Genomic DNA, 230,686 nt, shown 5'->3' on the forward strand with positions numbered 1-230,686 from the left:
CAACCGGAATTACTGGAACGACTGGCTCAACCGGAATTACTGGAACGACTGGCTCAACCGGAATTACTGGAACGACTGGAACAACCGGAATTACTGGAACGACTGGAACAACTGGAACAACTGGAACAACTGGAACAACTGGAACAACCGGAATTACTGGAACGACTGGAGCAACAGGGTCAACAGGCTCAACTGGAATAACGGGAACGACAGGAGAAACAGGTCCAACCGGCCCAACCGGCCAAACCGGAGTAACCGGAGCAACTGGCTCAACTGGTATGACGGGAACAACAGGAACAACAGGAATAACAGGCCCAACTGGATCAACCGGAATAACAGGTCCAACAGGTTCAACCGGTACAACCGGAGTAACCGGGTCAATAGGCTCAACTGGAATAACGGGAACGACAGGAGAAACAGGTGCAACTGGCTCAACTGGTGTGACGGGAACAACAGGAATAACAGGTACAACCGGAGCAACAGGGTCAACAGGCTCAACTGGAATAACGGGAACGACAGGAGCAACCGGCCCAACGGGAATAACTGGAGCAACAGGTCCGACAGGCTCAACCGGAGCAGCCGGAGCAAGTTTTAATACATCCGGCTCGGCAGCAAATACTTCTGGAGCAACAATTGCAATTACACTTTTAGGTCCTTCACCTATACCGTTTCCGAACGCACAAAATTTATCAGCAGATATAACAGTGAACAACCCGACAGCTACCATTTTTACGATTAATACAAGTGGTAGATATCTAATAACTTATCAAGTGTATCCTACATTATCTTTACTAACGACTTTTCAGTTATTTCGTAATGGGGCTGGTGTTGCAGGTACAAATATATCTGCTGCAATTGGATTAAGTTTAGTCAGTAACCAAGTGATTATTAATATAAATGCAGGTGACACGATACAAGCAATGGTGTCTGCTACTTTAGCAGCAACAGTATCGTTAGCAGCTGGTACAACCGCTGCTACAATTTCCATTGTTAGAGTAGGTTAATTTATAATATTTTAATTTAACAAGTGACTACAAGTTATATGAGAAAGTTTAATAGTGGTCACTTTTCTTTTTAAGAATTATATACTAAAAATATGGCTTTCTAGTATTTTAAAGTACATAGGTTATTAACTATAATAAGTGAGGGATAAAAATTGAAACAAAAAAGACCAGATGTACCAAACTTACCTAGTATTACATTACCAGTTTCATCACCAACTCCTTTACCACCTGTACCTCCGCCAACACCACCTACTTCACCAACACCAATACCAACTCCAACAAAATGTGATCCATGTATTCCAATTGATCTATGTGGTAATATTTTGATTCAAGATAATTTTGAAAAACCAGTTGAACTGTGGAGTTTAGGTGGAAATTTAACTGCTATAGCACCGATTTCAGTCTATAATAGCGAAAGCAGTACTGGAGCTATAACAATCGAAGTAAATAGCAATATTTGTCATATAATTACCGTTTTGCCAGGTAATACGAGTAGTTATACTAGTCAATATATAAAATCTGTAACCATACTACAATCAAGTCAATCTCCAATCTATTTAGAAGGTAAATATTGTATTACTGGTAAAATTATTGATAAATAATAAACACATATTATATAAACATGAGCTTATTGCATAATCGCATTAAGCTTTTTTTTCATAGGCTCTTTTAATGTATATTGTTGATTTTTTTATGCAACTAAATAGTAGTATAGTACAATAAGGAATCATAAAATATGTTACTATAATGAAGGCAATTAAAGCTCTTATTAAAAGTTCGAGAAAGGTTGATTTAGTGAAAAAAGCTTTTTATTTAATATATTTATTACCGATTCCTTTTTTTACCACATGGTTTGATTTGAACAGAGTACCATATACATCTTATTTTTTATTATTTGCAACTCTTATTATGGGGTTATTACTAATTCGATTAAGAATGAGTCACATTTTTCATAGTAAATGCATTAGTACTTTTATTATCTATTATTTTAGTGAAATTTTTTATACCAGAAAATGGTCCATATAAAATAATTGAAAGAAATATTTCTCCAATTTTCTATTTTATATTATATTTTCTAGGTCAATTGATTATTAGATTTATATTTCACGTTATAGCGATCAATAAATCAGATACAAAAGTGGAGTGAAATTTTATAATTTCTAAGCTAAAAAGCTTTGTAATTAAAATAGAGGGTTTGAACTTATGCAACGAACCCAACGCTTTAGTTGATTAAGGGTTCCTAAAGGTTGTCTAAATTAGACAACCTTTTTTTAGTTCAAAAATCAACATTTATATTTAAAAAAACCTTTTTCATAAAAAATAGGCGTACTTAAATAAAACACTTTACATATGATTTAAAGAGTAGTATGGTTAGTTACATGAGTAACTAACTAAATAACTAACTAACCAAGTAAATAACTAACCTGAAAGGAAGGTGCTAATGAAACCTACATTAGATGAATCACAGCCAATATTTCAACAAATTGCGGTTATGATTATGGACGAAATTATAGATGGAAGAATTAAAGAGGGTGAACAAGTGCCTTCAACAAATGAATTATCTCGCTTTTTTAATATTAATCCTGCAACTGCAAGGAAAGGTCTTCAAGAATTAGTTGATAAGGAAATAATTTTTAAACAAAGAGGTGTGGGTATGTTTGTTTCAACAGGTGCAAAAGAAAAGTTACTTTTAGAGCGAAAACAGCAGTTTTATGAAGATTATGTTGCACCTTTACTTAAAGAAGCTGCGAGAATTCATTTAAATGAAGAAATGGTAATTGAATTAATTAAGAGAAATAACGACTCTAATTAGGAGGGGTATAAATTGATCGAAATTAAAAATTTGACATATGGCTATAAGCATACACCAGTTTTAACGGATTTCAATTTTAATGAAACAGAACCGAGTATTATTGCATTATGGGGAAGAAATGGTGCAGGAAAAACAACTTTGATGAGTTTAGTTGCTGGCCATTATAAACCAAACGAAGGTTCAATAAAAGTCTTAGGAGAAGAACCTTATAATAATTTAAATGTACTAGAGAATATTTGTTATATCCAAGAAAATCATCCATTTGGTCATAATTGGAGAATAGATGATTTGTTAAAATACGGAAGGTACTTTCATCCTAATTGGGATCAACAATTTGCAGAACATTTAGTTCAAGTTTTTGAATTACCAAAGAATAAAAAAATCACTAAGTTTTCAAAAGGAATGAAAACAGCAGTGCAAATCATTTTAGGATTAGCTAGCAATGCAAAAATAACAGTTCTCGATGAGCCAACTAATGGGTTAGATGCAGTTAAAAGAAAACAGTTTTACGATGCATTAATGGAAAGTTATGAAGAAAATCCGAGACTCATTTTACTTTCAACACATCATATCGAAGAAATTCAACCATTATGTGAAACGATCGTCGTAGTAAATGATGGCAAGGTACTATTTCATGAACAAATGGAATTAATGCGAGAGAAAGGAATTATTCTTTCTGGAAATATAGATTCAATAGAACATGTAACTAAAAATATTTCTATACTGGAATCCTCTAAAATCAGTTCGACACAAAAAGTAATGATTGATGAATTATTTACAAATGAATGGAAAAAAATCGCTGAAGATCACCATCTTACAATTGAAAAAGCAACTCTACAAGACTATTTAATAAATAAAACAAAAAATAAAGAGGTGAAAAGATGAACTCGATAAGAGGTACTTATCAACTAGTTTTTGATGAATTGAAATGGTATTTTAAAATATTTTCTTTAATTACTTTGTTGTTATCAGTTGTTTATGTATCCGTTAGTATAATTTTTAAAATCCCTTTACAAAGTGGTGCAGCTTTGTTTGGACCGATTTATGGGGGCATTAGTACATTCGCGGTTGCAGGATTGGTGATTCCTTTTCAAGTTGCAATTGGATTAGGTAGTACAAGAAGACAGTTTTTAAAATCTTATATTGTAATGTCAGTTTTAATGGTTATTACTAGTATAACTTACTTAAATATACTTTATTACATTATGAATATATTATTAGAAAAAGGAATAAATAGTTTTCACTTTTTCCATCCTGCTGAATTCGTCTCTTCAGAATATCATTTCTTTACGTATTATTGGGTCGACCTAATGGTTGGTTTTATTATACTAGGACTTTCTTCCTTTATTGCTGTATTAGTTAGAAGATTGGGGATACTCTATTTTCTAATGACACTAGTTTTAGTTAGTATTTTAATGACTTTTTTATCTATAAATGGTATAAGTTCAGACTTTTTTAACTTGATTTTAAAAATTAAGCCGATCAATTTGTTTACTTTAATTGGATTGGTAGGAATAGTGCTTCAATTATTAACATATCCAATGATGTTAAATGCACCATTAAAAATGAAAGGTAGAAATTAAAAACGATTCATGAAAAAGTATGTGGATAAATAGCATACTTTTTCTTTTGTTTTATAAATAGCTAACAAAATATTCTGTATAATATAGACAAAATACAATAAGTTAGGAGATTAAATGATGACATTTACAATTAATCCGATTGCTTTTGTTAAAAATTCAAGAAAAGAAATTGAAGACGATCACTGGGGTTCAATTATCTCTGAAATCGAGTTAGTTGATGAGTTTAATGAAGAAGCATTAAGTGGCATAAGTGATTTTTCACATCTAGAGATTATTTTTTATTTCAATAAAGTGACTGATGAAATGATTCAATACAATGCTAGACATCCTCGAAATAATATTCATTATCCAAAAGTTGGAATTTTTGCTCAAAGAGGTAAAAACAGGCCCAATAAATTAGGGCTAACATCAGTTGAACTATTAAAACACAGTGGCCGCATTCTTACAGTAAAAGGGTTAGATGCGATCGATGGTACGCCAATCATTGATATTAAACCAATTATGAAAGAATTTCTTCCTAAGGGGGAGATCAAACAAGCAGAATGGTCAAAGTCTTTGATGGAAAAATATTGGTGATAAAGATTTAATAATAATGAAAGAGTTGTCTCAAATGTTTTTAATTTAGGCTTTTTAATCACTCCCATTAAACCTACGTTAAGCAAAATGGAGCCGTTTCGTTCATTATGACTAAAGTTTTCGTTCGCTCGGAAGAACAAGTATTAAACAATAAAACAATTTGCAAATACAAATTAAAATGTGAGGTGTAGTATGGATATTAGATATAGAATTGCCTCAACAAATGATAGTTCAGAAATTGCTAGATTATCAGGTCAATTGGGTTACAATGTCGAAAAAAATCAAGTCATTGAAAGATTAAATAAAATATTAGAACAGAAAGATAATGTTGTAATTGTAGCAGAAATTGAAGGTAAACTTATTGGATGGATTCATGCTCACGGACGATATTTGATTGAGTCTCCACCCTATATTGAAATTGGTGGTTTGATTGTTGACAGTACATATAGGGGTCTAAAAATTGGTAAGATTCTAGTGGAAAGATGCGAAGAATGGTCAAAATTATCAGGGTTTAAAGAAATAAGAGTACGGACAAATGAAACTAGATTAGAGACACTTGTTTTTTATAAAAAGATTGGTTTCGAAAACACTAAATCACAAAAAGTATTTAAGAAAGAATTAATTGTAAACTAAAAGTAAATATTTACTGCTTTAGTCAATATATGCGGTAAATTCACTTTCTCTTTAGCTTGTAGACAATTTGGAGTTTATTCCATGTTTACAAGCTTTTTTTGTATAATAAAAAAATTTAAAAGGTAAATATAAAGTAGGATTTAAGTCACGACTAGAACCAACTGACGCCTTTTATTCGTGAAAGGTTTTAAGAAATATGATAAAAAAACATTTAAACATTATAACGTTATATTGACTAATGCGAAATTAGATGTTATTCTACATTGGAATAATAAACAAGATAGTTGTAAACGAATACATTAATCAATTTAGTTTGTTTACTGAAAAGGATGAGGGGAAATGAAGGATCATTTCGTACTGCAGAATGTAAAAATGATAGACGGAAGTTCTGTAGATATCATAGTAGAAAATAAAAAGATTATAGACATTGTAGCTGCTGGATGTGGTAATGGTGAGAAAATAGTAGATTACAAGCACAATGTATTTGTTTCTAGTGGTTGGATTGATATGCATGTCCATGCATATGCAGAATTTGAGCCATATGGTGATGATGTCGACGAGATTGGTTATAAAACAGGTGTTACTACAATTGTTGATGCGGGTAGTACTGGCGCTGATAATTTGTCCAAGTTGGTAAGTAGCTGTAAAAAGTCAAAAACAAATGTTTTCGCATTTTTAAATATTTCGCGAATTGGCTTAAAACGAATTGACGAGTTATCCGATTTGTCTTGGTTAGATGAGGATCAACTCAAAAATACAATTGCAGAACATAAAGATTTTATTATCGGACTGAAGGCAAGGATTAGCAAAAGTGTAGTAGGTGACAATGGTGTAGAACCTTTAAAAATAGCTCGTAAGTTTTCTAACGAAACCGACTTACCACTTATGGTTCATATTGGTTCAGGACCGCCAGATATTAATGATGTTCTAAACCTACTTGAAAATAAAGATATAATTACTCACTACCTAAATGGTAAAGCAAATAATTTGTTTGATGAGATGGGAAGACCTCTTCCTAAATTTCTAGAGGCAATTAATCGAGGTGTTCATTTAGATGTTGGGCACGGAAATGCAAGTTTTTCGTTCAAAACGGCTTTGCTAGCTAAAGAACATGGAATTAAATTCGATACCATTAGTACTGATATTTATCGAAAAAATCGATTGAATGGACCAGTTTATAGTATGTCACATGTTTTATCAAAATTTTTATACTTAGGTTATTCACTAGAAGAGATTATTGATGCTGTTACAGTTAATGCGGCTAAGTGGCTTAATAAACCGGAACTTGGAAGAATTTCAGTAGGAGATATTGCAAACCTCACTTTATTTACTGTTGAAGATGAAGTGACATCCTTACTAGATTCTGAAGGAGACGAGCGTAAAGCTGAACAAAACATCGTAGTAAAAGGAGTGGTTATTAATGGAGAACACGTTGAATGCTAAATATGGTTTAAAAAGGGTAATTAATGCAAGCGGTAGGATGAGTATATTAGGTGTTTCTGCTCCTACGGACACTGTCATGGAAGCGATGAAAATTGGTGGACAAAATTATGTTGAAATTTCGGACTTAGTTAATAAGGCTGGAATGCATATTGCGGGTCTACTTAAATCAGAGGCAGCTGTTGTAGTGAACTCAGCTTCAAGTGGAATTGCCCTTTCAGTAGCGGCAATTGTAACTGAAGGAAACCGACGTAAAAGCGAAAGATTACACCAAGAATCAATTGAAAAAAATGAAATCGTAATGCTAAAGGGACACAACGTACAGTATGGTGCTCCAGTAGAAACGATGATCTTCCTTGGCGGAGGAAAATTAGTAGAAGTCGGCTATGCAAATGAGGGGAAAGTTGAGCATATTGCAGATGCTATAAATGAAAAAACAGCTGCAATTTTATATGTGAAATCGCATCATGCTGTACAAAAAAATATGATATCAGTTGAAGAAGCATGGGAAGTAGCTCAAGCCAATAATGTACCTTTAATAGTAGATGCTGCCGCTGAAGAAGATTTACAAAAATATGTCAAAGTCTCTGATTTAGCAATATATAGCGGTTCGAAAGCAATTGAAGGACCTACTTCAGGTATTGTTGCTGGTAAGCAAAAATATATCGAATGGTTAAAAGTACAATTACATTGTATCGGTAGAAGTATGAAAGTTGGTAAAGAAACCACTTTTGGTCTGTTGCAAGCTTTGGATGAGTATTTTGTCAAAAAAGACAATAGTGAAAATGAAAAAGCTAGTTTACAAGTTTTAAAATCGCTAGAGTCGATCGATGGTATAAAAGTAACGATTGTACAAGATGAAGCGGGACGAGCTATTTTTAGAGCACGAATCCAAATTGATCCTGTTGTAACGAAAACTACAGCGAAGGATGTAAACGATCAATTAAAGAATGGTAATATTGCGATTTATACTCGCGATTACGGAGTTCGTCAAGGCTTTTTCGATATTGATCCACGACCACTACAATCTGATGATATTTACGTAATTGAAGCACAATTAAGAGCAATATTAGGAGGAACTGAACAATGACAAATATTGAAAAACGATTTTATAACAACCGAGTAGCATTAAATGTTTTAGCAAATAGTATTGAAAATGCAGTTGAAGTTTTTGAAGCTGCAGAAGGTCACGTATTAGTAGGTGTTCTTTCAAAAGATTACCCAACGGTAGAGGCTGCTGTAACAGCAATGAAAGAATACGGTGCAGCAATTGATGAAGCAGTATCGATTGGTCTTGGTGCTGGTGATAACAAACAAGCAGCAGTTGTTGCAGAAATCGCTAAACATTATCCAGGAAGTCATATCAATCAAGTATTTCCTGCAGTAGGTGCTACACGCGCCAACTTAGGTGAAAAAGATAGCTGGATCAATTCCCTAGTATCTCCAACTGGAAAAGTAGGCTATGTAAATATCTCTACTGGACCTGTTAGTGCTGCTAGCGAAACAGCGATTGTACCAATCAAATCTGCGATTGCGTTAGTTCGTGACATGGGTGGAAATGCATTAAAATACTTCCCAATGAAAGGGTTAAAACACGTAGAAGAGTTTCGTGCTGTAGCAAAAGCATGTGGAGAAGAAGGTTTTGCCTTGGAGCCTACTGGTGGTATTGATTTAGAGAATTTTGAAGAGATTTTAGAAATTGCATTGGAAGAAAAAGTACCTAAAATTATCCCACACGTATATTCATCAATTATTAATGAAGAAACTGGAAAAACTAATCCTGAAGATGTAAGAAAATTATTAGCAATCACTAAAAGCTTGGTTGAAAAATATGCGTAAACAAATTGTTGCTTTCGGAGAAGTAATGATGCGATTGCAAGTGCCAGGGTATGAACTACTGGCACAGGCAAACGCTTTACAATATTCTTTCTCGGGAACTGGTGTAAACGTTGCGTCCGCAATGACTAAGCTTGGTCATGATGGCTATTTAATAACAAAATTGCCGAATAATCCATTAGGAGATGCTGCGATTGCTTACTTGCAACGATTAGGAATTAATCGAAATTATATTACTAGAGGCGGAAAATATCTTGGACTGTATTTTTTAGAAAATGGTTTTGGGCAGCGCTCTAGTCGTGTGACATATACTAATCGTTTAGAAAGTAGCTTTAATACTGCATCTTATATCGATTATGATCTTGATCTAATTGCAAAACAAGCAGATGTTATCCATTTTTGCGGTATTACACTAGCGATGACAGATGATACAAAAGAAACAATGAAAATTCTTGCGAAAAAAGTAAAAGAAAATGGCGGATTAGTTTGTTTCGATTGTAATTACCGACCTTCTTTATGGGAGGGAGGATATAGTAAAGCAAAACCTCATTATGAAGAAATGCTAGCATTAGCTGATATCGTCATGATGAATGAGAAAGATGCAATGTATATTTTAGGAATGGAGACGGAGGAAGCTTCTAGGGAAACGCAACTAAAAGACCTTATTCCTAAAGTTGCAAAACAATATAACATACAAACTATTGCTGGAACGCACCGAGCAATTAATAGTGACAATTCACATTCATTACGTGGATATCTATTCACTAATGGAGAGTTTCACTTTTCGGAAAATACTTCTTTTTCCGTATACGATCGAATTGGTGCTGGAGATGCTTATACTAGCGGTATATTACATGGTGTGTTATCTAAGTTTTCACCAGAAAAAACCGTTCACTTTGCACAAACAGCGGGAATGTTAGCATGTACAATCGTTGGAGATACGCCAATGTCAACTGAAGCAGAAATTTTATCAGCTATGGCTGGAACAATTGATGATATTAAGCGCTAAAAAAGGAGAGGTAAGGGAATGAGTGTGAATCGTAAAAAAGGACCGTTGTATTTACAAATTAAAGAGATGATAAAGGATCGAATTTTACATGGAGTTTATCCAATTCACACAAATATTCCCTCAGAACCTCAATTAGAAGAAGAGTTTAGTGTTAGTAAAATTACGATTAGAAATGCCATAAAAGAACTTGTCCAAGAAGGATATTTAGAAAAGAAAAGTGGTAAAGGAACAAAGGTTATTGCGAATGTTACGAGCGCGAAGCTTTCAAAAGGGAAACGTTTTACAGAAATTTTAGTTGAGGAAGGGCATCATATTACTAAAAAAGTGCTGAGTATAAAAAAACCAGAAATAACAGCGGATTCTATACCTTATTCTGTATTTGGTGATAAATATGTCCAAATTGAGCGAATTTATTTACTGGAAAATGAACCATATATTCACTTTACGCACTATATTTCAATTGACGTAACGGAAGAAGAAATAGAAGACATACAGATCAGTTCCTTATATCGATTCTTAGAAGAAAATAATATTCGATTAGAATCTTTCCGAGATGAATTTGCAGTAGCAGTTGCTCCGGATCATGTTTGTGAGATTTTAAATATAGAAAAAGGCACAACCACATTAAAAAGAATTCGTCGTTCTAGTGATGAAGATGGAAATGTTTTAGAAATCAGTGAAGGTTACTATAATACGGCCAAACAAAATTACGTTGTAACTTACAATGATTCAACGCAGTAATTTATCTTCATTTTATAAAATGTAAGCGATTACTAAAGGAGAGTATGCAAAAATGGATTTATATTTGATAGGAATTACATTAGTAGCAATCGTTATCGTTATTTTAGGAGTTTCGTGGTGGAAATGGCATGCATTTATTAGTTTATCAGTAGCTGGCCTTTTCCTAGCCGTTTTTTCTGGCGTATCAATGGATAAAATTGTAACAGCTTATGAAACAGGAGTAGGCGCCGTTCTCGGCCATCTTGTTGGGATTTTAGCTTTAGGTACGATTTTAGGAAAAATGATGTCAGATTCTGGAGCAGGTATGCAAGTAGCTGATTTCTTTATTAAAAAATTCGGTGTGAAAAACCTACCATGGGCAATGTTGCTTTCAGGATTTATTATTGGAATACCAGTATTTTTTGAGGTAGGTCTAGTAATCTTGTTACCTCTTGTTATATCAATTCGTAAATCTACCAATTCAAATATTCTATTAATTGGTATCCCAGTACTCGCTGGTTTATCGATTGTACATGGTTTAGTGCCACCACATCCTGGTGCGATGACAGCGATTGGTATTTATAATGCAGACTTAGGAAGAGTCCTACTTTATTCATTAATCATTGCTTTTCCAACTGCAATCATTGCAGGTCCGATCTTTTCAAAATGGATTCACAAACGTGTAACACCAATTGGTGAACCAGAATTAATTCGAGTTGAAACGAAGTCAAATGCTTTACCAAGTACAGGTGTATCATTTTTCATCATTTTACTTCCAGTTTTACTAATGGTGTTAACTGTAATTACACCATACTTATCTCTACCTAGTGCAATTGCTAAATTCTTAATTTTAATTGGTAGCCCTGTAATTGCTCTATTAATCTCTTGTTTTGCAGCTTATTATTTATTAGGGTATCGACAAGGAATGGACAAAACTTTAATAAAAAAATTAACTGATGAATGTTTAACACCTTTAGCTTCAATTATATTAATCATCGGTGCAGGTGGCGCATTTAAGCAAATTCTAATAGAAAGCGGTGTAGGAACTGCCATTGCAACAATGTCTGAGCAAATGTCACTATCACCGATCGTGCTTGCATTCTTAGTAGCAGGGTTAATAAGAATAGCTACTGGTTCAGCTACAGTTGCTTTAACAACAGCAGCTGGAATTGTTTCTCCAGTAGTCGCACATATGACTGGTGTAAACTTAGAATTGCTTGTTATTGCAACTGGCGCAGGTTCACTAATGTTTTCACATGTAAATGATGCAGGTTTCTGGTTAGTAAAAGAATACCTTGGATTAACAGTAAAAGAAACATTCAAAACATGGACAGTAATGGAAACGATTCTTTCGTTTGTAGCGTTTGGACTTACACTAGTTTTAGACTTATTTATTTAAGAATAAAGGAAGGGGCTGTCTCTAAAGTCAGGTTAACTGACACTAAAGGCGCCTCTTTTTTTAATAGTTATACGAACGCTTCGGGAACATCATATATTTTACCTATGTTATATTGATCTAAGTAGTGAGGGTATCTCATAGTAGTTTTCCATTTCAAATTTTCTGCTATTGTACAATTATTAGCTCCAAATATACTTACAGGTATAGGTAATTATTTATTTTATTTGCGATTTCCGGATTTTATTTGCAGACCACTCTTCTTTTCAAACGTTTCATCAACTAATTGCATAGTCAGGCTCCTTATTTGCGATTTTTAAAGTCTTGTAAATCGCCTCGATTCCAGCTTTTAACGTTTTTCTAATCTTATTTGCGGTTATAAAAACGAGGGTTCCCATATTGTAATACTTTTAGGACACCCTCTTACTTCTTAAATTTGAGTACGCAAATTAATTTTAATTAAAATCTAATGGACGTAAACTTGCTTCGATTTCAGCACGTTTAGGCTCTAGAAATGGAGGCAATGCTAAACGTTCACCTAGTGTATCAATATTTTCGTCTACATCAAATCCAGGGGTATCAGTTGATAATTCGAATAAAATATGATTTGGTTCTCTAAAATAGAGCGCTTTAAAATAGTAGCGTTCTACTTTTCCTGAATTCGTAATCCCAAGTGAATTTATTTTGTCTGCCCATTTATTATATTCTTCTATGTTCGGTACTCTAAAAGCTACATGATGTACACTACCTCGTCCAGGTCTAGCTCTCGGTAAGTCTGGTCTTACTTCCAAGTGAACTTCTGCTCCAGCACCACCTAATCCGGTTTCGTAAACTTCTATACTTGCAAAATTCCCTTCCGTAGAAGGGTAAGTTCCAACAAGTCTAAAACCTAAAACATCCGTTAAAGTTTTGCTAGTAGGAGTCGAATCTTTTACGGTAAGTGTCACTGGACCTAAGCCAAGAATTCCATGTTCGGTTGGGATATCTGATTTATTCCAAGGAGTGCCCGGTAAAACACCTTTTTCACCATTATCTGCTACTAAAATTAATCTTGTACCTTCATAATCTTGAAATGCGAGTGTATCTCGATTTGCTCTTTTAAGTATTTCATCATGTGAAATATTAAGTTTATTAAAGCGATTCTTCCAATAATGTAGTGACTCAGTTGTGGCCACTCTTAATGAAGTTGAAGATATGATCGAGTGACCTGGGTATGTATTTCCTAGATTAGGGATATCGAAAAATGTTATTTCTGTTCCGGGATTTGCTTTTGCATCACCGTAAAATAAGTGATAACTGGAAGTGTTATCTTGATTTACAGTTTTCTTAACAAGCCTCATCCCTAAAACCTTAGTGTAAAACTCGTAATTTTTTTCAGCCTTTGTAGTAAGTAGTGAAACATGATGAATTCCCAATAATTCCACTTTCATCACTCCTTTAAAATTTTTATTGTAATAATATGACCTTCATAATTTTTATGTACACATTGTAAATGGTTAGAGATTGAGGTAAAGTTTTATGTTAAACTGTTATCTAATAATTATAATGTTCAGATAAATAAAACAGAAAGGGGAAAATGTTTTGTATTTCGGTTATTTATTAATTTTAATATCTGCTATAGCTTTTGGATTAATGCCTATTTTTGCGCTTTATGCTTATGATCAAAATGTTAGTGTTAATACATTATTATTTTTAAGGTTTACATTTGCGACAATTATGTTCTTTAGTTACTTAGTGGTTAGTAAAAAATTAGTTAAAATTACTAAAAAACAATTAGTATTGTTTGTTTTACTAGGTGGAGTTTTGTATATGCTTCAATCAAGTTTTTATTTCAGTTCAGTAAAATATATTCCTGCTTCATTAGCAGCACTAATTCTTTATTTATATCCCATTTTTGTAGCAATTCTATCATTTTTAGTAAACAAAGAGCAATTAACAAAAAATATAACGATATCAATTTTACTATCGTTAGCTGGAATTGTACTAGTGTTGGGAGCTCCTGCAGAAAATATAAATCCATTCGGAATCATATTAGCATTAGCAGCAGCAATCGTTTACTCAATATACATAATTGTTGGCGGTAGGGTTTCGATGCATGTTCCTCCATTAGTAACAAGTGCATATATTTCTTTATTTGCAGCAATTTCATTTTTACTAGTTGGCGTATCGACTAACACGATCCACATTCATTTTAAATTTATTGGTTGGATTTCAATTTTAGGTATTTCAATTATTTCAAGTGTTATATCAATGGGAGCATTTTTTGCTGGTGTAAAACGAATTGGACCGACAAAAGGAGCCGTATTAAGTATGGTGGAGCCAGTTGTGACAATCACATTTTCAACTATTCTATTTCATGAAAATATGAGTTTACTTCAAATAATCGGTGGGACAATTGTTCTAGGTGGAGCACTTTTAGTTGTTCTTACTAGTGAGAAAAGAAAGATTGTTGAGAATAAAATGGATTTTTAAATGTTATATGCTAAAATGTATTTAGAATATTAGTTTAATAATTTTTAAATGTTAATATGGCTGCTTATGCAGCTATTTTTAATTTGTAAAGGAGTAATAGAATGTTTGAATTAAAATTAAAAAATGGAGAAATAGTAAAAGTTCGTCAAGCAACAGGAACTGATGCTAAATTAATTATAGATTTTTATAACATCGTAGGTGGAGAAACGAACTTTTTATCATTTGGAGGAAACGAGTTTAAAAGAAATGAAGCAGAATATCAGACATTTTTAGAAGATACCTTCAATGAAAAAAATTCAATTATATTATTAGGTACGATCAATGATCAAATAATCAGTATCGGTTCAATCAATTCCAGTCAAAAGGAACGTACGAAGCATGTTGGTACTCTAGGCATTGTAATTAAAAAAGAATATTGGGGATTAAGTTTAGGGAAGTTATTGATGCAATCATTAATTGATTGGGCTAAACAAAATGATCTAACTAGAAAAATTCAATTAGTTACGAATGAAGATAATCTTAAAGCCATTCAATTGTATAAAAATTTAGGATTTGAAATTGAAGGTGTAATGAAAGAAGATACTTATTTAAATGGAAAGTATTGTAATACTTTAATGATGGGCTTATTTATTAAATAGTACTGAAAATAACAAGTTTAAACGCTCTATTATAGACACTCAAATGAATAAAGTTTTTATTTAATAGCATACGAACTACAATCCAATTAGAGCATTTATATAATTAGAAAGATTATCATTTTATAAAGGTGTAAATATGATTAAAGATTTATTTCTTAATTTTGCATTGTTAATATTTTTCTTAATTGGATTTAATCGAATTCAAAATTTTTTAAAGCAAAAGTTTCAAAAAGAATATCCAATAATTGTAGGAGTACTACATGGAATATTTGGCATTATTTTAATTGTTTTTGGAGTGAGCATCTATCAAAATAACATTTTAGATTTTAGACATCTTGCTATTTTATCTGCGGCATATTTTGGAGGAATTAGAGCTACCATTTTTACTAGCATGATGCTTATTGCATTTCGCTTTTCTTTTTTTGGTGTAAGTGATGGTTCAATTTATGCATGTGTAACGATTGCAATAAATGCGGTCGTCAGTGGTCTTCTAAGTAGTTGGATTAAACAATATTGGACTAAATGGTTTAGTATGATTTCCTTTTTAGTCTTACTAAGCAGTTTCTTCTTTGTCTATCAATATATTAAATTTTCCAATTCAGTTGTTCCAGTAATGCCAGTTTATGAAGTAGCGATTATTTTAGGTGGAACATTCATTGCTTTTTTTATTCACTACTTAAATAAAAATGACGAACTAAAGATTGCACTTAAAGAAAGTGAAGAAAGATATCGAACATTAATAGAAACTTCCCCAGATGGAATATTTGTCCAAATAGATGGAGAAATTAAGTTAGCAAACCAAAAAGCTGCTAATCTACTTGGAGCAAATTCACCTTCTGAATTAATAGGAATCTATGTATTTGACTTGATTGAACATACAGGGTTAAATGATTCATTTAGTCGCTATCAACAATTTATTAATAGTGATCTCATACAGGATCATAAAGAAAGTAGCTATATCCGTTTAGATGGTTTAAAAATTGATCTATCATTCTCAGGTTCTAAAGTAATATATGAGGGCCAATTAGCAACGATGGTTGTTTTTAGGGATATTACTCAACAAAAAGAGTCAGAACGAAAATTACAACAAGCAAATCATTTATTACATAAACTATCAATTACAGATGGTTTAACAGGATTAGCAAATAGACGATATTTTGATGAAGTTTTTCAAATAAAATGGAATGAGGCTCGAACGAATCAAACTCCGATTACAATCATGTTGATCGATATTGATTCATTTAAAATATTCAATGATACTTATGGTCATTTAGAAGGAGATAAATGTCTACAAACTGTAGCAAATGCCATTTCGATCAATTTATTAAGAGATAATGATTTCTCTGCAAGATATGGTGGTGAAGAGTTTGTTGGTATTTTATCAGAAACAAGTGAAGAAGAAGCATTTAATATTGCAGAAAAAATTCGAAATGTAATAGTAGATTTAAAGATTCCAAATGAAAAGTCATTAGTTTCCCCGTTTGTAAGTGCTAGTATTGGATTGGTAAATTTAGTGCCAAATGATTCAATTGACTTAGTAGAAGCCATACATTTTGCCGACAAAGCTCTTTACTTGGCTAAATTGAATGGTAGAAATCAAGTAAATGTATATTCTAGTAATTTGGAAAATTCTTTCGTTAAAAAAGCCTTGTGATATTTAATCACAAGGCTTTTTGTTAAAGTAGCTATAGTTTTTAGAAGCACGTAAACGATCTAATTCGATGTGTATCAATTCCAAAAAATACCCATCTCCAGCCAATCCATCTCCAACCTGCAACTGAGGTTCTGCCGACGAAGGTTGGAAAGAACCAAAATTGTTCGCCATTATTCAACCATACATAAGTATTTCTAAATCGACAACCAGCAATTGCACCTGGATCTACTGCAAATGCTGTAGCTTGCGACATTTGTGGTGTAAATGAAGGTGGTGGTGCAGTCGGTTGACCTTGAGATTGCCCATGACCTCCACCACCCGGTTGTCCCGGAAATCCTGGGAATCCACCTGGTTGCCCTGGGAATCCGCCTGGTTGTCCTGGAAAGCCTGGAAATGTTCTATATTGAGGGAAAAAGTTCATTTTATCAACTCCTTTTTAGTTTAATCATTATTAAAGTATGAAAATGAATGTTTTTTGTTTGGGCTGATAGTTAAATAACTAGGGATATTTGCGATAAGTAAATAAGATCATGATTATGAAGGTTTTGAGCATGACAATTTCATAAAGAAACATTTCAAAGAGAAGACTGGTCAACTTCTCTTTTTTTTTAATGTTCAAAGTTAGGAAATTCTACTTATTCTAGTGATCAAAAAAATCCAGTTAATTTCCAAAAAACATAGTATTTTTAGTGAAAAATACTCGTTTTTACTTTGGGAGGTAAAAAAAATACTTTTGAAAGTAAAAAACACTTGCACAATTCTGTAAATTCGAATAAATTAAACTTATAGGAGGAGAAAAATGGAAAATTTACGCTTGAATGTCGCTTTGTTACGTCGTAGAGTACCGAATTTAACTACTTCTGCAAAAACTGTTGGACTTCGACCAGCAACCGTTTCAAACTTATGTACCGGAAAAATTCCAATTGGTCGCTCAGAAGTAAGAACACTAGTCGCATTAGCTGCTTTAGCAGAATGTACATTGGATGAACTTATAATTAGAGGGGAGAAAATTGAGATGATTGAAACGGGAATAAAAACGCTTGATTTATTTGCTCCATTAGTAAAAGGTGGTACAGTCGGGTTGGTTGCAAGACCAGGTATGGGTCAATTAGTTGTATTAGCAGAAATGTTTTATAAATTAAAGAATGATTCCTATTTTACAATTTTATTAAAACCAGAAGGTGAGCATCCAGAAATAGACGATATTTTAGCTGATGTAAATTTAGTATGTCATTCAATTGCTGAAGTGTATGAAACAATTGCAAAAGAGGGAAAAAACGTAGAGTTTGCTTTCGCAGCGGATCGTTCAAACGTCATTACAGGTGATATTAACCGTCTCCAACAAAAATTAGCAGATATCGGTATTGAAGGTGTAACTACTTTTTTAGTTGATTTAAAAGGAGAAGCGGTGGACGAAGATTTCCCTTACGGACCTTTAGAAACATTATGGCAGTTTGATGCAGACTTAGCTTTCAGACATAAATACCCTGCAATTAATCCTATTCATTCAACATCTACAGTTTTAGAAGATAATCAACTAGATCAAACCCACAACCAAGTACAAAAAGCAGCACAGAAATTATTACGTAGATATCGTGAACTAAGGTCATTAGTAACAGTACATGGAATTGATTCATTACCTGGAAATGAAAAATTGACGTATAAACGTGGTGAATTATTAGAAGCATATTTAACTCAACCATTTTTCGTAGCAGAAGAATTCACAGGTACAAAAGGAGCATCTGTTAATTTGCAAAGTACTTTACAAGATGTTCGAAAACTAATCGATGGTGCTTACGATTCGATGGAAGTAGATAAAATGAATTTTATTGGTAGCCTGTAGATTTCAAACATTAATATTTTAATGAACAGTGTGACGCTTATGTATGTGTCACACTTTTTTTATATTTAACCTAATAAAGTTTTCTGGAGGATGGTAGTATAAAATTTAAGAATTATTTAAGAATTTAATAATAGGCAATTAATTTTTCTAAATTATACTATGCCACATACTAATATCTAAAATGTAATAAAGTAATAGTTCATCACACGCCTGAAAGTTGGAGTATATTTTGTCGATTCGAAAACGGTTAATCTTATCTAATATTGCTATGATTGTTATTCCAATCATTTCTTTTATCCTCATCGAGATTTTGCTCGGTGTGTTTTACTACAAAGTTTTTGAACCTAAATTTAATGGTCATCCACCACATTCATTTTATTTTTTCCGTTTCGGAATCATTGTCCCTATTTTTGCAATTACAAATGGAGTGCTATCATATTTTGTTTCCAGAAGTATACTAAGACCAGTAAAAAATCTTACAAATGCTGCTAAACAAATTAGTGAAGGAAATTTAAATTTTGAAGTTAAACAAATCAATAAAGATGAACTCGGTCAATTAGCAATTAGCTTTGAATTAATGAGGAGAAATCTAAAAGAGTCAGCTGAAATACAGAAAAAATACGAAGAAAATCGTAAAGAATTAATTGCGAATATTTCACATGATCTTAAGACACCAATTACATCAATAAAAGGCTATATTGAAGGGATTAAAGATGGCGTGGCGAATACACCAGAAAAAATGGACCGGTATATTGAAACAATTTATCTGAAAACATTGGATATGGATCAATTGATTAATGAACTATTCCTTTATTCGAAGTTAGATTTAAAACGGGTACCATTTCATTTTGAAGAAGTAAATATTCATGATTATTTAGTCGATCGTATCGAGGAGTTAAAATTTGATTTAGAACCGATAAATGTAAGTATTAGCTATAGTGAGAATGTGAATCGAGAAAATAGTATTGTTCTGATAGACCGGGAACAATTCAAACGTGTAATGACAAATATCATACAAAATAGTTTGAAATACATGGATAAAGATGAAAAACAAATTACCATAAAATTAATAGATGACAAAGAAAAAATAACAATAAAATTTCAAGATAACGGTAAGGGGATTTCTAAAGAGGCGCTTCCGTTTATTTTTGATCGTTTTTACCGAGCTGATCCATCAAGAAATCTATCGACAGGTGGTACTGGATTAGGACTGGCTATTGCAAAAAGAATTATAGAAGAGCACGGTGGAGAAGTGTGGGCAGAAAGTCAAATTGGTGAATATACTAATATTTTTCTTTCATTAAATAAGAAATTAATATTAAAGGTGACATAATGAAAAAGGTTTTAATTATTGAAGATGATCAAAGTATCGCATTATTACAAAGAGATTACTTAGAAATAAATGATTTTGAAGTTGAAATAGAATCTAATGGGAAAAGTGGACTTCAAAAAGCTTTATCAAAGGAATATGATTTAATCATACTCGACTTAATGCTGCCAGAACTAAATGGATTTGAAATATGTAAAAAAATCCGGGAATGTAAAGACATCCCGATCTTAATTGTTTCAGCAAAAACAGAAGATATTGATAAAATTAGGGGATTTGGTCTAGGGGCAGATGATTTCATCGTGAAACCATTTAGTCCAAGTGAATTAATAGCCAGAGTCAAAGCTCATCTCTCAAGGTATCAACGTTTAGCAAATAAAGGTCAAATTAATGAAGAAGAACTTCAAGTAAGAGGACTTACAATTCAAAAAGATTCTAGAAAAGTTCTTGTTTATGGAGAAGAAAAAATATTCACAACGAAAGAGTTTAACTTACTTACCTTTCTTGCTTCAAATCCAAATAAAGTATTCAGTAAAGAATTATTATTTGATCGAATATGGGGATTTGAAACTGTGGGAGATATTTCTACTGTAACTGTTCATATCCGTAAAATCCGTGAAAAAATAGAAGTTGACCCATCCAACCCGAATTATATTGAGACGATATGGGGAGCGGGATATCGGTTTAAAGATTAATTTTTAAAAATTAATATATTTAAGGGTTATCCCGTGAGTAAGTTGTACTGACTTTAGGGGTGGCTCTTTTTTATTTTCCAACATTGCTGATATACACATTTTAAATGAGAAAGTACATATGGAAAAAGCTATATTTTAATTAAGAGTTGATTTAAGAATTATTTAAGAAATTGATAATAGTAGTTTTATATCTTGCCACTATGATTAAAAGTATAAATTAATGAAAACGGAGGGAACAGAGTAGTGGCTAAAAAGAAAATAAATTTAACGAAAAAAAATATATTAGTTAGTGTACATGTTTTAGCAGTATGTGCTTGGTTTGGAGGTACATTAAGTTTAATAATATTAGGATTATATTTGAAAAATGCACAAAACTCAGAGCAGCTTATTTATACATTATCGAGTATGCATATCATAGATGAAAATTTACTAAAATATCCTGCACTTGCAACTTTAGTTACTGGGATTTTACTTTCAGTTTGGACGCAGTGGGGATTAGTAAAATATTATTGGGTTGTTATAAAACTTGTTCTAACTGTCTTAATTATTTTGATTGGCATCTTTTTGATTAATGATTGGTTCGCCTATCTAGTAAAAACCGCAGAAGTATTAGGGGCTGGTGCACTTAATGAAAATAAATTTGAGTCAACTTGGCTTTCAATTATAATAACTGGAATTTTTAACTTAAGTTGCTTAGCATTTATGACATTCATTACGTATTTTAAACCTTTTGGAAAAATAAAAAAGAATAAAAAAGTGGCAACACCATAAAAAAATCATTTTTTTATGGTGTTCTAACTGATTAAAAGTAATACTATTTGAGTATTACTTTTTTTTATGAAAAAACTATAATATTTACCAAAAAATTAAACATTATAATTAATGTGTTTTTAAAGAATCAAGATTGAAAGTAAGCGTTTAATTTAATATGACATTTGTCATCTTTTACATATGACGCCTGCTACTACCACTGGGGAAAATAACTTATATAATTAGGATAATATAATAATAAAAGTTACAACATTAGGAAGGAACTTCTAAATGTCAAAAGAAAATCAAAAGAGTTTACGAAAGCAAATTATTCCTTATGAAAAATCAAATTTAAAAGCTAGTATTTGGCAAATGATTAATACTTTTATTCCATTTATATTTTTGTGGTATTTTGCCTATAAGAGTATTTCTATTTCAGTAGTATTAACGATATTTATTGATATTGTTGCTGCACTATTCTTAATAAGGATATTTATCATCTTCCATGATTGTTGTCATCAATCATTTTTTAAGAACAAAACAGCCAATAAAGTTCTTGGCACAATTACAGGCGTTGTTACTTTATTTCCATTCAGCCAGTGGAAGCATAGTCATTCAATCCACCATGCGACAAGTGGTAACTTAGATAAACGCGGGATTGGAGATATGTGGGTTTTAACTGTTGAAGAGTACGTTGAAGCATCGCTTTGGACAAAAATACAATATCGTCTATACCGTAATCCATTAATTATGTTTGGTTTAGGACCGATTTATATCGTGTTAATTTCAAATCGATTCAATACGAAAAATGCAAAATTAAAAGAGAGATTAAACACCTATTTAACTAATATTTTAATCGTTGGGGTTTCAGCGTTATTTTGCCTTACAATAGGTTGGGAAAATTATTTAATAGTAGAAGGTCCGATCTTTTTTATCTCGGCAGTATTAGGAATTTGGCTTTTCTATGTACAGCATCAATTTGAAGACACTTATTTTGAAGAAGATGCGAATTGGGAATATGTAAAAGCAGCGGTTGAAGGAAGCTCGTTTTATAAACTTCCAAAATTATTGCAATGGATTACAGGTAATATTGGATACCACCATGTTCATCATTTAAGTCCAAGAGTACCGAATTATAATTTAGAGTCTGTTCATAATAATACGCTTCCATTACAAAGTGTACCGACGATTACACTAAAAACTAGTTTAACATCTTTAAAATTCAAATTATGGGATGAAGAAAAAAAGCAATTTGTAGGATTTAAAGATATAAAATCAATCTATAAAATAAATCGCGAAAGTTCAGACACTGTCTGAACTTTTGATGTATTTTATTTACATTTTTATACAGATTAACTTTGCTTAAATATGATAAGATTGTTATATAAGGTCACAAAACGTTTGAATAATGAGGTAAATTTATGTTTAAAAGATATTTAGTTTTCCTAAGAAGTACAGGAATCTCGCCATATATTTGGACAGTATTAGGAATTTCACCATTTTATTTTATTTTTCTTTCTGCACATTCCACTTTAAGAATCATAATAGGAATTTTACTAACAATATCATTTTTTATAATTTATCGATTGGCGTACATATCAAAAGGATGGTCAATTTTTCTATGGTCATCCATGTTAATCATCATATCCACTTCTATGAATATACTTTTTAGTTATGTATATTTTGCATTTTTTATAGCATATATGATTGGAAAGAGAAAAAATCGAGTTACATTTTTAACTTTATATATCCTTCATTTAGTAATCACTACAATATCAATCAACATCACGATTATCCTTCAAGAAGAATTAATAATTAGGCAGCTTCCATTTATTATCATTACTTGGATTAGCGTTATTTTGTTACCTTTTAGTCTTTACAGTAAAAATGAGAGAGGGCAATTGGAAGAAAAGTTAGTAGATGCTAATAAACGTATTTCAGATCTTGTAAAACTAGAAGAACGTCAAAGAATTGCTCGAGATTTACATGATACGCTAGGTCAAAAACTTTCACTGATTGGCTTAAAAAGTGACTTAGCTAGAAAGTTAATTACAAAGGATCCAGATTTAGCTCAAAATGAATTAAAGGATGTACAACAAACGGCCAGAACAGCTTTAAATGAGGTTCGAAAAATAGTTTCTCAAATGAGAGGGATTCGAATAAAAGATGAATTAATAAGGATTAAGCAAATTCTACATGCGGCTGAAATTACAGTTGAATGTAATGATAACTTTCAACTTACAAATGTATCCTTACTTACAGAAAATATTGTTAGTATGTGCTTAAAGGAAGCTGTAACAAATGTTGTAAAACATAGTAATGCTACTTTATGTAAAATATCTATTAAACAAATGAAAAATGAAATAATTTTTTCGGTTATAGATAATGGAGTTGGTTGTAAATCGGAAAAATTTACAACCGGCTATGGGTTAATTGGAATGAAGGAGCGACTCGAATTTGTGAATGGAACATTAGAGGTAAACTGTGAAAACGGAATGACTTTAATTATGAAAGTTCCAATCGATGTAAAACAAATTGAAGTGGAGGAACTAGAATGATTAGGATCGTAATTGCTGAAGACCAACGAATGCTATTAGGTGCTCTTGGTTCTTTACTTAATCTAGAAGATGATATGGAAGTTGTTGGTCAAGCTTCAAACGGAGAAGAAGCAGTTAAACTAGTCAAGCAATTACAACCTGACATTTGTATAATGGATATTGAAATGCCTGGTAAAACTGGACTTGAGGCTGCAGAAGAATTAAAAGTTTTCGATTGTAAAGTTATTATATTAACAACTTTCGCTAGATCTGGTTATTTTCAAAGAGCATTAAAAGCAGGTGTAAAAGGCTATTTATTAAAGGATAGTCCAAGTGAAGAGTTAGCAAGTTCAATAAGAAGTATTATTGCCGGTAAGAGAATCTATGCTCCAGAACTTATGGACGATGTATATGCAGAGGAAAATCCGTTAACTGACCGAGAAAAAGAAGTTTTAGAGTTAGTAGCTGATGGTAAGAACACTCAAGAAATTGCGGATGAATTAAGTCTAAAAACTGGAACAGTGAGAAATTATATTTCTATGATTTTGGACAAATTAGAAGTTAAAAATAGAATCGAAGCTATAAAACAATCAAAAGAAAAAGGTTGGTTTAAGTGAAGTTAATGGCAGGAAGCTTGAAAAACAAGAAATGCAGGTTTGGCAGGAATTGAATTTTTTCAATCCTTTACCCCAAAATTCCGCATTCCTTGTTCACTATTTAGTTTCCTGTTTTTCTTTTTTCTTTTTTTCTAGATTTTATTTTTCCTTTTCCTGATTTTTGTACTTCTTTAAAAAAATCGTCTAGTTCCTGATTGAACTTATCTGTTTCTTCCAAAAATAATAAATGACTACTATTATAAAATGGAACAAATTTTGAACCTTTTATATTTTTCTGGATAAACTCACCAGCGGCTAATGGGAAAAATCCATGACTACCAAAACAAATTAATGTTGGAATATCGACATTAGAAAGAGTATCCCGATAATCTACAGCAGTTTGATTAAATACGATTGTACTTGCAATCGCTGCAGGTAATTTATTCATTTCTTTTAATATCCATTTATGTTCTTTTGGATCAGGTTGATCCATATACATTCCATATATAAAATCGCTATTAAATTTGTTCTGGTCTTCCTGGATAGACTGCATTACATTTTTTAAAATCGTAAAATCAAATGCCCCAAACTCCCAATCTGGCCATATATAATCGGATGCAGATTGATCAACAACTGCTAGCGCCTTAATATTTTTGCTCCCAAATTGATTAACATAATCCCACAATACAAAAGCTCCCATTGACCAGCCTACTAAAATTACATCCTTTAAATCTAGTTTTTCTATAAAGCATTTTAAATCACGTGCGTACTGTGCTACTGTATGCCCATATTGAACTTTTGAGGACTTTCCATGTGCTCGTAAGTCTAAAGTAATGACGCGATAATTTTTACTAAAATACGGTACTTGTTTATGAAAAAACTTACAACTCATCATAACTCCATGAACAAAAACAACTGTTTGACCTTCTCCGTGATCTTCATAATAGAGCTTAGTATGAGAATCAAGTTCTACAAATGCCAATTTAATCGCCCCCATTGGCTTTTAAATGTCTTACTTTCCTATATTATTTCATCTCATAATAATTCATGACAATTTGCAATTTCTTTGAATAAGGTTGTTTAATTAAAAGTGATCAGTAGATTTGAAATTTAATTAACTATTTTATTACTATCATGAAATGTAAATTCATAATGTTTTTCTATTTAAAATAAAAATGTGGTAAAATTCAGATAAATATAGAATTTATTCAAGCAAAGAATACCTATCGTTTATTTTTTACCGGAAGAATCTTTAAATAAAATTTCCTGTAATACATAAAACTGACTAGGGTGTGAATTAATGGAATATGCTGGATTCTATTGGGTAGGGTTAATCTTTTGGTTATTAATTAGTTCTGGAATCATTCTATTAGTTTGGGGACTAAGGAAAAAATCCTGGAAAACATTAATAGTGAGCGGAGTTGCCTTAATACTACCAACACTTTACTTTGGTGGCGCAGAGAGTTGGTTTAAGTTGGTTGCATTTCTTCCAATGATTCCTTTCGTACTTGCTTACATCATCAAAAAAACCAATGTTTGAGATAGGTGGTTATTTTCCTTATTAATATATGTTTTTAATGAAAAGGAGAGAAATAAATGAATGTGATTGAGGGGTTTATTGAAGTAACAGGCGGGAAAGTGTGGTATCAGTTTCATAATAAAAATTCATCTAAAATCCCTGTTGTTGTTTTACATGGAGGGCCTGGATCATCGCATTATTCAATGCAAGGACTACACGTATTAGCAGAAGATCGTCCAGTTATTTTTTATGATCAGTTAGGATGTGGAAAGTCTGACCGTCCAACAGAAACCACTTTATGGAATATTGATAGATTTGTTGAAGAATTAGCGCAAATCCGAGAGGCACTTTCGCTTGATGAGTTTCATATACTAGGTCATTCGTGGGGAACAACACTTGGTGCAGCTTATTATTTATCGAGACCAGTTGGAGTGAAAAGTATAATCTTTTCAAGCCCTTGTTTAAGTGCCCCGTTATGGGCTGAGGATCAGGATCGAAATCGAAAACTACTCCCGATTGATGTACAAGAAACATTAATAAAGTGTGAGGAAAATGGAACAACAGATTCGGAAGAATACAAAAATGCTAACGCTGTATTTAACAAGCATTTTGTTTGCAGATTAGACCCATATCCAGAATTCCTAAAAAAAGGAAAACAATACAGGAATCCAGAAGTTTACAATATTATGTGGGGACCATCAGAGTTTCATGTAACTGGGAACTTAAAGGATTTTGACTGCACTTCAAAATTAAAAGATATCCAAGTCCCTACAATGTATACTTGCGGTAGATACGATGAAGCAACACCTAAATCAACAGAATATTTCAGCGAGCTAACGCCTAATGGAAAATTCCACGTATTTGAGCAAAGTGCACATATGCCGTACATAGAAGAGCCAGAAGAGTATATACGAGTAGTTGAAAGCTTTTTGAAGGAAGTTGAATAAACAATTAAATTGTGAAACGCAAGGTTGATACCTTGCGTTTTTTTGATGGTGGATTTCGTTAGTTGTGGAGGGGGCATGTGAGATTTGGTAACTCATAAAGGGTACATGAGTTACTAAATAACAAAAAATTATGAGTTACTGAAAAAGCAAGAAAATGAAAATACCTTAAATAAAAAAAGACCGGATATTATTAGAATTATCTGAAATATCAGGTCCTAAAGATACAAAATATTCTATTAAAGAATCTATTTATTTTTTAAATACTAGCGAATACGTTGTCGTCTCATCCACTGAGTTGCAACCCATTTTTCTCCGCTAATAACAGGGCTACCTGCATGAATCGTTAGTTCATTGATTGCTTCGTCCTGATAAAAATATTCAAAGTATAAACCAGTGCCTTTTTTTGCGGAAACAGAATAATTAAGTGTAGGAAAAATCGTTTCTCCGCCTTCTTCCACATCATTTAAATAGAGAATGAGTGTACTAATCCTATTATTATTTGTCCGATGATTGGAAAAGTAATCGAAATGCGGTTTATACTGCTGTCCTGGTTCGTAATGAAGAACTTGTAATGGTTCTGCATGTTCGATTGGAATATTCATGATCGTTTCGATTCGTTTTTCAATACGTTTGATAAGTTTCGTTTCGCTTTCCTCAAAAAACATACTACTACTTGTTCGCATCTCATTTTCCTCATGAGATAACCCAATTTTTGACCTTTTCATGCGCAATTTCGCATGGTTGATTAGCTCATCACATTCTTCATCACTTAAAACATTATCAAGTAATACAACTAATGGTTCCTCTTTCCGAGTAAGAATCTCAATCTCGCGATCAATTGTTTGGATAATCGGGCCAGTATGATTAAAAATGGTTTGTTCGGTTTCCTTTAACTTTCCTACTTCTAACATTTTGTCACATCTCCTTGTGTATTCATTAATACAAATCCTGGGAAAAATTGGTGGGCTCATTGCCTGGAACAAATTACACGAATGTAAATAAATGAAAACTCAAAATCGGCCTTTAATTTGGTAAATCATTTTTGTAGAAAAGAAAAAACTAAAATATAGATTGTTAAATCAAGGCTGTAATACCATAGACAATAAAACTGGTTTTAGAATAATTTCCTCATTATAATGTCATTTTCCTGCTTAAATCCAAGACTATCAGACCAAAGTTTCAAGAAATTTTAGAAAATTAATTTTAAAGTAGTTTAATTGTGGAAGTTCAGGTTTTGGTCGATTTTCATGTGTTGAAAACCCATAGTATTGATAATAAGATGGAGTAGTTTGAGCTAAATAAAATTAGAAAAAATATAAATTTATCATATGAAAATAGTATTTATCCAATCAAATGTTGGAGGTTAATAAAGAAAAAGGTCAGATAAGTTAATACTAACTCATCTAACCTTAGTAAGCTATCTATTTCATTGGTTGTAAAGCCTTATATCGATCGACTGCTTTTTCATCAGCATTTTTTGACATTTTGTAATGATAGAGCGCATCTTCCCAATCTCCATACATTGGATTTGGTAATTGGATATACTTTATGCCTAGGTCCTTTGCAATTTTGTCGACATTATCTTTTCGAGTTTTCAAATCCGCTTTATAAAAAATATCTGATAAATCGTTTGAATTATCGCCTATTAACATAACAATTTCATGGGTTTTTGCAATCTCTGCTTGTCTCGGTCCTTTTTGAGCTGTATCTGTTTTAAAAAATAAATGTTTAGAGTCAACATTCGGTAAACCATGTAATTTCATATTTTTAATTGTATCATTTCGTGTTTTTTCAGAACGATTTGTAAGATAAAAAACATCAACGTTCATTTTTTTCGCTGCGAGCAAGAAATCTTTTGCACCAGGGATTAAATCAGCTTTTGCCATATGGATCCATTCATCCCAGCCTTGTGGGTAGGAAGTATTATTCTTAATTGACCAAGCTGTATCAGGGGAATTATCAAGGATTGTTTCATCAATGTCTAAAACAACTGCGGCTGGTTTCGCTTTATTATTTAATTTATCACTTGCTTTCTTTTTAACCATTGTTTCAGCAAGCTCTTCTTTCGCCTGATTATAAATTTGAACTTGCAAAGCCTTATTTTCCGCAGAGGATTGAAACCAATTAGTAGACATAACATTATGTTCTTGTGTGCTTCTTGCAAATTCAGCTTTACTAAAACCAATGCCAGCCAAGGAACCAATGGCAAATGCAAATAAGATAGAGAGAATAATAACAATTTTTTTCATAATATTTTCCTTTCATATTTATTAAATGTACTAGCTAAATAAAAATTAGTTAGTAAATATGAAAAATTGCTTTTCAAGGTTGTTATTACCTAAAGACTAAAAAATATTCGCCTTTGATTAAAAATTTCATTTACCGTAATTTCGGAAATTTCTGAATTTAGTAAAGAAAGTGATATGATATAAGAGATTTAAATTTTAAGTTTAAAGGGAGGCTATCGATGACTATTCATTTAAAAATCGTAACAAGAGAAAATTGGGAAGAAGCTATTAAACTTGAAGTAGATAGAGAACAATTGAATTTTGTTCCTTCGGTTGCAGTATCCATTGCAAAAGTATATATAAAACCAGATGGCGAAAAAGTGGAATATATCCCATTTGCAATTTATGATGATCAGACAATGGTCGGATTTATTATGCATGCTTTTGAAGAACATACAACAAATAGTTATTGGATAAATGGGTTTTTAATTGATAAACAGTTTCAAGGTAAAGGTTATGGTAAATTAGCATTTTCTGAAATGATAAAATGGATTGTGAATAAATTTCAGCAATGCAATGAGATTCGATTAACAGTTCATAAAGATAATAAATTAGCTATGAATTTATATAAGCAATCCGGATTTAATCCGACTGGTGACTACTTTGGGGAAGAAGAAGTTTGGTATTACACAATTCAGAGATAACTGAATTTAACGTATTATTATTTTATGAATATTATGTGAACATTTTTTTAGATGATAGGAATTAGTACCTATTTTCAAGAAATAGTTGGGTATGTCAAAAAGTAGGGGTTTTTACGCTATGGAGAAATGGGAACGAAGACTAATTAATACGAAACGAGGTACATTTGAAGTATTTTGTAAAGGTGAGGGAGAGCCTTTATGTGTAACACATAATTACTCTGAGTTTAATGATACAGGAGATTATTTTGCAAATTCATTTACTAAATTATTTAAAGTATTTTTAATAAATTTAAGAGAAACGGGTAATTCTGAAAAAGCACATTTTCCTTATGAATTAAGTATGTTAGAAACAATTTTTGATTTAGAAGAAATTAGGAAAACGTTAGGTTTTTCATCCTGGAATTTTGCTGGACATTCTACCGGTGGAATGCTTGGAATCATTTATGGGATCTATTTTTCAAATTCTTTAAATCATAATATTATTGTTGGAGCTGCAGCAAGAGACTATTCAACATTTTCAAAAAACTGTATTTATAACAGGACTCATCCACAATTTAATAAAATGCAAGAATTAATTGAAAGACTAAAAGGTAATGCATTGTCTAATGAAGAAAGAGTAGCTCTATCAATTGAGCGGACAAAGCTATCTTTACATAAGCCTGAACGATATCATGAATATTTTAATTTACCAATCTCTAAAAAAATGTCTGTAATTAGACTAAATTACTTTAATAGGGAATATCAAATTTACGATGTAACAAAAAAATTAGCATTAATAAGCTGTTCAACTTTAATCATTTGTGGCAAACATGATGTACAATGCCCAATCGAATATTCAGAAGAAATGGCTGAAGGAATTGCAAATTCGAAATTAGTCATTTTAAATGAAAGTAATCATTATCCATTTTTAGAAGAGAAGGAACTATTTTTTAAGGAAGTAAAACAATTTACTAAAAAAAACCTTGACTAAAATATGTCTGAAATTTATTAGTTTTTAAGGAGAATATAAAATGAATTTGCCAATCCTTTTCGTAATTATTGCGTTAGTTTTATCATTAGTTTGTGGTTCTGGATTTAGCCCATTGTTAATAACAAATGTTTTACTTGCCTTAATCGCAGGTATATTATATGAACGAAGAGAAGAAAAACAAGTTAAGGAATAATTTACTAAAGCTGGAGGACTAAAGTTGTTAACAATTTATTTAACAAGACACGGTGAAACGGTGTGGAATATCGAAAATCGATTACAGGGATCAAAAGATTCAGAACTTACTGCTAGTGGGATTAGTGATGCTAAATTATTAAGTAAAAAATTAGCTAAAGTGAGTTTTAGTAAAATATATACTAGTTCGAGTAAACGTGCAGTAACAACTGCACATATTTTAAAAAACAATCCCTCCATTCCAATTATTGAGGAAGATGATTTAAAAGAAATTAATTTTGGCGATTGGGAAGGTAAAACGAAAAAAGAAATCAATGAGTGCTTTGAAAATGAATTCGAATCGCTTTGGAAAACACCACATTTATACGACCATAGTCGAAATCAGGGTGAGAGTTTACTCGACTTAAGAGAAAGAGTAGGCAATGTAATTCAGAACATTATAAAATCAAATGAAGAAGGAAATATATTAATTGTTACACATGCAGTTGTTTTGGCAACAATTGTAGCTCATTTAAAACAATCACCTATTGAAAAATTATGGGATCTACCTTATGTCCACGGAACAAGTTTAACGATTATTAATTTTGGTGAGGATAAAGAGTTGGAATTTGAAGTACTTTGCGATACAACTCATTTGGATCGTATTTAATGTTTTTACTAAAATATGTTAGCCTACCTAATTAAAAATAGGTAGGCCTTTTATGATCAAATTGATTGGAAAGATTTTTCATTTTTATTGAATTTGCTAACTTCTTGATCAATCACTTTAATTAATAGGATTGTAACTAATACAAAAACAACGTCTATAAAATAGATTAATATATTTAAATAAGTTTCCTGTAGCATAATGCCAAGCATTGCTCCCATCATTCCACCCATAATTCCCGCAGTTATTCCTTCTAATACAGCCATTAATGATAATGGTTTACCAGTTAAGTATCCTATTAATATGCCCGCAGACATTGAAATAATTGTGGGGATCGTTAAATCTGTATTCCGAAAAAAAATACCAAAGATTGTACCCACAGTGACACTTGTCATCATTGAATTCGTCATACTGATCATTTTTCCGGCTGTACAAGAAAGTTTTTCTTTTTTTCTATTTGCGATTAGAATGACATATGATGAAAGTAGAACAGTTAATACAATGCTAGCCCATTCTAAGAACATTAAGTTAAACTCCTCCCTATGTTGGATCCTTAGTTGTTTGAGTTATAATGTTCAATTATATGTTGAAAAAGCTTAATTGTATGAATGAGATAAGAATAATTTTATTTTTATTTATACTTTTACTTTTTTATCACAAAATTTACTTAACTTTTTTTAGTAAAGTAAGGGTGAGGATTTTATCGGAAAAAGGAGTGATGTAAATGAAGAAATTATTTTACATATTCATAACCTTGTTATGTATTTTACTAATTTGTTCTGGCTGTGGAAAAAAAGCTGAAATTAAATCGAGCCCTTTTTTAGATCATATTAAATTATCAATTAACGAAAAAAAAAATAACAAATAAAAACCATACATATGTATATCAAGTAAATTTAGTAAATTCAGATGGAAAAGAAGTAGATGTAGATTCGGTTAATTTTAAAATGGAAATGAAAAGTATGAATCATCATGTTGAAGCGAGTATGAAGAAAATAAATAAAGGTATATATGAAGTGAGTTTAGAACTCCCAATGGAAGGGACTTGGAGTAAACAAATTACTCTAAAAAAGGGTAAAAATGAACGTAAAGTATCAATTAGATAAAGATGAATAAGAAAAAAGATAGTAAATTTAGTAAGCTAGACTATTTTTACTATCTTTTTTCATGAAATACAATTGGTTGTCCATTTAAGCCAGGTCGGTATACCTGCTTTTGTTATTAAATAATTAATCTACAACAATATAACCAATCATTGGTGCCCCGTCATGAGAATGAGTATCACAAATTAATCGGTATGTACCTTCTTTTTTAAAGAATAAAGGTACTTCAGTCGTTTTACCTTTGGCAACTACACCCGTGATATTCGTTCCTTCGATATGAAAACTATGTTCTTTTCCGTTTATTCCATGAATTTTTAAATTTACTTTTTGGTTTTTTTCAATAACAATCGTACCTGGATCCCATCTATAGGCTTCAATTTCCGTTCCATCATCTAGCTTTGTACTAAATTCGGCTGTGATCATATCGATGTCTATTGTTTTTACGTGCTGCTGCTCTACTGCAGTTTGAACTGAATTTGGTGTTAAGTAATACCAACCACTTAATCCAATAACTACAAGGAGAAAGCAAATTAATAACCATTTTTTCTTAATAAAAATAAAGTGCATAAGACACCTCCAAAAATAATTTCATATTATAAAATATGCTTATCCTATTAATAACTTGTCTAATAATTCTACTTTCGTAAATTACATAATTATTTCTTTTATTCATAATGTAATAGAAGGGAATAATTACTAAATTTGGATTATTCAAGATTGGTAATCTACTATATAATGGAAATGTAGTAATTTTTTTGGAGGGGATCTGATGTTTAAAAAAGTACTAGCTAGACTAGGAATTGGAGCTGCTACGGTAAATACAATTATTCATACGAGAGATTTATATCCAGGAAAAAATGTTGAAGGTGTAGTTGAAATTAAAGGTGGTTCAGTTGCACAAGAAATTAATCATATTGGGCTTAAATTAAAGTCTTATGCTAAAAAGAAAAGTGGAGACGATGAGGTAAACGTTAAAATCCAACTACATGAAGAACGTGTATCAGGCAAAATGAAAATTGAAGCGAATGAACAAAAAGTAATTCCTTTTTCGTTCCAACTGCCATTTTACACACCGATTACAATAAGACATGGCCAAGTTTGGATTGAGACTGATTTAGATATAGATTTAAGTATAGACCCTACTGATACTGATTTCTTAAAGGTTCATGCACATGAAGAATTAGCAAATTTTGTTGAAGCATTTACAATTCTTGGCTTCCGTTTACGTCAGGTTGAGGTGGAGGCTCAAAATGGTCGATTCTATCAAGAGTGGGAGTTTGTTCCAAGCTCAAAAAGAGAATGGCGATTTGATGAAATTGAATGTATGATTGAACCGAATAAAGATGGTCTGTTTATGATGGTAGGAGTAGATAAAGCTGGTTCACATCGTGGTTTAACAGGTTTACTACAAGAATCACTAGGATTAGATGAAAAGAAAACATCACTTAGCTTTAAAAATGAGCAACTTAAAGATGCGCAATCAATTGCAAAAACGGTTAGGGCATTTTTACAACAATATAACTAAATAAAAAGTAAGAGACAGTTATTGTCTCTTACTTTTTATTTTTTACAAAGTCGGAAATTCTCATTCTTTAGACTGAATTTAAATGGAATTTATAATAAAAACTATCCGTATAAGAATTTATAGAATACAATAGTATTTACTAGAAAAAATTAACATTTTTATGTTGAAAAGGAGTTTTTATGAAATCTAACGTTAAAAATATGAAATGGATTTCGGGTGGTTTTGAAGCTTTACTCGGTATACCTGTTTTAGGTGGTTCAATCGTTATTGGTTTTGGTTATACGCCATTATTTATAGCTTTAATCCTCCATATTATTACACTCGTGTTAGCGAAAAAAGCTGGTGTCTCTGCTAGTGGAAATATATTTGGAATAATAACATCTTGTCTTGCATGGATTCCTATTTTAGGAATGATCATGCATATTCTCTCAGCCATTTTTATTTTGATTGGTGCGGCTACTCAACGTTCAAAATAGACTGATTTTTAAATGAAGTTATTGGCTTATTAATAGGATTTATGTTTGTGACTAAGTACAAGACTAACTTCACGTTAGTCTTTCAATTATTTTTAAGAAAGAGTGGTAAAGTTGGTCTTTTTCTTAATCAGTGGTTTTTTCATTCTTCTTATTGTAGGAATCGTATTAATTGTAAAGGGTTTTTTAGTAAAAGGACTAATATTGATTAGCGCAAGTATTGTTTTCGGAATTGTAATGATTATTTACTATGAACGGAGAAGAAAGAATAGAAGAGGAATCGATTGGTGTGATTGCGGTGATTTTGGTTTTATACCAGATTGTGACATCCCTGATTGTCATCATCACACGCCTGATTGCACACCAGATTGTGCACCCGATTGTGATTGTAGTCCGGATTGTCCAAGCTAATAGGGGGATAAATTTTGATTTTTAATTGGATTCCTTGTCATCGTAAGCAAGAAAGGTCATTTCATATAGGCTCTTATACTTTTCCACTTTGTGCAAGATGTTCTGCAGTATTAATTGGTTATTTGTTTCTTCCATTTTTATTTATGATCTCATCATTACTACTTTGGTGGTATATACCCTTATTAATGATGCCATTATTAATTGACGGATATACCCAGAAATGGAATTGGCGGGAAAGTAATAATTATTTACGTTTCATAACTGGATTACTATTTGGCATTGCTCAGACAATATTGATTATAAGGTTTGTTCTTTTTTTGACAAAAATTCTTATGTAACTTATACATCATAATTTTTATGAATTTTTTCCTCCATGATTGGTTAAAGTACACTTAGATTCTTTTCTAAGGAGGAATAAAAATGGAAGATACTCATGAGTTTGTAGAAAAATTACATGAAAAACAAAGAAAAGACCAAAAAAATAAAGAACATCAAGGTAATGGAACACCAAACGAAAAATTACCTACTAAGCAACATGGAACAAATAAATAATTGAAGGTGGCCGTGACTAAAGTCATGGCTTTTCTATTTTTGACTTTTAAAGAAAGAAGACAACAAGTTGTCTTCCTTCTTGTTTAATATCCATAAAATTACCACTTATGAGCCTTAGCATCACTTTTTAAAATGATTGTGTTTTGAGACATCATAGTATGGCCGTTTACTTGCGATTTAGCGCGTTTAGGTCTCGTCCAATTGTGGTAAAACTTCTGAGAATGTGGATCTAAATGATTTTTTATTGTCATGTTTGATTCACCTCTAAGTTAATTTAGGATATCTGTGATATTCAACTGAATATCGTATTTAGTATTTGAAAATTAGTTGAAAATGATACAAGTATTAAAAACTTAATTAAATATAGAAATAAAGCATATTGAAACTTAGGAGTAGTCCACCTATGCCTCAATTAGTTTTTAGTATAAATCGATATTATTCTTTGAAGGAATTATAAAAATTTTATTGAATTCTTTTAAATTCTAAATAAATTTTTTTGAAAGGATTCAAAATATGGAAAAATTATTAATAAATATATTAAATCAATATCCATTGTCACTAGAGTCTATTGTAGTTGAAAAAGAATTGAATCCACAAAGTTGGTATAACGATAAACATTATAAGATTTTTGTTAACAATTACGATTATTCAGCTAGATTTATCAGTATGCAACGCTCAAATAATGAGTTTTTTGGTGAACTTTCAGATGAAATTATAGAAGATCAAATAAAATTCACAGAGTTTTTAGGTGAAAATAATATACCATTCATGCAAGTTGTGAAAACCAAAAAGAATGATCGTTTTTTGAGCGTATTAATTGATAATCGAACGTATCGTTTTATATTATTTAAATGGATAGATAGAATACATATTTCTACTTTTAATGATTCGATAGCAGAAGTGGATGGAGAAATGGAAGCCAAATTTCATTCAACTTCAGCAGAATATGCTAAAGCACATACGAGTCAATTTGACTTTATTATTCAATCAGATATGAACCCATTAAATATCATATGGAGTAAAGATGATTTATGCATAAAAGGAATAATCGATTTCGAATCAATTACATATGTTGATCGAACTCGAGGGATTAGCTTGGTTAATTAAATGGTATTCAAAAACAAACGAGAATACTTCATTCTACGTTTCAAAGACTTTAGTTGACAAATTTTTGACTAAATACAGTGACTATATTCAGATTGGGTCTGAGCATATTGAAAGACTTTCTTCATTACTTTGGTTAACAGGATGTATAAATTGGAATTTCTTCAACACAACCTATGGACTAATCAAAACGAACGAAAATAACTTAAACAAACATTTAGATTACTATTTGCAAAGAGGAAAAAAATTAGAAGCATTATTACGATAATGATATTGTTAATATAATTATTTATTCAAAGGGGAAACCGTGATGGAAATTCAAAATGAGGTCTTACAATTTAAAATGGATATTGGCGTTAAAAAACCTGATAGTATTAAAAATAAAGAAGTTAAATGTCCATTCTGTGATCGTGAAAACTTAACGGATATTATCGATACATCTGGCTCGATCATTTATTTGAAAAATAAATTTCCAACTTTAAAAGATACTTTTCAAACTGTTATTATTGAAAGCGATGATTGTGAAGGAGATCCTTCGAAATATTCTTTAACACATACGACAGAATTATTAGCCTTTGCAATTGATAAATGGGATGAAATGGAATCGACAGGAGAATTCAAATCTGTTATTTTATATAAAAATCATGGCCCATTATCAGGGGGAACACTAAGTCATCCACATATGCAAATTGTTGGATTAAAAAATATTGATTACAACAAAAAAGTAACAGATGTGTATTTCCAGGGGATTACGATTTCGTCGGATAATGGATATGAATTAAACATATCTACTCATCCAATTATGGGATTTAGAGAATTCAATATTTTAATTGATGATCAGAAATTTATTCCACAAATGGCCGTTTACTTACAAACGGTTACACATTATTTACTTAACCATTTTTATAAAGGACTTCAAAGTTATAATTTATTCTTTTATAAATGGAAGGGGAAAATTATTTGTAAAATTATTCCTAGATTTGTTGTATCTCCATTATTTATCGGCTATTCAATTTCTCAAGTTTCAAATCAGTTAGAAGTACATAAAGATCAAATACTTAGTCTTTATCAAAAAGAATTAGAGGGTATTTCTTCAATATAAAAGAGCTTACAGTTGTAGGCTCTTTTTTATATTGATTGAAGTTTTTAATAAAACCATAAAAGATATTAACAAAAAACAATTGTTCATAATAAAAGGAAATCAGATATTTTTACAATTTGTAATGAATAATCAGTTTCCAAGTTTCTTTCATCTGTTTATTTAATTAATAATTCGTTTTTTAATTCTCTAATTTGCTCAATATGACGTTTTTCATGAACACCTATAAAAGGAATCCATTGTTTTAAATTGATTTGTCCAAAAATCGGATGTGGCATGCCTTTATCATCCAATTTATGATCTTTCGTTAGTTCAACAAAATCAAGTAGTGATCTTCTAGATTGGTTTAGCTTGTCAGCCATTTCCATTTTAGTAATGAATTGATCAGTTGGTTCAAAATGAGGGGGAGAGGTTACTTTTTTAGTGCGATCAGTTGCTAGATGAATTGGCTTATCTTGTATAACTTCACTTGGTGCTTCATTAAATGTACGTGTCATCAGCTTTACTAATTTAGATTCCATTAAGTATAAATGTTCAAGAACTTGCATAATGGACCATTTTTCATTATTTACCTTCTTATTTAACTGTTCATCTGTTAAATGATCAATAACTTCCATAAGTTCTTCACGAATTTGGATATTCTCTTTCATAGGATATTCCCCATTTCTATTTTAATAATTGTAAACAAAAATGCTTTTACCAGACTCTATGAAACTAAAAATTGAGTACAACTTATTTAGATAAATATTATGAGTAATCATAAGAAATAATATAAAAAACAAATATAAATACTTATTTTTAGTTTAATGTAGGTTGTAAATTTTTACAAATTTGAATGGGTTTGAACGCTTTTGAACGAATCAGAATGTTATTGAACGTTTTTGGAAGAAAATGATTGATTTTTTATTTTTTGTGTCTTATACTTGGTTTTATGAAAGGATGAATTCTATGTTAACTCCGGAAAGACAACAATTCATTATAGATTTGATAAAAAGAATGGGTATTGTGAAATTAAGGGATATCGTAGAGGCTACAAATACCTCTGAATCGACAATACGTCGTGATTTAGTTGAGCTTGAGTCTCTTAATCTCTTAAAAAGAGTTCATGGTGGAGCAGCTTCAATCAATAGCAAAGCCACTGAATTAAGCATGACTGAAAAAACATCCAAAAACGTTCAAAGTAAAAAATTAATCGCTGGGCTTGCGGTAACTCAAATTAATGAAGGCGATTGTATATATTTAGATGCTGGTAGTACTACATTCGAAATGATTCCTTTATTAAAAGGTTTAGATGTAACAGTCGTTACGAATGGATTAATGCATGTTGAAGCTCTTTTCGAAAATGAAGTGTCCGCATATCTTATAGGTGGAAAAATGAAAGGGCATACAAAAGCATTGATAGGGAGTATGGCTTCTGAAAGTCTAAAGAATTATCGGTTTGATAAATGTTTTATTGGAGCGAACGGAATCCATTCTCAATTTGGCTATACTACGCCAGATCCTGAAGAGGCGTTTGTAAAGAAAACAGCAATCTCTATTTCAGAGAAAGTATTTATAATAGCTGATTATAGTAAATTTGGCGAAACAAGTTTTGCAAAAATTGGTGAAATTGAAGATGCGATTATTATAACGGACGAAATAGATGATGTTCTAGCCAAACAATTTGAGGAAAAAACATCTTTGATAAAGGTAGTGAAATCATGATTTATACAGTAACACTTAATCCTTCAATTGATTACATCGTTGAAGTAGACGATATCGGGTTAGGAAAAATTAATCGAATGAAAAGGGAAAATAAATTTCCTGGCGGTAAAGGAATAAATGTTTCTAGAGTTTTGAAAAGATTAGATGTCGAAAGCATAGCACTTGGTTTCGTCGGAGGGTTTACTGGAGATTTTATTAAAAATGTCTTGGAAAATGAAAAGGTTACATCTGACTTTGTTCAAGTGGAAGGCGATTCTAGAATTAACATAAAATTAAAATCTCAATTAGAAACTGAAATTAACGGACAAGGCCCTGCGATTTCCGAGGAAAAACTAGATCAATTCTTTTATAAACTAAAACAAATTAAAAAAGGTGATTATGTTGTATTAGCTGGTAATATCCCTAATACATTACCATCTGATTTATATGAACAATTGACATTGTGGGGCCAAGAAAATGGGATTCATATCATTGTAGATGCAAGTGGAAAAGTACTTTTAGATGTGGTAAAGCATCGTCCATTTTTTATCAAGCCAAATCATCATGAATTAGGTGACTTATTTGATGTCAAAATTACTTCAATTGAACAAGCAATCCCGTACGGTAAAAAGTTAGTTGAAATGGGTGCTCAAAATGTAGGAATATCGTTTGCAGGTGATGGAGCGATTCTTATTACTGAGTCTTCCGTTTATGTTTCAAATGTTCCAAAGGGAGAAGTAATCAATTCAGTCGGTGCAGGTGATTCACTTGTGGCTGGTTTTGTTGGTACTTATGTAAAAACAAATAATATTGAAACTGCATTTAAAGTAGGTGTAGCATCAGGTAGTGCTACCGCTTTTTCAGAGGATTTAACAAAAAGAGAGAAAATTGAAGAATTACTTAATCAAGTAAAGATTGAAAAAGATTAGGGGGGCGAATTATGAGAATCACAGAATTATTAAAAATAGATACAGTTCTCATTGATTTGAATTCATCATCAAAAATGTCAGTAATTGATGAATTAATACAGGTTTTAGATCATGCAGGGAAATTAAATGATAAACAACAGTTTAAAGAAGCGATTTTAACACGTGAAGGTCAAAGTACAACAGGAATTGGAGAAGGTATTGCAATTCCACATGCTAAGACTGCGGCTGTTAAGACTCCTGCAATTGCATTTGGTCGATCAAAAGATGGGATTGATTATGAATCACTTGATGGTCAACCGGCTCATTTATTTTTTATGATTGCAGCTAGTGAAGGAGCAAATAATGCGCATTTGGAAACATTATCTAGATTATCTTCACTATTAATGGATGAAGAATTTCGCGGCTCTTTATTAAGTGCAAAAGACGCAAAGGAAATTATTCAATTAATCGATCAAAAAGAAAAATCGTTAAATGATGAAAATGAAGAAACAGTCATAGAAGATTCTTCACGTCCACTAGTCCTTGCAGTAACTGCATGTCCAACAGGTATTGCTCACACTTATATGGCGGCAGATGCTTTAAAAGCAAAAGCAAAAGAATTAAATATTGATTTAAAAGTAGAAACGAATGGATCAACAGGGATAAAAAATGAATTAACAAAAGACGAGATTAGTAGAGCAGCAGCTATTATCGTAGCAGCGGATAAACAAGTAGAAGTAAATCGCTTTGATGGAAAACATGTCATCCAAGTACCAGTAGCAGATGGAATTCGTAAGTCAAAGGAATTACTTGAAAGAGCTGTTAAACAAGATGCACCAATTTTTCATGCTAATAATAATGGTGGTGGAAGTTCTTCAACTAATCCAGGGTCGGGGATTTACAAGCACTTAATGAATGGTGTAAGTAATATGTTACCTTTTGTAGTTGGTGGAGGAATTCTAATTGCGTTAGCATTTGCTTTTGGAGGAATTCATACAAAAGGTCCAGTGGCTGAACTACTAATGAAAATTGGAGGAACTGGTGCTTTTAGTTATTTAGTTCCTATATTAGCCGGTTTTATTGCAAGTTCGATTGCAGATCGACCTGGATTTGTACCAGGGGTAGTTGGTGGATTTTTAGCTTCAAGTGCTGGCGCGGGATTCTTAGGTGGTTTAATTGCAGGTTTCTTAGCTGGTTATGTTGTACTTGGACTAAAGAAAGTATTTTCTAAGTTACCTAAATCATTAGAAGGTATTAAGCCGGTTCTATTATATCCAGTATTTGGATTATTAATTACTGGTATTTTAATGGAATTAGTCGTAAATCCTCCTGTAACTTATTTAAATTCAGCTTTAACTCATTGGTTAAGTAGTTTAAATGGTGGAAACGCTGTATTATTAGGATTAATTCTTGGTGGAATGATGGCAGTAGATATGGGTGGACCTATAAATAAAGCTGCATTTACCTTTGGTATAGCTGCAATTGCAGCAAATAATTTTGCACCACATGCTGCTGTAATGGCAGGTGGTATGGTACCTCCATTAGGTATTGCTTTAGCTACTACACTTTTCAAAACAAAGTTTACTGAAATGGAACGTAAATCAGGAATCACAAACTATATAATGGGGATTTCTTTTATAACAGAAGGAGCGATACCATTTGCTGCTGCTGACCCAGTGAGAGTAATTGTAAGTTCTGTTATAGGTTCTTCAATCGCAGGTGGACTTGCAATGGCATTTGGTATTACATTACCTGCGCCACATGGTGGAGCATTTGTTATTCCGTTAGTAAATAAACCGGTATTGTATTTACTAGCTATATTAATTGGCTCAATCATCACAGCGATCATACTTGGAATTTGGAAAAAAAGAGTAAATGAATAATTAAGTACAATAAAAAGGCGACCTTAAAGTCAATACTTTGACTTATAGGATCGCCTTTTTTTTATTCAAAAGGTAATTGTTTTACAAATATTGGAATTTTCAAGTGAATAATAACCCTAATTTAACGCAAAATAAATCTAATTTATTGTATGAGTTTGGAAATTAGGTGAAATGCATCATGCGTTCAAATAAACATAACCAAAGTAATCGGAATTCAAAAATTGAAATTAGTGGCGATTTGGATATAAATGTAGAGTATGTAAAGAAATCATTATTAAATTCGAGTGATTTAACGATTAGGCATTTAATGTTTCAAAATAAAAAGATTGTAGTTGTCTATATTAGTACAATTATAGGTAGAGAAGCTCTTGAAGTCCAAATCATTCAACAAATTATTAATAATCCAAAGGATACGATTCCAAATACAGTATCAATTAATGATGTTAAAAGTTCGGAGTCATTTGATGAATGCATTCTCAGTATCGTAAAAGGCAACACGCTCATTTTCACAGAAGATGAAAAAAATGTATTTATTTTAGAAACTACTTCTTTTCAAAATAGATCAATTCAAGAGCCTAGTAGTGAACAAACAATCAGGGGCTCCCACGACGGATTAGTAGAATGTATACTGACAAATATTAATCAAATAAGACGAAGAATAAGTAATCCTAATCTTGTTGTAAAAACTTTATCATTAGGGGTAGAATCTGACACACGATTAGCAGTTTTATATATTGATACGATTGCAAATGAGGAGTTAGTTAAGGAAGTCCATAGACGACTTTCATATATAAATGTTGATTATTTACATTCACCAGGTAATCTTGAGGAATTTATAGAAGATGACCCATATTCACCTTTTCCGCAAGTATTAACAACTGAGAGATCTGACCGAATAGCGGGTAATTTAATGGAAGGAAAGGTTGCTATTCTAACAGATGGTAGTCCTTCAGCACTTGTATTACCAATTACTTTTTTTACGTTTTATCAATCACCTGATGACTATAATAGCCGATGGATGGTCGCATCATTTGCACGTATTTTAAGATTAGTTAGTTTTTTAATTGCTATATCATTACCGGCATTATATATCGCATTAGTTTCTTTTCACTTTGAAATTATTCCAATTGATCTAGTGTTTAATGTGAAAAGTTCACTAGAGAACGTTCCATACCCACCATTAATTGAAGCCCTAGGCATGCAAATAACATTAGAATTACTTAGAGAATCTGCAATCAGACTACCTAATCCAATTGCACAAACATTAGGTGTTGTTGGTGGTTTAGTAATTGGAACTGCAGTCGTACAGGCAAATTTAGTTTCAAATACGATGATTGTTGTCATTTCACTTACTGCAATTGCATCATTTGTTGTACCAGACAGTGAAATTGGTACCTCTGTCCGCTTGCTTGGATTTCCATTAATGTTTGCAGCATCATTAATAGGATTAATAGGAATTGTTTTTGGACTTAGTATTATCCTAATCCATCTTTGTAAACTTGAATCATTCGGGTCACCTTATTTCACGCCATTTGCTCCATTTAGAAAATCAGATCTAAAAGATACAGTTGTTCGCGCTCCACAATGGAAAATGAAAAAACGACCATTTGCACCTTTACCAAAGAAATTCAAACGAGAAAATAATTCTAGAGGATGGGAAAATGATGAAAAATGAAAAGATGCTTTCTATATCACAATTTACATTCGTCATCATTCAAGCTCAAATTGGTGTAGGACTACTTTCACTACCATATGTAGTCCATAAACATGCAGGACACGATGGTTGGATTTCTACATTAGTTGCTGGGATCGGGGTGTTTTTACTATTACTAATTATGTGGTTGCTGGGAAAGAGATTTCCGAATGAGACGATCTATGAATATTCAACGAAAATAGTTGGGAAATACATTGGGATTATTATTTCGTATCTTTATATCTTATTTTTCTTTATTGTTGCGATTTATGTCGTGATCATCACCATTGCAGTCCTTAAAAGATGGATTCTAACATTCACTCCACCTTTTGTATTAATCTTATTTATAGTAGGTACAGGAGTATATTTAGCAAAAGAAAATATGAAAGTAATCGCACGATTTTTTACTTTCGTCTGTATATTAATTCTATTTTTGATTTTCTTTGAATTTTGTTCTTACAATAATATAAATTATCGCTATTTATTTCCAGTTGGACAGGCGGGTGTTAAAAACATCCTTCTTGGAGCTCACGATGCGCTAATCTCAATGATGGGATTTGAATTCATTTTAGTATTATTTCCGTATATAAAAGGAAGCCCAAACAAAATTTTAAAAGCTGGAACGATTTCCATTAGTTTTGTAAGCATTTTATATACATTTTTTTTAATTACAAGTTATATGAGTTTTAGCACAGCAGAAATTGCTATCGTACCTGAGCCAATATTATATTTATTAAAATCATTATCTTACGAAGTAATTGAAAGATTAGATCTTGTTTTTCTTTCTATATGGGTTGTACCAATTTTAACTTCATTTGTGACTTATTTATATTTAACTAGTTTCGGAATCAGCAAACTCTTAAAGTTTAAAAACCATAGTAAAACAACTATGTTTACCGGGCTTGTATTAGCGATTATCTGCTTTTTTATACCAGAAAGTGAAGAATTTATAATGAAATTTGGGACATTGCTTTCTTTTACAAGTTATTTATTTATCTTTCTTATCCCTTTAATCTTATTAATCGTTTCGTTTATTAGAAAAAAGAAAGAACTTGGTAATTTATATGAAGTATAAAATAGTACTTATCTCGTTAATATGTCTTTTACCTTTAACAAGTTGTTGGGATCAAAGACTACTTAAGGAATCTAGGCTAGTTTATAGTGCAGGATATGATTTAACAGAGGATAATAATATGTTAGTAACTGCAGTCATTAAATCAACTAGCCAAGGAGGGAGTGATCCCTCACAAGTTAAATCAACAAATGTCTTTATTAACGCCACAGGAAAAACCTCTGGTGATGCACGGTTAAAAGTTACTCGAAAAGTATCAGGTGATTATGCTACGAATAAAACAAGGGTTTTATTACTTGGAAATGAGTTGGCTAAACAAAATATTTATCCTATATTCGATATTGTATATAGAGATCCAAGAAGTTCATTAGGTGCTAAAGTTATTTTAGCTAAGGGCCGAGCGGAAGAAATTTTAAAACTAAACAAAGTAGAGGAAACTCTTGTAAGTGAAGAAATTTTGGATTTAATTACTACCGCAGAAAGCCATACAATTGTTCCGATTGAAAATGTTCAAACGATCTGTACAATTATGTTTGACCCAGGTGAAGATATTGTTTTGCCGTTAATTGAAAAAGTTGATGAAAAATTGATCGATATATCTGGTTTAGCTTTATTTAACGATCAAAAATATACAGGGTATAATCTTTTAGATGATGAACCTACAATGTTACTTTTATTTAAAAATCAATTGAAGAAGTTCGCTAGATTTAATGTAGAAGTTAGTCCGAAAGAAAAAGACATAAGGGAAAGATATATATCGATTGAAGTGAGAAAAAACGATCCAAAAATGAAAATTGAAGTGTCAAAAGAAAATAAAATTTCAGTAAATTTAAATTTAAAACTAGAAGTTGATACACTTGAGTACGCACATGACGAATTAGATTCAAAAAAAGAAATTGAAAAGTTAAACAAAGCACTATCAAAGCAATTAACAAAAAAAGCCGAGAAGGTCATAAAGACAGTTCAAGAATCAAATTGTGATGCTTTAGGAATTGGAAGACAATTAATTTCATTTCATCCGGACGTGTGGAAAAAACTGGATTGGAACAAAGACTATGCTAAAATTACAATTAAACCTAAAGTTGAAGTGAAAATTGTCGGTTCAGGTATCTTAAAATAATAAAAAACCATCCATTGGACGATTCTTAAGTGGATGGTTTTTTGTTTATTTAGATTACAAAGTAATAAACACATAAGAAGTGACAAAGTGTTCCAAGCATAATAAAAATGTGGAAAATTTCATGGAAACCCCAATTTTTAAAAGATAAGAATTTAGGTTTAACGGCATAAATAACGCCACCAACCGTATAGAATATCCCACCTAAAATAAGTGCAAACATTCCTTTCATACTGATTGCATCAGATAAAGGTGCCGAAGCAAGGACAATTACCCATCCTAAAGCTATATAAAGGGTCGTAGATAACCATCTTGGACAACTAAACCAGATCAATTTGAACAATACACCACTAAATGCAATGAAAGAAACAATAGAAAAGATTATCCATCCCAATGTACCTTTTAGACTAATGATACAAAAAGGAGTATATGTACCTGCGATTAAGACAAATATCATTGAATGATCCATCCGTCTTAAAAAAGCGATTATTTTATCGCTGGCTTTTGCCATATGATAGGTAGTTGAAGCTGAATAGAGAAGAATCATACTTATACCGAATGCAATAACCGCAGATGTTTGTAAAACACTTCCACCAGAAAAAGTAGACTTAAAAACCATCGCTATTAATCCAAATAGTGATAATACAGCTCCAACTAAATGTGTCATGGAATTAATAGGCTCACGCATAAAGTTCCCCACGAATATCTCCTCCAACCATGTTATGTAGTTTTGATAACTACATATAAAGTTATCATCAACGACGATATATAGTCAAGTGTTTTAAGAACAATTTTTTTATGATAGAATTAACCTGTAAATTATATAAAAAGAGGACGAAAAATGAAAAAGATTAATGAAATAATAGAACAAATAGATTTAGATAAAAAAATATTATTAGATGATATTCCTAATCTAGATCTATACATGGATCAAGTAATCCAACTATTTGATAATAAATTTACAAAACCGAATTCTAATGAAAAAGTTATGACAAAAACAATGATTAATAATTACGCAAAAGCTAAATTGCTTTTCCCAATAAAAAATAAGAAATACACAAAGAATCATATTATTTTAATCAGTTTAATTTATCATTTAAAAGGTGCTCTTTCGATTAATGATATAAAAGAAACGTTAAATGGGTTAAATCAAAGAATCCTTGAAAACAATGAAATAAATATTGATGATATTTATTCAAGTTTTTTACATTTAAATGAACTAAACCTCGAAACGTTTAAAACTGAACTTCAACAATCCGGTGAAAATATAAACAATGAAGTTGAACAGATCGATGATGAAAGTAAAGAATATATTGAGCAATTGCTCTTAATTACTTCCTTCGTTAATATGAGTAATTTATATAAAAATGCAGCTGAAAAATTAGTAATGGATATTATTGAGAAGAAGAAATAAAATTTAACTTTGTCGATCAGTGAGGGGCTGTTTTATTTGTTAGGTCTAATGACATAAAGAGGGTCCTGCATGATGTTTTTATCAATTTTTTATTCAATCTAGAAAGATTAAAAGCATATTTACTAGTTTTTCACTTGAAGTACTCACGATTGTGCAATCTTTAGGTTTTAATACCCTAACTGGTATGGGTGATTTTTCATTTTATTTGCGATTCTTTGGAAATTAATTGCAGTTTAGCTATTTTTAATTGCGATTTCCAGATTTTATTTGCAGAGTTCACCAAGACTTTATTTGCAATTCATACTAAATAATTTCAAATTCTTGCTCTTTCATTCTAATAACAGTCCATTTTTCTTAATTAAGTCTATAATAGGATTTAAATAAGACCATGAAGAAATTAATACAGATTTTTGCGAGTAATAGGTTACTGCCAATACCAATAGAACTCGAAATACCAAAATTATCATAAATATCCTGTTGGATTTTGTGAGCCAGATCAACAGGGGATAGCTTATGAAGTTTTTCATAACCTTTCATTGAAAAAGCAAATTCATCAATTGAATATTGCATAAAGTCGATAGGAGCAACGTATTTAGTAAGCATAAGTTCAGTAATTTTATTTGAAATACTTACGTACAAACTCATTGATGGATTGACAATATGGATGTCATTTTGTTTAGGTATTTCGAAAAGTCGATTACCTGTTTTAATGCCTAATTTCTTCATTTCAGGTGTAGCTGCTAAGACTACTGATCCATCTCTATTTGTATCACCAACGACTGCCAATTTAACCTTTAGTGGATCCAATCCCATTAGAATACAACTTACTGATGCAAAGAATGACTTCATATCAACAAAATAAACCAGGTCTTCAGGGAAAGTTGAATAATCGTACATAATAAATACCTCTCATTTACAGAATGTGTGTTCTTGTTAATTCTGTTTCTTTAATTATTATACACAAACATTTGTTCTTGTATACAATAGTTTTGTGTCATATATGAACTTTTGTTCGTATTTTATTTAAAGGTCTGAGGTGCAATTGATAAAAACTTTAAATAATGGATCTGTTTAAGAATAAGACTGATATTTTCTTTTTCAACTAAATAAAGAGGAAAATCTAAGAGAAAGTAAGGTAGAAGAAGGTAAAGATATCACCACTGTTAAAACAACAGAAGAATAAAATATGGTGGAAAATAGTTCAGCAAAACAAGGGTTTGTGTCACAATAAAATGGGACAGGTTTCTTTTTTGAAAGGCTCTGTTAAAGCAGATTGTTGATTTTCTTATTCAACTAACTGGCAGTATAGTTTAAGTGAAAACATTCACAAATTGGACCGTGCTTTTATATTTGTAAAACCTAAATTCATCCGTGTTTTTATAATATCGGACAAATTTTAACGAAAGGGAGTAATTTATTTTACCATTTATTTGAAGTGTTAACACTTAACTCACGGTTAAAATGGATAGATAGAAATAAAGATAATAAATTCATTTCCACTTAATTCGGCATAAATGTGTGTCGTCTCACTCTTTACATGACATAATAAACTTTGAATAACTTCAAGAGGAGCACCAATATCCACTGTGAGGGGCTCTCTCTGTTACAAATAATGCGGCATCTTCATCTTTTTGCTCAATTAAATACCTGTTTATCCAAATTTCAGTACGAATATTGAAGTAAACTTCTCTTTCCTTGTCACCTTTCCCTCGTACAACAACGGAGTTATTAGACCAATTTATATCTATTCAATTTATTAACACAATTTCACCTATCTTACATCCTGATGAATACATAAATTCAATTATTGCATGTTCTTTTGTAGTTTGAAATGCTTCGCGAAGGTGTTCAATTTCTTTTTCAGTTAAAAGTTTAGGGATTCGAATTCCTGACTTCGGTTCTTTTAGTTCTTAGGAAGGATTTCTTTGGATTGTACCTTCTTCATGCGCCCACCAAAAAAAAGATTTAATAAAACGTACGCGATGTGCCAGACTTGCAGGCTTTAAGGTAGCACTTTCCCTAAGGATAGCAAATCAGGTGTTCCAAAATTTAATATGAATATAAAAGTGCAAGCGAATATAACCCAGTTAAATTCCCAAGTCAGCAATAAAATATTAATTTATGAAGTTGAAAAGAAGATAAAAAAAGAAATTCGTACAACTTTTTCGAAAGGAATAGGTAAAAAGTTGGAGGTTCTATTTATGTTAAGTTAAACTCACAGATAATGGAAGAAATGAGTAAAGAAATTTTAAAATGTTTATACCAAAGGATTACCTGTTTCAACTTACCTATCACAACGAAGAGGTGGTCGACGTATACAGGGTATGGAAACTAACGAAGACGCCTTTTAATCTAGAAAATACTTAATCGTTTAACATAACTAACGAACACTTATTAAACCGCAATTTGAATTTAGAATCCTTTATCTGTCAAACTCCTTTTAAAAAGTGTATTACTGATAATACAATGTTTATTTTTAAGTATGCTATAATCTTTCAAAAGGAGGAACTAGTGTGGCAAGACATAAGGAATATGATGAAAAAGAAGTTTTACAAAAAGCAACTGAACTATTTAGATATCAAGGTTACGAAAAAACCTCATTGCAAGATCTTGTTTCTCATATGGGGATTCACCGAAGAAGTTTATATGATACATTTGGTGACAAGCATACGCTATTTATTAAAGCATTGGAACATTATGATAACAATATGAAGAAAAAAATGGATATAGAAGTTAAGAAATCACCAACTGCGAAAGATGCTATTAGAAGTATATTAGAAATGGCCATTTACCAAGATAACGAAAAATCGGTTGGTTGTTTGACAATTAATAGTGCAGTTGAGTTGACTTTACATGATCAAGAAGTAGCAGAAAAAATTGAACAAAATTTTTCTAAAACAGAAAAAATTATACTTGAATTACTATTACGTGGACAAGATTCAGGAGAAATTCCTAAACACCATGATATAGAAAAACTATCTCAGTTTATTCATAATTCTTATGTAGGTTTACGAGTATTAGTCAAAACAACTAACGATAAAAATAAACTTAAAAATATTATTGATACGACACTCTCTGTATTAGATTAGGACCGGATTTCTAATTTTATAGTGAATGAAAAATAGTTATCTTAAGACATTAACTTTTTTTGTTGCTATTTATTTTAATAATCATTCGAGAACGAACGGTAAAAAATAATTCTTTACCGTTCGTTCTCAATATGTTATAATTATAAACGTCGAAGGAAGTTAATCATTGCATTGATGAATAGCCAATAAACAATTAAAAGTATCTGAAACTAATATAAATAGCTTTTATGTATTGAGTTTCGAAAATAAGCGATAATTAAAATACAATTATTGGAGCATGAAATCAACCTGAAATTTTTATATTAATGAAATTAGATAACTGCGAAGTTTCACAAATAGTAATATTACTGAAACGTGAGTATATCCTTTGTTAATCGCGGAGTTGTGGAGGTTTGAATATTTAAGAATGACCATTCTCGAAAGAGGGACGAATGGCTCTACAGTAAGAAAATTGTTAATAAGGTTAAAAAAGATAAGAATTTAAATTAAGTATTAGAAAGGAAAATGAATGTGAAAAGAATGTTATTAGTTATATTATTGATGTCTTGTGGAGCAACTTTTGTAACTCCATTATTTCCTCTGTATAGCGAATATTATCAATTAAACAGTTTGCAAATTACGATTTTGTTTGCTATCTATGCTGCATTCCTGTTACCGACTCTACTTGTTGTGGGGGCAAAAGGAAGTGCTTGGGGACTGAAAAAAGTTCTTAGCATTAGTATTTTGATTTCAATAGTTTCAACTTTGCTCATGATTGGTAGTACAGAAGCGTGGATGATATATGTTGGAAGAAGTTTAGAGGGAATTGCGTATGGTTCGTTTACTGGTACGTCTGTGGCTTTTCTAATTAGACAATCAGATCCCCAAAAAATTGGTAAAGCTATTAAATATTCAGGAGTTACTGTACTTGTTGGCTTTGGACTTGGACCAGCAATAGCGGCTTTCATGTTACAATATTTGCCTATTCAACCACTTAGATTACCATTTTGGATCTTAATAGGATTATTAATTATCTCGATTGTCATACTAGGATCTCTACCAAAGGATGTAGTTACGAAAGAACAAAAGCTTGCAAAACATAAGATATCACTTGGGGTTCCCAAAAAAATACGTTCTCACTTTTGGTCGATGTCTGGACTTGCTATTTTTACAGTATTTACGATCCAAGGAACAGCACTTGCTCTAATTCCTACTTTCGTGAAAAATGTTATTCAAACATCTAATTTATTTATTTCTGGTTTGATCTTTTTAATTCTTTTAGGTGGTGGTGCATTCGCACAGTTTATTCCTAGACCTTCTCAACCTGTTACACGTATTAGATGGGGGATATTGCTCTTAGCTATTGGTTCTTGGTTGATTGTTACATCTGGTTTTACAGCAAGTTTACCATTATTATGGATCAGTATATTCATACAAGCACTTGGTGGTGGATGGACTTTCCAAAATGCACTATTTTTTGCAGGGCAACTGCCTGAACCTGAAGCGAAACCACGTGTGATTTCGGCTTTCTGGATATGTGCGTATATAGGGTTTATTGTGCCTCCTGTTTTTGTTGGAGCACTTACTCAAATTTTCAATTTAAACATTTCTCTTGTCGTGTTAAATCTGTTTTCTTCCTTGATTGTCGTTTATGTATTGTTGTATTCAGTTCGATTTAAACGTGAGACATATAGTACAACAGTTCCAAATAAAGGAGCTTCAAGATGATATGTAATAATGAACGGAGAGGGGGAATGCAAACAAACCATTAATTTTTATTTAGATATTTGAGAATGAATGTTCTCAAGTTGGGTCTTCAGCTATTAGTTACGATTAAAGCAACAGCAAATATGGTTTTATAGATAGGAGAATCTCCCCTATGATTTCGCGATCAATGGAAAAGTTGCGCATACAATGGAAAATCTTTGAGGGATTCTATTAAAAAGCATCAAATTAAAATATGTTATTAACGATCTCCGTCAAGTTTTGTCATCAAAGCGGAGGATCATATCTGATTAATAAAAAAGATAATCACCGTCATGGGTTTTATCATAAAAATAAGATTTTATAATAAGGGGAGTGACAATATGTATGAACGATTTTTGGTTCCAGTTGACGGATCCGAACACTCTAAACATGCATTGAAATCGGCAAAAAGGTTGGCGCAAAACATGGGGATAAATGCCCGTATAACGCTTCTTCATATCATTCCTAGTAACAATATCACTACAGTTGCTTTCGGAGTGGATATTGATATTGAACAATTGCAAGTAGAGGAAGTTAGGAGGATTTTAGATGAATCCGCACAAGTCCTTTCAGGGTCATCTATACAATATGATAGCGAATACCATATTGGAGATCCTGCAGAAATGATATGCAAGAAGGCAAAAGAGGGAGATTACGATCTTATCGTAATGGGTAGCAGGGGACTTAGCCTCTTTTCAGAACTGCTCTTGGGAAGTGTAAGCCATAAAGTGGTCCAGCATGCGAATTGTGCTGTAATGATTGTAAAGTAAATAAGAGGTGATCGTTACCCCAAGTACTAAGAGAAAAAGTACAAGAAGTAACCAGGTTTTATTATAGAGTTTTTAAATGGTGAATTAATAAAGCAAGCTAAATCGTATGGATATGATTAGTGTTATTATGGTTTTTTGTTAGAACAATATCCTTACTGTAAGGAGGGTTTATAAGTGGATTTTCAAATAACTGATTCTGCAAAGGAAGTATTGTGCAATAAAATGGATGAGAATCAATTTATTCAATTGTCATTTGATCGTGGAAGCTGTGACATAGTAAATAATATTTACGAAATGAAAGTTATTAACAAAAGACCAAATGACGCATATGAAAAAATTTTAACAGTAGATAACATTGAATTTTTAGTTAATAATGACTTTGAAGAAGTGTATGATAATCAATTAGTAATAGATTATTTAAACGGATCATTTATCTTTAAAAATAAAAACCAAATATTTAATAATAAAATAGGCCTTAGATATGTTTAGTATTAAACACGCGCCATAGGTAGTCATAAAATATAAAGGTTCAAAAAAAAGTTGAAGAGGTAAAACCTGGAAGGTGATTTAGCATCCTAATGGAGAGGGTAAGTTCCACTCTCTGAAGGATAACTGAAATATTTGAAGTGTTTTAGTTACACTAAATGAAGGGTGTTTTTTTCATCTATGTTAAAAATGAGTTGTTACACTCGGTGGCAGTTTAACTCATTTTCAAAGAGAGGCTTTGCTGGTTGCTGGTATTATTTTATTGAAAGTCAAGCAAATGAGTAAAACGAGTTCTTTTTTAGGTGAATGAAATATAATTCAAATGGAAACTGCAGAATCTATAGGCTATAGGTGGAGAGAATAGTGCACCAAGAAATTGCTGAGGCATCAACAATAGGACAGAAACAACTGTTGTTGTAATTTGGTTAGATTAAACGTAAAAAGGCAATATCCCAAAATTGGTGATGTTGCCTTTCTTTTTTTATGAGCAGCGCGAATATAATCTAGTAAAGTCACTCGCGGCTATTAATACTTACCTTTTAATTAAATTTGCCGGGGTTTCTCCTATTACGCAGATACGAGATTACAAATATATTAGTGCCACTACTTGTCAAAAAATAGTTAGAAAGATTTGAAATTTCGTGGGGGATATTTTCTCCCCATGGAGGTTGTTTAGATAAATACTTATTGTCCCAAAATCGTTGCTACATTAACTGGGCTTATTTTAGGCGATTTAAAAACTGGTAAAAAAGGAATGAAAAGTACGAAATCTTACATTCTTCCCAAAATGAACCATGACCACTGTTTTGAAAAGGAACTAGTTGTGAATTTCTTCGAGCCATGTATCTAATTGCAATTGCTCAAATCTAGTGTTTGGCATCATGTAAATTGATTGACACAATTTAAGGATTGTGTTAATAAATTTGAATTCATTAATTAGGATATCAATAAAGATAGATGGAAATAATAGGTAGAGAAAAATGAAAATTTACACAAAAGGAGAAAATAACAAATGAATCAACAACCATTATTTACATCTACAGCAACTGCTGCTGGAGGAAGACAAGGCAGAGTTGAATCGAGTGATGGAAAGATAAAATTTGATCTCGCAATGCCAGGAAGTCCAAGAGCAAAAGAGTTACCAAACGCTACCAACCCTGAACAACTATTTGCATCTGGATACTCCGCCTGTTTTGATGGTGCATTACAGCACATGGCTAGGAAAGAGCATATAAAAGTCGAAACACAAGTAACTGCAAATGTAAATTTCTTAAAAGATGAAGCGGATCAAGGTTATAAAATATCTGTAACGCTACAAGTAAAAGGAACTGGAATTGAAAAAGAAAAATTAGAAAATCTTGTGCATAAGGCACACGAATTCTGCCCATATTCAAAAGCTACAAGAGGAAATATTGATGTAACACTTGAGGTTATTGAATAATATGGATACAGTACTTTTTTTAAAAGAATTATGTCAAATGTAAGGCTTCATCATTTACTATAGTTCTACAATACAAATTATTAATTAGCTCAATGTTTAGGAACACAGGAAAACTATATCTAGGAATTTAGAGTATATATTCCAAATGTATCTTTTTGTGAATAAGCAGTTGTCAGTGAGTGCCATGGATTTTGCACAAAACCCTAGCCTACTGAAACTAACTGGAATATTTATGGAAGTGGTGTTACTCAGGACTCTATTGGAGACAATATCCGTCCGACAATTATAGTTCGTGAGAGGTCTGACGAGTTTATAACTAATTTTAATATCAGTGACCACGATTTTGCTGTAAATATTGATGCTATTCTGTTGTTTAAGGCGGATTTTGAAAAACGTTTAGCGAGTCATTTAGGAGTAATATAAGGTTAAGCATTTTCAAACTATTTTTGGGGATCATTTCATAATGAATTCATTCTCCTTTTTCATGGGGTGGGAGTCTTTTTGTATGGAGGAAAAGGAAATTTAAAAATACAGATTGTGAATAAGTACACTTAAACTAAATTGTCAGTTAGCACAAAAAATGACCGGCAATGCTGCTGATCACGTTATGCAACTAGTGCTAGCATTAGTTGAATAAGATCGTAAAGGACTGTCTAAATTGACAGTCCTTTTTTTCAAATATTAAATATCAACATTTTACTTTAACAGTGCCGTTTTAATAAGTAAGCTCTTTCTCTTATTTTTAAGAACGTGCTATTTTTTTAATACACTTAAATTTACTTTCCATGGTCCAACGTCCGTTCTATATCTCTTCGCCATTACTCTTACAATTTGATTTATATGAGTTAAATCATGTACAACCCATGTAGACAATAATTCTCTTAACTTAACTGTTCCAAATTCAGGATGTATCCCTACGAAATCAAGATGTACATCAGGATTAACTAATGATTGCAGTTTATTAATATTTTCAGCTCTAAGCCTGATAAATTCAAGCAGCCGCTCTTCTATCGTTAGCTCATGCTTTTTGTGCAAATGTGAAAAGCGATCAAATGGAGGAAAGTGTTTACGTTCTCCTTCACTAAAAAAGCAATTCAACCTTGGAATCCAATTTGTTTTTTCACACTCAATCAAGTGATCGATCACTTCAGAAGCATTCCATGTTCCTTCACCTTCATTGCATTGTAACCAATGCTCAGATAATCCTGATAAAAAAGATTCCAATGTTTTAGGTGTCCTTTCTAACACTTCAATAGCTTCTTTTAGGTTAAAATTCATAAAAAATCCTCCCTCTATTAGATAATAACTTACAAAATTATTTCATAAACCTTCAAGTTAAATTTTACCATAATTATGCTATCTAAATTAATTAGTCATCCTTTTTATTTTTAGCTCTGTTAAAAAAGAATGTTGATTTCCGTTACAGGATACTCCCTTTCCGTGGGGCGTGATGCCTTAGCCTCCTTGGCAAGCCTGTGGTGTCTCAACCTTCCCACACCTCCCACAGGAGTCTCGCATCTTTCAATTCAATCAACCTCATAAAGAAATGGTATATCGAAACCGGTCAAAAAGGAACTTGCACAGAAATTGGTATGAAGTACGGCAGACTGCAAATTCACTGCGCACAGGCTATTCAGGAACTAGAAATATATTGAAACTAAGTTGTTATACAATTGATATGAACGAAACTGTCAAACCACTAAACCCAAAAAGTTTAAATATTGTTTTTTTTCAGTTTTTAGACAGACTTAAATTAAGACTACCAACCTAGAATTCAAAAATTAGATTTTCTAAGTCTGTGAATGACAACATATAATAGTAGATATTTTAAGTTTTGAAAGATAAAATTAATGTCTTAAAAGCTTGGCACGAAGGCAAATAAATTACCGGTGATTTACAGTCTGATATGCGTGGGTTGGTTACTACATTTCATTTTATCCGTTACGGAGCTGCCTCGATCTAACGGCGCATGTAACTTCTTGAAAAGTTTACGAATACTTTCAGGTGTATTTTGGATATTACCGTGAAATCGTGGTTCTCCACGTCCTTCTTCAGCAATACCAACATAATGTCTTTTGACACGTCTAAACCAATAAATTTTTGACTATCCTTCATAATATAAACGGCTCCTTTTTGTTTGTAGCTCTACATTTGGATTGGGTAGGCTTTTAATCACTCCCATTATTGCCAAGTGCAACCTACGCTAAGCAAAAGGAGCCGTTTCGTTCATTATGACTAACTGGCGCAATAGTTGAAGAACTAAATCAAGAAATCAAAGAATAAATTATCATTCTAATGGGAAAATACCATCAGAGGTGATACAAATGAACAAAGTAACAAATGAAGAGGAGAAAAAAGAAAATTGAATCCAGTTATGTATTGGAATAGGTTTCTTAGTTATATTCGTCCACTATTTATTAACTTTAATATGATAATAAAGAAATACAAGCATCGAGATTCTCACCTATAAATAGCAACCAATGGACTTCTCAATATATGCAAGTAACTCATGAGATAGTTGCATAACATTTAGGAGCTGATGTCTCGAGCAATCAGTTCCATTTTTCACTATTTGACAGTTTAGTACAAAATGAATTTACATTTATACAATAATAAAATAAATTGATTTAATAAAACGTTTTGCAAGTAGGTTTCATTATAAACTTAAATGTCTTAATTTCGATTTTTCTTAGGAAACACCAACCACCCATTAAAGCTCTGCTATTGGAGTAATCATACACCGCTGTCACCGACTGAATCGCTGATAGGATTTTTTCGTAAGGATGTATAACTTTGGGTTGCACCCATTGTGGGGACGACGCATCATAACGAGGTGATTTCAAATTACAAGTTTAGACATCTTTTATAGATTAGGTATAAAGCTATATGTCATTAAAACAGCCCTCGCTGCGGGATTGTCGTGGCTAGTAGCATCGACGATTTACCACAGCCACTATCCGTATTTTGCTGCACTCGGTGCAATTCTTACTGTACAGGTAACTGTCTACGATTCCATTAATAAAGGAATATATCGAGTCAGTGGTGTTGTTGTAGGGGTAATTGTCAGCATCATCGTTGGACATTGGCTTCCCGTTAATTTTCTCACCATCGCTCTTGTCGTATTCGTTGGGATGGCTTTCTCTACTGCACTAAAGTTGCATCCACAGATTATCTCTCAAGTGGCTGTAAGTACACTTCTTATCTTAGCGTTCGGGGGAATGCAGGGATACGCCGTTGATAGAATCGTTGAAACCATTTTTGGATGCGTAATCGCCGTATTGATTAATACCGTGGTCATTCCACCTAATCCCATTCCAGATGCAGAGAAAAAGGTTTTGTACTTGAGTGATTACGCCTCAACGGTACTTAAAAATCTTGCTTTCGCATATCAGGTACAAAGTTTAAGACCTGTCGATATGCCGTATGTACAAGAACTTTTACATGAAACAGAAAAAACGTATCAAGCCGTACAAGTTTCCCTTCAGAGTTTGCGATACAGTCCACTGTTACGTAATAGACGTTCTCGTGTTATAGCTTTGTCTAATATCATACTCCGATTCGAACGAATTACGAGTCAAATTCGTGGCATCGCACGTGGGCTGGTCGACCTAGAACAGGAAGATCACCCTAATCATTACTTCATTGAAGCAATGAAATCCACAGCTATTTGTATTGAATTAGTTGCAAAACAGGAAATCAACTCTTCAAATGACTTAGAGGAAGCTCTGAAGCTTGCATTGGAAGAAGCAAAGAAGCACCAAAGTCTTTGTTTGTTGCATATTAAAGATATTCAATCATTAAAAATTCTGAGGGAATTTGGCTCAATGTTAACCGACCTCCACCGCATTTTAGACGAAGTAGAAGGTGGTGCTCGACATGTTACAGAAAGAAAGCTTTCTGTTCGTTGAACTAATATTAAATTGCTTACTCATCTAACAGGGGCGTTAGTTCAAAATAGAGATATTCAAAATTTAAAATGCGTGCCCAACGGTACGCCATTTTCTTGTTAATTGTATTGAACCTGAGTTGTAGTTTATACTGTGCAGCCTAATACGAATTCAATCGATATTTCGGATTTTGAACATTTGAGGGGAATACATTAGCCCCACATACTTTTTTTAATAATAGTTAATTGTAGAACTAACGCATGCATTAGTTGAACAACATAATCGGCTGTTTAGTCGATTTTTTTTATGAAACTAAATGGCAGTTTAGTTCAATAAGCCCTATCCTACAAATCGATAGATATTCATTTTTATAAACAAAGACGAATATCTTATTGTTGAAAACAGTTTAACTAAGGAGGAATCTTCATGGGATACTTTGTTACTGTAGAGGCAGGTGTAAATCTATATATTGAAGATATTAACCCAGGAGGTAACAAGACCATAGTGTTTATACATGGATGGCCGTTAAGCCATGAACAATTCGAATATCAGTTTGATGTACTTCCTGCATTGGGTTACCGCTGCATTGGTATAGACTGGAGGGGCTTTGGTAAATCGGATAGACCATTTAGTGGCTACACTTTAGATAGACTGGCTGATGATATCCGTACTGTTGTTGGTACACTTCAATTAGAAAATTTTACGATTGTAGGCCACTCAATGGGTGGAGCGATTTCGATTCGATATATGTCTAGATACAACGGTTACGGTGTATCTAAGCTTGTCCTTGTTTCCGCTGCAGCTCCAACAGGCTTTACCGTAGAGACTGCTAATAAATTTCTTAAAGAAAACTTAAATGACCGCCCTAAAATGATGCAAAACGTAACTGATGACTTTTTCTTTCAGTATGTAACTCGCCCATTCTCGCACTGGTTTTTTCAAATGGGATTACAGGCTGCTGGATGGTCGACAGCTGCTATTATAATTACATTAAGAGATGAGAATTTGAATGAAGATCTTCCAAAAATAGTTGCCCCTACTTTAATTATTCACGGCATTCATGATAAAGTCATTCCATTTGAACAGGCTAACGAGATGAACCAAAAAATAAGAAATTCACAGCTTGTTCCGTTTCAATATAGTGGCCATGGACCCTTCTGGGAAGAACGTGACAAGTTTAACCAACTATTATCACAATTTATTTAGTTAAAACTTTGACCTTAATTGAAATAAACGGAGAAAGGAAAACACAAGTAGTGTCACTTTATGCGTAGTAAATTTTTTATCTACTAATTAGGCTAGATTTCTTATAGAACTAACGCATGCAATAGTTGAACAAATTCAGGAGTCGATGCTCGACTCCTTTTTAAGTATTTGGCAGTTAGTTGAAAAAAGAATAAATTTAAAATGGTTTCGTAAGAACATATTAAAACAAACGTGGCAGCCTATTAAAATCAAAAGAAGACCGCAAGTTGGGTGGGTATTTATAAGTTTTTAAATGTGTGTGATTTATTAACTTCACTTCAGGTCCATAAGAAATCTGATAAGTCATTCTGTCCTTGCCGACTGGAACGTGGTGACCACCATCGTCAGGTTCGATTTCAAATGTGATTTCCAATATTAAACCACGGAAGTGATTTACTCTTCTTGTTTCAATCACTTCAATTAACCATGGAGTGACTTGAGGTGAAAAATCCTTTAAAATCTTCGGATGATAGTATTTATCCAAATCTTCTCTGATATATGGGGTGAGCATATTCATAAGCATATCCTGTAATCGAAGTTCTTCGGAATCTTGAGTTGGTTCATCTGCTAAAGTGGGTGATGTTTGAAAAAAAATAATCAGAAGAGTGGATAATATAAAAGTGATTAATATCTTTTTCATCCTTCTCTGTACACCTCTTTACGAATATTTAATTGTATTATTACCTATTCTGAATAAGATATTTATTTAGTAACTAATGCATGCGTTAGTTGTACAACGTGAGTTGAAATTATTACGAAAAATGGATTATGGTATAAAGTAAAAGTTGGCGGTAAAGAGGGGTATGTACAAGTAAAATACTTATCTTAGAGAGTGATTCAGTGTAATTGAAAATTATAAGGATTATAGTATAGGCAAGTTTTCAAAAGAAACTTGCTTTTTCTTATGAATTGGGGTCGTAAAACATCGTAAATAAAAAACAAGGGTCAAAACAAAAGAGTATGGTTTAACGATAGAAAACATATAATGTAAGGCTAATAATTAAGTATTTTAAGCCATTATTAACGAAATAGGAACAGTAAAATGACTAATGAGAGAATGGAGATGATAATGTGTGTCCCTCTGACTATGATGAGAAATTCAATGAAGAAAAAACTTTGGAACATCGTTTAGAGGCATATGAAAAAGTGGTGAAAAATAATACATCGTATTATGGTTTAAAATGGGATCTAGTTTCAGACCCAGCAAAGAAAAACACTTGGAATTGGGCGGCTTTTTTCTTTACGTTGTTTTGGTTCGCTTATCGAAAAATGTATAAGGTGTTTTTACTACTAAGTTTCATAGTGACTCTATGGACTGTAACCTATTTAATTATCGATAGCCCACTTTGGTTGGAAGTTCTTATTTACTGGGTAATTCCTTTGATAATCTCTTTGCTTTTGGGATGGCATGCTAATCGTTTGTATTATCTTCACATTTCAAAACTTTTGAAGCAAACAAAATCTTTGCCTGAGAAACGAAGAGATTATTATATTCAAAACAAGGGTGGGACCCATGTTGGTATAATGATCGGTTTGGGTTGCCTTTTGCTATTTTTAGACTTTGTGATTGTAGCGGTAGCAACTTATATACCAACGTCTCTTAACATAGTAAATACTGTTGCTGGAACTGATGAGGGCATTGCATTAGAGGATTATACCGACAATCCACAATGGAAAGTGATTGAAAAAAGAGATCGATATTATGAGGTGGAATTCAAGGGTTACGATTATAGCTATAATGAAACGGTTCGTATCCTTTTCAATGTTTATTTTTATAAAGATGTCTATGATTGGAAGAAAGTTTATCTGAATGGCAAACTCTTAAACGATCAAGAAATGGAAGATTATGAAAAATATATAGATGGTTAATAGTTAAAGGTGTTTTATATTTAATAAATTTTTTAGTGAATTGAATTATTGTGTTAATAAAAAAATCCATTGGACTTTCAATGGATTTTTTTATGGACAAAAGGTATTCATTTTCTTCATATTGTTGTAAAAGGAGAGGGAAGAAAGGTGTGAATATGCTTCGGCAGCTCTTTTTTGTTCAACATAATGGCAGGATAGTTGAATAAGTAAATAAGTATATAATAGATTTTACTCAGATAAAATGATCTTCTTAGGAGGGGGAATATGAAAAAAAGGCTACGAAAGAAAATGTCCAAGGATTGGGAATGGATGCTTAGAATAAAGAAACGTACGGATTTAGTTAAATGGCTTATTGATAACTTCAATTTCGAAGAAGGGTATGTTTCAGATATAAAAAAGATTGACAAAAGAACAGTTAGAATGTGTATTGGTATTCAAGTGGAAGGGAATTACGTAGCTGGAACTCCAAAAGTATTAAAGGAATATACCATTATTGCTAAAGGTGTAAGAAATTTTAAAAATAATTTTCAATATGACCCTGATCACATTATTGAGGGCTTATTTCATATTGAAACAACGAAAGGCATTGGAATTGATGTAGATTTGCCTGAAATTGTGCAGATATATTGTAAAGAATTATGGGTTGAAGAACCTAGATATATTCGGACTATTACTAAACCCTGGGTAAGTGAGAATGAATTATATGCAAAGGTACCTAATTTGGAGATACCAAAACCACTTACTTGGATTGAACAGCTTGAAGCAAAAGGTTTTAGTGTTTCTTGGAGATATGGAGGTAGTGAAATAAAGTTACCAGAGCAAGTTCCTTATCCAGACTACTCAGGCTGGTTTCTTCAGGAAACTAATAAAATCAAAAATACACAATTTGGAATTTTTATAAGACACATACATCCTAAATATAATGGTTTTGGTATTTCGTTTGAAAAGCACTATGGAGCTGAAGAAGATTTATGGATAGCATTAACACAAGTAATTGCAGAGTTTCCAGATGTTGAAATTCACACAGGCAATTGTAGGCTTACAGGAAAACAATGGATTAATTATCTTAATTCAGGAGAATTACCTTATTAATGAATTAGAAAAAAATTCTCCAAAGGTTTTTGATCGGTTAAATTGACTGAGAAGTCAATCCTTATTCAACTAACGAATGCATTAGTTGATTAAGAACAAGAGTCGCTGGGAAATATAGGTTTAAAATTATCTGAAAGGATATTGACTTTTAATGAAAGGAAATACACCTTTTTTTATACTAATGTTCTTAATTGCACTTTGGTTTATATACGTAAGAATTAAATATTTTCCAAAAGCAAAATACAGTCAATTAACAGGAGAAACTGGTTAAAAATATGACATAAGTAAATTAAAGACTCTAATACCTAAGAAAATGATGATCGGCGTATTTTTCTGTATCTTAACGTTACCTCTATACTCAGATATGCCTGTAATAATGGCTTTTATTCTTGCATTAGCAGGAGGTCTATTTACTTACACTCAGTTTAAAACTATGTATGGTTTGGGAGCTAGATTTCAAGAAAACAAAGTGAAAAAGAAAAAGTAATTATGCAACTAACGCATGCTTGTGCGGCCGAGCCTAGGTCGTATCATATAACGGGTGGGATTCCCGTCGAGTAAGAATTAGCCATTCGCTCGTAGCGAGTCTTGGAGGGTTTAGAGGTAACTTTAATCTTTAAGCGTAGACAGTTAGGTAGCGGGCCGAAAGCCAAATGGTTGAAGGGATTGAGCTCCATAATGTTAGTAAAACGAGAGGGCTGATGCTTTAAGCATAGCAGAAAGCTACACTTTACCTTTCGGTAAGGCAAGAATGGTAAAGCCTCTCTGGAGTCATAGACCTTGGCACGTTATACATTGATATGATACGGCAACTCGGGAGACCCTACCGGTCTTTTCTTTTTTTTAGAAGAGTATGGTGTACAAACGATAAAAAGTAAGGAAACCAAATGCCGATGTAGGGAGTCGGATAGTAGCGTAGTACCTATGAAGTTGGGTAATGCCGATGGAGGAAAGGCTACTACCAGTTTATCACCCTTAATAGGGACACATTTACTACACACAGAGGTAGGTATAACAAATGGAAACAAAACTACTAAGGATAGCAGAATTAGCAAAATCTGATCCAAAAATGCAATTTACATCTCTTGCACATTTACTAGATAAGCAATCACTAGTTCAATGTCACATTGAATTGCCAAATAAGAAAGCAACTGGGATAAAAGGCACAACTAAAGAAGAATACAGTGCTAATCTCGAAGAAAATATAGAGGATTTAATAAGGAGACTTAAAAGCAAAAGTTATCGTCCTGTTCCAGTTAGGAGAATGTATATTCCGAAGCTCAATTCGATGAAGAAAAGACCATTAGGTATACCGGAACATGAAGATAAGATTGTTCAAAAAGGCGTGACGAAAATATTAAACTCCATCTATGAAACTGACTTCTTGGACTGTTCGTTCGGATTTCGCCCAAATCGTAGTTGTCATGATGCTTTGAAAATACTGAACTTCTATATTGAAAAGAGGTCAGTAAACTATGTTGTGGATGTAGACATAAAAGGGTTCTTTGACAATGTTGACCACAAATGGATGATGGAGTTCATAAAACTCCGAATCGCCGACCCAAACTTACTAAGAATAATCGGTAGGTTTCTTAAAGGTGGATATATGGAAGAAGGAAAGAAATACAAAACAGATATTGGTACACCGCAAGGTGGGGTAATATCTCCTGTACTAGCTAACGTCTATCTTCATTATGTACTTGACTTATGGTTCGAGAAAAGTGTCAAGAAACAGTGCGAGGGGCAAGCATACTTAGTAAGGTATGCGGATGATTTCGTGTGCTGTTTTCAATTTAAGAATGAGGCTCAGGAATTCTTTCAATCTCTAAAATTAAGACTCAAGAAGTTTAATTTGGAAATAGCCGAAGATAAAACCAAAATTATCCCTTTCGGACGGCTTGCGGAGAAACTTGGAAAGCACCAGGGAAAAGGAAAACCAGAAACCTTCGATTTTCTAGGTTTTACGCACTATTGTGGGAACAGCAAGCAAGGAAAGTTTCGAGTGAAACGGAAATCAAGTAGGAAGAAAGTACAAAGCAAATTAAAAGAGTCTAAAGAATGGTTGAAGAAGAATAGAAATAATAATATTCATATAATCATGGACAGATTCAAACGCTCGCTTATTGGCTACTTCAACTACTACTGCATCACTGATAATATCCCAAATGTTAACATTTTCAAAGTTAAAATCGAGAATCTAATATTTAAGTGGCTCAATAGAAGAAGTCAAAGGAAATCCTTTAAATGGGAGAAATACAGACTCTTCCTTAGCAAATTTCCACTACCCTCACCAAGGGTTAAGGTGAATATTTATGATTTAAGAAAAGAAATTAGCTACATTTTGTAAATGATTACTGGAGGAGCCGTGTGCATTAATAGTGCAAGCACGGTTCTGAGAGGGTTTGGAGTGCAATTTACCGCAAGGTAAAGAGACTCCATTCTACTCGACTAGTTGAACAACGATCGACTACTTCGGTCGTCTTTTTTATTGGACTAAATGGCAGTTTAGTTGAATAAGATTTACCTGAAATTCTATGTAAAAAATGCAAAAATCCCCCAAGTTACAGTAATGGATAGCTACTATATAATTATTAATTAAGAAATAAATATATTTGTTGGTGAATTGTATTTTAAAGGTTAAATTATTGCGTAAAATTAATCTAAAGGGGTGGCAAATGAAAAACATAATTTATTCAATTATGATTATTCTTATTTGGATACTATCTGGAACTTTTATTTACATTCATAACAAAGGAATGTTAAATGTTAGTCCTTGGACGATGCATAATTTTATTAATATTATTATTCAAATCGGAGTGATTTTTTTTCCTATTATTGGTCTCTCTTTATCAATTCTTATCAGGAGAAAAACATTTAAGTTTGTAATGATAATAGGTTCCTTAGTAAACATTTACTACCTTTCTTTTCCATTTAGCCTTGCTTGGTTTTCTTATTTTATTTAAATTTAATTAATTCTCTTATCGAACTAACGGATGCATTAGTTGAACAACATGATCGGCTGTATAGTCGATTTTTTTTTTGTAAATAATGGCAGTTTAGTTGAACAAGGAATATAAGAATCCGCCATAGAATATTAGTATTTATCAAGTTTAAATTTAAATACTACATAATAGGAGAACAACCCATGTCGGAATTATTTATATTTTTACTACTTATTTTTATTCTCATTATTGCTATTAAATTTTATCGAATTTTAATAGAATCTATGTTGTTGAGCTTTTCTAGGGTTCGTGATTAGTATAGGAATCTTATTAAAAGTAACCATAGGGAATTGAATTCATTTAACATATTTGCATAATGGTTTAATTGTTTTATGTAAAAATCTATACAAAATTTATCTCTTCTTATGCAACTAACACAGTGCTTTAGTTGAACAACATGATCGGCTGTATAGTCGATTTTTTTATTCAACAAAATGGCAGTTTAGTGGAATAAGGATTCTTTGAAATTCTAATGAAAAAGGCTAAATTTCCCCAAATTACAAATGTCCCTAGGTTAGATATAATTACAATAATACAGTACTTGAAAGCCTGGAGGTATTTAATTGGAAGATCCAATCTTTCTTTACAAAATTAAACAAAATCAAAACATTTTATTAGATACAATTTTACTAACTTTTATCTTGTGTTTTGGGGTATTTTCAATAATCAAAGGAATATTCGGAAAAAATTTGTATTTAATTCTTCTTGGAATAACACCTATGGCTGTGGTTTATTTTTCTTCCATTTCTAATCGTAAAGTAGCAGAATGGTATGTAGCAGTTTATTCTAATAAAAAAGAACCAGGAAGAACCTATTTTAATTCAGCCTTCTTTTAGAGGTACTGTTGCCCCTTATAATATGAGAGAAGAAACAAAGGAGATTTTGAATTATATAAGATTAAATTTCTCTGATATTAAGCTAACTAAAGAAAAATAAAAACATAACAAAGAAGGATTTCTTATTCAACTACTATGGGAGTACGATTTAAACTCCCATTCACTGTTGTGAATCGTTGGTTTTGGGATTCATGGATGGCTAACGCTTGCTTTAGTTGGATAACATGATCGGCAATTTTGTCGATCTTTTTTTGTACCAGCTGGCAGGATAGTGCAATAAGGAATGGTAGAATGAATGAATAAATCTATTTATAATTAAACAGAAGACAACAAGAATTAGAGGTGAAATTTATGTTTAAATCGGTTAATATTGGATTTTTATATGGAATGGTTATTGGACTAACAATAGGTCTATTTAAATTACCATTTAAAATTGTGAGTCTGGTGATGGAGTATCAATTTCACAAAATGTAGATTTTATTGAATATATTGTTCCACTTCTTAGAGTAACTTTAGTAATTGGAATAGTTGGTGCTATTGTTGGTTTAGGAATATTTGTAATAAAGAATAAAAAATTTTTTGGATAAAGTATTAGAAAGAATCCTTGTACAACTACTATGGAAGTGCGACATAAACTTCCATTCACTGTGGTGAATCTGAGGATTCATGGTTGGCTAACGCATGCTTTAGTTCTATAAACATTGTGCATAGTAGATAGATTATGCTAATCAAGAAAAATATAAATAGGTATAGTTATACCCATTTATACACTTCATATATAGCATTATCTAATTTACTTGTCCATCTAAGGCCAGATATTTCAGGAAGAAGATCTCGATGGTCACGCCAATTAAGTATATGTACACTTTGTAATTCGTTTTCAGGCAAATTAGAAACCTTCATTGCATTGTAAGCAGGTTTATGTACATAGATTAATAAGCTTTCAGCTAAATCAATTTCTTTTGACCAAATCTCATTGGAGGGGGTATTTTCACCATATAATCTTCCGACGTAAACTTTATGATTATTTGAATCATTCGTGTCGAACCAATTTTCTTGAGAGATTCTTTTTCCAAAAGTTTGTTGAACAGCTTTACCTATGTATAGCAATACATCCTTGCCATAAACAGGGTGTTTCCCATAGATTTGATAAATGCCATAATCAGTTTCAGTATTCATTAAATCAGGTAAGTTAACCAAATTAAAAGGCCCGTCCCATTGAATTTGAATCAATTTTATATTCATAGATTCCTCCATTAGTAAGTTAAATGATGTATAAACTTCTTCTTCATGGTGTCACCTCGTTATTATTATTCCCTATATAAGCCTGTTTATTTTAGTCGTTATTGAACTAACGCATGCTTTAGTTGAACAACATGATAGGCTATATAAGTCGATTTTTTTTATTGAGCTAAATGGCAGTTTAGTTCAATAAGGAATGATATAATTATTATTAAAATATTGATAAAAATATGGGAATGTACATTGGATAAATACGAACAAACAAACAGGAGGTTTTAATAGGAGTGAACCTAAATGAGGCAATGAAAATTTTAAATAAGTATGATCCAATGCCTGCGGATGATCAACTAACACAGGAAATAGTGGATGAATATGGTGTAGCTATTGATTATCTGAAATTAAATCCTCATCCATCTTGTATAGAGCCTATCTTAAAATCTTTCGGAGAATACGGTGGCTGGGGGCTATATGAAGAAGCAAGTTTAATTTTAACTAAGTTTGGTATAAATCAGGTATTACCATATTTAATTACTGCTTTGCAAAGCCCTCAAAATGGTATAAGGTACTGGGCTACCCATATTGCAAGTGATTTTGCAGACAAGCAATTACTCCAGTTCCTTGAAGTTTGTATTCATGATAAAATTCCAGATATAAGGGAGAATACAGCAACCGCATTAGGCTTTATGGGAGGACTTCAAGCACTTAAGGTTTTAGAAGATGCATTAAAAGTTGAAAGTGATCCGATAGTTATAGAGTCTAGAGAAAGAAACACCTTTGCAATCTGAGAATCCAATTATTAATCTGCAACATTGTCTTGAAACACAAAAGCGCATTTTTGAACTTGCTTCTTAGATTATAGGAAGAGTGAGCAAGTCACCTTATGGAACAATTTTGACTATAGTTAATTTACTTAATGAATTGGGATATTTGAAATCGTCGTTTTATTAAAAAAGGTTCAATCGAGTTGAAGTTCTTGTTCAACTAATGGGTGCTTTTAATAAGAGTTACTTAATGATTGTCGCTTGAGACAGTCTCTTTTTTCAGTTCAAATATTAACAAAGTCAATAAAAAAATGAGCATAAAAAAAGAGCCCTATTTGTGGGTGTCAAGTCAATAGGGCTTAAAGATTTTTAAAGGGAAAAGACTTTGAGCGAGTTCTTTTCATTTAAAATAGTAACATTTTTTTAATTGTTAGTTTGTGATAAATGTTACAAATTAAGGACAATTAATAGGTTAAAAACTCGTTGTGCTTTCAGACCATCATAAATATATATTTTTGTTGGATCTTTAAAGTAGATTGTTGATTTTCTAATTCGTGCGGAGTATTTGGATACACCAGTATTCTCTAGCAGAAATTTTTAAAACATTTGGTTACTCACTTGATAAAAAAGAAAAGTTAGGCTTAACTCGTTTATTTAATATTAATACCAGGGTTCCATGGAGAAAAAATTCCGGTTGGATTTGCATGCCATAACCAAACATGTAAGTCGTAGTGTCGATTCATAGGATTGTTCTTTTCAGCTTCGGAAAGTTTTGAAGGATCTAAGTCGTGATTAAGCATACTTCCATCGAATTTATGACCGAATAAACTTGGATGTTCTTTTGCCATAAAAGCTGGAACATAATACTCAACACCAACTAACTTATATTCTCCATTTTCTAGAGGCATATAAAGTAAAACTTCTGGTTGATTTTGATTTAATACCCCATTATCGAACATTAAATTGGGATTTATAAAATGAATACCCATTACGCCTTCTGGACTAGATGCGATTTCGCCCGTATTTATGTACCCGTCTTTTAAAGCTATATTTACATCATGGTATTTTTCAGTAGCTTGTCGAACCTGAGCTAATTGTTTGTTCACTTCACTACTGTTATCTGTGTTTGGTGCAGCGAAAACATTTCCTGCAATTGTTAAACTCATAATTGTTGTCATGACACCTGTTACTAATTTTTTCATTTGAAACCCTCCTCTAATTTTTTAAAAATAAATTTTTACTACGTGCTTAATAAAGAACACCATCTGTCAATAAAATACCAATTTATAGTTTTTTAGTTATGTTCTTACACGCTTTGTTCATTATAACGCACTAGTTGGTAGTTTCCTAGGGAAACTTCACTCAAAATAACAACGCAATTCGACATCTATGTTTCATGTTGTTTTTAACAGAGCCATTATGAAAAAACATTTTGAAATTTGCCTGGAACGCAACTTCTTGGTAATCAATATAACATATGGGTAAGCCGTATGCCTTAATAGGGCACGTACGGTTAGATAAGGGGAAAGCCTTGAGAAAGGTTTCCCTACCTTCTTTCTTGCAGTAAATAGCAGATTAGTTCCATAAGGAATTTTGGTTAAATCAATTTTTTTTGATTTAATAAATTGAGTGAGGGATTCAGTATGAAATATGTTCATGTAGGGTTCCTATAAGGTGATGGAAGGGTATTTGGCATGCGCATTTTTAGTATTTTTATATTGAAAAATATTGACATTCTATTAGATGCTTTAGTTGAATTACTATATGAAAGCGCTGGATCACTATTTTTCACCTGCATGTTTCTCCTAACTTCTAATTCCCATGTTTTAAGATCTCCATAAAAACCTCCAATTTGAGTAAAATTCACAGAAAATCCTTAAAATATGCACATTTATTATTTATACTATATTGATAATATCCAATATAGATATTCCTTATTTTCTAATTACTAGTTTCAGATCAAATTGATATAAAAATATTACATAAATTGTAGATTAGTAGGAACAGGAGAATTTCATAATGAAAGCAATTATTCAATTATTAAGTCAAAGGTGGATATTATGGTCTGTTTTATTAGTCAACATCTTTGGAACAATTTACGGATTTTTATGGTATGGATCTCAATTGTTAGATACGTCACCGAAATATCTTATCTTTGTACCCGATAGTCCAACAGCAAGTCTCTTTTTTATGATCGTTATTTTCGGATTTTTAATTAGAAGAAATTACCCTTTGTTGGAAGCGTTAGCAATTGTCACTTTATTTAAATATGGTATTTGGGCGGTTGCTATGAATTTATTAGAACTAATTGTAACAGGAGAACTCTCATGGCAAGGTTATATGCTAATAGTTTCCCATTTTGCAATGGCAGTACAAGGATTATTATATTCACCTTTCTACCGTTTTAAAGGATGGCATTTGGCTGTGGCCGCTATTTGGACTTTCCACAATGATGTGATAGATTATCTGTTTAATATGATGCCAAGGTATGGAGTATTAGATGTTTATAAAGAAAACATTGGATATTTCACTTTGTGGTTAAGTGTATTGTCCATTTGTATTCCTTATTATCTTGTATTAAGGAAAAAGCATTGTAGGACTGAATTACCGTGAATATTTAAAGCACATTTAAAAAGGTCATTTTTAATTAAAAATGTACTTTTATAGAGTTTCAGTATGATATGCACAGATTGATTTTCATTATGAATTACTTTCTCAAATAAATAATTTAACTCTTATATAAAATGTCGAACTGTTCTTTCATTTTAGGAAAGGTTTTTAGATAATTCCTATCGAAAAAGCCTAAGGGAATAAAAGCTTAGTATGTTTAATGAAAACCAACGAAAGGTGCGAAAATAGATAAAAATTAAATTATTGATTAGAGCAATTGCTTCAAGTTTTATGATCAATTGAACATATCCTTACATTGAGGTGATTCAGTGAAACATCAATCAATCTTTATTAAATCGGTTACTTTAAAAAGAATAATAGCCATTTTCATCGTTATTATAGTTTTATTCTTTTTAATATCCAGTCTTTTTGTGACTTCAATGAAAAATGCAAAATCATATACTATCAATCAATGGTTTAAGAAGATGAGTTATGAGACCTTTATAAAAGCATTTGAATTAGAAAATCACTATTTCAATTTTGCAGGCAATTCAAATGTTAATACACAATCGATCGGGAATATCATTTTTTCACTTGTAACAAATATTAGATTGTATGATCCAAGGAGCTTGATAGTACATGGAATCCCAAGTATGGAAAAGTATGAGAATAATATATTAGTTGCAGGTGAAGATTCGGATTACACCAACTTACCTATAGAATCTAACTTAACAATTGAAGAGATAAATCAAGATCCAGATGTTAACGAGCCAATTAATGAGCCAATTACTCCAATTAAACCACCAAAATATACTACGAATGGTCGGAATGTATTTTTTATTTACCATACACATAGTTGGGAATCATTTTTACCACTTATTCCAGGTGCCAAAACACCTAATCAAGCATCTTCCCCTAAAGTAAATGTGAGTTTATTAGGTGACAGATTAAAAAAGAATTTAGAAGCAAATGGGATTGGAGCAATAAGTGATAAGACAAATATTGGTAATGAGTTGGCTAAAAAAGACTGGAGCTGGAGATCATCTTATAAAATGTCTAGAGAAATTGTTACAGAGGCCATGGCACATGATAAAAATCTAAATTTTCTTATTGATATTCATAGAGATGATTCAAGAAAAGAAACGACCACAATAGATATACACGGAAAAAAATATGCAAAACTTTTCTTTATTGTAGGTGTAGAAAATAAGAACTATAAAAAGAACTTGGAATTTGCAAAAGAGATTAATACTGAAATCAGTAAAATCAATAAAGGGTTAACAAGAGGAATATATAGTAAAAATTATAATGACGGAAATGGAATCTATAATCAAGACTTATCTCCAAATTCGTTCTTAGTTGAAATTGGTGGTGTAGATAATACTTTAACTGAACTAAACCGCACGGTGGATTTGCTAGCAGAAGTATTGAGCAATTATTATTGGAAAACAGAAAAAGTAAATGGGAAATGACTTATTGGCGTTATCAGATTTGCAATTAGTAAAAGCGCTCTTTTGAGTACTTTTACTAATTTGTTTCTTTATAATCTGTGTTCATTTCTTATAAAAAGATACCATGTCTTAAGGCTCCAATTTGATTGACTTGAAGATGAATTATTCTGTCCACTTCAACCGATTAAATGCATATTTGAAATTAAAAGTTTTAACCTTTCCATTAGAGTATGTAAATATTAGTTCTATATTATGTTGTAAGTCCACATAACCAATTTGATGGATTGATTGATCTTTGTCATCATATTTATAATAATTTCTTCCGTATGTTGAAATTACTTGTTTTATAGGCATCTCATTCCTAATACCCTTAGCAGTACTAGAATGATTGTTATCGTCTAGTATACCAACCTGTAAAATGACGCTTGTTTTTCGATCAACACTTATAATAACGTGTTCGTTCCAATATTGATCGAAATTCCTAGATGAAGTATATTGTTTATTATCAGGGTGTGGAACAAAATGTTTAGATTGATTAATACTATTAAAAGGCATTCCTAATCCAATGCCATCAATTACCTCCTTAGATAAATCCGTTGACTTAGAATCTAGCATTACTTCTTCTCTTCTCATTGTTTCACATGCCGATAATAATAAAGATGCTAGGAATATACATAAAGGAATACGAATTATTTTGATCAAATTTCTCTCCCCTTTCAGTTCAAAAAAAATGCTACTATAAAACAGGTATGTTTAGAAGGTCGGCAAATAAGCAAGCAAAGTTAAAGTACTTGTAATTGAAGATGATCCATATATTTTGTGAATTGATAAAGTTAGATGTAGAAAAAATTTGCTATCTAGTTTTGTTTGCATATGACTGTTTGAAGGTTTTAGAAATTCATAGTTAATTATTTCCAGATATTGTCATTCTTTATATTATAATACCAGAATAGATGATTATACGATAAAACCATTTGATCCGAACTAGCTGATGGCAAGAAAAAAGGCACAAGCAAATTAATGATTTGTGCCTTTTTTCTTTATTTTATTAGCTTTTTATTCCTTCCAAAACATTCATATTTCTTTTAACCAATCCAGAAAATACTAAAATCAAAAACTCCTAAAAGAATTAATAAGACTCCAAAGATCAGTTGAATTGCTTGTCCAGTTTTTCTACTTTTCTTAAGTAACAAACCACTTAATCCAAATGAATCAAGGAAATAAATAAAAATGATAATAGGAATTGAGGTCCCTAAGGAAAATAAAACTGGCAGTATAAATCCATATTTTAACGAAAGGGCCATAGGGATCAAGGAAAAAAAGAAAATCGAAAACATTGTTGGACAAAAACCGAGTGAGAGAAAAAATCCCATAATAAACGAATTCATAGAGTTTAACTTTAAGTTTTTAAGTTTCTTAGGGAAAAAGTTTATAACTTTTCCAAATTTAAAGTACCCGATCATAATTAACCCAGTGAAAATAATTAATGGGCTAGTCATTTTTCGAAAGTACGGAAAAAATGACGTAAATGATTGTGAGATTTCTCTTCCAAAAATCCAGACAATTAAACCAAGTAAACTAAACGCAACGATTTTTCCACCAATAAAACCGAGCACTTCTTTCCAACTAGTTTTTCTTTGTAAAGATTTACTTGAAAATAATGCTAGCGCACTTAGGTTTCCTGAAATTTGGCAAGGTGCAAGTGTCGCAACAATCCCTAAAACAAATGAGGCAATGATCGGTATGGATTGTGTAGCTCGAAAGACATTCATAAAATATTCCACTAACTGGTATGACCAATTGAACATAAATATTCTCCATTTCAAATGTAAATAAACATGATTGTATCACAGAATTATCAAGAAAATATCGAGTGATTATGAAAAATAGATTAAAACTATATCTAGTGAAGGTGTCCTGAAGGAAACTTACTTCATAAGTTTGAGGTTATTTATTGTAAAGCAATTGTAAAATGAATGACTTCTAATCTGCACATTTTCTTCACTATTGATTATTAAAATTAGTTGAGTCGAAATGTAGGGGATGTTGTCAAATTAAGGTTTGGATTGTTAGGACCCAATTTTATTTTGCAAAAAATCGCTGATACAGAGTTAACACTGCTTTCAATTATTCTTTGCGTTTCTCAATTTTCTGTAGGTCATGATCGGCATATAGAAAGTTTATTTTCTGTTCAAAGATTAAGAAATAAATAGTAAAGAGGTAAATCATAATGAAAATTACAAAGAAATTTACGGCTGTTGCATTTACAAGCACTTTAAGTATACTATCATTACCAATTGTTTCGCTTGCTGAAAGTGAGATTAATAAAATAGAAGAAAAGAAAGTTACTATACAAAAACGAACAAAGGAATCAAAGAAGAAAATTGATGAATTGAAAAAAAAAACAAGAGCAAATTCTAAATGTTCTAGAAGATATTGATATAACAATAAATAATACTAATAAAAAGATAGAAGAAAAAGATAAACAAATTAAAGTGACAAGATTAGAAATTGTTACGTTACATAAGCAAATAAAAGAAATTCAAAAACGAATTGACCAAAGAAAAGAGATTTTAGATGAAAGAATGCGTTCACTTCAAAAGTCTGGCGGTAATATTTCATATATAGATATTATCTTTGGGTCAAACAGTTTTAGTGATTTAGTTCAACGAATAAATGCTGTTGGAACGATAATGCAAGCGGATAAAGATATTATGCAAGCTCAACATGATGATCTTGTAATGGTCGAAAAAAAGAAAGAAGATATTCTATCTAATGAAGAAAAACTAGAAAAGGATGTATTACATTTAAAAGAAATTAATCAGGACTTAAGTAAAAAAGTGAAAGAAAAAAATAAGTTAGTAACTTTATTAAAACAACAGCAACATGATGAGGAAGAAGATGTATTAAATTTAGAAGAACAAGAAAAATTGCTTGAAGAACAAGAGAAAGCAATGAAGGCTACTAAGAATAAACCAAGATACTCAAATGGGACAAGTGCACCGAATTCAGTAAATTTACCTGCAGTTTCGAGTGGGAATTTTACTAGACCAGCAGATGGCTATATTTCTTCTGGATATGGCTATCGTTCATTTGATAATGAATTGCACGCCGGAATCGACATTGTAAAAAAAGGTACAGTACCTGTTGTTTCAGCTGCAGATGGAGTTGTAATTAGATCATACAAATCATCTAGCTATGGAAACGTAGTTTTTATATCTCATAATATAGATGGAAAAGTGTTTACAACTGTTTATGCACATATGAATAGCTATATTGTAAGCAGTGGTCAAACTGTTTCAAAAGGTCAACAAATTGGATATATGGGAAATACAGGCCAATCGTTTGGGCAACACTTACATTTTGAATTTCATGCAGGGTCTTGGACTCAATCTAAGTCTAATGCAGTGGATCCTGAAAAGTATATTAACTTTTAAATAAATGTCTTTCATCCAACAAAAAAACCAGCAGATGCTGGTTTTTTGTTTAACAACTCCTAGTACTCTTATTAGAACCGTTTGACTTTTTTATCTTGGTAATTTGATAAAGAACGTTGTACCAATACCTTGTTCACTATTAACAGAAACAGTACCACCGTGTAACTCAACAATTTCTTTGACAATAGCTAACCCCAATCCTGTACCACCAGTGGACCTTGTTCTTGATTTATCAACACGGTAAAAACGTTTAAAAATATGAGGTATATCCTCAGGAGGAATTCCTACTCCTTGATCTTGAATTGAAATTTGTATAAAGTTATCGATGGTTTTTACTTTAATTTTGATTGTTGAATGACTATAAGCGTATTGATATGAGTTCATAATTAAATTTTGTAAAACTTGGTTAAATCTTTGGATATCGACATTTGCCTTACAATCGCTATCACATTGTAAGGTTATTGAAATATGTTTTTCCATTAAAACCCCTGCAAGTTTTTCTTTCGTACTTTCTAAAAGTTCACAAATTTTTTGTTCTGTTTTGTTGATAGCAAAACTATGTTGTTCGATTTGTGCAAGGAGTAATAACTCTTGAACGAGATCCGTAATACGATCGGTCTCTTCTTTAATAATTTTTAAGTAGTCCTGTCTTTCATTTTCATCTAATGTATCTCTTTGTGCTATATCTGCATAACCTCGGATGAATGTTAGAGGCGTTCTTAATTCATGTGCAACAGTCGCTAGAAATTCGTTTCGTTCATTTTTCATGTAAGATAATTCAGATGCTAAATGTTGAATCGCATCCGCAAGCTCACTGACTTCATCATTTGATGATATATTAAGTGAAACAGACAAATCACCTTTAGCCATTTTGTCTGTTTCTTCAATCATTTTAATAAGTGGACGAGTTAATCTTCCTGATAGATATAAGATTGTACTCAACGTGATGATAAAAGTCACCATCATTGTAATAATAAAGATTATCTTTAATCTAAGGATTAAGTGTTGGATAGATTCAGTTTTTTGAAACATATAAACATAGCTTTTAATACTTTGATTAACAGTGATTGGACTGATAGTTGAAATATAATTTTCGTGACGCCAATCAGAATGAATAATTGTTCCATTTTTGTTAATATGAGATTTGTTTACATTTAAATGTTCTCTCATTACCTTATCTAGTGGATGGGAGCTCCCTAATACTTCACCACTTATTGATTGAACAATTACTTTTGTATCAGCTTCAGATTCCATTAAAGCAACATGTTTTATTGTTTCATCAGTAAAATGTTTCTCAAGTACATCACGATGGCTGTTACCCCTGTTAATTAAAGATCGTATTTCTTCATTTACTCTTGTATTAACTAATGAAAAATAAAGAATTGAAAATAATAGTGTTTCAATTATTATCGTTAGAAGTAAGAAAGAAAGTCCTAATTTAAAAGAAATCGATTTAGTTTTAATCATAATTCACCATCAATATATTAGTGTGATACCCATTTGTAACCAACTCCGTAAACGGACAATAAATACTGATCTATTGGAAATGAGGTTTTTCTTAGTTTATCTCTTAAATTTCTGATATGCGAATCAACTGTTCGTCCATCTGTAATAGTTTGAAATCCCCACACTTTTTGAATTAAATGATCTCTACTGAATACTTGATTTAAATTACTTAGGAATAATCCAAGTAGTGAGAATTCAATTGGAGTAAGTGTAATTGGAGTTTCCTCGTATGTTACAAGATGCTTTTGTTGATCCCACACCATTCCATTAAAATTAATTCGTTCTTTAGGCAAGGTTCTTCTTAAAATAGCTTTTATTCTTTCTACAAGCTCCTCTTCATGAAATGGCTTTGTAATATAATCATCTGAACCATATTTTAGTCCTTTAACGATATCGCTTTTTTGATCACGAGCTGTCACCATAATGATCGGAACATTGCTAAATTCCCTTATTTTTTCTAACGTCTCCCATCCATCCATATTAGGCATCATGACATCGAGTAAAACTAAGTCAAAAGGATGCTCTGTTAATTTTGTAATTGCTTCTTCACCTGATTGCGCTTTTGTACAATTAAAATTAAGAGGAATTAGATAGAGCGAAAGTAAATCAAGCATTCTAGGTTCATCATCAACTAATAATATTGAAATCATTGGTTTACTCTCCCATTAAATTTTTCATTAAGATTATCATATAATTTTGCAGAAATTATGCAGATTTATTAGAGATTTTTCATTTTCTTTCCAACGTTTCTGCACGAAATCTGCACAAACATATCATACACTACGTGTGAAAAGGGGGGAAACTCTATGAAAAAATATTTAATTGGATCAGTTATTATTGCTAGTGTACTTGTACTTGGAGCATGCTCAAGCTCTAATTTAAAAATGAATGGACATGATATGTCTAATATGAATGAACACGATATGTCAAAAATGGATGATAAAAATGGAAAAGAAGAGGGAGATACAAAATTGGATTTAAAGGGATTAAAAGAGGGTAAACCACTACAAATCATTCGAGGTCCCAAAGTAACCCTTGTAGCAAAGGTTGGAAAGCAAAAGCTTAAAAATGGTGTTGTTGTACCTGTTTGGACATTTAACGGTGCAGCTCCTGGTCCAGAAATTCGTGTTAAAAAAGGTGACAAGGTAAAAATAACCTTAAAGAATGAATTACCAGCACCTGTTTCAATTCATTGGCATGGATACCCAGTACCAAATAATATGGATGGAATTCCTGGTGTAACACAAGACGCAATCGCACCAGGTAAATCTTTTACGTATGAGTTTACTGCAAATGAGGTTGGTACATATTGGTACCATTCTCATCAAGACTCTGTAAATCAATTAGATCGAGGGCTTTACGGCGCATTCGTTGTTGAAGACAATGAAAAAATTGATAAAGATTATACACTTATGTTAGATGAGTGGGTTAGTAATAAGAAAGAGATTGCAGATCAATTAGATGCAATGACAAATCCTTCATCAGAAAAAGCTGATCATTCAATGGATATGTCTGGCGATTCAACAGGTGGGATGATGATGAATCATAGCATGAATGATTATGATGTTTTTACAATTAACGGGAAAAGTGGAAATTTAATTCCGGAATTGAAAGTAAATAAAGGTGACCGTGTAAGATTACGATTAATTAACGCCGGTTATTTAACTCATAAGATTCATCTTCATGGACATGACTTTAAAGTCATCGCGACAGATGGACAAACAATTAATAAACCTAATGATCTTAAAGATCAATTATTAGCGATTGCACCCGGTGAACGTTACGACATAGAATTTACTGCAAATAAAAAGGGTGGGAAATGGTTGATTGAAGAACATGGGACAAAAGACGCTGTTAATGGTATGAAAGCCTTTATTGCATATTCAAATGATGTCAAATCAAATGATGTATCGAATAATTCTATTAGTTTACCTAGTGTAGATTTATCAAATTATGGACAGAAAGGTCTAAGTGACCTTAACTTAAATACAAAATATAATTTAAGCTATTCAATGAGTTTAGGTACTGAGATGGATGGGAATGAAATGAAGTATACGATTAACGGAAAAACCTTCCCGAATATAGAACCATTGAATGTAAAAAAAGGAGATTTAATTAAGGTTACACTAAAAAATACGTCAATGATGGATGATCATCCGATGCACTTACATGGTCATTTTTTCAAAGTGTTAAGTAAAAATGGTAAAGCTTATTCTGGTGCGCCTATCATTAAAGATACGCTAAATTTAAAACCAGGTGAAGAGTATGTTGTAGCTTTCAAAGCAAATAATCCAGGTAATTGGATGTTTCATTGTCATGATCTCCATCATGCCGCAGCTGGAATGGTTTCAGAAGTAAAATATACTGACTTTAAATCAAACTATACCCCTAATCCAGATGCTGGGAATATGCCAGAATAACTAATCGTCTCAAAATAATAGTTTGAGTTGATGAAAAATGATAGAAAAATAGTAAAATACTTACCATTTCTACTTTGTACTTGAGAGATATGTTTAGTAAAGATAAGAAATGTCATGGTCACAGCAATGGGTATAGTAAGTTAGAAAAGCAAATTCGCAACTTTGAGATTCAAAATAAAATCTGCATTAGAGAATTCGAGGGCTTAAAAAGAGAACTAGTATATGAGTGGTATAATTCTATGAATTATAAAAGGAGATCATACTCGGTATAAGTAATTCAGATAATGTGGAGAAAATAACGATTATCAATCAAAATATTTAGTGAAACAGCATATTAATTAATCTATCTTTCAACAACTCAATTATCACTAAAAAAAGCTAAGCATAGTTGCTTAGCTTTATTTCATTGATTTATCATCAAGTCGAAACATATTAATTTTGTTATCGAACAACCAAAATTCTAAGGAGATGTTTCTTTTCTTATCTACATAACCGATAATATCTGCACCTTGCTCTGTGCGAAAATAGTCATTTTCTCCATATGCTTGTACAATAGCCTTCTTTTCATCACCAATTTTTATTCCTTTAGCAGTTTTTAAATTACTGTCAGTTACAATAAATCTTGTAATTTTACCTTTGTTATTTACTGCTACCTCAATTCCATTATTTAGTTTAAAATAATCATAGTTTTCAACATCACGACTTTGTTCCGTTTTCTCCCCGTATTTTTCAGATATTTTCTTACTGTAAAAGTCATCATTTACAAACAGACCATCGACATTCTCATTTGCTAAATTTGTGCTACTTGTAATCAAATGATGATATGAACGGGGAAAGATTTGGTCTAGTGTTAAGGCCGTTAGCAATAGAATAATCCCTATCGAAGCAACAATAATAATAATTCTTTTCATATAACCCCCTTTATAAAATGTATATTATAAGATGATTTTACCATAATTTTCATAATACGCTTTTTAAATTTTGCACTATTTAGTTTCAGTTATCTAAGATAAATAAAGATCATATGGAAGGCATGAGAGGCGCAAAAGCAACAATTGACTCAGCAGAGCGTACGACAGTTTATATGATTGATTTTAAACCAACAGATGGTGGAGAAACAGTAAAAAATCATAAATGGGTAACTGAGTTAGAATTGTCACCAGTAAAATAACAACGTATTGATTTCGAAAAAAGACTCTAATTTCTTATATATAATAAGTGATTAGAGTTTTTTCGTAATATTTGATATTTGGTGCTGCTAATTCTTTTTATAAAGTGGAGTTAATAAAGAACATTAGAAAAATATTAGAATAATATTAGAGATTATCGAGGTTCTCTAATGTATATATTTTCCAAGGGTTGGAAAAATTACCCTGATTTAATTAGACTAGAATAATATTATTTTACAAATTAAATAGTGACATTTGATTGTATTTTTTATGTAGAAACAATAGGAAATCTAGGGTATACAAAAATGACAGAATATTCTTTAATATGTAAATTACACATAATTCTAGTATTGAACTTTTCTTTCGGACAGTTATTATGTGATACCTAGAAGCTAGTACATAATTGATTAGTAAAAATTTTACAAAGGGGAGGAATTACACTGAAAAGAAGAATTATTGTGACATCTGCATTGGCGGGAGCATTGGTATTTTCGGGTGGAGTAGCTTCTGTATTAGCTCATGATGAAATTGGAGGAGGAGTAGAAAAAGGCGATAACCTAGCTGGTGTCGAATTATCTGTCCCATTGATTGAAGGTAGTAAGAATACTGATAATCTCAAGGAAGTGGCTGCTGTTCCATTGAAAGAAATCCGTGAGGGTGTAAAAAACTCAACAGGAGATGTGTATGCTCATAAAGGGTTTGCCTATTTAGGTACTCATCGAGCTAATGGAGGAGCTGGAGGTGTTAGAGTTTTTGATTTGAAGGATCCCACTAACCCTGTTGAAGTTTCAGCCTTTGCTGATATCGCAGGTACTTGGCAAGAAAAAGTGATTGTCAAATCGGTGAACACTAAAAGCTTTAAAGGAGATTTAGCTGCTGTAAGTGTTCAAAAGATGGATCAAAATGATCCAAATTCAAAGGGCGGTTTTGTACTTTATGATGTAACAAATCCCCGTGAACCTAAAAAGCTCGGTTTTTGGGAATCCTCTTCTTCTGGAGCAAGGGGTACCCATGAACTATATTTAACTGAACAAGGTGATAATCTTTATGTATTAACAGCGGATTGCTATGCCGACTATTACTCACATGGCAAAAAAAGGGATGTATCTATTGTTGATGTATCAAATCCTACTAATCCAAATACGATATTTGAGTTTAATCCACGTGACTATATTTCAGAAGTAACTGCTGAAAATTATGATGGTTACAATTGGACAGATGAAGAAGGAGTAAAGCGTGTTGCATTTGCTCATAGTGTAAAAACAGATGAAACAGGAAAAACAGCGTTCCTTTCTTATTGGGATTTAGGAACCATTATTTTAGATATAAGTGATGCAAAAAAACCTGTATATCTCGGAAGAACAGACTTTGCTTCTAATGTACAAGGAGCAGCTCATTCCATGGATCTTGCTAAAGGCGGAACTGTACTAGTTGAGACTAGAGAAGTATTCGGTCCAACAAGAGAAGGATTCGAATCTGCTTATGGATATACAATGATTTATGATATTAAAGATAAAACAAAACCTAAGCTATTAAGCACATTTAGGACTGATTTTACAGAAACAATTCCTAATGGGGCTACTGTTCATGATCCAAAGGTGCATGGTAATACATTGTATCTTTCGCATTATTCTGGTGGAGTAAGAACAGTTGATATCACCGACCCAGCATCACCACGACAAACAGGAGTGTATATCCCAAGCAGAGCAAATATTTGGGGAGTTTTTGTAGACCGGAACTATATTTTGGCTTCTGACATAGGATCAGGCTTAAAGGTTTTGCAAAAAAATGGAGGTCAATCATCTCCAGCAGTAGAGTTTTAAAAAAGGATTTTTCATCATTTTAGATGCATTACTAAAGGCTGTCTATTTAGACAGCCTTTTATTATTTCCGAAATCACCAGTTAATTTTAATAGAGCTATTTTTTAATAAACTAAGTAAAAAAGCGCATAGGATTAAAATAAACCAGGTAATCAAGATTAAAAAAGAAAATCTCTTATTGTTGGGAGGTTTATAGAAGCCATACATAGTACATTATCCTCTCATATCTGGATTACGGGAAAATATGATGAATTTAATTTTATTAATGTTTCACGATTTCTAGCCATTCTTTTCCAAAATTGTTTGAAGAATAAACATTACTTTCCATCGTAGCAATCGAAATGTTATTTGAATTTTTTTGATCAATGGCAATATACATAATCATATTTTTAGCATTTAAATAAGGAATCGGTATACTTCTTGTATTCTTTGACGAGAAGTCTAATTCTTCAAGGTACGATTGGTTATCTTTAATATAACTATAAATTATGCTGTCCTTTAATAGGACTGATGACGTTATATTTAAGGTAGGTGTGATACGACTAAAACTTTCTCCACCATTAGTTGAATAATAAATTCCTTCTTGAGAGTTCATTGCAATTTCATTAGGATCATCTGGGTGAATAGAAAAAGATGTTAAAGTATCAGGTAGCCCAGAGCCCTTTACATTTTTCCAAGACTTTCCTAAATCATTACTGAAGTAAAATCCTGTACCTAACTTAGAGTTTTTTTCTTCATTGTATAAAAATATAGCTTTACTATTGTATCCGACTGATAAATTATGAAAGTCAGTTTCTCCATAAAAACCTATTTTTTCAAGTGTTTTATTACCATCTAAACTACGTACGATTCCAAATGGATTTTTGAGATTACTTTTTGGATCAGGATGTCCACTTGAATAAAATCCATCAGAGGTAGCCTGAAACCCCATATAATCATTTAGGTTTTTACTAGTTGTATACCACTTTCCATCTGAATAAATGTTTAATCCAGAATGAGTTGCAATTGTAAGTCCTTTTATATTTCCAACGTATCCAATACCGTGGATATGCTCGATTTTTACATCATTTAATTTCTTATAAAATGAATCATTTAAAGAAATTTGCTCCACTTTACTTGTATGATCTGAAGCTTTTTTTAGGTTATTTGATTTTTCAACAGGATTATTATTTGTACATGCACTTGTTAAAAGGAATGATGATAATAATGCAGCAGATAGATAAATTTTTTTCATTGAAATTCTCCTCTATATAGTAAGACTAGTGTACTTAATAAATGTGCAGATTTAGTGCATTTTTTTATAAATAGAAGCAAAATTATTTCTTTTTCTTTTTGAAAAAGAAAAAAATAAGCCAAAGAAACGAACAAACTGAGATCAGTATAGGAAAATTAGCTATTTTTAAGAGAGTATTCATTGAATATACCTCAAGTACTAAAGATGGAATTTTCCCAATACTACTTGCGAAAAAGAAGTTAATAAAATTAACTGAACCAATTGCAGCTAGTAAAGTTACTACACTTGATGGGATAAAAGGTAGAATGCGCAAAAGTAAGATTAGAATAAATGATTTTAAATTATTCTTTAACTGATAAGCCTGGATAAAATTAGGAATCTTTTTCATTTCTTCAAGCTTTATAAAGCCTTTACGATAAAGCAAAAACGAAACGGCTGCCCCGATTGATTCTCCAATAAAACCAATTATTATACTTCCAATAAATCCGAAAAGACTAATATTAATAGTTGTTAAAAACGCACTTGGTATGATACCGATGATCCTAATAAAGATGTTAAGTAAAATACTAAAAGCGATTGAAAGAAAAATAGATGATCAGAAAGAAAATTTATAATTGTTTCCATTAATACTCCTAAGGTTATTAGTAAAGAAATAATTTCTCGTTTTATAGAGTATATCAAAACTTAATTAAATTTTTGTTTACAAACAAAAAATTTGGAACTAAAATGAAAGTGCAACATACCATAGTAGGGTATAGTATATGAAGCTTGATTTTTGGTTTTTAGAAGTAAATTATTATTTTCGAATCTAAATGAAATAATATGACAATACTGGACTTTAAAAATAAAATTGTCTATTCAGGGGGTGAGACAGAATGGAGAAGACTAAAAAAATAACAATTGCAGTTAACGGTGGAATTAGCTTTGGAGCAAAGTTAAACGCAAAACAACTAGTAACAATTGCTAAGCATATAGGGGAAGAAGAACTAGAATTAACTACTTTTCAACAATTATATATAGATGTACCGGAAGAACGACAGCATGAAATTATTAATGAATTTATTAGTGTAGGCTTACATTGTTATCCAGTAGGAGATGTAGTAAAGAGCTTAAGAACTTGTAATTTTTGTAAGGGTGAATTAGAAGAAGGTATGCCAGTCGCCAAAGAACTGAATAATCGGATAGCTGGGAAAGAAGTTCCTTTTACAGTTCGTGCTGCTTACACAGGTTGCCCTGTGGGATGTGGTGAGCCATTGATGAATGACATTGGTATTATGAAAGTTAACGATCACTATAATTTCTATATTGGTGGGAAATCTAAAGGAAAAGATGCTGAAGTAGCGCAGATACTATACGAGAGGTTAGAACCTGATCAATTATATTATTATATAGAGAGGTTCCTTGATGTTTATAAACATGAAGGAAAGAAAAGAGAAACAGTTAATAAGTTTATTAAAAGAATCGGTATTGAAGAATTAAAAATTAAAATCGGTTAAATATTTGAAATTATGTAATATCCTCTTTATTAAAAAATAGGTTATATTAGAAATAAAATAAGAGGGGATGAAAGAATGTCATTAAATAATGAAAACTCAAAAGTAAATGAGGAGTGTTGCACAACAGATGAAAGAAAAAGTCACCACTCTGAAAAAACAAAACAAAATTTAGTGGCAAGGCTTAACCGAATCGAAGGGCAAGTTAGAGGGATTAAGGGATTAATTGATAAAGATACCTATTGTGATGATATAATCACTCAAATTGCTGCTACACAAGCAGCGTTAAATAGTGTAGCAAAAATATTACTTGAGGGTCACATGAAAAGTTGTGTACTTGAAAGAATACAAGAAGGCGATACAGCTGTTTTAGATGAAGTATTAGTGACATTTCAAAAATTAATGAAAAAATAAGGAGAGTCCAAAATGGTTATTGAAAAAACAATCTTACATGTTGAAGGAATGTCTTGTGGACATTGTATAAAAGCAATAGAAGCTAGTGTAGGTGAATTAAAAGGTGTTAAATTTGTAAAAGTAAGTTTAGAATTTGGAACTGTTGAAGTAGAGTTTAACACGAATGAGATAACAATTGCTAAAATCAAAGAAACAATTGATGATCAAGGCTATGATGTAAAATAATATTGAAAAAGAACGTGCTAAATAGGGCACGATTTCTTTTAAATAAAAATATACCCCTAATGGGTATGTGGAGGTTTTAGAATGACTGAAAAATTCAAAGAAACCAATTATCAAATTACAGGAATGACATGCGCAGCTTGCGCACTTCGAATAGAAAAAGGATTAAATAAATTAGAGGGGGTTGAAGAAGCTAATGTAAACTTGGCAGTAGAAAAGGCATCGATAAAATACAATCCCGCGAGTATTAACATCGAATCGATTCAAAAAAAAATCAAGGATCTTGGTTATGATGTAGTCACAGAAAAAGTTGAATTTGATATCGTCGGTATGACGTGTGCAGCCTGTGCGACTAGAATAGAAAAAGGATTATCAAAACTTGAAGGTGTAATACAATCTAATGTAAATCTAGCTCTTGAAAAAGCAACGATCGAATATAATCCAGAACTTGTTAAGCCATCAGATATGATTAATAAGGTTGATAAGTTAGGGTATAAAGCTTCTATTAAAAGTGAAGATAATCAAAAGGAAGCAGTAGATCATCGTGAAAAGGAAATCGAAACCCAAAAGGGAAAATTAATGTTTTCAATTATATTATCGATTCCTTTATTGTGGTCAATGGTAGGACATTTTAATTTTACTAGTTTTATATATTTGCCTGAAATGTTTATGAATCCATGGATACAACTTGCATTAGCTGCACCTGTTCAATTTGTGATTGGCAAACAGTTTTATATAGGTGCTTATAAAGCGTTAAAAAATAAAAGTGCTAACATGGATGTACTAGTTGCACTTGGTACTTCTGCAGCTTTTTTCTACAGTCTGTATATTACCATCAAATCAATTGGTAGTAATCAACATATGTTAAGTCTATATTTTGAAACAAGTGCGATATTAATTACTCTAATTATTTTAGGTAAACTATTTGAAGCGAAAGCAAAAGGTAGATCGTCAGAAGCGATTAAAAAATTAATGGGCCTTCAAGCAAAAACGACAATTGTATTACGTGAAGGTGAAGAAATAGAAATTCCGCTAGAGGAAGTTGTTGTTGGAGATATTGTCTATGTTAAACCAGGTGAAAAAGTACCAGTTGATGGGGAAGTTATTGATGGGCGATCTGCCATTGATGAATCTATGCTTACTGGTGAGAGCGTACCAGTTGATAAATCAATCGGTGACTTTGTAATAGGTGCTACGATAAATAAAAATGGATTCTTAAAAATTAAAGCAACAAAGGTTGGAAAAGACACAGCTCTAGCTCAGATTGTAAAGGTAGTTGAAGAAGCACAAGGATCGAAAGCTCCTATTCAGCGGTTAGCAGACACAATTTCAGGTATATTTGTTCCTATCGTTGTTGGAATTGCGGTTGTTACGTTTCTTAATTGGTTCATTTGGGTGACACCAGGAGATTTTGCTGAAGCATTAGAAAAATTAATTGCCGTATTAGTTATTGCATGTCCATGTGCATTAGGATTAGCTACTCCAACATCAATTATGGCAGGCTCAGGTCGTTCAGCAGAATATGGAATCTTATTTAAAGGTGGAGAACATCTAGAAACAACACATCGCATTACAACTGTTGTTTTGGATAAAACAGGTACTGTAACACATGGTACACCAGTTCTTACTGATATCATTGTTTCAGAGGAAATAAACGAAACAGAATTTTTAACAATAGTAGGTACTGCGGAGTTCTCATCAGAACATCCTTTAGCAGTATCGATCGTAGAAGGCATCAAAGAAAAGGGGATTACACTTAAAAATAATTCAGAATTTGAAGCAATTCCTGGATATGGTGTAAAAGCAATAGTAGAAGAAAATGAAGTTCTTGTAGGAACAAAAAAATTGCTTGAACAAAACTACATTGAAGTCCCAAATGAAGCGTTAACTAAAAAAGACAATTTTGAGCAAGAGGGAAAAACAGCTATGCTCGTAGCTATTAACAAGAAATACGCAGGGCTAATTGCAGTTGCAGATACAATTAAAGCCACTTCCAAAGAGGCTATTAAACGATTACAAGAACTTGGACTTGAAGTAATCATGATGACAGGAGATAATCAGCAAACAGCAATGGCAATAGCAAAAGAAGCTGGAATTACAAATGTAATTGCGGAAGTATTACCAGAGGGTAAAGCAGACGAAGTGAAAAAATTACAAGAGCAAGGAAAAAAGGTTGCAATGGTTGGAGATGGAATTAATGATGCTCCAGCATTAGCAGTATCAGATATTGGGATGGCCATTGGTACAGGAACAGATGTTGCAATGGAAGCAGCGGATATTACCTTAATTCGTGGAGATCTAAATAGCATTGCAGATGCAGTATATATGAGTAAGAAAACAATTAGTAACATTAAGCAAAACTTATTCTGGGCATTTGCATACAATACACTTGGTATTCCTTTAGCAGCTATGGGACTTCTTGCGCCTTGGTTGGCGGGTGCTGCAATGGCATTTAGTTCAGTATCAGTTGTACTAAATGCACTTCGATTACAAAGAATCAAGTTATAAGGGAGATTCAATATGAAAAAATGGGCTATTTCAGCTATTGTTTACTTGTTGGTTTTAATAGGAGGATACTCTATCTACACCAATTATTTTCAATCTAAGGATATGGACCATAATGCAGTGATCGGTCAAAATCAAAATGGTCACAGTATGCACGGCGGAAAAGAAGGAACAGAAAATCAGGATAATACCAAGGTGGATTTTAAATTTTTAGAAACACCTCAAAGTGGTAAAAAATCAACTTTAAGTATTATGGTTAAGAATAATGAAGGAAAACCAGTTAAGGATTTTGAATATGAGCACGAGAAATTAATGCATTTGATAATAATAAGTAAAGATTTATCGTTTTTCGAACATATTCATCCGGAATATAAGGGGGATGGGAAATTTGAAATTTCACCTAATTTCCCATCAGGTGGCGAATATAAATTGTATGCAGATTTTGTACCAAAAGGTGTATAATTTCCTCCTACCAATAAGAAAAATTTCACTTAAGCTAGTACTTAAAAAAAAACTGACTCAAAAAGTCGTCATTTCAACGGATCTTTTGAGTCAGCCTCTTTCAAGAAGAATGTTTTTGATAAACAACTTGATTCTAATTATTATTATTTCAAATCATTTTTTACATCACGGTTGGTATTTTGGAAGTCACCTACAAAAGGCATCCCGGAAATATAGCCTACTCCACCAGTGCGATCTATTCCTATTTCTTTTTCCATCGCCTGTTTTAATGCAGTTTTATCGACTGCAGTAATATTCTTCCCTTCTAATTCATCCCCTGGATGTTGGAAGTTACTCATAATGTAAGAGAATCCGTTACGGTCATCGGCCGCAAACAAACCAGTTGATTCAGCTCCAGCTGGGACTGATAAAATTCTAGATAGCTCCTTTGTATCTACGTTATAAGCCCAGACAAAGTTATTGGTATGCATTGTGCTGTCTTCACCGATAAATAATGTTCTTAATGATTCAGAATAACTTAGATTATCAGTATTAGCTACTGAATTGACATCAGCAGTGTTTCCATATGCATCTGCTGATGGCATATCCTTACCAACAATTAACCCAGACATTTTAGCAGCGATATACATACTATTAATCTTTTCACCTATACTATCTTTTTGGTTGTCTGTTAAATCCAATTGATACGTAACACCTGATTTAATTTTTGGAAGTTTGATATCATCTACTTGATCCGTAGCATTTGCAACCATTCCATTGCTTTGATCGGAAAACGCAATGTAAACCTTTTTATCTTTCTCGTTTAAAGTTACACCTTCCATTTTATTAAATTCAGAAGTCGCACCAAGCATTGCTGCATATCGACGTGATTCTAAGAATGCAGCAGCTTTTTCCATGCCAGGCTTCAATTTTAAATATTCAGTTTTACCGTACGAATATTGCTTGATGGCTTTAAAGCCTTCTTTTGGAACATCGGATGTTTCGAACATATCGCTGAACTTGATACCGCTGTCGATGATTTGTTTGATTTCTTTATCGGTCGAATGGCCAAGTTTTATCCATTCTAAGTTACCCGCTCCGCCATTATCAGTACCAGTTTGGTGGAATTTTGCGGCATAAAGCGTACCTGCAGTAAGATCCTTCGCTTTATCGGCTACATACATGAACAACGTTGTATAAGTACCGTCATCACCAAAGAAAGCAGTCCGGTTATCAGGCATCATCTTCATTAATTCATGTGAGAAACGACCAATGCTGTAATGTTTGGAAACAGAAGCTTCCTCTTCTTTGTTGACACTAATTTCAGGAATAAATCCATAAAAATAAGGGTTCGCCTTTGATTTATCACCGAAATAAAGCTTAGCAAAGCTTTCAACCGAAGATCTTGCTGAAGAGTTTAGATCTTGCTCAAAACTGCGGGCATCCGGCTCATACTCTTCTGAACCTAGATGAGTATTCCATGGCGAAAGGGAACCATTACATGGAATCCAAAGCCCATTTACTCCTGAAAAATCAATTTTCTTCACCGATTTAGGTGTCAATTCACCCGTTTGCTTATCTTGTTGAAGTGTAGATAATGACATGGATGCAGGAACGATACCATATGCTGAATTACCAGCCGCATCGATTGTTTGATATTCATAATGGGTTACCATGAATAGTTTTCCGTCAATTGGCTTCAATAAACTGTTTGAATCCGGGGCATCTGATACATAATATGTAGGTTTGCTTTCAATACTCATATCCATTATTGGGTCACCATTCACATCAATTGGTGTGCCTGCTGGAATCAACTTTCCTTTGTTCATTGCTACGTTGTCTTCAGATTTAAATAGTCTCTTATAAGAAAGTGGAAAATTCTTCACTTCACCACTGCTATATTTCACTTCCATTGATGCGTTCGTATAGGTTTGAACCATTTTATCAATCGTTTTTGGTGCTTCCATTCCAATAAATCTTACAGAATCAATTGTTACATGACCATTTCCTGATACAGCAGCATGTGTCAAAGCTGGAATGGATATGGATAATCCTAGTGCAAGCACAGACACCTTTTTAATAAAATGTTTTTTATTCATTGTTCTCCTCCTGGCAAATTGATTTTCTTCCACAACTCTATTAAATCAAATGAACATTAAACTAGGGTTTCCCTTCTGGTTAAAGATTTGTAAAACTAGTTTAAGTCCTTGTAAAGTTATCGAAGGACAAATTAATCTTTTCACACCATAAGTCGAAACATGTCAAACAACAAAAAGTTAAAAAATATCCATGGAGAAAAAGAGCAATATAATGTTCGAGCACAATCAATCGATATTATTATGATTGTTATAAACGTTGAAACTCACCAACATCTCATGTATTGTCAATTACAAACTAAACATATAGTCTGGATAGTAATAATTAGGCTATCCACTTTTTTCTAAACTCTTTATAATATAAGTCCATTCAAAATAGGTTGGTAAAATTATTTAATAGCTAAACAAATTGAAATTTCTCATTGAACTAACTTAGATTAGTTCAATAAAATTGTGAAAGGACTGTCAAAATTAAGTAAGTCCTTTTTCAGTTATTAAATTCAAGGATTTTACTATTACAGAGCCTTGATAAGAGAAAGACAGTGTGAAAAATTTATTCTTACTTATTTCATTCATCCAAATACGTTTTTTCGTTTATTTTTAAATGTAGGATCGTAATTTATATTTTTACTATGATCTACTAGCGCTTCGCTTAATCGAAGCAGATATACAAGGTAGTCATATTTCTCCATGTAATCATCTAGGTATTTTGATATCAAAGTGTTTAATTAATGGTGAAATTCTATGATCTCTTCAACTTCATATTTGTGCAATTCACCCTACCTCATAATAAAGCGTTACTTTTTGATTGCACAGAAATTGCACAGACTTAATAGAAACAATAGAATTAAAAGACTTACAATGAATAAATTTGCAGCGAACGCTTGATTTACTGGACTCTATTGACCTAAAATATTCATAAATACTGAATTATACTCGTACTCTGTAATTGACAGGGTAGGGGTCGCTGGTTCAAGTCCAGTTGGGAACAAACCTAAACCTCTTATATCAAGAGGTTTTTTGTTTTATAACACAACTTTAATTTGAATGAAACAAACCTAATGGGGCAGATGTGGGGCAGAAAATAATTTTTTACTGTTTTTGTTTCATGAATTTGGTTTTGAAAATTTTATTATAAAAATTTTAGTTATTTTTGTCAGTAGTTAACCTATTCATCTTCTTCAACTTTTACGTCCACAAATAAAATTTTATAATTTACTTTAAAATTTACAAAAATAAATATTGATTTTTTTATTGAATAATGTGGTTCCTTTACATATTTTTTACCGTATAAGATGGGAACAATGATAATAAATTTTTGAGATAAATTATAAATTTGTTAAAAAGTATGTATGTCCCCTAGTTTTTCTTTTGATAAATAGAATTTAATTCAAATATCCTTGCCAACTAAGGAAATTAAATTCGATTGGGGATAATTTTGATGACAAATTATAAGATAGATTTAAAGTTAATAAATGGAGATGCTTATTCAGAAATTAATAAGATTGCTAGTAATTCAGTTCATTTAATTTGCACAGATCCGCCATATTTTATATCTAGAAAGACAAACTTTAGTAAAGGAGGTGGTGATCAAAAAAAATTTGGATCCATTTCAATGGAGTTTGGGGAGTGGGATTTAGAAGAAAATAGAATAAATTGGTTTAATCTTTTACAAGAATTTAAGAGAGTACTAGTTCCGGGTGGTACAATGATAATTTTTTATGATATTTTCAAAATGAGTGATATAAGGCTTAACGCTGAAAAATTGAAGTTAAAGCAACCAAGAATTGGAATTTGGGAAAAAACAAATCCTGTCCCAATTAATGCAAAAGTAAATTATTTATCTAATTCCAGAGAGTATTTTATTTCCTATACTAAGGGCAAGAAAAGAACGTTTAATGCCTATTATGATAAGGCTTATTTTGAAGCACCAATTGTAAGTGGAAAAGTTAGATTTCACCCTTGTCAAAAGCCTGTTACTCTACTAGAAAAAATTATCTCCACTCATACTAATGAAAGTGAAACAGTTTTAGATTGTTTTATGGGACCCGGATCCACGGGACAAGCTGCTATAAATCTAAAACGTAATTTTATTGGGATTGAATTAGATAGTATATATTTTAACAAAGCTTCCAATGTTTTGAACAAGGCAACAAAAAGTTGAAACTATTTCTTAAAAAATGGTAAGCATTTGAAATATCACAATATAGCAATAAAAAGCTTTTTGTTTTAATAATAATTTAACCTCTCTAAAAAAGTTTAATAAAGAAATAAGCTATACTTTGTCTTATATCTAATGGCTTTGCATAAGTCAATTTGAAGATTTATTGCTATGAGTTGAAAAATACATTTGTATAAATCTTGTAAGCTCCAAACAAAAAGTAATTTTAAGCCAAATGGACCGATTTGTTTTGGTAGATTGATATTTTCCCTTTATAGTAGACATGATAAAAAGCCTATCTCATAAAATGGATTGGCAGTCTACTATTGGGGGATTTTATTTTACCATCAAGGGAATAAAATTTAATCACTAATCAACTGAACTAAAACACAAGGTAGTAAAGCAATAAAAAATAAGTCTAATAACAAATAAGTCATTAAAACTTTTTCTACTTTTCTAATGAAGGCAATATGTTGTGAAATAATTAAATATCTATTTCTAGAATTTTACTTAGACTTTTGTTTATATCCATACCACACCACACCACACCACACGTAACCGAACCGCGGCGTACCTAACCGCACCCAACCATACCAGATTTGACCATATTCTCATCAGCAATAGGTAGGTCAATCCTATTGAACAGTAATCACTGTTTCGATATTTTACTGATATGTGCTCTCAAAATGGTAGTTCTATATTATTAATCCCTTTTTATTATATTATTATCTGCTTAGTCAGAGTTTACCATACCGTACCTTAATAACTTTAGCGTATCAAAAGAATAACTTAAAAACATTTACTTTTTAAACTTATCCCTCCCAGGTATACTTTCTCCAATCAGTCGGGATAATTTCATCTCTCAAAGCACTAGCTATCATTCCTAAATGATTTTTATCATCTCTTAAAACATGGCATCTCCTACATAATGTCCTTAGATTCGTAAAATAGTTATTTGCGAATTTCCCACTTTTAATATGGTCTATATGACATTCATTAAGAGATAAATTTATTCTACATCTAACACATTTTTTTCCATCCCTTTTCCAAATGAGTGGTCTAACGTTATTTACCCAGGTTTCTTTAGGAACTCTTACTTTAGGCATTTACAATCTCCTCTTGTATAGTAAATGAACATATTTCAAATCTGCCATAACCTAATTTTCTTGCATCACCAATACCAGCAAAGAGACCTGCATCGATGCAAATTGATTGCATTTGATTTCTTGCGATTAAGGTAGATTCCCAGGCGATATCAAATTCAGCTTCCCAACCAGGACTTAATGCTAAATGATAACGAATGTTTTTTACTTTATTTCTAGTTACTGGACGTACATCAATATAAACATCTTTCTTATGATCATCATCTATTGCATCAATTGAAATATGTCTATTTATTAGAATTATTTCATCTAATATATGTAATGTAGCAGAAACGCTTGGCTCGAGTGAACCTAAACCTTTTTTTGTATGTTTTGCACCGGATCTTATAGAAGAAAATAAGTAATCGGGTTTTAAATAAAGTTGACCATTTGAGGTCGCTAAATACGTGTTTTTCCATTCCTCCGGATTATTTCCCGGAACTCCAGATTTTTCTTTTCGAAAGGGAGATATGGCATCTAACCTCATATTATTATAAAGTAGTGGCCTTGTACCTCTTATTTTTATTCTAGCCCTAAGAAAAGTCATTGTTTTTACCTCTTTTTAATACTTATAAGTATTAATATTGACATTTTTTTCTAATTTATACTACTGTAATCCTTTTTTTTACTCTTCTACCATAGAAGAGAGGTGAAATTTATGACCGAATTTTTAAACTTGGTAGGTACCAAAGTTCGATATTTCCGCAAACTTAATGGGTTAACTCAAGAAGAACTTGCTGAAAAGGCAGATGTTCATTATACCTATATCGGAGGGATAGAACGTGGCGAAAGAAATATTTCATTAGAAACCCTTGAAAAAATATGTATTGCTTTAAACGTTTCTCCATCCTTAATTTTTCATCAAGACAGTCTAAGTTTCTCTGCTAACGATTTGGATAGGGACTGGCTTTTAAAGTTGCATAAAGAACTTTTAGAATCCAGAAGTACAAAAGAAATAATGTTAATTCATGAAACAGTTCAAAGAATAGTTAATTTCATTGATAATAAATAATATATAACTGTTTTTATTTTTGAAAAATACAAAATTTTAACTGTTGATAAAAGCTCCTATTATTACTTTTTAAAATAATAAAAAAAATGAGCTAATTTTGACGTGATGGCAATACACGGCCCGGTTAAAACTATTAGAAAAGAGGAACCTTATCTTCGTCGATTTAACGAGTCTTAGGATAAGAAAAGATCCTAAATGACAGTATACAGATTAAAGTGGTGTTAATTTTTATCAATACTAAATTAATGAAAAAGTATATAACTATTACTTTTATTGGTCGTACTAATATATACATCTATAAAGATTTTATTATTTTAAATTCGTTTCAATTAGAAAAAGGCTAAAACATTAGATTCCCGTATTTCTTTTCAGTATTTCTTAATTCTACTCAGGGAATATATTGAAATTTTTGGTAACCCTATCTAACTAAACTAACAATTAGTAAATAAGAAAAAGACTGCAGATGCAGCCAATCGATGTTCAACTAATGCATGCATTAGTTGCTTAAGAAAATTAACAACAACAATAAAAGTCACTGCTCTTAAGCAATGACTTTTTCTCATTTCATTCTCTAATACCAATTGTTATGTTACTTATATTTCTAAATCAAAATATTGATATTTTTTAAGTTTTATCCCCATCATTTGAACCCGAGTGCTTTTTTAGATAGAAGTAACAATCTTCAGACTAAAATCAGTCGTTTTACGTTGTCAAAACTCTCGCCGAAACCTAAAATTCTCCTGAGTTTTAATTGATGATAGCTGTTTAATGATTAATTTCTGATCCCTCATACGCTCTAAAATTTGTTGTTTTAATAGCTCCTGACCTTGGTGGTAACCATCATTAAATCCTTTTTGATAACCGGATTGGTAAGAGTTTTGCACGAAATGTTTGTTCTTATCGTCCATTAATAACCGTCCCTTATAAAAAATATATGTTCTTTTTTAAGAGTCCACTCTACGACTTGATAGATAGGAATTTAAAGAAGTCATAATACGCTTGTTATGAAATCTTTCTAGGATTTGTTGCTCAACATCTAAAGGAAGTAAGTGAAATGAAAGAAGAATGTCTATGACAATCCTGTATTGATCAATATCTCGTTCAGACAAAATTCCCTTTAATATATACTCTTGCAACTTTTCAAGGGAAACCTGTCCATAATTTATTAATAATTCAGCACCCAAATCATTAAATATCATATTGGAGTCATATACAGGTTGGCATTTAACGAGAGAAAGGCTCCCATACTTAAAGTTGATTTTTTTTTCTTTTTGAAGAATTGGACAATGTATCATTCTTTGCTTGGCCATATCATAAAAATATTGCATTTTCTTGTGGATTTCATAGAACCTGTTAAACAAAACAGCAAGACTATCTATATCCAAATTTTCAAAGGGAGCAATACTAGGTGCAATTATATCTATTCTTCCCTCAGGCTTCAAAGTAGGTCTTACATAAAATGTATCTTTTTGCCGGAAAGGTTCTAGCCGTTTTACTAAATTCGGATTATCTTTAATACATTTATGAGAGATCTTTATAACAGCAGGAAGGATACCTATGTTATGCAAATAATCATTTAGAGCAACTTGATCTGTATAATGATATTTTTTTCTTCGAGTAAACTTCGCCACCAAATTATGTTTGATAAATTCAAATCTGCTCCCCTCGTAAGTATTTAATCGATTACGGAATTCTTCCTTTATTATTTTTAAATGCTTTTCAGCTTCCTTGTATTCCTGAAATATCCCCTGTTCAAGTAATTGTAAAGCGATTTGTTCTGCATTTAATTCCATAATAATTAGCCTCCCTTTCTTTACTCTTAGAATAACCGAACGTATGTTTTTTTATTCTAAAAATAAGAACGGATGTTTCTAGTGGTTCATTTAAAAACAATTTGATGGTACTAATTAATTTTGATCAATTACTCAAGGAAGATAGGGGTAACTTTTGTTTTTCCGCATAGATTGTTCCGTCTGTGAAACGCGTAAGCCATTCTGTTTGATCCGCAAAATTGCTCCACTTTTATGGTCATAGTTGTTGATGCCGGATTTAGAAAATACATGTAGCTTTTGTATCAGAATTTAGAAAAAAACCACCTACTCCAAATAGTGATCCAACCCTGTCGAAAGCGGTTGTACAGCCAATCCAGCCTAGAGAAAAAACGAATCAATCATCACATATTAAATCGCAAACTAGGTCCGCAATTGAGAGAAGTGAGGTTGCAAAGAGTAAAAATGGTAAAGATGCTGAAAGGTTAGTGCATAACAAACTAAAAGGCATACACCAAACATTAAGATGGACATCGGAAAATTCGGATATTCCAGCGGAGAGAAATCAATCATCTATATATGATATGGAATACCAAAGAAATGGAAAGACTGTATATGTTGAAGTTAAAGCTGCAGTTAATAATTTCTATATGTCATCAAGCTGAGTACCACTTTGCACACGAACACTCAGAATCATATGAGATATATTTAGTTGATTTGGAAAAAGAGCATATTGACGGACCACATAGCATTGACGAATTTGAAGCATCAAAAACGACAACTCAGTATAGATTTTCTTATAATATGCAGTAATTTTGATATTTTTAAGAGTGTAGATATAGGGTAGTTTAAATAATATAATGAACCAACTCATACAATTATAACAGATCATACAAACCACCAGACGAGCAATCTTCTAGTGTATGCCAGGTTATCTGATAATAGGTTTCAGTATAAATTTCGATGCACTGTCACAATCACTCATAACCCTACCCTGGGGTAAAGAGGGGATAAACTCGAATAACCAATAAACTATCAACATAATCGTTTTGCTATATAGTATAAAGTAGAAGTTTACAAACAAGTGGTATGCGTAAACCTAGTCTACGCTTAACATAATGAACGTTATAAAAAGAAGCGGAAGTTTGAAATGACTTCCGCTTTTTTTTTTATTTACTACTGAACAGTACAACGTTACTGTTCAGTAGTAAATAAAAAAGTAAGATACTATTCCATCTGATATTGCTTAAGAGGAAGTGAATTTTTATAAATACGAGGATGGTTCGGGATATGATTTGGAATTTGAACTTTGGATTGATTATCAACAAAGCGATTTAACTATCTCTGTGAAGCAATATTGGATTTCAACGAAAATATAATTTATTTTACAATCGAAAATCTACATGTATTATAAATTTCGTTGTACAACTTACGCATTGCATTAGTTTCATATGAGTGCCTAAAGTTTGTCTAATTTTGACAGCCTTTTTTAATTTGAAAAAACAACATTTTAACTTAACAGAGCCTTAACCTAAACTGCCATTTATTAAAGTTTCAGAAGCAACCCATCTTACTCATATGCAAAATTCGCTTCATTGGGTTCTACCGATAATATATCAGTATCAGTGCACATCTTACACTTTCTGGCAGGAAAGTTGACCATCTCGTTTATTGAACTTTGAAAAATATTGTTCCTATGTGAAAATTCATTAATTCAAAAAACAAATAAAAATAACTTTATTAACCATTATTGTATTTCAAATATTATTTAAACTCTATAAAGTATTTATACAAGTAAGTTATCTTTAGTTAGACTGTTTATATTTATTTAAGGTAGCGTAAATAATAAGGAAAAAAATTATTAAGAAGATAAATTAAACAAAAATATGTAATATTTGTTGTGTGAACCTATCTTGTGTTTTACTTGTTTTTAAATTAAATTTGATTTCTATAAAAGGAAATAAATAAGTAATAACCTTATATTCTCAAAGGGAATTGAAGTGAAAGGTAGCGAGTTCCCTTTTATAAATTTGAAGAATAATGTGATAATTAAAGTAGCCTAAGTAGCCTTAAACTTTTTCAACTAATACATGCATTAGTTGAAAAACATTATCGGCTCTATTGTCGATTTTTTTATTGAGCTAAATGGCAGGATAGTTCAATATGTAAGACAAATGCCTGTTTCACTTTTTCGGAAAAAAGAATGGGGTAGTTGGATTGATATTAAACAGAGTGCATCTACTATACTAGAGAAAGAATTGAAAAAGGCAAAAAGCAAAGATAAAGTAACCATTTTTATGTCATCTAGCACAGATCCATATCAACCGATTGAATTTAAAGAAAGATTAACTAGAAGTTTATTAGAAGTCATGCTGCAAAATCAACCAGACTTTTTATTCGTTCAAACTCGGAGTCCACTTGTAAAAAGAGATATTGATCTTTTAAAGCAATTTAAGGAAAAAGTACGAGTAAGTATGACGATTGAAACTGACTTGGATGAAATAAGAAAATCTTTCTCACCAAATGCACCTTCTATTAATGCACGACTTAAAACTATAGAAGAACTTGTAAAAGCTGGAATTCCAACCCAAGCTACAATCGCTCCTATTCTGCCTAGTAGCGAGGATTTCCCAAAAAAGTTATCGGAAATTGTCCATAGAATCTGTATCGATGATTTTTTCATGGGAGACGGAAGCGGAGGGAAAAGAACAGGTCGTCTTGGCATTGAAAAAAAATATACTGAGCCAGGTCTAGAAGAATGGTATAGTCCAGAAGCTTATCAATTAGTTTATCAACGGTTTAAAAAATATTTTTCAGAGAATCAGCTTTTTATCAGTCAAAAAGGTTTTGAACCATAAACAAAAAACATCGATTTATAAAAAACGATAGAAAATTGTGGTATTTTTATAGTAGAACGTTATTTGTAAATGGAGAGATAAAAGATGGCAGAAGTAAAAAAATGAAAAGTAGTTCGGATATTTTGAAAACGTTTAAAACAGTAAGGCAATTACGCCCACATTTAAGAGAAGATGAATATGTTAACACGATTAATCGATTAATCAACACAAATAATTATCATCTTGTGGCCGTGATCGAAAATGAAGAAGTCACAGCCGTTGCTGGTTATCGTATAACAGAATCATTAGCATGGGGAAAATATTTTTATGTTGACGATTTAATCACAAGTGAAAATCACCGTAAAAAGGGCTATGCACAACTTTTATGGAATTGGTTAATAAAAGAAGCAACACAAAATAATTGTGAACAATTCCATCTAGATTCAGGGGTCCAACGTTACGATGCTCATAGGTTTTATCTCAAAAATAGTTTAAATATTACTTGTCATCATTTTCAATTGAATTTTTAATTAAATCAGTGTGAACACAACTGCTGCAAAATTAGTTAGATAATCTAAATTGAGGCTGTGAAAACAGTCTCTTTTTTGTAAGTAAGTTTAAAAAACTTTACAAATATGAAATGAATCACTTACTGACAAAATCTTTTATTATTTTATTAGAATTGATTTTAGAAAATAGATTAAAGGAATGATATACTATTTTCAAATAGATACAGGAGGCTTTTAGTAAATGAAAGAAAAGAATTCAAAACGGCTAGCCAATATTTCACTAATAGTGGCAACTTGTGGATTCGCTGCAACAATGCCGTTTCAATCTAAATTATTTCAAATCCTTTCTGGTGGATTTGAGGCAGCTTTAGTAGGGGGTCTTGCGGATTGGTTTGCTGTAACTGCAATGTTTCGTCATCCTCTTGGTATACCTATCCCACATACAGCTTTATTGCCTAAAAATAGAAAGAAGATTACTGATGGGATATTAAATACACTTAATAATCAATGGCTAAGTAAGGAAAGTTTAATTGAAAAGGTAGAAGAACGTGATTGGATTAATCAAGGTATTAATGCTTTTGAAAAGTTGCTAGAAAATGATGAATCAAGAAATAAAATGGTTCATTCAATCAGCCAGTTTGGTGCATCTATTCAGGATGACACAATCAAAAAATTTTTATTAAATACTTTTAAACCGACAATCGAGTCCATATCATCTCAGAACTTATTAAGTAAAGCTGTCGATACTGTTATTGAAAAAGAATGGGATGCAAAGACATATGAATTTTTAATTAATAAAATCGAAGAAACAGTTAGCTTACCACATATTAAAGAATTAATCGGCAAAGAGGTTATACAGTTTATCGAGCGAAAGTTTTTTATGATTAAAGCTTTTCTACCAATGATTGGAGAAGAGAAAATAACAGAATTTGTACATAGCGGATTAATCGATTTACTAACGGAATTAAAACACCCTAATAGTGACAGGCGGAATTTCATATTATCGTTTATTCGAATGGAAGCTGAAAAAAATAAATCAAATGAAAATATTATTCGCCAATTGGATGAATGGAAAAATAAAGGCTATGAATATATTGTAGATCAAGCAATTAAAATCTTTAGAAATAAAATTGATGATGAAGAATTTATTTTAAATACGATCCAAAAAATAATCAGCTTCATTAAAAATTCGATTTGGATTGATAATTTTGAGCTTAGTTTTAAGAAACTATTAACCAATACAGTTGAAAAATATCATCACAAAATTAGTGATTTAGTAAGATTTAATATTGAAAAATTATCTACTGAAGAAATAACTGATTTATTGGAAAATAAAATTGGTAAGGATATTACTTGGATTCGTGTAAATGGAGCTGTTTGTGGATTTATTATTGGTTTAGTATTGACAACCCTAAGATTGATTTTTACATAATATTCAAATAGTACTTCCTTTTAAAGCCTTAATTAACGTAAAAAGTTAATTAAGGTTTTTTTCACATTAAGAAAGTATAAATTGGCAGCAGAGAAGAAAAATCGACGTAGTTGTCAATTTTAGGAATTAAGTATAAGTGCAACTACTCCTATTCTTCACCTAAAGCTTCGCCAATCGGTGAGTTTTCTTTAAATGAAATTAAAAATCCAATAAATAGAAACATAAGCATTTTATTGGAAAGAAAAATTTTTTTCATGTATTATATGTTTGGGTAAAAAATATTTTCCGAATGAAAAATTGGAATGAATTATTTGAACTAACATTAGCTCTAAATAAAAATTATAGATCGTTTGAAAATATATTTTTTATTATCAACAATTTAAAAGTTCGACTAAGAGGAGGTTTAGTTAATGGATTCTATGTCATTTGTATTATTCGGAGCCACAGGCGATTTAGCAAAACGAAAAATATTTCCTGCCTTATATAATTTATATATTGACCAAAAGATGCCCGAGTCTTTTTCAATCATTGGAATTGGTAGGAAAGATTTTAAAAATAACGAATTTCAGAATCAAGTAATGCAATCACTAATTACTTTTTCAAGACGTTCTTTAGAAGATCAAAAAATGGTCCAAGAATTTCTAGATTCAATTCGTTATCAACAGCTAGATATCACGAATAAAGAAGGATTCGTTGATTTATTAGATTTAGTCAAAGAAAGAGAACAGGAATTACAGATTCCTGAAAACAGATTATTTTATTTATCAGTAGCACCAGAATTTTTTGAAGTTATTGCATCAAATATTAAGGAAAGTGGGCTAGGTACGACAAAAGGTTGGAAGCGTCTAATCATTGAAAAACCTTTTGGACGTGACTTGAAGACTGCTAGAGATTTAAATGAAAGATTAAGTAAGTCATTTAAAGAAGATGAGATATTCCGAATTGATCATTACTTAGGCAAACCAATGGTTCAAAACTTAGAAGCTTTAGAGTTTGCTAACCCAGTTTTACAAGCATTATGGAACAATCAATATATCGCAAATGTTCAAATTACGGCAAGTGAAACAGTCGGAGTTGAAGAACGAGCGGGTTATTATGATAAATCTGGAGCAATCAGGGATATGTTCCAAAATCATATGTTACAAATGTTAATGATGTCTGCTATGCATTTAACTAACCAAAATTCAGCAAGTGATGTTAGAGCCGAGAAGAAAAAGGTTCTTGAATCTCTTCGACCACTATCAAAAGAAGAAGTAGTTTCTCATGTAGTTAGAGGTCAATATGGTTCAGGTGAACAAAATGGTAAGAAAGTAGTTGCGTATAGACAAGAACCAGGAATTGAGTTTTCATCACAAAATGATACTTACGTAGCAGCTAGAGTATTAATCGAAAATGATTTTTGGAAGGGAATCCCATTCTATATCCGTACAGGTAAAAGAATGAAAGAAAAATCTACTCGAATCGTTTTTGAATTCAAAAGCCCGATTCAAAACCTTTCCAAAAAGAACGGAACAAATAATGGACCAAATTTATTGGTTATTGAAATTAATCCTAATGAAAGAGTTTCTTTCTATTTAAATAGTAAAAACGTAGAAGGCAATATTGAACCTGTACAAGCTGAGTATTTTGCGAATAAAGAAGAGCGTCCAGAAGCGTATGAGTTATTAGTTTACGATGCGGTTCGAGGCGATTCGAAATTTTTTGCTCATTGGAATGAAGTAGAATTGTCATGGCAATGGGTTCAACCAATTTTAGAAGCATTTGAAGAAAATTTAGTACCACTTCATACTTATAAATCCGGTTCATTTGGTCCAGAAGCTGCTGATCAATTATTAGCAGAAGATGGTTTCAAATGGTGGTTAGATACAGATTTTGTACAAGAAAATGAAAACAACAAAACAGATCTAAAAAGGAGTATTTAAATTATGAGTTCGATTTCTACATTATCAATTAATACAATCCGTACACTTTCAATTGATGCTATTAACCAGGCTAATTCTGGTCATCCTGGTTTACCAATGGGTGCAGCGCCAATGGCATATGCATTATGGGCAGATCATTTAAAGCACAATCCAAAAAGTTCAAAATGGTTTGACCGTGATCGTTTTGTTTTATCAGCTGGTCATGGTTCAAGTATGTTATATAGTTTACTACACCTTGCAGGCTACGATGTTTCAATCGAAGACCTTAAAGATTTCCGTAAACTAAATAGTAAAACACCTGGACATCCTGAATTTGGACACACTGATGGTGTTGAAGCTACGACTGGTCCATTAGGACAAGGTATTGCTACTGCTGTTGGTATGGCAATGGCTGAAGCTCATTTAGCAGGTAAGTTTAACAAAGATAACCTTTCTATTATTGATCACTTTACTTATGCATTAGTTGGTGATGGTGATTTAATGGAAGGTGTTGCATACGAAGCTATGTCACTTGCTGGCCATATGAAACTTGGAAAGCTAGTTGTATTATATGATTCAAACGATATTTCATTAGATGGAACATTAAATCTTTCTTATTCAGAAGATATGAAAAAGAGAGCTGAATCATTTAACTGGCAATATTTAAGAGTTGAAGATGGAAACGATCATGTAGAAATTTCTAAAGCAATCGAATTAGCTAAGCAAAATACAGACCAACCAACAATTATTGAAGTTAGAACAATTATTGGATATGGAAGTCCAAAAGTGGCTGGTACTAATAAAGCTCATGGTAATCCATTAGGTCTTGAAGAAGCAAAAGAAACGAAAAAAGCATATGCTTGGAACTACGAAGAAGATTTCTTTGTTCCAGAAGAAGTAAAATTACATTTCAAAGAAATACAAGAAAAAGGCAGTGAAAAAGAAGCTGAGTGGAATCAATTATTTAATGCATACCGTGAAGCTTACCCAGAATTAGCAACTCAGCTTGAAAAAGCAATTAAAGGTGAAGTTTTAATCGAAACAGAAGATTTATTAACTTTTGACGAGAATAAAACAATTTCTACACGTGTTGCAAGTGGAGAAGCAATTAATCACTACATTAAAACAGTTCCTGAAATTTTCGGTGGAAGCGCAGATTTATCACATTCAACAATGACTGATATTAAAGATGAAAGTAAATTTGCTGTTGAATCATTTGCAGGACGCAATATTTATTTTGGAGTACGTGAGCATGCGATGGGTGCTGCTGCAAATGGTATGGCATTACATGGTGGAGTTAAGCCTTTTGTAAGTACATTCTTCGTATTTAATGATTATTTACGTCCATCAATTCGATTAGCAGCATTACAAAAATTACCAGTAACATATGTATTCACACATGACTCAATAGCAGTTGGTGAAGACGGTCCTACACATGAGCCAGTTGAGCATTTAGCTGCTTTACGTGCAATCCCTGGTTTAACAGTTATTCGTCCATCAGATGCAAATGAAACAGCTAATGCTTGGGCATATGCGTTACAAAATACAAATGGACCAATCGCATTAGTATTAAGTCGTCAAAATTTACCTGTATTTGAAGAAACAGCATCTAGATTAGATAATCTTTCAAAAGGTGGATATGTTTTAACAGAAACGAACGATCAACCAGACTTAATTTTAATCGCTACAGGTTCAGAAGTATCACTTGCAGTGAACAGTAAAAATGAGTTAGAAAAAGAAAACTTATCAGTTCGTGTAGTAGCAATGCCAAGTTGGGAATTATTCGATAAGCAAACAGATGAATATAAAGAGTCTGTTTTACCATCACATGTATTAAACCGTGTTTCAATTGAAATGGGGATTTCACTTGGATGGGAACGCTTTGTTGGTTTCAAAGGTAAAAAAATCTCAATTGAGACTTTTGGAGCATCTGGAACAGGTAATGAAGTAATGGAATTATTTGGTTTTAGTACTGAGAATGTAGTAAACGTAAGTAAAACTTTATTAAATTCTTGATTAAATAATATTTTATTTATTTTTTTATCATAAAAATTTTTACTTAGAGAAAAACATTAATATTACTGTAGATATTATGGGAGGATAACGTAATGAAAGTTGGTTTAATTGGATTAGGAAAAATGGGTCTAAACTTAGGTCAAAATTTAATGGATCATAATCACGAAGTAGTAGCATTTGATTTAAATACTGCTGCAGTGGAAGAAATGAAAGGCTTTGGAGCTGTCGGTACTTCAAGCTTAGAAGAATTAGTAAAAAATCTTGATACTCCAAGAGTTCTGTGGATTATGGTACCACATGGAGTAGTAGATTCTGTTATTAATGATGTTAAACCATTCTTATCAGAAGGGGATATTATCATCGAAGCAGGAAACTCACATTATAAAGAGTCTATTAGACGTTATGATGAATTAAAAGAACATGGTATCAGATTCATGGATGCTGGTACTTCAGGCGGTATGGAAGGCGCACGTAACGGTGCTTGTTATATGGTTGGTGGTGACCAAGAAGCTTGGGAAATCGTAGAACCAATCTTTAAAGATACTTCAGTAGAAAATGGTTTCCTATACGCTGGTAAAATTGGTAGTGGACATTTCCTAAAAATGGTTCATAATGGTATCGAGTACGGTATGATGGCTGCAATTGGTGAAGGATTTGAAGTATTAGAAAAAAGTGACTTTGATTATGATTATGAAAAAGTTGCGAAAGTATGGAATAATGGTTCTGTAATCCGTTCTTGGTTAATGGAATTAACTGAAAATGCATTCTCAAAAGATGCTAAGCTTGATGAAATTAGAGGCGTAATGCATTCATCTGGTGAAGGAAAATGGACAATTGAAACAGCTCTAGATCTTCAAGCTGCTACACCAGTTATTGCAATGTCATTATTAATGCGTTACCGTTCATTAGATAACGATACGTTCACTGGTAAAGTTGTTGCGGCTCTTCGTAATGAATTTGGTGGACATGCAGTTGAAAAGAAATAAATAAAGTATAAAATAGGAAATATCCCTAAAAATTGGAGGAATTTAAAAATGAAATTTTTTATTGACACAGCTAATGTAGAAGACATCCAAAAAGCTTATAAAATGGGCGTATTATCTGGAGTAACTACAAATCCATCTTTAGTAGCAAAAGAAGGAGTTAAATTCGAAGACCGTATCGAAGAAATTTTAAAATTAGTTCCTGAAGTAGAATCAGTTTCTGCAGAAGTAACGCCAAACGCTGTTTCTGCTGAAGAAATGATCGCTGAAGCTGACGAGCTTATTAAAATAAATGGTGGAGATAAAAATATTACAATTAAATTACCAATGACACTTGCTGGTTTAGAAGCTTGCCGCTACTTAACGAAAAAAGGTGTTAAAACAAACGTAACATTAATCTTTACTGTTAACCAAGCATTATTAGCGGCTAGAGCAGGTGCTACGTATGTATCTCCATTCTTAGGTCGTTTAGACGATATTTCTGAAGATGGCGTATTATTAGTTGCTAAAATTGCTGAATTATTCCGAGTTCATAATATGGACGCTCAAATCATTGCTGCGTCAGTTCGTCACCCAGACCATGTTACTCGTGTAGCATTAGCTGGAGCTCATATCGCAACAATTCCTTACAGTGTTATTGAGCAATTATCTAAACATCCATTAACTGATCAAGGTATTGAAAAATTTGCTGCTGACTGGGCAAAAACTTCATTATAATTTGTAAGAAACTTTAAATCTAATAAGTATAAAGCCCCCATCTTCATTGAAACTTGCTATGAAATGGGGGTATTTACATAAAAACAAGGAATAGAGGAGGAAATGGTCATGAATTCGAATCAGAAATTTGTTGGTTATGTAGGTACATATACAAAAAGTGATAGCAAAGGTATATATCAATTTACGCTTGATACAGAAAAAGAAAGAATAACAGATGTTAAAGCGGTTGCAGAACTAGGAAATCCAACTTATTTAACAATTAGTGAAGACAATAAGAATCTATATGCTGTTGCAAAAGAAGGAAACTTAGGTGGAATTGCTGTTTATTCTATCGATGAAAACAGCGGAGAGCTTAAAAAAATAAATGAACAGCTTAATGAAGGCGCTTCACCTTGTCATATTAGTGTTGACAGAGGTAAGCAAAATATTGTTACAGCAAATTATCATAAAGGTACAATTGAATTATATAAAATTAATCAAGAAAATGGTTTTGCTAGTGATGCTAAATCGATTATGCAACATGAGGGAACAGGTCCAAATAAAGAGCGCCAAGAAAAACCTCATGCCCATTTTTCTGGTTATACACTAAATGAAAAATATGTTGTTGCAATAGATTTAGGAATCGATCAATTAATTACATATAAAATCGAAAACAATTCGCTAATTGAAGTAAGCAGTCTATCTGTTAAACCTGGAAGTGGGCCACGTCATATCACATTCCATCCTAATGGAAAGTTCGCTTATATTATGACCGAGCTTAGTTCAGAAGTAATTGCTCTACAATTAAATGAAGATGGAAGTTTTACAGATTTACAGTATATTTCGACAATTCCTAGCGATTTTACTGAAAACAATCAAGGAAGCGCCATTCATATTTCAAAAGACGGTCAATTCGTATATGCAGGAAATCGTGGTCATAACAGTATCGCAGTATTTAGTGTAAATCAAGATACTGGTAAGCTTGAATTAGTGGAAATCACTTCAAGTGAGGGTAATTGGCCAAGAGATTTCGTTTTAGATCCTTCTGAGAACTATTTAGTTGGTTCAAATGAAATGTCAGGGAATCTAGTTTTATATGCAAGAAATAAAACTACTGGAAAATTAACAGTGATTCAATCAGACGTACTAGTACCTGAAGCAGTATGTGTGAAATTTTTAAACGTTTAATCTAAATTAGGAGACTTTTAATATGGATTTTAAAATAACTGATGCAGCCAAAGAAATACTTGGCGCTGTAGATCAAAATAAAATACTTCAATTAGAATTTGACCGTGGAAGCTGTGATGTAGTTAATAACATTTATGAGATAAAAGTTATTAATAAAAGAGAATGTGGTCCAAATGAAAAAATGATAATTGGAGACCAGTTTGAATTTATGGTAAATAAAAATTTTGAAGATGTTTACGAAGACCAACTTGTAATCGATTATGTTGATGGATCTTTTATTTTCAAAAATCGAAATCAAATTTTTAATAATCGAATAGGATTAACTTATATTAAATAGATTAATATCATTCCTTTTTGAATATGGATTCGGGTTACTTGATTATGAATGAAGAATTTTTTTCGAGATGCGATTCTTTGCGTCTCTTTTTTTATGTGAATTTAAAGAAGTGAGGTATACGAGGTACTTGCAAATACAAAATCTTAAGTTATGGTTTACAACAACTATTTTAATACAATTAGCAAATTACATTGTTCTCATTCCTTTCAATTAAGCTTAAATTAGCTGTTTTTATAGGAGAAAAATAATCGCTCCTATTCTTTTTTAAGTCGATTTGCTTTAACCTGTTTGGTCATCCAATGTTTGTCTGTCTGAACATGATTTTCTCGAACAAACTTTGCAACCGAGTGTTTAAAATCATTGTATTGAAATCCATCAGTTAATCGTATAACGTATCCTTCTTGTTCTCCGCCTAAATTTGACTTCTTAGTATAGCAAGCTTTTATAGCTTCTTCATTAAATACACCCTTGTATAAAACCGGTGCTGTTTTTAGACCTAATAATTTGGACCATTTAATCGTATCTTCCCACGATAGACACTTATTTTGTTCGTCCCATATCGAAAAGACATAAAAATAACTATCTAGTTCATTATAAAGTATCGAATGCATTGCAAATACATTCTCCCCACAAACTCGCCAATGTTCAGGGATTTGGTAGCCAATCGTAGCTTGTAGCATTTTAACCCAATGCCTGGATGGATGGTCTAGGCTATCAGTTGATCTTGCGTGAATCGCATCTCTATAAATCGTGCAATTTTCACCGTCTATTTTTTCCGTTACAACAACTTCTTTTCCAATAAAATGGTCAATATTATGAAGTGTTTTATCATCAAAAGTTTTAGATTCTGACCAAGGCAAGTGAAATGTCTTTGGATACTTAATTTTCATATTTTAACACCTCATTTCGCAAACGTATCTGCTTCACGAAAGAAATAAAGTTTTGCGAGTAATTCATCCCCAAGTAAATGATAAATTTCAGTCGCGCCTTCGTTACCACCATAGTTAATTAACATGTGCATTTCGATAATCCCAACAACAGCTTGAATCATTTCATCTTCAAAACCAAGCTCTGTTAAGAAATGAAATGCAATTTGTGAAGAAACTTTTTCATGACCAAAGTAAGAATAATACCCTTTGGTAACTTTATACGTCTTACAGAATATCTTCCCAACATCATGAAACAGAGCCGCAATTTGCAGAAGTAGCTTATCTTTCTCTTCGTACATTTCATTAATGTAATCAATGAGTCCGTATGTGTGTTGACATAGCGTCATTGAATGAAACGGATTCTCTTGGTCAAAATTCTTCATTGCTTGAAAAAAAGGTACAGTTTTGAGCTTCTCGAATAACTCTTCGTATGAAACTTCACTTACTAATAGATTTGTTAGTTCTTCTTTTGTCATTTCATAAGAAAATGGCTCATGAATTATGTAGATGGCATCCCAGCCTTCATTTTTTAAAGGAAAATCAAGGTTCTTCCTCATCCTAACAAGAATCCGATCTTCTACTATCCGCTTTCTCTTTTTATTACGGTCTACACAAACCTCATACGGCACATCCATGTAATAGCATTCTTTCTTAACGTCTACGAACTTACTGAGTGCTTTCATGCGTCTTCCACGTTCAATGTTAGTTGCATCAATCACTACACTTTTCCCTTCAGCAAGTAAACGATTGGCTCTTTTGTATAATTCCATATACAAAAGATTCGTCCTCTTTTGCTTATTCACATTAAAGAATAGTGTTTGGCGTAACTCATCAGTGGATAAAATAATGGCTTTTTCTTTCTTGGCGATTTGTTTAGCCATTTCACTTTTCCCACTTCCAGGAATTCCAATCATATAAATCAATTTTTGCATTTTACTTCCTCCCTTAACAACAAGGCAGATCAGTTAGGAATTACGATTTGATGGAGCGAAAGTTTGAATCGAACACTTCCGCACTTTATATTATATATTCGAATGAAACCTACTGATAGTAAAATTTCCATTTATTTGAACGATTTACCATATTTGGAGATGATTTAATTTGTAGGATAAGGAGAAAACCTATAAAATAGCTCGTTTTTAATGTGAACGAAAAGAGTTGAATAATTATAGGTAAAAATAGGAAATAACCCAATTGACGGCAAATTGGGTGTAATGGATAATTAAGAACAATAGAATCAAAAAATAGTCAATGGAGGTCGACTGTGATCAGCAAGAAATTAAAATTCACACTATTGTTTTTATTGTGTTTAGCCTTGATCAGTTACAAATTTCTTAAGCCTACTTTACAAAAGAATGGAAACAATCAAAAAAATATCCTAGCAACAATCCATTCAGTAACCAATGGGGAAAAATCTATTGATATTATTAAAGTTTTTGATTTTGGAAATGATCGATATGTAGCATATTTGCAAAACGAAAATCCGTCGTACATTCACTTTATAAAAGACAATATTGGAAACTATAGATTTCTAAATGCTGAATACGGTTCGAACTATGAAAGTGACATAAATAATGAAAATAAAATAGATTCAAACTTACAAGACTTTGCTTTGCCTATCAAATATAAAGATGACAAGCCTTTACCATTGAAATTACTAGTCATCACAAATCATTTTAATACTGTCTCTAAATTAAGCGTTCGCCTTGTGAATGCTACTGGGAGCACTGAAAAAGTTGAAATAAAAGTTGGCAGACCGAGCGCTAAAATCATTACAATGTACAAAGCATCAAATGCATTTAGTATAGAAAATCAGTATTTTGATGAACATGGAAAACAGATTGATTAATTAATAGGTTAAGATTGTTGAAAGGGGCAGATTTATTATTTCATATAACCACTTATTATTAGAAATTTATTGTTTACATAGTATTGAAAATGAAGAAAGGTCAATAGTTCCAGGATTTTGTAAACAAGTGAAATAACCAGGTTTTCATTGTATCGAAAATAATTGTCAACATCGAGGCTTAACATATGTTCCGAATGAGATTGCCTATACGGATGAAAAGGGTTTAGTTTCGGATGTTGATTCTCATATAGATTTTGGCGCTGAGATGGAGCCAGAACATGCTAGTGAAGAAAAAATTAAAGAACTTAAAACATTATGGAGTGAGATCTGTAAAAAGAAAATAGATGAAGCTTGTAAAAATGTGTAAGTCGTCATCATAAGTTACAATTTGATTAATAAAAGGTAATTCATTCGTTCAATTGACTATTTTATTGTTTTTAAGATTATTCTTTTTTTATAAAGAACTCGATTGGAACGAAAGGGTGCCAGGCTCCTATGGGAGAAGCGGGAAGGCTAAAGACCCCACAGGCGGCGCCGAGGAGGCTCAAGAATCTCGCCCCATGGAAAGCGAGTACCCCTTTAGTGGAAATCAATATCACACAACTTACTTATCAATGATCAATCCAACAATTTTTTTTCAACAGCATGAGAGTCACAATAGTGGCTCATATATTTTTTGAATTGCCTTGTAGGAGACGGGATTACTTGAAATGTTTGTGATATCATTTAAAATAAAAACATACACTCTAGTGATGTAAATTTTTAACACTTTAGGGGATGGAGAAATGAAATTTGAGATGCAAAAAGCGAATATGTTGGCTGAAGATATAATTGATTTTGTCAAATTAGTACATAATAGTTATGAAAATAGTAAATACACTTCTACTAATAATAAAGACAAAATATATCAAATAAAACTATTAATTGAGGAATTTAGGTTCCAAGTATTGGCAGATGAACTATTCAGAATTAATCGGTTCGCATGGGATGGCAAATATACATATTTATTGATCGAGAACTTTATAAAAGGAATAAACATTATTGATGAATACGTAGAAAATAATTATAATGAACTTTATATTTTCACAGCAAAACTCTACACTTTAAAAAATGCAATCATTTCATTTAATAATAAATAATTTAATGCGAAAAAAATATTTTAATAAAAATTAAAAATGCTATTTCCTCTACAGAAGGTAATAGCATTTTATATTGAAGTTTGTTAAAGTTTTTTAAACCTAATTGGACTAACCATTAAGAAAGCAAGAATTAAAGTAATCCACGCATTACTATAAAAAAACATTCCCATACCAGCTAAAGGTAAACCAGCGGCAGGAATAGGCAACCCTTTAAAATAACCTATAGTAGGTTTAGCACTAAATTTTGCTAATCTTAATGCCCCCATCGTAGGAAAAAGGATAAATGCAAGTGAGGTTAAGATTGATGGTGCCGAAATGGAATGAAATAAAAGCGCAGGAGCAACGCCGAAACTAACAATATCCGCTAAAGAATCTAGCTCTACCCCAAATTCACTATTCACTTTTAGTTTCCTTGCAACTCTTCCGTCAAAAAGATCAAAAATAGCAGCGATGAAAATAAAAATTGAAGAGATCATGATTAAACCACTCATATTAAACGTAATCGAGAGAACACCGCATAATAAATTTCCGATTGTAAGTAAATTGGGTATAGATTTTACGACCTGACTAAACAAAGTATCCCCCCTGAACATTAAAAACCTTTCAATAGTATTTTCTAACTATTTACACTTTATTCTTAAATCTTCATAGTAATATATTTATCAAGTTTGTAAAATTAAAAAAGGGGAAAAATACCAAATATCGAATAATAAATACATATGAACAAATAAAAAAAAGATTAAAAGATTATTGGAGGCATTAAATGAAGGCGTTATCCGCTTCAATTGGATTAATACTAGAAGTGATTAGAATCATATTGATCTTCGGGTTACTTGGTGCATTAATTTCAACAGTTGTATCAGAAATATATAATGAATTTGGTGTGAGTCTTATTCATACTGGATGGTGGTGTTATTTTGGTATACTTGTTTTAATATTTGTTATGTATCGAAATAAAATACAATTCAGTGGATGGTATAATGGAAAAGGAAGGGAAAAATTAACTAAAATTGTCACGAACCTTTTAATTTCTTGCTCAATAATTATGATAATAATACCTGGAATAATTGAATTAATTCATAGGTTGTAAAATAGTCAATATAGCAGTTAATTATAAATCAACAAGATCGACGACTAGTCGATTTTTATTTTGCCTATAAAAATCAGTATACTAATTTCCGAATGAAGTTTAAACTTGAAAAAGTTAATATAATTGAGTAGGTAGTACTATTACCTAGAAAGGAAAATAACATGAAAAAGATTGATGAATACTTTGAAACAGCAATGGAAGCATGGAGCATGATGCAAAAAACGACTGATGATGAAGGAGCAGAATGGGCAGAAAGATTCGAACGCTACTTCTATGAATTCATTGATGAAGTGAAGAAATGGTGGGAAACGCTTGACCCAAAACCAACAAATATAGAAGATGCTGAAGAGTTACCTGAAGTTAAAAAGTGGATGGAGCAAATCCCTGGTCCAGTCCAATTAAATTTTTTAACTGAATTAGAAGATCTAATGGATGGTTTTGATACTGTACGGTTTGATTAAGGAGGAATACATATGTCTGGAAAAGATTCGGATAATCGATTTAATGTAATCTATAAAGAAGCAAAAATGATGTCTGGCGTAAAAATAATAGAAGATCAAGTGACAGGAATACAATATTTATTTAGTTGGGATGGCTATGCTGGAGGAATTACCCCATTATTGGATAAGGACGGGAAGCCAGTTATAAATAAAAAGGATGAATAATTCATTACTAACAATTATGAAAAGGAGCTGATCAGAGGACAGCTCTTTTTCATTTCTAGGTAAGATATATTATAAGAGTTGTTAAATTGCAATGTAGGTCTTGTCGATTTTTAATTAGAACAAATGCAAAGATTGATATTTAAATAGATAAATAACCCAATTGACGCAAATATTGACGTGGAATTGTACTTAGTGGTTGCGATACTAAAAATGTAAATACTGATGTTGGTTATGATGTATATACACAAAAAACAGTAAAGCCAATGAAAGATAAACTTTATAAAATAGGAGAAACAATCGAATTTGATAAGATTCAGATTACGATTGATCAAGCTCATATTACTAAACCTTCAAATAAATCCAAATACACTGGCAATGTTCTTACAGTTGATTTACAGCTCTGGAGTAAGCCATATTCAAAAGATGTTCATGTGAATGCTTCTGATTTTGAATTATATGATTCCAAAGGTGAAATGAAACAACATTATAAAGGATATATTGGACAAGAAATTTCCGGAAATCTTTCTGGAGAAAAGAAACCTGATCATACTGTTCGAGGTATAGAGGGCTCACTTTATTTTGAAATCCCTAAAGAGGATAAATATATATTAGTTTATAAACCAACGTTTTCAAAGAATGTTAGCGAATTAGAATTTGATGTAAATTCGAAATAATATTTCAAAAAGTCACATCGAAAGTATGATGTGACTTTTATATTTATACAGTATGTAATCCGGCAAATAATACTCTTAATCCATATCGAAATTGTTCCTCAAAATCAAAACTAAAATGATACTGTTCACCAAAAAACGAAGTAAATGCAGTTACTTCTTCCGGAGTGTATGTGAACTGTTTTGCACGATGTTCATCTGCTACAAATGATAATACATAATTGTTAAAAAGGTTACCAGCAACAAGACAGTTTTTATCAGATACTCCGTATTTTTTCAAATTTTCTAAAGTGAATTTGACTGCTTTTAATCTACTCGGTGTAGTTGGCATTGACTGTGCAAAAACCTCTACTGCATCTCTTGTCTTTAATAAAACTCTTCTAACTTCAAATGCTAGAGCTGTTAAAGCTTCCTTGGCATTATCTAATTCTTCAGGTAGGACAATTTCATTATTTAGATGCTCAGCAATTAAATCATACAAAGCTTTTTTATCTTTAATATGCCAATATAAGGATGCGGCTTTGATCTCAAGTTCCTTTGCCAATGTTCGCATCGATAAATTACTTATTCCGTCACGATTTAAAATATCGAGGGATGCTTTTACAATTGCTTCTTTCGTTATAGCCATAAAATCTCTCCAAAAATTTAATAATTGTCATTGACTCTAACACTGTTAGATGGTAATCTAACGATGTTAGATAACTAACGTTGTTAGACGTTTTTGTTCTCTTATTGTACTAGAAATATAAACTACTTTAAAGCTTAAACAAATTACCTACTAGCTAAATCAAATAAATTTAAATATTAAGGACTTGTGAACAATGATTGATAACATTAAAAAGAGATAGGGTGGATATGATGATGAAAAATATGCGCAAGAAAAAAGATGTTGGTATTTATGGGTATACAGCAAAATGGTATGACAAAAACTCACGAAAAAGTCGGCTAACACAAATGCAAGAATATGCAAACGAAATTAAATCTTTAGTTAATGATGGTGCAAGGATTTTAGAAGTAGCACCCGGACCAGGATATTTGTCTATTGAGCTAGCAAAAATGGGTTTTGATGTTACAGGGGTAGAGTTAAGTCCAGATTTTATTAAAATCGAAAAAAATAATGCAAAGGAAGCAAATGTTTTAGTAGATTTTAAAGAAGGCAATGCATCAAATCTACCTTGTGATGATAACACATTTGATTTTATTGTTTGCAGTACAGCATTTAAGAACTTTATGGATCCAGTAAAAGCACTATCAGAAATGTATAGGGTATTAAAACCAGGTGGAACATCTCTTATAATCGATATGAATTTTAATGCAACTGCGCAAGATATTGAAGGTGAAATTAGAAAAACTGGAATGAAGGGGTTTGATAAGTATTTTGTAAAATTTGCATTTAAAACTTTCTTGAAAAAAGGTGCTTATACAAAAGAAAATTTTGAGATGTTTTTAAATGAAACTGAATTTAAGAATTATAACATTAAGCAAGAGGATATCAGTTTATATGTATATCTTTATAAATGATAAGGTTATTTAATTAAAATTGAGTCTATATTATTTTTCGAGTTACAAAACTATTAATCTTAAATTAAACATAAAGTAATTATTGATTGCACGTACAAGCAAATCGAAAAGAAGAGGCTATAAAATTAGTTGAAGCTTTGTTAGAAAGACGATCTTACAATAAAAACTCATTAGATTATAACCTATAATGGATCAATTATTAACTTAATTTTACTAATGTTATTAAAGTGATTACGTTTTTAATAGAGAAAAATATAAAAAGTCGATTCCTTAATGGAAATCGACTTTTTTATTATTGATTATTTATTATTCATAAAATTCTGTTTCTCTAAATATTCTAGAACTGTTTGAGAATATTCATGATGAGATTCTTGTGTATACTTTGCGATCGTATAAATTTGAGCTAAATTCTTTAATCCTAGTCTTTCTGTCATTTCTTTAAGCTTTGGAACGTCCATGTAACGTTGCCAACCTTTTTCATCTCTTTCTTTATAAATTTCAAGAATATCTTCATCCGTATAATCTTTATATTGTTCATTATGTACTAGACCATGCCTTGGAAGTCGGTCACGTAAAGCTGGGTTTTCTTTAGGATAGCCTAATGAATATCCTACAATTGGTACGACATTTGGTGGTAAGTTAAGGATTTCTCCAATTTGATTACAATTTGCAAGAGTAGAGCCCATATAACATATACCTAGTCCAGCATTCTCAGCAGCTAAAGCACAGTTTTGAGATGCTAAAGTAGCATCAATAGCACCGATCATAAAGCTCATGAAATTATCAAAATGTACAGGTGCATCATTCAGCGTAAGCCATTTTCTCATTCGATTAAAATCTACACAAAAAGTTAAAAGGATCGGAGCATCAACAACCATTGATTGCTCCATATGTGCTGTATATAATTTCTTTCTAATTTCTTTATCTTTTGTGACAATAATCGAATAAGATTGCATATTGCCACTTGATGAGGCGCGAATACCTGCATCTAATATTTGATCTAAAAGCACTTGGCTTACTTCCTTGTCCTCATATTCTCGTATTGATCTGTGCCCATGTAAAACATCATTAAATTCCAAAACTTTCACTCCTCATATCAAAAAGATTTCATTAGAAATATTATGAATATAAAATAATTCGACATATTATTTTAATTCATAATTATTTCTGAATAATCAAATTATAAAGTAAACATATCACAAAAAACCTTTATCGTACACAAATTTGTAGTTTTAATAACTTTTTAGTAAAAATTACTCATTTAAACATTTTTGCAGAATAGTACAGGTTTATACTGGTGTCTAAATATGTCAAAATTTCAAAGTGGTAGTAGTTAAGGCTCAATGTGCAGATATATGCTTTTTACGGGTAAATCTGTTAATTAAAATATAAAAATATTTGAATCATAAAAAATTGGTAGAATATAGTAAAAGATGAGCTTAAAAAACAGGCAGACAAAGGGGTGGAAAAGTGAAAAAATTAGTTTCAGGAGTTATTACATTTGTAATCTTGATACTGACACCTTTTGGATTTTCCCATGCAATGGGTTCCACTTGGACCGATTGGCTTTTTGCTAGTTCTTTGCTCATTACAGCTATAATCGCTTTTTTTAGTATAAGTGGTGATGGCTTGATTGGAAGAATAGATAAATCAACAGTTCAAGGAAAAACAGGAATCACAGCAAGAATAGATAATGAAACAGAAGTTTTTAAAGTTCCATTTTCATTTTATGTTTCTTCTATATTTACAATTGGAAGCCTATTTATTACGCATATAAATCGATTACGTTATTTATTCTAGTCCTTTTTATAAAATATTAAAGAATTAAGCTCAGCCTACTTAGACTGAGCTTAATTCTTTAATATAAAGTTTTTTAGTGTTTACTTATCAATCAAGTTCCTTATTCTAACTTTAAATTCTTAAATTCAATTCGATACAAATCACGACGTCGATCGCGTAATTGACGGACTGATCCCGTATTTCGTGAACGTCTTAATTTTTCAAGGTCAACATCTCCGACTACGACAGTATCAACATTTGCATCACATTCACCAACAATGCCATCTCTAGCGAAGCCAAAATCAGAAGGGGAGAAAATACCAGATTGTGCATATTGAATGTCCATGTTCTCTACATGTGTTAAGTTCCCAACTGTTCCTGCGATACAAGTATATACTTGGTTCTCGATTGCTCTAGCTTGAGCGCAATAACGAACACGGAGATAACCTTGGCGATCATCCGTACAAAATGGAACGAAAATGATATTTGCACCTTGATCAACTGCAATACGAGCAAGTTCCGGAAACTCGATATCGTAGCATATTTGAATAGCAATTTTTCCGCAATCTGTGTCAAACACATGGATTTCGTTACCTTCTGAAATTCCCCACCATTTTCGCTCATTAGGAGTTGCGTGAATTTTTAATTGCTTTTCAATCGTACCATCGCGTCTAAATAAATAAGCAACATTGTAGATATTACCATCTTCCTCAACGAAGTGAGATCCCCCAACAATATTGACATTGTACCGTACAGCAAGTTCTGTAAAAAGTTCGATGTATTGTTCGGTATAAGTTGCAAGCCTACGAACAGCCTGATCGGGGCGTTTTTCTTCTAGAAAAGACATCAATTGTGTTGTAAACAACTCTGGGAAAACAGCAAAATCCGAACCAAAGTCAGCGGCGATGTCAACATAATACTCGATTTGCTTCGTAAAATCTGAGAATGAATCGATTTTTTTCATCATGTATTGTATTGCGCAAATTCTAACTGGAAATGATGCGCGATAAACGCGTTTAGATTTTGGAAGATAGTCAATATTACTCCATTCCATCAAAGTGGCAAATGAATCTGACGCTTTATCATCCGGTAAGTAACGAGTATTAATCCGTTTAATTGTAAAACCTTCCATTAATTGGAATGATAAAACAGGGTCATAAATACTGTGTTTTTCTACTGCAGCTACATATTCACGTGGTGACATTTCATCTCTATGCTTATGATAATTTGGGATTCGACCACCAATGATAATGCTTTGAAGATTTAACTGTCGAGCCAATTCCTTTCGCGCTTCGTAAAGGCGATGGCCAATTTTCATACGACGGTATTCAGGATCAACCATTACTTCAATTCCATATAAATTAAACCCATTCGGATCATGATTTGTAATATAACCATTGTCAGTTATGACGTTCCAAGTGTGCTGGTCATCATATTCGTCGAAGTCAACCATTAAACTTGAGCAGGAACCAATAATTTTATCTTCATACTCTACACAAAACTGGCCTTCAGGAAAAATGCGAATATGACTTTCTAATTGTTCCCGTTTCCATCCCTCCATGCCAGGAAAACAACGGTTTGATAACTTCATAATTTCACTAATATCTTCCATACGTATATTTCGAACTTCAATTTTCTTCTCATATTTTGACATATCCGTCTCTGACATAATCTCACGTCCTAAATATAAATGTCTCGCTTACTAAGGGACCATTATAAATGGTCTATTGCAAAACGATTCTCAAAGTTAGGATACCCACAATTTACCTTTTCAATATGAATAAGAGGCTCATGTGTAAGGAAAATGTGAAAAGTAATTGCTCATAAGAGGTTCGAATGTAGTTACTCATAAGGGGTTCATGGGTAAGTAAAACAGCAAAAAAGTGAAAGGTAGTTACTCAAAAGAGGCTACTGCCAGGACTTGACTTAATATTTAATTGGCTCCATATATCCTTTGAATACGATTGTTGAACAGTACGTAACTTTGGTACATGTTAATGAAGTTGTAGCTTCGTACGCTAGAAATTATTTAATAATATTATTATGTAAACTATAAAAATTAAAAAACATCATATAATGAATGAATCCATATTAGGACATTGACTACTTTAAAGAAATACTTTAAAATTATCTTTAATTCAAGATAGTTGAAAGGGGTTGATATGGATTGAATCAAAATGAAATTTCAACTAATTCGCTCCAATTATATTCTGACATTTGTAAAGCAAATCGATTTTTGACTGATGCTTCTATTAATAATATTAAATGTTTTGGTTTGAATTTAACTGAGTTTGCAGTCTTAGAATTGCTTTATCATAAAGGAGATCAGCCAATTCAACAAATTGGAAAAAGGATATTAATCTCAAGCGGAAATATGACGTATGTATTAGATAAATTAGAGGAAAGGCGATATATTAAACGCATTCATTGTCCAAAAGATCGACGAGTTATCTATGCAGCTTTGACTGACGAGGGTAGAAGATTAGTTAGTTGCATCTTTCCAGTTCATAGCGAATTGATTCATAACTTATTTTCTCAACTAAATTCAGCTGAAAAAGATATGTTAATCTATTTATTAAAAAAGATTGGATTAAGCAAAAATCAACCTCAATGTTGAGATAACTTAATTCGAACTAAATCGTATTAAAAGCTGTCATTTGACGGCTTTTTTTGTTAAGGCTGGAAATAATAATAATAGACTAATTGAAATATGAGGTATAAAAATATGGAAGAAAAGTTTAAAGGGAAATCAATTATTATTACAGGAGGTGCGAATGGAATTGGAGAGGGTATTGCAATTGCATTTGGAAAATTAGGAGCAATTGTTTTTATAGCTGATGTTAATGAACACAAAGGTAATAGAGTTGTAAAGAAAATTGAGGAAAATGGTGGAAGAGCAATATTCTTTAAGACTGATGTTAGTAAAGAAGAAGACATCATAAATCTTATTCGCACCGTCATTGATAAAATTGGTAAACTTGATATTTTAATTAATAATGCAGGAATTTCCGCTTTTAAGCCATTATTAAGTTTATCAACAGATGAATGGGATAAAGTAATAAATACTAATTTGAGAAGTGTTTTTATTTCATCAAGAGAAGCTGCTAAAGTGATGAATAATGGTGGAAGAATAATAAATATGGCATCAACAAGAGCGATTATGTCGGAGCCAAATTCGGAAGCTTATGCAGCATCAAAGGGTGGAATTGTATCAATTACCCATTCATTAGCTGCATCGCTTCAGCCAAATGGTATAACAGTAAACTGCATTAGCCCTGGATGGATTCAAGTTGATCAGAATGAAGAATTAAAAGAAACTGATCATCTTCAACATTGGTCAAATCGCGTAGGCAAGCCTGAAGATATAGCTAAAGCTTGTATTTATTTAGCTGATCCAGAAAATAACTTTATAAATGGTCAAAATATAATAATTGATGGTGGAATGACTAGAAAAATGATCTATGAAGAGTAGAAAAGCAAGGAAAGTTATTTTCCTTGCTTTTTTTATTCATTACTAATTCGCTTAACCTTACTTTCTTGTATCCTTGCTCTAAAAATATATCTCAATAAATATGGTACAACAATAAATATAAATAGTGTTCTAAATAGTTGATAACACATAATTACAGTTATATCTGCGTCTACTTCTTTTGCAATTAATGCCATTTGATCCATTCCACCAGGGGCTAAGCTTAGTAAGGCACTGATATGATCAATGGTGTGAATATGTGTTAAAAATATACTAGATAAAAGGGAAAATGTTAATAAAACGACGCCACTTAAGACTGAAACTAAAACTATTTTTAATTTGTTATTTAAGTTTTCTGGTTTTAATAATAAGCCAATATAACTTCCCATCATTAACTGGGAACAGTCTAATATAACAGACGGTAGGGCAGGTCCATGTAGTCCTGATAAATTAAGGATAATGGTAGCGATCATTGGACCTAAAAGTAATGCAGTTGGAAAGTTTATTTTCTTCCCTAAAATTCCAAGTAATGTACTGAAAATAGCAAAAATAATGATGTTTGGAAATAAGCCATGCCAGCCTGCTGAAGTGTGGTGAATGGCTTCTGAAATCGAACTTTTATGTACATTAAAAAATGGACTGAAAATTAATAATGGGACCATAAAAATAATCATCATAAGCCTAGAAATTTGTAAGAAAGTGACAATTGTAAAGTCAATATCTTTAATCTCTTCAGCAAGAGCAATCATTTGACTTAGTCCACCTGGAATACTACCTAATAAAACAGTTGGATAATGTATTTTAAATACTTTAGAAATTATGATCGAAATTGTAATTGTAAAAAGGATGAGAAGAAAGGTCATCAAAATCATAGATGTTAATTGATGTCCGATTTGAATAAACGTAGAAGATGTAAATGATAGCCCAATTGTGTAGCCGATTATGATCATGGCTGTATCTCGAATTTTACTTGGCCAATACAATTTTATCCCTTTAATTTTAGAAAGTATAAGTACAAAAAACATTGGTCCAAGGAGCCAAGGTATTGGTAGTTTAATCAATTGAAATAAAAATCCACCAATAATTGCAATAATTAAAGTAAATAAAAGCTGAGTCCATTTATTATCGTTGTAATTTATTACCATAATTTCACTTCTTTTCAAATTATAAAATTTTAATGTAAAGATGATGTTTACATTTATTCATCGCGCTTGTTATGTTAATATCATTATTGACCTTAAGTTTATGGTATGCAAGGATTTTGCTCGGTTAGTCGTTAGAATATTTAACAGGATAGCAAAACTAATCGGAGGATATATTAAAGATAGTAAATATTTTACAATTTTTAATTTGAAAACCCTTGCAAATTTTAATTAGAAAGGACTAATTGAATTGGCTAAACAACAAATAGGCGTAATTGGTTTAGCAGTAATGGGAAAAAACCTAGCTTTAAATATTGAAAGTAGAGGTTTCTCAATTTCTGTATATAACCGATCAGTTGAAAAAACAGAAGAATTTTTAAAAGAAGCAGAAGGTAAAAATGTAGTTGGAACATTTTCAATTGAAGAATTTGTAAATTCTCTTGAAACACCTAGAAAAATATTAATAATGGTAAAAGCAGGTGGCCCAACTGATTCAACCATTGAAATGTTATTACCTCATCTTGATAAAGGTGATATTTTAATTGATGGTGGAAATACATACTATAAAGACACTCAAAGACGAAACAAAATGCTTTCTGATAGCGGAATTCATTTTATTGGAACAGGTGTTTCAGGTGGAGAAGAGGGAGCTTTAAAAGGACCTTCAATTATGCCTGGTGGACAAAAAGAAGCATTTGAACTAGTAAAACCTATTTTTGAAGCGATTGCTGCAAAAGTAAATAATGAGCCTTGTACAACATATATTGGTCCAGATGGTGCTGGTCATTACGTAAAAATGGTTCATAATGGAATTGAATATGGTGATATGCAATTAATCTCAGAAGCTTACTTTTTATTAAAAAATGTACTTGGCTTAAGTGCTGACGAATTGCACCATGTATTTAGTGATTGGAATAAGGGTGAGCTTGATAGCTATTTAATTGAAATTACAGCCGATATTTTTACTAAAACAGACGAAGAAACAGGTAAACCACTAGTAGATGTTATTTTAGATAAAGCAGGACAAAAAGGTACTGGAAAATGGACTAGTCAAAGCACACTAGATTTAGGCGTACCTACTTCTATTATTACTGAGTCTGTATTTGCCCGTTTCATTTCGGCAATGAAGGATGAAAGAGTAAAAGCAAGTAAATTATTATCTGGACCATCAACTAGTACATATAATGGTGATAAAGAGCAACTTATTGAAGATGTACGTAAAGCTCTTTATATGAGTAAAATTTGCTCATATGCTCAAGGATTTGCTCAATTAAGAGCTGCATCTGATGAGTATAACTGGGATTTACAATATGGTGATATTGCAATGATTTTCAGAGGTGGATGTATTATTCGAGCAGCTTTCTTACAAAAAATTAAAGAAGCTTACGATCTAGATGCTAATCTTTCTAACCTATTACTTGATCCATATTTCAAAGAAATCGTAGAAAGTTATCAGGGTGCTTTACGAAAAATTAGCGTAGTGGCAATTGAAGCTGGTGTACCAATTCCATGTTTCTCTGTAGCATTAGCTTATTTTGATAGCTATCGTACTGAAACACTTCCTGCAAATTTAATTCAAGCACAAAGAGATTATTTTGGTGCGCATACTTATGAACGAATTGATAAAGAAGGTAAGTTCCATACTCAGTGGACATAAAAAAGTTACCCCCTCGATATTATGAGGGGGTAACTTTTTATTTATATAATTCGTTCCTAATTTTCATTTAATCGATCAGTAACAGGCCACCATTTATGACCATCAACTGTCAATAAAGTATCAGATTCGTTTGGACCCATTGAACCAGAACTATAATTTGTAAGTGGTGCTAAATTATTGTCCCAAGCTTTTGAAATGACATCAACAAAGCTCCAAGAATATTTTACTTCATCCCAATGCGTAAAGTTTGTTCCATCACCTAACATACAATCATAAATTAATCGCTCGTATGCTTCTGGTGTATTAATACAATCAACGCAATTATTATTAAATGTTAATTGAATTGGCTTTGTGTAACCTTCTTCTGAGCCAGATCTTTTTGCATTTAATTGTAATGTAATTCCTTCATCTGGTTGAATATGTATAATTAATAAATTTGGAGACATTGTCTCTTTTGTATTGTAATAAAGATTCATTGGTATATCTGAGAACTGAACAATAATCTTAGTAGATTTTGTAGCCATTCTTTTCCCAGTTCGAATATAAAATGGAACACCAGCCCATCTAAAGTTATCGATAAAAAGTTTGCCTGCAACAAATGTTTCAGTTTGAGACTCAGGGGAAACATTGTTCTCATTTCTATATGCAGGAACTTCTTCACCGTTAATTACACCAGCATCATATTGTCCGCGAATAAAATAATCTTTTACTTCGTTTTCATCAATTTTACGAAGAGCTTTAAATACTTTAACTTTTTCACTACGAATTTCTTCAGTTGTTAATTTAATCGGAGGCTCCATAGCAAGTAGTGCCGCCATTTGAAGCAAATGATTCTGAACCATATCTTTTAAAGCTCCCGAATTCTCATAGTATTTTCCACGGTCTTCAACACCAAGAATTTCACTAGAAGTAATTTGGATATTTGAAATAAATCGATTATTCCAAAGTGGTTCAAACATTGCATTAGCAAAACGGATCACTTCTATATTTTGAACCATTTCTTTTCCTAAGTAATGGTCGATACGGTAGATTTGATTTTCTGAAAATGCTTCACGAATTTCATCATTCAATTCAATAGCACTCGGTAAATCATGTCCAAATGGTTTTTCAATCACAATTCGACTCCAACCTTCTGTATCAGCCAAACCATTTTGTTTTAACTGTTTAGCAATTGTTCCGAAAAATTCAGGTGCCATTGCTAGGAAGAAAACACGGTTACCAGGGATTAAATAATGGTTATCCAAGTTTGTTAATAAATTTCCTAATTCTATATATGAAGATGGTTCTAGTACTTCAAATTGATGGTAATAAAAATGAGATAAAAAGCTTTCAATTTCAGTCTCAGATGAAGCAATAGATTGTATTGATTTTTTTACAGTTTCACGAAACTCTTCATTTGACCAAGGTCTTCTACCTACACCTACAACCGCAAAACCCTCATCAATTTTTTGACTTAAAAATAATCTATATATTGAGATAAAAAGCTTTCTTTTTGCTAGGTCTCCTGTTGCTCCAAAAATGACAATAACTGCTTTTGGGTTTACTTTAGTTTTCAATTAATTTACCTCACTTCTTAAACATAAATTACTAACTTATTTTAGTAATAATCAATGCTGATTATACAAAATATGTAAAATCACTTTCAAAAAAAAATTTTGAAAGCATTTTCATTAATTATTAAAAAATAAATTAAATTTCCAAATTATTCATCTTATATCATAAACAAAACGAATAGATTCGTAAATAAGAGTCTTGATAATATTTAACTTTTTTATTGTTATTCCTTGTAAACAAAGAGGTTTTAAATGAAATGGATAATACAACTTTTTTCTTATTTTAAATAAAAATATGTAATTATTTGGTTGAAAATTAAAAAATAATTAAAAAAAAGTAAGAGTAATTTGTAAAAATCTCAGTTTTTTAGTAGAATTGTAATGTACCTTAATAGACATTTGGAAAATAAAGTAAAATTGAAATCGTAATGATTTCTGTTATACTGTTTTTTATAACCTTTTTTGATTTTATATTCTGAATATAATCAAAAAGTAAATTATGGAAATGATGGGTAATTTATGAGAGTTCCATCGATATCTTAATAAGCCAAGTAGTGCTTAAAACCATTTAAAAAAATTTAAATGGTTTTGTTATTTTTAGTAAATTAAAAAACTTGGCAAAATTCAACTACAAGGGGGACTTTTATTATGAAAAAAATTGGTTTAGCTTGGCAAATATTAATTGGTCTTGTTATCGGGATCATTGTAGGCGCAATTTTTTATGGAAATCCAAAGGTTGCAGATTATTTACAACCAATTGGAGACATCTTTTTACGTCTGATTAAAATGATTGTAATACCAATCGTTGTTTCAAGTATCATTGTAGGTGTTGCTAGTGTTGGTGACACGAAAAAACTTGGCCGTTTAGGCGGAAAAACTATTCTGTACTTTGAGATTATCACAACAGTTGCGATTTTAATCGGATTATTAGTAGCGAATATCGTTAAACCAGGCGCTGGTGTAGATATGAGTATTCTTCACAAAACTGATATCAATACTTATGTTGAAACAGCAAAAGAAGTGAAAAGTCATGGGTTTGCAGATACTTTTGTAAATATCGTACCACCAAATATTTTTTCAGCTTTTGTTGAAGGAAATATGTTAGCAATTATCTTTTTCTCAGTACTGTTTGGTCTTGGTATTACAGCGGTAGGAGAAAGAGGAAAGCCAGTATTAGCATTTTTCCAAGGAACAGCTGATACAATGTTTTACATTACAAATCAAATTATGAAATTTGCTCCATTTGGTGTTTTTGCATTAATTGGTGTTACAGTTTCAAAGTTTGGATTAGAATCTTTAATTCCATTAGGAAAATTAGTCATAACTGTTTATATAACGATGGCATTCTTTATCGTTGTAGTACTAGGTTTAGTCGCTAAAATGGTAGGAGTTAATATTTTTAAGTTCATTAAATTAATTAAAGATGAACTGATCTTAGCATATTCTACTGCGAGTTCTGAAACAGTTTTACCAAGAATTATGGAAAAAGTAGAAAAATTCGGAGTACCAAGATCAATTTCTTCATTCGTTATTCCGACTGGTTACTCATTCAATCTTGATGGATCAACATTATATCAAGCATTAGCAGCAATTTTCATCGCTCAAATGTATGGTATTCATTTATCTATCACTGATCAAATTTCACTAATGTTAGTTCTAATGGTCACTTCAAAAGGTATCGCAGGTGTACCAGGCGTATCGTTTGTTGTATTATTAGCAACATTAGGTACAGCAGGAATTCCAGTTGAAGGTTTAGCATTTATTGCTGGTATTGACCGAATTCTAGATATGGCTAGAACAGCAGTAAACGTAGTAGGTAACTCTTTAGCAGCTGTTGTAATTGCTAAATGGGAACGCGCATTTAAACCAGAAGTGGTGAAGAATGACAATAACGTTGCTATGTAACGTATAATATAGTAAAGATATTTTAATTTTGACTCTCAAATAAATTAACTAAAAACAAAAGCCACAAGGAAAAAGAATTTTCCTTGTGGCTTTTCTTCTTTTACAGAAGTTTTTTTAAAGGGAAAAGTCTAAAAACATAGAATATTCTTAATTGTGTTTAATTTAAGTTCTAATAACGCGTCCTATTGGAAGGGAACCAATTAAGGAGGATAAGATGACAAATTTACTAGATATTACGATAGGGAAACTATTAGAAGAAAAAGCGAAATTACATCCTACTCATGAGGCTGTTGTCTATGCGGATAGAGGTTTAAGGATGAATTACGAACAATTTGAAAACCACTGTAGAGAAGTAGCAAAAGGTTTGATGAGTCTTAGAATTCAAAAAGGTGATCATATTGCAATATGGTCTTCAAATACACCTGAATGGCTTACTTCACAATTTGCAACAGGTAAAATGGGTGGAGTTCTTGTTACAGTGAACACAAATTATCGTACAGCTGAGCTAGAATATTTGTTAAAGCAATCTGATTCAACAACTATTATTTTAATGGATCAGTATAAAGATTCTTCATATATTAAAATGCTTTATGAAATTATACCAGAATTAAAGGATGCTGTTCCTGGAGAACTTCATAGCAGTCGACTGCCATTTTTACGGAATGTAATTGTTCTTGGTGAGAAAAAATACCCTGGAACATTCTCATGGAATGAGCTTATTTCTATGGCTAAAAATACATCAGACTTGGAGTTGGATAAGCGAATTGCAACAATGAGTCCGTATGATGTTATAAACATGCAATATACATCTGGAACGACTGGTTTCCCAAAAGGTGTAATGCTTACACACTCTAATATCGTCAATAATGGATTTAATATTGCGAATTGTATGGAATTAACTAAGGCTGATCGTTTATGCATACCCGTTCCATTTTTCCATTGCTTTGGATGTGTTTTAGGAACAATGGCTTGTGTTACTGTTGGAGCAACGATGGTACCTGTCCAAGACTTTAGTCCAAAGAGAGTACTTCAAACAGTACAAGATGAAAAATGTACTGGATTACATGGTGTTCCTACAATGTTTATCGCCGAATTAAATGAACCCGAATTCTCTAAATATGACTTATCTACATTACGAACTGGAATTATGGCAGGTTCAAACTGTCCAATTGAGGTTATGAAGGCAGTAATCGAAAAAATGGGCATTACAGAGATTACAATTGCATATGGCCAAACGGAGTCTTCTCCAGTAATCACACAAACTAGAACGAATGATCCAATTGAGGTACGAGTTGAAACGGTTGGTAAGGCATTACCAAATGTTCAAGTGAAAATAGTAGAACCAGGCACAACTAATGAAGTACCACGTGGAGTACAAGGTGAACTTTGTACGAGAGGCTATCATGTTATGAAAGGCTACTACAAAAATGAAGAAGCTACTCGTGCTGCAATTGACGAAGATGGATGGTTACATACTGGTGATTTAGCAATCATGGATGAAAATGGCTATTGCAAAGTTACAGGTAGGCTGAAAGACATGATTATCCGTGGTGGGGAAAATATTTACCCTCGTGAAATTGAAGAATTTTTATATACTCACCCAGATGTGTTAGATGTTCAAGTTGTTGGAGTTCCTGATCATGTGTATGGGGAAGAAGTAATGGCTTGGATTATTCTTAAAGAAGGAATAAAAATTACACCAGAGGATATTCGAATGTACTGTAAAGGAAAAATCTCAAAACATAAAATTCCTCGATATATCGAATTTGTAGAAGCGTATCCGATGACTGCCTCGGGGAAAATACAGAAATTCCGACTTAGAGAGCAAGCAGTAGAAACTGCACAAAAACAAGTTTAATTGATCTCATTTAATCATTAAAGAAATAGCAAAGTGAAACAGAAAGCTTTGCTATTTTTAATTAAAATATTTGTAAGGAATATTCAAACAATTGATCGTATTATGTTAAAATGTGGAGACAAAAAATTTAAAGGGGATACAAAGTTGAAAATACGAAAAAAGGATTCTACATGGCAGACTTTTAAAATAATAGTCTATTCTTTTACGATCGCATTAATTGTTAAGATTTTTATTTTTTCACCCTTTATTGTTCAAGGTGCTTCGATGCAGCCTACCCTACATAATCATGATTATTTGTTTGTTAACAAAGCCTCATTTCATATCTCATCAATAAATAGAGGCGAAGTTGTCATTATAAAAAAACAAAATGACCCTAAGTATTATGTCAAAAGAATAATTGGTTTGCCAAGTGACAACGTTAATTTAAAGAATGGACTCTTGTATATTAATGGAAAGCATATATCTGAAAACTATTTAAATGGCCATTTAAAAAATGTTTATAAAGAATATCTTCAATTTAATCAAGTTAAAGTACCTAGCGGGTCGTATTTAGTAATGGGAGATAATCGACTTAATAGTAAAGATAGCAGAAATGGTTTAGGGTATATTAAGCAGTCTGAAATAGTCGGCAAAGTTGAAGGCGTTTTTTTCCCTTTTGATCGAGTAAGAATAATACACTAAAAGGAAAAGTAAAATGGATTAAATAGGGATAATAGAAATTAGAAAAAGGTTTTTCATTAAAATTTCATTTTCATTATATAAAATAAAAAAGTAACAAAATTGATACTTACAGGTATTTTAAGCTTTATTTAAGGAAATAAATCTTAAATATAAGAATAAATTAATCAAAACTGAAAGTAGGAATATATAATGAAAAAAAGCGAAGAGCTAATATTGAAGGAAGAGATTACTCAAATTAAGAAGAATAATTGGTTATTAATGATCGTAGCGATCATCACGATACCTTTCTTAGTAATAAATATGTAAAGAAGTAAAGCCTGGAATAGTTAAATACCAGGCTTTTATACTGTTTAAAAAGTAATTGTCTATTAAATATTTTATTTCATGTTGTTTTCAACTCGCATATGCCATTCGCTCTTCTTTTTCTATTAATCTAAAATGGACGACAATTTATTTGACTTCATACCTATCTGGGTATATAGTTCATTTTAACTAATGTAAAAATTTTACTTAGAAAGGAAAGTTTTCTATGTCTTATGATGATCAAATAAAAAATAGAGTAAAAAGAATTGAAGGGCAGCTTAGAGGCATTTTAAAAATGATGGATGAGGATAAAGGATGTAAAGATGTTATAACTCAATTATCAGCAGTAAGAGCGGCAATGGATCGTACAATTGGAGTCATCGTAAGTACGAATCTAATTGAATGTGTAAGACTTGCTGATGAAAATGGAGAAAGTGCAGAAGAGCTTGTAAAAGAAGCAGTTAATTTATTAGTAAAAAGTAGATAAAAAACATTCGTAAAACATATCACTGACCAAAATATTTCAGAACATCAACTTCTTGAAAGTAGGACTTAAATGCAAATGTTAAATATTCTAATCATCTTATTAATTGCTTATTTTCTAGTACAAACTTTTCTTCCAATCAAAGGGGTTAAGCAAATTTCAACAAATGAATTAAAAAATGAATTGAAAAGTAAAGAAAAACAATTCATTGATGTTAGAACCTCTTCAGAATATAAAGGAAGACATATTAAAGAATTCAAAAATATTCCATTACATCTGTTAAAGCAAAATTTAAATCATCTATCAAAAGATCAAGAAACAATTATTATTTGTCAGAGTGGAATGAGAAGCAAAAAAGCATGTAAAGTTCTTAAAAAAATGGGTTATACCAATATTACAAATGTAAAAGGCGGAATGAGTACCTGGTCTTAATAAAGGAGAATAATTAATGAGAGAAATTACAGCAGAAAAACTTGAAGATCTATTAAAGAATGGAAATACCGTTAATATAATTGATGTTCGCGAAGTTGATGAAGTAGCAAACGGAATGATCCCAGGTGCGACACATATTCCACTTGGTTTAATCGAATTTCGCATGGCTGATCTAGATAAAAATAATGAATACATCGTTGTATGTCATGCTGGTGGCAGAAGTAGCCGAGCAGTACAGTTTTTAGAAAGTCATGGATTTAATGTCGTGAATATGACTGGCGGTATGCTTGCTTGGACAGGAGAAATTGAATAAACGATATGATCAAAATTGCTTATAAAAGAATATAAGCAATTTTTTTTATATGTATTGAAAGAAAGTAACATACTCAGGGTTATTAGTTGGAGAAAACGCAAAAAGATGAAAGTACGTATGCATAAAGGGTTCATGAGTAAGTAAAAAACCAAAAAATAAAATAAACTTCTCATAAATGATTCTTTCGTAAACTTTCTATTAAAATGCACAATAAATCGGACTAGCTATTGACATAAAAAACAGAATATTCTTATAATTAATTAAAATCTAATGTAGAAAAAACACAGAAGTTATTAGTATACTTATCTTTGTCTAGTTTAACTAATTTGAACGATTTACTTTTAATCTACTATAAAGGGTGTTCAGATGAATCAAGTTAATGAATTAGAAAGCTTTCCGTATCCGTTTAAAGAGGACATTTATCGTTACTCTAATAATTCTATTCTATTAGATCCACCTGTAAGCATCGAGATTACTCCAAAATATGAGAATGAAATAAAATTAAAAAGAAGTTTGCTACACAATTCACCTAGCCATTGTTATCAAGCACTTCCTACTAGTTTTGAAGGGCAATGGGAAATTGTAGAATTAGTTTTAGATCATTTAATAAGGTATTATCCAAACTATTTTGAAGTTCATAAGGGTCATGAATATTGGACTATTTATAATAAGCTTCTGATGGAGGAGGAACAATTTAGCTTTGGGGATCGAACTTCTGTTTTAGGAAAGCCTTTGAATTTCATAGGTAGACATGTACAAGAAGATTTAATTTATATGAGTCAACGAGATGGCGATTTATTTTTAGATGCTGGACATCTCTGTTTTCCTTCTAATTGGTCACTTTCTTTTAAATTAGGAATGAGATTTAAAGAGATTCATCAGCCGATCCCTATGTTTAGTGAAAAATCATTGGATGATCGAATTCTTCGTTTCTTAAAAAATATTGAACAAGGTGCACCGTGGACTCGTAAAAATTGGTCACTAATGGCAGGGAAAAGACTAGATACTTCATTAGAAACATACGATCAATGGGGTAAAGATAGACAAAAAGTTACAACTGATAATGTTGGGAAATTTGTTCACTTACGCGTTGAAGTTCAAAAGTTATTTAGGTTGGCTGCTAGTAATGGGCTCCTATTTACGATTCATACTCACTTATTACCACTAGAGCAATTAGCCTTCAATAAGGAATGGTTAGAGCAATTTTATAAAATTCTATGTGAATTGCCGGATTTCATTTTAGATTATAAAGGAATCTCTTCATATAAAAAAGAAGTAATAACATACTTAAAAAATAAACTTGATGAAGTTGGGTAGAATGCGATGAATAATTTAATAGTTGAAGAAGCTAGTTTTATAGATGGAAAAAGAAAATATTTAATCTGTTCGAATCATAGAGGGAGGCCGTTAATCCAGCCAATTTTAGAAAAGTTACTTGAGAAGAATTATTCTTTTGATTTTGTCTTCATCGGATTTGATTCAAGTCCAGAACAATTGCAAAATAATATCAAAACTTGGTTACAAAGTCAGAAAATGGGTAGCTATTTATATATAGCACTAAGTAAAGAAGAGCTTAAAAATTTACGGCCAATTATAGAAGATGTTGGATTTTTTGAAGATGAAGTACAATATGTTGGTTATGGTGAACTGAACTCGAAGGTTTTTTGTTGTCGTTGTCATAGTTTAACTGAATTAAAAAATTTAGAAATTGGTAAAGAAATTCAGTGTCAAAACTGTCATTTATTACTTTCAGTTTCTGATCATTATTCGGTCCATTATGACGCATATTTAGGAAACATCGCTAAATTGTAGATGGGAGTGAATGTATTGATTGAGAATACGATACTAGTTCGTGTTAATGAAATAAAGCAAATAACACAACAGGTTAAAGAATTTAGTTTTATTCCAATTGACGAATTTAATCTTCCAACTTTTAGTGGAGGTTCTCATATTAATACATATGTTGCTGCAGAAAATGAGATTATTTGCAGACCTTATTCTTTAGTTCATCATTCACTTATTGATAACACTTATAAAATTGCCATTCATTTAAGTTCGGAATCAAAGGGCGGTTCAAAATATTGGCATGAACAAATTAAAGTAGGTGATCGACTACGGATTAGCTATCCAAAAAATCATTTTCCATTAAGTTCAAGAGCGAAACATCATGTGTTTTATGCAGCGGGAATTGGCATAACGCCATTTTTATCGATGATGAAAGAATTAAAAAGTAAAAATAAGTCTTTTGAACTACACTATACTTCGGCAACAAAGTCAAGTAGTGCATTTCATGACTTTTTAAATGAATATTATAAAGAAGAAACTACTTTTTACTTTACGAAAGAGCTTAATTCTAGTCGAATAAAAGTTGAAACGCTTTTAGACCATTCAATCGGAACTCATGTATATTTTTGTGGTCCTAATCGGTTTATTTCTCAATTTAATGAATCAGCTTATGCATTTGGCTATCCGAAATCAAGTGTCCATATTGAGGTTTTTACACCACAATTATTGGCTAACTCTAGACCTTTTGAGGTAAGACTGGCGAATGGTACTACAAAACAAGTTCCCGTTGATAAAACTTTACTAGATGTTTTACTCGATGAGGGCTTAAAAGTACCATATTCCTGTAGAGTTGGTAGGTGTGGGACATGCGAAGTAAATGTAATCGATGGCCAAATTGAGCATCACGACTTTTTATTGGATGAGGATCAAAGAAAAAGCAATAAAATGATTTTAACCTGTGTCTCTAGGGCAAAATCAAATCAAATAATCCTTGAAATATAAATTTTAATAAAACAGCTAGACTACCCATTTAATTGGTAGACTAGCTGTTTTATTTTTATGCTTTTTTTAAAAAAATTATTATCAAAATATATTTATAAATAAGAGGATTTAAAAAATACGTAATTTTCATAATTTTAGAGGATTTTTGAAAGCGTTTGTCGAAATTTTAATTATTCTTTGCATTTATATTCTTAATGAAAAGAAAAATCGACTTTATTACATAGATAAATTCGATGATCTAATTTATTTTTACATCTTATTAAATTAAGAGACAAAGAAAGGAGTGGCTTTATACATGTCAGAAAATACAAAAACTTCGAACCATAACTTGGAAGAGAATTTATTTGCTGAATTTCCAAAGCCTACTGTACAAGAGTGGAGAGATGTTGTTGAAAAATCCTTAAAAGGAGCCACTATTGAGGAAAAGCTTGTAACAAAAACATATGAAGAAATAATTTTGAAGCCGATGTATGGCAAAGAAGATATCGCTAACTATCCTTATTTAAATGCACAACCAGGAGTATTTCCATTCGTTAGAGGAACAAGTGAACAAGGCTATCTAGAAAAGTCATGGGAAATTAGTCAGGAATTAGATTGCTCTTCGCCAGTGAAGTTCAACCGTGTTGCAAAACATGATTTAGACAAAGGTCAAACGATGTTAAAGATTCAACTTAACGAATCTTTAGAAACAAATAGTACAAATAATAATTTAAATAAAGGGTTAATCTTAAAATCTATTCATGATTTTAGAATAGCCTTTCAAAATATAAATTTAGAGGAAGTTCCTTTATATATTGAAACAGTTAACGGCGGGCAAGCGTTTTTTGGTTCATTTATCGCATATTTGCAACAACAAAATTACGATTTTAATAAAATAAATGGCTTTATTGGAATGGATCCGATCAGTAATTTAGTGAAAGAAGGGACACTTCCGTATTCTCTTGAAAATGCTTACAAAATGATGGCTGAGATCACAAGATGGTCGGTTAATCATACAGCAAATTTAAGAAATATTTTAGTGCAGTCACATCCTTATCACGATGCTGGAGGAAACGCAGTGCAAGAATTAGCATTTGCTATTTCAACTGGTTTAGAGTATCTACGTGAAATGGATAACCAACAAATTCCGCTTGATGATGCAGCGACGAAAATACTTTTCTCGTTTTCTATTGGATCGAACTTCTTTATGGAAATCGCAAAATTAAGAGCAGCTAGAATGATTTGGGCAAGAATTATGAAAGAATTAGGTGGTAATGAAGCTTCACAAAAAATGAACATTCATTCTCGTACATCTGCATGGACGAAAACGATTTATGATCCTTATGTAAATATACTTAGAGGAACTGTTGAAGCTTTTGCAGGTGTAATTGGAGGATCTGACTCACTTCATGTTTCCCCATTCGATGAATCAATTAAATCATCTGATGAGTTTTCTAGACGTATTGCGAGAAATACACATTTAATTCTTGAAAAAGAATCAAATTTATCGAAAGTCGCTGATCCAGCTGGTGGTTCTTGGTATATTGAATCACTTACTTACTCCTTGGCTGAAAAGGCATGGGAACTATTCCAAAAGATTGAAGAAAAAGGTGGAATGGTTAAGGCCATACAAGAAGGTTTCCCTCAAGCACTAGTTAAACAGGTTGCAGAAGAAAAATCGAGCAACATAAAAAATAGAAAAGATAAATTTATTGGGACTAATATTTATCCAAATCTTAATGAAACCGGGCTAGAGAAAAAAGAATTGGATTGTAAAGAAGTTGAAGGGAATAAAGAAAACTTCGAGGACAGTTCAGAACATTTCGTATTACAAAGTGGTTGTTCAATTGAAGATATTATTGATGCAGCAAATAATGGTGCATCAATAATGAACATTTTAAATGCAATGAATTTAGTAGACTCAGAACTTCCTAGAGTTAATCAATTAAATATACATCGTGGTGCAAAACCCTATGAATCATTACGTCAAAATTCTCAAAGCTATAAAAATAGTACAGGTGAATTTCCAACTGTATTTGTAGCAAATTTTGGACAAGTTGGAGCATATAAACCTCGAACTGACTTTGTTACTGATTTCTTTGAAGTTGGAGGATTTAAGGTGCTACAAAATAAAGGCTTTGCATCCATTGATGAAATAATCGATTCATTTAAAAATACAGAATCGACTATTGTTGTCATTTGTTCAACTGATGATCAATATTCAGAAATTGTACCTTCTATAACAAATCAGATTAAGAAAATTAATCCGAATGCAAAAGTACTTTTAGCAGGAAAGCCGTCAATAGATGATATGAATTTATACAAAGAAGTTGGAATTGATGATTTTATTCATATCAATGTAAATAATTTCGAGAAGTTACAAAATCTTCAAAAGGATGGAGGGATTACGAAATGAACAAACTAACAGACTTTACAAAGATGCCATTTAATACAACATTTTCAGCACCAAATATAGCACCTCCTAAACAGATGCAAGTAAATCATGATGATTGGAAAACTTTAGAACAAATAGATGTAAAGCCATTATATGATTCAACTGATCTTAATCAGATGGAACACTTAGGTTACGTTTCTGGAATTGCTCCGTTTTTACGTGGACCATACCCTGCGATGTATATAAACAAACCTTGGACAATTCGTCAATACGCCGGCTTTTCAACTGCAGAAGAGAGTAATGCATTTTATCGAAGAAATTTAGCTGCTGGTCAAAAAGGTTTATCTATCGCTTTTGATTTAGCGACACATCGTGGATATGATTCAGATCATCCTCGTGTTGAAGGGGATGTTGGAAAAGCAGGGGTTGCAATCGATTCAATTCTTGATATGAAAATTTTATTTGATGGTATTCCTTTAGATAAAATGTCAGTTTCAATGACAATGAATGGTGCAGTACTTCCCGTTTTAGCATTTTATATTGTTGCTGCTGAGGAACAAGGGGTACATCAATCACAGCTTACAGGAACGATTCAAAACGATATTTTGAAAGAATATATGGTGAGAAATACTTATATTTACCCACCTGAAGCATCAATGCGTATTATTGCTGATATTTTTTCTTATACTTCACAACATATGCCTAAATTCAACAGCATCAGTATATCTGGTTACCATATGCAAGAAGCAGGGGCAACTGCAGATATTGAATTAGGCTATACTTTGGCAAATGGATTGGAATATGTTCGAACAGGTTTAAAAGCTGGAATAGACATTGATTCGTTTGCTCCTCGCTTATCATTTTTCTGGGGAATCGGAATGAACTATTTCATGGAAATCGCAAAAATGAGAGCAGCACGTTTACTTTGGGCTAAATTGATAAAATCATTTGATCCAAAAAAAGAAAAATCAATGGCGCTAAGAACGCATTCACAAACATCTGGTTGGAGTTTAACAGAGCAAGATCCATTCAATAATGTGACTCGTACTTGTATTGAAGCGATGGCTGCTGTATTAGGACATACTCAATCACTTCATACGAATGCTTTAGATGAAGCAATTGCATTACCAACGGATTTCTCTGCTCGTATTGCCCGTAATACGCAGCTTTATTTACAAGAAGAAACAGGAATTTGTAATGTAGTGGACCCTTGGGGAGGTTCATATTACGTTGAATCTTTAACAAATGAATTAGTTCAAAAAGCATGGGCACATATTCAAGAGGTTGAATCATTAGGTGGTATGGCAAAAGCGATTGAAACTGGTTTACCAAAGATGAGAATCGAAGAAGCCGCAGCAAGACGTCAAGCACACATTGATTCAGGTAAAGAAACAATTATTGGCGTTAATAAATATCGCCTTGAAAAAGAAGATCCATTAGATGTTTTAGAAGTCGACAATACTGCAGTTCGACAAGCACAAATTATGAGATTACAAGAGCTTCGAGCATCTAGAGATGAAGCTAAAGTTCAGGCAGCATTAGCAGCAATTACTGAGGCAGCGGAGTCTGGGGAAGGTAATTTGTTAGCGCTTGCAATTGAGGCTGCAAGAGCTCGTGCAACATTAGGTGAAATTTCGGATGCTTATGAAAAAGTAGTAGGTAGACATAAAGCTGTTATTCGTTCGATTATGGGCGTTTACAGTGCCGAATACGGTGAAAAAGATGAAATAGAGATTGTACGTAAAATGGCTGATGATTTTGAAGAGAAAGAAGGTCGTCGTCCTCGAATTATGATCGCTAAACTAGGACAAGACGGTCATGATCGTGGAGCGAAAGTAATCGCAACAGCATTTGCTGATTTAGGCTTTGATGTAGATATCGGTCCTTTATTCCAAACGCCAGCGGAAACGGCACTTCAAGCAGTTGAAAATGATGTTCACGTTATCGGGATGAGCTCTTTAGCAGGAGGGCATAAAACGCTACTTCCACAATTAATGGAAGAGTTAAAAAAACTAGATCGACAGGACATTGTTCTTGTTGCTGGAGGGGTAATACCAGCAGGGGACTATGAGTTTTTATTGAAGAATGGAGCTGCAGCAATCTTCGGACCAGGTACTGTTATCCCAGTTGCGGCACAAAAGGTTATTGAAGAAATTAATCGCCGACTTGAGGATTCGATTTAAATGGATCACGAAAACAAAAGAAAGAAAAAGCTTTCAGAAGACGACTATGTAAATGGAGTACTTGAAGGCAATCGAACTATTTTAGCCCAAACAATTACCCTTATAGAAAGTAATTCGTCAGCACATATGAATTCTGCACAAAATGTGTTGACGAGGTTACTTCCTCATTCAGGTCGTTCGATCCGGATTGGAATAACTGGGGTTCCAGGAGCCGGTAAAAGTAGTTTAATAGAAAGCTTTGGAACATATTTGTGTGAACAAGGACATAAAGTAGCCGTTTTAACAATCGATCCAAGTAGCACAATTACAAAAGGTAGTATTTTAGGAGACAAAACAAGAATGGATTCACTTTCAAAGAATCCTAATGCATTTATAAGGCCTTCAGCATCAGGTGGTTCTCTTGGTGGGATTGCACGTAAAACACGAGAATCTATGCTAGTTTGCGAAGCAGCAGGCTATGACGTAATTTTAATCGAAACTGTCGGTGTGGGACAAAGTGAAGTACAAGTTCGTTCAATGGTAGATTTTTTTCTATTAGTCATGCTAACTGGAGCAGGAGATGAGCTACAAGGAATTAAAAAAGGCATCATGGAACTTGCAGATTCAATTGTTATCAATAAAGCCGATGGACAAAACAAATTAAAAGCCAATGCGGCTAAGGCTGAATTTAATCGAATACTTCACTTATTACAGCCTTCAACTCCCGGTTGGTCTAGTAAAGCATATACAGCTTCCGCGTTACTTGGTGAAGGTATTGAAGAAATATGGAGTGAAATTAATGCTTTTAAAGATCTAACAATTGAGTCTGGCTATTTTTCTTTGCGCCGTCAAAAACAAATGATTGATTGGATGTACAACATGGTTTTTGAACAGTTGAAACTAAGTTTTATGAATCATGAATGTGTGAAACTAAATTTAAAAACGATTGAAAGCTCAATTGTAAATGGAGAATTAACAGCAACTTCAGCTGCAAACTATTTATTATCCATTTTTGAAGGTAATAGGAAGGAGACATTGTAATGCATGAGACTAGTCCTAAAAAAATTAATCATATTGGAATTGCAGTAAGAGATTTAGAGACTTCTATTCAATTGTATACAAATGTACTTGGCTTAAAACTTAAAGGAATTGAAACAGTTGAAAGTGAAAAAGTACGAGTAGCATTTATCGAAATCGGTGAAGTGAAAATTGAGCTTTTAGAAGCAACTAGTCCAGAAAGCCCAATTGCAAAGTTTATTGAGAAAAAAGGCGAAGGAATTCACCATATTGCATTAGAAACAGAGAACTGTGAGAAACAGCTTGAAATTGTGAAAGAACACGGAATTAAACTAATAAATGAAGTTCCAAAAAAGGGTGCGCACGATAGCCTAGTTGCTTTCCTTCATCCAAATTCAACGAATAAAGTATTGTTTGAGCTTTGCCAACCATCATCAAGTGTTTCCAGAAAGGAAGTTGAATAAAGTTATGACGACAGCGTATGAGAAAATTAATGAATTAATGGATCGAAAGAGAGTCATTGAACTAGGCGGTGGAGATGAGCGAATAGATTCACAGCATAATAGAGGGAAATTAACTGCTAGAGAACGTATTAATCTTTTATTAGATGAAGATACTTTTGTCGAATTAAATCCTTTTATTAAACATCGTGCTACGAATTTTGGAATGGATAAAATGGATAGTCCGGGTGAAGGTGTTGTCACAGGTTACGGTAAAGTACATGGACGTTTAATATATGTTTTTGCACAAGATTTTACAGTATTTGGTGGAGCATTAGGTGAAATGCATGCTCTAAAAATTGCGAAAGCTATGGACTTAGCTGCAAAAGTAGGTGCTCCGATTATAGGTTTAAACGATTCTGGTGGTGCAAGAATACAAGAAGGAGTAGTTTCTTTAGACGGTTACGGTCATGTATTTTATCGTAATTCGATTTATTCTGGCGTTATTCCGCAAATATCTGTCATAATGGGTCCATGTGCAGGTGGAGCGGTCTATTCACCAGCAATTACTGATTTTGTTTTTATGGTTGAAAAGACAAGCCAAATGTTTATTACAGGTCCGAAAGTAATTGAAACAATTACTGGAGAAAAAATTTCGACGGAAAATCTTGGTGGGGCAAAAGTTCATTCTTCGATTAGCGGAGTAGCACATTTCACCGAAGAATCAGAACCAGAAATATTAGAACAAGTACGCAGATTAATCAGCTTTTTACCTCAAAATAATAATGAAAAACCAGAAGGAGTTCCATTCTTCGAAAAAGATGATTGGAGAGAAGATCTAATTGACTTAGTTCCGATCGAATCTACGAAAGTTTACGATGTAAGAAAAGTAATTGAGCAAATTCTTGATAATGGAGACTTCATGGAAGTACAACCAAACTTTGCAAAGAACATCGTTATCGGATTTGGTCGAATTGATGGACATAGTGTTGGAATCATAGCAAATCAGCCAAAAGTAATGGCAGGTGGTCTTGACATTAATTCTTCAGATAAACTTTCAAGATTTATCCGTTTCTGTGATTCATTTAATATTCCTTTAATTACATTTGAAGATGTAACAGGTTTCTTCCCAGGTGTAAACCAGGAGCATGGTGGAATTATTCGTCATGGAGCTAAAATTTTATATGCATATTCAGAAGCTACAGTTCCAAAAATTACGGTAATCTTAAGAAAAGCATATGGTGGGGCATACGTAGCAATGAATTCTAAAGCTATTGGTGCAGATGTAGTATACGCTTGGCCAAATGCAGAAATCGCCGTAATGGGACCAGAAGGGGCAGCGAATATTATCTTTGCAAAAGAAATTAATCAAAGTATCGATCCAATTGCAACTCGTGCTGAAAAAATTTCAGAATATAGAGAAATGTTTGCAAATCCATATGTAGCAGCTTCTCACGGCATGGTCGATGATGTTATTGATCCAAGAGAAACACGTAAAGTCTTAAAACAATCATTAGATATGTTAAGAACTAAAAGTGAAACACGACCTAAGAAGAAACATGGAAATATACCACTTTAAAAATTAGGGAATTGTAATGGAAATCAACGTCACTAAACTTCCTCTACTGTGAATATTTTAGTCGACAAGTCCATATTACGACAGAATGACTAGATATACTGAAAGATTAGTATATCTAGTTTTTTTGTGAGAAAATGTTAAAAATTACATTTTAATAAATCAACCAATATATTGACAAACATAAATATTTATGTTATAATATAATATTTTTATGTTGACTGGATGGGCTATAATCGGTACGATAGTACTTGGAAATGATTACACAATATAGTCCGGGAGTGATTTTATGCTTGGTAGAAGTAAGATCCAAATGTTAAGCATTACGATGAATTCAAATGGTATGACTAATACAATTCATCCAACATTAATTTGGGATGACGAAGATGTCGTATTAATTGATACAGGTTATCCAGGACAATTAAACGAATTTCAAAACTGCTTTGAAACTGTTGAAGTATCTTTTGAAAAACTTAATAAAATACTGATTACTCATCAAGATATTGATCATATTGGAAGTCTTTCTGCGATCGTAGAAGAGTCTACTAACCAAATTGAAGTCTATGCGAGTGAGATAGAAAAACCTTATATTCAAGGTGAAAAGTTACTAATTAAAATTACCCCAGAAAAAATTGAGAAAGCTGTAGCTTCATTGCCAGCCGATACAACAGATGAATTTCGAAAAGCATTTAAAAACAGATTAGAAAATCCACCGAAAGGTAAAGTTAACCATATTGTTACACCAGGAAATGATTTGGCAATTTGTGGTGGTATTATTGTAATTGACACTGCTGGACATACACCAGGACATATAAGTTTTTATCATAAAGAGTCGAAAACATTAGTTGCAGGAGATGCGCTAATGATTGAAAATGGTCAATTAAATCCTTCAAACCCACAATACACTTATAATATTGAACAATCGATAAAATCACTTGAGTCTTTATTGTCATTTGATATTGAAAAAGTGATTTGTTATCATGGTGGCTTATTTGAAGGGAATGTAAAAGAAAGATTAATTGAAATCATTCAATAAAAATATTAAAAAATCGTTTATGGAGGCAAAAATATGAGCAACAAGAACTATCAAGAATTAATAAAAGATCGTGTCTTTTTCGGTGGGGCAGATGACGTTAAAGACATGATGAAAAACGAAAATGCAGATATTGTTTTTGATCTGAGAGTAAAAAATTATGAGGTTGACCCTCAAATTAACCGTGTACATAGTCCGATTGTTGATGATAAAGAAGAACAAGCAGAAACACTTAAAAGAGCGATTGATCATGTGGTAGAAGCTTATCAAAATGATCAAAAAGTGTATTTCCATTGTGGTGGTGGTAATACACGTGCAGGTACAGTGGCAATAGGAGCATTAATTGCACTAAACAAAGCAGAAACAATTGAAAAAGCTGAAGAAATGGCTAGATCAATACGTCCAACAATTAAATCGAATCCTGATATGAAGGAATCCTTAAAAAAGATTTTTCCTAATGCTTAAATAAAAATAAAAAACGCTAATTATACAAATTTGTTTTGTATCATTTAGCGTTTTTTATTAAGAAATACCATTTAAATGATCTTTTACACACTTTATGAATTCATTTTTTTCACTTGTATTTTCTTTGGTATTTGGAGATATTACCCAAAAGTCCTGATAAATATAATCTGTTTCTTTAACTGGGATTATTTTTAATTCGCCGCTTAATACTTCTGGAAAATATTTTAAAGTAGTATTATGCACAAATGTAAATACGCGTCCCTCTTTAATAATTTCAATAAGTGTCATTGTACGATTTGATTTAAGAACGATCTCATTTTTAAATTTTTTAGCTAATTGTAGAAAATTTTTATTAGAAACATTATACATTATAACTTTTTGATAGAGTAATTCTTCAGATGTGACATAATCTAATTCATATAAAGGAGAATTTTTACCTACTAAAATGCAAACATTTCCTTTACTTAAAAATTCAAAATTAATATTATTTTCCTTTTCTAATTCCGCTTTTGAAGATACAACTAACGCTAAGTCATAGTCTTCTTTTGCTAAATTGTTAATGATCTGAGGTGTACCTTGTTCAATTAATTCAATCGTTGCTCCATTGTTATTACCAGAGTATTTTTTTAAAACATCGTGAATTGTATAAGTAAAAGTAGGTGCACATGCAATTTTCATATGTTTTACTCTAGTTTCCTTAAAATCCGAAAGCTGTTCTTTTAATTCTTTTAAATTATTTAAAATTTCAATCGACCTAGATAATACTAACTCTCCCTCAAAAGTTAAAGTAATTCCTCCTCTAGAACGATTAAATATATTTATTTCTAACTCTCTTTCAAGTTGACTAATGGCTTGACTAACCCCAGAAGGAGATATATGCAATTTTTTCGCTGCCTTTGAAATCGACTTCTCATTCGCGATACTTACAACATATTCTAGTTGTTCAAAGTTCATATTAACCTCCTAATATAAAAACATCCTATCAATAGTTTAATATATTTAAATGCATTACATTGTTAAGTATTACTTAACAATAGCTTAACATATATGAAATATAATTTCTTTCGTAAACGATGTAAAATACTACTTAATTCCATATAATTTTATAGGAATAATTAGGATTAGGCAATGAAATATCAGTAATTGAATCTAGTTACTGTTGAAAGTTGGGAATAAAATGTTTAATAACAATGAGTTTAATCACCACGAAAATAAAACATTTATTTTTGTAGAAAATACTCTTTTTGTATCAGGAATATGTACAATTTTAGTACATCATAATCTGGATGCTAGAAAAATAGATTTCCATGAAATTAATACAAGCGATTTAAATGAAACATTTTTTATTTGTCATGTGAAAAATGAAGAGATGGGAATAAAATCTCAGCTTTTAAAGTTACGTAATCAGAACATTAAAATAGTAATCATAAAAAATGACATAGATTATAAAGAAATAGAGAGTTTGATGAAACTTGGAGTAAATGGAATTTGCTTAACTGACATTGATGAGGAATATTTATTATATATTGTAAGACAAGTTCAAAATGGCCAATTCTTCTTAGATTCAAGATTGACAAATTTAATCATTCAAGAAAACACACGTCTTCTTGAGAATGGAATGAAAAAGAAAGAACTTGATTATGAAGCTATGATTAATCTTTTGACGAAAAGAGAAATTGAAATTTTACAACTTCTAGCTCAAGGATATTCCAATATTCAAATAGGATCTGAATTATTTATTTCGAGTAAAACTGTTAAAAATCATGTTTCAAATATAATCCAAAAATTACAGGTATCTGACAGATTAAATGCTGTGATTTTTGCATTAAAAAATAATTGGATTTCGCTTGATTAAGTAAAAAATGATACTAATCTTTTACAAAAAAGGATTAGTGTCAGAGTGTTGAAATATAAAACGGGCAATAGGGAAAACGAACATTAAGTGAATATTATTAATGATTAATTTATCATTTTTGGATGATCTTTCAATGGTTTTAAATGTTAATAAGTTTGAGCAATTTTATAATTCTAACAAACACTAGTAATGTTTTTTTCAGAAGTTAAAAATATCATGAGCTAATTTTAGAAAAACAAGTTCAATAGATTAGTTTATAAATTAGTGTTCGATATTAATTGACCTACAAACTGATTAATAAAGAACTGTTATTTTTCTCTTAGTAAAGGCTATTTGATTAGGTATTTAATATATTATTTTTTTGATGAATAAGTTGATTGGAACGGAAGGATGCTCGACTCCTATGGGAAATGCGGGAAGGCTGAGACCTTAGCAGGCGGCGCCGAGGAGGCTCAGGTCTCGCCCCATGGAAAGCGAGCATCCTGTAGTGGAAATCAACCTCACTAAACTCCTTTTACGAAAATTTGGTAATTAATTGACAAGATTGTTTTTCAACAGCGTGACACTAATCTTTTACATAAAAGGATTAGTATTTTTTTAGGTTTAAAAGCGCTTTCATAATTTAAGAAATAATTCCTTTTCGAATTAATTCACCAACAGCATGAGAGCGATTGTTAGCACCAAGTTTTTTTATTGCGGATTTCACATATTGTTTTACTGTAAATTCACTAATATTCATGGAATCTGCCATTTCTTTTGTGCTTTCGCCCCAAGCAATTCGTTTCATTACCTCTAATTCTCTATTACTTAAATTTATCGAATGGTATGACCCAGTTGTATTTTCTAAAAATTTACCAATTAACTTACCATAGTATGTAAATGAAGAGAGTAGTTTATCATCCATTTTCAGTGCATCTTTAAATTCGGATGAACAAATATAACCAACAACTACTGATCCAAAACAGATTGGTACAGCAATCATAGAGTTGACACTAGAAGGGAAGATATACTTACTACTCGTTTGTTTTAAATATTCAATCCCTGAACAAAACTTTGCTTTTCTCTCACAAATTGCTGAAAAGATGATCGGGAGCGAACGAATATCATCTCTTATCTCACGTATATGTGATAATCCATCATTCGTAATCAAAATAATGCCTTCACCTAAAAATCCAAAAGGAGAATATCTAAATAAATAAGCATTTCGAACAGGAAAAAGATTTATATAGATATCAAGAACATTGTACATATGTTCTTCATGACTTGTACTAACTTCAAGTTTTCGAATATGTTCTTGAATGGTATAGTCAGAAACCACGTTATCATCTCCTTTTTAGGGATATTATATATTCAAAATTAGGAATATTCTAATTATACTAAAAATTATATTCTTTAGATAGGCTTTTTGAGATATAGGTTCACGAAAGTAAATTAAAATTCACTCTGAAAGGAAGAGGTATATTGGCTAATTTAGATCCAAAAGCAAAAGCGTATGTGGAGATGTTTAATCAAATGCCAGCGATTCACAAAATGGAACCGGAGGCTGTAAGAGAAATGTTTGCTAATGCTCCACCGGTTGAATTAGAACTTGCTCCATTAGCGAATGTTGAAGATAAACTAATTGAAGTCGGACAAGATGAATCAATTAAAATCAGAATTTACACTCCTGAAGGTGAAGGTCCTTTACCAGTATTTGTATATTACCATGGTGGCGGTTGGGTAATAGGGGACTTAGAAACCTCAGATGCCAGTTGTAGGATGCTTGCTAACCGTACGAAAAGAATCGTTGTTTCAGTAGATTATCGACTTGCTCCAGAATACAAGTTTCCAATCCCATTTGAAGACTCGCTTGCTGCATTAAATTGGGTAAGTGAACATGCTAAAGACTGTAATGGAAACGCTTCCAATATAGTCGTTGGCGGTGATAGTGCAGGAGGGAATCTTGCTGCGGTAGTTTCTCAAGCTGCCAAAGATCAAAACGGACCAAAAGTTGTAGCACAAGTGCTAGTTTATCCAGTTACCGCTTTAACATATGATTCAAAATCATATTTAGATTTCCAAGAAGGCTATGGACTTGATCGAGATTTAATGATTTGGTTTGGAAATCATTATATAAATTCCAAAGAAGATGCTAGAAATAAATATGTTTCACCACTTTTAGCTGAAGATTTATCTAACTTACCTCCTGCTCTAATTATTACTGCGGAAAATGATGTACTTCGAGATGAGGGAAATGAATATGGTAAACGTTTAAGAGATGCAGGAGTAAATGTAGAGATGCATTGTGAACAAGGTCTAGTTCATGGATACTTTACAAATATGGCAGTGTTTCATGAGCGAATTGAAGAGTCAATCAATCGAATTGATGAGTTTTTAAATAAAGTGGATCAAACAGTTTTAAATAAAAGGTAAATTATAGACTTTAAAAAAATAAAAATAAATTTATTTATAGAAGGAGGATATGAAATGAAAACTAACATTCAACACTATGATGCAGTTGTAATTGGTGCTGGTTTTTCGGGGCTGTATATGCTTCATCGCTTACGAGAGGATGGACTCTCGGTTCGTGTATATGAAGCAGGTGAAGGTGTAGGAGGAACTTGGTTTTGGAATCGTTATCCAGGAGCAAGATGTGATTCAGAAAGTGTTTACTATAATTATACATTTTCAGAAGAGTTATATAATGAATGGACTTGGACGTCTAGGTATCCTGAGCAACCTGAAATTTTAAGATATTTAAATTTTGTGGCAGATAAATTTGATTTACGTTCAGATATTCAATTTAATACAAGGGTTCAATCTGCCCATTACGATGAGAAAAATAATATATGGAAGATTCATTTAGATGATCATACGATTGTAACGGCTAAATATTTTATAACTGGAGTCGGTTGTTTATCAGCGGCAAATGTACCTAACTTCAAAGGAATCGAATCCTTCAAAGGTGAATGGTATCATACAGGTCACTGGCCACGAAATAAAGAAGTTGATTTTAAAGGTAAACGTGTTGGAATTATTGGAACCGGATCTAGCGGTGTACAAGCGATTCCGGTTATTGCACAGCATGCTGGTCATCTGACAGTATTCCAGCGTACACCACAATACAGTGCACCAGCAAGAAATCACCCTTATGATCCGGAATATATACGAAAAACTAAAGCAAACTTTAAAGATATAAAAAAACAAATGAGAGAATCTATCGCTGGTCAACCGACTGTACCACCTACACACTCTGCGTTAGAGGTTAATCCACAAGAAAGAAATCAAATATATGAAAATATTTGGAAAAATGGTGGACTGGGACTTTTTGGATCCTTCAATGATATTTCAATAGATGAAAGAGCAAATGGGACAGTTGCTGAATTTATAAGATCAAAAATTAGTGAAATTGTACATGATTCAGAAGTTGCCAAAAAGTTAATGCCATACTATTACTTTGGTACAAAACGTCCAATTATTGATACAAATTATTACGAAACATACAATCGTGAAAACGTATCTTTAGTTGATGTCAAGAACGATTCAATTGAATCAATTACACCTAATGGGTTGAAAACTAAAAACAATGAATATGAATTAGATGTGATTGTATTTGCTACTGGGTATGATGGAATGACTGGACCATTGATGAAGATTGATATTAAAGGAAAAGATGGAGTTAGTTTGAAAGAAAAATGGGACGGAGGTGCACAAACAAGAACATATCTTGGAATTGCTAATGCTGGCTTCCCTAATATGTTTATGATTACTGGGCCTGAAAGTCCTTCAGTACTTAGCAACATGCCAGTTTCAATCGAGCAACATGTAGAATGGATTGCAGATTGTATTCAGTTCTTACGTACGAATGAAATTGATGTGATTGAAGCTAATGTTGATGCAGAGAATGAATGGAGCCGACATTGTAGAGAAGTTGCAGAGGCAACACTATTTACAAAAACAGATTCATGGTACACCGGGGCAAATATTAAAGGAAAACCACGAGGATTTCAAATTTACCTTGGAGGTGTAGGGGTATATCGTAAAAAATGCGATGAAATAGCTACAAATGGATATAAAGGTTTTGTTTTAACTTCAACCGCAGTTCATTAATTAGATTACAACTCTAAAAAACACTTCTTTATATGGAGAAGTGTTTTTCAACGTGTTGAAATATAACATAGTCAATATTGAAAAATAATAAATTACTACTCATAAAATTTTCGTGAGTCCTAAGGTGTTCATGAGTAAGTAAAAAAGCAAAAAGATGAAAATAACCTACTCATAAATAGTTGGAGTAGAAATATAATACAGCACTCCAATTATTAAAATTCATTTAATGTAAGTTGAATTAATCCACAATTTCAGACTCAAAATAGTATAATGATATGTATTTAAATTTCATCAATAGTATAAATATTCAAATTGCTATTTGTTAGAGTTAAAAAGGGGAGAGTTTGAATTTGTCTGCATCAAAAAAATCTATCTTTAAAGGGACTTCATTTACGAATTTTTGGGTCTCACGAATGTTTACTTCTACTTCATTTCAGATGCTATCGGTAGCAATTGGATGGCAAATGTATGATTTGACACATGACGCGTTTAGTCTAGGTCTAGTAGGTTTGGCACAATTTATTCCAATGGTCTTACTTACTTTAGTAGTTGGTCAAGTTGCTGACAGAGTTGATCGTCGGAAAATTGTTTTCATATGCCAAATGATAGAAGCTTTAATTGCAGGACTTCTTTTATATGGTAATTTTGCTAATTGGCTTAGCAGAGAGGAAATATTAATTGCTGCATTTATACTCGGTGCATGCCGATCATTTGAAGGACCTGCTTCTTCGGCATTATTACCTCAAGTTGTGCCAAAATCTATTTTACAACAAGCTATTTCTTGGAGTACATCTGCGGGTCAAACAGCACAAATACTAGGACCATCTCTTGGTGGTGTATTATTTTCAGTAGGACCAGCATACGTTTATGCAACGTCAGCAATTGCTTTATTACTTTCATCAATCCTAACATTTTTTATTAAATTAGATAGTCAATTTATCCCTAAATCAGAGCCAGTAACTTTACGAACAATGCTGATGGGGTTAGAATTTGTTTATAAGCACCCAATCATTTTAGGAACTATTTCACTTGATTTATTTGCCGTTTTACTCGGAGGAGCTACAGCACTTTTACCAATTTATGCGCAAGATATTTTACACACTGGAGCTTGGGGCTTAGGTCTGATGCGTACTGCACCAGCTGTTGGAGCATTAATAATGTCTCTAATATTAGCTTATTTTCCACTTAAAAGATCATATGGTCCGATATTATTTGAAGCGTTAGGTATTTTTGGATTGGCAACAATGCTATTTGCAATTTCAACAAACTTAGTCATCTCATTAATTGCATTATTTATTATTGGAGCTTCAGATGTGGTCAGCGTAGTAATACGTTCTTCTCTTGTTCAGCTACAGACACCGGATGATATGAGAGGCCGAGTAAATGCAGTAAATTCGCTATTTATTGGAACTTCAAATCAGCTCGGGGAATTTGAATCTGGAACGATGGCTGGATTAATTGGGGCCATACCAGCTGCATTTGTAGGAGGGCTTGGAACGATATTAGTTGCTGGACTTTGGATGTATTTATTCCCTTCACTTAGAAGAATTAATTCACTTTCTGGAGACAAAACAGAAAAAGCAGGATAATTTGTTAAAGGAGAATTTATGGAAAATACTAAAAAAACATTTGAATCGATTGATGAATATATTTCACAATTTCAGCCTGATGTTCAGGAAAAATTACAAGCTTTAAGAAAGATTGTTAAAGAAGTTGTACCAAATGCTGTAGAGAGAATTAGTTATCAAATGCCTACTTTTGCGCTAAATAAAAATTTAGTACATTTTGCTGCATTTAAAAATCATATTGGATTTTACCCAGGAGCTAGTGGGATTGCGGCATTTAAACAAGAATTATCAGTTTATAAAGGTGCTAAAGGATCTGTACAATTTCCGATAAACGATCCACTTCCATTTGATTTGATAAAAAAGATTGTAAAGTATAGAGAACTTGAGGATATTAAAAAAGCTGAAGAAAAATTAAAAAAGAAAAAATAAGTTCATAACCTCTGAGGCTAATTTTAGCTTTGGAGGTTTTTTAGTAAAAAGGACTGATCATTTTGTTCAAAATTTTGTCAAATATTTTTCAGTATTATATTCCTTTATCCATTATACTAAACTTGTATCTAGTTAGGAAAAACAAGTAATGAATGATGAAGTTGATTTTTTTTAGTAAAATTTGTGAAAAAATTCACAAATTATATTTGGGGGACATAAGAGATGAAAAGAAAATTATTGATGATAGGTAATGGAATGGCAGGAGTACGTTGCATAGAAGAAATTCTAAAAAGAAATAAAAGTTTATTTGAGATCACAATAATTGGAGATGAACCTTATCCGAACTATAACAGGATCATGTTATCAAATGTATTACAAGGAAAAACAACCTTCGATGAAATCAATATTAATGATTGGAATTGGTATATAGAGAATCAAATTACATTACTTACCAACGAAAAAGTTACAAAAATATCTCCTACAGAAAAAATAGTTGAAACAGAAAAAGGAAAAACGATTTCATATGATGAGCTTATTTTAGCTACTGGATCTAGTGCCTTTATACTCCCTATACAAGGAAATGATCTACAAGGAGTAATCGGTTTTCGAACAATTCAAGATACTGAATTAATGATAGATTATGCAAAAAAATATAAAAAGGCTGTAGTAATTGGGGGAGGCCTATTAGGTTTAGAGGCAGCAAGAGGCTTAATTGATCGAGGAATGGAAGTACATGTTGTTCATCTACTGCCTACCTTAATGGAACAACAATTAGATGCAACTGCTGCGAAAATGCTAAAAAAAGATTTAGAAGCTCAAGGCATGAATTTCTTAATGGAGAAACAAACGATTTCAATAAATGGAACGAATCGTGTAGAAGGGATTAGTTTTTCTGATGGAACTTCATTAGATTGTGATTTAGTCGTAATGGCAGTAGGAATTAGACCTAATATTTCATTAGCAAAAGAAGCAGGAATCGATGCAAACCGTGCAATAGTTGTTAACGATTTTATGCAAACATCAGAACCATCAATTTATGCAGTAGGTGAATGTGCTGAACATAACGGAACTACTTATGGTCTAGTAGCACCGCTGTACGAACAAGGGATTGTGCTTGCTGATCATATGACCGGTAATTCAACGAACGGATATAAAGGAAGCATTTTATCAACTCAGTTAAAAGTATCCGGTTGTGATTTATTTTCTGGTGGATTAATTCATGAAGAAGAAGATATGCAAGCGATCATTGTAAATGATCAATTTGCTGGATTATACAAAAAAGTAATCGTGAAAGATGAAAAAGTTGTTGGAGTAGTTTTATATGGTGATGCATCTGATGGAAATCGATTATTCAACATGTTGAAAAATGAAACAAATATAAAAGAATATACAAGTGCATCTATTCTCCATAAATCAGGTGAGGATACTGGTGAAGATTTTGTTCTTACAATGAGTGCAAATGATACAGTTTGTGGATGTAATGGCGTCACGAAAGGCACAATCGTTCAATCAATTTTAGAACAAGAGCTTACTACGTTCGAAGATGTGAAAAATTGCACAAAGGCTGGCGCATCATGTGGAAAATGTAAAGGAATGGTTGAAAGTATTTTAGCAGCTACATTAGGTGATACATTTGATCCTAATGCTGCAAAGCCTGGTATGTGTGGATGTACAACATTATCTCGTGATGAAGTAATACATGAAATCGAAGAAAAAGGATTACAAACTCCTAGAGAGGTTCGTATTGTATTAGGTTTTGAAAATGAAGAAGGATGTTCAAAATGTCGTCCAGCCCTAAATTATTATTTAAGAATGATGTATCCAAATGATTATCAGGATGATAAATCATCACGCTTCGTTAATGAAAGAATGGAAGGAAATATTCAAAAAGATGGGTCATTCTCAATCGTACCGCGAATGTATGGGGGAGTAACGACTGGTGATGAATTAATTAAACTTGGTGAAGTAGCAAATAAATTCAACGTACCTTTAGTAAAAGTTACCGGTGCAAGCCGTGTTGGTTTATATGGTGTTAAAAAAGAAGACGTACCAAAAGTATGGCAAGAATTAGGGATGCGTTCAGGTTATGCTTATTCAAAATCGCTTAGAAATGTTAAGTCGTGCGTCGGTAATCGATTTTGTCGATTTGGAACACAAGATTCACTTGGTTTAGGAATCCAATTAGAAAAAGCAATTGAAATGGTTGACACTCCACACAAGATGAAAATGGGTGTTACAGGATGTCCTCGAAATTGCGCAGAAGTGCTTACTAAGGACTTTGGAGTAATCTGCGTGGAAAATGGTTTCCAGTTATATATTGGTGGTAATGGTGGAACAGAAGTTCGAGAATGCGATTTATTAACGACTGTAACAACAGAAGAAGAAGTAGTTCACATGGCAAAAGCTTATGTTCAATTCTATCGTGAAACGGGTATTTACGGGGAACGAACTGCTCCATGGGTAGTGCGAACTGGAGTGGAACTGATTAAAGAAGTATTGTTAAACAAGGAACAAGAAAATGCTTTAGTAGAGAAATTTGATCTTGCAAAATCAACATACGAAGAAGCATGGGGACAAGCACTTAACAATCAATTAGAACTATATGAGGTTATTAGAAAGTAATTTCAAAATTGAGAGGAGCAATCAAAATGACCAAAACAACGGAGAAAATTAAGATAATTGATCTAGCTTCTTTACCAATTCAAATTGGAAAGGAAGTCGTTATAAAAGGGGAATCAATCGCATTATTCCGTTTATCAAATGAAGATGTTCGTGCAATCGAAAGCAAGTGTCCTGGGACAAATGGTCCACTTGCTGAAGGGATTGTTTCAGGAGAATATGTATTCTGTCCTCTACGAGATTGGAAAATTTCTTTAATAACTGGCGAAGTTCAAAAGCCAGATAATGGCATAGTAAAAACATATAAAACCAATGTAATCGACGGTTCTGTTTATATTACGGTGTAACGTATGACAAAAAAATCTGGATTTATTTCATTTGTAGGTGCAGGACCTGGGGATTTAGGATTAATAACAGAAAAAGGAATGAAATGTATACGAGAAGCTGAAGTTATTTTATATGACCGACTTGCTAATCCTAGGCTACTTCGTGAAGCTAATGAAAATTGTGAGTTCATTTACTGTGGGAAGCTCCCCGACAGACATATTATGCGTCAAGAAATGATTAATCAAACTTTAGTAACAATCGCCCAAGATGGAAAATATGTCGTTAGATTAAAAGGCGGAGATCCATCCGTTTTTGGTCGAGTAGGTGAAGAAGCAGAGGAAGCTTCAAAGCATGATATACCTTTTGAAATTATTCCGGGAATTACATCTAGCATTGCTGCAGCAGCATATGCTGGAATCCCAGTTACACATAGAGAATATAGTACAAGTTTTACCTTAAGAACAGGCCATAAATGTATGGAAAATGAAGATCTTATTGAATCGAATTGTTCTGATCAGTTAGGGGATACGCTTGCTTATTATATGGGGGTAAGTAATCTACCTAAAATATGTACGCACCTAATAAAGAATGGTAAATCTAAGGATACTCCAGTAGCTGTTATTCAATGGGGAACAATTGGAAAACAAAAAGTCGTAGAGGGAACGATTGAAACAATTGTATCAGTTATTGAGAAAGAAGAAATAACAAATCCTGCTATGACAATTATTGGAGATGTTGTCAAATTACGCTCAAAGATTTCTTGGTTTGAAAAGAAAAATTATTTTGGTCGGAAAATTTTATTAGCTAAAGGAACAGCATCAGTCGAAAAGAACGGATTAGAAACTTATTTATCAGAAAACGGTGCTGAGGTTTATGCTTTTCCTACTCTTAAATCAGTGCAACTTCCAATTCAGCATGATCAATTAGTTGATGCCCTAGGCCATGAAAAAATCGTTTTTTGTTCACCAGAAAGTGTGCAATTATTTTTTACAAATATGTATAAATCTAAATTCGATGTTCGTAGTCTTCCTAATCAAATTGAGTATATTTCATCAAAAACATGCAAGGAACTTGAAAAGTATGGAATTTTAGCTGAGAAAGTTAGTGGTGATGAAAATAAAACTGTTTTTGTGGGATCGGTAGACAAAGATATACCTTTACCAACTAACTCACAATTTCTGGCTACACATGAAAATATTGCAGATTCTCGATTTGATGTAATCAATCAAAGAATGCTTGAAGAAACAAAATGGGAATCAATTATTTTTCCAAATCGTTCATCTGTTGATTGGTTTATAAAAGAATTAAAGAATACTAAGGAAAGTGATTTAATGAATTTACCATTTGCATATATTGGTGAATCAGTTAGGGAATATGCATTTAAATGTGGGTTTACTAAAGTTGATGAAGAATTACAAAAGGAATTAATGCTAGGTGAATGGAAGTGAAAAAATGTTTGATGCTGTTGTATATATTGGACACGGAAGTCGTAGGCAAGAAGGTAATCAACAATTTATACACTTTATTCAATCTATATTTAAAGAGATTCCTATTCAAAAACAAGAATATGCGTTTTTAGAATTAGTGGATCCGACTATTCAACAAACTTTGGAAAAAATTATAGTAGAAGGTGCGAGAAATATTTTAGTTGTACCAGTATTATTATTTGCAGCTGGACATTATAAACGCGATATTCCGGATGAATTGAATATTGTTTTAAAACTATTTCCACATGTAAATATTAAGATAACTGAGCCATTTGGTGTTCATGAAAAAATGATTCAACTTGTATTCAAGCGTGCAAGGGCAGCATACGGAACTAGTAACTCAGTAATTTTATTAGTAGGACGTGGAAGCAGTGACCCCGAGCCGATTGAAATGCTAGAACAAATTGGAAATGCAGTAGAAGCTCAAATGAAAATTCCAGTTCGCACAGCTTTTTTAACAGTGGGTAAACCTAGGTTAGAATATATGATTAGTAAAATGAGTAAAGAATTTGAAAATATATATGTTATGCCATATTTATTATTTACAGGATTACTTCTTGAAAAAATAAAAAGACGAATTTCCGTAGAAAATGAAAAATTTTATCTATTTGAGAATTTACAATTTGATGAATTGATGAGTCAAGCACTTATAGAACGGATACATGAAAAGGTTAAAATCTAAATATAGGGTGAACAATATGAAAGAAATTATTAATTCAATAGGGAATGCAGCTATATCTAAGACAAACCAAATTAAATCAAGTAAATCTAGATATATGGTCCCTACAATGATGGCAGGATTTTTTGTAGGACTTGGTATCATTTTAATCTTTACGATTGGTGGATTACTCGCTCCAACAGGTTTTGCTGGTACGAAAATTATTATGGGTGTTTCCTTTGGAATTGCATTAAGTTTAGTCATTATGGCAGGAGCGGATTTATTTACTGGAAATAATATGATTATGTCTATAGGCATGTTAGAAAAAAAGGTTAACTGGGTTGATACTACGAAAGTATGGGGCTATAGCTATTTAGGAAATTTACTTAGCTCGGTACTTGTGGCTTTGTTATTTGCTTATTCAGGATTAGCAATTAATGGAGTGGCAGATTTTATAAATAATGCTGCAACAGCAAAAATGAATGCACCATTTATGGAATTATTAGTTCGTGGAATTCTCTGTAATATACTTGTCTGTCTAGCTCTTTGGTGTTCATTTAAAATGAAATCAGAAACAGGAAAATTAATCATGGTATTTTGGTGTCTGTTTGCATTTATTACCTCAGGATTTGAGCATAGTATTGCAAACATGACATTATTATCAATCTCATTACTTATTAAACATCCAGAAACAGTAACATTAGCTGGAATGATTTCGAATCTTGTACCCGTTACAATTGGAAATATTATTGGCGGTAGTTTATTTGTAGGAGCAGCTTACTGGGTTTCTAGTTCGGAAGCAATAAATAAAAAATATTCAAATGCTAAATATAATGAAAATAAAAAAGCATCTTAAGTTTCGTTTGAAAAAATAAAAAGTAAGGGAAACAACCTTAGACCAAAAATCGAAAAAGGTTGTTTCTTTTTACTATATAAATATACTCATGGTTGATTTTTTCTTTTTTTATTCTTCTTTTGTTGTTAAATCAACAAGAATAACAATACCTATGACACATACTAGAATTAACGAAAATGTAAATACGAACAAATTAATTCACTCCTACCAAGTTTTGAAACCTTCCGAGCCAGTCGGATGATGTTGATGCATCATATGTGATAAAGGAATTGTATAAGCAATTGCAATTAATACAATTGAAACACCAATCCAAAGCCACCAATTTTCCAATATACGAGGTGTGTTTTCGGTATTACTTTCGGCAACCGGAAATTCAACTATTTCTTCTTTCGAACTAGCAGTTGGTAAAGTAAATAACGATTGTAGGACAATAAAAATTAATAATAAAGCAGATAAAAACAAGATTGATCCACCAACAGCAACAGTTACATGATTTGTGAATATACCAGAAAACCATTTAGCTGCTGCAGGATGTCCCATATAATCAGTGTATGAAGTGCGTCTAGGTGCACCATAAATTCCCAAAATATGCATTGTAGTCGACATTAAAAACATTCCGATCGCCCATGTGAAAATCTGTATAAACGCTAATTTTTGGAATGCTTTTGTCAGTTTTTTTCCTGTTAAATAAGGAATAAGCCAAAAAGTTAAACCGAAAAATGTCATTGCAACAGGTGTACCAACTGTAATATGGAAGTGTCCAACAATCCAAAGTGTATTATGAACAATTTCATCTAATTGATAGCTTGCATTGATGATTCCACCTGCACCACCAGGAGCGAAAAACAACATTGCAATAAAAAGCGATGTAAAGCGAACATCCTTCCATGGCAATTTAAAAATCCACCCAAATAATCCTTTCGCACCTTTTTTTCTTCCTGAAATCTCAAACACAGCAAACATAGAGAAAGCCGTCATTAATGATGGTATGATTACCATAAAAGTTAATACAGTCTGTAAGAATTTCCAAAAGGTTGAGATACCAGGTTCTTGAAGTTGATGGTGAAAGCCGACTGGTATAGAGAACAAAAGAAATAAGATAAAAGCGAGTCGTGCAAGAGAGTCACTAAATACTTCTCCACCAACTATTTTTGGCATAATTGCATACCAGCCAATATAAGCAGGAAGTAGCCAAAAATAAACAAGTGGGTGACCGAAAAACCAAAAAAGCGATCGACTTAATTCAACGTTGATTGTATCTACCCATCCGAACGACCACGGAATGAATTGAAATAGAACTGTCGCAGCTACACCTAGACTAGCAATTACCCATAATACGATTGTTGCAACAGTCATAAAAGCGATTAGTGGACTTATTTTACCTTTATTATTCTTTTTCCAAGCAACATAATGTCCAACTAATGCAAATCCACTGATCCATGTGCCAACAACAAAAAGTGCTAATGCGACATAAAACCATGCACTAGCCTGCAATGGGGCATAAAAGGTATATAAAACAGAGGCTTGGCCAGATAAAATCATAATCACTGCAAGTATTGTTCCAATTGTCATTACAATAAAACCTAACCAAGTAAATGTCTGTACTTTCGAACCAAAATCACCTAATGTTTTACTCATACCTGTAATTAAGAAACCAAATATAAAATATGTAGTAAAGACAATTGCAAGTAGAATTCCATGAGCAGTTAGAATTTGATAGTAATCAAGCCATTTTGGTAGTTCAAGTGCGTTATTTCGTACAAATACTTGCATAAGCCCAGTTAATGTTCCTATTAAAAAAGCAGTATATGCCACTATAATATGTGTTAAAGCTAGTCTACGATCAGGTCGTCCAATCATTTCATTCATTATTTCACCGCCTCGATAGTTGTTTGCATAAATGAATGACCCGTTCCACAATATTCGTTACATAAAATTAAATAATTTCCTGGCTTTTTAAAGGAATACTCCTTCATATTAATTTGACCTGGCACAGCCATCATATTGACATTTGTATTAACAATCGAAAAACTATGTGTCACATCTGTACTAGTCACAACAAATCGGACTTTCTTTCCGATTGGGACTTTCAATTTACTAGGTGCATAAGCAAAGGTTTTTGCAAGTAATACAACTTCGTATGTACCATCATCTTTTTGATACACACCTGGATGATTGAAAGGAGCAGTCTTTTCAACTGTTTGAGGATTTACTGTGTTCATCCCGCCTGCTGGCTGAAGATGTGAACGAAATGCTGTAATACCGATAATTACAAGAAAAACAATTAACGAAATCATTCCAAATGTTAACCAAATTTTTTCGTATTTATGTAGATGCATACACATCCTCCTTACTAACGATGTAAATAAAAAGCATAGAAACTAAACCATAAAATTATAATGAAAACACCTAGGACAAGTACACTGATAAAAGTTCCATTTAAATTATGATCTTGTTCTCTCTCAGCTCTCTCAGTTTTTTTTGAAGACAATTCAATCTCTCCAATCTCAAAAGTCAAAATTTAACTAAAAGTTAGTATGATTATTTCCAAGTATTTCTATTCATGGAAATGAAAACAATAAATGTAAACTGCATTTTGGGAATCAAGATAAAAGTGTCTCTGGTAAAATTAGTAATAATAAGGGGGAGTAAAAATGGGATATATAGAAGAGTTAAGGAGTATTGTCGGACATAGACCTTTAATATTTGTAGGCTCAGTTACAATCATCATTGACCAATCCGGTAGATTATTATTACAACTTAGAAAATATCCAAATGGCTATTGGGGAATACCAGGTGGACTAATGGAGTTAGGGGAATCTACCGAAGATGTAGCCAAGAGAGAAGTTTTTGAAGAAACGGGACTAATTGTAGATCATTTGAATTTAATAAATGTCTATTCAGGACCACAAAACTTCGTTATAGCTGAAAACGGAGATGAATTTTTTGTAGTTACAGTTGCTTATTATACAGAAGAATATAAAGGGACTTTAAGTGTTAATGATTCGGAATCTATTAAATTTGAGTTCTTTTATCCAAATGAGCTACCAAATAATATTGTTAAAAGTCACAAGGTTATTTTAAATGAATTTTTAACAAAATTTTACCCTGAATTGGGGTATGAATGTTCTAACGTCAAATAGCAAGTATAACAAGAAGGGTAAATTTTCAGAGTTTAATAGGAATCGATTCAAAAAAATAGAATGAATGATTAAAGTTGAATTAAAAAGTATGGGGTGACTTATTTGGCTAAAACTGTGCATTGCGATCGATGTTTAAAAGAAATTAGGATTAGAGGAGATCTCGTTACTGCTACGATGTTTTTTCAAGTCGTTCCTTATCATGAGGATTGTTATGCAAAAGATTTAAAAGGTGCCAAAACACTTTTTTTAAACAATCAGCCAATTAATGGTTTCTCTGGTAACTTTCTAACATTTCTAGCATTTGCGATTTGTATTGCAACATTTTTTATTGATGACCATTTGATGATCTATTTGTCAATTTTAGCTTTGATCGCAATATTGTATAGACTATATTCATTTTTTAATTTTGAAAGACATTTAGAGAAGTAGAAGGATTGATCGAAGTTGAAAACGCTAAGCGATCTATTAGAATAATATAGATTGCTAAATTTCAGTGGGAAGTTTTTAATAAAAATAAAGTAAAAAACTCTGATAGACAGAGTTTTTTTCACTTTATTTACCAAAATTTCCAGCGAATTGCATTACAACTGCTTTAACTTCTTCAAGTTTATCAGGCTTTAATAAAGTAATCATCTTAGGGACAAATTGTTGAACTTCTTCTAATGAAAAAGTGCCTTCATCTTGTTTTCTGAAGTTTTCTAAAAGAATTTCCCTTGCTTCATCTTCTTTACCTTCTTGAACTCTTTGTAAAATAAAATTTAAAAACATTTCTTGACCTTGCTTGTCCATTCTTGTTGCCTCCTATAAATAATTTATACAACCATAAGGTGTTATATAAATTATAACACCTTATGGTTGTATGTCAATTTTATTTTTCTGAGAATCATTCTTCGTTATTTATTAGCTATTTTATAAAAATTTATTATATTTTTTGAAGGTTAATCATATTACCTCGGCCTTATGTTATTTAAATGAATATTAATTGATTGAAAAATGCTATAATTTTTTATGGAAGATGATGGAACCTATGTCCGATAGGGACTTAAAATTTAATTAATAGAAAAGTTTATAAAAAAGGTGGTAATCGCAATTAATAAGAAAAAAATAGCAGTATCTTTTAGTGGTAAAGATTCAACTTTGGCATTGCATGATCTTTTGCATTCTGATGAATTTGAAGTAGTTGTACTAATCGCATCAGTAACTGAAGGATATAATCGGACGAGCATTCATGGAGTTAGGGTTGAATTATTGGAGGCACAAGCAAATTCAATCGGTCTACCATTAAAGAAAATTTGGATTCCAGAAAATTGTTCTAATCAAAAATATCAAGAAATTATGACAAAGGTAAATTTAGAGCTAAAGGAACAAGGGATTGAATGTATTGCATTTGGAGATTTATTTCTTGAAGACGTACGAAAATATCGAGAGGAAATGCTTAAACCATTAGGAATTAAGCCAATTTTTCCATTATGGGGTGAAGGTACGACAAATGTGATTGAACGGTTTATTTCCTTAGGCTATAAAACGATTATTACATGTGTTGATTTAACTAGATTATCAGAAGAATTTTCTGGTAAAGAAATAGGTTATCAATTAATCAACGAACTTCCAAAAGAGGTTGATCCTTGCGGTGAGAATGGAGAATACCATTCATTTGTATTTGATGGTCCTATTTTCAATAATCCCATTCAGTTTGGCATTGGAGAAAAGAAGCTAACTGCTGATGTTTATACAGGAGAAACTAGATTTTGTTATACAGATTTAGTTCTTGCATGAAGTAAGTTTTAACTTTGAGAATGTTGAATGGGTAAAAGTTTAAAATAGACTGTTAATTTGAAACAGTCTATTTTTTTGTTTTAATAACAAACTATAAATAACATTGAATGTTCAATCTTACTGTTTTTTTAAATCTGGTCCCCAAGGCGGCTCTGCTCCTGCATCCATTATAATATTTTGTTTCGTTAATCCGACTTGATTTGCATAATCATCTAACATTTCATAAACGGTTAACCGATGATAAGAACCATTGGTAAATCGTGGTTCATTTCTTCTTTTTGGATCCACAATCCACAGTGACACCGAATCTTTAGCCGTATAATCATTGAATTCATTGATTGGTACTCTAAAGTCAATCTGTTCATTATATCCATTTGCTACAGTGATTATAGTAACCTCTCCCATTTGCTTCTTCGGAAAAAGAGGATCCTTGTTCACTATTACATTTATTTTTGCAATTCCTTTTGAATCTGTTAATTCAGTACCTAAAATTTTACCAAATGAATTGATTACAATAACCCTAGCGCCTTTAATAGGTTGACCAGTTTCTCCTGAGGAGGTAGCTGTAGGGCCAACTTGGACTGTAAGTGTTGCAGAAACTTCATTTAACTTTGCTGCTAGCGTTAACTGCGAAGAACTTAAAAAAATGAAAGTGCTTAAAATAGTAGTAATACATATTTTTTTCATCTATTCACACCAAACCTCGTGATAATTTTTTGGTTTAGTTTAAGTTGAATTATTCTTAACTATACTTTAAAAAATGTTCGAAATTATATAATTATGAAAATAATAATTGTTATTTTTTATTGCTAGGAGAAGTTATGAATATTTATGTATAATTAATTGGATCAGTGATTTTACTCGCATTGAGTAGAAATACTTTTTACGTAAACTTTTGAGTAATAATTGGATTTCGTCCTGCTAAATAATTAAAAATAATAGATTTGTAGCTTTAGCTTCATATCATAATAAGTAGACTAGTAGTAGAAGGATCGATAATTTCGTCGATTCTTTTTTATTGTGTACAAATCATGAAATCGAATGGTATCCAAGTGATTTTCAGCAATATACTATTCAAGCTGAACCCAGAGCCACCAAGACCTAATAAAAGAACAAGGAACTATTAAAAAAATGTCGAAATTTACATTATATAATAAATATATAGTGAGTGGTGCCAAATGATAACAAACTTATACTTAGTAAGACATGCGCATTCAACTTATACTCCTGATGAATTGGGCCGACCATTATCTAAAAGAGGATTCACTGATGCAAATATTGTTACTAAACTACTAATAAAAGAAAAGATCGACTACGTTATTTCAAGTCCATATAAACGTGCAATTCAAACTGTTGAAGAGATAGCTAAATCATTAAATTTAGAAATTATTATAGAAGAAAATTTTAAAGAGCGACTCCTATCACATGAGCCAGTTGAGGATTTTGAAAAAGTAATAAGAGAAGTTTGGATGGACTTTAATCGATCGTTGAATGGTGGAGAGTCAAATAATATGGCTCAAAAACGAGGAATAGAAGCAATAAGCAAACTATTAATAAATTATTCCGGTAAAAATATTGTTATTGGTACGCATGGTAATATGATGGTACTCATTATGAATTATTTTGATCAAAAATATGATTTCAATTTTTGGAATGGACTTGCTATGCCGGATATTTATAAATTAACTTTTGAAGGTGAATCATTAGTTGAAGTGAAAAGAATATGGAATTAGTGTAAGGGAATTTCTTAATTTTGAACTACTCTAAGGTAGATAAAAAGAATAGAAGTTTCTATATGAAAAAGGAATTTCAAACTCGTAAATTCTTTTTGATATTCTTCTAAAAAATGCATAATTTGAAAATGGTGAAAGAAATTGACGATTCTTTATTTTTCAGTAAATTAACGAATCGTAAAATAAGAGATGATATAATATTTCTAAGTTCGTTCCATGGTTAAATGAAAAAACAGATTTAGAAAAACACAAGTGAGGATCACGCATGTTAGAATTCAATGGAAAACACAATAATGGAAAAATACTACTTGATTATGTTGATACAAATGTCATTACACGATTAAAAACAATCTTGGATACTGAATGCTTTGCAAATTCAAACATTGTTGTCATGCCAGACTGCCATATATCTAGTGGAGGTGTCATGGTAGGTTTTACGATGACGTTGAATGATTTTATTATTCCTTCAATTGTCGGTGTAGATATTGGATGTGGAGTTAGTGCATACCATCTAGGTCGAATGAAATCAATAAAGAGTGAAAAACTTGATAAGTTCATCCGAAAAAATATCCCGATTGGTTCAAATATCCATGACGAGCCAGTTATTGAACCGGTAGAGATTGCAGAAGCGATTGAGAGACTTAATCTTAACTACATGTATGTAATGAACAGTATTGCAACGCTAGGTTCCGGTAATCATTTTATAGAAATTGATAAAGATGAGAATAATCATTTTTGGCTTGTAATCCACACAGGTTCAAGAAATTTTGGATTTGAAATTGCAAAACATCATATGAATGTCGCTAAAGAAAATATGAAACAATTATTCGGAGAAAATTATAAAGGATTCGAATATTTATCTAAACAGGAAGACAAAGATGCATATTTAAGAGATCTATCAATTGCTCAACATTTCGCTTCGTTAAATAGAGAAACGATTGCTAAAATCATCATTCAAAAATATTTTAAGCTCGATTTTGATTCGATTAAAAAAATTGAATCGGTACATAATTATATCGACCTTCAAAACAATATTTTAAGAAAAGGTGCAATTTCAGCTCGTGAGGGTGAAGAAATAATTATTCCATTTAATATGGCATATGGTTGTGTTGTAGGAAAAGGTAAAAGTTCAAGTGACTACAATTATTCAGCACCACACGGGGCAGGCCGAATAATGAGCCGAACAGACGCAGTCTATAAAGTCGACTTGGATGTTTATCAAAAAGCAATGAAGGGCGTATATACAACATCTGTCAACAAACATACAGTCGATGAATCACCAATGGTATATAAAAAACCTAAATTAATATTAGAAAATATTACTGAACAGATTGAGATTGATTTCTTCATGAAACCGGTGTACAACCTAAAAGCTGATAAATAACCTCTCTATTAAGAGAGCTTATTTATCATAGTGTATTACCAAGAGCAAAGAGGTTGTAATGAAATAAAGGATAAATTTCTTTAATATCATAAAGTAATCATTACAATTTTAAAAAGAAAATAATAACCAAATAAGTTCTTTCTCCCCATTATCAGTATAAAATTATATAAATTTACTTTTTTTGACACCTAATCTTTTACATAATGGGGGATTACTATGCTGAATAAGTTTAAAAGGTTCTTAGTAGTACTTCTCATTTTTGTTCTGTATCTTGGATTGTCATTGTTAGTTGCAAATTTTCTTTGGAGTTTAGTAGTTGAATCGATTATATAAATGGATTAAATAATAAAGGTTTTGGGACTTCTCCTTTGAATATAATTCTTAAAGGAGCTGGTATAAATTTGGTGAAAATTTGTTTAATTATTGGTGCAATTTTTATACTTATTTCGGGAATACTCATAGGTGCATTTCAAGCACCAGAACAACAAAGAGTTCTGAAAGATGATTTTTTAAGTTAGGGCACTTAAATAAGGATCAATTCTCCATATGGTCAGGAGTTATTGGGATTTTTTTTATTTGTATTGGAGGACTTGTATACTATATTAAATAATTATTTTATGACTTAATTCAGTCATAACTCAAATAGTTTAATAGCTTTTTTACATAATCGATATTTTTGTCGATTTTTTTTATTGTGATTATTTCGAAGTAGGTCAATATGATTATTAGTAGGGGCATAAATTAAATGAAGTAGAAATTATATTGTTGTGGCTATTATTAGGAGGTGCGAAATTGAAGATCGTTTTTTTTAGAAATCTCAATAAAATTGAAACATATGCTGCAAATAGAAAACAAATAAAGTTGAATCTTCCTAGTAAAGAAGAGGCTAGTGTTATATTTGGCCTGACAAGAAAGTTTGAATTTGATAATCGTTGTGCAAGACCGCCACAAATCAGCGGTACAGTTGTAGCTTCTGTTACTTGTAATAGAGATAAGGATATTAGAATTTATTTCTATCCAATCTCCCAAACTATTTATCCTGAAAAGGCGAAATCTCAATTTCATAATGAAGTATTACCTAAACTTAAGAAATGGATTGATAATCAAGTGTCAAAACCAGAAACTGCAGTTTTAGGGATCGAAGAATTTATTATCGAATGGAATGGAAAAAACCATATATTCCACCAAATTAAATTTTTATAAAACAGTTTTTAAAGACGGTAAAGTTTAATACCGTCTTTTTTATTTTTTTGTTGAATATAATCCTTTAGCTAAACTTAATAAACGTAATTTGATTAAGTTTTTTAAGTTTTTTGTGGAAATACTTACAATAATTAGTTATACTATCTTTAGAATTCACACATAAGGAAATACACAAAGGGGCTTTAAAGCATGTATCAAGAACAAAGATTAGCTTTGATAATAAAGTATTTGGCTTCAAATAGTGAGATTACTTTAGAAGAAATATGTAAAATGCTTAGTGTTTCAAAGGATACAGCAAGAAGAGATCTCGTCAAACTTGAAGAACGCGGGGAAATTATGCGAATAAAGGGTGGAGCAACACTTCCAACTTCTAATCGAAATTTAACCGATTATAAAGAACGAAATGCAACTAAAGGTAAGGAGAGTATTGCGCGAAGAGCTGCATTACTAATTCGTGAAACTAGTGACTTATTGATGGATACATCTTCAACTTGTGCACTCATGTCTAAATTTATGTCCAATAAACAAGTTAATGTGATTACAAACTCAATTGATATAGTTGATTTATTAGGTGAGTTTGAGGAAATTCAAACCTTTATGTTACCAGGAAAATTTAATCGAAAAAATAGAAATTTGGTTGGCCCTAGGACAATTGAAACACTTAATGACTACAAAGTTGATCAGTTATTTCTTGGTGCTTGTGGAATTAGCGCAGACGGAATAACTTCACCAGATGAAGAGGAAGCGTTTTTAAAGAAAAAAATGATCAGTTGTGCAAAACAAGTAGTTTTATTGGCAGATCATACAAAGTTTGAAAAAGTTTTTCTGCATAAGGTATGTGATATAAAGGGGATAGACATCATTATTACAGACAAAGATCCAGATGAAGAATTTAAAAGAAAAATAATCGAATACAATATTCATTTAATTAGTTTAGAAGAAGAGGAAAGTGAGAGGATTTCGGATGAAAAAAATTAAGGTTGGTTTAGTTGGATATGGTTTTTCGGGAGCTACGTTCCACGCACCATTTATTAGTGTATTAGAAGAATTTGAATTGTTAAAAGTTGTAAGTTCAAAAAAGGAAGATGTCCAAAGAGATTTAGGAGATGTAGAGGTAGTAAGAAGTTTAGATGAGGTTTTAAAAGATGAATTGATTGACTTAGTTGTCATTACTACGCCAAGTGGTATGCATTATGAAATGGCAAAACAAAGTTTAGAAGCTGGTAAACATGTTATTTTAGAAAAACCGATGGTAGTAGAAGCATGGGAAGCAGAAGACTTAATTAAGATTGCTAATGAAAAGAATTTACTTCTAAGCGTTTATCATAACAGAAGATGGGATAATGACTTTTTAACAGTTAAAAAGCTAATAAGTGAAGGTGTATTGGGAGAAATCAATACATATCAAGTTCATTTTGACCGTTATAGACCAGAAGTAAGAAATCGATGGAGAGAAAAACAAGGTCCTGGCTCTGGCGTGTTATATGATTTAGGTTCACATTTAATTGATCAAGCTTTAAGCCTTTTTGGACAACCTCAATTCATTTTTGCAGATGTATTTGCACAAAGAGAAAATGCAGAAACAGATGATTATTTCCATATTATTTTAGGATATGACAAATTACGTGTAATTTTACATTCTGGATCCATCATCCCAAGTAACGGACCACGCTTTCAAGTACATGGAAACAAAGGAAGCTTTATTAAAGATGGAATTGATGGACAAGAAGCAGCTCTAAAAGAAGGTAAAAAACCAACTGAACAAACATGGGGAACAGATGAACCACAATTCTATGGAAAGGTTTATTCTATTGACGGTGAAAAAGAAATAATTGAAACAATACCAGGCTCGTATACAACGTATTATAAGAAAATTGCTGAAAGTATTTTAAAAGGTTCAGATGCTCCAATTACGGGTATAGAAGGTTTATCTGTTATTAAAATTATTGAAGCGGCACTTAAAAGTAGTGAAGAAAAGAAAGTGATTTATCTATAATTGGAGGATGTATGGTAGAGACAACTATTCAACAAAGACTTGAAGAGGTAAGGAAACAAGAAGAAAATCTAATCTTTAAAAGTTTTTCAAATAAAAATGCTTTAGAAATTGGTTTGTTAATTATTGAAGCAGCTAAAGAATTTGATAAACCAGTTGCTATAAATATTTTGAAAAACGGTCAAAGCATTTTCCATTATGCAATGGATCACACTTCTCCAGACCAAGATTTATGGATCAAGCGAAAATCTAATATTGTTCTCCGTCATCATTGTAGCTCATATTATATGAGACTTTACAACGAGATGAAAAATAGATCATATAATGAATTTTACTCGGCCAGTCCGTCTGAGTTTGCGGCACATGGTGGGGCATTTCCAATTAAAATTGAAGGATCGGGCGTAATTGGCGTAATTACTGTTTCAGGCTTAGCACAAGAGGAAGACCATCATTTGATTGTGGAGGCAATAGCCAAATTCCTAAATAAAAGGATTTAAATTTTGATATATAAAAATAAAAAATTCCTTAATAATAGTTGGTAATAACTTTGATGAGTATTAAATGGCTAAGTTATTATAATTACTTCATATATAGTTGAATAAGATCTAAAAAGGACTGTCTAAAAAATTGACAGTCCTTTTTCAATAAAAAATATCAATATTTAACATTAACAGAGCCATTAATAAAGAAAAATATGTATCTAGTTTTCCTCACATCACCTGATTCTACCAATAGTTTAGATTTTCAGTGCAAAATTAAACATAATTCTCTGCTAGATTTAAACAATTTAGAATTATTAACTAACTAATTCTAAAATTCAAGTAAGTTAAGTTCATTCAGGTTAATATTAGGAGAGTGGGAGGAGAGTAACTTCCCACTCTCCTATTTTATAAAAAAAAAGCTGCCAAAGCAGCTTTTGAACCTTATATTAGAGTTTGTTCCTGTAAAAAAATTAAAATTAATATATATATAATTAATTTATCTCTTTTAAATCTAGCCATTCAGAATAAGTCAAAATGTTTAGTTCATCTTTTTTACTTACTATATAATTAACAATCATTTTAAACTTTTCTGGATCAAAATTCATTTGAGCTTTATCAGCTTTTTTTTCAAATCGATGATTAGTAAATACAATCGATTGTTTCGTCTTAATTGCAAAGTCGATTTGATCTTTAACCCATGAAATGTCAGTACTAGGTAGTAAGTTAATCGTACGAACTTCATATTTTTTGATATTGTTTGTTTGTATTCCATCCTTAATGGTACGAGCACTTCGATAATGTTCTTCCTGCAAGGTATTCAATGTATCTTGATTATAAGATCCATATGGATAAACAGCGATATTACTTGCTCTTGTAAAACAGTGTTGATCTAGCCATTCACGTGCATCGTTTATTTCACTTTTTTGCTCTTGTTTATTTAAACTTGCTAAATGTCGATGTGTATTTGTATGATTCATCAAATCCCAACCAGAACGATATAAAGTATTTAATTGACGTAATGACATATATCCTTCAGTACCTATTTTCGAAGGTATGACAGCAATACTTCCTTTCATATCATTATCTTTTAAGATTTGAAAACCTTTCGTAAATTGCGTTTCCCATCCATCATCCATTGTAAAAATAATGTTAGCTTTATTTTGTTTTTTTTGAATTTCTTGTGGTGTTTGTACTTTACTTTGCAAAGTTTTACAATTTGTAGTTTGCAGCAAATTATTTTGTGGTTTAGGCTCTGACAAATAAGAAGCACTACTTTTCATAAATGGATATGCTATCAAAAATGATGAAATTAGAACAGCATATACAATAACAAGTTTTTTATCCAACGTTCTTCATTCCTTTATCCTTTTCTAACTCATAAATTCTCCCAGATCGTGAAACTTTGTTCCAATCATTACGGTTTATAAAATAGGAAACAGTTCCAAATAGTACAAAAAATAATGTTACAAATCGATAGACAAATAAATCTAGAATAATTGTAACCGTCAATCTTATCTTTTCTATGCCTTTAAATTTAACACCATAATAATTAGCCAGATACATAGCAAATATACTGTAAATTAAATTTAAAGATACGACTCCAAGCAAATAGAATAATAGTAGATTTTGAGCATGTCCTATATTTGTAAACAACATATAGCCAAAATTAAAAATCGTAAAATAAATAGCAACTGTACCTAAAATAAAAGAATCGATTAGCATAAAGAAAGAAACAGTGCGAAATAAAAAGGTCTTTATAAGCATCGGAAAATAATAAATGACACAATCAATAAATGCCTTTTGCCAACGAATTCTTTGTTTAAATAAATCCTTAAAGGTTTCCGGACACTCTGTATAACATACAGCATTTGGGACAAAAACCATTCTATTGCCAGGATTTTTTAAAATGTATTGTTGGAATTTTAATGTAATGTCGATATCTTCTCCTAAAGTCTTTCTGTATCCACCAACTTTAAATAAAATGTCTCTATTAAAAACCCCGAATGCCCCGGAAATAACGGAGAGTGCATCGAATTTCGCAAGTGAAACTCGATTAATATAGAATCCTTTTATGAATTCAAAAATTTGAAATCGAATGACATGATTTACCGATAAAGTACGCTCGATATTTTTTTGATTAAATTGGACACCTTGAAGGGGATGCACCATTCCACCTGCTGCTATTACATCAGGATCTTGGAAAACTTCATTCAGAACATGCAAAGCGTCGTTTGCAAGAATACTATCTGCATCTAAAGTTACGACTAATTCATTTTTTGAGTATTCGATTCCAGCGTTTAAGGCGTCATGTTTTCCACCATTTACTTTGTCTATTACGTATACATTAGGGTAAATAGTAGATTTATAAAAGTTTTTGATTTTATTACTCTTTAACTGATTTGATATTTTTCGCTCTTCCGGTGTAAGGCAAAGGAGTTTATTTAAAATTTTCATAGTACCATCTTGAGACCCATCGTTAATATAAATAACTTCTTTTGCTGAGTAATCTAATCTATTAATACCTTTTATAGCTGTTTCGATAATACTTTCTTCGTTATAGCATGGTATGAGTATGCTCAAGCTTTTATTAGTTCGTACTAGGTTTTGTATTCGTTTCTTACGGTTATAAAAGATTGGAAGAGCATTTATCATATGTAAGATTGGGAAAAATGTACATAAGAATAGGGTGAGTATTGTAACAAATTGCATAATTAAATCTCCTTAAAACTTGTTGTTACGTAATTTCAATATCTAAGTATGAAAGACATTAATCAATCAGTCGTAACAAAATTTGATTTCTACTAAGATTATATTAACGAGATTTTGGTTTGTTTAATATGTTATTTTTTGAACAATTTATTTCAAAATGAATACTAACAATACAAATATTAAAATGTTTTTGAAATCAGTAGAAATTTCACATACCGCATTTTATTTATAATTAAATTAAAGATATTTTGTTATTGCTTAAAACTGCTTTAAATTCTAGAGGGGGGATTATCATTTTGAAGGTAACGTAGTAAATAAAATGTATTTCCTTGAAGTGGAATGACAAAAAAGATTGCACTATATATCAATTAGAAAGACAGTTAATTATATATACCCTAATGTTGAAATCAATGGATTAAAGGAGAATTAGTTGTTAGAACAAATTCGTGAAAAAGAGGAATAATAAAAAATAACAGCCGAAAACTTTATAAAAAGATCCGGCTGTTTTGTTTTACGTTAATTATTATTGATTTAAAGTGTTATCTAACAAATAATCCTACAATCGTTCCTGTTAATACTGAACCTAGTGTAGCAACTAATAATACTTTTAAACCAATTTTAGCAAAAAGCTCTGATTGTTTTTTATCAATTGCTGCAACTGCACCATATATAATACCAATTGATGAAAAGTTAGCAAATGATACTAAGAATGATGACACAATCGCTACAGTTTTTGTTGATAAATTAGGAATGATTTTTTGGAAATCAAGCATTGCGACAAACTCATTAGCAGCAACTTTTGTCCCCATTACTGATCCTGAACGTACTAATTCATCTGTTGGGATACCCATGATGAAAGCAACAGGTGCAAAAACATATCCTAAAATTTCGGTAAATGTCATTCCGATAATTGAATTGAATACGAAATTAATCATTGCAAGTAAACCAATGTAGGTTATTAACATTGCACCTACAATTAAGGCAACTTTACCACCATCAAGTGCACCGTTACCAATGGCTTCAAATAATGACTTTTCTTTAATCATTTCTTTGACATTAATTTCTTCATCTTGTTCTGATGTAACAGGACATGCCATAGAAGAAAGGATTAAACCAGAGAACACATTGATCGGCAGTGCAACTAGTACATATTGAGCAGGAATCATTTGCATATAAGCACCTAAGATAGAACATGATACCGCTACTAACGAAGATGTAACGACAACAAATAATCGGTTAGGTGTAAGTTTATGTAATTCAGTTTTAACAGAAAGGATTGCTGTTGTATCACCGAATACCATACTATTTACAGCAACGAATGACTCAATCTTTGGTAATCCAGTAACTTTTGCAACTGCACCACCGATATATTTAATTGCTAACGGTAGTATTCTTGTATAAGTCAAAATTGATAATAATGAAGATACGAATATAATCATCATTAAAACGTTAATCCAGAAATAACCCTTTGTCGATAAATCGCCGAATACAAATGAAATACCTTCGTTACCAAAAGATAAAACTTTATTAAAGAAAGCGACGATCTTTTGTAAAACTGTTCTTCCAATTGAGGTTTTTAGCATAAACCAAGCTAAAATCAATTGAACCACTAACATAATTGCAACAGCTTTATAGTTAATGTGCTTTTTATCATTAGACATTAGCCAACAAATAATAAGTATTAAGATAATGCCAATGATTGCGATAATATATGACATTTATTTTCCTCCAAACTACAAAATCGTAGAATAATTTCTAATTTGCAATCTTATTGTTACCAATCAATATAAAAATATCATTAAATAAAGTAATGTTTATTTATATAAATAGCTGAACTAATTTCATGCCACCCCATACACCTATAATCCCACAAATTGCTGAAAATACAGGTGGTGCTGGAATTGGTAATTTAAAGAATGTAAATACAACTCCAACAATTAAACCTGCGATTAAGCTCATAATTATTTCATGCATATTTACTAACTCCTTTTTGTTCAACACTTTTTGTATAACGATGGATACATATGCCAATCATCTCTGTTAATAGGGTATTATCCCCAAAAATCATAGCTAATACAAATTACTACAATAAAGAAAACTTTTTTTGTAAATCAAATGGTTGGTAGGTAAAAAGAATGTTTTTAGAGAATATATTTGTATAGAAAATTCTAATCTTGATGAATTAACTTTTAAGATTATTTACAATCTGAAAGGGGCTTAAGAATGAAACAATCGCTTTTGCAGGAAATTCATGATTTTACTTTATTTGGTGAACATGCAGATCATTTTGAATACTTAGCAAGTGGAAAAGATGGAGATGTTTACACTAGAGACAATTATGTTATAAAAGTATTTAAGGAAGATGGAAAAAGTAGAGATGACGGAATGAAACTTCACCTTCTCGAACGAAGTATATATTATCCAAAAGTCCATGCTTTTACGAATGATTTTATGGTAAGTGATCGAGTATTTGGTGAAACTTTTTATCAATTAGATGGACATAGTAAAAATTTACGTAAACAATATGAAACAGAGATTAATCAAGCAATCTTTGACGCTCAAAATGCAGGTTTAAATGCATTCGACTTACATAATCATAATTTAATGTTATCGAATGATGGCGAAGTTCGAATTGTTGACGTCGGTCGATTTTCACTTGAAGAAGAAACTCTCCAGTTAGGATTTTTTAAATCTTTGTTTGGTAGTTCCCATCGACGTCACCGAAAACATAAAAGACGTCATGATCACTCATCTTCAAGGCATCACTACAGACACTCTTCATCGTCCAGACGCCACCATCGTAGACATTCGAGTTCATATAGCTCATACTCTTCCTAAATATAAATCCACCTTACTACATTAAGGTGGATTTTTTTGTCAATTGCATAAGTTATAATGGAATGGAAAAACTAACCAATATATATTAATCGTACTATTGGAGGGCAAAATGTATAAATCAATCGTATCGTTTATGCTTTTAATATTTCTTGGTTTTTCCTTCGATCATTTCATGGTAGCAGAGGCTAGTGTATTTACGAAAGAAATGTTAAAAAAAGAAATCGAGAATTACGGAGAAAAAGCAACTAACAAAATCCCGGCATCCTATAGTAAAGAAGATGCGCTAAAAAATGGAGATATATTAATAATAGGAAGAACTACTAATCATAATGAACGGATTCAAAAATTTATTAATAATGTAAAAAATAAGAAGCCTGACTTTATTCGATTTGTTGAATTTACTTCAAAAGGTGATCCAGTGATTACCGAATATCAATTTAATGGAAAATTAATTTATTATCGATTTGATAGTTCAAGGGATCGAACAGACAGATATCGAAAAGGGACATTTGCGATGAGTAAATTTGTTACAGGACCAAAAGTTTTAGAAGATTATTGCCAAAAGTTAGTCGTAAATTCAAAAACGTCATATTTAACAAATTGTTATCATTTTGATAAGGTAGAATTTTAGTTTTTAAAAACGTCGGTTAAAAAATCGGCGTTTTTTGTGTTTTAGTTACATAAGAGCAGAGTAGTTTTAAAAAAAAGAAATTTCACTCACCGTAATTTATAATCAAAAAAATTTTAGAACTTAAAATACAATTTTATTAATGAATCTTAATGACTGCCTTTCAAAAGAGTATCATAAGAATTTCACGTACCGTAATATATTCCTTGAATTTAATTCTTTTAACGATAAGATGGACAAAAAGTTCCAAACTAAACTATAATTTCTACATATAACTAATAAAACTGCTACTAAAAAATGGAAATAAAAAAGATTTACCAAAGGAGTAAATAAAATGACAGAAAATATAGTTCAAAATGAGAAAACTGAGTTAATAAAATACATACCTCCAAAAGGAGAATTTTCAAAATTTTTGTCTGATGAGGATTATTTAGAAAAAGGACGAACTTGGGGTTTGTTTAATAAAAATCCAAAACATGATTTTTTATTCAAAGGTCAAGATTTTCAAGTAAATGTAAAGCTTGTTGGCTATGAAACTTATGGGGTTACTGATGAGTATCATACAATTATTATTGAATTTGAAGATGGCAATTTAACATGTATTCATCCTGCTTATTTAAAAGAAATGCAATCTCCAAGCTTTAAGAAAGTATACACAGTTGGTGAAAGTGATACGAAGAACAGTGAAGAGAAGAAAACAGAAACAGTAACAAAGTCGAAAGAAAGTACTTCTAAAACGACTACAAAGAAAAAAGTAGAAAAGAAAGAAGAAGTTTCAATCACATTACCAACTGATAAATCACATTTTAATGGCACGGTAAAAGAATTTAGTACAAAATATAATCATTTTAATGATAGCGAAGAAGAGATTATTATATGGGAAAATGTGGCTGTCAAAGGAGATCAGGAATTATTAATAGGAAATGCTTGGTGTTCATTGAGTAAATCTTTAAAGGCAGCTGAGTTAGAGGTAGGTAAATCTTATCAATTTGATGGTAAAGTAGTTGATAAGAAATTAAACAAAGAGGTTAAATATAAACTAAATAATCCTTCAAAGGTTGCTGAGATTTAAATTTAGAGATTAAGCCAATTCATAAAAAAGCTAGCTAATGCAGTTAGCTTTTTTTATTTCTCAAATCCTTCTATTATTATCAAAACTATGTAAATGGTTACATGTTTTTGTTCTTTTAGACAAATAATTTAATAAAACACAATTCCTTTAAAAAAGGTAATTTGAGTATATTCCTGAAAATTCGTAATTTAAGTCTTGTATTACTACTTTTTATTAATCGTAAAAAGAAGTTAGTATCTTAATACACTTATTTAAGGGGGCGTATTTGTTGAGAAGAAGAAAAATTAGTATAACGTTTCTTACTTTTGCTTTAGCAGGTTCTTTGTTTTCAACTACAGCACTTGCAAAAGATGAGAATGTTAATCCTTATGAAAAGATTGATCTTGTAGGTCTTGGAGACTCCATTACATTTGGTTTCAATTTAGGTACTACTAATAATATACCATCAAATTATGCGTTCCCTTTTCTTATTGGTGAAAACGCAAACCTTGTAGTTCGTGATTTAGGCGTTCCAGGTTGGACTACAGATAATCTTTTGCAAGCAATAAAATATGATACCAATTTCAGACAATCAGTAAAACATACAGACTATATTACTTTGGATATAGGAAATAATGATTTGTTACATACTTTGAAAACAAGTAATAATTTAGAAGAACTTCCTGGAAAAATTGCTATGATGCAAAATTAGCAGGAAATTTAAATGACATAATTAAGGAAATTCGTGAACTTAGCGATGCACCAATTGTTTTGTACAATTTCTATAATCCATTTCAAGTAAGTAATCAACCGATGCATAATTTATCAAATCAATTATTATCGTTCATCATTAATCCGAAAATTTCTAGCATTGCAGGTAAATACAAAAATGTAAAAATAGCTGATGCTTTTTCTGCGTTTGGTGAAAAACAAGCAACGTATGTTAGACAGGGAGATATACATCCAACTATTGATGGACAAACTGTACTAGCTAATATTGGAAGGAATGCGCTAGGTATAAAATAATAAAATTATTGTATTAATTTTTTATTTCACTTTAACTTTATAATAAATATCGGTTAACCATAGATTGTGGTTAATCTTTTTTTGTAGATACTCCTTATATTAATTAATTTTGAATCGAGACATAACACATTCATCATAGAACTATATATTAATATTTACTAAAAATGTCGTTTTGATTTGGAATCAATGATTTTATATTAGGAGGGATCCAATGGAAAGTATCCATGAGATACTAAATGAGATTACATCATCTAAAGAGGGTGATGTATTAGCTACAATTATTCATGTAGAAGGCTCTGCATACCGGAAAGAAGGAACTTCCATGTTATTTAAGGGCAATGGGAAAGAGGTTGGCTTACTAAGCGCAGGTTGCCTTGAAGCAGATTTGTCATATCGAGTTCAAGAAACAAGAGTAAGAAAAACACCTCAAACTATTACTTATGATATGAGTGCAGAGGATGATTTAACGTGGGGTAATGGAGCAGGGTGTAACGGAATTATTACTGTGCTTTTAGAGCCAATTGATGAAAATATGTTTAATTTACTAACTAGATTAAAAGAATCCCTATTAAATGGTACGAGTGTATCGATGATAAAAATTTTATCTGATGAAAATAATGACGTTGAAACTTTGTTCTTAGTGGATGAAAAGACCCTTTTTGGAAATTGTAATGAGCGAAAATTAAAACAGCTTAAAAGTATTCTAAATGAATTACATCATACTAATCAAAAAAGTGGGCTTCGAACAATCGAACCGCTTGAAACGAATGTGTATTTACATACTTTTCATCCGAAGCCTCGCTTATTCGTGTTTGGAGCAGGTAAAGATGCGATTCCTTTAGTAAAAATTGCATCATTAGCAGGATTCTTTGTAACTATAACCGATTGGCGTGCTAATCTATGTTCTAAAGAATACTTTCCAAACGCTGAACAAATACTTGTTGGCTTTCCGAGCGAAATCATACCAAGACTTCAATTGACTTCTTCTGATTCTACCATAATCATTACCCATCAATTTCAAAAAGACAAAGAAATATTAAATCATATTTTAAATATTAATCTTAAGTATATAGGAGTTCTTGGTGGGAAAAAACGAATCCAACGACTTTTAGAAGGTAAAAAAGTAGATGCAGAAATAAATAGTCCAGCTGGTCTACAAATTGGTGCTGAGGGCCCAGAAGAGATTGCAATCAGTATTGTTGCTGAATTAATTCAGAGACAAAGAATAAAGAAGAAAACTAAGCATGAAGAATAGCAGAATTATTGCAATTTTACTTGCTGCAGGTGGTAGTAAAAGAATGGGTCAGAATAAAATTTCACTTCCATTAAGTAATTCTACAATTGGAAGCTTTGGTTTACGTAAATTTATCAATTCTAATATTGACCATGTTTTTGTCGTAACAAAAGAAAATGATTCACTAAATTGGATAAGCAATGATCTCCTTCAAAAACCATATAAAGATTCTTGGACCCATGTTCCATGTAGCAGTGCTAACAAGGGACAATCATACTCTTTAAAATGTGGTTTAAATCAAGCTCTAAAATCAAAGCCTTTAGGGATAATGATCCTCCTTGCAGATCAACCTTTTTTATCGATTCAAACAATTAATGAATTGCATCAAAATTTTTTAACGCGTTTAAGTGAGAATTCAGCAATTCCATTTTTAGCAGCAAGCTTTCAAGGTGTTCCTAGACCCCCAATCATACTGGCGCCTAATTCGATACCTGACTTATTCATGTTAAATGGAGATGAAGGCGCAAGAGCAATTATTCGGAATCATACTAATCTAGAAGGTTTGTTAGTTGAATTTGGGAATAAGTGGGACTTTTTCGATATTGATACAAAGGAAGCTTATGAAATTGCGAAGGGAGTTGATCTTAGTTTGTGATTAAACCAGGAGGCACGAACTTATATTATCCAGCTGTTTGGTTTCCAGATACAATTGAAAAAGCATACGATTTAAAACGGCAATTTTTTAATGATTCATGCATTATCGCAGGGGGCACTCATTTACAAACTTATTGGGAAAAGGGAATACAGTGTCCTGAAAATTTAATTAGTATAGAAAACATAAAAGAATTGCAGGAATATAAGTTAATCAATAAAAATGGGCAAACTTTTATGCAAATTGGAGCATTGACCACTTTAGATTGTTGTAGAAATAAACCAATCTTCCTTGAAAATGTCCCAATACTAGTGGAAGCTGTTCGAAATATTGCATCTCCAGCAATTCGAAATAGAGCCACAATTGGGGGGAATATTGCGAATGGTAACGGAGACCTAATTCCTGCATTAGTTATATTGGAAGCTAATCTAACTTTGTATGACGGAAATCAATTGTTAGTAAAAAAACTATCTGAGTGTATAAAAGAAAAAAATTTAATATTAAATTCTATCCTTGTGAGTATTAATATACCTGTGCAAAAAAAGGAGTCAAGTGATTATTATTTCTATAAAAAAATAGGATTACGAGAGGTTTTCTGCCAAAGTATTGTGACCATATCTGGTTATTTTAAGATGAATGAAAAAAAAGTAATAGAAGAAATTCGCTTAGCAGTTTGTGGTAGCTCATTTATGCCTCAAAGGCTAGTTGGTACTGAAGAGTTATTAAAAGAGTTATTTGTTCCAACTTTTCAATTAAAAGAAATAGCACAGTCTATAAAAAATGAATTTAACCCTCCTTCTGATCCTTTTTCATCTTCAAATTATAAACAGGAAATTACAACTAATTTTATAGTTTCCGAGATTGATAAACTAGTTAGAAAATAAGAGGTGGCCGGATGAGTAAAGACAAGATTTCTTCAAATAAAGAAAGAAGAATACGTCCAGATGGTCTTAATAAGGTGACAGGTAATATGAAATATCTTACAGACCTTTCTTTTCCAAACATGTTGTATGGGAAAGTTTTAAGAAGTACTGAGCCACATGCTGACATATTATCTATTTCGATTAAGGAAGCTGAAAAACTCTCGGGTGTTAGAGCTATAGTTACTTATAAAGATATTCCTGGTATAAATGGTTTTGGTCTAATAGTTCCCGATCAACCCGTTTTTTGTAAAGATCGGGTAAGATATATTGGTGATGCAATTGCAGCTATTGCCGCTGATACAGAAGAAATCGCTGAACAGGCATTACATTTGATTAAAGTCGAATATAGAAAACTACCTGTTATAGATAGCCCTGAAATAGCGCTTCGCCATGACTCTCCTAAATTACATGAACAAGGAAATATTTTACATCAATCTAAATATCAAAAAGGTGATGTTGAGCAGGGATTTCGAGATTGTAGTACGGTTGTAGAAGAAACTTATGATTTACCTAGGCAAATGCATGCCTACATGGAAACAGAAGGAGGAACAATTGTCCCTGAAACGAACGGGAATCTAACAGTATATGTTGGAACACAGCACGGTTTTAAAGATCGGTTTCAATTGGCAAGAATACTAAATATACCAGAAGAAAGTATTCGAATTATCTCAAGCCCTATGGGGGGTTCTTTTGGAGGTAAGGATGAATTAAATATTCAACCATATGGCGCATTGTTAGCTTTAAAAACGAAATGTCCAATAAAAATTCACCAAAGTAGAAGTGAATCTGTTAAGTCTGGACTAAAGCGTCATCCAATGAAAATTACAATGAAAACGGGTGTCAACGAAAATGGGGAAATTGTGGCACATAAAGTAAAAATTATTGCTGATACTGGTGCATACGCAACATTAGGCCCCGCAGTTTTAGATTTTGCTATTGAGCATGCTCCAGGACCATATATTATACCTAATATTGAAATTGAAGGATTATCAGTATTTACAAATAATGGAGTTGCTGGTGAATTTAGAGGGTTTGGTGGAAATCAAATTACGTTTGGTCTTGAAGGGCAAATAGACCGACTTGCTGAGAAACTAAAAATGGACCCTATTAAATTTCGTTTGAAAAATTTAAGAAAAACAAATGATTTAGGGCCATTAGGTCAACAAATCGTACCAACAAATGGTGCTTATGATGTTTTAAGTCAAATATCTAAAACGCCTATACTAAATAAACAGAATGATAAAGAAGTTAGTCAGAATTGGAAAGTTTATGGAAAAGGTATTGCACTTACAATGCATGGAGGGGGGCTAGGAGTTGACAGGATAGATCCAGCAGGTGGTCGCTTATCTTTTACACGAAAGGGTAAAATTGAAGCAGCATTTGGATTTGAAGAATGTGGTCAAGGTATACTTGCAGTAATTGAAACATTATTAATCAATGAATTTAACTGTTCTGTACAGGATATTAATATTATAATTGGCGACACTGATTTAGTGCCAATTAGCGGTTCTTCAACAGCATCTAGAGCTACAAGCATTGTGTGGCATTCTTTAAAAAGAATGGAAGCTCAATTTAAGATTCAACTTCTTGAACTAGCCCAAAAGGTTACTAGAATACCTATTAACATTCTTAAATTGGGACCTAATGGAATTTGGATGAAAGTTAATGGTAGAGAAGATAAATTGATTATGACTTATAAAGAACTTGCTCAAAAAATGCCTCAAAAACAAGAAATAATCGTTCAAACTTCTTTTGATTTTCCAATAAGTCCTGATGCTATTGTTGGAGGTAGTCACTATCTTTATTCCTTTGCATCCGTTTTGGCACAGGTTGAGATTGATCTCCTTACTGGTAAAACCAAGATAATCGGATTAGACCAAGCAGTAGCTGCTGGTCCAGTTGTTAATCCTTTAGGTTATAAAGGACAAATAGAGGGTGGGGGTGTTATGGCATTAGGGTATACATTGATGGAAGACTCGATAATGGAAAAGGGTGTATACGTTTCGGATAACTTTGATACTTATCTAATACCAACAATTTGTGATGTTCCTTATCAATTAAATGTAGTACCAATAGAAAGTCTTGAAAACGAAGATTCATATGGGCCAAGAGGGGTTGGAGAGATCGGCACAGTTGCTGTTGCTCCTGCAATTGCTAGTGCAATTTTTGATGCAACAGGTTGCTGGATAAATAAATTACCAATTTCTCCGGAATATTTATTACAATTAATAAATTCAAGGAGATGAGCCAATGGTTATGAATAAAAATGTTCAAAATCAACCTATTCATTTGCTTGAACTTAATATAAAAATTAATAATATTGAAAAACAATTTCTTGTTGCACCTACTACACGTCTTATCGACATTTTACGAGAACAGATAAAAATGACAGGAACAAAAGTTTCTTGTGAAATTGGTCGATGTGGTGCGTGTGCTGTCCATATGGATAATAAACTAGTTAATTCATGTTTGATGATGGCTTATCAAGTAAATAATACTTCTATCTGTACAATTGAAGGTATAGCAGATGTAGAGCTCCATCCTATTCAGAAAGCTTTCTTAGAAGAGGGTGGTTATCAATGTGGATACTGTACTCCTGGTATGATTATGGCAGTAAAAGCACTCATCGACACAAATTCAAATCCAACGGAGGAAGAAATCAAAGAAGCAATATCGGGTAATCTATGTAGGTGTACAGGATATGCAGGAATAATACATTCGATCAAAAAAGCAATTGCAATAATAAATAAGAATAATACTTAATTCTAAATTAGTAAGACTAAATTATACCAGTTTAAAACTTTGTCCTTCTATATTTCTCCTATCGTTCATAGGGTAAATATGAGGGGGTTTTTTGTGATTACAGATATTTTAAATTTCATATATGGTGCATTCGCTGGTTTCTGTATTTTGAAAATAATAAGTAATCTAGTGATAAATAATAATTCTCATTCTTTGCTCTATTTATTTTGTTTACTAATGATCATAATAAAAGAACGTCAAAAAGGTGGGTTTTTACATGGATTTAGTTTAAAAAAAAAAGAAGTAAAGTCATTTTCTTTTAAGTATTTTAATGAAATTTTTAACTGAAAAGTAGGATAAAGATTTATTTCCGAAAATTCAGAAATATGATATTCTAAAAATAGACTGGTTTAATATTAGAATTTTTAGTCATCAAAAAAGGAAGGGGTATGATGACTTTGGTTTCAAATAGTAATTTACCATTAAATGAAGATAATCAATTAATTAATCATGTTGACCTACATGAAGTATTTAATAACATGGTTGAAGGATGTTACTATTTAAATTCGAAAATGGAATTTGTTTTTATTAATAAGGCTGCTGAAGCAATGATTGAAAAGCCAAAAGAAGAGTTAATCGGTGTATGTATGTGGAATGCATTACCTAATTATGTGAATACAGATGTATATCATTATTACAATAAGGCCTATAATGAACAAAAAATCCAATCGTTTGAAACAATAACGGAGTACTCTTTTATACCATATGAAATTAAGGTGATACCCGATCAGAATGGGATACTAGCAATTTTCAGTAATATATCTGAGAAAAAAATACAAGAAGAAGAGCAGAGATATTATGAAAAACTAAAAATAATTGGAGAAATGGCTGCTGGTGTAGCGCACGAAATTAGAAATCCACTCACTACAGTAAAGGGATTTTTACAATTAGGGTTACAAAATAAAGATTTTGAAAGCTATAGCCAAATATTTGAGGTTATGATCGATGAAATTAATCGGGTAAACTCAATAATTACTGAATTTCTCGATATTGCAAAGAAAAAGCCTAACAAACTTGAAGAACATAATTTAAATCAAATTATAAATACTTTATATCCATTACTTGAAACTAGAGCATTAAAAGAGGACAAACTGATTATAAGAGAGCTAAATGAAATTCCTAATTTAATCATTGATCAAAATGAAATCCGACAGCTACTTTTAAATATGGTTAGTAATTCTTTAGATGCAATGGATGTTAGAAAAATTGTAAAGATACATACTTATATTGAAGACGATAAAATTGTTATGTCAATTAATGATGAAGGAACTGGCATTCCACCGGAAATAATAGAGAGAATATCAACCCCATTTGTCACATCAAAAGAAAATGGAACTGGATTAGGATTAGCAATTTGCTATGCGATTGCTAAGAGAAATAACGCAACGATTGATTTTACAACAAGTACAAATGGTACGGATTTTAATATTAGATTTAATAGATGACTACTTTTCGCTAAAAATTAGTTAAAGCTTTAACCAAACTAATGTACTACATCCGTAGTGATACGGCTGACAAATATGTCCTTGGGGAAGGACGGTTACTTCTTATTAGAAGTAATGTTGATGATGGCAACGATTAAGCTAATTAGCGCAATCGTTGCCATTACACTTTCTAGCATTAAACTAATTGTTTTATGCACCGTCATAGGCATCACCACCTTTCATAGAACGGTAGGTCAGCCGATTCCCAAGTTATGTAGTATCTCTATTATACCATTTACGACTTTTTTCGCTTACAAGCATTTGAAATATTTTCCAGTATTTAACAATAAAATTATGACTAATAATGGATTGATTATCGTATACGTTAGAGAAGAAATACGAAGACTTGATTTAATTTCTTATTAACAAAGTTTCTCAAATTTTACATTGTGAACTTTGTCACAAAATATACATATTATCGAGAATTTACTTTAAACTTTATATGTTAAATTTAACTTGTGAAAGTCATAACAAACAAAAAGGTGGTAATCTTATGTTCTTAGTGATCGGATTCTGTGCAATGCTTTTATTTTATTTAGTCGCAATCACAACATTAGTTATATTAACATGTAAACAAGGACCACAGGATTGTATAATGGAAGACATCACAAAATTAGCACATAAGTAAATTTTTATAGAAATTATAAAGTTCATTAAATGGGGTGCCTAAAAATTCGGTAAAACTGAAATTTCGGCACCCCTTATCTATTGATTAGCAGGAACTTAAAAAGATACAATTAATACATAAATAAAAGTTCATTATGACTAACAAAGTCTAACATATTTCATAATTTAAATAAAAGAACTTCTATTTGGCTAACAGACAAAAGGAGTGTGCATGATGGAACGGAAAAAAATAAATAAGCTTTTAATTTGGATGTTAATTTTGTCTCCGGTTTTATTCTTCCTAATACCGATACTAGTCGGTTTAATCTTAACCCATCCGTTTAGACGAAAAACCGAACAAACCCCAGCCGATTACAATTTACAATTTGAAGAGGTTGAATTTAAGAGTAAACTTGATCAAGTTGTGCTAAGAGGATGGTGGATACCAGCAAAAAATTCAACCTCTAAAACTGTTATAACTGCACACGGGTACACAGATGAACGAAGTCAAAAAAAGATTAATGGACTTCGAATTGTGCAATCAATCCATGATCGAGGGCTTAATGTATTGATGTTTGACTTCCGTAATAGTGGAATATCAGGTGGACGAACAACAGGAATTGGATATTATGAACAGCATGATTTATCGTCGGCAGTGGAATATGTCATTAACGAACGAAATCAACAAGAAATTATTTTACTTGGATGGAGTATGGGTGGGGCGACATGTTTACTAGTTGGTAGTCTTCATCCGCAAATTAAAGGAGTTATTGCAGACAGTCCCTTTCATGATTTACAAACATATTTGGAAGATAATTTAAGTGTTTGGTCTAAACTACCGAAAAAACCTTTTACTTCAATCATTTTACGTTCGATGAAACATTTATTAAAAATAGACCCAAAAGAAGTGTCACCGGTTATATCAGTTCAAAAAGGAAATTCTACAAATTATTTATTAATACATGGAAAGAATGATTTGAAAGTACCATTCAGTAGTAGTGAAATGATCTATGATCAGATCCCTAATGAAAACGAAAAAACATTGTGGCTGACAGAACATGGACATATCACAACATTTATTGAAGAACCGGAACCATATACTAAGAAAGTAATTGATTTTATTGAAAAGACGTTTTCGTCTAATGCAAATTGAATAACTAATTATATTTTATGAAACAGATGAACATTAAGGATAGGTTTATCTGTTTTTTTAATTGTGAAAGATATTCTTCAGTACATGAAAGTAGAGCGTGTAGAAAATACTACTATTTATAAATTGGTTTAAATAAAAAGTACAATTTTTGCCCCAAAAAGCTCTATTTTACTGAAAAGGCAGGCGAACTAAGATGGCAAATGAATATCGTTCGCGAGAGGAACGTAAACGGCTGGAAAAGCCTTCGAAAATTCCCAATAAGCCTGATGGCTTATGGAAAAAAATTACTGTAACATTATTATCAATCGTAATTGTTTTCATATTGATTGGTGTAGGAATATTTTCATATTTAGTTAGTGGAGCACCCGCATTAGATGAATCAAAACTTAAAGTACCATTATCCTCTACTATTGTTGACAAGGATGGCAGAGTTGTAGCGGAGTTAGGTAGAGAACAACGAACAAAAGTGTCCTACAATGAAATTCCTAAGGTTGTAGAAGACGCATTTATTGCTACTGAAGATGTGCGGTTTTATAAACATAAAGGCGTAGACATTCGACGGGTATTCGGTGCAGTTTTAGCGAATATTACTGGAGGTTTCGGATCACAAGGTGGAAGTACAATCACCCAGCAAGTAGTTAAAAACTCATTTTTATCTTCTCAAAAAACAATTAAGCGTAAAGTTCAGGAATGGTACTTAGCTTTTAAATTAGAACAAAGATACTCTAAACATCAAATATTAGAAATGTATTTAAATAAAGTTTACTTTTCAAATGGTCTTAAAGGGCGAGGAGTTTATGGTGTAGCCAAAGCTTGTGAAACTTATTTCAGTAAAGATTTATCTAAAATTACATTACCAGAAGCAGCAACTTTAGCAGGAATGGTGAAGAGCCCCAATAACTATAATCCTGCAAAGCACCCTGTTGAATCACAAAATCGTAGAAATACAGTTTTAAGCCAAATGAAAAAATATGGTTATATTACTGATGAACAATATACAAATGCCAAAGCAATACCAATGAAATCATTAGTAAAGGTTCATGAATCTGGTGGTACAAAATACAATTCATTTATTGATGTAGTCGTAAATGAAGTGGAAAAAAACAGTGATGCAAATGTTTATACTGATGGACTAACGATTGAAACAACATTAGATCCTAAAGCTCAAGACAAAGCAGATGAAATATTAAGTAGAGGAAAAAGCTTCTATCCAAGTGATGAATTTCAAACTGGATTTGTATTATTAGATACGAAAACGGGTGAAATTCGAGCAGTAGGTGCTGGAAGAAATACAAGTACTGGTGGTTTAAACTTTGCTACTGATATTAAAAGACAGCCGGGATCTTCAATTAAACCTATTCTTGATTACGGTCCAGCTATTCAGTATTTAAAATGGTCAACTTATCATCAAATTCTTGACGAGGCTTATACTTATTCTAATGGTACTCCTATTAGAAACTGGGATCGAAAATATAAAGGTGATATTTCTATTCGATTAGCATTAGTCGATTCTCGAAATATTCCAGCATTAAAGACTTTCCAAGCTGTAGGAAGTGATCGTTCTAGAGAATTTGGGGATGGTTTAGGGTTTAATTTTTCGAAAAATACATATTATGAATCTTATTCTATAGGAGGATTCACAGGTGTATCAGCAATGGAGATGGCAGGAGCATATGCTGCCTTTGGAAATGGCGGAATATATAATAAGCCTCACTCCGTTAAAAAAATTATTTATCCTGATAAAACGGAAAAAGTATTTGTAACTGAACCAAAACAAGTAATGAGTGATTATACTGCATATATGATAACAGATATGCTTCGAGATGTAGTAAAAACACCACTTGGGACTGGTAAAAGAGCAAATGTACCAGGTCTTGATATGGCAGGTAAAACAGGTACGACAAACTACTCTGATGAAGTAAAACAAAAATACGGATTTCCGGATAACGCCACTCGTGATAGTTGGTTTATAGGATATTCTTCTGATGTTACAATGGCTGTTTGGACAGGGTATGAAAAAAATAAAAAGAATAATTTTCTTGGTAAAGGTTCAACGAATATTGCAAAATTCATTGCAAGAGATATGCTAGCTTCAAATGGAGATCGAAACGCAATATTTAGAAAACCTTCATCAGTTGAAGAAATTCGAAATGAATTATACATTCGAGGAGAAAAAGTAGATGATATTCCAAAAGATATTGTGATTGAGTCTGCAAAAAATGTTAAAGCAAATTATGACCCTGTTACAAGTAATATTTCATTAAATTGGACGTATCCTGCAAATCTGCTTCAAAAAACGTCTTTTGAAGTAAGTTATACTGTAAATGGTGCAGCAGGACAAACTCAAAAAATTCAGGGTACAGCAACAAGTATTAATGGAATTGTCCCTGGAGATATTGTAAAAATAACGATAATTGCTACAAATGTTGAAGGTAAGAGTGGACCTGTTACAGTTACTGTTGATTTATCTTCAACTGAACAACCAACTACTCCACCAGTAAATGAAGGTGGACAAGGAAATGGACAGGGAACTGGTAATGAGCAAGGGAATGGAAACGGGACAGGTGAAGGTACGAAGCCAGGTGATGAAACGCCAAGTACAGGAAACGAGAATGGAGATAATATTGTAAATCCAATCGTCCCTAATCCTAATAATCCACATTAAATATAAATTTAAAACGCATTGAGAAATATCAATGCGTTTTTTAAGTGAATAATGTTAAAGGAGTTTTAAAATGGATGATAAACTAAGCATTAACATTTTTTTAAAAGAGTCGGATAATCCATTTGCAAGTTATTATAGCCATGACTATTTACACTTAAGCTCTGATTTAGAAGATTTTATATTATCTAAATTACTAAATGCTAAAAGAAAAAATATTGAACTTCTATTTGTTGGTCAAAATAAATTTGATGAAAATTCATTAAAAACTGCGACTTTGAACTCTTTTTCTAATCTAATGGAAACTGATGAACGTATTTATTCTAGAAATATTAAAAAAACAATTATTTTATTTGTGTTTGGTATTATCATTGGCTTGTTATACTTAAAGCTTCAAAAAAGTCACGCCTATATCGGAGGCATATTAAGCATAGTTTGTTGGGTATTTATTTGGTCAGGTACAGAAGTATATTTCTTTGAAAATATGCAAATCAAACAAAAGATTAAAAAATGTAGGAACATTCTTAATGCAAATATTTATAAAAAATGACAATGCTAAAGCCCCCGAAAAATCAGGGGCTTTAATTGATTATCTTTATTACGTGTGCTATTTAATAGGACCAGCTTTTTGAAAAGTATCTTTCAAGATGTAGTACGATTGTTTTAGACGTTCATGATAACTAGGCTTTTCCCATTTTTTCCAAGTAAAAGAATAAAAATCATCCGTTAAAAGTTTTCCGTTTTTTTGTCTAACAGTAGAATAGGATAATTCCTTAGCGAACTCAGTGGACGATAAGTAAGTACTGCTACATGAATTTTTTTTACATTTTCGTAGCTTTCAAGTCCACCTTTCCATAAATCACCCATGATTTCACGTGTACTTGGATCTCTCACATTTAATAATTGCCAAGGGATACGAATTTCTAACACATGATCTTTTTTGTTTAAGGATACATCAGTTAAAGAGTTAAAATCTTTATGATGTGGGTTTCCATCTCCGTATATTAGTTTACCTGTTTCGTAAGACTCCAAAGGTAAGTTTAGTGATTTCCCGTTTAAATTTGGGATTACTAGTGGTTTATTTAATCCAAGTATGACTTTATGATAGATGCCGTTATTTATTAAATTTACATTCGGTTCAATTGGCTCATAATGTAAAAGATGGGCGTATTCATAATAAAATGGATCATAATAGCTATCCACAAGAACATAGGAATTATTAGGTCCATTTAAGTCAATCACAAAATCAATTCCATTTTCAGTTTTAACCGTTTTGTCATTTGGAAGTTAATGTTGTCCTTGACCAGGAATAGTATCAAGTAAAAGCATAACTCCCGTTTTAGACCAATCAAAAGGTTGTTTAGTTTTTTCAAAATTTAAAAGGAAATTTATTGATCGCTCGTCGCTAGTCATTGACCAATTCTTTAATTTCCGTCCGTTATCGTTTTGATCAAGAGAATTAATAAAATTAGCATTTTTCATACTTGCTTTTTTGATTTTATTTTTCTCCCAATCACTTGGATCACCATCTACAGAAATGACATGTTTTGAACTGTTCGGATCAAAAGATAGTAAACCAAATTGCTGTTCGCTCGTTTGTACATTTGACCAAAATGGTCGGCGTTCAGAATCATCTAATTGCATATTATTCCATGTTCGTTTAAAACCATTCATCTTGCCATGAAAATACAATTCCTCCTGCCATTCCTTCAATTTGAATATCTTCAAACAAATGAGCAGTAATTTGTCCTTGCTCAGTTTCATTGTGAAAACCTTGATTCCATCCATAACGATTTCGATGAGTCATACCTCTAGAAGATGGTACGCCAAATTCTGAAATTAAAACTGGCATATTATGTACCTTCCTTAGATCATGTAAATATCCAGCATAACTATTTTTCATACCTCGAGAATCAATATAATTCGTATAAGTTAGTTCATAATTTAAAAATTCAGGATAATATGGGTATACATGATAGGAAGCAAAATATCCAGGATATAATGTCGACTTTGGTTTGACATGATTCGGATCTAATGAAACCATATCTTCATTTTCCATTGGTTCATTTGGATGATGAATTGGATCAGTAGTTACCCAATTCGAAAAGCTAATTGGACGCTGCCAAGCATATTTTTCTGTTTCATATTTCACGGTATTGTCTATTATACTTGCAAGCCAAACTTCAAATGGAGTTGCATTGTTTGTTTGAAAGTACTGACCATTATAGTCAATATGACCTTTATGTTTATCATTTGTTGATTTCATCATATTTGGGTCCCACTCTATACCTAAAATCCATCCAATAACGTATTTTGAAATGTTTGAATGGTATTTACCCGAAGCGTGACCTAGCTTTTGAGGGATTTGTGCTTTCCCATGAATTACATCAACAGTTTGACGTATATCATGTTGAAACTCTTTTGTAAGGTTCTCATTGTAAATATCTCCTAATGAATTCATCTTTTCCTCATTAAGCCAAACACCGTGAATCAAATAGAGAGGGTGTTTAGTTTTTTGATTGTATTCAAATAGTGCATCATAAAAAGCAGGAGGATGAAGGGTGTATACTCGAATAACATTTGCGTGCATTTTTCCAATCGCTTTAAACCACCTTAAATATTCGGCTTTTGTTATAGCTGTTTCACCAGGAAAGTGTCCTGGATTTGCGATTCCAATATTTACACCTTTCAGAAGGAAATCGTGTGGGGTTTTTGTTTTATCAAAAAGTTGAAAATAATTTTTACCGATTTGAGCGGGAATTGTAATATTATTTGTTTTATATGTGTATGTGTTAACTTTCTTAATAACTTTACTAGTATTTGACTGATGAAATATTATAAACGCCACACCAATCATTAGACAAAGCATCAGCAAAATTAGCCATCTTTTTTTTTTGTTTCATCATTCTATCCTCCAAAACAGTTAAAACTTAACTTATTCGTTTAGTATGCTGAAAGGTAATTTGCTATATGCGTTAGGAGTGAAAAAGTTTAACTCCTTTAAATAAGCATTCTTTTGATAAAAAATAAAAGCAAGGTCAAATTATATATTGAAAATGTCGGTTAAAAAAAGTAAAATGTGGTTAAATTAACGTTAAGAAAAGTAATTTAATTAAAAATCGTTATATTTTAAATCATGTGAGGAAAAATTATGAATAATAATGATGGAATCAAACCTTCAAGGAAATATGCGAATGGAACAGTACACGAGACTGCTAGTGGGAAATTTAAGGTATTAGATCGCTATTTAAAAGATGGTGTAATAATGATTAAGCTTCAATGGTTAGAAAGTAATGTAATTGAAGAAAACAAAGAAGTAAATGTGTCTGCTTCGATTTATAAATTTCAAAAAAGCAGAGGAATGAATGAAAATAGCGCTTTATCTCAGCCTGTAGAAGTACAATTACTACATGATATCAAAACTAGTTTGGACCGATTATTTGAAATTTTAGATATAAGAACTGAGCTTTTGAATCATGCACTAGAAAAAATTGATGAAAATAGAAAGAAAATTGACGAGAATAGAGAAACTCTAAAGACACAACAAAAAATGATTGAGGAACAAAATAAGAGAATTAACACAATCGTAGATAAATTGATTGAAAAAATGTAATGATTAGACTAATGATGACGATTTTTTTTATTTTATCTAGTATCATCATGTTGGAGTTAAGAATGGTTTATTTAGAGTTAACTTTAAAATGAAAAATGAATCTTAAAAATATTAAAACCACTATTCGAAAATAGCCGAATTGTGGTTTTTATTTATATTTGGTAGATAGTAGATAATGGCGATGATGTCTTAAATTACCAACAAATATAACGTTGATTGTATATTAATTTGACGTTAATATTAAATAAAGTAAACTTTAATTTGGAGTTTATTTTAGTTTTTAACGTTTAGTTAACGGTGTACCAAGTTAATTCATAGAAGAATAATATAACGATTTAATATTCACCGATTAAACCAACTAGATTAAAGTGAGCGGGTGATAGAGTGATTGATATTCAGACTGAATATCCAATTGTTATGTTTATAGGAAGTGAAGAGAAATCTAATTATAAAAACTTTTGTGATGTAAATAACTATCATTATAAATTAGTTAAGCCCAATCAGAATAACTCAGCTCTGTTTGAAAAAATAGATTTATTTAATCCGGATGTACTCATTATTTTTATTGAAGAAATACTAAACACATTTAATATAGAGAGATTCAATCAATTGAGGGATTTTTGTGAAAGAAGATATATTTCAACAATTTGTATATGTAATACGACTGATCAAATGACAATGAGTGCCCTTATGCCAGATGCCGTACTTAGTGAATCAGTTGCTGGAATCGAAATTCGGAAATATATTAACAAATTCGTTCAACGTAGAAATCAAATACTGGAACAAGTTTTAATTGATCCAATGACTGGTGTTTACAATTTTAGATATTTGAAAAATGAGGTAAAAAAACAATTAGAAGATTTAAATCGTAGCTACGAATCATTTTCGTTGGTATACGTAAAAATTGAACAAAAACAAGACTATTTTTTGAATCATTTAACGGAAAAAAGTATTATACAATTTTTAAAAAGAAGTTTAAGGTCGTCCGATTTTCTAGCACATTACAAGAAAAATGGATTTGTACTATTGCTACCAAAAACTGTTAAAGAAGATGGCATTATATTAATGAATCGTTTGTCACAATCATTTTCGGAGGTACCGATCTCTTTTGATAATCGAATTCACTATACCTCATTTAATTTTAATGTGCTTGAAATTACTGATCCAAGTATATGCGCTGACGATTGTTTAACAATACTCACTTCTAATGAAATGGATTCAATGAATCGATTTGATTCCTCTGCTAGTAAGAATGAAAATATGATACGTAGGCTAAAAGTAGCTGTAATTAATGAGGATCGTCTCATACGTGAAATGTTAAAACATCAATTGTCCGATTTAGGTGGAAATTTATATGACGTTGAAATAAAAGTGTTTATAGATGGAGAAGAATTTTTAAATGATCCTTGGCATAAGCAAAATGAAAGATATCTATTAATAATTGACCGTATTTTACCTAAAATGGGCGGCTTTGAAATAATCCGAAAAATGCGTACTACCTATGATCGTAGAAAATATTTATGCTTAATGATAGGTAATAAAAGCTCTGAGAATGATATTGCAATCGCATTACAAAGCGGTGCAAATGATTACTTGGAAAAACCATTTAGTCTGAAAGAACTACGTCTTCGTTTAAATAGAATGTTAGGTATAATAGTTAAATGAATATAGTCATCATCCTTTTTCTAACAGGAATCCTTTTTCTATTACTATTTTCGATCTATATTTATTTAGTGTACAAGAAAATTATTAAACAACAAAAAATTAAGCAAAAAGAAGAATGGTTAAATAGAAACATCTTATCCGTTGAAAATTATTTAATCAAAGGAGAATTATCTGCTTCGTTTATTCCAAGAAAAGAAATTGAGTTTGAAGCCTTAGAAAATATATTTAGCAGTTTTATGAGTATTATCAAATTTGAAGAAGGATTTGATCCAATTAGGCCCATTGTCAATTTATATTTTATCTCGAGATATAAAGATAAACTTAAACATGGTAATTGGAGCGAACGGATGAATTCATTGTTATTTATCAATCAATTTAAAATAAAAATGATGCAAGACGATTTAATTCAACATTTATCATGTAAACATTGCTCCCTTGAAGAAAAATTTAATATTTTTCTTATTTTGGCGTGTTTCAAATATGAAAAATTAATGCAATTGTTAGTTGACCAGAAAAAAATACCCTCTTTTTTACTCACGGAAATTTTGTATCTATATGTTAATGAAGAGAATATCCATGAACTGCTTAAAGACTTTGATAATTTACCTGACAATTTTAAAAACCCTATTTTGGATTTGATTAGAATTAAAAATTTGCGATCTGAGCAAATCCATTTATTTCTTGAGAAATTAATGACATCAGAAAGTAGAGAATTAAGAATACGTTCCGTTAAAACAATCGCATCTTTAGGATATATTTCTTCACCAAATTTAATAATTCAACTCTTGGAAACAAATGAGAAAGAGAGTCAACTAAGTAATGAGGAAAAGTTAATGTTTGTACGATTAATGGGAAGTATTCGCAATGATTTATTTTTATCTTATTTAATTGAGTTAATTTCAGACAAGGCTTATATGGTAAGGTCGGAAGCTGCTAAATCGATAAAAAAATATAAGAATGGAAAGGTAGTTCTTAAAAAAATTATCGAAGAACATCCCGATGCATACGCAAGAAATATATCAAAAGAATGGTTGGAGAGGACTGCGGAAATTGATTAATATATTCTTTTTAATTGTTAATAAAGTGATTATCATTTACGTGTTGCTCCTTTGTTCAACTTATTTAATTTTATTTTTACTAGCATTTATGAGATTAAAGAGAGAAAAAGGTCTACATCAAATTGAACAATATAAAAGATTAAAAGAGTCTGCCTTTACTGCACCAATTTCAATACTAGTCCCTGCTTATAATGAAGAAGTAGGGGTAATTAATACGATTTTATCCTTAGTGACTGGAAGTGGCAGGTTAGATTACCCAGAATTTGAAGTAATCGTCATTAATGATGGATCAAAAGATTCTACTCTACAAAAAACGATCGACCGATTCGAGATGAAAGTGGTAAAAAACAAGGTATTTCATAAACATAAAGGGATTGAAACGAAACCGATTAAAAATGTATATCAATCAGCAATTTATCCCTTCGTATTTCTAATTGATAAAGATAATGGTGGAAAAGCTGATGCATTAAATGCCGGAATTAATTTTAGTAAGTATCCTTATTTTGCTTCTATTGATGGCGATACAATTCTTGATTCTGACTCATTCATTAAAATTATGAAACCGATTATTGAAAATACAGATGACGAAATACTTGCTACTGGTGGAAACGTATTAATTGCAAATGGGAGTAAAACCTCGCTTGGTAAAGTAAATGAAATGCTTCTATCGAAAAATCCACTTGTAGTAATGCAGGTTATCGAATATATGAGAGCTTTTTTAATTGGACGAATTGGACTTAGTAATAAGAATTTATTATTAATTATATCTGGAGCATTTGGTGTATTTAAAAAGTCAAGAGTCATTCAAGTAGGAGGGTATTTAACGAATACGATCGGTGAGGATATGGAACTTGTAGTTCGTCTACATCGTAAGAACATAGAAGAAAATTGGGGAGCAAAAATCGAGTATGTAGCCGATCCAGTTTGTTATACTGAAGCACCAGATTCATTCAAATATTTAAAATCACAAAGAGTAAGATGGCACCGTGGATTATTTGAAAGTTTGTGGGCTCATCGTAAAATGATTTTTAATAAAAATTATCGTTCAATCGGATTTATTGCAATGCCATATTTTTTCTTCGTTGAATTTTTAGGACCCATCATCGAGTTTTTTGGCTATGCGTCGTTAATATTAAATGTTGTTTTACACAATATAAATATAATGTATTCCATTGCGTTTTTAATTCTCATGATTATATATGGCTCATTTTTCTCTGTTAGCGCAGTGCTATTAGAAGAATGGCGTTTAGAAAAATATAAAAAAATTAGTGAGTTAAACCGTTTATTTTTCTATTCGTTGACAGAAGCGATTTGGTATCGTCCAATTTTGACATACTGGCGTGTAGTAGCAACAATCAGCATATTCTTAGGACAAAAAAAGGGTTGGGGAGAAATGAAGAGAAAGGGTGTTTAACTTTCAGACTTCCCGCCAAACTTAAAAGGCTGCTTAGCAGTCTTTTTTTTGTTTGTTGAAAAGAATCAGATGTAAAAATTTTAAGTCTAGTCATTATTTCTGTAATTTTATTAAACTAAAAAATCAGAATGATAAATATAAATGAGTAATAGAGCATAAATAGAGTATAGCGGAGGAGTGAAGGATGACAAAAGGATTAAAATTAGTGGGGCTAATTGCTTTCATTTCGATTTTGAATGTGATTGTATTCTCTCCAGGTTTAATCGGAATCCAATTAATTAATGCGAGTGCTTTTCAAACTGCATTTGGGGTATCGTTCATAATAGCGAATTTGTTAGTACTACTATTTAGTATGTTTCAACTATATTTCAAGCCTGTTAAAGAAAAGCCAATTAAGCAGCTAAAAACAAATGAAGATTTCGTTCTTGCTTTAAGTCGATATAAAAATAGTAAAGTACTAAAAGAAGATATTGTTACTTCAATTGAGCAAATCGAACGAATGAAAAAGAAAAAAGTAGTATTTTATAATTTATTAACGGATCGATTTTCTCCAACCGAAATTACATACAACAAGTTTGCATCTGTTGTGGACGAGGTTGAAACATTATTTTATTTAACTATAAGAAACATCATAAACAAGATCAGTACTTTTGATGAATTTGAATATAAAAAAATAAAGGGGAAAGACGGATTACGATACTCTAAGTCATTAATTCAAGAGAAAACAAATCTTTATAATGAATATTTCAACTTCGTAAAAAGAGCAATTGAAATGAATGAAGAGATTCTTGTCAATATTGATAAATTAATTTTAGAAATTTCAAGACTTGATGAAATAGGAATCGATGATATAGAAAAAATGGAATGTATGAAAGAAATCGATACGTTAATTCAACAAACAAAATATTATAGGCAATGAATGAAAGGATGAAAAAAATGAGTAGAAGTAAGTTTCTTTTTGCATCTATTGCAGTGATCGTTGTAGTTTTTCTTCTTGTCTATATTGGAGTTAATATGACTTCAGGGGATAAAGTTGTGAAAATTACTGATAAAAATAAAAATCAGCAATTAACTAAAATGATCTCAAAAATTAATATTTCGAAAGCAAAACCAATTAAAGGTCAAATTGACTTAAGTACAGCTGATGTCGCAAGTGAACTCCCTGATATTTCTAAATTTCCTATATCTGTAGACAATACGACTGATAGTTTTGTTGAAATTTTTTCATCTACTGAAAAATCAAGTGATGGGAAAAATGGTTGGTTAAATGAAGTCGCAAATGAGTTTAATGATGCAAAATTCAATCTAAATGGAAAGCAAGTATCTGTAAAAATTAGAAACATTGCATCTGGTATTGCAACCGATTTTATTAAATCTGGTAAATATGTTCCTGATGCCTTTACACCTTCAAATGAACTTTGGGGTCAAATGATTACAGCAAGTGGTGTTAAAACAGAAACCGTATCATCGCGATTAGTTGGCAATGTTCCTGGAATTGTCATTTCAAATACAAAATATAATGAGTTAATGAAAAAGTATAGTAAAGTCGATCCGAAAACCGTCATAGAGGCAATGACAAAAAATGAACTATCAATGGGATATACCGACCCATTTACTAGTTCAACAGGATTAAATTTTTTAGTTACGACTTTAAATTCCTTTGATTCAAATAATGTACTTAGTGATACTGCTGTAAAAGGGTTTGAAAGTTTCCAAGCAAATGTGCCATTCACTGCTTCTACGACTCTACAAATGAGTGATGCAGCAGAATCTGGCGTTCTAGATGCCTTTGTCTTAGAATATCAAACATTTGTTAATTCACCTGATTTAAAAAATAGTTATAAATTTATACCATTTGGTGTGCGCCACGACAGTCCACTTTATGCTTTAGGAAATTTACCAAAAGAGAAAATGGATATTTTGAAAAAATTTGCTGAATTTACTGGTCAAAATAACCTTCAATCACTTGCGAAACAAGATGGGTTTAATGGGTTGAACAATTACAAATCTGAGCTTAAAACGATTGATGGAGATACTTTAAGTGCTGCACAGAAACTTTGGAAAGGAAAGAAAAATACTTCAAATCCAATTGCTGCGGTTTTTGTAGCAGATGTTTCAGGTAGTATGGATGGTAAACCATTAAATGAACTAAAAGAATCTTTACTTAAAGGTCAAAAATATTTAGGAAGAGATAATAGTATTGGCCTAATCTCATACTCTGCCGATGTTACGATCAATCTTCCAATTGCAAAATATGATGCAAATCAACAGTCAAAATTTGTCGGTGCAGTATCTAGCCTCGATGCAAGTGGAGATACAGCAACAAATGATGGAATCCTTGTTGCAATTAATATGCTGAAAGACGAAATGAAAAAAAATCCAAATGTAAGGCCGCTCATTTTTGTCCTTACCGATGGCGAGACCAATCATGGGAATTCATTGAAGAATGTAAAAGGAATTATAAAAGCATATAAAATTCCAATTTATACGATTGGTTATAACGCTAATATTAAAGCGCTTGAAAGTATTTCGAATATTAACGAAGCTGCAAATATTAATGCAGATTCAGATGACGTAATCTATAAAATTCGTAATCTCTTTAATGTTCAACTTTAAATAGTAGGAGGATTTAAGAATGTCATTTTCTATGCAAGTTGTAAATGAAGAGGAAATCAAGGCAGTAATAGAAGAGCAAGTAAAGCCTGTACCAGAGGAATTAATGAAATTAAAGGCAACAGCGGATGCAAATGTAGCGATGATTATGGAATTAGACACTGTTTCAAAGGAAACGTACGAAAAACGAAAGGAAATTCTTCAATCAATCGAATCATTTGGATTACAGACGATGAAATCTTCTTCGAATAAAAATTCTCTTCTTAAGGTTTCACTTGGTCAACTTGCTAAAAGTGGAGACGAAGGAGGGCAAGTTGCAAAAGGATTAGCAGAGCTTCAAGTTCAATTAAAGGATTTAGATCCAAGTGTAATTAATTTTGCAAAGTCGGGTTTTTTAGGTAAGTTATTTAATCCTATTCGTTCATATTTTCAGAGATTTGAAAAAGCAGATGTAGCAATCGCAGATATCGTAAAGTCACTTGATAAGGGGAAAAAAATTCTTGAAAATGATAACACGACATTAGAGCATGAACAACTATCACTTCGTATTCTTTCAAAAACGCTAGAAAAGGAAATTCAACTTGGAACATTAATGGATGAGTCAATTGAAAATCAAATTGAAAAAGCAAAAATCGAAGGTGAAGATCATGAAAAAATTAAATTCATCTCAGAGGAAGTACTTTATCCATTACGACAACGAGTCATGGACCTACAGCAAATGTTAGTTGTAAATCACCAAGGAGATATGTCCTATGAGGTTGTTATTCGGAATAATCGTGAATTAATTCGAGGTGTGGAACGTGCAAAAACGGTAACGATTTCTGCACTGAATACAGCTGTAACTGTAGCAAGTGCTCTATATAATCAAAAAATTGTTTTACAAAAAATCACTGCTTTAAATCAAACAACAAATACTATTATTGAAGGTACTTCTAGATTATTAAAGGAGCAGGGAGTTGCCATTCAAAAGCAAGCGATGGAGTCAGCGGTTTCTGTTGAAACACTGAAAACCTCATTTACAAACGTTATATCAGCGTTTGAATCGATTAGTATATTTAAACAAGAAGCTTTGCCAAAAATGCGTCAAACAATCCTACAATTTCAAGAATTAACTGAAGTGGGTTCACAACAGATTGAAAGACTTGAAAAAGGGAATCGGATTGGATTATAGGTGTTGGACTTAAAAAAACTAAGATTGCTTTGATCTTAGTTTTTTGCCTTTTCAATCTTATTAATAATTTTGAACTTTTATCATCAGAATAATTAATAAAACTGAAAACTTTATAACTTTTATATTATTTCGCTCTCATTCGTTTAAGATCTTCTTTCGGTGGAAAACCAAATAAACGAGAGTATTCTCTACTGAACTGGGATGGACTTTCGTATCCTACTCGGAATGCTACTTCTGCTGCATCTGAAGACTCGGACAGTAATAAAAGTCGTGCTTCTTGCAATCTTAAGTGCTTCTGAAATTGTAGAGGACTCATTGCAGTTACATCTTTAAAGTGTCTATGTAGGGAAGAAACACTCATATTTGCTATTTCTGCAAGCTCTTCAATTCGTATTGACTTGTAAAAATTCGCCTTAATTTGTTCAATAACTTCCCTTATTCGATTAGTAGTACTTCCTTCGATGGCAATTTGTTGCAATATACTCCCATTCTGTCCACGCAATACTCTGTAGAGAATTTCTTTTGTAAAAATAGGTGCAAGAATTGGAATATCTTCAGGCGAATCTAATAAACGGGCCAATCTAATCACTGCATCTAAAATCGACCCTCTAATTCGTTGACAAAAATCGCTCGGTTTGCATGTTCCTTTAAATTAGTGTGAATTTCAGTATCAGTTAAAATTTCTAAGATTTGACTTGGATTAAATTCAAGTTTTAAAGATAGATATGGAGCGCTTGGTGTAGCTTCAATAACTTGGCCTGTAACAGGTAAATCAACGGATGACACTAAATAATTTCCAGGGCCATACTTAAAACTTTCATTTCCTAGTAATAATTCCTTTACACCAGAAACAACAATACATAAAGATGGCTTATAGACTCTATATTTTGGATCAGTAATATTTGACTCCCGGATGAAAAATAACGAGTTAATTGAGGTATTGTTAACACCTTCATCTCTAGTATTACGATCAATAATTTGGATTAGTTCGCTTAAATAAGAAACGTTAATTTCAGACATATAGTCCTCCTTGCTAACTTTATATTAAAAGAAACATAAAAATTTCATATGATATGTAAAAATGAGAGGATTAGGCAATTATTTAGGAGGAATGAGTTAACGAACTCTGCTTAATTTAATGCATAATTAAGTATATCAAACATATCTTCAAAACTATAATACTATCAATTCACCTCTTAAATTTAAAACCCATATAGGGAGAGATTCTTATGAAATTAATTGCATTGGACTTGGATGGTACTACACTCAACTCTAAAAAAATAATAAGTGAAGAAACGTTAAATTCGATTAAAAAAGCTCAGGCAGCAGGACATATCGTGATGATTTTATCCGGCCGTTCACCAAGTTCAGTAAATGATGAACTTTCAAAGTATGGCTTAAATTGTCCAGTAGGAGGTCACAACGGGACGGCATTATATGTAAATGGAAAATTAATTGAACTAAATTCATTAGGGAGACCTCAAATACAAAAAATCGCCTTAGAAGTTGAGAAAGAAGACTTACCGTACAATGTTTCTACAAATAAGGGAATATTTGCCCCAAGTAATTGGAATGAACGATTTGAACAAGTTGTTTCATCTGGGCGTGTTCCTAAAGAATACTTCAAAAACAGACACTTTAAAATGTTTACTACACCTCCAAGAGTACATGGGCATTCGTTTTTTAACAAAGTTCAAGAAATAACTGATAATGAGGATTTTACGGTTCAAAAGTTTCTGATTTTAACCCTTGATCCAAAACAAATGGAGCGACTTGAAAAAAAATTAAGATTCATAGATGAGACTTTTGTCACTAGTTCCTCCCCTTTTAATCTTGAAATTACACATATAAATGGAAATAAAGGATATGGTTTAAAAGCAATGGCATCATATTTTAAAATTCCGTTAGAAAATACAGTAGCTATTGGAGATGAAAAAAATGATCTACCGATGTTTAATATAGCCGGATTATCAATCGCCATGGGGAATGCTGAAGAAGAAGTAAAGCTCTCAAGTGATCTTGTTACATTAAGTAATGATGAAAATGGTGTTGCATATGCATTCGAAAAATATATTTTTACAGAGTCAAATGTACTATAATAGTAAAGAAATCTAAATACATCTATATAAGCAACGTTTTCCTTGGTTAAATGTGTGAGTTTGTTACTTTATCCAAGGTTGTTTTTATTTGTCTATTTAAACGAATCGATTAAAATATAGAATGGTAAGGGGGACTAATATTTTGGTTAGACGGATAAAAGATCTATTTGCCATTAAGGGGTATAGTTTATTTGTCATCTGTTTGTTATTTGTAGGGATCGGACTTTCAATTACAACTCCTTATTTATCATTGTATTCTACAAAATATATAGGGATGAGTTCTGGAGCATTTGGCATCTTCATGGCAGTGATTTCGTTAAGTGGTGTTTTAGTTAATACATTTATTGCTGAACGTTCTGATCGAGGGATTGACAGGAAATGGCTTATTATGATTGCGATGATTTCATCAGCAATAGGTTATGCATCTTATTTAATATTTCATAACTACTATTTATTATTAGTTTTTGTTGCTTTATTTAATGGATTAGGTGCAGCGGCCATGCCACAAATTTTTGCATCCGCACAGGAATCGGCAAATGCAAGTTTATCTAAAGATAAGACTTTAGCATTATCAACTTTACGTTCGCTTGTTTCTTTAGGATTTTTAATCGGACCATTAGTAGGCACTTTAATTTTAAGAGCAAAAGGTTATCATGGACTTTTTTGGGGAACATCTAGCATTTATATAATGATTACTTTACTAGTATTCTTCTTTTTAGAAAAGAGAAAGCCAGTTCAAAACAATATAAAAAAGAAAAATAAGACAAAAGTAACATCCGCTAAACGAAAACAGCTTCGACTACCATTTATTGCTTTTATCTTATTATTTGCAGTTAGTTCGATTAATTGGATCAACACACCTCTTTTTATCGTCAATGAGTTACATGGTACTAATACTGATGTTGGATTAGTCGTAAGTCTATGTGCAGGTTTAGAAATTCCAATCATGCTTGTGTTGGGAGTGCTTTCTAAAAAAATCTCGAATCATGCATTGATGATCTACGGTTGCTTTATTGGTTTACTCTATTATTTAATCTTAAGCATATCAACCCATACATGGGAGTTAATCATTGCACAATTGCTACAGGCAACATACATCGCAATCGTTATGGGGAATGGTATAAGCTATTTTAACGACCTACTACCAAATTCACCCGGTTTTTCTGCATCAATTTATGCGAATTGCTCGACGATTGGAAGTTTAGTAGGAAATTTAGGAGGAGGTCTGTTTGCACAATTAGCAGGTTTCCGAAATGTTTATTTACTATGTATATTGTTTGTAATTTGTTCACTCATTATATTGTGGAAATCAAAAAACAATGTGGAAATGGAAATATCGACAACTCAGAGTCAGTCTGTATAGTTGATTTAAAAATAAATTAATTTTAAGATATTTTTTCTAATAAACAAAAACGAGCTATAACTGTAGCTCGTTTTTTATATTTTGGCAATAAGAATTAAGATGATATATTACATATAGATCCAATTTAATAGTATAAAAAAATGATGTCGTATGTGAGGATAAAAAAATGAATGATACTGCAAATATATTAATTGTTGAAGATGACGAGGATATTAATCGATTGCTTTGTGATATTATCTACAAAAACAAATATAACCCAAAATCTGCGTATTCTGGGACAGAGGCACTTATTTATTTAGAAAACCAAAAGTGGGATTTGGTTTTATTAGACTTAATGCTTCCAGGCTTATCAGGAGAAGAATTATTAAAAAAAATAACAGAGGAAAGTAATATCCCGGTCATAATCATTTCAGCAAAGCTTGAAATGAAAACTAAAATAGATATTTTAAGGGGCGGAGCGGATGATTATATTACGAAACCATTTGATATAGAAGAGGTTTCCGCTAGGATTGAAACTTGCTTAAGAAGATATCGTCGAATGGCTAATGTACCAATAATCAATCAAATTCAACACAAGGATCTTATTATTGATACAGAATCAAAAAAAGTGTCTGTTAGCGGAAATGAGTTGAAATTAACAGCAATTGAATTCGAGATATTGTGTTTATTCGTAACTTCGCCTAAAAAGGTTTTCACAAAAGCAAATTTATTTGAGAGTGTTTGGAATGAGGAATTCCATGGAGATGATAATACAATAAATGTACATATGAGTAATATTAGAAGCAAGCTTAATAAAGCCAATCCAAATGAAGAGTATATAGAAACAATTTGGGGAATGGGTTACAGACTAAAAACTTAAGGTTTTCTTAAGAATTGACTTAAGACATTCTTATGTTTTCCTTCTTATAGTAAAAGTGTTCACAAAAATAAATTGGTTCAATAGGATCGTTAATTAAATATCCGTTGGACGAGCCACTAAGAGTTTATATAAGGAGGGGTAACTTATGAATGAATTTGTACTTAAAACGAATCAATTATCAAAGAAATATCATAATAAAATGGCCCTTAATAATGTTAATTTATCGATTAAAAAGGGATCCATTTACGGTTTTATCGGGCAAAATGGTGCAGGGAAGTCCACATTAATACGCTTAATTACTGGTTTGGGGTATCCAACAACCGGTTCATTTGAACTGTTTGGAGAAAGCAATGAGCGAGGGTTAATTGAAGCAAGAAAAAGAGTTGGGACAATAATTGAAGGTCCTGCGTTATATCCGCATTTGACAGCAGCTGAAAACTTAGAAGCACATAGGCTTTTAAAAGGAATTCCTGGGAAAGAATGTATCGAAAAAACACTTAGGCTTGTTGGTTTAGAAGATACAGGTAAAAAGAAGGCGAAAAATTTTTCTTTAGGGATGAAGCAAAGACTTGGTCTTGCAATCGCTTTATTGGGGGATCCTGAATTTTTAATATTAGACGAACCAATAAACGGACTTGATCCTATGGGAGTTGTGGAAATACGTGAATTACTTAAAAAGCTTAATAAAGAGTATGGAATTACGATTTTAATTTCTAGTCATATTTTAAGTGAACTACATTTATTAGCAACTCATTACGGCATCATTCATAATGGTGAGTTATTAGAAGAACTTTCAATTAAAGAACTTGATGAAAAATGTAAACACTTTTTGCATATTAAAGTTGATAACCCAAACAAAGCTGCGACTGTTATTGAAAGATCCTTTACTACTCAAAATTTTGAGGTCTTGCCGGACGGTTCGATCAAGTTATTTGATTATGTTGATAGACCAAGAGAGGTATCGAAGGCATTAACTAGTGAAGGTTTAATTATCGAGCAATTTATGCCAATGGGAGAAGATTTAGAAGCGTATTTTACAACTCGCATCGGGGGTGTAAATCGTGGGTAATCTATTGAAAACGGAACTGTATAAATTAAAAAATGATCGTTCATTTCGAACATTACTATTTATTTTAATTCTATTCTCTTTATTGTATCCTTTTACGACTAATATAGATTCAGCATCTAAACTTTCTTTAGATGAATACTATACTTATAATATTTTAAGTATAAACAACGATATTATAAAATTATTACCTTGTATTTTTGCAGGTTTCTTTATTACAAGTGAATATTCGAACGGAACTATGAAATCGATTGTATCTTCGGGAAATAGTAGATTACGAATTTATTTTTCAAAGTTGACGATGTTTTCAATTGGTTCAGCCATAATTTTATTAATACTACCAATTTTTATGTCGACGACTGCTGCATTACATTTTGATTTTAATGGTCCAACTGATTGGATGTTTATCTTTAAAACATATGGTCTAATCACAATTTATGGAGCCGCGTTTGCTTCAGTCATGACGATTATTGCTACTATTTTTACTGACAATGGAAAAACAATTGGATTTTTATTAATGTTTTTTGCTTTAATTAATTCTTTATTAAGTTTTATTGGTTCTAAATTAACCTTCCTTCAAACAATCATTAAAAATTCAGTATTTATGCAATTTCCAAAAATATATAAAGTCAATCAGTTAGATCATAGTGAAGTGTTTACACTTATTTTGGTTCCAATTTTGACATTTATTGTACTAGGTATTTTAGGAAGTTTCATATTTAGAAAAAAAGAAATTAAGTAAGATCGAAAGTGGGTGAGTTTTATGAAATATATAACAATAAGTGTTATCATTCTTTTGTCATATTTTCTCACCCGTTATTATTTGTTAAAAAAAGAGATTAAAAGAACTACTCAGCAATTACAAGCTCTTAATAAAAATACGATTGAAAAGAAAATTGACCTTCAGTATTTTGATAAAGACATTGAAATTCTTACAGCAGAAATAAATAAGCAAATTGATCTAACAAGAAAGTCTAAAGCAGAAAAGCGTTTAAGTGAAAATGAATTAAAACAGGCAATTTCATACATCTCGCATGATATACGAACGCCAATGACGTCGATTTTAGGCTATATTCAATTTTTAGAATCAAATGAAATAACGTCAGATAAAAGAAAAGAATATACAAATATCGTAAAAAATAGTGCACGAAGGTTGAAGGTCTTACTAGAAGAGTTTTTTGAACTTTCAGTCATAGATCAAATTGATTATCCAATGAAGGTTGAAAAAATAAAATTAAATCAATTGATTCTAGAAGTACTATTAGGATTTTACGAAGAATTTAATCATCGAAATTTAGAACCAACTATTGAAATTCCGAATACTGAAATGATGATTATGGCTGATTCTTCTGCAGTAAAACGTGTCATAGAAAATTTAATCATTAATGCGATTAAACATTCTAGTGGAAATATTAATATCCGCCTTGAAAAATCAAATAAATCCATTCTATTATCAATTAGTAATTCAGTTAACGAGTTTAATGAATTGGATTTACAACGTATGTTTGATCGTTTTTATAAAGCAGATCAAACTCGAACAGGTAAAGGCACAGGCCTTGGTTTGCCAATTGCTAAAAGTTTAATGGAAAAAATGAATGGAAATATTACCGCTGAGTTTAAAGAGAATCGATTATATATGAAATGTGAATGGTTTTAGAGGTAGAGTGATATTAAATGGTCCCTAATATAGGGTCTTTTTTTTATTTTATTCAAAAAAGGAGATGACTTATGGCTATACGGTTTTAGGCATAATCAAGTAACATAGAAATTTTATTAAAAAAACTAAAGCTCCCCTTATTGGGCTTACACCTAAAATATTTTTAATTTCTACTAGAAATATTAATATAATATAAAACAAAAACTAGGAGCTATTAAACATCTAGCTCCTTTTTTATGAAAAGACCTTTGGTAATAAAATTACTTCATCTGTTTGTCGAGATATTGAGATAGAACTTTCAATCCAGTATGTAAATCATCTAAAGTTTGTGTAGAAGAAAGTGCAATACGTAAATACTTTTCGGAAGAAGCCTGCCCACTTAGAAAACGATCAGAATGAAACACACGTATACCTTGATTTTTCAAGTCTGCTTCTAAGTTTACCCCATTACTATGTCCGTGTATTGGAAGCCAACGATAAAAACTAAGCGGATGACCAATCTTATTTACAGGGAAATAGGATGAATAAATATCGTTTACAGTTTCAGCCAACTGTTTCTTTTGTTGAACGATTTCATGCGCTTTTCCTGATAAGATCAACTCTGTAATGACTTCAACATCAAGTGATGATGTTTTTACGTTAAGATTAAAAATAGCCTTCAAAATCTTTTCACGTAGTGCATCCCCAAAAACCATGTAAGCAACTCTCAATCCAGAACAGATGGACTTTGATGTACCACAAATATATACGCTTTGTTCTGGAAGTAGGTTATACATCGGTTGTTTGTAATCTGAAATTACTCCCGCTGTTATAAATGCATGTATATCATCTTCGATTAAAATTAAACGATGCTTCCTTATTACGGAAGCTAATTCAAGTTTTCGAAAGTCAGAAATCATTATAGTGGTTGGGTTACTACAAGAAGGCATTAGGAATATACCATGTATATTAATTTGGCTACATTGCTTTTCAAGTTCATCTGGCAACATCCCAAACTGATCTCCAGGAATTGGGATTAATTGAATGTGAAGTGTTTTTGCCAACTCAATAAAATTTGAAAAGGTGTAAAAATCTGTCGCAATTCGATTACCTGGCTCAAATAAACTAGCCAAAGCAAGGACCAAAGCATTTTGAGTACCAGAGGCAATTGCTAAATTATCTTGTTTAGCTTTAATACCAAAAGCTTCCATCCAGTTTAGTGCTGCTGCTTTTTGATGTGGGATACCGGTGGGATCATTATAATTTAATAATTGATCTAAATAGCTTTTACTGACTACTTTCTGAATTGCTTCGGACACAATACTATTCGTTTGTTCAAAAGAAGCCACAAAGCCAAGATCAATACTATTTGCTGTTTTATCTGTTGAAATCGTTATTGAATGGGCAGCATTTGGTGCAACAAAAGTTCCACTTCCTGTAATCGCATAGATTAAACCTTTTACTTCACATATTTTGTAGGCTCGAGTGATTGTCGTAAAATTTAAGTCAAGAAAATCGGCTAATTCTCGCTGCGGTGGTAACTTTGTACCGGGAGCAAGAAAGCCATTAATAATATCTTGTTCTAGTTGTATGGCAATCGAATGATAAAAAGGACGTTTTAAAGTCATTTTGTCGGGTTTCCAAGACATTGGGTAATTATCAAATGAATTTACTGGCATAGGGGTCACCTCTATTGATTAATTCCATACAATTGTATCATTTTTGTATGGAATTCTAAAAGTAAGATTATCTTCCAGTTGAGTCAGAATTTAATTAAATCAACTTTAACAGTACTTGATTTAATTTTTAGAAAATTGTAATCCATACAATTATTTCATTTTTTGTATGGATTCTGTATGTTAAATTATAATAAATTTAACGATACAGGATGTGAAGGTATGAAAAAGGGAAACAAACTTTGGAAGGCATTTCGCTTTGCTTTTCCACACACGATACCCATTTTTGCAGGATTTTTATTTTTAGGTATAGCATATGGGATTTTTATGAACTCTTTAGGATTCAGTGCCATTTATCCGATCTTGATGGGGTTAACAATATTTGCTGGATCTATGGAATTTATTGCAGCAAACTTATTACTGATGGGTTTTAATCCAATAAACGCACTATTTTTAACTTTAATGGTGAACGCGCGACATTTGTTTTATGGAATCTCAATGTTAGATAAATATAAAGGCACTGGTAAGAAAAAGATCTATCTAATTTTCGGACTATGTGATGAGACTTTTTCGATAAATTATACTGCTGATCTACCAGATAGCGTGGATAAGAGTTGGTTTATGTTTTTTGTTACATTCCTTAATCATTTGTATTGGGTAATTGGTGCATCAATTGGAGGAATTTTTGGATCACTTGTAAAATTCAATACAAAAGGGCTTGAATTCGTCATGACTGCCCTTTTTGTTGTTATATTCATAGAGCAGTGGAAAAAAGAGACAAAACACATTAGTGCAATAACAGGGGTCAGTCTTTCAACTATTTGTCTGATTATTTTTGGTGGAGATCACTTCATTATTCCTGCGATGCTTTCAATTCTTGTTACACTTAGTGTACTTAGAAAACCATCTAAGAAAGTCGAGGTATCAGTATGACAATGAATGTTACACAGCAAATTATTACAGTATCAATGGTTGTTTTAGGTACAATGCTTACAAGATTTCTTCCATTTATCATTTTTCCACCGGGGAAAGCTACACCGAAGTATGTACAGTATTTAGGTAAAGTCCTACCTTCTGCAGTAATTGGACTATTGGTTATCTATTGTTTTAAGAATGTAAATGTACTTTCTGGTACTCACGGTATTCCTGAGTTTATTTCAGTAATTGTTGTTGCGATTCTCCATTTATGGAAGAGAATGATGCTTCTTTCGATAGCGGGAGGTACGATTGTTTATATGATTCTTGTGCAATTAGTTTTTTAACAAAATAGGAGTGAAATGATGAAAAATTATAGATGGAGTAATGAGCAAATTAGAAACCAAGTAAATGTTCTTGATGGAGTAATGAATCCGCATATCATTTTAAAAAATGCAACGTATTTAAACTCATATTTGAACGAATGGTTACATGCGAATATTTGGGTTTATCAAGACCGGATTGTTTATGTTGGAGAAGCTCTTCCGGAAAACTTAAATGAAATTGAAGTGGTAGATTGTGAAGGGCAATATTTAGTGCCAGGTTATATAGAACCTCATGCTCATCCCTATCAACTCTATAATCCTCTTACATTAGCAAAGCATGCTGGTCAACTCGGTACAACAACATTAATAAACGATAATCTAAAATTCTTCTTAGAATTGCCTAGTCATGCTGCTTTTGAATTATTGAATGATTTTAAAAATATACCATCAAGCATGTATTGGTGGTGCCGTTTCGACGCACAAACTGAATTTCCGAATAATGATGAGCTATTTAATTCGAAAGATGTTATGTCTTGGCTTGAAAATGAATTGGTTTTACAAGGTGGAGAACTAACCGCGTGGCCAAAGCTACTTAATGGAAATAATCAAATGCTTACTTGGATACAGGAGACGAAGAAGCTAAATAAGAAAGTGGAAGGGCATTTTCCTGGAGCTTCAGAACGCACATTAGCTAAGTTAATGTTATTAGGTGCAGATTGTGATCATGAAGCAATGACAGGAAAAGAAGTACTTTCACGTTTAATGCAGGGCTATATGGTTTCTTTAAGAAATTCTTCGATACGACCTGATTTAGAAGTGCTTTTAAAGGAAATTAAAGAACTCGGAATTCAAAAATTTGATCGTTTTTTCTTTACGACTGACGGTTCACATCCTTATTTTTATGAAAAAGGAATGACTGATGAATTAATAAAAATAGCTATCCGTCACGAAATACCGTTAATTGAAGCATATAATATGGCAAGTTATAATGTAGCTTGCTATTATAATATGGAACATTTACATGGTTCAATCGCCACAGGAAGAATAGCAAATATTAATCTACTAGAAAGTAAAGAAAACCCAACACCTATAAGTGTTTTAGCAAAAGGTAAATGGATCAAGAAAGACGGGAACATAATCAATCAATATTTGCCGATCGATTGGGAGAAATATCAATTCTCTAAACTAGATTTAAAGTGGACTTTACAAAAAGAGGATCTGAGGCTTACAAACTCATATGGTATAAACTTAATAAATAATGTTATTACAAAACCATATGAAAGTATGATTGATGTAGAATGTGATGAATTATCATACGAACATGATGAATGTTTTCTTTTAATGGTTGGAAGAGATGGTTCTTGGAGATTAAACTCGCTAGTGAAAGGATTTGCTAGGCATATGGGTGGATTTGCGAGCTCTTATTCTGGTACTGGTGACATTTTAATCTTAGGCAAAAGAAAATCAGATATGTTGAAAGCTTTTGAAAGAATGAAAGAAATTGGTGGTGGCTTGGTACTAGTAGAAGAGAACAAAGTTGTTCACGAAATTTCTTTAGCTTTAAAAGGTAGCATGTCTGAATTAGATATGGACAGTTTAATTCAAATTGAGAAAAAAATGATTGAATTGTTAAAAGAAAAAGGATATAAATACGACGATCCTGCTTTTACGCTATTATTCTTTTCTGCAACCCATTTACCATTTATTCGATTAACTCCAAGTGGATTATATGATGTGAAAAACAATAATGTAATAGTTTCACCAGTAAAAAGGGAAACGCCACACAAAATAATGTAAGATAGAAATCTCACAATTTATATTTACAATCTTAAGGTATGAATCCGATTTGTAGCGGAATCGTACCTTTTTTATTATGAGGAACTTTTCTTTTAATTGCTGTTACAATAATATTGAATAGTTTTTAAACATCTGATGTACAGTAATATACGTCAATTCAATTAATTTAACATTTTTCTGATAAAATAACCAAAAACTTTTATTTTCTTTTAATTAACTCTTTACTTTAGTAATTAGTTCTTGATACAATATCTTTCCGTCTGAAAATTCGGCAATTAAATTTACATATAAGGAGGTTAGGAAAATGAATTTACAACCATACGAAGAAGAACTTCTATATTTAAACACAATTTTATCTGAAATGGAACGGCAGCTAACGAAACTTGAAGGGATTCCTGTTTACACTGGAAGTGATGTAACAGAACAAGTACTTGAAGGAATTCGAGAAACAAATCGAAGAAATCTTCGCTTAGCTAAAAACGAACCTTATTTTGGCCGAATGGATTTTCAAGAGGAGCATAAAGATTCGATACCGGTTTACATAGGAAAAGTAGGAATATCAGAACAAACTACGGAAAATCCATTGATAATTGATTGGCGTGCCCCAATTGCAAGTATGTTTTATTCGTTTACAGGAGGAGACGATCCTGCTTATTACGAATCACCTGAAGGTATTATCGAAGGGATAATATTTTTAAAACGAAATATAGTAATCCGCAAAAAAAATCTCCAACGCGTTGTAGATACATATGTAAGAGGCGATCAAGATGTATCAACAACTGATGATTTTCTTCTATATCGATTAAGTGAAAACAAAGATAATCGCTTGAAGGATATTGTATCTACTATTCAATCTGAACAAAATGATATTATTCGTTCATCCAAAAATACACCTTTAGTCATTCAAGGAGTAGCAGGAAGCGGAAAAACAACTGTTGCTCTTCATCGACTAGCATTTCTGATTTACCAATACCGTGAAACATTAAGGGCAGATAAAATGATTATTTTTGCACCTAATAATATGTTTCTAGATTATATTTCAAACGTTCTTCCTGAATTAGGAGTAGGTGGCATTCAACAAACAACATTTTCTGATTGGGCATTAAATACCCTCGACCATGAAGTAAAACAAAAGGATTCCTCAGAAAACCTTAACAAATGGTTCGCAACTGGTGCTAATCGCCTTGAAATCAATCAAAATAGTCCAGGTAAATGGAAAGGCTCCACTCATTTTATGTCATATATTGATCGATGCATGGATATGTATGAAGCCTCAGCTGTACCTGAAAATGATTTCAAACCATGGAAAAAAAGAATGATTGATAAAGAAACACTTAAACATTGGTTTAGTTTTGAATATAAACATTATCCACTTGCTAAACGGAGAGAACGCATTGTTGCTAGGCTTAAGAAATGGATTGATAATGAGCTAAAGGTTATAGAAGAAACTAACATAAAAAAAGAAAAAAAGAAAAAAGCAATTCAATATTTAAATTCTTATATGAAACAATGGCCAAAGCATACTGCACTTACTTTCTATAAATCTTTATTCACTACAACAAAGAATGCTTCTATTGTAGACGAAATACCGAGAGATATTATTAAATCTACAACTTTAAATTGTAAAAAGAAAGAGATGGATCAGGAGGATTTGGCTCCGCTAGTATATATTCACAATCGTCTTTATGGAATTGAGTCAAAGCAAAAGTTTCATCATGTAATAGTAGACGAAGCGCAGGATTTTTCACCTTTTCAAATTGCATTATTAAAGCAGATGACAATTGGAAATTCGTTCACCATTCTCGGAGATTTATCCCAAGCTATTCACGAGTATCAAGGGATTAATACTTGGGATGAATTTTTAGAGGTATTCAATGAAAAAGAAGTAACCTATTACGAGTTAAATAGAAGCTATCGTTCCACAATGGAAATCATTCATTTTGCGAATGAGATTATAAAAAAAGCAAATATACCTGTTAGCTTAGCAAATCCAGTTTTTCGAAGTGGAGAAAAAGTTAAATTACTAGAAGTAGATCATACAAATCGGATTCAAGTAATCATTAATTCCATCAAACAATTAAAAATGGATAAAATGGATACAATTGCAATTATTGGCCGTACTGAGGATGAGTGTGCAAATTTACATAGTGAATTATCCGCAGCTGGAGAAGAAGTATCCTTTATTCATTCAAAACAGAGAAAATACGAAGGTGGAATTTCAGTAGTACCAGTTTATCTTTCTAAAGGACTTGAATTTGATGCTGTACTACTTGTCGATGTAGATGACATGCACTATGAAAAAACTAAACAAGACGCTAAGTTACTTTATGTTGGATGTACTCGAGCACTTCATAATTTAATCGTACTTTATTCTGGAAACAAATCTCCACTAATTGAAAAATCACCACTTCAGACAGTATAAATACAATTGATGTCACGTTGCATCAACTGGCTAATTATTTTAACTAAGCGCTAATTAAAAGCATTTACAAATATTTAATACTAATTTTCAAAGGAGCATCGATTTTACAGATCGATGCTTTTTTATATTGACTCGATTGAACTTCTAAAACTATAGAATCATTTTCAATCTATTCCTTAAAACAGACAATTCTTCTGTTATTGTCAAAAAAACTCCTAAAATATGGTAAATCTTACTCATTTCAACAAGATTAGTAGTCTATTAAGATTGAAGTATTAAATAAAAAGTAGGTGATCATCATCGAGACAAAACAAGAAGTCATATTGTGCTTAAAGGATCTAAAAAAGGACTATGGTGCAAAATCGGTTTTAAAAGGAATTGATTTAACTGTTCATCGTGGACAAATTATTGGTTATATTGGACCAAATGGAGCAGGTAAAAGCACGACTATAAAAATTTTATTAGGGCTAGAAGGAAATTACACTGGGAATGTTGAGATTTTTGGGGAAGAAATTTCAGAACAGAATGTTGAATACAAGAAGAAAATTGGGTATGTTCCTGAAATTGCCGAACTATACGATAATCTTACAGCTAGAGAGTATTTAACATTCGTTGGCGAGTTATATGGGCTGGATTTTGATGAAGCTGATGAGAAGGCTATGAAGTTAATGAAGGTATTTGGTTTGGAGGAAGTTTATTTTTCCCGAATAGCTTCTTTTTCAAAGGGGATGAGGCAAAAAGTCCTTATCATTTCAAGTTTAATCCATAATCCTGACTTATTGTTTTTGGATGAGCCACTTAGTGGGCTTGATGCAAATAGTGTAATGGTATTTAAAGAAATATTAGGCATTCTAGCAGCAAATGGAAAAACGATTTTTTACTCATCACATATAATGGATGTTGTAGAGAAAATAAGTAATCGAATTATTTTGATCAATGATGGTAAAATCGTTGCAGATGGTAGTTTTAAAGAACTAAAGGAGCAAAATGAAGAAGGATCATTGGAACAGATTTTCAATCAGCTTACAGGGTTTAATGAACATCAAGCTTTAGCTGAGGAATTCGTTTCCATTGTTAAAGGGGGATAAATGTGAAGGATTTCCCTATGTTAAAAATTTTAGACTTTTTTCGACCGCTATTTGAACTATTTGGTGTTGAATATCCAATCATGCGTAAAATTTTAGCAGTTAAATTAACAATGGATAGTCGTAGGACACCGACCATTTTTAATCAAAACAATAAAAAAACAAAGAAAGACGAAGAAAATGGATTCACAAAATCATTAGGAATGTATGCTTTACTTAGTTTGATGCTCATTCCATTAGTGATTTTTGGAAAAAGTTATATATATGAAATGAGTGCTTTTTTTGGCATTATTATGTTTCTCATCATGACATCAATGATCTCGGATTTTTCAAATGTCTTACTGGATGTGAAAGACAAGGGGATTCTTCATACAAAACCGATTGGAAAAAAGACGATTACTGCTGCTAAAATGGTACACATATCAATCTATCTTTTATTAATAACTACATCTATTACAGCATTGCCAGTAATAGTTGGGACATTTAGACACGGTTTTTTATTCTTAATTTTGGCGATTATAGAGCTTCTTCTCGTCAATTTATTTATAGTTGTCTTAACGTCAATTATCTATTATTTTATTTTAAGATTTTTTGATGGTGAAAAGTTAAAAGATATTATCAATTACGTTCAAATCGGATTATCAATTTCGATCGCTGTAGGTTATCAACTTGTTGGTAGAGCGTTTAGCTTTGTAAATTTAGATATGTCATTTACGCCAACTTGGTATCATTTTCTTATTCCGCCTATTTGGTTTGGGGCGCCATTTGAGTTGATTTTAAATCGTAATACAAGTACATATCTTATTGGATTTTCTATTTTAGCAGTAATAATCCCCATTATTGCAATCATGTTCTATAGTTTATTGATCCCATCATTTGAGAAAAATCTTCAAAAATTATCAAATAATAGTGGGATAAACAGAAAAAAAGAAAGTAAGTGGAAGAACTGGCTGTCTAGAGTATTTTGCAATAATAATGAAGAAAAGGTATTTTTTAAATTCGCAGATAATATGATGCGAAATGAGAGGGAATTCCGTCTAAAGGTTTATCCATCATTGGGATTATCACTCGTTCTCCCATTCGTTTTTCTATTCAATCAATTACAAATTTCTTCATATCATCATATAGTTTCAAGTAAGAGTTATTTAACGATTTATTCGTCTTGCTTAATTATTCCAAATGCGATCGCAATGCTAAAATATTCCGGGAAATATAAAGGAGCCTGGATCTATAAAACAGCGCCAGTATCGAACCTCGCACCATTATATAGTGCAACATTAAAAGTATTTATCGCAAATCTCTATTTTCCTGTCTATTTTATTTTAAGCATAATTTTTATCGGAATCTTTGGTATTAAAATAATTCCTGATATATTAGTAGTTTTTGTAAGCTCAATTTTGTATACAGTTATTTGCTCAAATTATCTTAAAGGATCACTGCCATTTTCTGAGTCTTTTGAGGATGCTCAACAAAATTCAGGTATCAAAATAATGATTGCCTTAATATTGGGGGGCATTTTGGCATTAATTCACTGGGGGATAACTTTTATTCCTTTTGGTGTAATGATTTACTTAGTATTGCTAATTATGGTGACTTTCTTTTCATGGAAACGTGCATATAACACGATATGGAATTTTTAACAATTGAAATTTGAGATTAGTAAATTATTTTTAAAAAGTAGGAAGCAATATGCTTTCTATTTTTTATATTTTATTTCTTGGGTAAGATAAATGAGTGAGTTGAGCAATTAAATAGAACTTTTTAATTGATTGGGATAATATGGGATTGTAGCTTAAATAAAAAGTTTGTGAGAGGACGTTGACTATGTCTAATTTATTCAAACCATTCAAATACAAAGGATTAGAATTAAAAAATCGTGTTGTAATGCCACCGATGTGTCAATATTCAGTCCATTTAAAAGACGGGATTCCAACAGATTGGCATTTCGTTCACTATACTAGTCGTGCAATCGGGGGTACGGGTTTAATCATTATCGAGATGACAAATGTTGAAGATCGAGGCCGCATTTCAGATTATTGCCTAGGAATTTGGAGTGATGACCATATACCAGCATTTAAGCGCATTATCGATGAATGTCATAAATATGGTGCAAAAGTTGCGATTCAAATTGCTCATGCAGGACGTAAAGCTGAAGATGCTCCAAATCCAGTGTCCTCTTCACCAAACGCTTTTAATGAGAAATCAAAAACTCCACATGAGTTAACAACTTTAGAAGTTAAAGAAATGGTTGAAAAGTTCAAAAAAGGTGTAGAACGCGCGGTTCTTGCAGGGGTAGATACGATTGAGCTTCATGGAGCACATGGATATCTCATCCATCAATTTGCATCTGCTTATACAAATCAAAGAACAGATGAATATGGACAAGATAAATTTTTATTTGGAAAAGAAGTCATTAAAGCAGCTAAAAGTGTAATGCCAGCTGACATGCCACTTATTATGCGAATTTCTGCGTTAGAATACGTGGATGGAGGCTATGGACTAGATTATTCTGTAGAAATGGCTAAGGCATTCCGTGATGCAGGTGTTGATCTCTTCCACATTTCATCTGGTGGTGAAGGTCCAATTGGTTCAGGAGGAAGACCTGGATCACATCCCGGATATCAAGTCAAATTGGCTGAACAAATAAAGAAAGAAGTAGAAATCCCTGTCATTGCAGTAGGGAAATTAGATGATGCAAATCTTGCAGAATCTGTACTCGGCAATCAAGAAGCGGATTTAATCGCTGTTGGTCGTGGGATGCTAAGCAATCCTTATTGGGCAAATGATGCTTCTATCCTTCTTGATGGGAAACCTTTGACTCCAAAACCTTATGAGAGAGCATATTAAAAATAAATTAGAAAAGTACGCTTATTGATCAGCGTACTTTTTAATTTTAATGAAGCTATAAAAACTTGAGTAGTTTATAGATGTGTAGACAAAGTCCAAGATTTAGCATTACTAGACTTATTTTGAATTTACTTCATCAAAAAATGGTTTGTTAGCAAAATAATACATAACTGCCATCATAAATTCTCCACCAATAAGATTTCCAATCGTAACAGGAATTAGATTTCGAATAATCCCTGACATAGAAATAGTGGTAGGATGATCAATTACAAGTGCTATTGCAAAGGAGCACATATTGGCAATACTATGCTCATAACCGGACATAAAGAAACAAAACACAAATAACATCATCGCAGTAATTTTTGTTAGATTTTCAGTTTCACCAAAAGACATTGGTATGAAAAAGGCAAGACACACGAGCCAATTACACAAGATGCCCCTTGCGAATAAATGAAAAATAGAATTATCTATTTTATGTTCGACAACTGATAATAGAAATGCACTAGAGTCAGGAGCATCAAAGAGTCCTGTAGTATAAATGATAAAAGCAAAAAGACATGCCCCTAAAACATTTCCCACATAACTATATACCAAAAGCTCAAAAACTTTAGGCCATTTCATTTTATCTCTCAATGCAGCATAAGTGTAATAAAATGTATTCCCAGTAAAGAGATCTCCACCACCATACCAAATCAACACAATAGCTGCTCCAAATGTTAATGCGGCAATTGGGTAAGCAACAGGAGAATTAACTAAGAAAAAGCCGTTTCCTGTCTTAAAAGCTACCATTACACCGAAACCTATAAACATACTTGCAAGCATACTTCTTAATATGTAGCGAAGATGGCTTTGCTCAAATATTTTTAATTTCTTTAAGGCTAACTTTTCTACTTCTAACAGCGGTTTTATTTCCATCGAATCACCCCTTTTTAATTTGTCCATAAATGTTTAAGAAATAGCATTTTTGTAAAATTTTATGGTAAAATTTAATTATTAACAATTTTCCGTATAATTAAATCTTCTCTTTTTAAAAAGAGTTGTAGATAACGAATAGTAGATATAGAAAAGTACATCGGAGGGGTTATTTTGAAAGAAATTATAGTACGCCCATATACATTTGAAGATGCAGAGGCTAAGTTAAAATTACATGTAGAAAATAAAGATCATTTTGAAAAATGGTCTCCTACGTTAAGGAAAGAGGACTTTTACACCGTTGAAGGACAAATGAATAGTATTAAAGAGTTTATGGAAAAAAGTGCAGAAGATAGTAGATATGATTTTGCGATTTTTGTTAAAGAAAACAATGATATAACTTTAATAGGAGAAGTACAGTTCATTTTTGTTACACGTGGACCTAAACAAAGTTGTATGGTTGGTTACCATATTGGGGAAAAATTTAATGGGCAAGGATATATGACGAAAGCTTTGAAACTTGCTCTGAAAATAGCATTTGAAGATTTGAAGTTCCACCGAGTGACTTCAGAAGTTAATCCAGAAAACTTAGGGTCTTTACGCGTACTTGAAAAGGTTGGATTTGTGAAGGAAGGGTATTATCGAAAAAACTTAAAAATTAGAGATCAGTGGTATGATCATGTTTGTTTGGCAATCTTAGAAGAAGAATTTGCAGAGAAGGTTGCACAAAGCTAATTTGGTAAAATAAATATTTTGTTTAATTTAAGATAGACAGTTTACTGTTTATCTTTTTTTAATGGAAAATAATTTTAATATCTATATAAAAAGTTCAATTTTGCATTAGTTGAAAATAATTTAGATGCATTTACGACATAATTTTTAATTTGTCATAAAATTTTAACAATAAAAATAAAGGAAAATTGGCATATTTTAGCTAATTAATAAGAAAGGGAGTTCATACTCTCTTTTCTATTTAATAATCGATGCAACAATTCGATTTAAGTGTAAGATGCTCAAAGTAAAAACTATGGTGAAAAAAAGGAGTGGTAGGGATGAATTTCTACATTATATCGGAAGAGAAAGAGAACCAAAACATTCATTATTACTGTATCGCTGCAGGTAGCCATCGCTACGACTTTGCTGTTATCTTTTCGGGAAAATTTCTAGGGAAGGCAATGGTTGTCTCTATTCAAAGTGGGAGAATGGTATTACTTTGCAGAGAAGATATTGACCATCCAGAACACTGGGACCAAAAGCTTGGAATTGCAGCTGAAGACATCAAAGAAATTGAATCGTTTTTTCATTCCATTTTGGACCAACGAATTTTTAGTGATCAATATTAAAAAGCGAGAGTCTCCAAATTTTAGGAGACTCTTTTTAATTGGTATTTATAAGTACATGTTTGGTTTCCTATTTAAGTAAAGAGAGTAGCTATTTCGCTACCTCTTTTTTATTTTAGAACAAAAAAATTAAAAAACATTTCGACACATTATTTTAGTTGCTTCACAAAATACCATTTAATTTATTAATTTCCAATTATAAGTAAAAACAAACACAAATCCTAATAATTCTGAAGGGAATGGAAGTACGATCGTACCAGCTGATCCTACTAAGAATATCAAATTAAATCTTGTAAATGAAATTACACCAACTCAACTATCATTCTACTACGGCGACACACTTACACAAACCGTTCCGGTAGGGACTTATTATTTAGAAGGATACGGTAACATTAAAATTGATGTAAATTCAACAACCTATATTGAGTTTAATAATTAATAGAAAATAATATTCTGTGGGGTAAAAATAGGTGAGTTCTTATTTTTACCCCAGTTTTTTCTAGGTGAAAAAATGAATAAGGAAGATTTTTCTATTTATCTAAAAAAATAATTAATTATATGTCAATTTTGTATTAAATCAATTACAATTAATAAGAGTTTGTTACAATCATAACTCTTATTCTATTGATAGTGAGTAAAAACGCTTGTTTCGGTCATTGCGTTACAGGTAATTAGACCTTAAAAATTCCAAAAAACATCTATTGTCAAATTCAAAAGTTCTATTTTTGACTAATCTAAAAGGTATTATTAAGTGTTTACTAGAAAATAATTCCAAGAGAAAGGAGGGTTTTGACAGTTTTGATTTGGAGCTGATGTAACTACATATAAAATTTAATCCATTTGTTTTCATACATAATAAATTCAATCTTTCTTTTAAATGAATGGATTAATGTTTAATTGTTACATATGTTTGTCTAGTAATTTTCTATTAAACTATTAAATAAAGGGGCTCAACAATGAAGAAAAAAAATTATTTAGCTTTACCTGTATCAACAATTCTGTTATTTTCAAGTATTTATTCTGGGACAGTTCAAGCCGCTTCAGTAACAGGAGCTAATAGTACAGTTGCTAATCAGGTAAACTCTGGTAAAAACCTTAGAAAAAGCCAAATGAAAGAAGTGCCAAAAGCAAGTGGTAAAGTACTCCCTAAGAAGGCAGAATCTAAAATTGAAACAAAATTAAGAGATAAATTAAAAAATAAACAATCAGTAACGAAACATAATGATCAAACAGGTGAATTAATCGTTAAATATAAAAAGAAAGTGACTACAGGTGAAATTACTTCACTTCAGAAAAAATATTCTTTAAAGTCTTCAAAGAAATTAAAGAATTTAAACGCTGAAGTAGTAAATATTCCAACAGGTGAAAGCACTAGTGAGTACATAACGAAACTAAAAAAGGATCCAAACGTTGAATCTGTACAACCGAACTACAAATATTACGCTTCTGACTTCAATAATGCTAATGACTATTATGATCAATTATGGGGACTTAATAATAAAGGACAAACGATTAATGATAGTGTAGGAAAAGAGGATATTGATGTAGACGCACCTGAAAGTTGGACTAATTTTAGTTCAAAATTAGCAAATCAGGAAGCGCAAGTAGTAGTTGGTGTAATCGATACAGGTGTGGATATTAACCATCCAGATTTAGCAGGAAAAATTTGGACAAATACTAAAGAAATTCCTAATAATAAAATTGACGACGACCATAATGGTTATGTTGATGATGTAAATGGTTGGGATTTTTATAACAATGATAACAGTGTTTACGATGCACTTGATGGAGATGAGCATGGTACTCATGTATCCGGAACAATTGCTGCAGCTTTAGAAGGACCAAATTTAACAGACAATAAAGGTGTAGTTGGTGTTGCTCCTAACGTAAAAATTTTACCGTTAAAATTCATCGGTCCTGATGGAGGAACATCTGCAGATGCGATCGAAGCAATCGAATACGCTAAAAGTATGGGCGTTAAAATCACAAATAACAGCTGGGGTGGCGGAGAATACGATCCATTACTTGAAGAAGCAATTGAAAATTCTAATAGCTTATTTGTAGCGGCTGCGGGTAATGACGGTATGGATAATGATGAAGAAGGGGCTTATCCTGCAAGCTATGAAAGTTCTAATATCTTATCAGTAGCTGCTGTTGATAACAAAGGTAACTTAGCACCTTTCTCAAATTATGGTACTGAATCTGTAGATGTTGCTGCTCCTGGAGTTGACATTATCAGTTCAGTTCCTAAATACCCAATCGATGAAATTACAAAATCATTGAAAATTGATCAAGCTGGAGCATCAGCCCAAATTAATGGGGACAATTACAAAGCGATCTTTGATGGCATTGGATATGAAAAGATATCTGAAAAACAAAGACAGGATGCTTTTGATAAAGCACTAAGTTATTTAGATTTAACAGATACAAGTAAAATATTACTAGTTCAAGATGATGAAAGTGATCTTGCAGACATGTTAAAAGATATTCCAGAACTTTCTAAAATCTTTAAAAACTATTTACCAATGTATCAAACTCTATTGTCTAAGTATTCTTCGGTAAAAACGGTTACGATCAGTTCAGAATCGTCTTTATCCATGAGCAATAATGATTTATCACAATACGATGCTGTAGTTTGGTTTACAGGGAACGGTATTGGATTTAACTCTGAGGAAGGTAATGCTTTAACAAAATCAGATACAGAATTATTAAAAAATTATCTTACTAACGGCGGTAAATTATTATTATCAGGTGTTAACGCCTTAATAGGCCAAGAAAAATCATCATTTGTAAAGGATTCTTTACATTTAAATGTTTATTCAGAGATGGGTCCAAGTTTAAATGTTGAAGGTTTATCTGGTGGAATCTATGAAAATACTAAGTTTGATGTAAACCGATATGATTTACCTTACTATATTGCTGATTATGTAACTTCGAATGATGAACAAAAAACAATCATTAATTCTAAATATGTTTCTGATTATGCACAAGCATACGATTATTATAGTGGAACATCTATGGCAACTCCACATACTACGGGTGCTGCTGCTATTTTATTAGGTTTACATCCGGATATGTCACCTGAGATGCTTAAACTATATACGAGTGCAAAAGGAACGAAATTAGATTCACTAAAAGATCTTGTAGGTACTGGAAATATTGTTAAAGCTTCAACTTTAGATAACTTTGATGACAATGATACACCAGGAGTTCCATTAGATAAAAGTATATTAAATGGAAGTCTAGATTTTACAAAAGATAAAAACGATGTTTATGCAATATCATTAAAAGAAGGCCAGGGCATCACATTCTCATTAAATGGTCAAGCAGAAAGCGATTTTGATTTATATGTGTATAATGAATTAGCAGCTAGTGTAAATAATAAGAATGGTATGGTTGCATACTCAGAAAACGTAAATTCATCTAAAGAAAAGATAAACTTTATCGCTCCTAGAACTGGTATTTATTTTGTAAATGTCTACGACTATAATGGTTCAGGAAACTATAAACTTTATTCTGGCAATTTCGGTGGATCGTATGAAGATGATTCTGACTCAGTCACTTTAGAGGGAGATTGGAATCCAGCATTTAATCCACAATTCTCTGAAGAAATGGCAGGAGTCCTTAATTCTAGAGGTGAAGTTAATTTCTCTTTTGTAGGGTCTAGCATTGAATGGCAAGGTTTTAAAGATCCATCTCAAGGAATTGCCGATGTTTATATAGACGGCAATAAGATAGCGTCTCCATCGCTTTATGATAGTACGTTAAAATCAAAGCAAAGTTTATTAAAATATGATTTTACATCTTATGGCAATCACTCTATAAGAATTGTTTGGACTGGAAAAAGTGATCCAGCGGCAAGAAAATCTGCTACAGCGATCAATTTGGATAAATTTATTGTAAAAGATAATCCTATTTCATTAAAAACATCATTTGATACAGCAAAGAAATATCCAGTTATTTCATGGACTGCTCCAAAATGGGCTGAATCATATAATATTTATCGCAAAGAGTCGTCACAAACTGGTTATGTACAATTAAATAAAACGCCTATTACTACAGAGTCTTCTACAGCGTCTTATACAGATACAACTGCAATGTCACCTGGAAAAACGTACAACTATGTAGTAGTAATTAATACACTGGATAAAACTGAGACACCTTTTTCAACATCAGTTAATTACGTAAACGATGATGATATTAAAGCAAGTCTACCATTGAATGGTACTGTAAAAGGAAGTCTAAATGCTGACGCAAAAGACTTCAAAGATGTTTGGTCTAAAACGTTAGAAAAAGATAAAACATATGAAATTAACTTAACTGGCCCATCAAATGCAAACTTTGATCTTTCTTTATACAATACAGGTTTATCAACTATTTATGGTCAGCTTGTATTGAAACAGTCGGCTAGTAATACTTCTTCTGAAAAAATCGTCTTTAAGCCAACGAAAACTGGAAAGTATTATATTGTTCCTTCTACTGGAAAAGACTCTGGTCAATATAGTCTATCTATTTCCGTGCAAACGACAAAAACAGTAGAGAACACTGATACTAATGTTAAATACTCTGGAACTTGGAGTAAGTTAAAATATACGAGCGCTTCTGGCGGTACGATTAATCAAACAAAAGGATCTACTGGATCCCTTCAATACAATTTTAGTGGTACGGGTATTACTGTATATGCTTTAAAAGATAAAAATATGGGTAGAGCTGATGTTTATATTGATGGTAAAAAAATCAAGCAAATTGACCTTTACTCTTCAAGCCGCAAATATAAAGTGAATGTTTTTAATTTGCAAAACTTACCAAACAAAGCTCACACTATTAAAATTGTTGCTACTGGGACAAAATCTAGTGCTGCAACAAACAAGTTAATAAATGTTGATTCGTTTAAATTAACTCAGTTTTCTTTAGTTAAATAATAAGATCAGCAGTTGTTTAAAAAAAAATCCTGATGGCTCATTTGAGTTATCAGGATTTTTTGTTTTCAATTTAGTCTAGTTTATAAAATTACCTTTACTAAAGGAAATTAAATAGTGACAAATTTTGTGAAATATTTTGAATAATATAGAGGTTTTTCTATGTATTTGGTAAAATTGGAAACCAAGAGTGTTTATTGGTTCTTCAGCGGAAGCTATTCATTATGTTGAAGCCGTATTTGAAGGACTAAAAAGAGATACGGAAGTTACGATGTGGATGAATGCTTTTGAAGAACTAGAGTACACGATGGATGATTTAGAAAAGCAACTAGATACAAATGACTTTGCAGTATTCATTTTTACTCCAGACGATATTTTAGAAATTCGCAATGAGAAATATTTAGCAACAAGAGATAATACAATGTTTGAAATGGGACTATTTTGGGGGCGTTTAAAAAGAGGACGTGTTTTTTACATTATGCCAAATGATACTAAAGGCATAGTACATAAAAACTCTATAGAACCTCTGAACTATCATTTACTTTCGGATTTAACCGGTCTTAATTCATTAAAATATGATATACGTGATGATAAGGATATAGTTCAAGAAGTGACTGGTGCTTGTATTAAAATAAAGAGAAAAATTAGAGAAACAGGTTTATTTCCTGATCTTCAAAATAAAATTGATGATTTAATCGTACAAAAAAAAGAAAGTGAAGTTGTTGCTAAATTTAGTACACTTCTAACACTTGAACTTTTAAAATCAGACCGAAATAAAGTTGCGATTTTCTTATCAGATAATTTAAAAAGGGCTCATAGTGTACCTGAAGGTTATGAAATTGCTGATGTAGGTGTATGGAAAGTAGAAGGGTCTGACGGTTTAAAACATGTTGCTGGAAAAAAATCTAGAATCGATTTTTATCATTTTGATGTGAATGAAGGTATTGTTGATGATCGAATCTTTGTGATCGATAGTTATCTAAATAGCGAAATTATTTTCATTAAAAAAAGTGAATTTTACAATACATACTTAATATGCTATCCTATTGAAAATAGTATGGTACTAACTGTCACTTTTTCAAGTGAAGAGTATGAAGCAATTGATCTAACTGAAGATGAAAAAGACTTCCTTTTAGGAAGAAATAAAAGATTAATGAAAACAATAAACGAACTATTTGGAGGTGTTTCTGTATGACTAGGCATATCAACTTAAATGATGCTAAAAAGGAATCCAAGAAAGATTTCTATCCAAAAGTTGAAAAAGGTATTGGCCAAAAGGGACTTGCTGATTTTAATGGTAAAACTGAAAGAGGAATTGTTGTTCTCCGTCGTAAAGCAGAATACGGAACTCCAGATCAAATGACAGCATATTAAAGTAAAAGGGTGACTAAAATTAGTTACCCTTTTTTTGTTTTTAAATTACTTCAATTTCTTTTTTTAAATCTTCCATAAAAGGTACTTGAATATGAAAAAAAGACAAAAATAAGAAAATTAGTAACTCATAAGATTTTCACCCAAAACCTACTTTACTTAACAATCATCATGTTGGACACTGATTGACAAACTCATGTTTACAACAGTCTGAAAAGCATGGTTGCCAAGCTTTTGCACTTTAAAAATCTACTCATTACCCATCAGTTTTATTAATTTAGATTCTGTATTTGTATTTTCAACAGGAGTATAAACACTGCATCTTAAATCAATGTTTCCTTGAACTTGTAAGGATGTTAAGTTAAAAAGCATTTTTCCTGCTTTTGCGTGTCTAAACTCGATTAATACATCTGGAGCCGAACTAACTTCGCTCTCATTCCAGAGTTCATGAAATTCTGGGAAATTTTGTTCCATTTCATTAATAAAGGAAGTGTACCATTGATCTCCCACGTATTGTCCGTAATAAGTGCGAAAAATTGCTAAAAAGCCTTTTACAAAATGGACCCAATTCACTGCTAAACTTTTAAATTCTTTTCTAGAGAAGAGCAATTGAATAAGATTTCGTTTCTCTTTTGGTATTTGTTCGAAATCTAAAAATACGTGAGCGGCTGCCTGATTCCATCCAACGATATGGCACCTTCGATCCGAAATAATGATCGGACAGTTCCGAAGTTCATTTAATATTTTAGTCAAAGCTGGACTAATAACTGTTTCTTCTTCATTTGAAAATGACCGTTTTTCAGCTTCCGGTAATGCAAGTGCATATAAATAATTTCGCTCATCCTTAGTTAATTGTAATGCATCTGAAATGGCGTCTAATACAGAATTAGATACTGTTATATCTCTTCCTTGTTCTAGCCACGTATACCATGTTGTACTTACTCCTGCTAACCCGGCAACCTCTTCTCTACGAAGGCCCGGAGTTCTTCTACGAGTTCCGACTGGTAATCCTACCATTTGCGGATTTATTTTAGACCGCTGCGTTTTTAGAAATTCTGACAGTGCTTGAAGTCGTGTTTCTGGATTCATCTTATAACTCCCTTCTGAACGTAGTATAAATTATACTAGGATAAACTACAACTTGTAATAGGATAAATACGCGTTAAAATAAAGAAAAACGCTTGGAGGACTTATTATGAGAAGAATTGTTATTACAGGAATGGGAGTTATCTCTCCATTAGGAAATGATGTAGATACGGTTTGGAATAACTTAATTAACGGAAAATCAGGTATCACCGTTATTGATACGATTGATGTATCAAATATAAAAACGAAAGTAGCAGGAATTGTCCGTGACTTTGATGCCGAAGAAAGATGGGGAAGAAAGGAAGCAAGAAAATTAGATCGTTTTTGTCAATTTGCCTTAGCAGCTGCTGAACAGGCTTTGGAAAGTTCCCAATTACATCTAGAAAAAATTGACCTTGAACGTTTAGGAGTTTATGTAGGATCAGGAATTGGTGGAATTAATACCTTTATCGAAAATGTTAATTTATTAAACGAGAGAGGACCTGGGAGAGTTAGTCCAAGTTTAGTACCGATGATGATATCAAATGCGGCAGCGGCTCAAATAAGTATAAGATTAGGTGCACTTGGTCCATCTTTATCACCAGTAACTGCATGCTCTATAGGAAATTCATCAATTGGAGAGGCATTCAATACAATTCGAAACGGAGAAGCCGATGTTATTTTTGCAGGTGGCACAGAGGCTGCTATAACTCAATTATCTTTAGCAAGTTTTGGTAATGCTAAGGCATTGTCAATCAATACTGAACCTACCTCATCG

General features: G+C 31.9%; 222 protein-coding genes and 5 pseudogenes (1 of these 227 cut by a window edge). 172 read left to right on the top strand and 55 right to left on the bottom strand.

The window, feature by feature from the left end:
- The 13 genes from EP747_RS15095 to EP747_RS15155 form a co-directional block, all read left to right on the top strand.
- Positions 1 to 1,004, top strand: a 1,004-nt coding sequence (locus EP747_RS15095) for a BclA C-terminal domain-containing protein (RefSeq protein WP_129690960.1), incomplete at its 5' end; no start/stop codon positions are given.
- 152 nt (positions 1,005 to 1,156) lie between these two features.
- Positions 1,157 to 1,606, top strand: a complete 450-nt coding sequence (locus tag EP747_RS15100) for an S-Ena type endospore appendage (protein WP_129690961.1) — start codon at positions 1,157 to 1,159, stop codon at positions 1,604 to 1,606.
- An 839-nt stretch (positions 1,607 to 2,445) separates the two neighbouring features.
- Entirely contained in the window at positions 2,446 to 2,817 is a 372-nt protein-coding gene (locus tag EP747_RS15105; protein WP_129690962.1) for a GntR family transcriptional regulator, read from the top strand.
- Positions 2,818 to 2,829: 12 nt separating this feature from the next.
- A complete protein-coding gene (locus EP747_RS15110) occupies positions 2,830 to 3,702 on the top strand; it encodes an ATP-binding cassette domain-containing protein (protein WP_129690963.1) in 873 nt (290 codons plus the stop codon).
- Positions 3,699 to 4,400 carry a hypothetical protein gene (locus EP747_RS15115; RefSeq protein ID WP_129690964.1) on the top strand — a complete coding sequence of 234 codons (702 nt, stop codon included), beginning with the start codon at positions 3,699 to 3,701 and terminating at the stop codon, positions 4,398 to 4,400. Before EP747_RS15110 ends, EP747_RS15115 begins: the two co-directional genes overlap by 4 nt.
- A 117-nt stretch (positions 4,401 to 4,517) precedes the next feature.
- Positions 4,518 to 4,976 (top strand): tRNA (N6-threonylcarbamoyladenosine(37)-N6)-methyltransferase TrmO, encoded by a 459-nt coding sequence (tsaA, locus tag EP747_RS15120; protein WP_129690965.1) that lies wholly within the window; start codon positions 4,518 to 4,520, stop codon positions 4,974 to 4,976.
- Between the two features lie 192 nt (positions 4,977 to 5,168).
- Positions 5,169 to 5,609, top strand: a complete 441-nt coding sequence (locus EP747_RS15125; protein ID WP_129690966.1) for a GNAT family N-acetyltransferase — start codon at positions 5,169 to 5,171, stop codon at positions 5,607 to 5,609.
- Positions 5,610 to 5,948: 339 nt separating this feature from the next.
- On the top strand, positions 5,949 to 7,052 hold the full coding sequence (locus tag EP747_RS15130) for an amidohydrolase/deacetylase family metallohydrolase (protein ID WP_129690967.1): 1,104 nt from the start codon (positions 5,949 to 5,951) through the stop codon (positions 7,050 to 7,052).
- On the top strand, positions 7,030 to 8,139 hold the full coding sequence (locus EP747_RS15135; RefSeq protein WP_129690968.1) for a DgaE family pyridoxal phosphate-dependent ammonia lyase: 1,110 nt from the start codon (positions 7,030 to 7,032) through the stop codon (positions 8,137 to 8,139). The genes EP747_RS15130 and EP747_RS15135 overlap by 23 nt, the downstream gene beginning before the upstream one ends.
- Positions 8,136 to 8,888: a 2-dehydro-3-deoxy-phosphogluconate aldolase gene (gene dagF, locus EP747_RS15140; protein ID WP_129690969.1), complete on the top strand. Its 753-nt coding sequence runs from the start codon at positions 8,136 to 8,138 to the stop codon at positions 8,886 to 8,888. The genes EP747_RS15135 and dagF overlap by 4 nt, the downstream gene beginning before the upstream one ends.
- Positions 8,881 to 9,894, top strand: a complete 1,014-nt coding sequence (locus EP747_RS15145; RefSeq protein ID WP_129690970.1) for a sugar kinase — start codon at positions 8,881 to 8,883, stop codon at positions 9,892 to 9,894. Before dagF ends, EP747_RS15145 begins: the two co-directional genes overlap by 8 nt.
- A gap of 18 nt (positions 9,895 to 9,912) precedes the next feature.
- On the top strand, positions 9,913 to 10,635 hold the full coding sequence (locus EP747_RS15150; protein WP_129690971.1) for a GntR family transcriptional regulator: 723 nt from the start codon (positions 9,913 to 9,915) through the stop codon (positions 10,633 to 10,635).
- Positions 10,636 to 10,687: 52 nt separating this feature from the next.
- Positions 10,688 to 12,013 carry a gluconate:H+ symporter gene (locus tag EP747_RS15155; protein WP_129690972.1) on the top strand — a complete coding sequence of 442 codons (1,326 nt, stop codon included), beginning with the start codon at positions 10,688 to 10,690 and terminating at the stop codon, positions 12,011 to 12,013.
- A 452-nt stretch (positions 12,014 to 12,465) separates the two neighbouring features.
- Here the strand turns inward: EP747_RS15155 and EP747_RS15160 are convergent, their stop codons facing one another.
- A complete protein-coding gene (locus EP747_RS15160; RefSeq protein WP_129690973.1) occupies positions 12,466 to 13,434 on the bottom strand; it encodes a ring-cleaving dioxygenase in 969 nt (322 codons plus the stop codon).
- Positions 13,435 to 13,591: 157 nt separating this feature from the next.
- Between EP747_RS15160 and EP747_RS15165 the strand changes: the two genes are divergently transcribed.
- From EP747_RS15165 to EP747_RS15175, 3 genes are all read left to right on the top strand, one after another.
- Complete coding sequence (locus EP747_RS15165) at positions 13,592 to 14,482, top strand: DMT family transporter (protein ID WP_129690974.1); 891 nt, start codon at positions 13,592 to 13,594, stop codon at positions 14,480 to 14,482.
- A gap of 101 nt (positions 14,483 to 14,583) precedes the next feature.
- Positions 14,584 to 15,120: a GNAT family N-acetyltransferase gene (locus EP747_RS15170; protein WP_129690975.1), complete on the top strand. Its 537-nt coding sequence runs from the start codon at positions 14,584 to 14,586 to the stop codon at positions 15,118 to 15,120.
- A gap of 136 nt (positions 15,121 to 15,256) precedes the next feature.
- Complete coding sequence (locus EP747_RS15175) at positions 15,257 to 16,774, top strand: diguanylate cyclase (RefSeq protein WP_129690976.1); 1,518 nt, start codon at positions 15,257 to 15,259, stop codon at positions 16,772 to 16,774.
- Positions 16,775 to 16,814: 40 nt separating this feature from the next.
- Here EP747_RS15175 and EP747_RS15180 read toward each other — a convergent pair whose 3' ends face one another.
- A complete protein-coding gene (locus EP747_RS15180; RefSeq protein ID WP_129690977.1) occupies positions 16,815 to 17,195 on the bottom strand; it encodes a collagen-like protein in 381 nt (126 codons plus the stop codon).
- Between the two features lie 378 nt (positions 17,196 to 17,573).
- Here EP747_RS15180 and EP747_RS15185 point away from each other — a divergent pair, with 378 nt between their 5' ends.
- The 7 genes from EP747_RS15185 (at position 17,574) to EP747_RS15215 (ending at position 24,543) form a co-directional block, all read left to right on the top strand.
- Entirely contained in the window at positions 17,574 to 18,617 is a 1,044-nt protein-coding gene (locus EP747_RS15185; RefSeq protein WP_129690978.1) for a hypothetical protein, read from the top strand.
- Between the two features lie 229 nt (positions 18,618 to 18,846).
- Positions 18,847 to 19,950 (top strand): sensor histidine kinase, encoded by a 1,104-nt coding sequence (locus EP747_RS15190; RefSeq protein WP_165347081.1) that lies wholly within the window; start codon positions 18,847 to 18,849, stop codon positions 19,948 to 19,950.
- A complete protein-coding gene (locus EP747_RS15195) occupies positions 19,950 to 20,639 on the top strand; it encodes a response regulator transcription factor (protein WP_129690979.1) in 690 nt (229 codons plus the stop codon). The genes EP747_RS15190 and EP747_RS15195 overlap by 1 nt, the downstream gene beginning before the upstream one ends.
- A 243-nt stretch (positions 20,640 to 20,882) precedes the next feature.
- Positions 20,883 to 21,410, top strand: a complete 528-nt coding sequence (locus tag EP747_RS15200; protein ID WP_165347083.1) for a hypothetical protein — start codon at positions 20,883 to 20,885, stop codon at positions 21,408 to 21,410.
- A 270-nt stretch (positions 21,411 to 21,680) separates the two neighbouring features.
- Positions 21,681 to 22,706 (top strand): fatty acid desaturase, encoded by a 1,026-nt coding sequence (locus EP747_RS15205; protein ID WP_129690981.1) that lies wholly within the window; start codon positions 21,681 to 21,683, stop codon positions 22,704 to 22,706.
- Positions 22,707 to 22,810: 104 nt separating this feature from the next.
- Positions 22,811 to 23,947, top strand: a complete 1,137-nt coding sequence (locus EP747_RS15210; RefSeq protein WP_129690982.1) for a sensor histidine kinase — start codon at positions 22,811 to 22,813, stop codon at positions 23,945 to 23,947.
- The gene (locus EP747_RS15215; RefSeq protein ID WP_114343483.1) at positions 23,944 to 24,543 is read left to right on the top strand and encodes a response regulator transcription factor; all 600 of its coding nucleotides are present in this window, start codon (positions 23,944 to 23,946) and stop codon (positions 24,541 to 24,543) included. Before EP747_RS15210 ends, EP747_RS15215 begins: the two co-directional genes overlap by 4 nt.
- 100 nt (positions 24,544 to 24,643) lie before the next feature.
- Here the strand turns inward: EP747_RS15215 and EP747_RS15220 are convergent, their stop codons facing one another.
- The gene (locus EP747_RS15220) at positions 24,644 to 25,504 is read right to left on the bottom strand and encodes an alpha/beta fold hydrolase (protein ID WP_129690983.1); all 861 of its coding nucleotides are present in this window, start codon (positions 25,502 to 25,504) and stop codon (positions 24,644 to 24,646) included.
- Positions 25,505 to 25,822: 318 nt separating this feature from the next.
- Here EP747_RS15220 and EP747_RS15225 point away from each other — a divergent pair, with 318 nt between their 5' ends.
- Both EP747_RS15225 and EP747_RS15230 read left to right on the top strand, forming a co-directional pair.
- Positions 25,823 to 26,062, top strand: a complete 240-nt coding sequence (locus EP747_RS15225) for a hypothetical protein (protein ID WP_129690984.1) — start codon at positions 25,823 to 25,825, stop codon at positions 26,060 to 26,062.
- A 56-nt stretch (positions 26,063 to 26,118) separates the two neighbouring features.
- A complete protein-coding gene (locus tag EP747_RS15230; protein ID WP_129690985.1) occupies positions 26,119 to 26,988 on the top strand; it encodes a proline iminopeptidase-family hydrolase in 870 nt (289 codons plus the stop codon).
- A 263-nt stretch (positions 26,989 to 27,251) separates the two neighbouring features.
- Here the strand turns inward: EP747_RS15230 and EP747_RS15235 are convergent, their stop codons facing one another.
- Both EP747_RS15235 and EP747_RS15240 read right to left on the bottom strand, forming a co-directional pair.
- Entirely contained in the window at positions 27,252 to 27,899 is a 648-nt protein-coding gene (locus EP747_RS15235) for a 2OG-Fe(II) oxygenase (protein ID WP_235832893.1), read from the bottom strand.
- A 510-nt stretch (positions 27,900 to 28,409) separates the two neighbouring features.
- A complete protein-coding gene (locus EP747_RS15240; protein WP_129690987.1) occupies positions 28,410 to 29,237 on the bottom strand; it encodes a 5'-nucleotidase, lipoprotein e(P4) family in 828 nt (275 codons plus the stop codon).
- Positions 29,238 to 29,455: 218 nt separating this feature from the next.
- Between EP747_RS15240 and EP747_RS15245 the strand changes: the two genes are divergently transcribed.
- From EP747_RS15245 to EP747_RS15255, 4 genes are all read left to right on the top strand, one after another.
- A complete protein-coding gene (locus tag EP747_RS15245; protein WP_129690988.1) occupies positions 29,456 to 29,920 on the top strand; it encodes a GNAT family N-acetyltransferase in 465 nt (154 codons plus the stop codon).
- Positions 29,921 to 30,038: 118 nt separating this feature from the next.
- A complete protein-coding gene (locus tag EP747_RS15250) occupies positions 30,039 to 30,890 on the top strand; it encodes an alpha/beta fold hydrolase (protein ID WP_129690989.1) in 852 nt (283 codons plus the stop codon).
- Between the two features lie 40 nt (positions 30,891 to 30,930).
- Positions 30,931 to 31,083, top strand: a complete 153-nt coding sequence (locus EP747_RS24310) for a hypothetical protein (protein ID WP_165347085.1) — start codon at positions 30,931 to 30,933, stop codon at positions 31,081 to 31,083.
- A 24-nt stretch (positions 31,084 to 31,107) separates the two neighbouring features.
- Positions 31,108 to 31,731 (top strand): histidine phosphatase family protein, encoded by a 624-nt coding sequence (locus EP747_RS15255; protein WP_129690990.1) that lies wholly within the window; start codon positions 31,108 to 31,110, stop codon positions 31,729 to 31,731.
- Positions 31,732 to 31,787: 56 nt separating this feature from the next.
- On the opposite strand, the gene EP747_RS15260 is transcribed toward EP747_RS15255, so the two are convergent.
- Positions 31,788 to 32,252, bottom strand: coding sequence for a hypothetical protein (locus tag EP747_RS15260; RefSeq protein WP_129690991.1), 465 nt, complete (start codon positions 32,250 to 32,252; stop codon positions 31,788 to 31,790).
- A gap of 303 nt (positions 32,253 to 32,555) precedes the next feature.
- Here EP747_RS15260 and EP747_RS15265 point away from each other — a divergent pair, with 303 nt between their 5' ends.
- Complete coding sequence (locus EP747_RS15265) at positions 32,556 to 32,834, top strand: FixH family protein (protein ID WP_268895661.1); 279 nt, start codon at positions 32,556 to 32,558, stop codon at positions 32,832 to 32,834.
- A 123-nt stretch (positions 32,835 to 32,957) separates the two neighbouring features.
- Here EP747_RS15265 and EP747_RS15270 read toward each other — a convergent pair whose 3' ends face one another.
- On the bottom strand, positions 32,958 to 33,398 hold the full coding sequence (locus EP747_RS15270) for a cupredoxin domain-containing protein (protein WP_129690993.1): 441 nt from the start codon (positions 33,396 to 33,398) through the stop codon (positions 32,958 to 32,960).
- 202 nt (positions 33,399 to 33,600) lie between these two features.
- Between EP747_RS15270 and EP747_RS15275 the strand changes: the two genes are divergently transcribed.
- From EP747_RS15275 to EP747_RS15295, 5 genes are all read left to right on the top strand, one after another.
- Positions 33,601 to 34,356 carry a sporulation protein gene (locus EP747_RS15275; RefSeq protein ID WP_129690994.1) on the top strand — a complete coding sequence of 252 codons (756 nt, stop codon included), beginning with the start codon at positions 33,601 to 33,603 and terminating at the stop codon, positions 34,354 to 34,356.
- A 179-nt stretch (positions 34,357 to 34,535) separates the two neighbouring features.
- Positions 34,536 to 34,832 carry a hypothetical protein gene (locus EP747_RS15280; RefSeq protein ID WP_129690995.1) on the top strand — a complete coding sequence of 99 codons (297 nt, stop codon included), beginning with the start codon at positions 34,536 to 34,538 and terminating at the stop codon, positions 34,830 to 34,832.
- Between the two features lie 111 nt (positions 34,833 to 34,943).
- Positions 34,944 to 35,240, top strand: a complete 297-nt coding sequence (locus EP747_RS15285; RefSeq protein WP_129690996.1) for a hypothetical protein — start codon at positions 34,944 to 34,946, stop codon at positions 35,238 to 35,240.
- Positions 35,241 to 35,254: 14 nt separating this feature from the next.
- Entirely contained in the window at positions 35,255 to 35,578 is a 324-nt protein-coding gene (locus tag EP747_RS15290) for a DUF2085 domain-containing protein (protein ID WP_129690997.1), read from the top strand.
- A gap of 82 nt (positions 35,579 to 35,660) precedes the next feature.
- Positions 35,661 to 35,792, top strand: coding sequence for a DUF4023 domain-containing protein (locus EP747_RS15295; RefSeq protein ID WP_056466015.1), 132 nt, complete (start codon positions 35,661 to 35,663; stop codon positions 35,790 to 35,792).
- A 98-nt stretch (positions 35,793 to 35,890) separates the two neighbouring features.
- Here EP747_RS15295 and EP747_RS15300 read toward each other — a convergent pair whose 3' ends face one another.
- Positions 35,891 to 36,043, bottom strand: coding sequence for a YpzG family protein (locus EP747_RS15300; protein WP_129690998.1), 153 nt, complete (start codon positions 36,041 to 36,043; stop codon positions 35,891 to 35,893).
- Between the two features lie 262 nt (positions 36,044 to 36,305).
- Here EP747_RS15300 and EP747_RS15305 point away from each other — a divergent pair, with 262 nt between their 5' ends.
- The 3 genes from EP747_RS15305 (at position 36,306) to EP747_RS15315 (ending at position 37,998) form a co-directional block, all read left to right on the top strand.
- Positions 36,306 to 36,899, top strand: coding sequence for a hypothetical protein (locus EP747_RS15305; protein ID WP_129690999.1), 594 nt, complete (start codon positions 36,306 to 36,308; stop codon positions 36,897 to 36,899).
- A gap of 64 nt (positions 36,900 to 36,963) precedes the next feature.
- Entirely contained in the window at positions 36,964 to 37,164 is a 201-nt protein-coding gene (locus EP747_RS15310) for a hypothetical protein (RefSeq protein WP_129691000.1), read from the top strand.
- A gap of 42 nt (positions 37,165 to 37,206) precedes the next feature.
- Positions 37,207 to 37,998: a DUF4931 domain-containing protein gene (locus tag EP747_RS15315; RefSeq protein ID WP_235832894.1), complete on the top strand. Its 792-nt coding sequence runs from the start codon at positions 37,207 to 37,209 to the stop codon at positions 37,996 to 37,998.
- Positions 37,999 to 38,153: 155 nt separating this feature from the next.
- Here the strand turns inward: EP747_RS15315 and EP747_RS15320 are convergent, their stop codons facing one another.
- Positions 38,154 to 38,645 carry a DinB family protein gene (locus tag EP747_RS15320; protein ID WP_129691001.1) on the bottom strand — a complete coding sequence of 164 codons (492 nt, stop codon included), beginning with the start codon at positions 38,643 to 38,645 and terminating at the stop codon, positions 38,154 to 38,156.
- Positions 38,646 to 38,943: 298 nt separating this feature from the next.
- On the opposite strand from EP747_RS15320, the gene EP747_RS15325 reads away from it, so the two are divergent.
- From EP747_RS15325 to EP747_RS15350, 6 genes are all read left to right on the top strand, one after another.
- Complete coding sequence (locus EP747_RS15325) at positions 38,944 to 39,699, top strand: DeoR/GlpR family DNA-binding transcription regulator (RefSeq protein ID WP_328590736.1); 756 nt, start codon at positions 38,944 to 38,946, stop codon at positions 39,697 to 39,699.
- On the top strand, positions 39,696 to 40,607 hold the full coding sequence (pfkB, locus tag EP747_RS15330) for a 1-phosphofructokinase (protein ID WP_129691003.1): 912 nt from the start codon (positions 39,696 to 39,698) through the stop codon (positions 40,605 to 40,607). The genes EP747_RS15325 and pfkB overlap by 4 nt, the downstream gene beginning before the upstream one ends.
- An 11-nt stretch (positions 40,608 to 40,618) precedes the next feature.
- Positions 40,619 to 42,469: a PTS fructose transporter subunit IIABC gene (locus EP747_RS15335; RefSeq protein WP_129691004.1), complete on the top strand. Its 1,851-nt coding sequence runs from the start codon at positions 40,619 to 40,621 to the stop codon at positions 42,467 to 42,469.
- A gap of 178 nt (positions 42,470 to 42,647) precedes the next feature.
- Positions 42,648 to 44,144, top strand: coding sequence for a spore germination protein (locus EP747_RS15340; protein ID WP_129691005.1), 1,497 nt, complete (start codon positions 42,648 to 42,650; stop codon positions 44,142 to 44,144).
- The gene (locus EP747_RS15345) at positions 44,131 to 45,237 is read left to right on the top strand and encodes a GerAB/ArcD/ProY family transporter (RefSeq protein WP_129691006.1); all 1,107 of its coding nucleotides are present in this window, start codon (positions 44,131 to 44,133) and stop codon (positions 45,235 to 45,237) included. The genes EP747_RS15340 and EP747_RS15345 overlap by 14 nt, the downstream gene beginning before the upstream one ends.
- Positions 45,227 to 46,354 (top strand): Ger(x)C family spore germination protein, encoded by a 1,128-nt coding sequence (locus tag EP747_RS15350; protein WP_129691007.1) that lies wholly within the window; start codon positions 45,227 to 45,229, stop codon positions 46,352 to 46,354. Before EP747_RS15345 ends, EP747_RS15350 begins: the two co-directional genes overlap by 11 nt.
- A 49-nt stretch (positions 46,355 to 46,403) precedes the next feature.
- Here the strand turns inward: EP747_RS15350 and trhA are convergent, their stop codons facing one another.
- Entirely contained in the window at positions 46,404 to 47,051 is a 648-nt protein-coding gene (gene trhA, locus EP747_RS15355) for a PAQR family membrane homeostasis protein TrhA (protein ID WP_129691008.1), read from the bottom strand.
- A 141-nt stretch (positions 47,052 to 47,192) separates the two neighbouring features.
- Here trhA and EP747_RS15360 point away from each other — a divergent pair, with 141 nt between their 5' ends.
- Positions 47,193 to 47,765 carry a DUF1836 domain-containing protein gene (locus EP747_RS15360; RefSeq protein ID WP_129691009.1) on the top strand — a complete coding sequence of 191 codons (573 nt, stop codon included), beginning with the start codon at positions 47,193 to 47,195 and terminating at the stop codon, positions 47,763 to 47,765.
- 354 nt (positions 47,766 to 48,119) lie between these two features.
- On the opposite strand, the gene EP747_RS15365 is transcribed toward EP747_RS15360, so the two are convergent.
- Both EP747_RS15365 and EP747_RS25395 read right to left on the bottom strand, forming a co-directional pair.
- Positions 48,120 to 48,662 carry a hypothetical protein gene (locus EP747_RS15365; protein ID WP_129691010.1) on the bottom strand — a complete coding sequence of 181 codons (543 nt, stop codon included), beginning with the start codon at positions 48,660 to 48,662 and terminating at the stop codon, positions 48,120 to 48,122.
- 559 nt (positions 48,663 to 49,221) lie between these two features.
- Positions 49,222 to 49,771 (bottom strand): annotated as a pseudogene (locus EP747_RS25395) (tyrosine-type recombinase/integrase); the annotation flags it as partial.
- Between the two features lie 507 nt (positions 49,772 to 50,278).
- On the opposite strand from EP747_RS25395, the gene EP747_RS15375 reads away from it, so the two are divergent.
- From EP747_RS15375 to EP747_RS15390, 4 genes are all read left to right on the top strand, one after another.
- Positions 50,279 to 50,854, top strand: a complete 576-nt coding sequence (locus EP747_RS15375; RefSeq protein ID WP_129691011.1) for a TetR/AcrR family transcriptional regulator — start codon at positions 50,279 to 50,281, stop codon at positions 50,852 to 50,854.
- A gap of 504 nt (positions 50,855 to 51,358) precedes the next feature.
- Complete coding sequence (locus EP747_RS15380; RefSeq protein ID WP_129691012.1) at positions 51,359 to 52,561, top strand: MFS transporter; 1,203 nt, start codon at positions 51,359 to 51,361, stop codon at positions 52,559 to 52,561.
- A gap of 359 nt (positions 52,562 to 52,920) precedes the next feature.
- Entirely contained in the window at positions 52,921 to 53,349 is a 429-nt protein-coding gene (locus EP747_RS15385) for a universal stress protein (protein WP_165347086.1), read from the top strand.
- A gap of 174 nt (positions 53,350 to 53,523) precedes the next feature.
- Positions 53,524 to 53,838 carry an iron-sulfur cluster biosynthesis family protein gene (locus EP747_RS15390; protein WP_098233967.1) on the top strand — a complete coding sequence of 105 codons (315 nt, stop codon included), beginning with the start codon at positions 53,524 to 53,526 and terminating at the stop codon, positions 53,836 to 53,838.
- A 536-nt stretch (positions 53,839 to 54,374) separates the two neighbouring features.
- Here EP747_RS15390 and EP747_RS25120 read toward each other — a convergent pair.
- Positions 54,375 to 54,518, bottom strand: a pseudogene (locus EP747_RS25120) (Imm70 family immunity protein); the annotation flags it as partial.
- Positions 54,519 to 54,847: 329 nt separating this feature from the next.
- On the opposite strand from EP747_RS25120, the gene EP747_RS15400 reads away from it, so the two are divergent.
- Positions 54,848 to 55,276, top strand: a complete 429-nt coding sequence (locus EP747_RS15400) for an organic hydroperoxide resistance protein (protein ID WP_129691014.1) — start codon at positions 54,848 to 54,850, stop codon at positions 55,274 to 55,276.
- Positions 55,277 to 56,029: 753 nt separating this feature from the next.
- On the opposite strand, the gene EP747_RS15410 is transcribed toward EP747_RS15400, so the two are convergent.
- Entirely contained in the window at positions 56,030 to 56,554 is a 525-nt protein-coding gene (locus EP747_RS15410) for a DinB family protein (protein ID WP_129691015.1), read from the bottom strand.
- Positions 56,555 to 58,167: 1,613 nt separating this feature from the next.
- On the opposite strand from EP747_RS15410, the pseudogene EP747_RS25400 reads away from it, so the two are divergent.
- From EP747_RS25400 to EP747_RS15420, 3 genes and pseudogenes are all read left to right on the top strand, one after another.
- Positions 58,168 to 58,557: pseudogene (locus tag EP747_RS25400) on the top strand (FUSC family protein); the annotation flags it as partial.
- 60 nt (positions 58,558 to 58,617) lie between these two features.
- Positions 58,618 to 59,184 (top strand): hypothetical protein, encoded by a 567-nt coding sequence (locus EP747_RS24890; RefSeq protein ID WP_235832895.1) that lies wholly within the window; start codon positions 58,618 to 58,620, stop codon positions 59,182 to 59,184.
- A gap of 405 nt (positions 59,185 to 59,589) precedes the next feature.
- Positions 59,590 to 60,369 carry an alpha/beta fold hydrolase gene (locus tag EP747_RS15420; RefSeq protein WP_129691017.1) on the top strand — a complete coding sequence of 260 codons (780 nt, stop codon included), beginning with the start codon at positions 59,590 to 59,592 and terminating at the stop codon, positions 60,367 to 60,369.
- 220 nt (positions 60,370 to 60,589) lie between these two features.
- On the opposite strand, the gene EP747_RS15425 is transcribed toward EP747_RS15420, so the two are convergent.
- Positions 60,590 to 61,048 (bottom strand): DUF3888 domain-containing protein, encoded by a 459-nt coding sequence (locus EP747_RS15425; RefSeq protein WP_129691018.1) that lies wholly within the window; start codon positions 61,046 to 61,048, stop codon positions 60,590 to 60,592.
- A gap of 476 nt (positions 61,049 to 61,524) precedes the next feature.
- Between EP747_RS15425 and EP747_RS15430 the strand changes: the two genes are divergently transcribed.
- The 5 genes from EP747_RS15430 (at position 61,525) to EP747_RS25125 (ending at position 67,681) form a co-directional block, all read left to right on the top strand.
- Positions 61,525 to 62,277 carry a DUF2628 domain-containing protein gene (locus EP747_RS15430; protein ID WP_129691019.1) on the top strand — a complete coding sequence of 251 codons (753 nt, stop codon included), beginning with the start codon at positions 61,525 to 61,527 and terminating at the stop codon, positions 62,275 to 62,277.
- A 264-nt stretch (positions 62,278 to 62,541) separates the two neighbouring features.
- Positions 62,542 to 63,369, top strand: coding sequence for a hypothetical protein (locus EP747_RS15435; protein WP_129691020.1), 828 nt, complete (start codon positions 62,542 to 62,544; stop codon positions 63,367 to 63,369).
- A gap of 1,018 nt (positions 63,370 to 64,387) precedes the next feature.
- Entirely contained in the window at positions 64,388 to 65,716 is a 1,329-nt protein-coding gene (gene ltrA, locus EP747_RS15440; protein WP_129691021.1) for a group II intron reverse transcriptase/maturase, read from the top strand.
- A gap of 1,218 nt (positions 65,717 to 66,934) precedes the next feature.
- Complete coding sequence (locus EP747_RS15445; protein WP_129691022.1) at positions 66,935 to 67,207, top strand: hypothetical protein; 273 nt, start codon at positions 66,935 to 66,937, stop codon at positions 67,205 to 67,207.
- A gap of 351 nt (positions 67,208 to 67,558) precedes the next feature.
- Complete coding sequence (locus EP747_RS25125; RefSeq protein WP_268895654.1) at positions 67,559 to 67,681, top strand: hypothetical protein; 123 nt, start codon at positions 67,559 to 67,561, stop codon at positions 67,679 to 67,681.
- 279 nt (positions 67,682 to 67,960) lie between these two features.
- Here the strand turns inward: EP747_RS25125 and EP747_RS15450 are convergent, their stop codons facing one another.
- Entirely contained in the window at positions 67,961 to 68,452 is a 492-nt protein-coding gene (locus EP747_RS15450; protein WP_129691023.1) for a hypothetical protein, read from the bottom strand.
- 281 nt (positions 68,453 to 68,733) lie between these two features.
- On the opposite strand from EP747_RS15450, the gene EP747_RS15455 reads away from it, so the two are divergent.
- Positions 68,734 to 69,234 carry a HEAT repeat domain-containing protein gene (locus EP747_RS15455; protein WP_129691024.1) on the top strand — a complete coding sequence of 167 codons (501 nt, stop codon included), beginning with the start codon at positions 68,734 to 68,736 and terminating at the stop codon, positions 69,232 to 69,234.
- Between the two features lie 626 nt (positions 69,235 to 69,860).
- Here the strand turns inward: EP747_RS15455 and EP747_RS15460 are convergent.
- Positions 69,861 to 70,412, bottom strand: a complete 552-nt coding sequence (locus EP747_RS15460; RefSeq protein WP_129691025.1) for a hypothetical protein — start codon at positions 70,410 to 70,412, stop codon at positions 69,861 to 69,863.
- A gap of 817 nt (positions 70,413 to 71,229) precedes the next feature.
- On the opposite strand from EP747_RS15460, the gene EP747_RS15465 reads away from it, so the two are divergent.
- Entirely contained in the window at positions 71,230 to 71,823 is a 594-nt protein-coding gene (locus tag EP747_RS15465) for a DUF1405 domain-containing protein (protein WP_129691026.1), read from the top strand.
- A gap of 326 nt (positions 71,824 to 72,149) precedes the next feature.
- Positions 72,150 to 73,292: a stage II sporulation protein P gene (gene spoIIP, locus EP747_RS15470; RefSeq protein ID WP_129691027.1), complete on the top strand. Its 1,143-nt coding sequence runs from the start codon at positions 72,150 to 72,152 to the stop codon at positions 73,290 to 73,292.
- A 141-nt stretch (positions 73,293 to 73,433) separates the two neighbouring features.
- On the opposite strand, the gene EP747_RS15475 is transcribed toward spoIIP, so the two are convergent.
- Both EP747_RS15475 and EP747_RS15480 read right to left on the bottom strand, forming a co-directional pair.
- On the bottom strand, positions 73,434 to 73,973 hold the full coding sequence (locus EP747_RS15475; RefSeq protein ID WP_129691028.1) for a hypothetical protein: 540 nt from the start codon (positions 73,971 to 73,973) through the stop codon (positions 73,434 to 73,436).
- Between the two features lie 383 nt (positions 73,974 to 74,356).
- Positions 74,357 to 75,079 carry a sulfite exporter TauE/SafE family protein gene (locus tag EP747_RS15480; RefSeq protein WP_129691029.1) on the bottom strand — a complete coding sequence of 241 codons (723 nt, stop codon included), beginning with the start codon at positions 75,077 to 75,079 and terminating at the stop codon, positions 74,357 to 74,359.
- Between the two features lie 422 nt (positions 75,080 to 75,501).
- Between EP747_RS15480 and EP747_RS15485 the strand changes: the two genes are divergently transcribed.
- Together EP747_RS15485 and EP747_RS15490 are read left to right on the top strand one after the other, a co-directional pair.
- A complete protein-coding gene (locus EP747_RS15485; protein ID WP_129691030.1) occupies positions 75,502 to 75,711 on the top strand; it encodes a hypothetical protein in 210 nt (69 codons plus the stop codon).
- Positions 75,712 to 75,766: 55 nt separating this feature from the next.
- Positions 75,767 to 76,708 carry a murein hydrolase activator EnvC family protein gene (locus tag EP747_RS15490; protein ID WP_129691031.1) on the top strand — a complete coding sequence of 314 codons (942 nt, stop codon included), beginning with the start codon at positions 75,767 to 75,769 and terminating at the stop codon, positions 76,706 to 76,708.
- A 90-nt stretch (positions 76,709 to 76,798) separates the two neighbouring features.
- On the opposite strand, the gene EP747_RS15495 is transcribed toward EP747_RS15490, so the two are convergent.
- Together EP747_RS15495 and EP747_RS15500 are read right to left on the bottom strand one after the other, a co-directional pair.
- Entirely contained in the window at positions 76,799 to 78,175 is a 1,377-nt protein-coding gene (locus tag EP747_RS15495; RefSeq protein ID WP_129691032.1) for a sensor histidine kinase, read from the bottom strand.
- A 17-nt stretch (positions 78,176 to 78,192) separates the two neighbouring features.
- Entirely contained in the window at positions 78,193 to 78,864 is a 672-nt protein-coding gene (locus tag EP747_RS15500; protein WP_129691033.1) for a response regulator transcription factor, read from the bottom strand.
- 156 nt (positions 78,865 to 79,020) lie between these two features.
- Here EP747_RS15500 and EP747_RS15505 point away from each other — a divergent pair, with 156 nt between their 5' ends.
- Positions 79,021 to 80,634 carry a multicopper oxidase family protein gene (locus tag EP747_RS15505; RefSeq protein ID WP_129691034.1) on the top strand — a complete coding sequence of 538 codons (1,614 nt, stop codon included), beginning with the start codon at positions 79,021 to 79,023 and terminating at the stop codon, positions 80,632 to 80,634.
- Between the two features lie 398 nt (positions 80,635 to 81,032).
- Here EP747_RS15505 and EP747_RS15510 read toward each other — a convergent pair whose 3' ends face one another.
- Entirely contained in the window at positions 81,033 to 81,545 is a 513-nt protein-coding gene (locus EP747_RS15510) for a DUF1131 family protein (RefSeq protein WP_129691035.1), read from the bottom strand.
- A gap of 98 nt (positions 81,546 to 81,643) precedes the next feature.
- Between EP747_RS15510 and EP747_RS15515 the strand changes: the two are divergent.
- Positions 81,644 to 81,805: pseudogene (locus tag EP747_RS15515) on the top strand (YdhK family protein); the annotation flags it as partial.
- 456 nt (positions 81,806 to 82,261) lie between these two features.
- The gene (locus EP747_RS15520; protein WP_419179316.1) at positions 82,262 to 83,626 is read left to right on the top strand and encodes an LVIVD repeat-containing protein; all 1,365 of its coding nucleotides are present in this window, start codon (positions 82,262 to 82,264) and stop codon (positions 83,624 to 83,626) included.
- A 260-nt stretch (positions 83,627 to 83,886) separates the two neighbouring features.
- On the opposite strand, the gene EP747_RS15525 is transcribed toward EP747_RS15520, so the two are convergent.
- Both EP747_RS15525 and EP747_RS15530 read right to left on the bottom strand, forming a co-directional pair.
- Entirely contained in the window at positions 83,887 to 84,858 is a 972-nt protein-coding gene (locus EP747_RS15525) for a F510_1955 family glycosylhydrolase (RefSeq protein WP_129691037.1), read from the bottom strand.
- 82 nt (positions 84,859 to 84,940) lie between these two features.
- Positions 84,941 to 85,447, bottom strand: a complete 507-nt coding sequence (locus EP747_RS15530; RefSeq protein ID WP_129691038.1) for a VTT domain-containing protein — start codon at positions 85,445 to 85,447, stop codon at positions 84,941 to 84,943.
- Positions 85,448 to 85,733: 286 nt separating this feature from the next.
- Here EP747_RS15530 and EP747_RS15535 point away from each other — a divergent pair, with 286 nt between their 5' ends.
- The 5 genes from EP747_RS15535 (at position 85,734) to EP747_RS15555 (ending at position 89,954) form a co-directional block, all read left to right on the top strand.
- Positions 85,734 to 86,354, top strand: a complete 621-nt coding sequence (locus tag EP747_RS15535) for a nitrite reductase (RefSeq protein ID WP_098234533.1) — start codon at positions 85,734 to 85,736, stop codon at positions 86,352 to 86,354.
- A gap of 75 nt (positions 86,355 to 86,429) precedes the next feature.
- Entirely contained in the window at positions 86,430 to 86,765 is a 336-nt protein-coding gene (locus EP747_RS15540; protein WP_129691039.1) for a metal-sensitive transcriptional regulator, read from the top strand.
- An 18-nt stretch (positions 86,766 to 86,783) separates the two neighbouring features.
- A complete protein-coding gene (gene copZ, locus EP747_RS15545) occupies positions 86,784 to 86,990 on the top strand; it encodes a copper chaperone CopZ (protein ID WP_129691160.1) in 207 nt (68 codons plus the stop codon).
- Positions 86,991 to 87,071: 81 nt separating this feature from the next.
- Complete coding sequence (locus EP747_RS15550) at positions 87,072 to 89,495, top strand: heavy metal translocating P-type ATPase (RefSeq protein WP_129691040.1); 2,424 nt, start codon at positions 87,072 to 87,074, stop codon at positions 89,493 to 89,495.
- 12 nt (positions 89,496 to 89,507) lie between these two features.
- On the top strand, positions 89,508 to 89,954 hold the full coding sequence (locus EP747_RS15555) for a hypothetical protein (protein ID WP_129691041.1): 447 nt from the start codon (positions 89,508 to 89,510) through the stop codon (positions 89,952 to 89,954).
- A 143-nt stretch (positions 89,955 to 90,097) separates the two neighbouring features.
- On the opposite strand, the gene EP747_RS15560 is transcribed toward EP747_RS15555, so the two are convergent.
- A complete protein-coding gene (locus EP747_RS15560) occupies positions 90,098 to 92,032 on the bottom strand; it encodes a PhoX family protein (RefSeq protein ID WP_129691042.1) in 1,935 nt (644 codons plus the stop codon).
- A gap of 1,438 nt (positions 92,033 to 93,470) precedes the next feature.
- Here EP747_RS15560 and EP747_RS15565 point away from each other — a divergent pair.
- On the top strand, positions 93,471 to 94,193 hold the full coding sequence (locus tag EP747_RS15565) for a DNA-methyltransferase (RefSeq protein ID WP_129691043.1): 723 nt from the start codon (positions 93,471 to 93,473) through the stop codon (positions 94,191 to 94,193).
- Positions 94,194 to 95,002: 809 nt separating this feature from the next.
- Here the strand turns inward: EP747_RS15565 and EP747_RS15570 are convergent.
- Positions 95,003 to 95,296 carry an HNH endonuclease gene (locus tag EP747_RS15570; protein ID WP_098426126.1) on the bottom strand — a complete coding sequence of 98 codons (294 nt, stop codon included), beginning with the start codon at positions 95,294 to 95,296 and terminating at the stop codon, positions 95,003 to 95,005.
- A complete protein-coding gene (locus EP747_RS15575; protein ID WP_129691044.1) occupies positions 95,289 to 95,879 on the bottom strand; it encodes a hypothetical protein in 591 nt (196 codons plus the stop codon). Before EP747_RS15575 ends, EP747_RS15570 begins: the two co-directional genes overlap by 8 nt.
- 111 nt (positions 95,880 to 95,990) lie before the next feature.
- Here EP747_RS15575 and EP747_RS15580 point away from each other — a divergent pair, with 111 nt between their 5' ends.
- Positions 95,991 to 96,344, top strand: a complete 354-nt coding sequence (locus EP747_RS15580) for a helix-turn-helix domain-containing protein (protein ID WP_129691045.1) — start codon at positions 95,991 to 95,993, stop codon at positions 96,342 to 96,344.
- A 431-nt stretch (positions 96,345 to 96,775) separates the two neighbouring features.
- On the opposite strand, the gene EP747_RS25130 is transcribed toward EP747_RS15580, so the two are convergent.
- The 3 genes from EP747_RS25130 to EP747_RS15590 all read right to left on the bottom strand — a co-directional run bounded on the left by EP747_RS25130 (position 96,776) and on the right by EP747_RS15590 (position 98,137).
- A complete protein-coding gene (locus EP747_RS25130) occupies positions 96,776 to 96,907 on the bottom strand; it encodes a hypothetical protein (RefSeq protein WP_268895656.1) in 132 nt (43 codons plus the stop codon).
- Positions 96,908 to 97,054: 147 nt separating this feature from the next.
- Positions 97,055 to 97,252: a hypothetical protein gene (locus tag EP747_RS15585; RefSeq protein ID WP_098426123.1), complete on the bottom strand. Its 198-nt coding sequence runs from the start codon at positions 97,250 to 97,252 to the stop codon at positions 97,055 to 97,057.
- Positions 97,253 to 97,288: 36 nt separating this feature from the next.
- Positions 97,289 to 98,137: a hypothetical protein gene (locus EP747_RS15590; RefSeq protein WP_129691046.1), complete on the bottom strand. Its 849-nt coding sequence runs from the start codon at positions 98,135 to 98,137 to the stop codon at positions 97,289 to 97,291.
- A 576-nt stretch (positions 98,138 to 98,713) separates the two neighbouring features.
- Here EP747_RS15590 and EP747_RS15595 point away from each other — a divergent pair.
- The 11 genes from EP747_RS15595 to EP747_RS15640 all read left to right on the top strand — a co-directional run bounded on the left by EP747_RS15595 (position 98,714) and on the right by EP747_RS15640 (position 110,012).
- Positions 98,714 to 98,926: a hypothetical protein gene (locus EP747_RS15595; RefSeq protein WP_129691047.1), complete on the top strand. Its 213-nt coding sequence runs from the start codon at positions 98,714 to 98,716 to the stop codon at positions 98,924 to 98,926.
- A 443-nt stretch (positions 98,927 to 99,369) separates the two neighbouring features.
- Positions 99,370 to 99,492 carry a DUF7668 domain-containing protein gene (locus tag EP747_RS25405; protein ID WP_419179317.1) on the top strand — a complete coding sequence of 41 codons (123 nt, stop codon included), beginning with the start codon at positions 99,370 to 99,372 and terminating at the stop codon, positions 99,490 to 99,492.
- Positions 99,493 to 100,221: 729 nt separating this feature from the next.
- Positions 100,222 to 100,971 (top strand): SPL family radical SAM protein, encoded by a 750-nt coding sequence (locus tag EP747_RS15600; RefSeq protein WP_235832907.1) that lies wholly within the window; start codon positions 100,222 to 100,224, stop codon positions 100,969 to 100,971.
- Positions 100,972 to 101,072: 101 nt separating this feature from the next.
- Positions 101,073 to 101,480: a GNAT family N-acetyltransferase gene (locus tag EP747_RS15605; protein ID WP_129691048.1), complete on the top strand. Its 408-nt coding sequence runs from the start codon at positions 101,073 to 101,075 to the stop codon at positions 101,478 to 101,480.
- 220 nt (positions 101,481 to 101,700) lie between these two features.
- The gene (locus EP747_RS15610) at positions 101,701 to 102,891 is read left to right on the top strand and encodes a DUF445 domain-containing protein (protein WP_129691049.1); all 1,191 of its coding nucleotides are present in this window, start codon (positions 101,701 to 101,703) and stop codon (positions 102,889 to 102,891) included.
- Between the two features lie 410 nt (positions 102,892 to 103,301).
- A complete protein-coding gene (gene zwf / locus EP747_RS15615) occupies positions 103,302 to 104,813 on the top strand; it encodes a glucose-6-phosphate dehydrogenase (RefSeq protein ID WP_129691050.1) in 1,512 nt (503 codons plus the stop codon).
- Positions 104,814 to 106,808: a transketolase gene (gene tkt / locus EP747_RS15620; RefSeq protein ID WP_129691051.1), complete on the top strand. Its 1,995-nt coding sequence runs from the start codon at positions 104,814 to 104,816 to the stop codon at positions 106,806 to 106,808.
- Positions 106,809 to 106,900: 92 nt separating this feature from the next.
- Positions 106,901 to 107,794, top strand: coding sequence for a phosphogluconate dehydrogenase (NAD(+)-dependent, decarboxylating) (gnd, locus tag EP747_RS15625; protein WP_098426111.1), 894 nt, complete (start codon positions 106,901 to 106,903; stop codon positions 107,792 to 107,794).
- A 48-nt stretch (positions 107,795 to 107,842) separates the two neighbouring features.
- Entirely contained in the window at positions 107,843 to 108,508 is a 666-nt protein-coding gene (gene fsa, locus EP747_RS15630) for a fructose-6-phosphate aldolase (protein ID WP_098233961.1), read from the top strand.
- Positions 108,509 to 108,616: 108 nt separating this feature from the next.
- On the top strand, positions 108,617 to 109,675 hold the full coding sequence (locus EP747_RS15635; protein WP_129691052.1) for a lactonase family protein: 1,059 nt from the start codon (positions 108,617 to 108,619) through the stop codon (positions 109,673 to 109,675).
- 22 nt (positions 109,676 to 109,697) lie between these two features.
- Positions 109,698 to 110,012: an iron-sulfur cluster biosynthesis family protein gene (locus EP747_RS15640; protein WP_129691053.1), complete on the top strand. Its 315-nt coding sequence runs from the start codon at positions 109,698 to 109,700 to the stop codon at positions 110,010 to 110,012.
- A gap of 254 nt (positions 110,013 to 110,266) precedes the next feature.
- Here the strand turns inward: EP747_RS15640 and EP747_RS15645 are convergent, their stop codons facing one another.
- Entirely contained in the window at positions 110,267 to 110,902 is a 636-nt protein-coding gene (locus EP747_RS15645; protein ID WP_129691054.1) for an RNA ligase family protein, read from the bottom strand.
- Between the two features lie 11 nt (positions 110,903 to 110,913).
- Positions 110,914 to 111,873, bottom strand: coding sequence for an AAA family ATPase (locus EP747_RS15650; RefSeq protein WP_129691055.1), 960 nt, complete (start codon positions 111,871 to 111,873; stop codon positions 110,914 to 110,916).
- Positions 111,874 to 112,205: 332 nt separating this feature from the next.
- On the opposite strand from EP747_RS15650, the gene EP747_RS15655 reads away from it, so the two are divergent.
- Together EP747_RS15655 and EP747_RS15660 are read left to right on the top strand one after the other, a co-directional pair.
- The gene (locus EP747_RS15655) at positions 112,206 to 112,790 is read left to right on the top strand and encodes a hypothetical protein (RefSeq protein WP_129691056.1); all 585 of its coding nucleotides are present in this window, start codon (positions 112,206 to 112,208) and stop codon (positions 112,788 to 112,790) included.
- A 785-nt stretch (positions 112,791 to 113,575) separates the two neighbouring features.
- Positions 113,576 to 113,929, top strand: a complete 354-nt coding sequence (locus tag EP747_RS15660) for a hypothetical protein (RefSeq protein ID WP_129691057.1) — start codon at positions 113,576 to 113,578, stop codon at positions 113,927 to 113,929.
- 83 nt (positions 113,930 to 114,012) lie between these two features.
- On the opposite strand, the gene pssA is transcribed toward EP747_RS15660, so the two are convergent.
- Entirely contained in the window at positions 114,013 to 114,504 is a 492-nt protein-coding gene (pssA, locus tag EP747_RS15665; RefSeq protein ID WP_129691058.1) for a CDP-diacylglycerol--serine O-phosphatidyltransferase, read from the bottom strand.
- A 188-nt stretch (positions 114,505 to 114,692) separates the two neighbouring features.
- On the opposite strand from pssA, the gene EP747_RS15670 reads away from it, so the two are divergent.
- The 4 genes from EP747_RS15670 (at position 114,693) to EP747_RS15685 (ending at position 116,358) form a co-directional block, all read left to right on the top strand.
- On the top strand, positions 114,693 to 115,019 hold the full coding sequence (locus tag EP747_RS15670; protein ID WP_235832896.1) for a hypothetical protein: 327 nt from the start codon (positions 114,693 to 114,695) through the stop codon (positions 115,017 to 115,019).
- 161 nt (positions 115,020 to 115,180) lie between these two features.
- Positions 115,181 to 115,480 (top strand): hypothetical protein, encoded by a 300-nt coding sequence (locus EP747_RS15675; protein ID WP_129691059.1) that lies wholly within the window; start codon positions 115,181 to 115,183, stop codon positions 115,478 to 115,480.
- A 12-nt stretch (positions 115,481 to 115,492) separates the two neighbouring features.
- On the top strand, positions 115,493 to 115,684 hold the full coding sequence (locus EP747_RS15680) for a DUF6440 family protein (RefSeq protein ID WP_129691060.1): 192 nt from the start codon (positions 115,493 to 115,495) through the stop codon (positions 115,682 to 115,684).
- A gap of 263 nt (positions 115,685 to 115,947) precedes the next feature.
- The gene (locus EP747_RS15685) at positions 115,948 to 116,358 is read left to right on the top strand and encodes a DUF4352 domain-containing protein (RefSeq protein WP_129691061.1); all 411 of its coding nucleotides are present in this window, start codon (positions 115,948 to 115,950) and stop codon (positions 116,356 to 116,358) included.
- 43 nt (positions 116,359 to 116,401) lie between these two features.
- Here EP747_RS15685 and EP747_RS15690 read toward each other — a convergent pair whose 3' ends face one another.
- Entirely contained in the window at positions 116,402 to 116,983 is a 582-nt protein-coding gene (locus tag EP747_RS15690; protein WP_129691062.1) for a TetR/AcrR family transcriptional regulator C-terminal domain-containing protein, read from the bottom strand.
- A 233-nt stretch (positions 116,984 to 117,216) separates the two neighbouring features.
- On the opposite strand from EP747_RS15690, the gene EP747_RS15695 reads away from it, so the two are divergent.
- Entirely contained in the window at positions 117,217 to 117,876 is a 660-nt protein-coding gene (locus EP747_RS15695) for a class I SAM-dependent methyltransferase (protein ID WP_235832897.1), read from the top strand.
- A 299-nt stretch (positions 117,877 to 118,175) separates the two neighbouring features.
- Here the strand turns inward: EP747_RS15695 and EP747_RS15700 are convergent, their stop codons facing one another.
- Positions 118,176 to 118,955: a nitroreductase family protein gene (locus EP747_RS15700; RefSeq protein ID WP_129691064.1), complete on the bottom strand. Its 780-nt coding sequence runs from the start codon at positions 118,953 to 118,955 to the stop codon at positions 118,176 to 118,178.
- Between the two features lie 391 nt (positions 118,956 to 119,346).
- On the opposite strand from EP747_RS15700, the gene EP747_RS15705 reads away from it, so the two are divergent.
- On the top strand, positions 119,347 to 119,676 hold the full coding sequence (locus EP747_RS15705) for a hypothetical protein (RefSeq protein WP_129691065.1): 330 nt from the start codon (positions 119,347 to 119,349) through the stop codon (positions 119,674 to 119,676).
- Between the two features lie 100 nt (positions 119,677 to 119,776).
- On the opposite strand, the gene EP747_RS15710 is transcribed toward EP747_RS15705, so the two are convergent.
- A complete protein-coding gene (locus tag EP747_RS15710) occupies positions 119,777 to 121,324 on the bottom strand; it encodes a bifunctional GNAT family N-acetyltransferase/carbon-nitrogen hydrolase family protein (protein ID WP_129691066.1) in 1,548 nt (515 codons plus the stop codon).
- A 498-nt stretch (positions 121,325 to 121,822) separates the two neighbouring features.
- Between EP747_RS15710 and EP747_RS15715 the strand changes: the two genes are divergently transcribed.
- Positions 121,823 to 122,272, top strand: coding sequence for a MarR family winged helix-turn-helix transcriptional regulator (locus tag EP747_RS15715; RefSeq protein WP_129691067.1), 450 nt, complete (start codon positions 121,823 to 121,825; stop codon positions 122,270 to 122,272).
- Between the two features lie 108 nt (positions 122,273 to 122,380).
- Complete coding sequence (locus tag EP747_RS15720) at positions 122,381 to 123,127, top strand: SDR family NAD(P)-dependent oxidoreductase (protein WP_129691068.1); 747 nt, start codon at positions 122,381 to 122,383, stop codon at positions 123,125 to 123,127.
- A gap of 32 nt (positions 123,128 to 123,159) precedes the next feature.
- Here the strand turns inward: EP747_RS15720 and EP747_RS15725 are convergent, their stop codons facing one another.
- The gene (locus tag EP747_RS15725) at positions 123,160 to 124,269 is read right to left on the bottom strand and encodes an AbrB family transcriptional regulator (RefSeq protein ID WP_129691069.1); all 1,110 of its coding nucleotides are present in this window, start codon (positions 124,267 to 124,269) and stop codon (positions 123,160 to 123,162) included.
- A gap of 247 nt (positions 124,270 to 124,516) precedes the next feature.
- On the opposite strand from EP747_RS15725, the gene gndA reads away from it, so the two are divergent.
- Positions 124,517 to 125,923 carry an NADP-dependent phosphogluconate dehydrogenase gene (gene gndA / locus EP747_RS15730; RefSeq protein WP_129691070.1) on the top strand — a complete coding sequence of 469 codons (1,407 nt, stop codon included), beginning with the start codon at positions 124,517 to 124,519 and terminating at the stop codon, positions 125,921 to 125,923.
- Between the two features lie 56 nt (positions 125,924 to 125,979).
- Here the strand turns inward: gndA and zwf (EP747_RS15735) are convergent, their stop codons facing one another.
- Complete coding sequence (gene zwf, locus EP747_RS15735) at positions 125,980 to 127,479, bottom strand: glucose-6-phosphate dehydrogenase (protein WP_129691071.1); 1,500 nt, start codon at positions 127,477 to 127,479, stop codon at positions 125,980 to 125,982.
- A gap of 645 nt (positions 127,480 to 128,124) precedes the next feature.
- On the opposite strand from zwf (EP747_RS15735), the gene EP747_RS15740 reads away from it, so the two are divergent.
- The 16 genes from EP747_RS15740 to EP747_RS15815 all read left to right on the top strand — a co-directional run bounded on the left by EP747_RS15740 (position 128,125) and on the right by EP747_RS15815 (position 145,306).
- Positions 128,125 to 129,381, top strand: a complete 1,257-nt coding sequence (locus EP747_RS15740; RefSeq protein WP_069032148.1) for a cation:dicarboxylate symporter family transporter — start codon at positions 128,125 to 128,127, stop codon at positions 129,379 to 129,381.
- Between the two features lie 214 nt (positions 129,382 to 129,595).
- The gene (locus EP747_RS15745) at positions 129,596 to 131,239 is read left to right on the top strand and encodes an AMP-binding protein (protein WP_129691072.1); all 1,644 of its coding nucleotides are present in this window, start codon (positions 129,596 to 129,598) and stop codon (positions 131,237 to 131,239) included.
- Positions 131,240 to 131,383: 144 nt separating this feature from the next.
- On the top strand, positions 131,384 to 131,920 hold the full coding sequence (gene lepB, locus EP747_RS15750; protein ID WP_235832898.1) for a signal peptidase I: 537 nt from the start codon (positions 131,384 to 131,386) through the stop codon (positions 131,918 to 131,920).
- A gap of 529 nt (positions 131,921 to 132,449) precedes the next feature.
- Positions 132,450 to 132,710 (top strand): metal-sensitive transcriptional regulator, encoded by a 261-nt coding sequence (locus EP747_RS15755; RefSeq protein WP_098234579.1) that lies wholly within the window; start codon positions 132,450 to 132,452, stop codon positions 132,708 to 132,710.
- Positions 132,711 to 132,779: 69 nt separating this feature from the next.
- The gene (locus tag EP747_RS15760) at positions 132,780 to 133,139 is read left to right on the top strand and encodes a rhodanese-like domain-containing protein (protein ID WP_129691073.1); all 360 of its coding nucleotides are present in this window, start codon (positions 132,780 to 132,782) and stop codon (positions 133,137 to 133,139) included.
- 16 nt (positions 133,140 to 133,155) lie between these two features.
- On the top strand, positions 133,156 to 133,452 hold the full coding sequence (locus EP747_RS15765; RefSeq protein ID WP_129691074.1) for a rhodanese-like domain-containing protein: 297 nt from the start codon (positions 133,156 to 133,158) through the stop codon (positions 133,450 to 133,452).
- Positions 133,453 to 133,818: 366 nt separating this feature from the next.
- Positions 133,819 to 134,769 carry a heme-dependent oxidative N-demethylase family protein gene (locus EP747_RS15770; protein ID WP_129691075.1) on the top strand — a complete coding sequence of 317 codons (951 nt, stop codon included), beginning with the start codon at positions 133,819 to 133,821 and terminating at the stop codon, positions 134,767 to 134,769.
- Between the two features lie 6 nt (positions 134,770 to 134,775).
- Entirely contained in the window at positions 134,776 to 135,264 is a 489-nt protein-coding gene (locus tag EP747_RS15775) for a hypothetical protein (RefSeq protein WP_129691076.1), read from the top strand.
- 6 nt (positions 135,265 to 135,270) lie between these two features.
- Positions 135,271 to 136,239, top strand: coding sequence for a PDR/VanB family oxidoreductase (locus tag EP747_RS15780; RefSeq protein WP_235832899.1), 969 nt, complete (start codon positions 135,271 to 135,273; stop codon positions 136,237 to 136,239).
- 295 nt (positions 136,240 to 136,534) lie between these two features.
- Positions 136,535 to 138,634, top strand: a complete 2,100-nt coding sequence (locus EP747_RS15785) for a methylmalonyl-CoA mutase family protein (RefSeq protein ID WP_129691078.1) — start codon at positions 136,535 to 136,537, stop codon at positions 138,632 to 138,634.
- Positions 138,631 to 140,796 carry a methylmalonyl-CoA mutase gene (scpA, locus tag EP747_RS15790; RefSeq protein ID WP_129691079.1) on the top strand — a complete coding sequence of 722 codons (2,166 nt, stop codon included), beginning with the start codon at positions 138,631 to 138,633 and terminating at the stop codon, positions 140,794 to 140,796. Before EP747_RS15785 ends, scpA begins: the two co-directional genes overlap by 4 nt.
- The gene (gene meaB / locus EP747_RS15795) at positions 140,797 to 141,816 is read left to right on the top strand and encodes a methylmalonyl Co-A mutase-associated GTPase MeaB (RefSeq protein WP_129691080.1); all 1,020 of its coding nucleotides are present in this window, start codon (positions 140,797 to 140,799) and stop codon (positions 141,814 to 141,816) included.
- The gene (mce, locus tag EP747_RS15800; protein ID WP_129691081.1) at positions 141,816 to 142,256 is read left to right on the top strand and encodes a methylmalonyl-CoA epimerase; all 441 of its coding nucleotides are present in this window, start codon (positions 141,816 to 141,818) and stop codon (positions 142,254 to 142,256) included. The genes meaB and mce overlap by 1 nt, the downstream gene beginning before the upstream one ends.
- Before the next feature lie 4 nt (positions 142,257 to 142,260).
- The gene (locus EP747_RS15805) at positions 142,261 to 143,811 is read left to right on the top strand and encodes an acyl-CoA carboxylase subunit beta (protein WP_129691164.1); all 1,551 of its coding nucleotides are present in this window, start codon (positions 142,261 to 142,263) and stop codon (positions 143,809 to 143,811) included.
- Between the two features lie 286 nt (positions 143,812 to 144,097).
- Positions 144,098 to 144,844 carry an MBL fold metallo-hydrolase gene (locus EP747_RS15810; RefSeq protein ID WP_129691082.1) on the top strand — a complete coding sequence of 249 codons (747 nt, stop codon included), beginning with the start codon at positions 144,098 to 144,100 and terminating at the stop codon, positions 144,842 to 144,844.
- Positions 144,845 to 144,877: 33 nt separating this feature from the next.
- Positions 144,878 to 145,306 carry a protein-tyrosine phosphatase family protein gene (locus EP747_RS15815; protein WP_129691083.1) on the top strand — a complete coding sequence of 143 codons (429 nt, stop codon included), beginning with the start codon at positions 144,878 to 144,880 and terminating at the stop codon, positions 145,304 to 145,306.
- Between the two features lie 57 nt (positions 145,307 to 145,363).
- Here the strand turns inward: EP747_RS15815 and EP747_RS15820 are convergent, their stop codons facing one another.
- On the bottom strand, positions 145,364 to 146,260 hold the full coding sequence (locus EP747_RS15820; RefSeq protein WP_129691084.1) for a LysR family transcriptional regulator: 897 nt from the start codon (positions 146,258 to 146,260) through the stop codon (positions 145,364 to 145,366).
- 223 nt (positions 146,261 to 146,483) lie between these two features.
- Between EP747_RS15820 and EP747_RS25230 the strand changes: the two genes are divergently transcribed.
- Positions 146,484 to 147,161, top strand: a complete 678-nt coding sequence (locus EP747_RS25230; RefSeq protein WP_328590737.1) for a response regulator transcription factor — start codon at positions 146,484 to 146,486, stop codon at positions 147,159 to 147,161.
- A 622-nt stretch (positions 147,162 to 147,783) separates the two neighbouring features.
- Here the strand turns inward: EP747_RS25230 and EP747_RS15830 are convergent.
- Positions 147,784 to 148,479 (bottom strand): response regulator transcription factor, encoded by a 696-nt coding sequence (locus EP747_RS15830; protein WP_129691085.1) that lies wholly within the window; start codon positions 148,477 to 148,479, stop codon positions 147,784 to 147,786.
- 143 nt (positions 148,480 to 148,622) lie between these two features.
- Between EP747_RS15830 and EP747_RS15835 the strand changes: the two genes are divergently transcribed.
- From EP747_RS15835 to EP747_RS15875, 9 genes are all read left to right on the top strand, one after another.
- Complete coding sequence (locus EP747_RS15835; protein WP_235832900.1) at positions 148,623 to 149,573, top strand: alpha/beta hydrolase; 951 nt, start codon at positions 148,623 to 148,625, stop codon at positions 149,571 to 149,573.
- A 54-nt stretch (positions 149,574 to 149,627) separates the two neighbouring features.
- The gene (locus tag EP747_RS15840; protein WP_129691086.1) at positions 149,628 to 151,250 is read left to right on the top strand and encodes a flavin-containing monooxygenase; all 1,623 of its coding nucleotides are present in this window, start codon (positions 149,628 to 149,630) and stop codon (positions 151,248 to 151,250) included.
- Between the two features lie 350 nt (positions 151,251 to 151,600).
- Positions 151,601 to 152,839: an MFS transporter gene (locus EP747_RS15845; RefSeq protein WP_205753836.1), complete on the top strand. Its 1,239-nt coding sequence runs from the start codon at positions 151,601 to 151,603 to the stop codon at positions 152,837 to 152,839.
- 18 nt (positions 152,840 to 152,857) lie between these two features.
- The gene (locus tag EP747_RS15850) at positions 152,858 to 153,247 is read left to right on the top strand and encodes an iron chaperone (protein ID WP_129691088.1); all 390 of its coding nucleotides are present in this window, start codon (positions 152,858 to 152,860) and stop codon (positions 153,245 to 153,247) included.
- 222 nt (positions 153,248 to 153,469) lie between these two features.
- Entirely contained in the window at positions 153,470 to 155,869 is a 2,400-nt protein-coding gene (gene nirB / locus EP747_RS15855) for a nitrite reductase large subunit NirB (RefSeq protein ID WP_129691089.1), read from the top strand.
- A 26-nt stretch (positions 155,870 to 155,895) separates the two neighbouring features.
- Complete coding sequence (gene nirD / locus EP747_RS15860) at positions 155,896 to 156,213, top strand: nitrite reductase small subunit NirD (protein ID WP_129691090.1); 318 nt, start codon at positions 155,896 to 155,898, stop codon at positions 156,211 to 156,213.
- A 3-nt stretch (positions 156,214 to 156,216) separates the two neighbouring features.
- A complete protein-coding gene (gene cobA / locus EP747_RS15865) occupies positions 156,217 to 157,641 on the top strand; it encodes a uroporphyrinogen-III C-methyltransferase (protein WP_129691091.1) in 1,425 nt (474 codons plus the stop codon).
- Positions 157,642 to 157,645: 4 nt separating this feature from the next.
- Positions 157,646 to 158,362, top strand: coding sequence for a sirohydrochlorin chelatase (locus tag EP747_RS15870; RefSeq protein WP_129691092.1), 717 nt, complete (start codon positions 157,646 to 157,648; stop codon positions 158,360 to 158,362).
- Between the two features lie 16 nt (positions 158,363 to 158,378).
- On the top strand, positions 158,379 to 159,194 hold the full coding sequence (locus EP747_RS15875) for a formate/nitrite transporter family protein (protein WP_129691093.1): 816 nt from the start codon (positions 158,379 to 158,381) through the stop codon (positions 159,192 to 159,194).
- Between the two features lie 204 nt (positions 159,195 to 159,398).
- Here EP747_RS15875 and EP747_RS15880 read toward each other — a convergent pair whose 3' ends face one another.
- Together EP747_RS15880 and EP747_RS15885 are read right to left on the bottom strand one after the other, a co-directional pair.
- Positions 159,399 to 161,054, bottom strand: coding sequence for a b(o/a)3-type cytochrome-c oxidase subunit 1 (locus tag EP747_RS15880; RefSeq protein WP_129691167.1), 1,656 nt, complete (start codon positions 161,052 to 161,054; stop codon positions 159,399 to 159,401).
- An 8-nt stretch (positions 161,055 to 161,062) separates the two neighbouring features.
- On the bottom strand, positions 161,063 to 161,533 hold the full coding sequence (locus tag EP747_RS15885) for a cytochrome c oxidase subunit II (protein ID WP_129691094.1): 471 nt from the start codon (positions 161,531 to 161,533) through the stop codon (positions 161,063 to 161,065).
- Between the two features lie 315 nt (positions 161,534 to 161,848).
- Here EP747_RS15885 and EP747_RS15895 point away from each other — a divergent pair, with 315 nt between their 5' ends.
- On the top strand, positions 161,849 to 162,337 hold the full coding sequence (locus EP747_RS15895; protein WP_129691096.1) for an NUDIX hydrolase: 489 nt from the start codon (positions 161,849 to 161,851) through the stop codon (positions 162,335 to 162,337).
- A gap of 102 nt (positions 162,338 to 162,439) precedes the next feature.
- Positions 162,440 to 162,766 carry a hypothetical protein gene (locus tag EP747_RS15900; RefSeq protein WP_129691097.1) on the top strand — a complete coding sequence of 109 codons (327 nt, stop codon included), beginning with the start codon at positions 162,440 to 162,442 and terminating at the stop codon, positions 162,764 to 162,766.
- A 123-nt stretch (positions 162,767 to 162,889) separates the two neighbouring features.
- Here EP747_RS15900 and EP747_RS15905 read toward each other — a convergent pair whose 3' ends face one another.
- Complete coding sequence (locus EP747_RS15905; RefSeq protein ID WP_069032177.1) at positions 162,890 to 163,126, bottom strand: hypothetical protein; 237 nt, start codon at positions 163,124 to 163,126, stop codon at positions 162,890 to 162,892.
- A gap of 288 nt (positions 163,127 to 163,414) precedes the next feature.
- Between EP747_RS15905 and EP747_RS15910 the strand changes: the two genes are divergently transcribed.
- On the top strand, positions 163,415 to 164,113 hold the full coding sequence (locus EP747_RS15910; protein WP_165347090.1) for a diphthine--ammonia ligase: 699 nt from the start codon (positions 163,415 to 163,417) through the stop codon (positions 164,111 to 164,113).
- Between the two features lie 117 nt (positions 164,114 to 164,230).
- On the opposite strand, the gene EP747_RS15915 is transcribed toward EP747_RS15910, so the two are convergent.
- Positions 164,231 to 164,800, bottom strand: coding sequence for a hypothetical protein (locus tag EP747_RS15915; RefSeq protein WP_129691099.1), 570 nt, complete (start codon positions 164,798 to 164,800; stop codon positions 164,231 to 164,233).
- A 491-nt stretch (positions 164,801 to 165,291) separates the two neighbouring features.
- On the opposite strand from EP747_RS15915, the gene EP747_RS15920 reads away from it, so the two are divergent.
- From EP747_RS15920 to EP747_RS15945, 6 genes are all read left to right on the top strand, one after another.
- Positions 165,292 to 165,846 carry a histidine phosphatase family protein gene (locus EP747_RS15920; protein ID WP_129691100.1) on the top strand — a complete coding sequence of 185 codons (555 nt, stop codon included), beginning with the start codon at positions 165,292 to 165,294 and terminating at the stop codon, positions 165,844 to 165,846.
- 265 nt (positions 165,847 to 166,111) lie between these two features.
- Complete coding sequence (locus EP747_RS15925) at positions 166,112 to 167,230, top strand: RtcB family protein (protein WP_129691101.1); 1,119 nt, start codon at positions 166,112 to 166,114, stop codon at positions 167,228 to 167,230.
- Between the two features lie 792 nt (positions 167,231 to 168,022).
- Positions 168,023 to 168,433, top strand: a complete 411-nt coding sequence (locus tag EP747_RS15930; RefSeq protein WP_129691102.1) for a hypothetical protein — start codon at positions 168,023 to 168,025, stop codon at positions 168,431 to 168,433.
- A 189-nt stretch (positions 168,434 to 168,622) separates the two neighbouring features.
- A complete protein-coding gene (locus tag EP747_RS15935) occupies positions 168,623 to 169,411 on the top strand; it encodes a DeoR/GlpR family DNA-binding transcription regulator (protein ID WP_129691103.1) in 789 nt (262 codons plus the stop codon).
- The gene (locus EP747_RS15940; RefSeq protein ID WP_129691104.1) at positions 169,398 to 170,429 is read left to right on the top strand and encodes an oxidoreductase; all 1,032 of its coding nucleotides are present in this window, start codon (positions 169,398 to 169,400) and stop codon (positions 170,427 to 170,429) included. Before EP747_RS15935 ends, EP747_RS15940 begins: the two co-directional genes overlap by 14 nt.
- 11 nt (positions 170,430 to 170,440) lie before the next feature.
- Positions 170,441 to 170,923 carry a heme-degrading domain-containing protein gene (locus EP747_RS15945; RefSeq protein WP_129691105.1) on the top strand — a complete coding sequence of 161 codons (483 nt, stop codon included), beginning with the start codon at positions 170,441 to 170,443 and terminating at the stop codon, positions 170,921 to 170,923.
- 476 nt (positions 170,924 to 171,399) lie between these two features.
- Here the strand turns inward: EP747_RS15945 and EP747_RS15950 are convergent, their stop codons facing one another.
- From EP747_RS15950 to EP747_RS15965, 4 genes are all read right to left on the bottom strand, one after another.
- Positions 171,400 to 172,254 (bottom strand): polysaccharide deacetylase family protein, encoded by an 855-nt coding sequence (locus EP747_RS15950; RefSeq protein ID WP_129691106.1) that lies wholly within the window; start codon positions 172,252 to 172,254, stop codon positions 171,400 to 171,402.
- Positions 172,247 to 173,617 (bottom strand): glycosyltransferase family 2 protein, encoded by a 1,371-nt coding sequence (locus tag EP747_RS15955; protein ID WP_129691107.1) that lies wholly within the window; start codon positions 173,615 to 173,617, stop codon positions 172,247 to 172,249. The genes EP747_RS15950 and EP747_RS15955 overlap by 8 nt, the downstream gene beginning before the upstream one ends.
- Positions 173,618 to 174,156: 539 nt before the next feature.
- On the bottom strand, positions 174,157 to 175,335 hold the full coding sequence (locus EP747_RS15960) for a NupC/NupG family nucleoside CNT transporter (RefSeq protein ID WP_129691108.1): 1,179 nt from the start codon (positions 175,333 to 175,335) through the stop codon (positions 174,157 to 174,159).
- Positions 175,336 to 175,435: 100 nt separating this feature from the next.
- Positions 175,436 to 175,591: a XapX domain-containing protein gene (locus EP747_RS15965; protein ID WP_129691109.1), complete on the bottom strand. Its 156-nt coding sequence runs from the start codon at positions 175,589 to 175,591 to the stop codon at positions 175,436 to 175,438.
- 249 nt (positions 175,592 to 175,840) lie between these two features.
- Between EP747_RS15965 and EP747_RS15970 the strand changes: the two genes are divergently transcribed.
- The 16 genes from EP747_RS15970 to EP747_RS16040 all read left to right on the top strand — a co-directional run bounded on the left by EP747_RS15970 (position 175,841) and on the right by EP747_RS16040 (position 191,226).
- Entirely contained in the window at positions 175,841 to 176,455 is a 615-nt protein-coding gene (locus EP747_RS15970) for a hypothetical protein (protein WP_129691110.1), read from the top strand.
- Positions 176,456 to 176,564: 109 nt separating this feature from the next.
- Positions 176,565 to 177,086, top strand: coding sequence for a DUF4362 domain-containing protein (locus EP747_RS15975; protein ID WP_129691111.1), 522 nt, complete (start codon positions 176,565 to 176,567; stop codon positions 177,084 to 177,086).
- A gap of 331 nt (positions 177,087 to 177,417) precedes the next feature.
- Positions 177,418 to 178,155 carry a hypothetical protein gene (locus EP747_RS15980; protein ID WP_129691112.1) on the top strand — a complete coding sequence of 246 codons (738 nt, stop codon included), beginning with the start codon at positions 177,418 to 177,420 and terminating at the stop codon, positions 178,153 to 178,155.
- Between the two features lie 268 nt (positions 178,156 to 178,423).
- On the top strand, positions 178,424 to 178,846 hold the full coding sequence (locus EP747_RS15985) for an SGNH/GDSL hydrolase family protein (RefSeq protein WP_165347092.1): 423 nt from the start codon (positions 178,424 to 178,426) through the stop codon (positions 178,844 to 178,846).
- A 59-nt stretch (positions 178,847 to 178,905) separates the two neighbouring features.
- Positions 178,906 to 179,160, top strand: coding sequence for a hypothetical protein (locus EP747_RS15990; RefSeq protein ID WP_129691114.1), 255 nt, complete (start codon positions 178,906 to 178,908; stop codon positions 179,158 to 179,160).
- A gap of 211 nt (positions 179,161 to 179,371) precedes the next feature.
- Entirely contained in the window at positions 179,372 to 180,415 is a 1,044-nt protein-coding gene (locus EP747_RS15995; RefSeq protein WP_129691115.1) for an XdhC family protein, read from the top strand.
- Positions 180,405 to 181,049 carry an NTP transferase domain-containing protein gene (locus EP747_RS16000; protein ID WP_129691116.1) on the top strand — a complete coding sequence of 215 codons (645 nt, stop codon included), beginning with the start codon at positions 180,405 to 180,407 and terminating at the stop codon, positions 181,047 to 181,049. Before EP747_RS15995 ends, EP747_RS16000 begins: the two co-directional genes overlap by 11 nt.
- Positions 181,046 to 181,930 carry an FAD binding domain-containing protein gene (locus tag EP747_RS16005; protein WP_129691117.1) on the top strand — a complete coding sequence of 295 codons (885 nt, stop codon included), beginning with the start codon at positions 181,046 to 181,048 and terminating at the stop codon, positions 181,928 to 181,930. The genes EP747_RS16000 and EP747_RS16005 overlap by 4 nt, the downstream gene beginning before the upstream one ends.
- 11 nt (positions 181,931 to 181,941) lie before the next feature.
- Entirely contained in the window at positions 181,942 to 184,215 is a 2,274-nt protein-coding gene (gene pucD / locus EP747_RS16010; RefSeq protein ID WP_235832901.1) for a xanthine dehydrogenase subunit D, read from the top strand.
- Positions 184,216 to 184,219: 4 nt separating this feature from the next.
- Entirely contained in the window at positions 184,220 to 184,732 is a 513-nt protein-coding gene (locus EP747_RS16015) for a (2Fe-2S)-binding protein (protein ID WP_129691118.1), read from the top strand.
- A 93-nt stretch (positions 184,733 to 184,825) separates the two neighbouring features.
- Positions 184,826 to 185,059, top strand: a complete 234-nt coding sequence (locus EP747_RS16020) for a hypothetical protein (RefSeq protein WP_129691119.1) — start codon at positions 184,826 to 184,828, stop codon at positions 185,057 to 185,059.
- Positions 185,060 to 185,163: 104 nt separating this feature from the next.
- Entirely contained in the window at positions 185,164 to 186,216 is a 1,053-nt protein-coding gene (locus tag EP747_RS16025; protein ID WP_165347094.1) for an ATP-binding protein, read from the top strand.
- Positions 186,217 to 186,748: 532 nt separating this feature from the next.
- A complete protein-coding gene (locus EP747_RS25135) occupies positions 186,749 to 186,883 on the top strand; it encodes a hypothetical protein (RefSeq protein ID WP_268895658.1) in 135 nt (44 codons plus the stop codon).
- Between the two features lie 213 nt (positions 186,884 to 187,096).
- Entirely contained in the window at positions 187,097 to 188,014 is a 918-nt protein-coding gene (locus EP747_RS16030; protein ID WP_165347095.1) for an alpha/beta hydrolase, read from the top strand.
- Positions 188,015 to 188,207: 193 nt separating this feature from the next.
- Positions 188,208 to 190,679, top strand: a complete 2,472-nt coding sequence (locus EP747_RS16035) for a transglycosylase domain-containing protein (RefSeq protein ID WP_129691122.1) — start codon at positions 188,208 to 188,210, stop codon at positions 190,677 to 190,679.
- 70 nt (positions 190,680 to 190,749) lie between these two features.
- Positions 190,750 to 191,226: a hypothetical protein gene (locus tag EP747_RS16040; RefSeq protein ID WP_129691123.1), complete on the top strand. Its 477-nt coding sequence runs from the start codon at positions 190,750 to 190,752 to the stop codon at positions 191,224 to 191,226.
- Positions 191,227 to 191,402: 176 nt separating this feature from the next.
- Here the strand turns inward: EP747_RS16040 and EP747_RS16045 are convergent, their stop codons facing one another.
- Genes EP747_RS16045 through EP747_RS16055 form a run of 3 tightly spaced genes read right to left on the bottom strand, consistent with a single transcriptional unit; the run spans position 191,403 to position 193,551 of the window.
- Positions 191,403 to 191,918, bottom strand: a complete 516-nt coding sequence (locus EP747_RS16045; protein ID WP_129691124.1) for a hypothetical protein — start codon at positions 191,916 to 191,918, stop codon at positions 191,403 to 191,405.
- Positions 191,919 to 191,963: 45 nt separating this feature from the next.
- Positions 191,964 to 192,389: a hypothetical protein gene (locus EP747_RS16050; protein WP_129691125.1), complete on the bottom strand. Its 426-nt coding sequence runs from the start codon at positions 192,387 to 192,389 to the stop codon at positions 191,964 to 191,966.
- Positions 192,337 to 193,551: a hypothetical protein gene (locus EP747_RS16055; RefSeq protein WP_129691126.1), complete on the bottom strand. Its 1,215-nt coding sequence runs from the start codon at positions 193,549 to 193,551 to the stop codon at positions 192,337 to 192,339. Before EP747_RS16055 ends, EP747_RS16050 begins: the two co-directional genes overlap by 53 nt.
- Positions 193,552 to 193,827: 276 nt before the next feature.
- On the opposite strand from EP747_RS16055, the gene EP747_RS16060 reads away from it, so the two are divergent.
- The 7 genes from EP747_RS16060 to EP747_RS16090 all read left to right on the top strand — a co-directional run bounded on the left by EP747_RS16060 (position 193,828) and on the right by EP747_RS16090 (position 202,210).
- Entirely contained in the window at positions 193,828 to 194,289 is a 462-nt protein-coding gene (locus EP747_RS16060) for a hypothetical protein (RefSeq protein ID WP_129691127.1), read from the top strand.
- Positions 194,290 to 194,673: 384 nt separating this feature from the next.
- The gene (locus EP747_RS16065) at positions 194,674 to 195,954 is read left to right on the top strand and encodes a response regulator (RefSeq protein ID WP_129691128.1); all 1,281 of its coding nucleotides are present in this window, start codon (positions 194,674 to 194,676) and stop codon (positions 195,952 to 195,954) included.
- The gene (locus tag EP747_RS16070) at positions 195,951 to 197,012 is read left to right on the top strand and encodes a HEAT repeat domain-containing protein (RefSeq protein WP_129691129.1); all 1,062 of its coding nucleotides are present in this window, start codon (positions 195,951 to 195,953) and stop codon (positions 197,010 to 197,012) included. Before EP747_RS16065 ends, EP747_RS16070 begins: the two co-directional genes overlap by 4 nt.
- Positions 197,005 to 198,426 carry a glycosyltransferase gene (locus EP747_RS16075; protein ID WP_328590738.1) on the top strand — a complete coding sequence of 474 codons (1,422 nt, stop codon included), beginning with the start codon at positions 197,005 to 197,007 and terminating at the stop codon, positions 198,424 to 198,426. Before EP747_RS16070 ends, EP747_RS16075 begins: the two co-directional genes overlap by 8 nt.
- 184 nt (positions 198,427 to 198,610) lie before the next feature.
- Positions 198,611 to 199,345: a hypothetical protein gene (locus EP747_RS16080; protein ID WP_129691131.1), complete on the top strand. Its 735-nt coding sequence runs from the start codon at positions 198,611 to 198,613 to the stop codon at positions 199,343 to 199,345.
- A 17-nt stretch (positions 199,346 to 199,362) separates the two neighbouring features.
- Positions 199,363 to 201,042: a vWA domain-containing protein gene (locus EP747_RS16085; RefSeq protein WP_129691132.1), complete on the top strand. Its 1,680-nt coding sequence runs from the start codon at positions 199,363 to 199,365 to the stop codon at positions 201,040 to 201,042.
- Positions 201,043 to 201,061: 19 nt separating this feature from the next.
- Complete coding sequence (locus EP747_RS16090) at positions 201,062 to 202,210, top strand: toxic anion resistance protein (RefSeq protein WP_129691133.1); 1,149 nt, start codon at positions 201,062 to 201,064, stop codon at positions 202,208 to 202,210.
- 124 nt (positions 202,211 to 202,334) lie between these two features.
- On the opposite strand, the pseudogene EP747_RS16095 reads toward EP747_RS16090, so the two are convergent.
- Positions 202,335 to 203,230: pseudogene (locus EP747_RS16095) on the bottom strand (AraC family transcriptional regulator N-terminal domain-containing protein).
- A gap of 209 nt (positions 203,231 to 203,439) precedes the next feature.
- On the opposite strand from EP747_RS16095, the gene EP747_RS16100 reads away from it, so the two are divergent.
- The 6 genes from EP747_RS16100 (at position 203,440) to EP747_RS16125 (ending at position 209,254) form a co-directional block, all read left to right on the top strand.
- Positions 203,440 to 204,309, top strand: a complete 870-nt coding sequence (locus EP747_RS16100) for a Cof-type HAD-IIB family hydrolase (protein ID WP_129691134.1) — start codon at positions 203,440 to 203,442, stop codon at positions 204,307 to 204,309.
- A gap of 142 nt (positions 204,310 to 204,451) precedes the next feature.
- Positions 204,452 to 205,672 carry a sugar efflux transporter gene (locus EP747_RS16105; protein ID WP_129691135.1) on the top strand — a complete coding sequence of 407 codons (1,221 nt, stop codon included), beginning with the start codon at positions 204,452 to 204,454 and terminating at the stop codon, positions 205,670 to 205,672.
- A gap of 166 nt (positions 205,673 to 205,838) precedes the next feature.
- Positions 205,839 to 206,531 carry a response regulator transcription factor gene (locus EP747_RS16110; protein WP_129691136.1) on the top strand — a complete coding sequence of 231 codons (693 nt, stop codon included), beginning with the start codon at positions 205,839 to 205,841 and terminating at the stop codon, positions 206,529 to 206,531.
- Positions 206,532 to 206,676: 145 nt separating this feature from the next.
- Positions 206,677 to 207,600: an ABC transporter ATP-binding protein gene (locus tag EP747_RS16115; RefSeq protein ID WP_129691137.1), complete on the top strand. Its 924-nt coding sequence runs from the start codon at positions 206,677 to 206,679 to the stop codon at positions 207,598 to 207,600.
- Entirely contained in the window at positions 207,593 to 208,339 is a 747-nt protein-coding gene (locus EP747_RS16120) for an ABC transporter permease (RefSeq protein WP_129691138.1), read from the top strand. Before EP747_RS16115 ends, EP747_RS16120 begins: the two co-directional genes overlap by 8 nt.
- 21 nt (positions 208,340 to 208,360) lie before the next feature.
- Positions 208,361 to 209,254 carry a sensor histidine kinase gene (locus EP747_RS16125; protein WP_129691139.1) on the top strand — a complete coding sequence of 298 codons (894 nt, stop codon included), beginning with the start codon at positions 208,361 to 208,363 and terminating at the stop codon, positions 209,252 to 209,254.
- A 260-nt stretch (positions 209,255 to 209,514) separates the two neighbouring features.
- On the opposite strand, the gene EP747_RS16130 is transcribed toward EP747_RS16125, so the two are convergent.
- Complete coding sequence (locus EP747_RS16130) at positions 209,515 to 210,912, bottom strand: PLP-dependent aminotransferase family protein (RefSeq protein WP_129691140.1); 1,398 nt, start codon at positions 210,910 to 210,912, stop codon at positions 209,515 to 209,517.
- Positions 210,913 to 211,131: 219 nt separating this feature from the next.
- Here EP747_RS16130 and azlC point away from each other — a divergent pair, with 219 nt between their 5' ends.
- From azlC to EP747_RS16165, 7 genes are all read left to right on the top strand, one after another.
- Entirely contained in the window at positions 211,132 to 211,842 is a 711-nt protein-coding gene (gene azlC / locus EP747_RS16135) for an azaleucine resistance protein AzlC (RefSeq protein WP_129691141.1), read from the top strand.
- Complete coding sequence (locus tag EP747_RS16140) at positions 211,839 to 212,171, top strand: branched-chain amino acid transporter permease (protein WP_129691142.1); 333 nt, start codon at positions 211,839 to 211,841, stop codon at positions 212,169 to 212,171. The genes azlC and EP747_RS16140 overlap by 4 nt, the downstream gene beginning before the upstream one ends.
- An 18-nt stretch (positions 212,172 to 212,189) precedes the next feature.
- Positions 212,190 to 213,947 (top strand): adenine deaminase C-terminal domain-containing protein, encoded by a 1,758-nt coding sequence (locus EP747_RS16145; protein ID WP_419179318.1) that lies wholly within the window; start codon positions 212,190 to 212,192, stop codon positions 213,945 to 213,947.
- Positions 213,948 to 214,251: 304 nt separating this feature from the next.
- The gene (locus tag EP747_RS16150) at positions 214,252 to 216,369 is read left to right on the top strand and encodes a HelD family protein (protein WP_129691144.1); all 2,118 of its coding nucleotides are present in this window, start codon (positions 214,252 to 214,254) and stop codon (positions 216,367 to 216,369) included.
- Positions 216,370 to 216,689: 320 nt separating this feature from the next.
- Entirely contained in the window at positions 216,690 to 217,457 is a 768-nt protein-coding gene (locus tag EP747_RS16155) for an ABC transporter ATP-binding protein (RefSeq protein ID WP_235832910.1), read from the top strand.
- Between the two features lie 17 nt (positions 217,458 to 217,474).
- The gene (locus EP747_RS16160) at positions 217,475 to 219,094 is read left to right on the top strand and encodes a hypothetical protein (RefSeq protein WP_235832903.1); all 1,620 of its coding nucleotides are present in this window, start codon (positions 217,475 to 217,477) and stop codon (positions 219,092 to 219,094) included.
- 184 nt (positions 219,095 to 219,278) lie between these two features.
- A complete protein-coding gene (locus EP747_RS16165; RefSeq protein WP_129691146.1) occupies positions 219,279 to 220,301 on the top strand; it encodes an NADH:flavin oxidoreductase/NADH oxidase in 1,023 nt (340 codons plus the stop codon).
- Between the two features lie 117 nt (positions 220,302 to 220,418).
- Here the strand turns inward: EP747_RS16165 and EP747_RS16170 are convergent, their stop codons facing one another.
- Positions 220,419 to 221,216 carry a formate/nitrite transporter family protein gene (locus tag EP747_RS16170; protein WP_129691147.1) on the bottom strand — a complete coding sequence of 266 codons (798 nt, stop codon included), beginning with the start codon at positions 221,214 to 221,216 and terminating at the stop codon, positions 220,419 to 220,421.
- Positions 221,217 to 221,387: 171 nt separating this feature from the next.
- Between EP747_RS16170 and EP747_RS16175 the strand changes: the two genes are divergently transcribed.
- The 5 genes from EP747_RS16175 (at position 221,388) to EP747_RS16195 (ending at position 228,846) form a co-directional block, all read left to right on the top strand.
- On the top strand, positions 221,388 to 221,948 hold the full coding sequence (locus EP747_RS16175; protein WP_165347097.1) for a GNAT family N-acetyltransferase: 561 nt from the start codon (positions 221,388 to 221,390) through the stop codon (positions 221,946 to 221,948).
- A 317-nt stretch (positions 221,949 to 222,265) separates the two neighbouring features.
- Positions 222,266 to 222,556, top strand: a complete 291-nt coding sequence (locus EP747_RS16180; RefSeq protein WP_129691149.1) for an SAV0927 family protein — start codon at positions 222,266 to 222,268, stop codon at positions 222,554 to 222,556.
- 953 nt (positions 222,557 to 223,509) lie between these two features.
- The gene (locus EP747_RS16185; protein ID WP_129691150.1) at positions 223,510 to 227,475 is read left to right on the top strand and encodes a S8 family serine peptidase; all 3,966 of its coding nucleotides are present in this window, start codon (positions 223,510 to 223,512) and stop codon (positions 227,473 to 227,475) included.
- Between the two features lie 187 nt (positions 227,476 to 227,662).
- Entirely contained in the window at positions 227,663 to 228,667 is a 1,005-nt protein-coding gene (locus tag EP747_RS16190; protein ID WP_129691151.1) for a TIR domain-containing protein, read from the top strand.
- Positions 228,664 to 228,846 (top strand): hypothetical protein, encoded by a 183-nt coding sequence (locus EP747_RS16195; protein WP_129691152.1) that lies wholly within the window; start codon positions 228,664 to 228,666, stop codon positions 228,844 to 228,846. Before EP747_RS16190 ends, EP747_RS16195 begins: the two co-directional genes overlap by 4 nt.
- Positions 228,847 to 229,092: 246 nt before the next feature.
- On the opposite strand, the gene EP747_RS16200 is transcribed toward EP747_RS16195, so the two are convergent.
- A complete protein-coding gene (locus EP747_RS16200; RefSeq protein WP_129691153.1) occupies positions 229,093 to 229,932 on the bottom strand; it encodes a helix-turn-helix transcriptional regulator in 840 nt (279 codons plus the stop codon).
- A gap of 106 nt (positions 229,933 to 230,038) precedes the next feature.
- Here EP747_RS16200 and fabF point away from each other — a divergent pair, with 106 nt between their 5' ends.
- Positions 230,039 to 230,686, top strand: the 5' portion of a protein-coding gene (fabF, locus tag EP747_RS16205; RefSeq protein ID WP_129691154.1) for a beta-ketoacyl-ACP synthase II. Its footprint extends 585 nt past the window's final position; the window shows 648 of its 1,233 coding nt (coding positions 1–648); it begins with the start codon at positions 230,039 to 230,041; its stop codon lies beyond the right edge, outside the window.

It is taken from the genome of Gottfriedia acidiceleris (assembly GCF_004138285.1).
Lineage (GTDB): Bacteria > Bacillota > Bacilli > Bacillales > Bacillaceae_G > Gottfriedia > Gottfriedia acidiceleris_A.

Excerpts from the sequence above, each read along its gene's own strand:
- EP747_RS15425 (WP_129691018.1), bottom strand. The coding sequence starts at position 61,048 with ATGAAAAAGATATTAATCACTTTTATATTATCCACTCTTCTGATTATT.
- EP747_RS15820 (WP_129691084.1), bottom strand. The coding sequence starts at position 146,260 with ATGAACTTTGAACAACTAGAATATGTTGTAAGTATCGCGAATGAGAAG.
- EP747_RS15595 (WP_129691047.1), top strand. The coding sequence starts at position 98,714 with ATGGAAAGACTGTATATGTTGAAGTTAAAGCTGCAGTTAATAATTTCT.
- EP747_RS15280 (WP_129690995.1), top strand. The coding sequence starts at position 34,536 with ATGAAATCTAACGTTAAAAATATGAAATGGATTTCGGGTGGTTTTGAA.
- EP747_RS15195 (WP_129690979.1), top strand. The coding sequence starts at position 19,950 with ATGAAAAAGGTTTTAATTATTGAAGATGATCAAAGTATCGCATTATTA.
- EP747_RS15895 (WP_129691096.1), top strand. The coding sequence starts at position 161,849 with ATGGGATATATAGAAGAGTTAAGGAGTATTGTCGGACATAGACCTTTA.
- mce (WP_129691081.1), top strand. The coding sequence starts at position 141,816 with ATGCATGAGACTAGTCCTAAAAAAATTAATCATATTGGAATTGCAGTA.
- EP747_RS15560 (WP_129691042.1), bottom strand. The coding sequence starts at position 92,032 with ATGAATAAAAAACATTTTATTAAAAAGGTGTCTGTGCTTGCACTAGGA.
- EP747_RS16085 (WP_129691132.1), top strand. The coding sequence starts at position 199,363 with ATGAGTAGAAGTAAGTTTCTTTTTGCATCTATTGCAGTGATCGTTGTA.
- gnd (WP_098426111.1), top strand. The coding sequence starts at position 106,901 with ATGAAAGTTGGTTTAATTGGATTAGGAAAAATGGGTCTAAACTTAGGT.
- EP747_RS15970 (WP_129691110.1), top strand. The coding sequence starts at position 175,841 with ATGAAACAATCGCTTTTGCAGGAAATTCATGATTTTACTTTATTTGGT.
- EP747_RS15130 (WP_129690967.1), top strand. The coding sequence starts at position 5,949 with ATGAAGGATCATTTCGTACTGCAGAATGTAAAAATGATAGACGGAAGT.
- EP747_RS15300 (WP_129690998.1), bottom strand. The coding sequence starts at position 36,043 with ATGACAATAAAAAATCATTTAGATCCACATTCTCAGAAGTTTTACCAC.
- EP747_RS15185 (WP_129690978.1), top strand. The coding sequence starts at position 17,574 with ATGGAAAATTTACGCTTGAATGTCGCTTTGTTACGTCGTAGAGTACCG.
- EP747_RS15980 (WP_129691112.1), top strand. The coding sequence starts at position 177,418 with ATGACAGAAAATATAGTTCAAAATGAGAAAACTGAGTTAATAAAATAC.
- EP747_RS15400 (WP_129691014.1), top strand. The coding sequence starts at position 54,848 with ATGAATCAACAACCATTATTTACATCTACAGCAACTGCTGCTGGAGGA.
- EP747_RS15635 (WP_129691052.1), top strand. The coding sequence starts at position 108,617 with ATGAATTCGAATCAGAAATTTGTTGGTTATGTAGGTACATATACAAAA.
- EP747_RS15760 (WP_129691073.1), top strand. The coding sequence starts at position 132,780 with ATGCAAATGTTAAATATTCTAATCATCTTATTAATTGCTTATTTTCTA.
- EP747_RS15905 (WP_069032177.1), bottom strand. The coding sequence starts at position 163,126 with ATGGACAAGCAAGGTCAAGAAATGTTTTTAAATTTTATTTTACAAAGA.
- EP747_RS15745 (WP_129691072.1), top strand. The coding sequence starts at position 129,596 with ATGACAAATTTACTAGATATTACGATAGGGAAACTATTAGAAGAAAAA.
- EP747_RS15275 (WP_129690994.1), top strand. The coding sequence starts at position 33,601 with ATGTTTAAAAAAGTACTAGCTAGACTAGGAATTGGAGCTGCTACGGTA.
- ltrA (WP_129691021.1), top strand. The coding sequence starts at position 64,388 with ATGGAAACAAAACTACTAAGGATAGCAGAATTAGCAAAATCTGATCCA.
- EP747_RS15295 (WP_056466015.1), top strand. The coding sequence starts at position 35,661 with ATGGAAGATACTCATGAGTTTGTAGAAAAATTACATGAAAAACAAAGA.
- EP747_RS15435 (WP_129691020.1), top strand. The coding sequence starts at position 62,542 with ATGAAAAAAAGGCTACGAAAGAAAATGTCCAAGGATTGGGAATGGATG.
- tsaA (WP_129690965.1), top strand. The coding sequence starts at position 4,518 with ATGACATTTACAATTAATCCGATTGCTTTTGTTAAAAATTCAAGAAAA.
- EP747_RS15675 (WP_129691059.1), top strand. The coding sequence starts at position 115,181 with ATGAAAAAGATTGATGAATACTTTGAAACAGCAATGGAAGCATGGAGC.
- EP747_RS15650 (WP_129691055.1), bottom strand. The coding sequence starts at position 111,873 with ATGCAAAAATTGATTTATATGATTGGAATTCCTGGAAGTGGGAAAAGT.
- EP747_RS15270 (WP_129690993.1), bottom strand. The coding sequence starts at position 33,398 with ATGCACTTTATTTTTATTAAGAAAAAATGGTTATTAATTTGCTTTCTC.
- EP747_RS15670 (WP_235832896.1), top strand. The coding sequence starts at position 114,693 with ATGAAGGCGTTATCCGCTTCAATTGGATTAATACTAGAAGTGATTAGA.
- EP747_RS15250 (WP_129690989.1), top strand. The coding sequence starts at position 30,039 with ATGGAGAAATGGGAACGAAGACTAATTAATACGAAACGAGGTACATTT.
- EP747_RS25130 (WP_268895656.1), bottom strand. The coding sequence starts at position 96,907 with ATGAGAAAAAGTCATTGCTTAAGAGCAGTGACTTTTATTGTTGTTGTT.
- EP747_RS15660 (WP_129691057.1), top strand. The coding sequence starts at position 113,576 with ATGAAATTTGAGATGCAAAAAGCGAATATGTTGGCTGAAGATATAATT.
- EP747_RS16110 (WP_129691136.1), top strand. The coding sequence starts at position 205,839 with ATGAATGATACTGCAAATATATTAATTGTTGAAGATGACGAGGATATT.
- EP747_RS15125 (WP_129690966.1), top strand. The coding sequence starts at position 5,169 with ATGGATATTAGATATAGAATTGCCTCAACAAATGATAGTTCAGAAATT.
- EP747_RS15225 (WP_129690984.1), top strand. The coding sequence starts at position 25,823 with ATGGAATATGCTGGATTCTATTGGGTAGGGTTAATCTTTTGGTTATTA.
- EP747_RS16180 (WP_129691149.1), top strand. The coding sequence starts at position 222,266 with ATGAATTTCTACATTATATCGGAAGAGAAAGAGAACCAAAACATTCAT.
- EP747_RS15535 (WP_098234533.1), top strand. The coding sequence starts at position 85,734 with ATGGAGAAGACTAAAAAAATAACAATTGCAGTTAACGGTGGAATTAGC.
- EP747_RS16080 (WP_129691131.1), top strand. The coding sequence starts at position 198,611 with ATGACAAAAGGATTAAAATTAGTGGGGCTAATTGCTTTCATTTCGATT.
- EP747_RS16025 (WP_165347094.1), top strand. The coding sequence starts at position 185,164 with ATGACTTTGGTTTCAAATAGTAATTTACCATTAAATGAAGATAATCAA.
- EP747_RS16145 (WP_419179318.1), top strand. The coding sequence starts at position 212,190 with ATGAAAAATTATAGATGGAGTAATGAGCAAATTAGAAACCAAGTAAAT.
- EP747_RS15380 (WP_129691012.1), top strand. The coding sequence starts at position 51,359 with ATGAATGTGAAAAGAATGTTATTAGTTATATTATTGATGTCTTGTGGA.
- EP747_RS15540 (WP_129691039.1), top strand. The coding sequence starts at position 86,430 with ATGTCATTAAATAATGAAAACTCAAAAGTAAATGAGGAGTGTTGCACA.
- EP747_RS15460 (WP_129691025.1), bottom strand. The coding sequence starts at position 70,412 with ATGAAAAAATTAGTAACAGGTGTCATGACAACAATTATGAGTTTAACA.
- EP747_RS15725 (WP_129691069.1), bottom strand. The coding sequence starts at position 124,269 with ATGGTAATAAATTACAACGATAATAAATGGACTCAGCTTTTATTTACT.
- EP747_RS15575 (WP_129691044.1), bottom strand. The coding sequence starts at position 95,879 with ATGACTTTTCTTAGGGCTAGAATAAAAATAAGAGGTACAAGGCCACTA.
- EP747_RS16170 (WP_129691147.1), bottom strand. The coding sequence starts at position 221,216 with ATGGAAATAAAACCGCTGTTAGAAGTAGAAAAGTTAGCCTTAAAGAAA.
- EP747_RS16195 (WP_129691152.1), top strand. The coding sequence starts at position 228,664 with ATGACTAGGCATATCAACTTAAATGATGCTAAAAAGGAATCCAAGAAA.
- EP747_RS15105 (WP_129690962.1), top strand. The coding sequence starts at position 2,446 with ATGAAACCTACATTAGATGAATCACAGCCAATATTTCAACAAATTGCG.
- EP747_RS15240 (WP_129690987.1), bottom strand. The coding sequence starts at position 29,237 with ATGAAAAAAATTGTTATTATTCTCTCTATCTTATTTGCATTTGCCATT.
- EP747_RS15315 (WP_235832894.1), top strand. The coding sequence starts at position 37,207 with ATGGAAATTCAAAATGAGGTCTTACAATTTAAAATGGATATTGGCGTT.
- EP747_RS15720 (WP_129691068.1), top strand. The coding sequence starts at position 122,381 with ATGGAAGAAAAGTTTAAAGGGAAATCAATTATTATTACAGGAGGTGCG.
- EP747_RS15180 (WP_129690977.1), bottom strand. The coding sequence starts at position 17,195 with ATGAACTTTTTCCCTCAATATAGAACATTTCCAGGCTTTCCAGGACAA.
- EP747_RS15410 (WP_129691015.1), bottom strand. The coding sequence starts at position 56,554 with ATGAATTTTAACCTAAAAGAAGCTATTGAAGTGTTAGAAAGGACACCT.
- EP747_RS15135 (WP_129690968.1), top strand. The coding sequence starts at position 7,030 with ATGGAGAACACGTTGAATGCTAAATATGGTTTAAAAAGGGTAATTAAT.
- EP747_RS15740 (WP_069032148.1), top strand. The coding sequence starts at position 128,125 with ATGAAAAAAATTGGTTTAGCTTGGCAAATATTAATTGGTCTTGTTATC.
- zwf (WP_129691050.1), top strand. The coding sequence starts at position 103,302 with ATGGATTCTATGTCATTTGTATTATTCGGAGCCACAGGCGATTTAGCA.
- EP747_RS15215 (WP_114343483.1), top strand. The coding sequence starts at position 23,944 with ATGATTAGGATCGTAATTGCTGAAGACCAACGAATGCTATTAGGTGCT.
- EP747_RS15495 (WP_129691032.1), bottom strand. The coding sequence starts at position 78,175 with ATGATTAAAACTAAATCGATTTCTTTTAAATTAGGACTTTCTTTCTTA.
- EP747_RS15775 (WP_129691076.1), top strand. The coding sequence starts at position 134,776 with ATGAATAATTTAATAGTTGAAGAAGCTAGTTTTATAGATGGAAAAAGA.
- EP747_RS15555 (WP_129691041.1), top strand. The coding sequence starts at position 89,508 with ATGAAAAAATGGGCTATTTCAGCTATTGTTTACTTGTTGGTTTTAATA.
- EP747_RS15605 (WP_129691048.1), top strand. The coding sequence starts at position 101,073 with ATGAAAAGTAGTTCGGATATTTTGAAAACGTTTAAAACAGTAAGGCAA.
- EP747_RS25125 (WP_268895654.1), top strand. The coding sequence starts at position 67,559 with ATGTTTAAATCGGTTAATATTGGATTTTTATATGGAATGGTTATTGGA.
- EP747_RS15640 (WP_129691053.1), top strand. The coding sequence starts at position 109,698 with ATGGATTTTAAAATAACTGATGCAGCCAAAGAAATACTTGGCGCTGTA.
- cobA (WP_129691091.1), top strand. The coding sequence starts at position 156,217 with ATGACAAAAAAATCTGGATTTATTTCATTTGTAGGTGCAGGACCTGGG.
- EP747_RS15755 (WP_098234579.1), top strand. The coding sequence starts at position 132,450 with ATGTCTTATGATGATCAAATAAAAAATAGAGTAAAAAGAATTGAAGGG.
- EP747_RS15360 (WP_129691009.1), top strand. The coding sequence starts at position 47,193 with ATGAAAAAGATTAATGAAATAATAGAACAAATAGATTTAGATAAAAAA.
- EP747_RS15320 (WP_129691001.1), bottom strand. The coding sequence starts at position 38,645 with ATGAAAGAGAATATCCAAATTCGTGAAGAACTTATGGAAGTTATTGAT.
- EP747_RS15565 (WP_129691043.1), top strand. The coding sequence starts at position 93,471 with ATGACAAATTATAAGATAGATTTAAAGTTAATAAATGGAGATGCTTAT.
- EP747_RS16165 (WP_129691146.1), top strand. The coding sequence starts at position 219,279 with ATGTCTAATTTATTCAAACCATTCAAATACAAAGGATTAGAATTAAAA.
- EP747_RS15570 (WP_098426126.1), bottom strand. The coding sequence starts at position 95,296 with ATGCCTAAAGTAAGAGTTCCTAAAGAAACCTGGGTAAATAACGTTAGA.
- EP747_RS15945 (WP_129691105.1), top strand. The coding sequence starts at position 170,441 with ATGGTAGAGACAACTATTCAACAAAGACTTGAAGAGGTAAGGAAACAA.
- EP747_RS15580 (WP_129691045.1), top strand. The coding sequence starts at position 95,991 with ATGACCGAATTTTTAAACTTGGTAGGTACCAAAGTTCGATATTTCCGC.
- nirD (WP_129691090.1), top strand. The coding sequence starts at position 155,896 with ATGACCAAAACAACGGAGAAAATTAAGATAATTGATCTAGCTTCTTTA.
- EP747_RS15245 (WP_129690988.1), top strand. The coding sequence starts at position 29,456 with ATGACTATTCATTTAAAAATCGTAACAAGAGAAAATTGGGAAGAAGCT.
- EP747_RS15850 (WP_129691088.1), top strand. The coding sequence starts at position 152,858 with ATGGAAAATACTAAAAAAACATTTGAATCGATTGATGAATATATTTCA.
- nirB (WP_129691089.1), top strand. The coding sequence starts at position 153,470 with ATGAAAAGAAAATTATTGATGATAGGTAATGGAATGGCAGGAGTACGT.
- EP747_RS15420 (WP_129691017.1), top strand. The coding sequence starts at position 59,590 with ATGGGATACTTTGTTACTGTAGAGGCAGGTGTAAATCTATATATTGAA.
- EP747_RS15785 (WP_129691078.1), top strand. The coding sequence starts at position 136,535 with ATGTCAGAAAATACAAAAACTTCGAACCATAACTTGGAAGAGAATTTA.
- EP747_RS15465 (WP_129691026.1), top strand. The coding sequence starts at position 71,230 with ATGAAAGCAATTATTCAATTATTAAGTCAAAGGTGGATATTATGGTCT.
- EP747_RS15815 (WP_129691083.1), top strand. The coding sequence starts at position 144,878 with ATGAGCAACAAGAACTATCAAGAATTAATAAAAGATCGTGTCTTTTTC.
- EP747_RS15875 (WP_129691093.1), top strand. The coding sequence starts at position 158,379 with ATGAAAGAAATTATTAATTCAATAGGGAATGCAGCTATATCTAAGACA.
- EP747_RS15805 (WP_129691164.1), top strand. The coding sequence starts at position 142,261 with ATGACGACAGCGTATGAGAAAATTAATGAATTAATGGATCGAAAGAGA.
- azlC (WP_129691141.1), top strand. The coding sequence starts at position 211,132 with ATGAAAAAGGGAAACAAACTTTGGAAGGCATTTCGCTTTGCTTTTCCA.
- EP747_RS15885 (WP_129691094.1), bottom strand. The coding sequence starts at position 161,533 with ATGCATCTACATAAATACGAAAAAATTTGGTTAACATTTGGAATGATT.
- EP747_RS15765 (WP_129691074.1), top strand. The coding sequence starts at position 133,156 with ATGAGAGAAATTACAGCAGAAAAACTTGAAGATCTATTAAAGAATGGA.
- EP747_RS15590 (WP_129691046.1), bottom strand. The coding sequence starts at position 98,137 with ATGGAATTAAATGCAGAACAAATCGCTTTACAATTACTTGAACAGGGG.
- EP747_RS16015 (WP_129691118.1), top strand. The coding sequence starts at position 184,220 with ATGGTTATGAATAAAAATGTTCAAAATCAACCTATTCATTTGCTTGAA.
- EP747_RS15500 (WP_129691033.1), bottom strand. The coding sequence starts at position 78,864 with ATGATTTCAATATTATTAGTTGATGATGAACCTAGAATGCTTGATTTA.
- EP747_RS15480 (WP_129691029.1), bottom strand. The coding sequence starts at position 75,079 with ATGTTCAATTGGTCATACCAGTTAGTGGAATATTTTATGAATGTCTTT.
- EP747_RS15235 (WP_235832893.1), bottom strand. The coding sequence starts at position 27,899 with ATGTTAGAAGTAGGAAAGTTAAAGGAAACCGAACAAACCATTTTTAAT.
- EP747_RS15680 (WP_129691060.1), top strand. The coding sequence starts at position 115,493 with ATGTCTGGAAAAGATTCGGATAATCGATTTAATGTAATCTATAAAGAA.
- EP747_RS16200 (WP_129691153.1), bottom strand. The coding sequence starts at position 229,932 with ATGAATCCAGAAACACGACTTCAAGCACTGTCAGAATTTCTAAAAACG.
- EP747_RS15155 (WP_129690972.1), top strand. The coding sequence starts at position 10,688 with ATGGATTTATATTTGATAGGAATTACATTAGTAGCAATCGTTATCGTT.
- EP747_RS15925 (WP_129691101.1), top strand. The coding sequence starts at position 166,112 with ATGTTAGAATTCAATGGAAAACACAATAATGGAAAAATACTACTTGAT.
- EP747_RS16115 (WP_129691137.1), top strand. The coding sequence starts at position 206,677 with ATGAATGAATTTGTACTTAAAACGAATCAATTATCAAAGAAATATCAT.
- EP747_RS15150 (WP_129690971.1), top strand. The coding sequence starts at position 9,913 with ATGAGTGTGAATCGTAAAAAAGGACCGTTGTATTTACAAATTAAAGAG.
- EP747_RS16185 (WP_129691150.1), top strand. The coding sequence starts at position 223,510 with ATGAAGAAAAAAAATTATTTAGCTTTACCTGTATCAACAATTCTGTTA.
- EP747_RS24310 (WP_165347085.1), top strand. The coding sequence starts at position 30,931 with ATGAATTTGCCAATCCTTTTCGTAATTATTGCGTTAGTTTTATCATTA.
- EP747_RS15965 (WP_129691109.1), bottom strand. The coding sequence starts at position 175,591 with ATGCATGAAATAATTATGAGCTTAATCGCAGGTTTAATTGTTGGAGTT.
- EP747_RS16030 (WP_165347095.1), top strand. The coding sequence starts at position 187,097 with ATGGAACGGAAAAAAATAAATAAGCTTTTAATTTGGATGTTAATTTTG.
- EP747_RS15385 (WP_165347086.1), top strand. The coding sequence starts at position 52,921 with ATGTATGAACGATTTTTGGTTCCAGTTGACGGATCCGAACACTCTAAA.
- EP747_RS15975 (WP_129691111.1), top strand. The coding sequence starts at position 176,565 with ATGTATAAATCAATCGTATCGTTTATGCTTTTAATATTTCTTGGTTTT.
- EP747_RS15770 (WP_129691075.1), top strand. The coding sequence starts at position 133,819 with ATGAATCAAGTTAATGAATTAGAAAGCTTTCCGTATCCGTTTAAAGAG.
- EP747_RS15920 (WP_129691100.1), top strand. The coding sequence starts at position 165,292 with ATGATAACAAACTTATACTTAGTAAGACATGCGCATTCAACTTATACT.
- EP747_RS16140 (WP_129691142.1), top strand. The coding sequence starts at position 211,839 with ATGACAATGAATGTTACACAGCAAATTATTACAGTATCAATGGTTGTT.
- EP747_RS15840 (WP_129691086.1), top strand. The coding sequence starts at position 149,628 with ATGAAAACTAACATTCAACACTATGATGCAGTTGTAATTGGTGCTGGT.
- EP747_RS15695 (WP_235832897.1), top strand. The coding sequence starts at position 117,217 with ATGAAAAATATGCGCAAGAAAAAAGATGTTGGTATTTATGGGTATACA.
- EP747_RS16090 (WP_129691133.1), top strand. The coding sequence starts at position 201,062 with ATGTCATTTTCTATGCAAGTTGTAAATGAAGAGGAAATCAAGGCAGTA.
- EP747_RS16150 (WP_129691144.1), top strand. The coding sequence starts at position 214,252 with ATGAATTTACAACCATACGAAGAAGAACTTCTATATTTAAACACAATT.
- EP747_RS15485 (WP_129691030.1), top strand. The coding sequence starts at position 75,502 with ATGAAAATTACAAAGAAATTTACGGCTGTTGCATTTACAAGCACTTTA.
- EP747_RS16130 (WP_129691140.1), bottom strand. The coding sequence starts at position 210,912 with ATGCCAGTAAATTCATTTGATAATTACCCAATGTCTTGGAAACCCGAC.
- EP747_RS15210 (WP_129690982.1), top strand. The coding sequence starts at position 22,811 with ATGTTTAAAAGATATTTAGTTTTCCTAAGAAGTACAGGAATCTCGCCA.
- EP747_RS15230 (WP_129690985.1), top strand. The coding sequence starts at position 26,119 with ATGAATGTGATTGAGGGGTTTATTGAAGTAACAGGCGGGAAAGTGTGG.
- EP747_RS15870 (WP_129691092.1), top strand. The coding sequence starts at position 157,646 with ATGTTTGATGCTGTTGTATATATTGGACACGGAAGTCGTAGGCAAGAA.
- EP747_RS15340 (WP_129691005.1), top strand. The coding sequence starts at position 42,648 with ATGCGTTCAAATAAACATAACCAAAGTAATCGGAATTCAAAAATTGAA.
- EP747_RS15960 (WP_129691108.1), bottom strand. The coding sequence starts at position 175,335 with ATGTCATATATTATCGCAATCATTGGCATTATCTTAATACTTATTATT.
- EP747_RS15940 (WP_129691104.1), top strand. The coding sequence starts at position 169,398 with ATGAAAAAAATTAAGGTTGGTTTAGTTGGATATGGTTTTTCGGGAGCT.
- EP747_RS15685 (WP_129691061.1), top strand. The coding sequence starts at position 115,948 with ATGAAAGATAAACTTTATAAAATAGGAGAAACAATCGAATTTGATAAG.
- pucD (WP_235832901.1), top strand. The coding sequence starts at position 181,942 with ATGAGTAAAGACAAGATTTCTTCAAATAAAGAAAGAAGAATACGTCCA.
- EP747_RS15345 (WP_129691006.1), top strand. The coding sequence starts at position 44,131 with ATGATGAAAAATGAAAAGATGCTTTCTATATCACAATTTACATTCGTC.
- EP747_RS15995 (WP_129691115.1), top strand. The coding sequence starts at position 179,372 with ATGGAAAGTATCCATGAGATACTAAATGAGATTACATCATCTAAAGAG.
- EP747_RS15175 (WP_129690976.1), top strand. The coding sequence starts at position 15,257 with ATGATTAAAGATTTATTTCTTAATTTTGCATTGTTAATATTTTTCTTA.
- EP747_RS15305 (WP_129690999.1), top strand. The coding sequence starts at position 36,306 with ATGGAAAAATTATTAATAAATATATTAAATCAATATCCATTGTCACTA.
- EP747_RS25135 (WP_268895658.1), top strand. The coding sequence starts at position 186,749 with ATGTTCTTAGTGATCGGATTCTGTGCAATGCTTTTATTTTATTTAGTC.
- EP747_RS15710 (WP_129691066.1), bottom strand. The coding sequence starts at position 121,324 with ATGTCAGAGACGGATATGTCAAAATATGAGAAGAAAATTGAAGTTCGA.
- meaB (WP_129691080.1), top strand. The coding sequence starts at position 140,797 with ATGGATCACGAAAACAAAAGAAAGAAAAAGCTTTCAGAAGACGACTAT.
- EP747_RS15145 (WP_129690970.1), top strand. The coding sequence starts at position 8,881 with ATGCGTAAACAAATTGTTGCTTTCGGAGAAGTAATGATGCGATTGCAA.
- EP747_RS15115 (WP_129690964.1), top strand. The coding sequence starts at position 3,699 with ATGAACTCGATAAGAGGTACTTATCAACTAGTTTTTGATGAATTGAAA.
- EP747_RS16000 (WP_129691116.1), top strand. The coding sequence starts at position 180,405 with ATGAAGAATAGCAGAATTATTGCAATTTTACTTGCTGCAGGTGGTAGT.
- EP747_RS15645 (WP_129691054.1), bottom strand. The coding sequence starts at position 110,902 with ATGAAAATTAAGTATCCAAAGACATTTCACTTGCCTTGGTCAGAATCT.
- dagF (WP_129690969.1), top strand. The coding sequence starts at position 8,136 with ATGACAAATATTGAAAAACGATTTTATAACAACCGAGTAGCATTAAAT.
- EP747_RS15610 (WP_129691049.1), top strand. The coding sequence starts at position 101,701 with ATGAAAGAAAAGAATTCAAAACGGCTAGCCAATATTTCACTAATAGTG.
- EP747_RS15955 (WP_129691107.1), bottom strand. The coding sequence starts at position 173,617 with ATGCAATTTGTTACAATACTCACCCTATTCTTATGTACATTTTTCCCA.
- EP747_RS16060 (WP_129691127.1), top strand. The coding sequence starts at position 193,828 with ATGAATAATAATGATGGAATCAAACCTTCAAGGAAATATGCGAATGGA.
- fsa (WP_098233961.1), top strand. The coding sequence starts at position 107,843 with ATGAAATTTTTTATTGACACAGCTAATGTAGAAGACATCCAAAAAGCT.
- EP747_RS15260 (WP_129690991.1), bottom strand. The coding sequence starts at position 32,252 with ATGTTCTTAGAATGGGCTAGCATTGTATTAACTGTTCTACTTTCATCA.
- EP747_RS15350 (WP_129691007.1), top strand. The coding sequence starts at position 45,227 with ATGAAGTATAAAATAGTACTTATCTCGTTAATATGTCTTTTACCTTTA.
- EP747_RS15585 (WP_098426123.1), bottom strand. The coding sequence starts at position 97,252 with ATGGACGATAAGAACAAACATTTCGTGCAAAACTCTTACCAATCCGGT.
- EP747_RS16070 (WP_129691129.1), top strand. The coding sequence starts at position 195,951 with ATGAATATAGTCATCATCCTTTTTCTAACAGGAATCCTTTTTCTATTA.
- EP747_RS16125 (WP_129691139.1), top strand. The coding sequence starts at position 208,361 with ATGAAATATATAACAATAAGTGTTATCATTCTTTTGTCATATTTTCTC.
- EP747_RS15510 (WP_129691035.1), bottom strand. The coding sequence starts at position 81,545 with ATGAAAAGAATTATTATTATTGTTGCTTCGATAGGGATTATTCTATTG.
- EP747_RS15205 (WP_129690981.1), top strand. The coding sequence starts at position 21,681 with ATGTCAAAAGAAAATCAAAAGAGTTTACGAAAGCAAATTATTCCTTAT.
- EP747_RS15550 (WP_129691040.1), top strand. The coding sequence starts at position 87,072 with ATGACTGAAAAATTCAAAGAAACCAATTATCAAATTACAGGAATGACA.
- EP747_RS15365 (WP_129691010.1), bottom strand. The coding sequence starts at position 48,662 with ATGTACGATTATTCAACTTTCCCTGAAGACCTGGTTTATTTTGTTGAT.
- EP747_RS15335 (WP_129691004.1), top strand. The coding sequence starts at position 40,619 with ATGAGAATCACAGAATTATTAAAAATAGATACAGTTCTCATTGATTTG.
- EP747_RS16035 (WP_129691122.1), top strand. The coding sequence starts at position 188,208 with ATGGCAAATGAATATCGTTCGCGAGAGGAACGTAAACGGCTGGAAAAG.
- EP747_RS15690 (WP_129691062.1), bottom strand. The coding sequence starts at position 116,983 with ATGGCTATAACGAAAGAAGCAATTGTAAAAGCATCCCTCGATATTTTA.
- EP747_RS15505 (WP_129691034.1), top strand. The coding sequence starts at position 79,021 with ATGAAAAAATATTTAATTGGATCAGTTATTATTGCTAGTGTACTTGTA.
- EP747_RS25230 (WP_328590737.1), top strand. The coding sequence starts at position 146,484 with ATGTTTAATAACAATGAGTTTAATCACCACGAAAATAAAACATTTATT.
- EP747_RS15935 (WP_129691103.1), top strand. The coding sequence starts at position 168,623 with ATGTATCAAGAACAAAGATTAGCTTTGATAATAAAGTATTTGGCTTCA.
- EP747_RS16100 (WP_129691134.1), top strand. The coding sequence starts at position 203,440 with ATGAAATTAATTGCATTGGACTTGGATGGTACTACACTCAACTCTAAA.
- EP747_RS15170 (WP_129690975.1), top strand. The coding sequence starts at position 14,584 with ATGTTTGAATTAAAATTAAAAAATGGAGAAATAGTAAAAGTTCGTCAA.
- EP747_RS16040 (WP_129691123.1), top strand. The coding sequence starts at position 190,750 with ATGGATGATAAACTAAGCATTAACATTTTTTTAAAAGAGTCGGATAAT.
- EP747_RS16160 (WP_235832903.1), top strand. The coding sequence starts at position 217,475 with ATGTTAAAAATTTTAGACTTTTTTCGACCGCTATTTGAACTATTTGGT.
- EP747_RS15810 (WP_129691082.1), top strand. The coding sequence starts at position 144,098 with ATGCTTGGTAGAAGTAAGATCCAAATGTTAAGCATTACGATGAATTCA.
- EP747_RS15915 (WP_129691099.1), bottom strand. The coding sequence starts at position 164,800 with ATGAAAAAAATATGTATTACTACTATTTTAAGCACTTTCATTTTTTTA.
- pfkB (WP_129691003.1), top strand. The coding sequence starts at position 39,696 with ATGATTTATACAGTAACACTTAATCCTTCAATTGATTACATCGTTGAA.
- scpA (WP_129691079.1), top strand. The coding sequence starts at position 138,631 with ATGAACAAACTAACAGACTTTACAAAGATGCCATTTAATACAACATTT.
- EP747_RS15525 (WP_129691037.1), bottom strand. The coding sequence starts at position 84,858 with ATGAAAAAAATTTATCTATCTGCTGCATTATTATCATCATTCCTTTTA.
- EP747_RS15880 (WP_129691167.1), bottom strand. The coding sequence starts at position 161,054 with ATGATTGGACGACCTGATCGTAGACTAGCTTTAACACATATTATAGTG.
- EP747_RS15450 (WP_129691023.1), bottom strand. The coding sequence starts at position 68,452 with ATGAATATAAAATTGATTCAAATTCAATGGGACGGGCCTTTTAATTTG.
- EP747_RS15325 (WP_328590736.1), top strand. The coding sequence starts at position 38,944 with ATGTTAACTCCGGAAAGACAACAATTCATTATAGATTTGATAAAAAGA.